Annotated in this window: 239 protein-coding genes, 3 tRNA genes, 2 pseudogenes, 2 riboswitches and 1 other annotated feature (2 of these 247 only partly in view); of the genes and pseudogenes, 213 read left to right on the forward strand and 31 right to left on the reverse strand. The window is 38.8% G+C overall.

Translation table 11 applies throughout. The annotated features are described in order from the left end of the window. The 17 genes from FGL72_RS02195 to FGL72_RS02275 all read left to right on the forward strand — a co-directional run. Positions 1-402: the 3' portion of a glycosyltransferase family 2 protein gene (locus FGL72_RS02195; protein WP_004901022.1), read on the forward strand. 543 nt of this gene lie to the left of the window's left edge; 402 of the gene's 945 nt are visible here — the last part of the coding sequence; its start codon lies off the left edge, out of view; it ends in the stop codon at positions 400-402. Between the two features lie 18 nt (positions 403-420). Beyond that, positions 421-852, forward strand: coding sequence for a glycerol-3-phosphate cytidylyltransferase (tagD, locus tag FGL72_RS02200; protein ID WP_004901020.1), 432 nt, complete (start codon positions 421-423; stop codon positions 850-852). 72 nt (positions 853-924) lie between these two features. Then, positions 925-1881 (forward strand): glycosyltransferase family 2 protein, encoded by a 957-nt coding sequence (locus FGL72_RS02205; protein ID WP_085698733.1) that lies wholly within the window; start codon positions 925-927, stop codon positions 1879-1881. An 18-nt stretch (positions 1882-1899) separates the two neighbouring features. Then, a riboswitch (purine riboswitch) is annotated at positions 1900-1994 on the forward strand. 56 nt (positions 1995-2050) lie between these two features. After that, complete coding sequence (locus FGL72_RS02210) at positions 2051-3499, forward strand: NCS2 family permease (protein ID WP_004901018.1); 1449 nt, start codon at positions 2051-2053, stop codon at positions 3497-3499. A gap of 81 nt (positions 3500-3580) precedes the next feature. Further along, positions 3581-3805 carry a cold-shock protein gene (locus FGL72_RS02215; RefSeq protein ID WP_004901017.1) on the forward strand — a complete coding sequence of 75 codons (225 nt, stop codon included), beginning with the start codon at positions 3581-3583 and terminating at the stop codon, positions 3803-3805. A gap of 2 nt (positions 3806-3807) precedes the next feature. After that, on the forward strand, positions 3808-4359 hold the full coding sequence (locus FGL72_RS02220) for an NUDIX hydrolase (protein WP_004901016.1): 552 nt from the start codon (positions 3808-3810) through the stop codon (positions 4357-4359). Between the two features lies 1 nt (position 4360). Beyond that, entirely contained in the window at positions 4361-4657 is a 297-nt protein-coding gene (locus FGL72_RS02225) for a hypothetical protein (protein WP_004901015.1), read from the forward strand. Positions 4658-4702: 45 nt separating this feature from the next. Then, positions 4703-5377 (forward strand): 5'-methylthioadenosine/adenosylhomocysteine nucleosidase, encoded by a 675-nt coding sequence (locus FGL72_RS02230; protein ID WP_004901014.1) that lies wholly within the window; start codon positions 4703-4705, stop codon positions 5375-5377. An 81-nt stretch (positions 5378-5458) separates the two neighbouring features. Continuing rightward, entirely contained in the window at positions 5459-6115 is a 657-nt protein-coding gene (ytpR, locus tag FGL72_RS02235; protein ID WP_004901012.1) for a YtpR family tRNA-binding protein, read from the forward strand. A 1-nt stretch (position 6116) separates the two neighbouring features. Further along, complete coding sequence (locus tag FGL72_RS02240) at positions 6117-6257, forward strand: hypothetical protein (RefSeq protein WP_004901010.1); 141 nt, start codon at positions 6117-6119, stop codon at positions 6255-6257. After that, positions 6257-7591, forward strand: coding sequence for a UDP-N-acetylmuramate--L-alanine ligase (murC, locus tag FGL72_RS02245; RefSeq protein WP_004901007.1), 1335 nt, complete (start codon positions 6257-6259; stop codon positions 7589-7591). The genes FGL72_RS02240 and murC overlap by 1 nt, the downstream gene beginning before the upstream one ends. A gap of 164 nt (positions 7592-7755) precedes the next feature. Continuing rightward, complete coding sequence (locus FGL72_RS02250; protein ID WP_004901002.1) at positions 7756-8475, forward strand: Bax inhibitor-1/YccA family protein; 720 nt, start codon at positions 7756-7758, stop codon at positions 8473-8475. A 78-nt stretch (positions 8476-8553) separates the two neighbouring features. Continuing rightward, a complete protein-coding gene (gene polA / locus FGL72_RS02255) occupies positions 8554-11235 on the forward strand; it encodes a DNA polymerase I (protein WP_004901000.1) in 2682 nt (893 codons plus the stop codon). A gap of 116 nt (positions 11236-11351) precedes the next feature. Further along, positions 11352-11687: a MerR family transcriptional regulator gene (locus FGL72_RS02260; RefSeq protein WP_004900997.1), complete on the forward strand. Its 336-nt coding sequence runs from the start codon at positions 11352-11354 to the stop codon at positions 11685-11687. Between the two features lie 45 nt (positions 11688-11732). Beyond that, entirely contained in the window at positions 11733-13079 is a 1347-nt protein-coding gene (gene glnA / locus FGL72_RS02265) for a type I glutamate--ammonia ligase (RefSeq protein WP_004900994.1), read from the forward strand. Positions 13080-13198: 119 nt separating this feature from the next. After that, complete coding sequence (locus FGL72_RS02270; RefSeq protein WP_004900991.1) at positions 13199-14179, forward strand: YitT family protein; 981 nt, start codon at positions 13199-13201, stop codon at positions 14177-14179. A gap of 15 nt (positions 14180-14194) precedes the next feature. After that, positions 14195-14380, forward strand: a complete 186-nt coding sequence (locus tag FGL72_RS02275; protein ID WP_004900989.1) for a 2-hydroxymuconate tautomerase — start codon at positions 14195-14197, stop codon at positions 14378-14380. A gap of 44 nt (positions 14381-14424) precedes the next feature. On the opposite strand, the gene FGL72_RS02280 is transcribed toward FGL72_RS02275, so the two are convergent. Beyond that, positions 14425-15387, reverse strand: a complete 963-nt coding sequence (locus FGL72_RS02280; protein ID WP_004900986.1) for a LacI family DNA-binding transcriptional regulator — start codon at positions 15385-15387, stop codon at positions 14425-14427. Positions 15388-15572: 185 nt separating this feature from the next. Here FGL72_RS02280 and FGL72_RS02285 point away from each other — a divergent pair, with 185 nt between their 5' ends. The 3 genes from FGL72_RS02285 to FGL72_RS02295 are packed head-to-tail and all read left to right on the forward strand — an operon-like array spanning position 15573 to position 19720. Then, on the forward strand, positions 15573-17531 hold the full coding sequence (locus FGL72_RS02285; RefSeq protein WP_085698735.1) for a sucrose-specific PTS transporter subunit IIBC: 1959 nt from the start codon (positions 15573-15575) through the stop codon (positions 17529-17531). A gap of 15 nt (positions 17532-17546) precedes the next feature. Next, positions 17547-18815, forward strand: coding sequence for a glycoside hydrolase family 32 protein (locus FGL72_RS02290; RefSeq protein ID WP_085698737.1), 1269 nt, complete (start codon positions 17547-17549; stop codon positions 18813-18815). 38 nt (positions 18816-18853) lie between these two features. Then, the gene (locus tag FGL72_RS02295; protein WP_004900979.1) at positions 18854-19720 is read left to right on the forward strand and encodes an ROK family protein; all 867 of its coding nucleotides are present in this window, start codon (positions 18854-18856) and stop codon (positions 19718-19720) included. A 22-nt stretch (positions 19721-19742) separates the two neighbouring features. Here the strand turns inward: FGL72_RS02295 and FGL72_RS02300 are convergent, their stop codons facing one another. Continuing rightward, a complete protein-coding gene (locus FGL72_RS02300; protein WP_146992504.1) occupies positions 19743-20141 on the reverse strand; it encodes a ribonuclease HI family protein in 399 nt (132 codons plus the stop codon). A 146-nt stretch (positions 20142-20287) separates the two neighbouring features. On the opposite strand from FGL72_RS02300, the gene FGL72_RS02305 reads away from it, so the two are divergent. From FGL72_RS02305 to FGL72_RS02330, 6 genes are all read left to right on the forward strand, one after another. Next, the gene (locus FGL72_RS02305; protein WP_004900977.1) at positions 20288-20689 is read left to right on the forward strand and encodes an EbsA family protein; all 402 of its coding nucleotides are present in this window, start codon (positions 20288-20290) and stop codon (positions 20687-20689) included. Then, positions 20667-21590, forward strand: coding sequence for an RluA family pseudouridine synthase (locus FGL72_RS02310; protein ID WP_004900976.1), 924 nt, complete (start codon positions 20667-20669; stop codon positions 21588-21590). The genes FGL72_RS02305 and FGL72_RS02310 overlap by 23 nt, the downstream gene beginning before the upstream one ends. A 62-nt stretch (positions 21591-21652) precedes the next feature. Next, positions 21653-22180 (forward strand): bifunctional pyr operon transcriptional regulator/uracil phosphoribosyltransferase PyrR, encoded by a 528-nt coding sequence (pyrR, locus tag FGL72_RS02315; protein ID WP_004900970.1) that lies wholly within the window; start codon positions 21653-21655, stop codon positions 22178-22180. Positions 22181-22238: 58 nt separating this feature from the next. After that, positions 22239-23324 (forward strand): carbamoyl phosphate synthase small subunit, encoded by a 1086-nt coding sequence (locus FGL72_RS02320; RefSeq protein WP_186727990.1) that lies wholly within the window; start codon positions 22239-22241, stop codon positions 23322-23324. Further along, positions 23299-25821: a carbamoyl phosphate synthase preATP-grasp domain-containing protein gene (locus FGL72_RS02325; protein WP_004900965.1), complete on the forward strand. Its 2523-nt coding sequence runs from the start codon at positions 23299-23301 to the stop codon at positions 25819-25821. Before FGL72_RS02320 ends, FGL72_RS02325 begins: the two co-directional genes overlap by 26 nt. Continuing rightward, positions 25808-26104: a DUF7671 family protein gene (locus FGL72_RS02330; RefSeq protein WP_004900963.1), complete on the forward strand. Its 297-nt coding sequence runs from the start codon at positions 25808-25810 to the stop codon at positions 26102-26104. The genes FGL72_RS02325 and FGL72_RS02330 overlap by 14 nt, the downstream gene beginning before the upstream one ends. 38 nt (positions 26105-26142) lie before the next feature. Here the strand turns inward: FGL72_RS02330 and FGL72_RS02335 are convergent, their stop codons facing one another. Beyond that, on the reverse strand, positions 26143-27384 hold the full coding sequence (locus FGL72_RS02335; protein ID WP_146992506.1) for a multidrug efflux MFS transporter: 1242 nt from the start codon (positions 27382-27384) through the stop codon (positions 26143-26145). Positions 27385-27594: 210 nt separating this feature from the next. On the opposite strand from FGL72_RS02335, the gene FGL72_RS02340 reads away from it, so the two are divergent. Next, a complete protein-coding gene (locus FGL72_RS02340; protein ID WP_004900959.1) occupies positions 27595-29832 on the forward strand; it encodes a RelA/SpoT family protein in 2238 nt (745 codons plus the stop codon). Positions 29833-29848: 16 nt separating this feature from the next. Next, positions 29849-30298: a D-aminoacyl-tRNA deacylase gene (dtd, locus tag FGL72_RS02345; RefSeq protein WP_133424630.1), complete on the forward strand. Its 450-nt coding sequence runs from the start codon at positions 29849-29851 to the stop codon at positions 30296-30298. 29 nt (positions 30299-30327) lie between these two features. Here dtd and plsY read toward each other — a convergent pair whose 3' ends face one another. Next, entirely contained in the window at positions 30328-30939 is a 612-nt protein-coding gene (gene plsY, locus FGL72_RS02350; RefSeq protein WP_012305301.1) for a glycerol-3-phosphate 1-O-acyltransferase PlsY, read from the reverse strand. Between the two features lie 203 nt (positions 30940-31142). On the opposite strand from plsY, the gene parE reads away from it, so the two are divergent. The 19 genes from parE to FGL72_RS02445 all read left to right on the forward strand — a co-directional run bounded on the left by parE (position 31143) and on the right by FGL72_RS02445 (position 51139). Next, positions 31143-33206, forward strand: coding sequence for a DNA topoisomerase IV subunit B (parE, locus tag FGL72_RS02355; protein WP_004907843.1), 2064 nt, complete (start codon positions 31143-31145; stop codon positions 33204-33206). A 123-nt stretch (positions 33207-33329) separates the two neighbouring features. Next, positions 33330-35768, forward strand: a complete 2439-nt coding sequence (gene parC, locus FGL72_RS02360; RefSeq protein ID WP_146992508.1) for a DNA topoisomerase IV subunit A — start codon at positions 33330-33332, stop codon at positions 35766-35768. A 48-nt stretch (positions 35769-35816) separates the two neighbouring features. Further along, the gene (locus FGL72_RS02365; protein WP_146992510.1) at positions 35817-36722 is read left to right on the forward strand and encodes a manganese-dependent inorganic pyrophosphatase; all 906 of its coding nucleotides are present in this window, start codon (positions 35817-35819) and stop codon (positions 36720-36722) included. Positions 36723-36859: 137 nt separating this feature from the next. Further along, positions 36860-37009: a 50S ribosomal protein L33 gene (gene rpmG, locus FGL72_RS02370; RefSeq protein ID WP_002815032.1), complete on the forward strand. Its 150-nt coding sequence runs from the start codon at positions 36860-36862 to the stop codon at positions 37007-37009. A gap of 1 nt (position 37010) precedes the next feature. Beyond that, on the forward strand, positions 37011-37280 hold the full coding sequence (gene rpsN / locus FGL72_RS02375) for a 30S ribosomal protein S14 (protein ID WP_004904725.1): 270 nt from the start codon (positions 37011-37013) through the stop codon (positions 37278-37280). Positions 37281-37616: 336 nt separating this feature from the next. Beyond that, the gene (locus FGL72_RS02380; RefSeq protein ID WP_004900921.1) at positions 37617-38093 is read left to right on the forward strand and encodes a ribosome maturation factor RimP; all 477 of its coding nucleotides are present in this window, start codon (positions 37617-37619) and stop codon (positions 38091-38093) included. 71 nt (positions 38094-38164) lie between these two features. Continuing rightward, positions 38165-39256, forward strand: coding sequence for a transcription termination factor NusA (nusA, locus tag FGL72_RS02385; RefSeq protein WP_004900919.1), 1092 nt, complete (start codon positions 38165-38167; stop codon positions 39254-39256). A gap of 55 nt (positions 39257-39311) precedes the next feature. Beyond that, positions 39312-39608 (forward strand): RNase P modulator RnpM, encoded by a 297-nt coding sequence (rnpM, locus tag FGL72_RS02390; RefSeq protein ID WP_012305300.1) that lies wholly within the window; start codon positions 39312-39314, stop codon positions 39606-39608. Next, positions 39598-39918 (forward strand): L7Ae/L30e/S12e/Gadd45 family ribosomal protein, encoded by a 321-nt coding sequence (locus tag FGL72_RS02395; RefSeq protein ID WP_004907836.1) that lies wholly within the window; start codon positions 39598-39600, stop codon positions 39916-39918. The genes rnpM and FGL72_RS02395 overlap by 11 nt, the downstream gene beginning before the upstream one ends. Continuing rightward, positions 39919-42441, forward strand: coding sequence for a translation initiation factor IF-2 (gene infB, locus FGL72_RS02400; RefSeq protein WP_139988262.1), 2523 nt, complete (start codon positions 39919-39921; stop codon positions 42439-42441). It abuts the gene before it with no gap. 45 nt (positions 42442-42486) lie between these two features. Beyond that, a complete protein-coding gene (gene rbfA, locus FGL72_RS02405) occupies positions 42487-42840 on the forward strand; it encodes a 30S ribosome-binding factor RbfA (RefSeq protein WP_004900914.1) in 354 nt (117 codons plus the stop codon). 94 nt (positions 42841-42934) lie between these two features. Continuing rightward, positions 42935-44113: an aminotransferase class I/II-fold pyridoxal phosphate-dependent enzyme gene (locus FGL72_RS02410; RefSeq protein WP_146992512.1), complete on the forward strand. Its 1179-nt coding sequence runs from the start codon at positions 42935-42937 to the stop codon at positions 44111-44113. A gap of 15 nt (positions 44114-44128) precedes the next feature. After that, complete coding sequence (locus tag FGL72_RS02415) at positions 44129-44644, forward strand: PTS sugar transporter subunit IIA (protein ID WP_004900910.1); 516 nt, start codon at positions 44129-44131, stop codon at positions 44642-44644. Beyond that, the gene (gene truB / locus FGL72_RS02420) at positions 44631-45539 is read left to right on the forward strand and encodes a tRNA pseudouridine(55) synthase TruB (protein WP_146992515.1); all 909 of its coding nucleotides are present in this window, start codon (positions 44631-44633) and stop codon (positions 45537-45539) included. Before FGL72_RS02415 ends, truB begins: the two co-directional genes overlap by 14 nt. Continuing rightward, complete coding sequence (gene ribF, locus FGL72_RS02425) at positions 45536-46486, forward strand: riboflavin biosynthesis protein RibF (protein ID WP_099044557.1); 951 nt, start codon at positions 45536-45538, stop codon at positions 46484-46486. Before truB ends, ribF begins: the two co-directional genes overlap by 4 nt. A gap of 127 nt (positions 46487-46613) precedes the next feature. Beyond that, entirely contained in the window at positions 46614-47642 is a 1029-nt protein-coding gene (hrcA, locus tag FGL72_RS02430; protein ID WP_004900905.1) for a heat-inducible transcriptional repressor HrcA, read from the forward strand. 17 nt (positions 47643-47659) lie between these two features. Beyond that, positions 47660-48229: a nucleotide exchange factor GrpE gene (gene grpE, locus FGL72_RS02435; protein WP_004900903.1), complete on the forward strand. Its 570-nt coding sequence runs from the start codon at positions 47660-47662 to the stop codon at positions 48227-48229. Between the two features lie 85 nt (positions 48230-48314). Beyond that, positions 48315-50159, forward strand: coding sequence for a molecular chaperone DnaK (gene dnaK, locus FGL72_RS02440; protein ID WP_004904719.1), 1845 nt, complete (start codon positions 48315-48317; stop codon positions 50157-50159). 92 nt (positions 50160-50251) lie between these two features. Further along, a complete protein-coding gene (locus FGL72_RS02445) occupies positions 50252-51139 on the forward strand; it encodes a DnaJ C-terminal domain-containing protein (protein ID WP_004900900.1) in 888 nt (295 codons plus the stop codon). Between the two features lie 49 nt (positions 51140-51188). Here FGL72_RS02445 and def read toward each other — a convergent pair whose 3' ends face one another. Beyond that, the gene (gene def / locus FGL72_RS02450; protein WP_004900898.1) at positions 51189-51776 is read right to left on the reverse strand and encodes a peptide deformylase; all 588 of its coding nucleotides are present in this window, start codon (positions 51774-51776) and stop codon (positions 51189-51191) included. Positions 51777-51831: 55 nt separating this feature from the next. Between def and FGL72_RS02455 the strand changes: the two genes are divergently transcribed. The 4 genes from FGL72_RS02455 to FGL72_RS02470 all read left to right on the forward strand — a co-directional run bounded on the left by FGL72_RS02455 (position 51832) and on the right by FGL72_RS02470 (position 54921). Beyond that, a complete protein-coding gene (locus FGL72_RS02455; protein ID WP_004904718.1) occupies positions 51832-52104 on the forward strand; it encodes a UPF0223 family protein in 273 nt (90 codons plus the stop codon). Further along, complete coding sequence (locus FGL72_RS02460) at positions 52101-52889, forward strand: inositol monophosphatase family protein (protein WP_004904717.1); 789 nt, start codon at positions 52101-52103, stop codon at positions 52887-52889. Before FGL72_RS02455 ends, FGL72_RS02460 begins: the two co-directional genes overlap by 4 nt. 64 nt (positions 52890-52953) lie before the next feature. Continuing rightward, positions 52954-54792: a translational GTPase TypA gene (gene typA / locus FGL72_RS02465; RefSeq protein WP_004900891.1), complete on the forward strand. Its 1839-nt coding sequence runs from the start codon at positions 52954-52956 to the stop codon at positions 54790-54792. Positions 54793-54832: 40 nt separating this feature from the next. Continuing rightward, positions 54833-54921 (forward strand) — tRNA-Ser (locus tag FGL72_RS02470). Positions 54922-55090: 169 nt separating this feature from the next. Here FGL72_RS02470 and FGL72_RS02475 read toward each other — a convergent pair. The 5 genes from FGL72_RS02475 to FGL72_RS02495 form a co-directional block, all read right to left on the reverse strand. Continuing rightward, a complete protein-coding gene (locus FGL72_RS02475; protein WP_085699756.1) occupies positions 55091-56269 on the reverse strand; it encodes a tyrosine-type recombinase/integrase in 1179 nt (392 codons plus the stop codon). A 448-nt stretch (positions 56270-56717) separates the two neighbouring features. After that, positions 56718-57167: a hypothetical protein gene (locus FGL72_RS02480; RefSeq protein ID WP_146992517.1), complete on the reverse strand. Its 450-nt coding sequence runs from the start codon at positions 57165-57167 to the stop codon at positions 56718-56720. A 69-nt stretch (positions 57168-57236) separates the two neighbouring features. After that, the gene (locus FGL72_RS02485; RefSeq protein WP_146992518.1) at positions 57237-57938 is read right to left on the reverse strand and encodes a hypothetical protein; all 702 of its coding nucleotides are present in this window, start codon (positions 57936-57938) and stop codon (positions 57237-57239) included. A gap of 49 nt (positions 57939-57987) precedes the next feature. Then, positions 57988-58407, reverse strand: a complete 420-nt coding sequence (locus tag FGL72_RS02490; RefSeq protein ID WP_146992520.1) for an ImmA/IrrE family metallo-endopeptidase — start codon at positions 58405-58407, stop codon at positions 57988-57990. Next, positions 58404-58754, reverse strand: a complete 351-nt coding sequence (locus tag FGL72_RS02495; RefSeq protein ID WP_146992523.1) for a helix-turn-helix domain-containing protein — start codon at positions 58752-58754, stop codon at positions 58404-58406. The genes FGL72_RS02490 and FGL72_RS02495 overlap by 4 nt, the downstream gene beginning before the upstream one ends. A gap of 252 nt (positions 58755-59006) precedes the next feature. Here FGL72_RS02495 and FGL72_RS02500 point away from each other — a divergent pair, with 252 nt between their 5' ends. Then, complete coding sequence (locus tag FGL72_RS02500; protein ID WP_146992525.1) at positions 59007-59210, forward strand: helix-turn-helix domain-containing protein; 204 nt, start codon at positions 59007-59009, stop codon at positions 59208-59210. A gap of 10 nt (positions 59211-59220) precedes the next feature. After that, complete coding sequence (locus tag FGL72_RS02505; RefSeq protein ID WP_146992527.1) at positions 59221-60012, forward strand: phage antirepressor KilAC domain-containing protein; 792 nt, start codon at positions 59221-59223, stop codon at positions 60010-60012. A 112-nt stretch (positions 60013-60124) separates the two neighbouring features. Here the strand turns inward: FGL72_RS02505 and FGL72_RS02510 are convergent, their stop codons facing one another. Then, a complete protein-coding gene (locus tag FGL72_RS02510) occupies positions 60125-60337 on the reverse strand; it encodes a heavy-metal-associated domain-containing protein (protein ID WP_040177065.1) in 213 nt (70 codons plus the stop codon). Between the two features lie 102 nt (positions 60338-60439). Between FGL72_RS02510 and FGL72_RS02515 the strand changes: the two genes are divergently transcribed. The 42 genes and pseudogenes from FGL72_RS02515 (at position 60440) to FGL72_RS02725 (ending at position 96477) form a co-directional block, all read left to right on the forward strand. Next, complete coding sequence (locus FGL72_RS02515; RefSeq protein ID WP_004900864.1) at positions 60440-60709, forward strand: hypothetical protein; 270 nt, start codon at positions 60440-60442, stop codon at positions 60707-60709. A 77-nt stretch (positions 60710-60786) separates the two neighbouring features. Beyond that, positions 60787-60984 carry a hypothetical protein gene (locus FGL72_RS02520; RefSeq protein ID WP_040177063.1) on the forward strand — a complete coding sequence of 66 codons (198 nt, stop codon included), beginning with the start codon at positions 60787-60789 and terminating at the stop codon, positions 60982-60984. Continuing rightward, positions 60977-61174: a helix-turn-helix domain-containing protein gene (locus FGL72_RS02525; protein WP_040177061.1), complete on the forward strand. Its 198-nt coding sequence runs from the start codon at positions 60977-60979 to the stop codon at positions 61172-61174. The genes FGL72_RS02520 and FGL72_RS02525 overlap by 8 nt, the downstream gene beginning before the upstream one ends. Next, positions 61164-61346, forward strand: a complete 183-nt coding sequence (locus FGL72_RS02530) for a hypothetical protein (RefSeq protein ID WP_040177059.1) — start codon at positions 61164-61166, stop codon at positions 61344-61346. The genes FGL72_RS02525 and FGL72_RS02530 overlap by 11 nt, the downstream gene beginning before the upstream one ends. Positions 61347-61349: 3 nt before the next feature. Next, complete coding sequence (locus FGL72_RS02535; protein ID WP_052437264.1) at positions 61350-62150, forward strand: conserved phage C-terminal domain-containing protein; 801 nt, start codon at positions 61350-61352, stop codon at positions 62148-62150. A gap of 3 nt (positions 62151-62153) precedes the next feature. Then, on the forward strand, positions 62154-62420 hold the full coding sequence (locus tag FGL72_RS02540; RefSeq protein ID WP_040177058.1) for a hypothetical protein: 267 nt from the start codon (positions 62154-62156) through the stop codon (positions 62418-62420). Between the two features lie 77 nt (positions 62421-62497). After that, entirely contained in the window at positions 62498-63409 is a 912-nt protein-coding gene (locus FGL72_RS02545) for a DUF1351 domain-containing protein (protein ID WP_052437263.1), read from the forward strand. Next, positions 63406-64029: an ERF family protein gene (locus FGL72_RS02550; RefSeq protein WP_040177057.1), complete on the forward strand. Its 624-nt coding sequence runs from the start codon at positions 63406-63408 to the stop codon at positions 64027-64029. The genes FGL72_RS02545 and FGL72_RS02550 overlap by 4 nt, the downstream gene beginning before the upstream one ends. Continuing rightward, a complete protein-coding gene (ssb, locus tag FGL72_RS02555) occupies positions 64016-64465 on the forward strand; it encodes a single-stranded DNA-binding protein (protein WP_040177056.1) in 450 nt (149 codons plus the stop codon). The genes FGL72_RS02550 and ssb overlap by 14 nt, the downstream gene beginning before the upstream one ends. A gap of 11 nt (positions 64466-64476) precedes the next feature. Further along, on the forward strand, positions 64477-65160 hold the full coding sequence (locus FGL72_RS02560; RefSeq protein ID WP_040177054.1) for a putative HNHc nuclease: 684 nt from the start codon (positions 64477-64479) through the stop codon (positions 65158-65160). Between the two features lie 8 nt (positions 65161-65168). After that, complete coding sequence (locus tag FGL72_RS02565) at positions 65169-65573, forward strand: hypothetical protein (protein WP_004903903.1); 405 nt, start codon at positions 65169-65171, stop codon at positions 65571-65573. 426 nt (positions 65574-65999) lie between these two features. Further along, on the forward strand, positions 66000-66410 hold the full coding sequence (locus tag FGL72_RS02570) for a DUF722 domain-containing protein (RefSeq protein WP_004903898.1): 411 nt from the start codon (positions 66000-66002) through the stop codon (positions 66408-66410). A 713-nt stretch (positions 66411-67123) separates the two neighbouring features. After that, positions 67124-67315 carry a hypothetical protein gene (locus FGL72_RS02575; protein ID WP_146992529.1) on the forward strand — a complete coding sequence of 64 codons (192 nt, stop codon included), beginning with the start codon at positions 67124-67126 and terminating at the stop codon, positions 67313-67315. Beyond that, on the forward strand, positions 67299-67697 hold the full coding sequence (locus tag FGL72_RS02580; RefSeq protein ID WP_146992531.1) for a DUF2335 domain-containing protein: 399 nt from the start codon (positions 67299-67301) through the stop codon (positions 67695-67697). Before FGL72_RS02575 ends, FGL72_RS02580 begins: the two co-directional genes overlap by 17 nt. Before the next feature lie 308 nt (positions 67698-68005). Beyond that, the gene (locus FGL72_RS02590) at positions 68006-68458 is read left to right on the forward strand and encodes a cupin domain-containing protein (RefSeq protein WP_004907787.1); all 453 of its coding nucleotides are present in this window, start codon (positions 68006-68008) and stop codon (positions 68456-68458) included. Between the two features lie 138 nt (positions 68459-68596). Next, positions 68597-68796, forward strand: a pseudogene (locus tag FGL72_RS02595) (hypothetical protein). A gap of 60 nt (positions 68797-68856) precedes the next feature. Next, the gene (locus FGL72_RS02600; protein ID WP_146992533.1) at positions 68857-69390 is read left to right on the forward strand and encodes an HNH endonuclease; all 534 of its coding nucleotides are present in this window, start codon (positions 68857-68859) and stop codon (positions 69388-69390) included. After that, positions 69390-69704 carry a hypothetical protein gene (locus FGL72_RS02605; RefSeq protein ID WP_004907778.1) on the forward strand — a complete coding sequence of 105 codons (315 nt, stop codon included), beginning with the start codon at positions 69390-69392 and terminating at the stop codon, positions 69702-69704. The genes FGL72_RS02600 and FGL72_RS02605 overlap by 1 nt, the downstream gene beginning before the upstream one ends. Positions 69705-69956: 252 nt before the next feature. Then, the gene (locus tag FGL72_RS02610; protein WP_139988227.1) at positions 69957-70523 is read left to right on the forward strand and encodes a phage terminase small subunit P27 family; all 567 of its coding nucleotides are present in this window, start codon (positions 69957-69959) and stop codon (positions 70521-70523) included. Continuing rightward, complete coding sequence (locus FGL72_RS02615; protein ID WP_139988226.1) at positions 70510-72390, forward strand: terminase TerL endonuclease subunit; 1881 nt, start codon at positions 70510-70512, stop codon at positions 72388-72390. The genes FGL72_RS02610 and FGL72_RS02615 overlap by 14 nt, the downstream gene beginning before the upstream one ends. Further along, the gene (locus tag FGL72_RS09940; protein ID WP_420870279.1) at positions 72390-72578 is read left to right on the forward strand and encodes a DUF1056 family protein; all 189 of its coding nucleotides are present in this window, start codon (positions 72390-72392) and stop codon (positions 72576-72578) included. The genes FGL72_RS02615 and FGL72_RS09940 overlap by 1 nt, the downstream gene beginning before the upstream one ends. A 4-nt stretch (positions 72579-72582) precedes the next feature. Then, positions 72583-73734 (forward strand): phage portal protein, encoded by a 1152-nt coding sequence (locus tag FGL72_RS02625; protein WP_146992535.1) that lies wholly within the window; start codon positions 72583-72585, stop codon positions 73732-73734. Further along, entirely contained in the window at positions 73731-74420 is a 690-nt protein-coding gene (locus FGL72_RS02630) for a head maturation protease, ClpP-related (RefSeq protein ID WP_139988224.1), read from the forward strand. Before FGL72_RS02625 ends, FGL72_RS02630 begins: the two co-directional genes overlap by 4 nt. Positions 74421-74430: 10 nt before the next feature. After that, entirely contained in the window at positions 74431-75594 is a 1164-nt protein-coding gene (locus tag FGL72_RS02635) for a phage major capsid protein (RefSeq protein WP_139988223.1), read from the forward strand. A 10-nt stretch (positions 75595-75604) separates the two neighbouring features. Further along, positions 75605-75931, forward strand: a complete 327-nt coding sequence (locus tag FGL72_RS02640) for a head-tail connector protein (RefSeq protein ID WP_012305284.1) — start codon at positions 75605-75607, stop codon at positions 75929-75931. Beyond that, positions 75924-76295 (forward strand): phage head closure protein, encoded by a 372-nt coding sequence (locus FGL72_RS02645; RefSeq protein ID WP_139988222.1) that lies wholly within the window; start codon positions 75924-75926, stop codon positions 76293-76295. Before FGL72_RS02640 ends, FGL72_RS02645 begins: the two co-directional genes overlap by 8 nt. Beyond that, positions 76285-76701 (forward strand): HK97-gp10 family putative phage morphogenesis protein, encoded by a 417-nt coding sequence (locus FGL72_RS02650; RefSeq protein WP_139988221.1) that lies wholly within the window; start codon positions 76285-76287, stop codon positions 76699-76701. The genes FGL72_RS02645 and FGL72_RS02650 overlap by 11 nt, the downstream gene beginning before the upstream one ends. Then, complete coding sequence (locus tag FGL72_RS02655) at positions 76698-77072, forward strand: DUF806 family protein (RefSeq protein ID WP_139988220.1); 375 nt, start codon at positions 76698-76700, stop codon at positions 77070-77072. Before FGL72_RS02650 ends, FGL72_RS02655 begins: the two co-directional genes overlap by 4 nt. Positions 77073-77075: 3 nt before the next feature. Next, positions 77076-77726 (forward strand): phage tail protein, encoded by a 651-nt coding sequence (locus FGL72_RS02660; RefSeq protein ID WP_085699938.1) that lies wholly within the window; start codon positions 77076-77078, stop codon positions 77724-77726. A gap of 100 nt (positions 77727-77826) precedes the next feature. After that, complete coding sequence (locus FGL72_RS02665; protein ID WP_139988219.1) at positions 77827-78255, forward strand: phage tail tube assembly chaperone; 429 nt, start codon at positions 77827-77829, stop codon at positions 78253-78255. Between the two features lie 209 nt (positions 78256-78464). Next, complete coding sequence (locus tag FGL72_RS02675) at positions 78465-84278, forward strand: phage tail tape measure protein (RefSeq protein WP_146992538.1); 5814 nt, start codon at positions 78465-78467, stop codon at positions 84276-84278. Between the two features lie 62 nt (positions 84279-84340). After that, a complete protein-coding gene (locus FGL72_RS02680) occupies positions 84341-86698 on the forward strand; it encodes a distal tail protein Dit (RefSeq protein ID WP_139988217.1) in 2358 nt (785 codons plus the stop codon). Between the two features lie 50 nt (positions 86699-86748). Beyond that, positions 86749-92331, forward strand: coding sequence for a hypothetical protein (locus tag FGL72_RS02685; RefSeq protein ID WP_146992540.1), 5583 nt, complete (start codon positions 86749-86751; stop codon positions 92329-92331). Continuing rightward, positions 92328-92537: a hypothetical protein gene (locus tag FGL72_RS02690; protein WP_146992543.1), complete on the forward strand. Its 210-nt coding sequence runs from the start codon at positions 92328-92330 to the stop codon at positions 92535-92537. Before FGL72_RS02685 ends, FGL72_RS02690 begins: the two co-directional genes overlap by 4 nt. Positions 92538-92599: 62 nt before the next feature. Continuing rightward, a complete protein-coding gene (locus FGL72_RS02695) occupies positions 92600-92833 on the forward strand; it encodes a hypothetical protein (protein WP_139988214.1) in 234 nt (77 codons plus the stop codon). Then, complete coding sequence (locus FGL72_RS09705; RefSeq protein ID WP_180896877.1) at positions 92833-92973, forward strand: hypothetical protein; 141 nt, start codon at positions 92833-92835, stop codon at positions 92971-92973. Before FGL72_RS02695 ends, FGL72_RS09705 begins: the two co-directional genes overlap by 1 nt. After that, a complete protein-coding gene (locus FGL72_RS02700; RefSeq protein ID WP_243130152.1) occupies positions 92973-93431 on the forward strand; it encodes a hypothetical protein in 459 nt (152 codons plus the stop codon). The genes FGL72_RS09705 and FGL72_RS02700 overlap by 1 nt, the downstream gene beginning before the upstream one ends. Continuing rightward, a complete protein-coding gene (locus FGL72_RS02705; RefSeq protein WP_139988212.1) occupies positions 93431-93853 on the forward strand; it encodes a phage holin, LLH family in 423 nt (140 codons plus the stop codon). The genes FGL72_RS02700 and FGL72_RS02705 overlap by 1 nt, the downstream gene beginning before the upstream one ends. Before the next feature lie 10 nt (positions 93854-93863). Beyond that, entirely contained in the window at positions 93864-94823 is a 960-nt protein-coding gene (locus tag FGL72_RS02710) for a lytic exoenzyme target recognition domain-containing protein (RefSeq protein WP_146992545.1), read from the forward strand. 65 nt (positions 94824-94888) lie between these two features. Next, positions 94889-95437 (forward strand): hypothetical protein, encoded by a 549-nt coding sequence (locus tag FGL72_RS02715; RefSeq protein WP_146992547.1) that lies wholly within the window; start codon positions 94889-94891, stop codon positions 95435-95437. 296 nt (positions 95438-95733) lie between these two features. Further along, complete coding sequence (locus tag FGL72_RS02720; protein ID WP_040177025.1) at positions 95734-96132, forward strand: fluoride efflux transporter FluC; 399 nt, start codon at positions 95734-95736, stop codon at positions 96130-96132. Next, positions 96133-96477 (forward strand): fluoride efflux transporter FluC, encoded by a 345-nt coding sequence (locus tag FGL72_RS02725; protein ID WP_004903627.1) that lies wholly within the window; start codon positions 96133-96135, stop codon positions 96475-96477. Positions 96478-97456: 979 nt separating this feature from the next. On the opposite strand, the gene FGL72_RS02730 is transcribed toward FGL72_RS02725, so the two are convergent. Both FGL72_RS02730 and rarD read right to left on the reverse strand, forming a co-directional pair. Then, entirely contained in the window at positions 97457-97717 is a 261-nt protein-coding gene (locus FGL72_RS02730; protein WP_004903626.1) for a SemiSWEET family transporter, read from the reverse strand. A 78-nt stretch (positions 97718-97795) separates the two neighbouring features. After that, positions 97796-98689 carry an EamA family transporter RarD gene (rarD, locus tag FGL72_RS02735; protein ID WP_004904705.1) on the reverse strand — a complete coding sequence of 298 codons (894 nt, stop codon included), beginning with the start codon at positions 98687-98689 and terminating at the stop codon, positions 97796-97798. A gap of 179 nt (positions 98690-98868) precedes the next feature. On the opposite strand from rarD, the gene FGL72_RS02740 reads away from it, so the two are divergent. Continuing rightward, complete coding sequence (locus FGL72_RS02740) at positions 98869-99891, forward strand: SGNH/GDSL hydrolase family protein (RefSeq protein WP_004903622.1); 1023 nt, start codon at positions 98869-98871, stop codon at positions 99889-99891. Between the two features lie 26 nt (positions 99892-99917). Here the strand turns inward: FGL72_RS02740 and FGL72_RS02745 are convergent, their stop codons facing one another. Further along, positions 99918-100949, reverse strand: coding sequence for a lactonase family protein (locus FGL72_RS02745; RefSeq protein WP_040177023.1), 1032 nt, complete (start codon positions 100947-100949; stop codon positions 99918-99920). Positions 100950-101070: 121 nt separating this feature from the next. On the opposite strand from FGL72_RS02745, the gene FGL72_RS02750 reads away from it, so the two are divergent. Genes FGL72_RS02750 through FGL72_RS02760 form a run of 3 tightly spaced genes read left to right on the forward strand, consistent with a single transcriptional unit; the run spans position 101071 to position 105603 of the window. Next, positions 101071-102237 (forward strand): metallophosphoesterase family protein, encoded by a 1167-nt coding sequence (locus FGL72_RS02750; RefSeq protein ID WP_146992549.1) that lies wholly within the window; start codon positions 101071-101073, stop codon positions 102235-102237. A 1-nt stretch (position 102238) separates the two neighbouring features. Next, positions 102239-104629, forward strand: coding sequence for an ATP-binding protein (locus FGL72_RS02755; protein ID WP_146992552.1), 2391 nt, complete (start codon positions 102239-102241; stop codon positions 104627-104629). Between the two features lie 14 nt (positions 104630-104643). Then, positions 104644-105603, forward strand: a complete 960-nt coding sequence (locus tag FGL72_RS02760; RefSeq protein WP_146992554.1) for a 3'-5' exoribonuclease YhaM family protein — start codon at positions 104644-104646, stop codon at positions 105601-105603. A 47-nt stretch (positions 105604-105650) separates the two neighbouring features. On the opposite strand, the gene FGL72_RS02765 is transcribed toward FGL72_RS02760, so the two are convergent. From FGL72_RS02765 to FGL72_RS02775, 3 genes are read right to left on the reverse strand one after another with little or no spacing between them, the layout of a single operon-like run. After that, positions 105651-106562: a peptidylprolyl isomerase gene (locus FGL72_RS02765; RefSeq protein ID WP_146992557.1), complete on the reverse strand. Its 912-nt coding sequence runs from the start codon at positions 106560-106562 to the stop codon at positions 105651-105653. Positions 106563-106616: 54 nt separating this feature from the next. Further along, complete coding sequence (locus tag FGL72_RS02770; RefSeq protein WP_004903608.1) at positions 106617-106856, reverse strand: hypothetical protein; 240 nt, start codon at positions 106854-106856, stop codon at positions 106617-106619. A 9-nt stretch (positions 106857-106865) separates the two neighbouring features. Next, on the reverse strand, positions 106866-107291 hold the full coding sequence (locus FGL72_RS02775; RefSeq protein WP_146992559.1) for an HIT family protein: 426 nt from the start codon (positions 107289-107291) through the stop codon (positions 106866-106868). Between the two features lie 68 nt (positions 107292-107359). Here FGL72_RS02775 and FGL72_RS02780 point away from each other — a divergent pair, with 68 nt between their 5' ends. The 5 genes from FGL72_RS02780 (at position 107360) to FGL72_RS02800 (ending at position 111700) form a co-directional block, all read left to right on the forward strand. Next, complete coding sequence (locus tag FGL72_RS02780) at positions 107360-108094, forward strand: ABC transporter ATP-binding protein (RefSeq protein ID WP_146992561.1); 735 nt, start codon at positions 107360-107362, stop codon at positions 108092-108094. Continuing rightward, on the forward strand, positions 108091-109353 hold the full coding sequence (locus tag FGL72_RS02785) for an ABC transporter permease (RefSeq protein WP_146992563.1): 1263 nt from the start codon (positions 108091-108093) through the stop codon (positions 109351-109353). Before FGL72_RS02780 ends, FGL72_RS02785 begins: the two co-directional genes overlap by 4 nt. Before the next feature lie 26 nt (positions 109354-109379). Further along, complete coding sequence (trmB, locus tag FGL72_RS02790) at positions 109380-110039, forward strand: tRNA (guanosine(46)-N7)-methyltransferase TrmB (RefSeq protein WP_004903598.1); 660 nt, start codon at positions 109380-109382, stop codon at positions 110037-110039. A 212-nt stretch (positions 110040-110251) separates the two neighbouring features. Next, on the forward strand, positions 110252-110788 hold the full coding sequence (locus FGL72_RS02795; RefSeq protein ID WP_004907665.1) for a DUF308 domain-containing protein: 537 nt from the start codon (positions 110252-110254) through the stop codon (positions 110786-110788). A 288-nt stretch (positions 110789-111076) separates the two neighbouring features. Then, positions 111077-111700, forward strand: a complete 624-nt coding sequence (locus tag FGL72_RS02800) for a Type 1 glutamine amidotransferase-like domain-containing protein (RefSeq protein WP_146992566.1) — start codon at positions 111077-111079, stop codon at positions 111698-111700. Positions 111701-111785: 85 nt separating this feature from the next. Here FGL72_RS02800 and FGL72_RS02805 read toward each other — a convergent pair whose 3' ends face one another. The 3 genes from FGL72_RS02805 to FGL72_RS02815 form a co-directional block, all read right to left on the reverse strand. Further along, complete coding sequence (locus FGL72_RS02805; protein WP_146992568.1) at positions 111786-111995, reverse strand: hypothetical protein; 210 nt, start codon at positions 111993-111995, stop codon at positions 111786-111788. Between the two features lie 64 nt (positions 111996-112059). Then, complete coding sequence (locus FGL72_RS02810; RefSeq protein WP_146992570.1) at positions 112060-112797, reverse strand: potassium channel family protein; 738 nt, start codon at positions 112795-112797, stop codon at positions 112060-112062. A 92-nt stretch (positions 112798-112889) separates the two neighbouring features. Further along, positions 112890-113561 (reverse strand): hypothetical protein, encoded by a 672-nt coding sequence (locus tag FGL72_RS02815; RefSeq protein ID WP_146992572.1) that lies wholly within the window; start codon positions 113559-113561, stop codon positions 112890-112892. Positions 113562-113758: 197 nt separating this feature from the next. Between FGL72_RS02815 and FGL72_RS02820 the strand changes: the two genes are divergently transcribed. The 8 genes and pseudogenes from FGL72_RS02820 (at position 113759) to FGL72_RS02860 (ending at position 119170) form a co-directional block, all read left to right on the forward strand. Beyond that, on the forward strand, positions 113759-114013 hold the full coding sequence (locus FGL72_RS02820) for a hypothetical protein (RefSeq protein ID WP_133424610.1): 255 nt from the start codon (positions 113759-113761) through the stop codon (positions 114011-114013). 252 nt (positions 114014-114265) lie between these two features. Continuing rightward, positions 114266-114670 carry a dTDP-glucose pyrophosphorylase gene (locus FGL72_RS02825; protein WP_146992574.1) on the forward strand — a complete coding sequence of 135 codons (405 nt, stop codon included), beginning with the start codon at positions 114266-114268 and terminating at the stop codon, positions 114668-114670. Positions 114671-115389: 719 nt separating this feature from the next. After that, a pseudogene (locus FGL72_RS09945) lies at positions 115390-115672 on the forward strand (hypothetical protein). A 289-nt stretch (positions 115673-115961) separates the two neighbouring features. Further along, a complete protein-coding gene (locus FGL72_RS02835; protein ID WP_085699909.1) occupies positions 115962-116501 on the forward strand; it encodes a YagU family protein in 540 nt (179 codons plus the stop codon). 252 nt (positions 116502-116753) lie between these two features. Beyond that, positions 116754-117290 carry an HdeD family acid-resistance protein gene (locus FGL72_RS02840; protein ID WP_146992576.1) on the forward strand — a complete coding sequence of 179 codons (537 nt, stop codon included), beginning with the start codon at positions 116754-116756 and terminating at the stop codon, positions 117288-117290. A gap of 647 nt (positions 117291-117937) precedes the next feature. Next, complete coding sequence (locus FGL72_RS02850; RefSeq protein ID WP_146992580.1) at positions 117938-118267, forward strand: DMT family transporter; 330 nt, start codon at positions 117938-117940, stop codon at positions 118265-118267. An 80-nt stretch (positions 118268-118347) separates the two neighbouring features. Further along, positions 118348-118743 carry a hypothetical protein gene (locus FGL72_RS02855; RefSeq protein ID WP_146992583.1) on the forward strand — a complete coding sequence of 132 codons (396 nt, stop codon included), beginning with the start codon at positions 118348-118350 and terminating at the stop codon, positions 118741-118743. 130 nt (positions 118744-118873) lie between these two features. Continuing rightward, complete coding sequence (locus FGL72_RS02860) at positions 118874-119170, forward strand: hypothetical protein (RefSeq protein ID WP_243130154.1); 297 nt, start codon at positions 118874-118876, stop codon at positions 119168-119170. Positions 119171-119334: 164 nt separating this feature from the next. Here FGL72_RS02860 and FGL72_RS02865 read toward each other — a convergent pair. Next, a tRNA-Arg gene (locus FGL72_RS02865) sits at positions 119335-119408 on the reverse strand. Between the two features lie 112 nt (positions 119409-119520). Here FGL72_RS02865 and FGL72_RS02870 point away from each other — a divergent pair. The 9 genes from FGL72_RS02870 (at position 119521) to FGL72_RS02910 (ending at position 125752) form a co-directional block, all read left to right on the forward strand. Further along, on the forward strand, positions 119521-120039 hold the full coding sequence (locus FGL72_RS02870) for a hypothetical protein (protein WP_004900835.1): 519 nt from the start codon (positions 119521-119523) through the stop codon (positions 120037-120039). A gap of 40 nt (positions 120040-120079) precedes the next feature. Continuing rightward, positions 120080-120655: a TetR/AcrR family transcriptional regulator gene (locus FGL72_RS02875; RefSeq protein ID WP_040177008.1), complete on the forward strand. Its 576-nt coding sequence runs from the start codon at positions 120080-120082 to the stop codon at positions 120653-120655. A 60-nt stretch (positions 120656-120715) separates the two neighbouring features. Beyond that, positions 120716-120799, forward strand: a sequence feature (ribosomal protein L21 leader region). Between the two features lie 11 nt (positions 120800-120810). Beyond that, entirely contained in the window at positions 120811-121110 is a 300-nt protein-coding gene (gene rplU, locus FGL72_RS02880) for a 50S ribosomal protein L21 (protein WP_004900831.1), read from the forward strand. 28 nt (positions 121111-121138) lie between these two features. Continuing rightward, positions 121139-121456: a 50S ribosomal protein L27 gene (gene rpmA / locus FGL72_RS02885; RefSeq protein ID WP_004900829.1), complete on the forward strand. Its 318-nt coding sequence runs from the start codon at positions 121139-121141 to the stop codon at positions 121454-121456. 133 nt (positions 121457-121589) lie between these two features. Further along, positions 121590-122684 (forward strand): aminopeptidase P family protein, encoded by a 1095-nt coding sequence (locus FGL72_RS02890; protein ID WP_146992585.1) that lies wholly within the window; start codon positions 121590-121592, stop codon positions 122682-122684. Between the two features lies 1 nt (position 122685). Continuing rightward, positions 122686-123132 carry a hypothetical protein gene (locus FGL72_RS02895; RefSeq protein ID WP_146992587.1) on the forward strand — a complete coding sequence of 149 codons (447 nt, stop codon included), beginning with the start codon at positions 122686-122688 and terminating at the stop codon, positions 123130-123132. 70 nt (positions 123133-123202) lie between these two features. Next, positions 123203-123820 (forward strand): metallophosphoesterase family protein, encoded by a 618-nt coding sequence (locus FGL72_RS02900; protein WP_004907607.1) that lies wholly within the window; start codon positions 123203-123205, stop codon positions 123818-123820. Positions 123821-123848: 28 nt separating this feature from the next. Further along, positions 123849-125201: a bifunctional metallophosphatase/5'-nucleotidase gene (locus FGL72_RS02905; protein ID WP_146992589.1), complete on the forward strand. Its 1353-nt coding sequence runs from the start codon at positions 123849-123851 to the stop codon at positions 125199-125201. A 14-nt stretch (positions 125202-125215) separates the two neighbouring features. Further along, on the forward strand, positions 125216-125752 hold the full coding sequence (locus FGL72_RS02910; protein ID WP_040177006.1) for a YutD family protein: 537 nt from the start codon (positions 125216-125218) through the stop codon (positions 125750-125752). 65 nt (positions 125753-125817) lie between these two features. Here FGL72_RS02910 and FGL72_RS02915 read toward each other — a convergent pair. From FGL72_RS02915 to FGL72_RS02925, 3 genes are all read right to left on the reverse strand, one after another. Beyond that, positions 125818-125889, reverse strand: a tRNA-Glu gene (locus FGL72_RS02915). Positions 125890-125998: 109 nt separating this feature from the next. Beyond that, positions 125999-127039: a branched-chain amino acid aminotransferase gene (locus FGL72_RS02920; RefSeq protein WP_004900813.1), complete on the reverse strand. Its 1041-nt coding sequence runs from the start codon at positions 127037-127039 to the stop codon at positions 125999-126001. Between the two features lie 57 nt (positions 127040-127096). Further along, positions 127097-128227, reverse strand: coding sequence for a PTS sugar transporter subunit IIC (locus FGL72_RS02925; RefSeq protein ID WP_146992591.1), 1131 nt, complete (start codon positions 128225-128227; stop codon positions 127097-127099). A gap of 407 nt (positions 128228-128634) precedes the next feature. On the opposite strand from FGL72_RS02925, the gene FGL72_RS02930 reads away from it, so the two are divergent. The 27 genes from FGL72_RS02930 to pyrE all read left to right on the forward strand — a co-directional run bounded on the left by FGL72_RS02930 (position 128635) and on the right by pyrE (position 160388). Continuing rightward, complete coding sequence (locus tag FGL72_RS02930) at positions 128635-129576, forward strand: NAD(P)-dependent oxidoreductase (RefSeq protein WP_004900806.1); 942 nt, start codon at positions 128635-128637, stop codon at positions 129574-129576. A 143-nt stretch (positions 129577-129719) separates the two neighbouring features. Next, complete coding sequence (locus tag FGL72_RS02935; RefSeq protein WP_146992593.1) at positions 129720-130775, forward strand: ABC transporter ATP-binding protein; 1056 nt, start codon at positions 129720-129722, stop codon at positions 130773-130775. 1 nt (position 130776) lies between these two features. Next, positions 130777-131706: a carbohydrate ABC transporter permease gene (locus tag FGL72_RS02940; protein ID WP_146992596.1), complete on the forward strand. Its 930-nt coding sequence runs from the start codon at positions 130777-130779 to the stop codon at positions 131704-131706. Then, entirely contained in the window at positions 131703-132521 is an 819-nt protein-coding gene (locus tag FGL72_RS02945; protein WP_146992598.1) for a carbohydrate ABC transporter permease, read from the forward strand. The genes FGL72_RS02940 and FGL72_RS02945 overlap by 4 nt, the downstream gene beginning before the upstream one ends. A 2-nt stretch (positions 132522-132523) precedes the next feature. Further along, positions 132524-133873 (forward strand): ABC transporter substrate-binding protein, encoded by a 1350-nt coding sequence (locus FGL72_RS02950; RefSeq protein WP_146992601.1) that lies wholly within the window; start codon positions 132524-132526, stop codon positions 133871-133873. After that, complete coding sequence (locus FGL72_RS02955; RefSeq protein WP_004904637.1) at positions 133870-134601, forward strand: glycerophosphoryl diester phosphodiesterase; 732 nt, start codon at positions 133870-133872, stop codon at positions 134599-134601. Before FGL72_RS02950 ends, FGL72_RS02955 begins: the two co-directional genes overlap by 4 nt. 100 nt (positions 134602-134701) lie before the next feature. Next, complete coding sequence (locus FGL72_RS02960) at positions 134702-136018, forward strand: bifunctional folylpolyglutamate synthase/dihydrofolate synthase (protein ID WP_004904635.1); 1317 nt, start codon at positions 134702-134704, stop codon at positions 136016-136018. A gap of 105 nt (positions 136019-136123) precedes the next feature. After that, positions 136124-137260: a tRNA dihydrouridine synthase gene (locus tag FGL72_RS02965; RefSeq protein ID WP_146992603.1), complete on the forward strand. Its 1137-nt coding sequence runs from the start codon at positions 136124-136126 to the stop codon at positions 137258-137260. 113 nt (positions 137261-137373) lie between these two features. Beyond that, positions 137374-138522 carry a cation:proton antiporter gene (locus FGL72_RS02970; protein WP_146992606.1) on the forward strand — a complete coding sequence of 383 codons (1149 nt, stop codon included), beginning with the start codon at positions 137374-137376 and terminating at the stop codon, positions 138520-138522. 44 nt (positions 138523-138566) lie between these two features. Continuing rightward, a complete protein-coding gene (murE, locus tag FGL72_RS02975; RefSeq protein ID WP_186727982.1) occupies positions 138567-140069 on the forward strand; it encodes a UDP-N-acetylmuramyl-tripeptide synthetase in 1503 nt (500 codons plus the stop codon). 37 nt (positions 140070-140106) lie between these two features. Beyond that, positions 140107-142575 carry a cation-translocating P-type ATPase gene (locus tag FGL72_RS02980; RefSeq protein WP_146992610.1) on the forward strand — a complete coding sequence of 823 codons (2469 nt, stop codon included), beginning with the start codon at positions 140107-140109 and terminating at the stop codon, positions 142573-142575. 130 nt (positions 142576-142705) lie between these two features. After that, positions 142706-143056: a toxin-antitoxin system HicB family antitoxin gene (locus tag FGL72_RS02985; protein WP_146992612.1), complete on the forward strand. Its 351-nt coding sequence runs from the start codon at positions 142706-142708 to the stop codon at positions 143054-143056. Positions 143057-143088: 32 nt separating this feature from the next. Beyond that, positions 143089-143907: an SPFH domain-containing protein gene (locus tag FGL72_RS02990; protein ID WP_004904628.1), complete on the forward strand. Its 819-nt coding sequence runs from the start codon at positions 143089-143091 to the stop codon at positions 143905-143907. A gap of 316 nt (positions 143908-144223) precedes the next feature. Then, complete coding sequence (coaBC, locus tag FGL72_RS02995) at positions 144224-145414, forward strand: bifunctional phosphopantothenoylcysteine decarboxylase/phosphopantothenate--cysteine ligase CoaBC (RefSeq protein ID WP_146992615.1); 1191 nt, start codon at positions 144224-144226, stop codon at positions 145412-145414. Positions 145415-145538: 124 nt separating this feature from the next. Beyond that, on the forward strand, positions 145539-145808 hold the full coding sequence (locus FGL72_RS03000) for a hypothetical protein (RefSeq protein WP_036058373.1): 270 nt from the start codon (positions 145539-145541) through the stop codon (positions 145806-145808). Between the two features lie 229 nt (positions 145809-146037). Next, positions 146038-147729, forward strand: a complete 1692-nt coding sequence (argS, locus tag FGL72_RS03005) for an arginine--tRNA ligase (protein ID WP_146992617.1) — start codon at positions 146038-146040, stop codon at positions 147727-147729. A 58-nt stretch (positions 147730-147787) separates the two neighbouring features. Next, positions 147788-148258, forward strand: coding sequence for an arginine repressor (locus FGL72_RS03010; RefSeq protein WP_004900749.1), 471 nt, complete (start codon positions 147788-147790; stop codon positions 148256-148258). A 3-nt stretch (positions 148259-148261) separates the two neighbouring features. Continuing rightward, positions 148262-150331 (forward strand): PBP1A family penicillin-binding protein, encoded by a 2070-nt coding sequence (locus FGL72_RS03015; RefSeq protein ID WP_004900747.1) that lies wholly within the window; start codon positions 148262-148264, stop codon positions 150329-150331. 42 nt (positions 150332-150373) lie between these two features. Continuing rightward, positions 150374-150730 carry a YlbF family regulator gene (locus FGL72_RS03020; protein ID WP_004900744.1) on the forward strand — a complete coding sequence of 119 codons (357 nt, stop codon included), beginning with the start codon at positions 150374-150376 and terminating at the stop codon, positions 150728-150730. A 43-nt stretch (positions 150731-150773) separates the two neighbouring features. After that, positions 150774-151406, forward strand: coding sequence for a signal peptidase I (gene lepB / locus FGL72_RS03025; protein WP_004904622.1), 633 nt, complete (start codon positions 150774-150776; stop codon positions 151404-151406). A 177-nt stretch (positions 151407-151583) separates the two neighbouring features. Next, positions 151584-152495 carry an aspartate carbamoyltransferase catalytic subunit gene (locus FGL72_RS03030; protein WP_146992619.1) on the forward strand — a complete coding sequence of 304 codons (912 nt, stop codon included), beginning with the start codon at positions 151584-151586 and terminating at the stop codon, positions 152493-152495. Continuing rightward, a complete protein-coding gene (locus tag FGL72_RS03035) occupies positions 152482-153750 on the forward strand; it encodes a dihydroorotase (protein ID WP_085699212.1) in 1269 nt (422 codons plus the stop codon). The genes FGL72_RS03030 and FGL72_RS03035 overlap by 14 nt, the downstream gene beginning before the upstream one ends. Before the next feature lie 31 nt (positions 153751-153781). Then, positions 153782-154870: a carbamoyl phosphate synthase small subunit gene (locus FGL72_RS03040; protein WP_004904618.1), complete on the forward strand. Its 1089-nt coding sequence runs from the start codon at positions 153782-153784 to the stop codon at positions 154868-154870. Then, positions 154863-158042, forward strand: a complete 3180-nt coding sequence (gene carB / locus FGL72_RS03045) for a carbamoyl-phosphate synthase large subunit (protein ID WP_085699211.1) — start codon at positions 154863-154865, stop codon at positions 158040-158042. The genes FGL72_RS03040 and carB overlap by 8 nt, the downstream gene beginning before the upstream one ends. A gap of 52 nt (positions 158043-158094) precedes the next feature. Beyond that, a complete protein-coding gene (locus tag FGL72_RS03050; protein ID WP_146992622.1) occupies positions 158095-159015 on the forward strand; it encodes a dihydroorotate dehydrogenase in 921 nt (306 codons plus the stop codon). 40 nt (positions 159016-159055) lie between these two features. Continuing rightward, entirely contained in the window at positions 159056-159754 is a 699-nt protein-coding gene (pyrF, locus tag FGL72_RS03055) for an orotidine-5'-phosphate decarboxylase (protein WP_085699210.1), read from the forward strand. A gap of 4 nt (positions 159755-159758) precedes the next feature. Further along, entirely contained in the window at positions 159759-160388 is a 630-nt protein-coding gene (pyrE, locus tag FGL72_RS03060; RefSeq protein ID WP_012305265.1) for an orotate phosphoribosyltransferase, read from the forward strand. Between the two features lie 49 nt (positions 160389-160437). Here the strand turns inward: pyrE and lexA are convergent, their stop codons facing one another. After that, entirely contained in the window at positions 160438-161073 is a 636-nt protein-coding gene (gene lexA, locus FGL72_RS03065) for a transcriptional repressor LexA (protein WP_004900722.1), read from the reverse strand. A gap of 206 nt (positions 161074-161279) precedes the next feature. On the opposite strand from lexA, the gene FGL72_RS03070 reads away from it, so the two are divergent. Beyond that, positions 161280-161513 carry a YneF family protein gene (locus FGL72_RS03070; protein ID WP_004900720.1) on the forward strand — a complete coding sequence of 78 codons (234 nt, stop codon included), beginning with the start codon at positions 161280-161282 and terminating at the stop codon, positions 161511-161513. Positions 161514-161523: 10 nt separating this feature from the next. On the opposite strand, the gene FGL72_RS03075 is transcribed toward FGL72_RS03070, so the two are convergent. Next, complete coding sequence (locus FGL72_RS03075; protein ID WP_085699209.1) at positions 161524-162159, reverse strand: lysophospholipid acyltransferase family protein; 636 nt, start codon at positions 162157-162159, stop codon at positions 161524-161526. A gap of 58 nt (positions 162160-162217) precedes the next feature. On the opposite strand from FGL72_RS03075, the gene FGL72_RS03080 reads away from it, so the two are divergent. The 19 genes from FGL72_RS03080 (at position 162218) to FGL72_RS03170 (ending at position 181994) form a co-directional block, all read left to right on the forward strand. Further along, positions 162218-162979, forward strand: a complete 762-nt coding sequence (locus FGL72_RS03080; protein ID WP_085699208.1) for a tRNA1(Val) (adenine(37)-N6)-methyltransferase — start codon at positions 162218-162220, stop codon at positions 162977-162979. Beyond that, positions 162979-163257 carry a GIY-YIG nuclease family protein gene (locus tag FGL72_RS03085; RefSeq protein WP_036058372.1) on the forward strand — a complete coding sequence of 93 codons (279 nt, stop codon included), beginning with the start codon at positions 162979-162981 and terminating at the stop codon, positions 163255-163257. The genes FGL72_RS03080 and FGL72_RS03085 overlap by 1 nt, the downstream gene beginning before the upstream one ends. A 145-nt stretch (positions 163258-163402) precedes the next feature. Further along, positions 163403-164179, forward strand: coding sequence for a 30S ribosomal protein S2 (gene rpsB, locus FGL72_RS03090; RefSeq protein ID WP_004900710.1), 777 nt, complete (start codon positions 163403-163405; stop codon positions 164177-164179). A gap of 123 nt (positions 164180-164302) precedes the next feature. After that, on the forward strand, positions 164303-165178 hold the full coding sequence (tsf, locus tag FGL72_RS03095; RefSeq protein ID WP_004906121.1) for a translation elongation factor Ts: 876 nt from the start codon (positions 164303-164305) through the stop codon (positions 165176-165178). 89 nt (positions 165179-165267) lie between these two features. Next, the gene (pyrH, locus tag FGL72_RS03100; RefSeq protein WP_004900704.1) at positions 165268-165993 is read left to right on the forward strand and encodes a UMP kinase; all 726 of its coding nucleotides are present in this window, start codon (positions 165268-165270) and stop codon (positions 165991-165993) included. Then, positions 165993-166538: a ribosome recycling factor gene (gene frr, locus FGL72_RS03105; RefSeq protein ID WP_004906119.1), complete on the forward strand. Its 546-nt coding sequence runs from the start codon at positions 165993-165995 to the stop codon at positions 166536-166538. Before pyrH ends, frr begins: the two co-directional genes overlap by 1 nt. Before the next feature lie 355 nt (positions 166539-166893). Next, complete coding sequence (gene glyQ / locus FGL72_RS03110) at positions 166894-167838, forward strand: glycine--tRNA ligase subunit alpha (protein WP_004900696.1); 945 nt, start codon at positions 166894-166896, stop codon at positions 167836-167838. 3 nt (positions 167839-167841) lie between these two features. Continuing rightward, positions 167842-169902 (forward strand): glycine--tRNA ligase subunit beta, encoded by a 2061-nt coding sequence (gene glyS, locus FGL72_RS03115; protein WP_085699206.1) that lies wholly within the window; start codon positions 167842-167844, stop codon positions 169900-169902. A 43-nt stretch (positions 169903-169945) separates the two neighbouring features. Beyond that, positions 169946-170995 carry a Gfo/Idh/MocA family oxidoreductase gene (locus tag FGL72_RS03120; protein ID WP_085699204.1) on the forward strand — a complete coding sequence of 350 codons (1050 nt, stop codon included), beginning with the start codon at positions 169946-169948 and terminating at the stop codon, positions 170993-170995. Between the two features lie 75 nt (positions 170996-171070). After that, complete coding sequence (locus FGL72_RS03125; protein WP_146992624.1) at positions 171071-171958, forward strand: DMT family transporter; 888 nt, start codon at positions 171071-171073, stop codon at positions 171956-171958. A gap of 101 nt (positions 171959-172059) precedes the next feature. Beyond that, positions 172060-173913 (forward strand): translation elongation factor 4, encoded by a 1854-nt coding sequence (lepA, locus tag FGL72_RS03130; RefSeq protein ID WP_004906110.1) that lies wholly within the window; start codon positions 172060-172062, stop codon positions 173911-173913. 88 nt (positions 173914-174001) lie between these two features. Then, positions 174002-175075 (forward strand): zinc-binding alcohol dehydrogenase family protein, encoded by a 1074-nt coding sequence (locus FGL72_RS03135; RefSeq protein WP_004900679.1) that lies wholly within the window; start codon positions 174002-174004, stop codon positions 175073-175075. Continuing rightward, positions 175072-175950: a 50S ribosomal protein L11 methyltransferase gene (gene prmA / locus FGL72_RS03140; protein ID WP_004906104.1), complete on the forward strand. Its 879-nt coding sequence runs from the start codon at positions 175072-175074 to the stop codon at positions 175948-175950. The genes FGL72_RS03135 and prmA overlap by 4 nt, the downstream gene beginning before the upstream one ends. Further along, positions 175950-176687 carry an RsmE family RNA methyltransferase gene (locus tag FGL72_RS03145; RefSeq protein ID WP_004909382.1) on the forward strand — a complete coding sequence of 246 codons (738 nt, stop codon included), beginning with the start codon at positions 175950-175952 and terminating at the stop codon, positions 176685-176687. Before prmA ends, FGL72_RS03145 begins: the two co-directional genes overlap by 1 nt. Before the next feature lie 76 nt (positions 176688-176763). Continuing rightward, the gene (locus tag FGL72_RS03150; RefSeq protein WP_004900671.1) at positions 176764-177204 is read left to right on the forward strand and encodes a hypothetical protein; all 441 of its coding nucleotides are present in this window, start codon (positions 176764-176766) and stop codon (positions 177202-177204) included. 148 nt (positions 177205-177352) lie between these two features. After that, positions 177353-178975 carry an ABC-F family ATP-binding cassette domain-containing protein gene (locus FGL72_RS03155; RefSeq protein WP_004909385.1) on the forward strand — a complete coding sequence of 541 codons (1623 nt, stop codon included), beginning with the start codon at positions 177353-177355 and terminating at the stop codon, positions 178973-178975. Between the two features lie 75 nt (positions 178976-179050). After that, positions 179051-180211, forward strand: coding sequence for a hydroxymethylglutaryl-CoA synthase (locus FGL72_RS03160; RefSeq protein ID WP_085699202.1), 1161 nt, complete (start codon positions 179051-179053; stop codon positions 180209-180211). 76 nt (positions 180212-180287) lie between these two features. Continuing rightward, complete coding sequence (locus FGL72_RS03165) at positions 180288-180560, forward strand: ACT domain-containing protein (protein WP_004900661.1); 273 nt, start codon at positions 180288-180290, stop codon at positions 180558-180560. A 90-nt stretch (positions 180561-180650) separates the two neighbouring features. Next, positions 180651-181994 carry a PFL family protein gene (locus tag FGL72_RS03170; protein ID WP_012305260.1) on the forward strand — a complete coding sequence of 448 codons (1344 nt, stop codon included), beginning with the start codon at positions 180651-180653 and terminating at the stop codon, positions 181992-181994. A gap of 33 nt (positions 181995-182027) precedes the next feature. Here FGL72_RS03170 and FGL72_RS03175 read toward each other — a convergent pair whose 3' ends face one another. Beyond that, the gene (locus FGL72_RS03175; protein ID WP_004900655.1) at positions 182028-182471 is read right to left on the reverse strand and encodes a hypothetical protein; all 444 of its coding nucleotides are present in this window, start codon (positions 182469-182471) and stop codon (positions 182028-182030) included. 152 nt (positions 182472-182623) lie between these two features. Here FGL72_RS03175 and xerC point away from each other — a divergent pair, with 152 nt between their 5' ends. The 15 genes from xerC to FGL72_RS03245 all read left to right on the forward strand — a co-directional run bounded on the left by xerC (position 182624) and on the right by FGL72_RS03245 (position 197294). Then, complete coding sequence (gene xerC, locus FGL72_RS03180; RefSeq protein ID WP_004908772.1) at positions 182624-183529, forward strand: tyrosine recombinase XerC; 906 nt, start codon at positions 182624-182626, stop codon at positions 183527-183529. 60 nt (positions 183530-183589) lie between these two features. Continuing rightward, a complete protein-coding gene (locus tag FGL72_RS03185) occupies positions 183590-184468 on the forward strand; it encodes an aldose 1-epimerase family protein (RefSeq protein ID WP_085699200.1) in 879 nt (292 codons plus the stop codon). A 185-nt stretch (positions 184469-184653) separates the two neighbouring features. After that, on the forward strand, positions 184654-185373 hold the full coding sequence (pnuC, locus tag FGL72_RS03190) for a nicotinamide riboside transporter PnuC (protein ID WP_085699198.1): 720 nt from the start codon (positions 184654-184656) through the stop codon (positions 185371-185373). A gap of 88 nt (positions 185374-185461) precedes the next feature. Then, positions 185462-185848 carry a dihydroneopterin aldolase gene (gene folB / locus FGL72_RS03195; protein ID WP_004905257.1) on the forward strand — a complete coding sequence of 129 codons (387 nt, stop codon included), beginning with the start codon at positions 185462-185464 and terminating at the stop codon, positions 185846-185848. Continuing rightward, positions 185845-186345, forward strand: coding sequence for a 2-amino-4-hydroxy-6-hydroxymethyldihydropteridine diphosphokinase (gene folK / locus FGL72_RS03200; RefSeq protein ID WP_146992626.1), 501 nt, complete (start codon positions 185845-185847; stop codon positions 186343-186345). The genes folB and folK overlap by 4 nt, the downstream gene beginning before the upstream one ends. Next, positions 186332-186907, forward strand: a complete 576-nt coding sequence (gene folE, locus FGL72_RS03205) for a GTP cyclohydrolase I (RefSeq protein WP_146992628.1) — start codon at positions 186332-186334, stop codon at positions 186905-186907. Before folK ends, folE begins: the two co-directional genes overlap by 14 nt. 2 nt (positions 186908-186909) lie before the next feature. Beyond that, on the forward strand, positions 186910-188181 hold the full coding sequence (locus FGL72_RS03210) for a bifunctional folylpolyglutamate synthase/dihydrofolate synthase (protein WP_085699194.1): 1272 nt from the start codon (positions 186910-186912) through the stop codon (positions 188179-188181). Beyond that, on the forward strand, positions 188174-188773 hold the full coding sequence (locus tag FGL72_RS03215; RefSeq protein ID WP_012305258.1) for a non-canonical purine NTP pyrophosphatase: 600 nt from the start codon (positions 188174-188176) through the stop codon (positions 188771-188773). The genes FGL72_RS03210 and FGL72_RS03215 overlap by 8 nt, the downstream gene beginning before the upstream one ends. Continuing rightward, complete coding sequence (folP, locus tag FGL72_RS03220; protein WP_085699192.1) at positions 188763-189839, forward strand: dihydropteroate synthase; 1077 nt, start codon at positions 188763-188765, stop codon at positions 189837-189839. Before FGL72_RS03215 ends, folP begins: the two co-directional genes overlap by 11 nt. 340 nt (positions 189840-190179) lie before the next feature. After that, positions 190180-192054, forward strand: a complete 1875-nt coding sequence (locus tag FGL72_RS03225) for a beta-glucoside-specific PTS transporter subunit IIABC (protein WP_133286137.1) — start codon at positions 190180-190182, stop codon at positions 192052-192054. Further along, a complete protein-coding gene (locus tag FGL72_RS03230; RefSeq protein WP_146992630.1) occupies positions 192054-193508 on the forward strand; it encodes a family 1 glycosylhydrolase in 1455 nt (484 codons plus the stop codon). Before FGL72_RS03225 ends, FGL72_RS03230 begins: the two co-directional genes overlap by 1 nt. A gap of 11 nt (positions 193509-193519) precedes the next feature. Continuing rightward, the gene (locus FGL72_RS09840; RefSeq protein WP_243130155.1) at positions 193520-193642 is read left to right on the forward strand and encodes a CAT RNA binding domain-containing protein; all 123 of its coding nucleotides are present in this window, start codon (positions 193520-193522) and stop codon (positions 193640-193642) included. Positions 193643-193663: 21 nt separating this feature from the next. Beyond that, positions 193664-194380 carry a PRD domain-containing protein gene (locus FGL72_RS03235; protein ID WP_243130156.1) on the forward strand — a complete coding sequence of 239 codons (717 nt, stop codon included), beginning with the start codon at positions 193664-193666 and terminating at the stop codon, positions 194378-194380. A gap of 146 nt (positions 194381-194526) precedes the next feature. Then, positions 194527-196728, forward strand: a complete 2202-nt coding sequence (locus FGL72_RS03240) for a Tex family protein (RefSeq protein WP_146992632.1) — start codon at positions 194527-194529, stop codon at positions 196726-196728. After that, on the forward strand, positions 196725-197294 hold the full coding sequence (locus FGL72_RS03245) for a GNAT family N-acetyltransferase (protein ID WP_085699182.1): 570 nt from the start codon (positions 196725-196727) through the stop codon (positions 197292-197294). The genes FGL72_RS03240 and FGL72_RS03245 overlap by 4 nt, the downstream gene beginning before the upstream one ends. Positions 197295-197338: 44 nt before the next feature. Here the strand turns inward: FGL72_RS03245 and FGL72_RS03250 are convergent, their stop codons facing one another. Further along, positions 197339-198223: a YitT family protein gene (locus FGL72_RS03250; protein WP_004900620.1), complete on the reverse strand. Its 885-nt coding sequence runs from the start codon at positions 198221-198223 to the stop codon at positions 197339-197341. Positions 198224-198327: 104 nt separating this feature from the next. Here FGL72_RS03250 and FGL72_RS03255 point away from each other — a divergent pair, with 104 nt between their 5' ends. The 15 genes from FGL72_RS03255 to FGL72_RS03325 all read left to right on the forward strand — a co-directional run bounded on the left by FGL72_RS03255 (position 198328) and on the right by FGL72_RS03325 (position 211286). Further along, positions 198328-198825, forward strand: a complete 498-nt coding sequence (locus FGL72_RS03255) for a hypothetical protein (protein WP_085699180.1) — start codon at positions 198328-198330, stop codon at positions 198823-198825. A gap of 20 nt (positions 198826-198845) precedes the next feature. Beyond that, positions 198846-199652: a bifunctional hydroxymethylpyrimidine kinase/phosphomethylpyrimidine kinase gene (locus FGL72_RS03260; RefSeq protein WP_085699178.1), complete on the forward strand. Its 807-nt coding sequence runs from the start codon at positions 198846-198848 to the stop codon at positions 199650-199652. Next, the gene (locus tag FGL72_RS03265; protein WP_085699176.1) at positions 199652-200152 is read left to right on the forward strand and encodes an ECF transporter S component; all 501 of its coding nucleotides are present in this window, start codon (positions 199652-199654) and stop codon (positions 200150-200152) included. Before FGL72_RS03260 ends, FGL72_RS03265 begins: the two co-directional genes overlap by 1 nt. 68 nt (positions 200153-200220) lie before the next feature. Further along, positions 200221-201411: an isochorismate synthase gene (locus FGL72_RS03270; protein ID WP_085699174.1), complete on the forward strand. Its 1191-nt coding sequence runs from the start codon at positions 200221-200223 to the stop codon at positions 201409-201411. Then, positions 201401-203026: a 2-succinyl-5-enolpyruvyl-6-hydroxy-3-cyclohexene-1-carboxylic-acid synthase gene (menD, locus tag FGL72_RS03275; protein WP_040176957.1), complete on the forward strand. Its 1626-nt coding sequence runs from the start codon at positions 201401-201403 to the stop codon at positions 203024-203026. The genes FGL72_RS03270 and menD overlap by 11 nt, the downstream gene beginning before the upstream one ends. Then, on the forward strand, positions 203019-203825 hold the full coding sequence (gene menH / locus FGL72_RS03280; RefSeq protein WP_146992634.1) for a 2-succinyl-6-hydroxy-2,4-cyclohexadiene-1-carboxylate synthase: 807 nt from the start codon (positions 203019-203021) through the stop codon (positions 203823-203825). Before menD ends, menH begins: the two co-directional genes overlap by 8 nt. Further along, complete coding sequence (gene menC / locus FGL72_RS03285; RefSeq protein WP_004908724.1) at positions 203818-204915, forward strand: o-succinylbenzoate synthase; 1098 nt, start codon at positions 203818-203820, stop codon at positions 204913-204915. The genes menH and menC overlap by 8 nt, the downstream gene beginning before the upstream one ends. A gap of 66 nt (positions 204916-204981) precedes the next feature. Continuing rightward, entirely contained in the window at positions 204982-205671 is a 690-nt protein-coding gene (locus FGL72_RS03290; protein ID WP_004900595.1) for a tRNA (adenine(22)-N(1))-methyltransferase, read from the forward strand. Continuing rightward, on the forward strand, positions 205668-206456 hold the full coding sequence (locus FGL72_RS03295; protein ID WP_004908723.1) for a Nif3-like dinuclear metal center hexameric protein: 789 nt from the start codon (positions 205668-205670) through the stop codon (positions 206454-206456). The genes FGL72_RS03290 and FGL72_RS03295 overlap by 4 nt, the downstream gene beginning before the upstream one ends. 76 nt (positions 206457-206532) lie before the next feature. Beyond that, on the forward strand, positions 206533-207786 hold the full coding sequence (gene pepT / locus FGL72_RS03300) for a peptidase T (protein ID WP_085699170.1): 1254 nt from the start codon (positions 206533-206535) through the stop codon (positions 207784-207786). A 94-nt stretch (positions 207787-207880) separates the two neighbouring features. After that, positions 207881-208804: a GDSL-type esterase/lipase family protein gene (locus FGL72_RS03305; RefSeq protein WP_004905210.1), complete on the forward strand. Its 924-nt coding sequence runs from the start codon at positions 207881-207883 to the stop codon at positions 208802-208804. Continuing rightward, positions 208786-209397: a YpmS family protein gene (locus FGL72_RS03310; RefSeq protein ID WP_004900585.1), complete on the forward strand. Its 612-nt coding sequence runs from the start codon at positions 208786-208788 to the stop codon at positions 209395-209397. The genes FGL72_RS03305 and FGL72_RS03310 overlap by 19 nt, the downstream gene beginning before the upstream one ends. Continuing rightward, on the forward strand, positions 209384-209611 hold the full coding sequence (locus FGL72_RS03315; RefSeq protein ID WP_004900582.1) for a YozE family protein: 228 nt from the start codon (positions 209384-209386) through the stop codon (positions 209609-209611). Before FGL72_RS03310 ends, FGL72_RS03315 begins: the two co-directional genes overlap by 14 nt. A 45-nt stretch (positions 209612-209656) precedes the next feature. After that, on the forward strand, positions 209657-210496 hold the full coding sequence (gene ylqF / locus FGL72_RS03320; protein WP_012305246.1) for a ribosome biogenesis GTPase YlqF: 840 nt from the start codon (positions 209657-209659) through the stop codon (positions 210494-210496). Between the two features lie 7 nt (positions 210497-210503). Then, positions 210504-211286, forward strand: a complete 783-nt coding sequence (locus FGL72_RS03325) for a ribonuclease HII (RefSeq protein WP_085699168.1) — start codon at positions 210504-210506, stop codon at positions 211284-211286. Between the two features lie 15 nt (positions 211287-211301). On the opposite strand, the gene FGL72_RS03330 is transcribed toward FGL72_RS03325, so the two are convergent. Next, the gene (locus FGL72_RS03330; RefSeq protein ID WP_004900572.1) at positions 211302-211946 is read right to left on the reverse strand and encodes a Crp/Fnr family transcriptional regulator; all 645 of its coding nucleotides are present in this window, start codon (positions 211944-211946) and stop codon (positions 211302-211304) included. Between the two features lie 95 nt (positions 211947-212041). On the opposite strand from FGL72_RS03330, the gene FGL72_RS03335 reads away from it, so the two are divergent. After that, the gene (locus FGL72_RS03335; protein WP_085699166.1) at positions 212042-213391 is read left to right on the forward strand and encodes an FAD-dependent oxidoreductase; all 1350 of its coding nucleotides are present in this window, start codon (positions 212042-212044) and stop codon (positions 213389-213391) included. A gap of 43 nt (positions 213392-213434) precedes the next feature. On the opposite strand, the gene FGL72_RS03340 is transcribed toward FGL72_RS03335, so the two are convergent. Beyond that, positions 213435-213728 (reverse strand): thiamine-binding protein, encoded by a 294-nt coding sequence (locus FGL72_RS03340; protein WP_222591210.1) that lies wholly within the window; start codon positions 213726-213728, stop codon positions 213435-213437. 129 nt (positions 213729-213857) lie between these two features. Continuing rightward, positions 213858-213949, reverse strand: a riboswitch (TPP riboswitch). 166 nt (positions 213950-214115) lie between these two features. On the opposite strand from FGL72_RS03340, the gene FGL72_RS03345 reads away from it, so the two are divergent. From FGL72_RS03345 to FGL72_RS03355, 3 genes are all read left to right on the forward strand, one after another. After that, positions 214116-215048: a DMT family transporter gene (locus tag FGL72_RS03345; protein WP_004902788.1), complete on the forward strand. Its 933-nt coding sequence runs from the start codon at positions 214116-214118 to the stop codon at positions 215046-215048. A gap of 124 nt (positions 215049-215172) precedes the next feature. Then, positions 215173-216630, forward strand: a complete 1458-nt coding sequence (locus FGL72_RS03350; protein WP_040190267.1) for a 6-phospho-beta-glucosidase — start codon at positions 215173-215175, stop codon at positions 216628-216630. Between the two features lie 69 nt (positions 216631-216699). Beyond that, the gene (locus FGL72_RS03355) at positions 216700-217896 is read left to right on the forward strand and encodes a PTS sugar transporter subunit IIC (protein WP_243130157.1); all 1197 of its coding nucleotides are present in this window, start codon (positions 216700-216702) and stop codon (positions 217894-217896) included. Here FGL72_RS03355 and FGL72_RS03360 read toward each other — a convergent pair. After that, positions 217838-218569 carry a hypothetical protein gene (locus FGL72_RS03360; RefSeq protein WP_146992636.1) on the reverse strand — a complete coding sequence of 244 codons (732 nt, stop codon included), beginning with the start codon at positions 218567-218569 and terminating at the stop codon, positions 217838-217840. The genes FGL72_RS03355 and FGL72_RS03360 overlap by 59 nt on opposite strands. A 262-nt stretch (positions 218570-218831) precedes the next feature. On the opposite strand from FGL72_RS03360, the gene FGL72_RS03365 reads away from it, so the two are divergent. The 11 genes from FGL72_RS03365 to FGL72_RS03415 all read left to right on the forward strand — a co-directional run. Then, a complete protein-coding gene (locus tag FGL72_RS03365) occupies positions 218832-220112 on the forward strand; it encodes a pectate lyase family protein (RefSeq protein ID WP_085699162.1) in 1281 nt (426 codons plus the stop codon). Positions 220113-220228: 116 nt separating this feature from the next. Continuing rightward, entirely contained in the window at positions 220229-221425 is a 1197-nt protein-coding gene (locus FGL72_RS03370) for an SAM-dependent methyltransferase (RefSeq protein ID WP_004902779.1), read from the forward strand. 256 nt (positions 221426-221681) lie between these two features. Further along, complete coding sequence (gene gndA, locus FGL72_RS03375) at positions 221682-223109, forward strand: NADP-dependent phosphogluconate dehydrogenase (protein WP_040176940.1); 1428 nt, start codon at positions 221682-221684, stop codon at positions 223107-223109. Positions 223110-223385: 276 nt separating this feature from the next. Next, the gene (gene dld, locus FGL72_RS03380; RefSeq protein ID WP_085699160.1) at positions 223386-225071 is read left to right on the forward strand and encodes a D-lactate dehydrogenase; all 1686 of its coding nucleotides are present in this window, start codon (positions 223386-223388) and stop codon (positions 225069-225071) included. 126 nt (positions 225072-225197) lie between these two features. Continuing rightward, positions 225198-226049, forward strand: coding sequence for an NAD(P)H-binding protein (locus FGL72_RS03385; protein WP_004902773.1), 852 nt, complete (start codon positions 225198-225200; stop codon positions 226047-226049). A 67-nt stretch (positions 226050-226116) separates the two neighbouring features. Beyond that, positions 226117-226548 (forward strand): Rrf2 family transcriptional regulator, encoded by a 432-nt coding sequence (locus FGL72_RS03390; RefSeq protein ID WP_004905190.1) that lies wholly within the window; start codon positions 226117-226119, stop codon positions 226546-226548. Between the two features lie 116 nt (positions 226549-226664). Further along, positions 226665-227189 carry a TetR/AcrR family transcriptional regulator gene (locus FGL72_RS03395; protein WP_085699156.1) on the forward strand — a complete coding sequence of 175 codons (525 nt, stop codon included), beginning with the start codon at positions 226665-226667 and terminating at the stop codon, positions 227187-227189. Between the two features lie 3 nt (positions 227190-227192). Next, on the forward strand, positions 227193-228254 hold the full coding sequence (locus FGL72_RS03400) for an ABC transporter permease (protein ID WP_146992638.1): 1062 nt from the start codon (positions 227193-227195) through the stop codon (positions 228252-228254). 4 nt (positions 228255-228258) lie between these two features. Continuing rightward, a complete protein-coding gene (locus FGL72_RS03405) occupies positions 228259-228933 on the forward strand; it encodes an ABC transporter ATP-binding protein (RefSeq protein ID WP_085699153.1) in 675 nt (224 codons plus the stop codon). Positions 228934-229108: 175 nt separating this feature from the next. Continuing rightward, positions 229109-229681, forward strand: coding sequence for a MarR family winged helix-turn-helix transcriptional regulator (locus FGL72_RS03410; protein ID WP_085699151.1), 573 nt, complete (start codon positions 229109-229111; stop codon positions 229679-229681). Positions 229682-229726: 45 nt separating this feature from the next. Then, positions 229727-230686: the 5' portion of an ABC transporter ATP-binding protein gene (locus FGL72_RS03415; RefSeq protein WP_146992640.1), read on the forward strand. The gene runs 792 nt beyond the window's last position; the window shows 960 of its 1752 coding nt (coding positions 1-960); the start codon lies at positions 229727-229729; the stop codon falls past the right edge of the window.

Below are 230686 nucleotides of genomic sequence, written 5' to 3' on the forward strand. Positions count from 1 at the left end.
AATCAAAGGTTTAGCAAGGGCATTTTTAGTTGGGTTGGTTTTAAAACAAAGTATCTACCGTTTGAAAATCGTGAACGTGTTGAAGGTGAAACATCGTGGTCATTTTGGGCATTGACGAAGTATGCCATTGAGGGTATTGTATCATTTTCAACAGTGCCGCTGACTTTCATCACAGTAGTGGGCTTTACATCATTTTGTTTATCTATTTTAAGTGCTATTTTTATTGTTTGTCGTGCGCTAATTGATAATCATAGTGTTGCAGGTTGGCCATCAATGGTCACAATTATTTTATTTATTGGTGGCATTCAATTATTGAGTTTAGGTGTTATTGGTCGATATATTGCGGCTATCTTCCTAGAGACAAAACGTCGCCCGATTTACGTTAAAAAAGAAGAAAAATAGAGACAAGAAGGATTAATTGTGAGACGAGTTATTACATATGGTACTTTTGATATGCTACATTACGGTCATATCAACCTATTAAAACGTGCTAAAGAATTGGGCGATTATTTAATCGTCGCTTTGTCAACAGATGAATTTAACTGGCATGAAAAGCAAAAGAAAACATATTTTTCATATGAAAAGCGTAAACAGCTGCTAGAGGCAATTCGGTATGTTGATTTAGTAATTCCTGAAACGTCATGGGACCAAAAAATTACTGATGTGTCGCTTTATCAAGTTGATACTTTTGTCATGGGTGATGATTGGCAGGGCAAATTTGACTTTATTCAAGAGCAGACTGATGCCAATGTTGTTTATTTGCCAAGAACGCCAGAAATTTCAACAACCCAAATTAAGCAGGATTTGAACACCAAAGATTTGGCGACAAATTATGATTCCAAGGCCAAGTAATTAAAAGACGCATACCGTCTTTTTTTATTGGTAGATGATGGTAAAAAATCATTTCAGTTCAAAGGACTTGATATGAACCCAGAGGAAACGAATATGCAGAAAAAAGTGACAGCAGTTATTGTGACGTACAATCGTCTCACACTGCTTAAGTCATCCCTTGCCAAAGTTTTGTTACAAACCACAACTGCATTAAAACATGTGATTGTTATCAATGGTGCGAGTACAGACGGCACACACGAGTATTTGGATACTTTAAATGATGACCGCTTGTTGGTTGTTCATCTTGAGAAAAATTTAGGCGGTGCCGGCGGATTTAATCAAGGAATACGTCAATTTTATGAACAAACGCGTGATAACTTTGTTTGGGTTATGGATGATGATTCGATGCCACGCAGTGATGCCCTAGCTAAGCTACTCTTAATGTTTGATAGCGTACCCAGAGCTGGTTGGGGTGCTAGCAAGGTAGAATGGCTAGACGGCAATTGGTCAAAAATGAATGTGCCAGGGGCGTTAAATACCAGTAACAATATACTGCAAGTGAGTCAGGATAATTTAATTGCAATTAAGCATGCTACTTTTGTTTCAACAATTTTTCGGCGTGAATTAATCGAAAAAATTGGTTTACCACAAAAAGAATATTTTATTTGGGGAGACGATATTGAGTTCACAGAACGTGCTACGCGGGTTATGCCAGGCTATTTCGTTAGAGACTCCGTAGTTGTTCATGAAAGCAAAAGCAATGCGAAGCCTGGTGATATTGTTGGGGAAACAACAGAAGAACGTTTACCACGTTATTTGTATGAATATCGTAATCGGATTTTGACTGCCAGACGCCGGCAGTCAAACATCAAACTCTTCAAAACATTAGCCCATAGTTCACTTGATTTTCTAAAAACATTGTTTTTACCAAGGATTACTTATCGGCAAAAGAAACTCAGTATCATTATTAAGGGCACATACCAGGGCCTATGGTTTCATCCAAGCATCGAATATGTGACGTATTCGAATGATCAACTGCTTAACAAATAATAACATCAGTGTTAGAATAATATTTAGTGAAAAATAATTGATATAGTATCGGATAATGGCCGATTGTTTCTAGCCAACACCTATGTTGGACTATCAAAAATATGAATTTGGTTCGCCCATCATGATTTTTGGTGGGCGAACTTTTGTGTCAATGGGAGAATTAAGCATCATGTCTAAATTTTTTAAATTAACTGAAAATAAAACCACTTTGCGTCGGGAGATTGTTGCGGGAATAACAACCTTTGTCTCCATGGCTTACATTTTTTTCTTGAATCCACAAATATTGGGTCAAGCTGGTATACCAGCACAGGCTGTTTTTTTGGCCGCCATTTTGGTTGCTGTTTTTGGTACATTGTTTATGGGTATTTTTGCTAATGTGCCATTTGCCCTAGCACCAGGTATTGGTATGCAGGCCTATTTTACTTACACCATTGTTTTTGGTTTTGGCTTCAGTTGGCAACAGGCCTTGGCCGTTGTTTTCTTGGTCGGCGTTGTTGATATTATTATTACATTAACTCATGGTCGACGTGCCATTGTAAAAGGCATTCCAACTGAATTAAAAGCGGCCATCGGCGGCGGTATTGGTCTGTTTGTGACTTATATTGGTCTGAAAAATGCTGGTTTTATTAATTATTTAGTTGATGCAGCAAATATCAAAACACTAAATGACAAGCCTTTTACCGGTAAAGCTTCCGGTGCCATCCACACACTGTTAGCTAATGGTGGTGTGACACCAGAATTGACAAAATTTAATCAACCAGATGTGTTACTGGCTTTAATTGGCTTTATCTTATTGCTTGTTTTAGTTATTCGTCGTATTCCTGGCGCTTTTTTAATAACACTAGTTGTCACAACAGTTATTGGAATTCCAATGGGTGTAACAAACACACATATTGCGCCAGGTACATCTATTGGCTCTGCTTTTAGCTCACTCGGGACAGTGTTTGGTCAAGCACTGGGTTCGAAAGGCATTGGTTCGCTATTTTCAGATTGGCATCATGCATCGCTAGCTATCGTGACAATTTTTGCCATGGGATTAACTGGATTATTTGATGCCATTGGTACTTTGATAGGAATTGGTAACCAGACAGGTATCTTTTCTAAGTCTGATACAAAAGCATTTGAAGAAGACAAAGGTTTTAATTCGAAAATGGATCGTGCGTTAGTCGTTGATACATTTACGACAGCCTTTGCTGGTATTGCTGGGACGTCTAATACAACAACATTTATCGAATCTGCAGCAGGCGTTGCTGCAGGGGCACGTACAGGTCTAGCAAATGTGGTCACAGCAGCAGGGTTTGCGCTCATGATTATTTTCGCACCATTTGTCGGTGTTGTGCCATCAGCAGCGACAGCACCACTGTTGATTTTGGTTGGCATAATGATGATGGGGGAATTTAAGAAAATTTCCTGGGAAAATCTTGAAGTGGCTGTACCAGCATTTTTCACCTCCGTTTTCATGGCTTTTTCTTATTCAATTTCTTATGGTATTGCTGCCGGCTTTTTGTTCTTTATTATCGTTAAGCTTGCCTTAGGTAAGTTTAAGGACATTTCACCTGTCTTATTGATTGTTTCTGCATTTTTCTTAATTAATTTTATTGTCCTTGCGTTCATGTAATCAGATTAATGTGAACATCCTTGTCTGCTATTTATCAAAAGAAAACCGCCTAAATGGTGGTTTTTTTGATACAATAATATTATGAAAACAGGAATAGTAAAAATTTGGCAAAAAGAACGTGGTTATGGCTATATTACGCCCGATGCCGGTGGTGAAGATGTGTTTGTGCACTTTAATGGCATTGATATGCCTGGTTTTAAGGCACTTAAGCAGGGAGAAAAGGTTAGCTATGTTTTAGTACAAGGCTATAAGGCACCTCAAGCAGCACAGGTCCAACCAATAATGAAGAAAGCTTCAGAAGTGTAATCATGGCAGAACGCGAAACGTTAGTTCAGCAAAACACTGTTTATCAGGGACCCATTTTTAGTGTGTCTCAGCAAAAAGTGCAATTAACCAATGGTAAGTATGCACAGCGCGATGTTGTGCGCCACGTGCCGGCGATTGCTGTATTAGCCTTATCAGATGATAATCATATCATTTTAGAAAAACAGTATCGTGCCACAATTGGTGATTTTATTTTCGAAATACCGGCAGGCAAGTTAGATGAACGTGATTTTGATCAACCTGAACATGCTGTACGACGTGAGTTAAATGAAGAATTACGTATGTCAGCAGGCATCATTGAGCACATCACGGGTTTTTACGAGACCGTCGGTTTTTCTGACGCCTACATGCATTTGTATTTGGCGCGCCAGTTACAACCAGTTGCGCCATCTGACCAATTGGCACGTGATTTTGGTGAATCATTAGATATTATTGAACTATCTTTTGATGACATGCAATTATTATTTGAACAGGGCAAAATAAACGATCAGAAAACTTTGACAGCTTTCTTGTATTGGTCGTATATACGAGGTTAGTATGTCTGAAGAACTATCACGTAGAGCAGCAAAAAAAGCGCAAAAGCAACGAGAAAAAGAACGAATTCGTGTTGAAAAAGCTTATGCAAAAGCACATCCAACACCAATAACTGTTGTCTCACCAGAGACACGAGAAGAAATGCGTCTAACACGTAAAGGCCGTTACGAACTGGGTTCTGATGGTAAGCTAACGCCTAATGGTAAATCAAAAAGACTCACACATCGCTACAATGTCACAATTATTATTTTGTTGCTGTTAATTATCGCAACGTATGCGTACTTTTTTTTCGTACATTAAGCTTGAAACATTTGATAGACCAAAAAATGAAAGGTATCACACACTATGAAAATCGGCATTATCACGCCAATGGCGGAAGAAAAAATATCACTTCTTGCTGCTTTGTCAGACACAAAAACGAAACAACATGGTGGTACTGAAATTACCACTGGACGGTACAAAAATCATGAAGTAATTTTAACTGAATCTGGAATCGGTAAAGTAGCAGCAGCATCAGCAACAACAGTTATGATTGATAATTTCAAGCCTGACCTAGTTGTTAATACAGGGTCTGCGGGTGCATTAGACCCAGCTCTGAAAATAGGAGATGAAGTTGTTGGAACGCGTATTGCCTACTCTGATGTCGATGTCACTGTCTTCGGCTATGATTTCGGGCAATTACCCAACAAACCATTGTATTATGAAGCAGATATTAATACGGTTGCTGATTTTGAGCAACTAACTGCTGTTAAAAAGGGCCTAATTGTATCAGGAGACCAGTTTGTTCAAGACGAGGCTAAGCAACGGATTTTGTCTCATTTCCCAGATGCACTTGTTGCAGAAATGGAGGCCGCTGCGGTAGCACAGGTTGCTTACCAATTTAACACGCCATTTATTGTGCTACGTGGCGTATCTGATTTAGCTAATGGTGACTCAGGTGTTGTATTTGATGATTATGTGATAGAAGCAGGTAAAGCCTCAGCTAAGTTATTATTGGCATATCTTGATAATAAAGCGTAACACAGGCCGCTATGCGGCCTTTTATCATTATTGTACAATAAACAAATAATAATAAAATATTGATAGATTAAGGATTTAAAAATGATAGCAAGCTATAATTATGACGCAATGGGTGATGTATTAGTGATTGTCTTGGCACCTAATGCTGAAAAGCAATCAGTAATGACAGTTGAACAAGTGACACGTATTCAAAATGATGAGACAAATGAGGCAACAGGTTTTAATATTCGTGGCCTCGGAAAAAAGTTGGGACTAGTTAACATTTCTGGTGGCGTAGCGCTGAATGACAAGCAAGTGGCATTAATCAATCAAGCGATTAGCATGGCTGGTTTTCCAGAAATGTTGGCAGCGACAGCCAGTAAATTAGTCATTGGTCGTGTTTTGACGATGGCGAAGCACCCTGATTCAGATCATTTACACGTCACAACCACAGCTGTGGCTGAAGATAAAACGCTACAAATTGTTTCAGGGTCACCCAATATGCAAGAGGGTATTAAAGTTGTTATTGCGCAACCTGGCACGATGATGCCTTCGGGTGCGATTATTTGGGACGGAGCGCTTCGCGGTGTGCCATCAAGTGGTATGATTGTATCCGGTCGTGAATTACAAATACCAGGTGCACCAGATAAGCCAGGGGCCTTGGTCTTACCTGAAGATTTTGGGCATATTGGCGAACCGTTTGATTTGACAAAGGCTCAGACGCTTTATAGTGATGGCTTAGTGGATATTGATTATTAATATGGCAAAAGATAGAATACAAAATGCACCACGTGTGTATCGTACATTAAATGATGAAAATACAGCATATAAGCGATTAATATTTGAATTGCGTAAAGGTGAACTACAATACTTTACTTTTGTGCCAAATGAGGAGAAATAATGACAAAAACATATTATTTTATTGGCATTAAAGGGACCGGCATGGGACCATTAGCACAGATTTTACATGACCAAGGAAATACGGTTTTGGGATCTGATATTGATAGCTATACGTACACGCAAGCACCTCTTGAGGCTGCAGGAATTAAGATTTTACCCTTTTCGGCGGATAACGTCGACCGCTACGCTGATGCTATCTTCGTACGAGGCAATGCTTTTAATGACGATCATGTTGAAGTTCAACGTGCCTTAACTTTGGGTGTTAAAATGATAAGTTACCCAGATGCTGTACAAGAACAAATTGCACAAACGACTTCTATTGCAGTAGCCGGTGCGCATGGCAAAACGTCAACGACGGGGCTATTAGCACACGTTGTTAAAAATATTGCACCCACCTCTTACCTTATTGGAGATGGTACGGGACGTGGTGTACCAAACTCTCAATTTTTTGTTGTTGAAGCGGATGAGTATCGACGACATTTCAAGGATTATGCGCCTGATTATGCAATTTTGACAAATATCGATTTTGACCATCCAGATTATTATGAAGATATCGATGACGTCACACGTGCCTTCTCTGATTTTGCAAACCATGTAAAAAAGGCTATTTTTGCATGGGGAGATGACCCCCATTTGCGTTTATTGCAACCAAAAGCAGACGTCTATTATTATGGCACTAACTCTGAGCAAGATGATTTTGTGGCAACCAATATTAGAAAATCAACGCAAGGATCGCATTTTGACGTTGTTTTTAAAGGACAATCTCTCGGCGAGTTTTCAGTACCACTATTTGGGCAACATAGTATTTTGAATGCGTTGTCTGTCATTGCGGTTGCCTATATGGAAAAAATGGACTTAAGTTTAATCAAATCATTTTTGATGACATATCAAGGTGTAAAAAGGCGATTTAGCGAAAAGCAAATCGCTGATATTACTGTAATTGACGACTATGCACATCACCCAACTGAAATTGATGCGACTTTGGATGCTGCTCGCCAAAAGTATCCTAATAAGCAAATCATCGCAATTTTTCAGCCACATACTTATTCACGTGTAATTGCTTATAAGGATGAATTTGCTAAAAGTTTGGAAGCAGCCGACAAAGTATATCTAGCAAATATTTTTGGATCGGCACGAGAAAAACAAGGGGCAGTGACTTCCGCAGAAATCGGTGCTGAAATTAGCAAATTCGGTGGCATTATTGAAGAAGACAACATGAGCCTGTTAATGCCATATGAAAACGCTGTAATGGTATTCATGGGCGCTGGTGATATTGAAAAATATGAATTTGCTTATGAAAAATTATTAGGGCAGTTACGTACAGACTTACAATAATCAAAGTGAGCACTTAGTATGAACGGATTCGCGATATACTAAGTGCTTTAATGTATCTTTAATATATATTTTGGTATAATGGAGATAACCAGAAATGGTAACTGGAGTAAATCCATTACTCGAAGAAACAACTGGGGAACAAAATGTAATGTGAGGAGACTCGAATGGATAATTTTAATTTTAATACACGTCGTGATGTGACGGGGATGGACGCTGGTATGCGGGCATTCTTTAAACAAACATATAGTTTTATGGGACTTGCTGTGTTAGTAACTGCGCTGACCGGATTCATTGTACAAAAGTTCTTTTTGGCACAAGTTTACGCTTTGATTGCTGGTAATTTAATTGGCACATTGGCTTTATTGGGTATTCAATTGTTGATTATCACAATGATTGGACGCGCAACTTTTAAGAACCCAGCAAGAGCATTTGGTTTATTAATGGCTTTCGCTGTCGTTGAAGGTTTAACCGTCGGCTTATTATTGGCCATTTATACTGGTGCTTCAATCATGATGGCCTTTGTTTCTGCGGCCGCAGTCTTTGGCGGTATGGCACTCTACGGTGTCTTTACTAAGCGCGACTTAAGCGGTATGGGCGGGGCACTGTTTGGCATGCTGATTGGTTTGTTTGTTGCCATGTTGATTAATATGTTTTTCCCAAATGGTATCGTGTCGTTGTTGATTTCGTTTGTCAGTGTTATTGTATTTTCACTTTATACAGCATATGATAATCAGTCGCTCAAAGTGATGTACAGTCAGTTTGCTGGTCAAGCAGATACAACCGGTTTAGCAATTAATGGTGCGTTACGTTTGTACCTTGACTTTATTAACTTGTTCTTTGCACTTGTTCGCATCTTTGGTGTTGCTGGTGGATCAAGAGATTAAGTTACCACAATTTATCAAGTAAAAGCAGCCTGTAGGCTGTTTTTTTGTTACACTAGAAAGTAGGTAAAGGAATATAAAATGACAAAAAAACTACTTTTAATTGATGGGAATTCATTAGCTTTTCGGGCATTTTATGCAATGTATAATCAGCTGGATCGCATGATTTCACATAAGGGTTTACACACAAATGCGCTTGTGGCCTTTAATAATTTTCTAGATCAAATTGTTGATCCCATGCAACCGGATTTGGCTGTTGTTGCATGGGATGCGGGATCAGGTAAGACAACTTTTCGTGGTGAACTGTTTTCTGAGTATAAAGATGGCCGCTCTAAAGCGCCTTCAGAATTCACTGAACAATTTCCATATCTTCGTGAAATGGTTGCATTACATGGTCTACGAAACTATGAACAACCGGGGTTGGAAGCTGATGATATCATTGGTACTTTTTCTCGTATGGGTGAACAGGCTGGTTACAACGTCATTATTGTTACGGGAGACCAAGATTTAACGCAATTGGCAACTGACAATATTACTGTTAATGTCACGAAAAAGGGAGTCACAGAAATTGAAGCTTTTACCCCAGACTATATTATGGAAAAATTTGAACTGACGCCAAGCCAGATTATTGAGAAAAAGGCGTTAACTGGTGATACATCAGATAATTACCCAGGTGTCACTAAAATTGGTGAAAAAACAGCTTTAAAACTGTTGAAGACCTATCACGATATTGATAACCTCTACAGTCATATCGATGATATGAAGCCTTCAAAAATGAAAGAAAACTTAATTAGCGATCAAGCATCAGCCTTTCGTGCCCGACAACTGGCAACAATTCTGACTGATGCGACGCTGGATTTGCCATTAGAAGAGTTAGAGTACCGTGGTATCGATTATGATAAGCTTGTACCATTCTATGAAAATATTGATTTCAAAAAGCAGCTGGCTAAAATTAAAGCCAGTCAAAAGTCAGGACAATTAGTGAGCCATAATCAATCGACAGAGCGGCCCTTATCAGTTGTTACCTTAAATGAAAATAATTTACGGGCAATCGCCATGATGGTTGATAAGGTGGCGGTTCATATTGAGATGAGTGGTTCAAATTATCATACAGCTGATATGATTGGTTTTGTGATTGGGAATCCCGTCACTGGTTATTATGCTAGTCGAGATATGTCGTTGTTACAGAAACCAGAATTACGTGCTGTCATCGAAAATGGGGACATTAAGAAGAATGTCTTCAATGTCAAAGCACAGTTAATTCTGTTTAAACGGTTAGGGGTCACCTTAAAAGGCGCGCAATTTGACTTTTTATTAGTCGCTTATCTTCTTGATACAACAGATAATGATAATGAGATGTCTACATTAGCACAGCGATTTGACGTTTATTTGACTGAAGACGAAGAAATTTATGGTAAAGGTGCTAAATATGCTGTTCCTGATGATGAGGGACTTGTCCTCATGCATTTAGCACATAAAGCTGATGCCTTGATACAGCTAGAAATGCCTGCTTTATCAGCACTGCAGAGTCATCAACAAACTCATTTATATACAGAAATTGAGTTGCCTTTAGCTCATGTTCTGGCTGAGATGGAGTACCAAGGCTTTAAGATTGACCGAAAACGTTTACAAGCAATTGGAGAAGATTTAGAAGCACGTATTCATACGATAGAAGAAGCAATCTATCTTGAAGCTGGGGAGCAATTCAATTTAAATTCACCAAAGCAGTTAGGCGTACTACTCTTTGAAAAAATGGGCTTACCGATTATTAAAAAAACTAAAACAGGCTATTCTACAGCTGTTGATGTGTTGGAAAAACTGGCATCACAAGCACCAATTGTCGAGCATATTTTGCAGTACCGTCAATTAGCTAAGATAAAGTCTACTTATGTTGAAGGGTTATTAGCGGTTGTTCACACAGAAGATAGTAAAATTCATACGCGTTTTTTACAAACATTGACGCAAACAGGGCGACTATCTTCTGTTGATCCTAATTTACAAAATATCCCTATGCGTACGGAAGAGGGCCGTCAAATAAGACGTGCGTTTGTCCCTAGTCAACCTAACTGGCAGATTTTTGGTGCTGATTATTCACAGATTGAGTTACGCGTATTAGCACATATTACCGGAGACCAGAATATGCAGCGTGCCTTTTTGAATGGCGAAGATATCCATGCTGAAACGGCACGTGCGGTTTTTGGCTTAGATAATAATGCGCCAGTTGATCCTTTGATGCGACGAACTGCTAAAGCTGTTAATTTTGGTATTGTTTATGGTATTTCCGACTATGGTCTGTCAAACAACTTAGGTATCTCTCGTGCTGAAGCCAAAAGATTTATTGAGACGTATTTCAAGGAATTCCCACAAATCCATGAATGGATGACAAAAATTAAAGCACAGGCACACGAACAGGGTTATGTTGAAACCATTGCTAAGCGCAGACGCTATTTACCTGAAATTAAATCAAAAAACTTTAACTTACGGAGTTTTGCGGAGCGTACTGCGATGAACTCGCCTATTCAAGGTTCAGCTGCTGATATCATTAAAATTGCTATGATAAAGGTTGCTGATGCTCTGAAAGACAATCAATTACAAGCAAATATGCTACTACAGGTTCACGATGAACTTATTTTTGAAGCACCAGAAGATGAGATTGAAACGCTACGAGACATTGTGACACGAGTAATGGATTCAGCGGTTGCTTTGGATGTGCCGATGCAAGTTGATAGCCATTATGGTAATACTTGGTATGATGCCAAATAAACGTACTGTATGTACGTTTTTTATTTACTGTTTTTCTTATGTTAGAAAACCTGACACGTATGTGCAAAATAATGCATTTTGCATTAAAATAAAAGTATGTTAACGGAGGTTGTCAAATGAGCGAACGTGAACTGAGAAGAAACTTAGCGATTTTACCCATAGGCACAGTACGTGAATTAACATTGTTGACAGATCGCCAAATTCGTTACTATGAACAAAATGAGTTAATAGCACCGAATCGAGGTAAAGGTGGACAACGACGTTATTCACTTAATGATGTTGATCGTTTACTTGAAATTAAAGATTTTTTGGATGCGGGTGATTCAATAAAAGATATTCAGGAAATTTTCGCAAAACAACGCCGTAAAGCAATCGAAAAGCAGGATTCAGAGTCAGCATTACGTCGATCATTGCAAAAAGAATTTGCACAGATTGGACGATTTGGTCGTTAGCTTCTATAGCATTTGTTGTCGTATGGTAGATAGGAAAGGGAAATCATGGCACGAAAGTCGTTTACAAAAGAAGAAATTAAAGCAATCATTGCAGATGAGAACGTGGAATTTATCCGTGTAACATTTACAGATGTTCTTGGTGCAATTAAGAATGTTGAAGTGCCAATCTCTCAATTGGATAAAGTTTTGGATAATAACCTAATGTTTGATGGGTCATCAATCGAAGGGTTTGTTCGAATTAATGAATCAGACATGTATTTGTATCCTGATTTATCAACATTTATGATTTTCCCATGGGCGACTGATAGCCATGGTGGTAAAGTTGCGCGGTTAATTGCTGATATTTATACATCTGACCGTGAACCATTTGCTGGTGATCCAAGACATGCTTTACGTAAAGTTTTGGCTGATGCCAAGGCTGAAGGCTTTTCTGCATTCAATGTTGGGACCGAGCCTGAATTTTTCTTATTTAAATTAGATGCCAATGGTAATCCAACAACCGAGTTGAACGATAAAGGTGGTTATTTTGATCTAGCACCGTTAGATATGGGCGAAAATGTCCGACGTGAAATTGTGTTGACATTAGAAAAGATGGGCTTTGAGATTGAAGCAGCGCATCACGAGGTTGCCGAAGGGCAACACGAAGTTGATTTCAAATATGCATCAGCACTTGAGGCCGCAGATAATATTCAAACGTTCAAGCTTGTTGTTAAAACAATTGCGCGCAAAAATGGTTATTTTGCCACATTTATGCCGAAGCCAGTTGCTGGGATTAATGGTTCTGGTATGCACACGAATATGTCGCTTTTCCGAGGCGATGCCAATGCTTTTGAAGATACGGCAGATGAGATGGGACTATCTAAAACAGCCTATAATTTCTTAGGTGGTTTGTTAGCACACGCCACAGCGTTTACAGCTTTAGCGAATCCAACTGTTAATTCATACAAACGCTTAACACCTGGGTTTGAAGCGCCAGTATATGTTGCCTGGTCTGCTTCAAATCGTTCACCAATGGTACGTGTACCAGCATCACGCGGTAAGTCAACACGTTTAGAATTGCGCTCGGTTGATCCTACTGCAAACCCTTATACTACATTGGCAGCAATCTTAGCAGCTGGTTTAGATGGTATTAAGCACGAGCTTGAGCCACTAGCTTCGGTTGATAAGAACATTTATTTAATGGATGAAAACGAGCGTGCACGTGCTGGTATCACTGATTTGCCAGATACATTGCTCGCAGCTGTGAGAGAATTGTCTCAAGATGACACCATCATTGCGGCAATTGGTAGTCACATTGCTGATAAATTTATCGAAGCCAAGAAAATCGAGTATACGTCTTACCGTCAATATGTTTCGAAATGGGAAACGGACGCTTATCTTGAGAACTACTAATCACTATGCATTCAATTTTATCTTTTAAAACATCTGAGTTACTGAAAAGCCACGACAAGTCGTTGCTTTTTTGTTATGATGAAAGAGGTGTTTTATTAGTCTGAGGAGCGTGTGATGATATGAAAAAAATCACAATCAATTGGCGTAAAGCCATGTTAATTACTGTCATTTTTTTGGCCAGTGCAGTAATTCAAGTGTTGGCATTGAATGCTTTTTTAATCCCCAATCAAGTGTTTTCAAGCGGATTTAATGGTATTGCACAGTTGCTATCCATTTTCTTTGCACAAGTTTTTCATGTCAATATTCAAACCGGAATGTTCATTATGATTTTTAATATTCCAATCGGTGTTGTTGGTTGGAAAATGATTGGCGGACAATTTACCATATTGAGTTTTTTAAATTCTATTGTGGTTTCGGTATTACAGATTTTTGCGCCAACGCAAGCACTTACGAGTGAGCCATTATTAGCTTCTCTATTTGGTGGCCTCTTGTTGGGTGTTGCCATAGGCTTAGCGATGCGATATGGTTTCTCTACCGGTGGTATGGATATTGTGGCAATGGTCGTTCAAAAGCGTACGGGTAAGTCGATTGGCGTCTTGATGAATGGCATTAATTTCGTGGTAGTTATTGTTGCGGGGACTTTTATTGGTTGGCAAAACGCACTGTTCACGTTAATTGGTATATACGCTACGGGTCGCGCAGTTGATGCCATTTATACCGGTTACCAGAAGATAACCGCTATGATTGTGACGTCTAAAGGTGATGATGTTGTCACAGCTTTGCATAAAGACTTAATTCGTGGTATTACGATTTTACCATCGAAGGGAGCTTACACAAAACGTGACTCAACAACGCTAATGATGGTTTTATCGCGTTATGAAATTGTTGAGATGCAAGAAATTGTTCATCGTACTGACCCAAAAGCTTTTATTAATTTGATGAGCACAGTCAGCGTATCTGGCGAATTTTTTGATGCAGACCGTCAATTACAAATGAAAAAAGCTGTTGCAGTACCAAAATTAGAAACGGTCAACGCACAGCTTGAAGCTGAGCAACAGCTTGAATCACAGTTAGATAAAATTGAAGAACAAAAAAAATAAGAAAAGAGTAACACAATGCCAATTGTACAAGTTGAATTATTAGAAGGTCGTACCCATGAGCAGTTAGCAAAAATGGTAAAGGATATTACTGATGTGATTGTTGAAGATGCTGGTGCAGCACGTGAAGCAGTTCATGTCATTTTACGTGAAATGCCAAAAGATCACTACTCAGTCGGTGGTGTTCTAAAAAGTGATCAATAAAAATAACAGATCAAAAAAACCTTTGCATTAAGCAGAGGTTTTTTTTATTCTGTTGATTCACGTACAACCAAATGACCGTTCATGATAACACGTTGAACATCGACTGGCTTGTCATCACGTACTTTTAGAAATAGCCGGTATAATTGTTTTCCAGTCTCATAAAAATTAAATTCAAAACTTGTGAGATTGGGAGACACTGTCTCACTAAAAAATGATTGTCCAAAACCAATAAATTTAGGATGTTGCTTTAAAGCGAAAGCGGACTGCATTGCACCAACGACAATACGGTCAGTTGCACCAATAACAAGATCAAAATCATCAGTTTGCATGGCTTGGTAGGAATCAGCCTTTGCAGTATCGAGTTTGAAATCTGTAATAATTTCCTGATGTGGTGTCTTAGCTAACGCTGCTTTAATGCCAACAAAGCGGTCATGTCCAACTGCCTGATCTATTTTTGTATCAACATTGAGTAGCAGTACATTTTTGGGGGCTAGGGTTTGAATGTACTGACCGACAGCTTTTCCTGCTGCTAAATCATCCATAATGACACGGTGAAAATTGGGCTCATCCTGACCTTGAATGACAATTGGTAAGGGTGAGGCTTTTAAGACATCACGAATTTCGTCTGTTAAGTTAGCAGTCAATAGAATAATACCACCCACATTTTGAGAATGGAGCTTTTCAATAGCCGCAAGTTCCCGCTTAGCATCCTGATAAGCATTGACAATTAAGAAGGTGTCATCCTTGTTGAGATCATCAAGTCCGCGTAACATATCTGATTGGGCAATTGAATCTAGTCTAGGGACTATGACACCAATTGTATGATTTTTTTGCTGCTTTAGGCTTTGTGCGAATGTGTTAGGGGTGTAATTGTATTGTGCCACAATGCGATCAATTTTTAGTCTGGTATGCTCACTAACAGAACCGCCATTCAAATAACGAGAGACGGTACTTTTGGCGACATTGGCTATGGTTGCAATGTCATTAATTGTAACTTTCTTATTCATACTGTTAATCATATCAGAAAAATAGCATTTTTATTGTCACATATTTGTAACAAAACAAGCGCTTGCAAAATAATATGTAAGCGGTTACAATAATAGTGTAATAAAGAACCGGTTCCGTAGTCACACAATATTAGCATAAGCCAGTAATTGAGTTTACGCTGATGAGCAGAGTAGAGGAAATTGTTATGAATTATAAAGAAGTCGCCAAGCGCGTTGCTGATGCAGTCGACAAGGAAAATATTATTGCTGCGGCGCATTGTGCCACTCGTTTGAGATTGGTTGTCAAAGATGTCAAGAAAATCGACCAAAAAGCTTTAGATAATGATCCTGATTTAAAAGGCACATTTAATGCTAACGGTCAGTATCAAATTATCGTTGGACCTGGTGATGTCAATGGTGTTTACGATGCGTTTGTTAAATTAACTGGTGTTAAACAAGCTTCAACTGACGATTTAAAGCAAATTGCTGCATCGTCAGGTAAGCAAAATCCATTAATGGCTTTGATTAAAGTGTTATCAGATATCTTTGTACCATTGATTCCAGCCTTGGTAGCCGGTGGTTTGCTGATGGCATTGAACAATATTTTAACTGGTGCTGGCATGTTTGGTCCAAAATCACTTGTTGAAATGTTTCCACAGATTACAGGATTAGCCCAAATGGTTAACCTTATGGCATCTGCACCATTTGCCTTCTTACCTATTTTGATTGGTATCACGGCTACACGGCGTTTTGGCGGTAGTGAAATTCTTGGTGCTGCAGCGGGTATGATGTTGGTGATGCCAAGTTTGATTAATGGTTATAGTGTTGCTGAAGCGGTAGCGAGCGGTAAGATGCCAACATGGGATTTGTTTGGTCTGCATGTTGCACAAGCTGGCTATCAAGGTCAAGTGTTGCCAATCATCGGTGTAGCCTTTATCTTAGCTAATCTGGAAAAGTTTTTCCATAAGCATTTAAAGGGTGCAATTGACTTTACGTTCACACCAATGCTATCTATTTTAATTACAGGGTTCGTAACATTTATTGTGGTTGGACCTATCTTGCGTATTGTATCTAATGGGATTACGGATGGTTTGACATGGCTTGTCACAACATTTGGCTTTATCGGCTATGCCATTTTTGGCTCATTTTACTCAGCGATTGTTATTACTGGTTTACATCAAAGTTTCCCAGCTATCGAAACGCAATTACTGGCTAACATTTCTAAAACGGGTGGCGACTTCATTTTCCCAATTGCTGCTTCAGCTAACGTTGCGCAAGGCGCCGCTACATTTGCGATTTATTTCTTGGCTAAAGGTAACACAAAGTTGCGTGCCTTATCATCTTCAGCTGGTGCATCAGCTATGTTGGGTATTACAGAACCTGCGCTGTTCGGTGTCAATTTAAAATATAAGTTCCCATTCTTTATTGCCCTTGGGGCATCAGGTGTGGCTAGCTTAGTGATGGGATTGTTCCATGTTATGTCATCATCATTAGGACCTGCTGGTTTGATTGGCTTTATCGCAATACCTGCTAACAAATGGATTGGCTTCTTTATCGCCATTGCCATTAGCTTTGCGCTATCATTTGTTGTGACATTAATGTACGGTCGTTCACACATGCCAAGTGATAGTGTGAGCACAGATGTCGATAATACAGTTGTAGCAGACCAAGTATCTGGTTTTAAAGTTGATGCGCCTGTTGCTGGTCAGTTGGTTGATATCAAGACAGTTAGTGATGCCGTGTTCTCAAGTGGTATGATGGGTGAGGGTGTAGCGATTGAACCATCAGGGGACGAAATTATAGCACCTGCTGATGGGGAAATTACAGTTGCATATGCTACTAAACATGCTTATGGCTTAAAAACTGCTGATGGCGTTGAAGTATTGATCCATATCGGTATTGATACTGTTAATTTGGCAGGAAAAGGCTTTGAAAGTCAAGTTGTTCAAGGACAGCAAGTTAAAAAGGGTGATGTTTTAGGAACTTTTGATAAGCAAGTCATTAGTGACGCTGGTTATCCGGTCACAACTATGGTGATTGTTACAAATACTAAGACATTTAAAACAGTTGTATTAAACCAACCATTTGGTGCTAATGTAGCGTCTAATGATGTGATTATCACAGCTGTTCCGGAAACTGCTGCACAGACTGCCGTTACGGCATAATTTTGAGGAGTATAGATGTTAGTTACAAACGATGAAGTTGCCTTTGAAGCGTATCACTTATATCCCACGACTGGGCTGTTAAATGATCCAAATGGCCTAGTATTTTTCAAAGGAAAATATCATGTGTTTTATCAGTGGAATCCAAAGGCATGTAATCATAAATACAAGGAGTGGGGTCATTTTATATCAGATGATCTAAAATCTTGGCAACGTGTTGAGACAGCCTTAAAACCATCACTTGATAATCTTGACAGTGCAGGTATATATTCGGGGGCAGCGTTTGTGCACGATGATCGTCTATATGTTTTTTATACTGGTAATGTAAGAGATAGCGCAGGCCATAGTATTAAATCGTCACAGATGTGGGCGGTGAGTGATGATGGACTAAACTTTGAAAAGCTTGGTGAATTATTTCCTCACCCTCAGGGTTTTACAAAAGATGTTCGTGATCCAATGGTGTGGCAAGGTAAGAATGGGCATTATTTCCTTATCTTAGGTGCGCAACATGACAATCAAGTGGGGGATATTATTGCTTACGAGTCCACTGATTTCAAAAATTGGCTTTTCCGTGGTTCAATTTTAGGTGACCAATTGCAAGATGTGCGAGGCTATATGCTAGAATGTCCAGGATATATTGAGGTTGATGGTAAGCAAGTACTCATGTTTTCGCCGCAAGGGCTGGAACCAGATACGAAAAATCATCGGTATGAAAATATTCATAATACAGGTTATGTTGTGGGCCATTTTGATGAAGCAACTGTCAAGTTCCATGTTGACACCGACTTTAAAGAAGTGGATCAAGGATTTGAATTTTACGCACCGCAAACAATGGTTGCACCAGATGGACGTCGTATCATGTGGGGTTGGGCTGGCATGATGACGCCTGACAGAGAGGCGGCAGTGCCGACTATTGCAGATAAATCATGGGTTCATGTTCTAAGCGTACCACGTGAACTACACGTCAATAGTCAAAATGAGTTGGTTCAAAGACCAATTGCAGAAGTGCTTTCACCAACGTTATTAACAGATTTTGATCAACTACAAGTTGGTCAATACCGCATTATATCAGCAGAGGATTGGACAATAAAGTTAAGTCAAAATGCTGAGTTAAAGCGTGTTGGTAACACCGTGGTCTTTTCAAGACGACAATGGGAGACAGAAGGCATTGAAACCAGACAAATAACAGGAAATGTGAGTCAATTGCTATTAATACTTGATATTGACGTGTTGGAAGTCTATACTGAAGACGGACTTGCCGCAATGACAAGTAGATGGTTTAAATAGCGTTTACGGAAAAAATAATAATTAATAGAGGGTAAATCATGGGATTATTAGGTGCAATTGAAGCAGGTGGCACAAAGTTTGTGGTCGCCGTAGCAGATGAAAATTATAATATCGTTGAACGGACAGCATTCCCAACATTAGACGGGGAGAAAACATTAGATCAAGTTATTGCGTTTTTTGACCGATTTGACAATATTGATGCTATTGGTATCGCTGCTTTTGGACCAATTGACATTGTGAAGGGATCAAAGACATACGGTTATGTTTTGGCTACGCCAAAACATGGTTGGTCAGGCTATAATTTCTTGGGTCGTATGAAGGCTTGGCGTGATATTCCTTACTTCTGGACAACAGATGTGAATGGTGCTGGTTGGGCTGAGTTTGAGACTGGTGCTGCCAAAGATGCTCAAAATATGGTTTACTTGACAGTAGGTACGGGCGTTGGGGCTGGTATTGTGTCAGGTGGCAAATTGGTGAGTGGTTATGGGCACCCAGAAGCTGGACATATTTTCTTGCAAAAGCATCCTGAAGATCACTATGAAGGTCATTGCCCATTCCACGGGGATAATTGTTTGGAAGGCTTGGCAGCTGGTCCAGCAATTGAAGCGCGTTGGCATAAGAGTGCTAAAGAAATTCCTGACGGAGATAAGGCATGGGAAATTGAAGCCTTTTATCTAGCACAAGCAGCGCTAGACTATACCATGATTTTGCGACCAGAAAAGATTGTTTTTGGTGGTGGTGTGCCACATCGCGAAACCTTATTCCCATTGATTCGTGCGAGTTTTGCTGAACAAATGAGTGATTATTTAGATGTACCTGATTTAGAAGATTACATTGTGCCAGTAGCTAACGGCGATAACGCTGGTATTCTTGGTTGCTTCTATTTGGCTAAAACATTGTTGTAAAAAAATAAACGTCCTTCATCATTTATGAGGGACGTTTATTTTTTTTTAATGCCTGTAGTGCCATATAATGGGCGCCATGATTTTCTTTTTCTGGTAACCACTGACTAATAACCAAAGAATAGGGTGTCAATAACTGAATAATTTCTTCTAATAAGGGCTGATAGTGCTTAGCGTACTTTTTATCAAGACTGTCAATTAATATTTTTGAGTCACTAAATATTCTGATGGTTTCCGATGTTTCAGCCACCTTAACTTGTTTTAAAGCCCAAATTAAAGCAAGAAATTCAGCTTCATGATTATCTGTCGTATAAAATAAGTTTGATTTTATTTGCTGCTGTTGTTTATGGTGTATCAAGACTGCGCCACCGGCACTGATACCACTTTGAGGCTCTCGTGCAGCGTCGAAGTAAAGGGTTAACATATTGTTGATTTCTCCAAAACTAAGATTTATTGTGCGCTGTTTTCATAGAAATGAGATTTATAGGATAGCGCATTTCATGGTAAAATAATATAGTAACAATATATGATACAACGCGGTATTAATCAAATCGTGTGAGGGGTGAAATTATGATACCAAAAAGAGGCTTTTTTCAACCTTTAAATACAACAGGCCAGATTGGCTGGCTATGGTGGTTTATCTTATTAATGATTGGCTTGATTGTTTGGAGCGAAATGTCATTTAAATTAGATATAATCCCAATCGGCTATATTGTCATTATCTTACTTTTAAGCGTAGTGATGATTGTGCGTCGTCGTATCTACATTGCGGGGCCGCAATTATTTTTAGGTCGCATGTTTGTCTCTGAATATGAAAAAATTTCACTTGCGACAGTGCATAATTGGCAGCTCAACGGGCATATACTGTCTTTTACAAGAGCGGGCCGTGCACGTAAATATTGGTTAAGCCAAAATATAGCAGATCAAATTAAGGAATACATGAATACGCATGACGGAAAAGATCACTCTTGAAATTACAAATGAAACTGGTCGAATTGATGCAGTTCTAGCTAAAAAATCATTACCTTATTCGCGTACAGTACTCGCTGAATGGCTTCAAGATGGGCACATAGTGGTTAATCAAACGCAGGTGAAACGTTCGTATAAGGTCAATAGTGGCGATCTGATAACCATATTACCACCAGCCGTTCAAAATACTGAAATTATAGCTGAAAATATGCCATTAGATATTATCTATGAAGACAATGATTTATTAGTTGTTAACAAACCACAAGGAATGGTTGTCCATCCAGCAGCCGGGCATACGAGTGGCACGCTAGTCAACGCCTTACTATACCATGCGCCTTTATCAACAATTAATGGTAGCTTTAGACCTGGTATTGTGCATCGGATTGACCGTGACACAAGTGGTTTATTGATGGTAGCTAAAAATGACAAAGCACATCAAGCGTTGTCTGAACAACTCAAGGCCCATAAAAACGAACGTATCTATTATGCATTGGTCCGGGGTGAATTCTCTGAAGATTCAGGCACAATTAATGCGCCATTAGCGCGGCATAAGGTTGATCGCAAAAAGCAAGCTGTTCAAGCTGGTGGGCGAGAGGCAATAACGCATTTTGAGGTTGTCACAAGGTATGTTGGCTATACACTTTTGAAAATACGGTTAGAGACTGGTCGTACGCATCAAATACGTGTCCATATGACTTATATTGGCCATCCAATTATTGGCGATCCTGTGTATGGTTCAGCGCAAAAACTACCACACGTGACTTTAAATGGACAAATGTTGCATGCAAAAACACTATCTTTAACACAACCGACCACAGGTGAATTGTTAACATTTGATAGTGAGTTGCCGAGTTATTTTACAAAATCTTTAGCAACTTTAATTCCGATAATTCAGCACGACTAATTTTTACTAGGAGGATAAATATATGGTGAATATGTTTTCACTGTATATGTACAATAATCATTATGACAAACAAAGAAGTTTTAGATAATGCATCTTTACAACGTGCGTTAACACGTATTACTTATGAAATTATTGAACGCAATAAGGGTGGGCAGGACTTAGTACTGGTCGGTATTAAAACACGCGGTGAGTTCCTAGCGCATCGTATTGCTAACCGTCTTGAACAGCTCGAAGGGGTTAAAATCCCTGTCATGGCAATTGATATTACTAATTTTCGTGACGATGTATTAAACCACGATGACAGTTTGGGTTTGAACGATGAAGAAAAAACTAACATTGCCGATAAAAATATTGTTTTGATTGATGATGTGTTGTTTACTGGTCGTACAATTCGGGCAGCTTTGGATGCTTTAATTCATATTGGGCGTCCCAATACAATAGCTTTAGCTGTTCTTGTTGACCGTGGCCACCGAGAATTACCTATTCGTGCTGACTTTGTAGGGAAAAACATCCCAACTGCACAGAACGAAAAAATTAAAGTCTTGGTGCAAGAAATCGATGGCAGAGATGCTGTTGAAATCGTACATTAACAGGAGAAAGTTGGACTAATCATTTTATAATGAAGGGACCAGCAAAGTATAAAACATGATGCAACGTCACTTAATTCTTGAAGATGGTAGGGTATTTCAAGGCCTAGGGTTTGGTGCACCAGCTACCACCTTTGGCGAAATTATTTTTCATACGGCCATGACAGGCTACCAAGAAATCATCACTGACCCAATTTATGATGGGCAAATGATTGTTTTTGCTATGCCTGTTGTTGGTGCTTCTGGGATACATGCTGAGGCATATGAATCCGTTAAGCCGACAATTCGCGGCATGGTCGTTCATGATTTAGCTGAGGTATCCGTTAATCGCCAGCGTCGTATGAACTTAGATCGCTTTTTGAAGCAACATAACATTCCAGGGCTTTATCAAGTAGATACACGTCAGCTTATTCGTCACTTACGTGAAACTGGGCCACAAAAAGCCACCATTGTCGATTTTGCTGATGAACATGCAGTCGATCAGCTCGTCGCAACGGTGTTAACAAACAAGCAAGTGCAAAATACGGCAACGCCAAAACCATATGCTAACCCCGGACGTGGTCGTCATATTGTTGTCATTGATTTTGGTTTGAAGCATGGTATTTTGCGTATGTTAGGTGATTACGATGCTAATGTTTCTGTGTTGCCATACACGACTAGTGTTGAAGAAGTGTTAACATTAGATCCAGATGGTATTATTTTATCTACTGGCCCTGGAGATCCGCGAACCTTACCTGAAAGTGTGTTGACTCTAATTCGTGTCTTACAAACGAAAGCGCCACTTCTGGGTATAGGCCTAGGACATGAGTTATTTGCTCTGGCTAATGGTGCTGAACTTAAACCATTACCTTCCGAACATCATGGTATGAATCATCCAATTCAAGAAATTATTTCACGACAAATATTTTATGCAATGCAGGGGCAGGGTTACGCAGTAGATGATCAAACAATTGATCGCAAAAAACTATTTGTCACCTATCGTGACTTAGTAGATGGTGCGGTTCAAGGATTAAGGCATCGTGAATTTCCAGCATTTAGTGTGCAGTTTTTCCCAGACGCTGCTCCTGGACCGCTTGAAGCAACTGCTGTCTTTGCGGACTTTTTTGAAACGGTAGAAGATTATGTCGAACACTATAACCAACAATAAAATTAAAAAGCTGTTATTCATTGGTTCCGGTGCTAATAATTTTGGTCAAGAAGCTGAGCATGACGCTGCGATTTATCAGGTTATGCCAGAGCTTAGAGGACACGGTATTGATGTTTTTGTAATTGATGAAAATCCTTACGCACTGTCACTAGAAAGTCTTGCGGCAAAAACATTTTGGCAGCCCTTAACAGTACATAATATTAAGAAAATCATTCGTGATGAAGCAATTGATACGGTTGTTCCTTTATTTGGTGGTGATGTCTCATTGCGATTATGGGCTGATGTCGTCCAAAGTTGGTCTCACGGAGATGGCAATGTACCGAATACACTTGGCTTGAACATTGACATGTTATTAAAAGTTAATAATTTGCCAGCCTTAACCGATTTTATGGCAAAAAACGGCTTACCAGTGATTAATAATTATGTTTTAAAAGCGCAAGATGAAGCTAATGAATTATTAAGGACGTTACATTTGCCTTTGATGGTCAGGGCATTACACCCCAATCAAAATAATACGCGTCATATTGTGGAGCGTTTGGATGAATTTGAAGACACCATTAATTTAGCCAAATCACAATCCGTTACGCAAGAGGTAATTATTTCTAGAGCGATTAACGGTCTCAAAGAGATTAGTCTAGAAATTCTCAGAGACGTGCGCGGCAATAAGATGCAAATTGGGGCAAGTGAGGATATGGATCCAATTGGTATTCATACTGCTGATTCATTAAGTGTGTCACCAATACTAACCGTTCAAGATCAACTCATTAGCCAAATGAGAGATTATGCTTTTAGAATTGCGGATATACTGCAACTTCAAGGTGTTATGCATGTACAGTTTGCCATAGATGATGATGACCGCGAAATATACATCATTAAGGTGTCACCCTATATTGATCAAATGGCGACGCGCATGGCGTTAGCGACTGGGTACCCAACGATGCTAGTGGCGATAAACTTAGCTATGGGTATACCTCTAGAAGACATTAAACTACCACATAACTTTGGCACAAATACTGCTATGATGGAACCAATGATGGATCATGTTGTTGTCAAATTACCAGTATTTCCTTTTGGTGAATTAGCAGAAGCAGGCATCGATGTTAATCGGCAATTAAATAGTGTGCAGAAATCAGTTGGTTCAACGCTGGGATTTGGACGTACATTTATTGAAGCACTTGAAAAAGCGATTCGGTCAGCACATTTTAATAATGCCAGTTTTTCGCCAACTAATATGGCTCACATTAATGATGATGAGTTGATACAACAGCTCATTCATCCACAAGATAATCGGGTACTATTGTTAATTGAAGCAATTAAAAGAGGCTATGAAATCGACGAACTAGCAGAATTGACAGCAATTGATGAATTCTATTTTCATCAGTTACAGCATCTGCATAAGTTGGAATCTGAAATTGAATCAGATATTGATAGCATTACTTCGTTGCGCCGTGGAAAAAAATACGGTTTGTCAGACGGTTTGATTGCACGTTTTTGGCATACCGACTTCAATATTATTAGAACACTAGCAAAAGAAAACGATATTCGTGTCACTTATAAAGCAGTTGAGCCATCTGCGGGTGAATTTCCTGAAAATGCACGTCAGTACTATGCGACATATGAATCAGAAAACGAATCAATTCAAATTGATCAACGCGCCGTTTTAGTGATCGGTTCTGGTGCTTTTCGTATGGGTGATGCTGCTTCAGCGGGTTATGCGACTGCCATCACAATGTCTGAATTAAGACGGCTGCAGTATCCGACAATTATTATGAATAATAATCCAAGCGATGCGACATTACTACCACACTTGGCTGATAAACAATATTTAGAGCCATTGGAAATATCAGATGTCATGAAAGTTGTTGAACTAGAGTCGCCACAAGCAATTGTGATTCCAGGTAACCGACGTAAACTCATTAACGCGTTACGTGATTTGAATCAGCGAGTGATTGTATTACCAAAAGAAAAACATATGCCTGATGGACCAAATGACCGACAATCAGAATTTGCGCTCAACTTTTTCTTTGATGGGCAAAATCGATACCTGATTAATGTGACACAACATTTGGCGGGTGAGATGCGTATCATTGCACACCCAACAACGCTCTCTGATGAAATATTGGCTATGCCGCTTGATAATCCTGGTGTTTATCAGGTGATTTGGTACCAAGATACGGTTCGTTGGCAAAAACAAATACATTTGTCGACAATAGGAAATGGTGGCTCCTGGCTAAGGCCGATGCCGTATGGCCAGATTGCTTACTTGACAAAAATTATGCAGGTGCCTTGGATAAGATTGACAATTCGTGCGGGATTAAATGAACTCACGACACAAGATTATGAATTACTTGAAAATGCTGATAGCATGCGTGCCAGTGAGCGATTGAGTATGATTAGTGCTGATGTCAATTACCAGTTACATTTGCAACCAACTGACGTGATTGACGGTACTAAATTTGAAGTAGGTGTGGGAGTTTACGATTATGGGAAAGAATAGTAAATATGAGACGCACTTATTTTCAGGCGTTGTTGTAACACAAAACTTGTCTGGGCAGTACTTACCAAAGCAGGATGCAAAACCTAATTTTTGGCGAACTGGGAAGCATACGAAAGGTCATTTCACAACAATAGGTCAAGTTTTTTTAACTGAAAATGGCCAAGCTGTGGCAGTTTTGTCGATGCAGCAGTTGGCTTTTAATCAACGTCATAATTATACGCCACTGCAACGTTGGACATCGGCTTCAGTTGATATGCAGTATCTCAATCATTGGCTAACCTAAATAAAAAAGCGTTTCCTTTCAAAAGGAAACGCTTTTTTTTATTTGATGGCTGCTGTTTCTGTCTTGCGTCGTGTTGTGATATTGAACAAAACTGCATTAAGTATGATAATTAGGGCACTGACAATAAAAATACCGCGATAATCAAACAAACTTGCAATAATTGCACCAATCATGGGACCCATAACCGATCCTAAAGATTGGAAACTTTGATTATAACTAAAAATACGGCTTGTCATTTCTGTTGGCGAGTTTTTCGATAATAATGTCTGTATGGCTGGTAACATTGTGGCATCGCTAATACCAACAATGAATCTGAGTAACATTAGCATACTAATACTGGTGACAAATGCTGTCGGAATAAAAGCGATTACAGCAATCATAAAGCCAATTTTTATCATACGTTCAGTGCCTACACGATCGCCCAAGCGACCAAATGGCGGTGCTGCAATCACTGTTGCAATACCAGGCATAGCGGCCACAATACCGGCCATGAATGTCGTATTCGTTGCATTATGCATCAGCTCTCGAACAAATAAACTAATAATTGGATTAATAGATGTGTTAACGGTTTGCACTAACATTGTTGTCACAAATAAGCCAACAATGAATTGTTTATTTGGTAAACCGGCCCATAACACCTTAGTTGAAGACTTTGCTACTGTTAGCGAGACGGGGCGTTCTTCTTCTTTGACTAAGCACAAAGTAAGGATAAATACTAGGAATAGAATAATGCCAGTAATATGAAATGATGTGCGATAACTAAAAAATATGGCCAGTACACCGCCAAAAAATGGGCCAATTAAATTACCAGCAGTCATCCCAGTTACTAAAATGCCAAGGGCCTTACCAGCGTGTTGTTTAGGTGTTTGTGTTGCAACTAATGCGTTAGCATTGGAAATGAAACCACCCATTGCACCTTGCAGTGCACGCAACAATAACAGCTCCCAAACATTGGTCACATTCCCCATCAGAAACAATACAATTGACATACCAAATGCGGCACGCAGTAACATGAGTTTTCGACCTTTGCGGTCAGCTAATTTACCCCAAAAGGGCGAGACAACGGCTGTGACCAGAAAAGAAATAGCAAAAACAGCGCCTGAATAAAGACTTAAGGCATCTTTATTGAAATGGCCTAAAGTGTCGATATATAAGGACAAGAAAGGCATGACTTCACTCAGTGCAACACCTGTCATAAAAACGCCAAACCATAATACAAAGACATTACGTTGCCAAAGTGTGTTCTCGGATTCCGCTGGTTCTTGATCATTTTCAGACATCAGCAACCTCCTTTATGAAAAATTGATATTACTAGTGTATGCTTATTTGTAAAAATATGCACGTTATAAGACATAGGTTGTGAAAATATTAAAAATTTATTATAATTATACTACGTATAAAAACGTCATAAGGCATGCTGCGGTTCGTGAAACAGTGGTGTGTCTTCCGGAAGTTGTGAAGGGAAAAGTGCGTTAAGCACAAGTATATATATGGCAAAAACAAAAAAATATTCAGGACAAGAAGTGTTAGACATGGTGTCGCATTACATGACTGAATCAGATGCCCTTAAGGTCAAGGCGGCTTATGAATGGGCTGCTGATTTACACAAGGCACAATTACGTAAATCAGGCGAACCTTATATTATTCATCCGATACAAGTTGCTGGCATTTTGGCTGAGTTACGCATGGACACAGCAACAGTTATATCAGGATATTTACATGATGTTGTGGAAGATACAACTGCGACGTTGGCCGATGTTGAAGATAAGTTTGGGACGACAATTGCACAAATTATTGATGGCGTAACTAAGATCAGTAAAATTCAATATCAAAATTCACAAGAGCAATTAGCAGAAAATCATCGTAAATTGTTGTTAGCCATGTCCAAGGACATTCGTGTAATTATTGTTAAGCTTGCTGATCGACTGCATAACATGAGAACTTTAGGAGCCTTACGTGAAGAAAAGCGTCGCAGAATCGCAAGTGAAACCTTAGACATTTACGCACCATTAGCTGATCGATTAGGTATTAGCACGATTAAGTGGGAACTTGAAGATTTATCATTGAGTTACCTTGATCCCGATAAATATCATAGTATTGCTTCACAAATGAACATGAAGCGTGATGAGCGTATTCGCTATGTTGAAGAAGCCGTGCGTGAAATTAATGATGCGATTAAAGATTTAGAATTAGATAATGTCAGCGTTTATGGTCGCCCAAAGCATATTTATTCAATTTATCGAAAAATGACCGATAAACATAAAGCCTTTGAAGAAATCTATGACTTATCGGCTGTGCGCGTATTGACTGATACTATTCCAGATACTTATGCGGTGTTAGGGGCTATCCATTCCCAATGGATGCCTTTGCCTGGCCGATTCAAAGATTATATTGCTTTGCCAAAAGCCAATGGTTATCAAAGTTTGCACACGACAGTTATTGGCCCTGGTGGTCGACCTTTGGAAGTTCAGATTAGAACGCATCATATGCATGAAGTCGCTGAATATGGTGTGGCTGCGCATTGGGCCTACAAGAAAAATAAGGGTTCAAATAAAGAAGTTAAAGTCGTTGATAAAAATGAACAAACGCTTAATGTCATTCAAGGTATTTTGGAATTACAAGAGGACGCTAAAAATGCCGAAGATTTCATGGATGGTGTACAGGGGGACTTGTTCAGTGACCGCGTTTATGCTTTTACCCCCAAAGGGGATGTCTTTGAATTAGCTAAAGGTGCAGGACCGCTTGATATGGCTTTTTCCATTCACACGAATGTTGGGATTAAAACCACTGGTGCGAAAGTTAATGGTCGAATTGTGCCACTAGATTATAAAATTAAAACTGGTGATATTATCGAAATTATTACCAGTGCAACAGCCAAACCAAGCCGTGATTGGTTAGATTTAGTTTCAACTCGGCGCGCTCGTAATAAAATTAAGCAATATTTCAAGCAACTAAACCGTAACGACAATATCGAGGCTGGGCGAGAGCTGCTTTTGCGGAACTTAAGAGAAACCGGTTTCGACCCTAATCAGGTCATGACCACTGATAAACTCACGCAGACAGCAGAAACATTACATTACCATGCATATGACGATATGTTAGCAGCGATTGGCTATGGAGATGTAGCGGCACCAGGTGTAGCTAATAAGTTGACTGAAGAGATTCGTGAGGCACAGCAAGCAGCCCAAACGGCAGAATTACAGCGTGAATTACTTGAAGAAGGGCACGAGATTAAGCGTGTTGAGACAGCATTAACACAGCGACAAAAAGCTTCAGCTGATGATATTGTGATTGCTGGCGTTGATAATTTATTGGTTCGTTTAGGTCGCTGCTGTACACCAGTCCCAGGTGACCCTGTCAAAGGCTATATCACTAAAGGACGCGGTATTTCAGTGCATCGTCTGGGGTGTCCTAATATTCGTGCAGCAGAAATACAAGGCCAACGCTTAGTTGATGTGCAATGGGAAGATGAATCAGGCCTTAAGCCTAATTATGACGCTGATTTGACGGTTCATGGTGAAAACCGAAATGGTTTGTTGAACGATGTCTTACGATCCATTAATAGCCGGACACGTTATGTTAATTCAGTTAATGGTCATGCGACTAAGAATGGTATGGCGCAAGTGTCACTATCCATCGGTGTTAAAAATACAGAGCAGTTAACAGCGATTATGGATGCGTTAAATAACCTACCCGCTGTTTATGATGTTGAGCGGACGTTTCATTGATAAAGGAGTTATTTGAATGAAAGTAGTGTTGCAACGTGTGAAGTCTGCACAAGTAACGATTGATAACCAGATTGTTGGTGCGATTAAGCAAGGATACGTTTTATTGGTAGGTATTGTGAATACAGATACAGCAGAAGATATAATGTATCTTGTCCGTAAAATTAGTCAGTTACGTGTCTTTGAAGATGAATCGGGCCGTATGAACTTAAGTATTCAAGATATTGAGGGCACATTTTTATCGATTTCGCAATTCACTTTACTTGCTAATACTAAAAAGGGTAATAGACCAAGCTTCACAGGTGCTGGCGATCCTGTCTTTGCAGAAAAATTATACGCTAATTTTAATGACCAGCTTAGATTGTATTCTGGATTAGATGTTGAGACAGGACAATTTGGTGCAGACATGGCAGTGTCTTTGGTAAATGATGGTCCTGTTACAATTTTGTTCGATACGCATCAAAAATAAAAAACCGATAGACAATAGCTATCGGTTTTTTATTTTTTTTTGTGCAGATAATGGTAAAGGCCAAAAGGCACAGTGCTTTCTGTTCCATGAATAATGCGAGAAATATTAGCGCGGTGGCGATAAAAGACAAAAATTGTTAAAGCAACTGCCACAACAGTGAGTACCATATCATGATAATAAAAAGATACGATAACAGCTATACTGAAGCCCACCATTGAACTGACGGAAACCATTGAAGTGAGTAATAACATAACGATGAAAACAGTGGCAATTAAACAAAAAAATTGCGGATTATATGCTAACAAAACACCAGCAGAGGTGGCTACGGCTTTCCCACCTTTAAATTTAATCCATATAGAAAATGTATGACCGATGACGGCTACTAAACCAACTAACATGGGATTAATTGTGCTGTTAAACGCTAACGGTAATAAACCTGCAGCCGTACCCTTTAGTAAATCCAAAACCAAGGTCATTATACCTGCAACAGGGCCCAAAACGCGAAATGAGTTAGTGGTGCCGATGTTGCCGGAACCTTCATCACGGATGTCCTTGTGATAAAATAGTTTGCCAATCCAAAATCCTGGTACCATGGCGCCTAGGAAGTATGACAAAACGAACATTAATACGATTGAAATCATAATTAGAACTCCTCATAATTGTGCCTAAACACAAAGTTAATTCTAACATAAATCATAATAGTAAAGGGGGTAACTTAATTAAAATAAAATATTTCTACTTGTCAGAATCCTTTTTTTAATCTATGATAATATAGATTGACGCATGAAATCGAACAATTGTTCAATTGTGTTATGTTTTAAATTAAGAAAGTTAAAGAGTATTCATGGCAGAAAAAAATCACTATGATTCAGATTCGATAAAAATATTAGAAGGATTAGAAGCTGTTCGTAAACGACCTGGTATGTATATTGGGTCAACTGATGGTCGTGGTTTGCACCATTTGGTTTATGAAATTGTTGATAACGCAGTAGATGAGGCCTTAGGCGGTTACGGTAACGAAATTCGAGTGACGATTCACGACAATAATGCAATTACTGTGCAGGATTTTGGTCGCGGTATGCCGGTTGGCATGCATGAATCCGGTAAGCCAACACCAGAAGTTATTTTGACGGTGTTACATGCTGGTGGTAAGTTTGGTCAGGGTGGTTACGCGACATCTGGCGGTTTGCATGGTGTCGGTTCTTCAGTAGTAAACGCCTTGTCTGAAAGTTTGCAAGTAACAATTATTCGTGATGGACATCAATGGCAAGAAGACTTTATTGATGGTGGGCAGCCTGTAGGGACACTGCGTGATTTAGGTGCAACGAAAGCTAAATCAGGCACCACCGTGACATTTAAGCCTGATCCATCAATATTTAGTGCCACAGTATATAAGTATGACACATTATCTGAACGTTTAAGAGAATCCGCTTTCCTTATGTCAGGGGTTAAGTTTATTTTAACTGACGAACGCGTGTCACCTGCTCGTGTAGAAACTTATCATTATGAGAAGGGACTTGAGTCCTTTGTTAATTTTCTAAATGAAGACAAAGAAACAATTGGACCGGTTATGACCTTTGAAGGGCAACAAGAAGGTTTAGTTGTTGATGTTGCAGCGCAATATAATGATGGTTACTCTGAAACATTGCTATCTTTTGTTAATAATGTGCGGACACAAGATGGTGGCACACACGAAGTTGGTTTTAGAACTGCCTGGACCAAAGCTTTCAATGAATATGCGCGTAAGGTTAACCTCTTAAAAGAAAAAGATAAAAATTTAGAAGGTAGCGATGTACGTGAAGGCTTGTCTGCCGTTATTTCTTTGCGTGTGCCAGAACAATTCTTACAATTTGAAGGTCAAACAAAGGATAAGCTAGGTACGCCAGAGGCCCGTGGCATTGTTGATGCTGTTGTTAACGAAACTTTAGGTCGTTTCTTAATGGAAAATGGCGATTTTGGTCAAAATATCATTCGTAAAGCTATTCGTGCGCGTGAGGCACGCGAAGCAGCGCGTAAAGCTCGTGATGAGAGCCGAACGGGTAAAACAAAGGGCCAAAAAGATCGTCTATTATCTGGTAAATTAGCCCCTGCACAATCGAAAAATGCCGCTCGCAATGAGTTATTTCTTGTAGAGGGTGATTCAGCCGGCGGCTCGGCAAAACAGGGACGAGATCGTAAGTTTCAAGCTATCTTACCTTTACGGGGGAAAGTATTAAACACAGAGAAGGCTAAGTTAGCCGATATCTTAAAAAACGAAGAAATATCGACTCTGATTTATGCAATTGGTGGTGGTGTTGGACCTGATTTTAAAGTTGAAGATACGGCTTTTAATAAAATTATTATTATGACTGATGCGGATGATGATGGTGCGCATATTCAAACACTGCTATTAACCTTTTTCTACAAATATATGCGACCACTGATTGAAGCTGGGCGTGTTTATATTGCATTACCACCGCTTTACCGTGTTAAATATGCATCAAAAAAATTCGAAGATCAATTTGCTTGGACAAATGATGAACTTGAGAGCATTACGAGTCAAAATGATGCCCGTTATGAATTAACACGGTTTAAAGGACTAGGTGAAATGAACGCCCCATTACTATGGGAAACAACCATGAATCCAGAGACAAGAACATTGATTAGAGTTAAAATTGATGATGCTGTGTTGGCTGAGAAACGTGTGACAACGTTGATGGGTGATAAAGTTGAACCACGACGTGATTGGATTGAAGCCAACGTTCATTTTACAATGGACGAAGCAGGTTCTATCCTAGACAACGTTGATGGTGACAATGAAAGTTCGACAGCTGTATTTGAAAAAATTCGACAGAATGAGAAGGGGCATACTACTACCTCTGAAACAGCTGAACCAATTATTACGACTTGGCGTGATAAAAATAATTAGTTTGCTCACGCGGTTGACCAAACAACCATTACCGTGTACAATTGTGCGCGGTATTTACATATTTATTTAAACTATTTGAGAGGAATATTGTCCACTGTCAATGACCGGTGGGCAACTTGATATATGGCAGATCGTATAACAGAGCTCTCACTGGAAGCAGTGATGGGCGAACGCTTCGGGCGTTATTCAAAATATATTATTCAAGAACGTGCGTTGCCAGACATTCGCGATGGCTTAAAGCCAGTCCAGCGTCGTATTTTATTTGCGATGAATCAGGATGGCAATACTTATGATCATCCTTATCGTAAGTCGGCTAAATCAGTTGGTAATGTCATGGGTAATTTTCATCCACACGGTGACTCCTCTATCTATGAAGCCATGGTGAGATTATCTCAAAATTGGAAAGTACGTGAACCATTAATTGATATGAACGGTAACAACGGTTCAATCGATAATGATCCCGCCGCAGCAATGCGTTACACTGAGGCGCGTTTATCTAAAATTGCCGGTGAAATGATGGCTGACTTAGGTCAAGACACTGTTGATATGGTTTTGAACTTTGATGATACGACCTATGAACCAACAGTCTTACCATCACGTATTCCAAGCTTATTAATTAATGGTGCGACGGGTATTTCTGCTGGTTATGCGACTGAAATACCACCGCATAATTTGAAAGAAATTAATGCCGCGTTAATCTACTTGCTTGATCACCCAGAGGCGCCACAGTCAGCTTTGATGCGGTACATTAAAGGGCCAGATTTTCCTACCGGTGGTATCATTCAAGGGCTAGATGGGATTAAAAAGGCTTATAAAACAGGCCGTGGTAAAATTGTTGTCCGTGCCAAAACAGCTATTTCTGAGCTTAAGGGTGGCAAGAAAAAAATTGAAATCACGGAACTACCTTATGAAGTAGTGAAATCAAACTTAGTATCTAAAATTGATGCTATTCGTCTTAATAAAGAAGTTGCCGGCATTTCTGAAGTGCGTGACGAATCAGATCGTGAAGGCATGTCAATTGTTATTGAGCTCAATAAAGACACTAATGCCAATGGCATTTTAACCTACCTCTTCAAAAAAACTGATTTGCAAATCGCATATAACTTTAACATGGTTGCTATTCATGACCAACGGCCAGTTCACGTGAGTCTTAAACAGGCGCTGGAAGCATTTATAGCATTTCGTAAGGAAGTTGTATTAAAGCGGTCAGCGTATGAATTAGCCAAAGCACAAGCGAGACAGCATATTGTTGAAGGCTTAATTCGTATGTTGTCAATTTTGGACGAGGTTGTTGCAACGATTCGAGCATCTAAAAACCGTAAAGATGCGACACAAAATTTAATAGCACGTTTCGACTTTACGCAACCTCAGGCGGAAGCCATTGTGACATTGCAACTGTATCGTTTAACCAATACTGATGTGACGCAATTGGAAGAAGAGTTTGCGGCGTTGACTGAGAAAATCAACCATTTAACAGAAGTTATGAATGAAGAAATGGCTTTGAAAGCTGTTATTCGTGACGAAATTACGGCCATTACACAGAAATATCAATCCGCTCGTCGCTCACAAATCGAAGCTGAAGTTGAAGATCTTGTCATTGATAAAGCCGTAACAATTGCCGAAGAAGATGTACAAGTATTAGTATCGCGTAATGGTTATTATAAGCGCGCATCTATTCGCTCTTATAAGGCTTCTGATAAAGATAACGGCTTAGCCGATGATGATTTGCCGGTGTTTGAAGGGCAACTCAATACGACACAGCACTTATTTATGTTTACCAATAAAGGGAGTGTCATCTATCGACCAGTTCACGAACTGCCAGATTCAAGATGGAAAGATACTGGGGAACATTTTTCTCAAGAACTATCGAATTGGCGTACGGAAGAATATGTTATTAAAGTTGTACCAATCAACACCCTAGAGCAAGGTGGTGCCTTTACCATTGTGACCAACGATGGCTTTATTAAGCAAACGACTTTGAGTGACATGTTACCAAAAGCATACAAAAAGAAAACCTCAATGGCCATCAAGCTCAAAACAAATGATAGTTATGTGGTCAACGCTGATTACTTTGAAACAGTTGGCCAGCAAGACGTACTATTGCTATCGCAACATGGTGTTGGGCTGCGCTTTGCTATTAAATCTATCCCAGAAATTGGGGCACGTACTGCTGGCGTCAAAGCGATGGACTTGCGCAATGAAGATACAATTAAGGCTGCCGTTTTTGTTACAAATGAGGCACAGCGCGTAGCTATTATGGCTGATAATGGCGCCTTTAAATACATGCCGGTTTCTGAAATAACACGTTCAAAGCGCGCCAATAAAGGCTTACTAATTTTTACGCAAAAGAAAACAGTGGCTTATCATGTTGCAACGGCAACTATTCTTAACATTGAAGACACAGCATTAGAAATACTCACAACACGTTGGCAAAAACAGGAGCTACAGCTGAGCGATTACAAGCCGTCACAACGTGTAGGCAATGGTCAATATGTTGTTGATGTTAAAAAGTATGGCGAACCATGGCGTGTTCAACCACTAACAATTGCTAAGACAAAGTAACTTTTTTTTGATAAAATAAACGTATAAACATCTAGGAGATATGAACTAATGGCTAACACTTTAGTTTTTGGGCACAAAAACCCTGATACAGATACAATTGCTTCAGCAATTGCAGCAAGTTATTTTTTGAATCAAATTGGTAATGATACTGAGGCAGCGGCACAGGGTGAACCCAATGCAGAAACGCAATTTGCGTTGGATTACTTTAAAGTAGCAGCGCCACGTGTGATTTCATCTGCAGATACAGAAACAGTCGTTTTGGTCGACCATAATGAAGCAGCGCAATCAGTTGATAATCTTGCTGATGTGACTGTTGAAGGTATCTACGATCACCATAAGTTTGCCTTCACAAATGCAACACCGCTTTACATCACAGCCAAGCCATGGGGATCAGTTGCGACAATTCTTTATTATGAATTTAAGCAAGCTAACATTGAAATTCCGTCTGATATTGCAGGACTAATGGCATCTGCTATTATTTCAGATACCTTACTACTCAAGAGTCCAACTACAACGACATATGACCAACCAGCTTTAGAGGCCTTGGCTAAGATTGCTGGTTTGACGAATTATGAAGCTTATGGCTTGGACTTATTAAAAGCCGGTACGGACTTATCATCACGTAGTGATAAAGAACTGATTGATGGCGATGCAAAGTCATTTGAAATGGGTGGTCACCAATTCCGTATAGGTCAAGTGAATACGGTTGATATTGATGATGTGTTGGCACGTCAATCGGGTATCGAGGCAGCAATGGTTGCTGAAGGTTATGAAGACTTTTTGTTTGTCATTACTGATATCTTGAACTCAAATTCAAAAGCCATTTATTTAGGAGATGCTAATCAAGCAATTGAAAGTGCCTTTAATGCCACATTAACTAATCATGTGATTGATTTGCCAGGTGTTGTATCGCGTAAGAAACAAGTTGTGCCACCATTGGAAAACCAATTTTAAAAACATGGTCAGCTCATTACTTAAAATGTTTTGATAGAATTAATCAAACTACTTTACAGTGATAAGATGTTCATGTATAATAACTATTTGTATTGACAAGCAAATAATTTTAACAAACCACACTAAGGAGTATGAATATGCGTATTCACGTTGTTCTAGGAAATGATGAAACTGGTGAACGTATTTACTTGACGTCTAAGAATCGTCGTAATACACCAGATCGTCTTGAGTTGAAGAAGTACTCACCAAAACTTCGTAAAGTTGTAACATTTAAGGAGATTAAGTAACATGGCAAAAAAGTCAAAAATTGCTAAGGCACAAAAGCGTGAAGCTTTAGTTGCAAAGTACGCTGATAAGCGTGCGGCATTGAAGGCTGCTGGAGATTTCATCGGTTTGGCTGCTTTGCCAAAGGATTCATCTCCCGTACGTATGCACAATCGTGACTTGATTGATGGACGTCCTCATGCTTACATGCGTGAATTTGGTATGTCACGTTTGAACTTCCGTCAATTGGCACATAAGGGTCAAATCCCTGGTGTTCGCAAGGCTTCTTGGTAAGTTATAGCGTTTCTGAAAAGAACGATTTATACTAACCAGTAGCGTTACGTGGGCGCGTTAAAAGTCAATTATTATAGCATTAGCTAAATACAGTGACTGCCTCAATGAGCTTAGGCGAATGAGGTCATAAAGGTTCACATTCTAGTAAAGGCCACGCATTGTGGTCTTTTTGTTTTATCTAATTTGCAATTGGTGTATATTTGCGTTATACTAAAGATTGTTAATTTACATAGTTTTGTAAATGAGCGGGCCATTTAGTACGAGGCCGGCTCATTTTTTATGGGATTGGCACTTGCTTGCAATATCGTAACATATTCATCAAAGGAGGTAGCGCGTATGGCGAATAAAGTGGCACAAGAAATTAGCACCCTCATTGAACCACTGATAAATGCTCAGCAGTTATTGTTATGGGATGTGTCCTACACTAAAGAAGGTGGTCAAAAAGTATTACGTATTTTGATTGACAAACGTAACCATGAATTTATCACGATGGATGACATTACAACATTTACACAGGCTGTTAATGAATTACTAGATACTATTGAACCAGACCCAATACCTGAAGCCTATATGCTAGATATTTCGTCTCCAGGTGCTGATCGTCCTTTGATAAGGCCTTGGCATTATGAATGGGCTAAAGCGAGTGGAGAAAATATTTTAGTAGCATTCTTCGTTGCAAAAAATGGCCAAAAAAAGTGGCAAGGCAAAATTGAAACTATTGATGATAAGGGTATTACACTGACTACGTCGTCAGAAACCATAGTATGCACTTTTGATGAAATTGCTAAAGCAGTGTTAGATACCCATTTTTAACGAAAATATTGAACTGCAATGACTTATTATAATTTTGATTAATAAGTTACTAATTGAATGAGGATAGGCGAATGAGCAAAGAATTAGTTGATGCACTCGATGCCCTTGAAGCAGAGCGCGGCATTGAACGTGCGATTGTAATTGAAGCGCTAGAAGACGCTTTGAAAGCAGCTTACAAGAAGCAATATAATGCGGAACAAAATGTCGAGGCTGTGTTTGACACGAAAAAGGGAAATGTTGCCATTAAGCAAGTCAAACATGTTGTCTTAGATGAAGATTTTGAAAATGAAGATACAGAGATTTCTCTAGAAGATGCGCTAGCAATCAATCGCGCTTACGAACCCGGCGATGAAATTCGTTTTGATGTTACGCCAAAGGATTTTGGTCGTATGGCAGCACAAGCTGCTAAGCAAGTTATTATGCAAAAAATCCGTGAAGCAGGACGGGAAGCGATTTATAATAAGTTTGCTGATTATCAAGATGAAATCATTACTGGTGAAGTTGATCGGCAAGATTCACGTTTCTTGTATATGACATTACCAGGAAATCAAGAAGCTGCAATGGCACCTAATGATCAAATGCCCAATGAACATTATCGTATGGGTGACCGTATTAAAGTGCTTGTTAATAAGGTTGAAAATAACGCTAAGGGACCACAAATTTTTGTGTCACGTACAGCGCCAGACCTAGTTAAGCGATTATTTGAACAAGAAGTACCGGAAGTATATGATGGTACTGTTGAAATTATGAGCATTTCTCGTGAAGCTGGAGATCGTTCAAAGATTGCTGTTTATACGCATGATCCAGATTTAGACCCTGTTGGGGCAATGGTTGGTCAGCGTGGTGGCCGTGTGCAATCCGTTGTTAATGAACTTGGTGGCGAAAATATGGATATTGTTGAATGGGTTGAAGATGAAGCGCAATATATTGCCAATGCTTTGAATCCATCAGAAGTAACAGATGTTATTTTTGACTCTGAAAATGAGCGCGCAGTAACAGTGATTGTACCAGATAATCAGTTGTCTTTGGCAATTGGTAAAAAAGGACAGAATGCACGTTTAGCAGCACGTTTGACTGGCTTTAAGATTGATATTAAGTCTGAAACTGAAGCTGCAAAAGATTTAGGGAACCAAACCGTATCGTCAGTTGAAGAAAACGATTAAATTTTTAGAAAGGAACAGTATTTCGGTTTGAAAAACTAAAATACGCTACAGAACAATGAAACCTAGAAAAATACCTATGCGAAAAGACATTGTGACTGGTGACATGTTTCCTAAAAAAGAACTCGTTCGTGTTGTGCGTGATAAAGAAGGACATGTAAGCCTAGATACAACATCTAAAGCAAACGGTCGTGGCGCGTACATCAGTTTGAATCGTGATGTTGCTAATACTGCTAAGAAACAGCGTATTTTTGACAAAGCGTTCGAAGTTAAAGTCCCTGATGCCTTTTACGATGAACTTATTGCTTATGTTGATCATCAGCAGGCACGTAAGGAGTTATTCGGTGATAAGTGAAGATCAACAAATTCTTAATTTACTTGGCTTGGCTATGCGTGCAGGCAAAATCGTTTTGGGTTCCGAGCCAACACTCACTGCAATTCGTGGGAATAAAGTTCAGTTAGCTTTTTTCCCAAGTGATGGTGGTCCGAGTCAAGCAAAAAAATTTATGGATAAGTCAAACTTTTACCATATAACTTTAGTACAGGACTATACAAAACAACAATTAATCAACGCCATTGGTGTTAATCGTAGTATATTTGCGATTGCTGATCGTGGCTTTAGTCGTAAAATCAAACAATTAATTTCAGAAAAGGAGCGGAACTAAATGACAGAAGAAAAGAAATTCTCAAGTTCAAACCGTCCTGCACGAAAACAGGCCGTACCAGAGCGTAAGGAGTTACCAGCATCACAACGTCGACACGCTGCAAAATTAACAGATGGTACTAATTCAAGTGCAGGAACAACACCGCGTTCAAACAAACCAGCTCGTCAAGGACAATCACAGGGACAAGGACAAAACCGTCATACAAATTCCTCGCGTTCTAATACTCAAGGTGGTAATGCTTCACGTCCAAATCAGTCAAAGTCACAAGGTCAAGGCGGACGCAATAATCAACGTCCTGGATCACGAACACAAGCTTCTGAGGGTCGCCCAATGATTCGAGAAAAGAAGAATTGGTCAACTAAGCCTCGTGAAGGACAGATTGATTATTCTAAGAAGACAGATAATAGCTTAAAGCAGTATGTGAGTGAAAACGAGAAGCGCAAGCAGGCTGCTGCAGCAAAAACAACTAAGAAGCCTGCTGAACAGAGTAAAAAAGCACCAGAAAAACCAGCACAAACTAAGCCTAAAACAGCAGAAACAAAGGCCACTGCAACAACAACGCAGAGCGGCACAGGTAAGTTTGGTGGCGCATTAGCTTCGGGCAATAACTCTGCACGTAACAATTCACGCAAACGCAACACAAACGGTACGGGACAACAAACACCACGTCGTAATGATAAGCCTCGTGGGTCGAAAAAGTCACGCCGTATCGCTGCTAAAAAGGGACCAGCTGTACCAGCAACTGAGCGTAAGGAACAGCCACTACCAGCAGTGCTTGAATATCGTATTGGTATGAACGTACAAGATTTATCAAAGTTACTTCATCGTGACACAGCTGAAATTATTAAAAAGCTATTCTTACTAGGCATCGTGACAAACCAAAACCAATCATTAGACGCTGATACAATTGAAATTTTGGCTGCTGATTATGGTATTGAATCACAACTTAAAGAAGAAGAAGATGTTGCCGATATTGATAAGTTCTTCGAAGATGATACGATTGACGAAAGCAAGTTAGTCGCTCGTCCACCAGTTGTAACAATTATGGGACACGTTGATCATGGTAAGACAACCTTGCTTGATTACTTGCGTAACTCTAATGTGACTGAAGGCGAAGCCGGTGGTATTACACAACATATCGGTGCGTACCAAACGCAGTTAAACGGCAAAACCATTACATTCTTGGATACACCAGGACACGCTGCCTTTACAGAAATGCGTGCGCGTGGTGCCAATGTAACGGACTTAACTATTTTAGTTGTTGCAGCTGATGATGGTGTCATGCCACAAACAATTGAAGCTATTAATCATGCCAAAGCCGCTGAAACGCCAATTATTGTGGCAGTCAACAAGATTGATAAGCCAGGAGCTAATCCTGATGAGGTTATGAATCAATTAATGGCCTATGACTTAGTACCTGAAGAATATGGTGGCGACACGATTTTCGTTAAGATTTCTGCTAAGTTTGGTCAAAACGTTGATGAATTGTTAGAAATGATTTTGCTACAAGCTGAAGTGCTTGAACTTAAAGCTAATCCGGATGTACCTGCGCGTGGTTCAGTGATTGAAGCACGTTTGGACAAGGGACGTGGCCCGGTTGCAACTGTGCTTGTTCAACAAGGTACGATGCGTGTTGGTGATCCAATTGTTGTTGGTAATACCTATGGTCGTGTGCGAACAATGACAAATGAACGTGGTATTGAATTAGCCGAGGCATTGCCTGCAACACCAGTGCAAATTACAGGTATTAACGAAGTACCACAGGCTGGTGATCGATTCATCGTTATGGCAGACGAAAAAACTGCACGTGCAGCTGGTGAAGAACGTGCTAAGCGTGCGCAAGAAGCAATTCGTAACTCAGGTTCTGTTGTCACACTGGACACATTATTTAGTACAATGTCTGAAAAGGCCATGAAAACAGTTCCTGTTATTGTGAAAGCTGATGTACAAGGTTCTGTCGAAGCTTTGTCAGGCTCGCTTAAGAAGATTGAAGTTGATGGTGTTCGTGTGGATATTATTCACACAGCTGTTGGTGCAATTAACGAGTCTGATGTAACGCTTGCCTCTGCTTCCGGTGCAATTATTATTGGCTTTAATGTTCGTTCAACGCCTCTAGCAAAGTCTCAAGCTGATTCTGATAAGGTTGATATTCGCTTCTATAACGTGATTTATAATGCTATTGACGATGTTGAAGCAGCCATGAAGGGACAACTTGAACCTGTCTTTGAAGAGAAGGTTATTGGTAATGTTACTGTTAAGGAATTGTTTAAGTTCTCTAAGGTTGGTATCATTGCCGGTGCAATGGTTGAAGAAGGTAAGATTACGAAGGATTCTAAGGTTCGTATCATGCGTGATAATGTTGTTGTTTATGATGGTGAAGTTGCATCATTGCAGCGTGGTAAGGATTCTGTCAACGAAGTGAAGATGGGTTATGAGTTTGGCTTCACGGTTGCAAAGTATAATGATATTAGAGTTGGCGATACTGTTGAAGCTTATATCATGGAAGAAGTAAAAGTAAAATAATAGTTAACGACTGTTAGTTGACATAATAGAAAAGGGGCACAAGTTATGGCTAATCCACAACGTGCAGGTCGCCTCGCACAAGAAGTTCAACGTGATGTAACTGACTTATTGCTTAAACGCATTAATGACCCAAGGGTACAAGATGTCACGGTAACAAGTGTTGAACTGTCAGGTGATTTGCAAATTGCAACGATTTATTATTCAATTCTTTCTGACTTGGCTAGTGATGGTCAAAAAGCGCAAGCTGGTCTTGAAGCAGCTAGTGGTTTAATCAGAAAAGAATTAGGTGCACGTTTAACTGTCTATAAGACGCCAGAATTAAAATTTGTCCGTGATCAGTCCGTTCAATATGGTAATCACATTGAAGATTTAATTCGCAAACTACACGCTGATAATTAATAAATTATAATGAAAAAACGCTACCCATTTAGAGGTAGCGTTTTTGTGTTAAAATAGAATTACGTTAATTTGACTATAAATAAGGAACGCTAACATGACTAATTTAGAGCAATCACTCAATCCAACGATTACGGCAATGGCGCCCGATAAATTATTGAATTTTCAAAAAACAGTGCGAGATATTCCAGGTGTTTTAAAATTGACATTTGGCGAACCAGGATTTGATGTTGATGAGCGAATCAAAGCTGCTGCTACTGAAGCCATTAATAATAATCGATCTCATTATGCTGAAAGTCAAGGCGAACAGTCCCTGCGCGCCGAGGCTGTTAGATATTTCAATGAAACTTATCATTTGAATTATCAGGATGAAGATAATGTGATTGTGACGTTAGGCGTTAGCGAGGGCATCAATGTTGTTTTGCATACTTTGCTGGCACCTGGTGATGGTCTGTTGGTGCCTGAACCTGCTTATGGGCCATACTTCACGTCGCTCGCATTGGCTTATGGCAAAAAAATTGCAATTGACACGACAGCACATCGTTTTAAGCTGACACCAGAAATGGTTGATGAAGCCGTAGAAAAGGCTACGGTTCCAGTACGCGCCATATTGATGAATTATCCGACGAATCCAACAGGAGTAACTTACTCTCGTGAAGAGGTTATGGCATTGGCAGCTACCTTTAAAAAGCATCATATTTGGGTGATTTCTGATGAAATTTATGCTGTATTGACTTATGACCAAGCGCATGTTTCATTTGCAGAAATCATACCTGAGCAGACGATTTATATTAACGGCCTATCTAAGTCACATGCTATGACAGGGTATCGTGTCGGTTTCATTTTGGCTTCAAAGCAGATGATTTTAGAGATGCAAAAAGTTCACGGGGCCTTGACTTTTGCTATCCCAACTTTTATTCAAGATGCAGCTGTGGTGGCCTTGCGCGATGTCAAGGATACACCTTTGTTGATGAGAGCAGCTTATAAGGCCAGACGAGATCGCATTTTACCACAGTTAAAGGCACTTGGTTTTGATGTAGTGACACCAGAAGGGGCTTTTTATATTTTTGCCAAGTTGCCAGTAGATTTGGGAGATGATGGTGATGCATTTGCCTTAAACCTTGCCCGCGAGGGAAAGGTGGCAGTAATCCCTGGTTCTGGCTTTAGCGAGTCAGCAAAAGCATTTATCCGTATATCTTACGCTGCTTCGGATGAAGATTTAGATGAAGGCATGAAAAGAATCACAGCGTATGTGAAGCGTTTACGTGAAAAATAAAGTGAGGGGTAGTTTATGAGTTGGTGGCAAAATTTATTTAATCAAAACAACAGACATCAGAGAGTTAGAACCACTGGGCAAATGAATGCAACACATATTGCACGTAAGTCAGAATTGCCGGTTGTTGTTGCACCGGTAACAGGTCAATTGCAACAAATCGCCAGTGATAAGGACCAAATCAATAGCCATAATGGTTTTATGATGGTGCCAAATGGCAACAGTATCATGTCACCAGTTTCTGGTATTGTGGTTTCTTCAGATGCACAAACTGTTACGATACAAAGCGTTCATCATGAACAAGTAACAGTAAAATTGCAAACAAATGATACCACAATCTCCCATTTGGCAACTTATGGCACAGGACAACAACTACATGCCGGTGATTTGATTGGTACAACACACGCGACAAATCCAGAAGTGCATATCTATGTGTTGTTCGAAGAAACAATTGTCCCACACGTCAACTATGGGGCTGTTTATGCTGGACAAAATGTTTGGCAAAATCAGGAGAGCACCGATGTTAGCCAATGACCAAGTAGATGGTGTTATTGTCATCAATAAGCCAAGAGGTGTGACCTCATTTGATGTTGTGGCAAAAGTTAGACGTGCTATTGGTCAAAAAAAAGTTGGTCATGCTGGCACGCTTGATCCAGATGTGTCAGGCGTTTTAGTTGTTGCCTTAGGTAAAGCGACTAAACTTATTGATGAGTTACAGTCACGTCCTAAGCGTTATGTTGGTGATATTACCTTGGGCTTTGCAACAGAGACTGAGGATTTAAGTGGTGAAATCATTTCTGAAAAGGCAATTACTGTGCCGTATAGTGATCAACAGATTGATGAAGCTATTCAGTCACTGAACGGGTCGATTCAACAAGTTCCACCAATGTATTCGGCTGTTAAGGTGGCCGGAAAAAGGCTTTACGAATATGCTAGAGCCGGGGAAACTGTAACTCGTCCAATTCGAGAAGCTCATATTTATGATTTTCACCGTACATCATTAGTGAACTATGCTCATCAGCAACAAAAATTTGACTTTGAGGCGACAGTTTCAAAGGGAACTTATATTAGAACACTAGCAGTTGATACTGGTCGTCAATTAGGCATGCCAGCAACCATGACACGTTTAGAACGCGTGATGGGTAGCGGGATGACGTTGTCGCAAGCCATTGAGTTAAACGATGTGATGACTTGGCCACGTACAGCAATTTTAGAAAAAGTAATTCCTATTTCTAAGTTATTGAATTGGCCAATAAAGCCTTTGACGGATGATGAATGGTTTGCCGTTAAAAATGGGCAGGTTATCACACAGTGGCCTGCCGATGATAATTATTTGCAATTAACATATCAGGATGAAGTGAAAGCAGTTTACGCTTATAATCAAAATACTGGTGAATGGCGTTCACGTTATGTTTTCAATAATAAATGACAATGATTAAAACAACAACATTACATTATCCAATTCAAAATTTCAAACAGCCGGTACGCCAAGTTGTCGCTATGGGTTTTTTTGATGGCGTACACCTAGGCCATCAAGCTGTCATTAAGCGAGCTAAGGCTGAAGCAGATGCTTTAGGTGTACCGCTAGCAGTATTGACTTATGATCCACATCCAAGTGTCGCATTCAAAGCATTAACCGAACCATTAAAATACTTAACAGTGGTAAAGCAGAAAGCGCAATTACTTGAAACATTAGGTGTTTCGGAAATGTACAAGATGCAGTTTACTTCTCAACTAGCGGGTTTATCACCACAGGTATTTGTTGATGAGGTGTTGATGCAGTTAAATCCAGTAGCAGTTGTGGCTGGTTTTGACCATTTATATGGCAGCGATAAAAATCAAGCTAATATGGCTAACTTAGCAATTTATGCCAAAGCGCGTTTTGACGTCATTATTGTGCCGGAGTTTGATGATTTAGGCTTAAAAATAGGTTCTTCCAAGATTCGTTCTGCGCTATGTGTTGGTGACATGCAAACAGTTAATCGCCAATTGGGGCGCATTTATCATACAACGGGCATTGTTGTTCATGGTGAAGCCCGAGGCCGAGAACTAGGCTTTCCTACGGCAAATGTTTTAACACCTGAGCTAGAGTGGTTACCTGGAATTGGAATCTACGCTGTCAAGATTAGCATTGCTGGTCAATGGCATATTGGCATGGCAAGCATTGGTCGAAATGTAACTTTCGGCGACAATCGTCCGATAACAGTCGAAATAAACATTTTAGATTTTAACCAAGCAATTTATGGTGAAGATGTCACTGTGGCATGGCATCACCATTTACGAGGCGAAGTTAAATTTAATCAGGTTGATGATTTAATTACACAACTTGAAAAAGATAAAGTGGCAACGCGCACCTATTTTGAAACACTTGATTAATATCAATCAAGTGTTTTTTAGCACTCTGATAAAAAGAGTGCTAAAAAGGTTGCTTTTTTTTGAGAAAGGTGTATTATTATAGATGTTAGCAGTAAGAAGTATTGAGTGCTAAAGTGGAGGTGATGGTATGCTAACAGATAGGCAAAAATTAATCCTAAGTGCCATCATTTATGAATATACACAGACAGCACGAGCTGTTGGCTCTAAAAGTTTGCAAGAACAGCTCAATATTAAAGTAAGTTCGGCAACCATTCGTAATGAAATGGCCGCATTAGAATCTGCATCATTAATTAAGAAATTACATACTTCGGCTGGTCGTGTACCGTCGCGCGCAGGTTATCGTTACTATTTAGATCATTTAATGGCTAATCATAGCGTGACTGAACATGACGTTAATATGGTAATACAGTCGTTTCGTGGTAATTTTCATGAAATAGATGATTTATTAGATGAGTCAGCACGCACGTTATCAGAGTTTACAGGTGCAACTGCCATTATATTGAAGCCACAGCGTCACGACATTAAAGTATCAGGGTTCCGCTTAGTGCCCCTCGAGAACCAACAATTGATTGCTGTACTAGTTACAAGCGATGGTAAAGTGACAAGTCAAACCTTTAAATTACCTCGCGAACTAGCAATATCATCTCTAGATAGCATGGTCAAGTATATTAATGATCAGATGACTGGTCGGCCAGTCTTAGAAGTGTTGCAAATGATGCAATCTGATGAATTGCCAACGCAAATGAGTCGTGTCATTAAGACGCCAGGCGCATTCTTACAATTATTTGGGGATGTTCTCTCACGTTCAGTTGGTGATCAAGTTCATATTGGTGGTCGCTTGAATGTACTGAATTTTGATGAATCTCTCAATAATAAAGCTGATTTAAAGCGATTATTAGAATTCCTTGAATCAGCCAAAGATATCAGAAACGTTGCTCAGACGCTGGGCTCACACACGGTTGTTAAAATATCACAAGAAATTCATGAACCACTGTTAAAGTCATTTAGTTTAATTACACGTGGCTTTACAATACCTAATCAAGGAGATGGTGTGATTGCATTACTCGGACCAATCCGTATGCCATATGCGAGAAATATCTTACTAATTGATGCTTATGGCGAAGCGTTAACGCAAAAAATGATTGAATATACATAATTTAGGAGGGCACTTACGTGAAAGAGCAACAAAAGGAAACAGAGCAAAATATTGAAGAAATCAATGACGAAACTGTTACTGAACAAATTGAGGCAGATGTAGATACTTTGGAAAAAGAAGCAGAGGTTGACCCACAACAAGTTGAGATTGAGCAACTTCAAAGTGACGTTAAAGAACTTGAAGACAAATTGTTACGTGCACAGGCAGAGATTCAAAATATTCAGCAACGTCATGCACGTGAACTTCAAACTGTTCGTAAATATGATGGTCAAAAATTGGCAGGTGCCGTATTACCAGCTGTTGATAACTTGGAACGTGCGCTTCAGGTTGAATCTGAAGATGCAGTGACCCAACAAATTAAAACTGGTGTCGAAATGACATTAGGAACATTAGTGCAAGCATTACGGGACAATGGTATATCTGCTACAGGTGAAGTAGGTGAAACTTTTGATCCAACAAAGCATCAGGCAATTCAAAGTGTGGCATCAGACGATGTTGCCTCAGATCAAATCGCTACGGTACTTCAAAAAGGGTATATGATTCAGGATCGTGTCCTTCGTCCAGCTATGGTAGCTGTTGCAAAGTAATGTAAATATATTTATATGGTGATTCAGCTTGACGCACTACACCTTAAAAAGCAAATGCATTTTAATAGTAAAGGAAGAAAAATTCATGTCAAAAATTATCGGTATTGATTTAGGAACTACAAACTCAGCCGTCGCTGTATTAGAAGGTGGCGAACCAAAAATTATTACAAATCCAGACGGTGGTCGCACAACACCATCTGTTGTATCATTTAAAAACGGTGAAAGCCAAGTTGGTGACGTGGCTAAGCGTCAAGCAATTACAAACCCAGACACAATTATTTCAATTAAGTCACACATGGGTGAGGCTGGTTACAAAGTTACCGCTGATGGTAAGGATTATACGCCACAAGAAATTTCAGCAATGATTTTGCAATATATCAAGGGATATGCTGAAGATTACTTAGGTGAAAAGGTTGAAAAGGCTGTTATCACAGTACCTGCTTACTTTAATGATGCACAGCGTCAAGCAACCAAGGATGCCGGTAAGATTGCTGGCTTGGAAGTTGAACGTATTATTAACGAACCAACAGCGGCAGCTTTGGCCTATGGTTTGGACAAGCTAGACAAAGATGAAAAGATTCTTGTTTATGATTTGGGTGGTGGTACATTTGATGTGTCTATCCTAGAATTGGGTGATGGTGTCTTCGAAGTTTTGTCAACAAATGGTGACACTCACCTTGGTGGTGATGACTTTGATAACAAGATCATCGATTACTTAGCTGCTCAATTTAAGGCAGACAATGGCATTGACTTGAAGGATGATAAGCTTGCATTACAACGTTTGAAGGATGCCGCCGAATCAGCAAAGAAGACATTGTCTTCAGCTAACGAAGCACAAATCGATTTGCCATTTATTGCTTCTGGTGATCAAGGACCATTGCATTTGCAAACATCTTTGTCACGTGCAAAGTTTAATGAGTTGACTGCTGATTTGATTAAAAAGGCAGAACAACCAGTTCTGAACGCTTTGAAAGATGCTGGTTTGTCATTCTCAGACATTGATGAAGTGATTTTGAACGGTGGTTCAACGCGTATCCCTGCTGTGCAAGAATCAGTTAAGAAGTTAACAGGTAAGGAACCAAACCATTCAATTAACCCTGATGAAGCTGTTGCTCTTGGTGCAGCCGTTCAAGGTGGTGTTATTACTGGTGATGTTAAGGATGTTGTATTGCTAGATGTCACACCACTATCATTGGGTATTGAAACAATGGGTGGCGTCTTCACGAAATTGATTGATCGTAACACAACAATCCCTACATCAAAGTCACAAGTCTTTTCAACAGCTGCTGATAATCAACCCGCTGTAGATATCCATGTCCTACAAGGTGAACGTTCAATGGCCGCTGATAACAAGACTTTGGGCCGTTTCCAATTGTCAGATATTCCTGCTGCTAAGCGTGGTGTACCACAAATTGAAGTCACATTTGACATTGACCGTAACGGTATTGTGTCAGTATCAGCTAAAGACTTGGGTACACAAAAGGAACAAAAGATTACAATCCAAGCTGCTGGTGGTCTCTCTGAAGAAGAAATCGAGCAGATGATGAATGATGCTAAGGCTAATGAAGAAGCCGATGCAAAGAAGAAAGAAGCTGTTGATACACGTAACGAAGCTGACCAATTGATTTTCTCAACTGAAGCAACGCTTGAAGAAGCTGGCGACAAGTTGAGTGATGATGATAAGAAGGCGACACAAGAGGCTTTGGAAGCTTTGAAGAAGGCTAAGGAAGATGCAGCAGCTGAAGACGCTGATTTGACAGACTTAAAGGCTAAGACAGAAGCATTGGCTAAGGCTGCTCAAGAATTGGCCATGAAGCTTTATCAACAAGCTGCACCAAAAGAAGGCGCAGAAGGTGAAGCTAAGCCAAAGGATGACAAGACAGTAGATGGCGATTTTGAAGAAGTTGATCCTTCAAAAAAGAAAGATTAATTAATCGCGTTGTTTAATATATAGTTAGCACAAAACAAACCGCATTCTGATGGATGCGGTTTGTGTACATAATGTGGAAAAGGAGCAGATCATTGAATAACACAGAATACTATGATCGTCTTGGTGTTGATAAAAATGCCAGTCAAGATGATATTAAAAAAGCCTATCGTAAATTATCTAAAAAATATCATCCTGATATTAACCATGAACCAGGGGCTGAAGAAAAATATAAAGAAATTCAAGAAGCTTTTGAAACCTTAGGGGATGAGCAAAAGCGTGCGCAATATGATCAATTCGGTCCAGCTGGTGCAGGACAGGGTGGTTTTGGTGGTTACCAACAGCAAGGTGGCTTTGGCGACTTTTCCGACTTGGGGGATATCTTCAGCCAAATGTTTGGCGGTGGTTTTGACCCTAACAGACCTCGCAAAGGACAAGATTTACAATACCGTATGCACTTAAGCTTTGAAGAAGCGGTATTTGGTAAAGAAGAAGTTATTAAATTTAATCGTGGTGATGGGCCGCATGAAATCAAAGTGACGGTGCCAGCAGGTGTTGAAACTGGGCAACAGATGCGGTTAGCAGGCCAGGGTGAAGAGGGGATGAATGGCGGCCCACGTGGTGACTTGTTCGTTGTCTTCCAAGTGTCGGCTTCTAAAGACGGCTTTGAACGTGACGGTGCTGATATCTATCTTGAACACAAAATTAGCTTTGTCAGCGCTGCTCTTGGTGATGAAATACAAGTTAAGTCAGTACATGGGGATGTGAATTTAAAAATTCCTGCAGGCACACAAACGGGCACACGTTTCCGTTTGCGTGGTAAAGGAGCTCCACGTTTACGCGGTACAGGAAATGGTGATCAATATGTCATTGTGAAAATTGATGTACCAACAAAGCTAAACCGTGACCAAAAGAAAGCTTTGGAATCTTTTCAAGAAGCAACTGATGGCACAAAAAGAAAAAGTTTTTTCGACAAGTTATAAGTTGTTTGCATGATAAAAAACACATCCTTTTAAAAGGATGTGTTTTTTATTAATCGATATATTTGACATCGTCATCAACTTGCCATGGCGCATCTAGATTGATATGGTCATAGTAGAGGTGACCATGTAAATGATCAATTTCATGTTGAAAGACAATTGCTGGATAATCGCGTAATTTTAAAGTCTTTGTGGCGCCAGTTTCATCTTGATAGCGCACAGTGATACGATTAGCACGTGGCACAAAACCTGGTACATCTTCATCAACGGATAGGCAACCTTCACCCACATTCAAAGCACTACGCTTAACAGATTCAGAAATAATAACTGGGTTGAAAATTGTCCCTTTGAAGTATGGTTTGTCATCTTGCTCATCCTGTTCATGTGTCTCAAGTGCAGGAATAAGAATTGATGTCATTTGGAGCGAGTAGCCAACTTGTGGTGCTGCTAACCCAACGCCGGGTCGTAAACCGTATTTTTCGTTTTCTTCTTCATCTTGCGAAACAACGAGATAGGTCATCATATCTTGAGCTAACTGTGCATGTTCTTCGCTGAGAGGGAAGGGCACGGCTGTCGACACTTGGCGCAAAACTGGATCACCATCACGTGTGATTTTGTCCATTGTAAAACGTATTGTCATATAAATTCACCTCTTTACTAGTATATCAAAGTGTGCAACATGTTAAAATAGAACTATGAGTGAAAATTATACATTACCAATTGACAGCAATTGGACAATCGATGATATCGTGACGGTCAGCGCTTTCGTTGACAAAGTGCTACAAGTCTATGAAAATGGTGTTTTAAAAGTGACGTTACTGGCACAATATGACAAGTTTCGACAAGTAATCCCATCTAAAAGTGAGCAAAAGCAGTTTGATCGCAATTTCGAGCAGCAGACTGGTTTTAGTATTTATCGCACAATTAAGTTGGCACAAGCCACAACAAAAGACAGGATAAAGGTATGACCTTATTAAGTCAATTTGAAATTCAAGAAATCGATCAGACAGTATTGTTATGGCTCAATGACATCCGACAAAAGACAATTGCGGCAATGCAACAGCGCTTAGATGTCCATGAAAAACGTGATAACCGTGATTTAGTAACCAATGTGGACCAAGATAATGAAAAGTTCATTAATGACAAAATTCGACACTTTGATGCCGAGGCGCATATTGTCAGTGAGGAAGGTTTTGGTGACCACAATCAAGATATGAACGGACGTGTTTGGTTCGTTGATCCGATTGATGGTACGATGAATTTTGTCAAACAAAAAACAGATTTTGCAGTGATGATTGCCCTTTATGAAGATAATCAACCCGTTTTAGGGTGGATTCTTGACGTGGTCAATAATGTGGTTTATCATGGCGGCCCTCAAATCGGCGTATTTGCTAACCAATTGCGCCTTAAACCACCGATTGATGATAATTTATCAGAGGGTATCGTGTTATTAAGTGGTGCTAGACTGTTATATGGTATGTTTGGTTATGATAAGATAGCTAAAGCGGCTTTGGGCTACCGTGTAATTGGCGCGGCGGGGCCATCATTTATTCGTGTTATCATGGGGCAAGCAATAGGTTATTCATCTAAAATGATGCCTTGGGATTTTGCGGCAGGACAGGTTTTAGCAAAAACATTAGGATTATCCGTTTCAGATATTGACGGCAAAGCCCTAGATATGTTATCATCTAACATAGTATTAGTGGCTACAAATCGCGCGCATCGTGATATTTTAACGTTGCATCAAAGCTAGGGCACAACAGACCCTAGCTTTTACTATGAGATGAGTAGTATGAAATTAAAGGAGCACTAGAAAATTGGCAAATCGCGAAGATATTCGTAACATCGCTATCATCGCCCACGTCGATCATGGAAAGACGACGTTGGTTAACGAACTTTTGAAGCAATCAGACACATTGGACTCACGCAAGGAATTGGGTGATCGTGCAATGGATACAAACGACATCGAAAAAGAACGTGGTATCACTATCTTGTCAAAGAACACAGCCGTTAAGGTTGGGGACAAGCAAATTAACATTTTGGATACACCTGGGCACGCGGATTTCGGTGGTGAAGTTGAACGTATCATGGGTATGGTTGATGGTGTTTTGTTGGTTGTTGATGCCTTTGAAGGTACAATGCCTCAAACACGTTTCGTTTTGAAGAAAGCCTTTGAACAAAACTTGACACCTATTGTGGTTGTTAACAAAGTAGACCGTCCAGGTGCTCGTCCTGAAGAAGTTGTTGACGAAGTGTTGGACTTGTTTATTGAATTAGGTGCTGATGAAGAAGATTTGGACTTCCCAGTTATTTTTGCTTCAGCTATGAACGGCACATCATCATTGTCTCCTGACGTTGCTGACCAAGAACACACAATGAAGCCAATTTTTGACAAGGTATTTGAAACAATTCCTGCCCCAATTGACAACTCAGACGAACCATTGCAATTCCAAGTGGCTATGTTAGATTATAACGACTTCGTTGGTCGTATTGGTATTGGCCGTGTTAAGCGTGGCACAATTAAAATTGGTGACAACGTTGAAGTGATGAAGTTAGATGGCACAACACAATCATTCCGTGTCACAAAGCTAGCTGGATTTATTGGTTTGGATCAAGTTGATATTACAGAAGCTAAGGCCGGTGATTTGATTGCCGTTTCAGGGATGGAAGACATTTCTGTTGGTGAAACAGTAGCAGATACTGCACACCCTGAAGCATTACCTATTTTGCGTATTGACGAACCAACATTGCAGATGACTTTCCGTCAAAACGATAGCCCATTTGCAGGTAAAGAAGGTAAGTTCGTCACAGCACGTCAAATCGAAGACCGTTTGCGTCGTGAATTGCACACAGATGTGTCATTGCGTGTTGAAGATACTGACCAAGCAGGCGCATGGTTAGTATCAGGACGTGGTGAATTACATTTGTCAATTTTGATTGAAACTATGCGTCGTGAAGGCTTTGAATTACAAGCTTCACGCCCACAAGTTATTTATCGTGATATTGACGGTGTGCAATCAGAACCATATGAATCTGTTCAAATTGATACACCAGATGAATACGCCTCAACAGTTATTGATTCATTGAACCAACGTAAGGGTGAAATGGAAAACATGGAATCTGTTGGTAATGGTCAAACGCGTTTGACTTATATGGCACCTTCACGTGGTTTGATTGGTTACTCAACAGAATTCATGTCAGCAACACGCGGATATGGTATTTTCAACCATACCTATGCTGAATACCGTCCTGTTGTTCGCAACTGGGAGCCAGGTCGTCGTAATGGTGCGCTGGTTTCAATTACTCAAGGAACAACTTCAAACTATGCTATCATGGGTGTTGAAGACCGTGGTCAAATGTTCATTGGCGCTGGTGTTGAAGTCTATGAAGGTATGATTGTTGGTATGAATGCACGTGACAACGATATTTCTGTTAACGTGACAAAGTTGAAGCCACAATCAAACGTCCGTTCATCAAACAAGGATCAAACTGCATCAATCAAGACACCTCGTGTGATGAACTTGGAAGCAAGTTTGGAATTCTTGAACGATGACGAGTACGTTGAAGTAACACCTGAAAATGTTCGTATTCGAAAGGCAATTTTGAATACTGCTGAACGTGAAAAGGCAGCAAAACGTCGTAAGGCATCAAAGTAATTTATATAACATGAGAACGATATTAATTGTTCTCACTCATGGAGATATGGCACAATCTGGTACTGCAACGGACTCGAAATCCGTCGAGCCGCTTTTGGCGGTGTGCGGGTTCAAATCCCGCTATCTCCTTACGAACAAGTGTTCGCACGTAGAAATATGTACAAAAACGTTGTTAAATCAACGTTTTTTTGTTTCTCAAAACGCTATAAAACGTGTGAGAACGTGAAAATTGGAGCCAAATTGGAGCCAGTCTCAACTTTTCCAAACCTTTTTCGCTAAACCCATGTGTGTCTAGCTGTTAGTCCCAAATATTCTTTACTTTTTCCGCTTCCTCATTAACCACTTCATCAAGCAACGCATGGTAGTATTTATTGATGATTTCAATGGTGTGTCCCGAAATTCTGGCGATATAATCAAGAGATACACCTTTTTGTATCAAAATAGTATCATGCGTTGCACGTAAGGTTTTTGGCGTTATAACCAAACCGTCGCTAGTTTTATCTGGTATGCCAACTTTATTCAAAGCCTTTTTAAATACTTTGTTAGTGTTGGTGCTAGATGATAGTAGACGGTCACCTCTGGTAGTGGGCGGGAGTTCATTCCTAAACATCAAGTTGTGCTCGTTGTTGATATTATAAACGCTGAGCCTTTTTTGTTTTTGTTCAGAAAAAGTGACAATGAGTTTCTCCAATTGTGGGGAAACAGGGACATGACGATCGCTGCGTGTTTTCGTATAGGGCTTAATGCTATTGTCTTGCTCTATGAAGGTGTTGTGGACGTGTAGGGTATGCTTTGAACGGTCTATGTCATCAAATCTTAAAGCCTTTGCTTCACTAGGGCGTAAGCCGCATTCAAGCATAATTAGCAGCACAAGGTATTCCTGATGAATCAAATCAATATTTTCGTAGAAATACTTTCGCAATTTATTTGCGTGTTCTAAACTTAAGCTTGCTACCGGTTTAAACATACCCTTATCGATGCCAGTTGTTCGTATCATGTTTTCCGATGGCATGGGTGTTTTTCTAATCAAGCCGTCGTACTCTGCATCTGAGAAAGCTTTTCTCAAGAACGCGCGATATTTTGTAACAGTGCCAGAAGAATACTTCTGGCCAAGCTCATTGAAGTAGAGCTGAATAGCGGTTTTGTTACCATCAAAGTATTTTAATGGTCTACCAGCTAAATCAATGCGTAATCGTTTGATTAAGGTTCTGTAATTATTCTTACTGTTAGTTTCGAGATATGGTTCAACGTTTCCGAGATACCATTGTTCGAAATATTTCCATAAAGGCATTGAAGCATTGTTCGCGGTGTAACCACTAGCAAATGCTAATCTGTCTTCACTTTCAAATTGTTTAGCTTCCTGGTACGTGTCCACATACCGACGTGGCGAGAAATGGCGTTTGCCTAACTGGTCACGCATTGAGGTTCTTACTTCATACTTGCCGTTAAAACGGCCTGTAGTTACTTTTTTTATCATAATGTTATTTTCCTTTCGATTAACGAAAGTACAATAGGGCGTACAATATGATATTAGGGCAGTTTAACGTCATGACTTTATGGACGAAATAAAAAAACTTTAAAAAAGGCCTTACATCTGTTACAATATAATAGAACGCCCAGTGCGTTTTAGTCATTAGCACACCGACTGCCACCCCCGGCTAGGTGTGCTTTTTTATTTGCTTATTTTTAAGATTTCATTGTCTATTATTTATTACTGCTGAGTCTTTAATCTTATTTTTGATGTATTTTAGTCCATATGAAATATAAAATGGCAATTAAAATTATAGCTGCAAAAGAAAAGTATATAAACATGAAAAACCATTTTAGTTGATAAAACATATATTTATATAAATAATTCATATTTGACACCTTTCCAATGCACAAACAATATGTACGCCCAAAAGGGCATTTATGACTTATTATTATTATTTGACTACATCGCCAGTAATTAACCAAGAACCCATAGTTGACTTCGCGTTGATAACTTTAAACTTAACGTGATCACCAGCTTTTAAATTATATTGTTGCGTAGCTGGATAAAAGTTCAAGTGCTCACCAGCTTGTATATTTTGGCCCAATTCAGACTCGTTTACGATATTGAATATTTCGACATCAACAGTTTTACCATCGATACTTTGGCCGTTATTTAGTTGACTCTCGGCATCTAATGTTGAAATAACGTCATTAGCAATAGCTGCAACAGATGATGTAGAAGATGATTCAGAGTTTTTCTCTAGCTCGCTTGATTTGTTTGATTTCGATGTTTTTTCTGTTTTGGTCGATTCATTGGATGAGTGGTTACCAACGATATATCCACCAAGTCCAACTACAGCTACTGCTAATACAGCAATAACAATTATATTTTTTTTATTCATTCTATGTCTCCACGTAGTATTTTAGTGTGGTTGCTTAGCACATATATGTTAAATCAAAAGGATATATAATTAGTTACCATAGTCATCGCTGGCTTTACCTTGATCACTAATTATTTTTGCTTCCATGGATGGAACTGTTATTTTTCCGCCTAGAGTTGACTTGTAAGATACAGTGCCTTTGCTGATTCCTGAAGCAGTCACGAGGTCGTCTTCCAAAACGCGGGAACCGTTAAGCAGGCTGTTGTCAATATTAACCAGAATGATATTATCACTATTTCCGTCGACAGCAAGTCGAATCTGAACAGCATCATCATCTTCCATTACTTGAATTACCTTGCCTGTATACTGAATTTTTTTGCTCGTGTAATCATCAGGCGTTCGCGCGATTTGATCGTATGTTATACCGGTCTTGTAAGAGGCAGGGTCTTTGTCGCTATCATCAGATGTGGAGCTACTTGATTCCGATTCATCGTTTGATTCACTTGCATCTTCGTCCGAACTTGACGAATTATCGCTTTCGTCATTAGATGATGAAACGAAACTGTCAGATTTTTTTGCTGTTTTTGGTGATGATTCGTTTTGCGAACTTTTACCAGCAGCGAATCCAATCATTCCTATAAAAAATAAAAGTCCAACAAAAAACGTAATCATTACTGCTTTTTTTCCAACAGCGCTTTTCTGTTTATTTGCCTTACTTACAATATAAAGCGTTAGTAATACTATGAATACAATTGATGTAACTATCCAAAGTAAAGCGAACATCGCGATCATAACTTTCTCTCTCCCAAAGCATTTTATTGTGGTTGCTCAGCACATGTTTTTATTCTACTAATTTAAATTCATTATATATTCGTAACACATCGCTTTCTAACCATGAGGGCACGCGATAGTAACTCATAAATGTAAGGGGACTACTTGGCATTTCGATAGAAATCAGCAATTTTATAGCATTGCGGTGCGCTAATAATTCTTCGCCGCGCTTACCATACTCACTAAATTGATAAACAGCTTGTGCTTCGTGATCACCGTATAATATATGGCTAAGCTCGTGAGCTAGTCTATACGCGTAATCAACGTTGACATCAAAGCACTTATTCATAATAACCGCTCGTGTATTAACAAGCGCGGTATCTGGAACGTTTGTTGATAAATCATCAGCGTCAACTACCGAGACGTCATTATTGCATGCCAAAGTCTCTAACGAGCTTGTTATCTGCGTATATAGGTAATCTCTTATCATTTATTACCTCGCTGGCGTTGTTCAATAATAAAACGTGCGTATTCGCGAAGTTTCTCTTTATCTTCTTCAGTAATTTCCATACCATCAAAAGCTAGTATAGTTTCATCATCTAAAATGTCGGCAACCTTTGTATCAACAGACGTTACATTCATCTCATCAGTACGCCCTAATAAGTAGTCGGTTGATACATGGAGTACGTCAGCGACAGCGCTTATTTTCTCAACAGAAGGCGTTTTAGTTTTCCAACCATAAATCGAGTTAATGCCCATTCCAGACTTTTCTGCAAGGGTTTGAAGATTTATTTTTCTTAAATTAGCAGTTTCTTTAACGCGTTCAAATATAGTCATATCAAAGGTTCTCCAGTATTTGACTACATAAAATAATTCAATCGGATAAAAATAGGTTGACTTATTTATTCGATAGAGTTATGATTATTTCATCAAGTAATTAAGCAAACAAAAACAAGCACTGATAAATCTAACTTGGCGGTCTGATTAAGCAAGTACAACGTTTTTATTACTTATTTGTTATGCACTAATATTACTCCATTGGATAAAATTAGTCAATAACTTGATGAAAATTTATAAAGGAGGATAAAAATGACTGAATTGGAAAAAGCTTCATCGAAAGTACGCGTTAAATTCAAAGTCGCTTTGATTGAACATGGAATTAAACAAGTCGAACTTGCAAAAATGCTTAATACATCGCCGGCGCAAGTTAATCGAGCGTTGGCTGGCAACACCACGCCAAAAGATATTGAAATTCAAAAGCAAGTAGCAAAAATTTTAGATGTCGAATTATAAGGAGACAGACATGTCACAAGAAATTAAGGTATTTGACAACCTAAAAGTCAAAGAAGAAAACGGACAAGTGTTGTTCGATGCAGAAAGCGCAGCAATTGGATTGGGAATTGTTTCAAGGGCAAAAGGATATACAAATATTCGCTGGTCACGTGTGAATGATTATCTCGTTTCTGCCAAAAGTGGCAGAAAGATTCAAAAAGGTGATTTCATCACTGAACCACAATTCTACAAGTTAGCTATCAAAGCAAACAACGAAACCGCTGAGCATTTCCAAGACTGGGTCACGTCAGAAGTCCTGCCAGCAATTCGTAAACATGGCGCATACATGACAGACAAGACAATCGAAGATGTCCTAACTAATCCAGACACAATTATTCGATTGGCAACTGATTTGAAAAATGAACGTGAAGCTAAAGTCGCTTTGCAACAAGAAAACTCTGTCTTGCTGCAACAGAATAACGAGATGAAACCAAAGGCGGACTACACAGACCTAGTCTTATCAAACAAGGCATTGGTTAACATCACATTCATTGCCAAAGATTATGGACTGAGTGGTCTTGCAATGAATAAATTATTGCATCAACTTGGCGTCCAATACAACCAATCAGGTGTGTGGCTGTTATATGCAAAGCACCAGAAAAAAGGTTGGACGCAATCAGAAACTAAGGAAGTCGATCGTAAAGATGGAACAAAAAAGCTTGTAATGAATACCAAGTGGACACAAAAGGGTCGCTTAGGTTTGTACAACTTGCTTAAAGTAAATGGGTACTTACCAGTAATTGAACAAGACCAGACAGCATAGGGGAAAGAAAATGGAAGAAAAACAAGAAATTTTGGAATTAAAAAAAGAAGTCAGCGAGTTAAAAACACAAGTGGCTTCTCTGAAAACGAACGTTAAATATTTACTGAATAAATCAGCTAAACTTTAACATATTTTCACTCAATTTTTCAACGGTGTATCCAGCTTCGGTTCCAGCAGCAATCAATTCTTCTGTTGAAAGTGCATATTTATCAGCATCGATTGTAGCTGTATCGCCTGGTTCGTTGAAATTAGCATCCAATACCTGATTTAAATCTTCCAAATCGAGTTTAGGACGGTTGGCGTAATGCTTTGGTGATAATCCCATTTTAATTATATCCTTTCAAAATACTAGGCACTGCAATGCCAGTAACTACAGGATAGCACACTGAAATTAGAAGAAAAGCAACAAGTACAGGGGCGTACAAATATGGACGACAAAATTATTACAATGCTGACAGAGTCAGTTGTTAGCAAACTCTCAACTTTTTTCGAAGAGGGGTTAGAGTATGAAATCATCACACAGCGACAAGATTTGGCAGAATTTCTAACTGGAAAAAGGCGAGCCGATGTCAGCAGGTTTTTAGAACTTCCAGACTTCCCGCAGATTAGAGATGATACGGGAAATGTCATTGGTTGGAGTTGGCGAGCTATTAGAAAATGGGAACTAGAAAGGACAAAGCAAAATGCAATACTTTGAAATTATCGGCATCGTGTTTGTTGTCGTTGCAGCATTCATCGGTGGTGTAGTCGTAGGCGACAGTTTAGGTAAGTGACATGGCAAATAACAACTACCCCAGTGGTATGACGGTAGCAGACTGGCAACATGTAGGTGAATTGCCAACACGTTATGAAACACGCCTAGAGCACCTTAGAAATGAGCGCAGCAAGTCATTAGATGAGATTGACCAAGTGAATGATTACATTCATGAATTGGACGACGAGATACGTCAACTGGAGTTTGGTGATGAATAGGTTACGAGAGTTGAGACTGGAACACAAAGAACGTCAAATTGATCTGTCTGTTGGTGTGGGAATTGATACACAGGATATATCAAGATACGAGCGTGGTGTGACAGTCCCAAGTCTAAAAAGGTTAATCATCTTTGCTGATTATTACAACGTCAGCATTGATTACCTAGTTGGGAGATCAGATGAAAGATAAGGAACTAATTACAGAGTTGCAGAACATGCGTATGCGTCTCGGCGTTTTACGAGACAACATCAGAAGCCGTGATGAAATAGCTGGAGAATATGCAGGCGATGTCATGTCGTTTATGACTAACATTTTGTCACGGATTAGCAAAGAAAGAGTGGATAGAGGATTAGGAGGTTGATTAGTGGCACAGAGAAGAATGTTCAGCAAGGAAATTACAACAAGTGACACGTTTGTAGATATGCCGATGTCTAGTCAACTGCTTTACTTTCACTTAGGAATGGAAGCAGATGATGAGGGGTTTATCGGTAATGCAAAGATGTTAAGCCGAGCCTATGGTGCAAACAGCGATGATTTAGCATTATTAAAAGCTAAGGGTTTTATCATCATGTTTGAGAATGGTGTAAGTGTTGTAAAAGATTGGAATTTGAATAATAAAATACGAAAAGACAGAATGAAACCGACAATTTATCGTTCAGAAAAGAGTCTTCTAAACGTTGATATAGATGGGTCTTACTTCATTGACAACCAAATGGCAACCATTTCGCAACCAGATGTCAACCAAATGTCCGCACAGGATAGGTTAGGTAAGGATAGGTTAGGTAAGGATAGGTTAGGTAAGGATAGTAAAGATATATTGTCTGGTTCTGACGAACCCGACCACGTACCTTACAAAGAAATTGTCGATTACTTGAATGAAAAGACAGGTAGTAAGTATCGCAGTAGTGGTTCAAAAACAAAATCATTAATTAAAGCAAGAGCTAACGAAGGATTTAGCCTTGATGATTTTAAGACAGTCATCGAAAAGAAAGCAAAAGAGTGGGCAGGAACAGATATGGAAAAGTATCTCAGACCAGAAACATTGTTTAGCACTAAGTTTGAGGGTTATCTCAATCAGAAACAATCAGCCAACCCAAGACAAAGCGGTTATGGCAAACAGAAACATCAAGGTATAGTCCCTAAGTTTTTGCAAGGTAAGGTTTAGTCAATGGCAAAGGTTGAGAAATGGGTCAGTGACTTCGTTAGAACAGCTATAGCGTTAAAAGCATCAGGATTGCGTACAAGCAACGATAACAATTTGTTTGTACAAATAGACACTGAAGAGCTTGGCACTCGTCTAAAAGCAAATGGCGGGCTAAAAGAGATGATCAGTTATGTAGCACAGGCTGATAACTTTTCTATAAGGTCAACATGGGAATCATCTCCGACAGCTATTAAAACCTTGCAAGAAATGAGAGCAGAAAAAAACGCCTAACAGCTGGAACTGTTAAAGCGTAGGTGTATCTGGACTGATAACACTTCAAGAATATCAAGAAATGAGGAATAAGGCAAATGATAAACGAACTAGCACAACCCAAAGTAGACGTAAAAGATGGCCAAATTAATTTCAAAAATGTAAACCAGTTCAAAAGTGACTTTGAACAAATCATTCAAAGAAACAGCAACTTTATCGTAACTGATGAAACATTAACTGGATCAAAAAAAGCCAGAGCAGAATTACGTAATGCGGCAAAAGAGTCAGCAGCATGGCGTAGCAAAATCAAGGCAGAGCTATTGAAACCGTTTGAATATGTTGCTGAAATAGCGATTAGTTTCGAAAAACAAGCTAAATCAGCAGCTGATGCAATCGATTCGGATGTCAAAGTGTTTGATGAAGCTGAAAAGCAGAAACGATTAGACGGCTTAAAAACTTATGTTGATGCTAGAGCAAAAGAACTGGGCATTGAAACGATTACAGAATTTAATGACAAGCATTTAATCAAGGGTAATTTTAACGGTACTAAGCCGAAGCAAAAATTTATCGATGAATTTATCGAACCAGAATTATCACGGTTAGTTTCTGAAAAAGAGTTAAAAATTGCAAACGCTGCAGCTGTCAAAAACTATGCAGAAAGTAAAGGGTTTGAACCAGAGGGCTATATTCATTCGCTAGATTTCAAGACTCTTGCACAGATTATGGGTGACATTGACGGCGATGTGGGGCGCAAAAGAAAACGGGAAGAAGCTGAAAAAGCGATTGCTGAGATGGAAGCTCGAAAAGAGCAAGAAAAAATTGAGAACGCAAAATCTACAGGTAATAAAAAAGTTGACGAAGAAACAGGCGAGATTATTCAAAATACGCAGCCTGTTCCTGAAAAAACATATAACAGGACACTATACATTATCGAAGCAACGAGTGCGCAACTGAACCAATTAGCAGATTATATGAAATCAAATGGTATTGCTTTCAGGGGTGAAAAATGACCGAATTCAAAAATCTTTATGAAGCGTTGGCTGAAACTCAAAATCATATTGAACAGCCGAAAAAAGACGCTAGCAACCCGATGTTTAAGTCGAGTTATGTGACATTAGATGCAGTTATTAATGCAATAGTTAATGCGCGAAAGTCATCCGGGGCAAAATTCTTTTTCACTAATATTGTGCAAGACGGCATTATGATTACTCGTATTATCGGATATGGGGACACATTAGATTTGTCTGGGTCAAAAGTAGCAGACGACCTCGGAAATAGGGGGACGAACTCGGCTCAAGCAGAAGGTTCAGCATTGACGTATGCGCGGCGTTATAGTCTCTCGATGGCGTTCGGTATTGCCAGCGATGTTGATGATGACGGTAATGGTGCAAGTGCGTCAAACCGAAAGCAAGCACAACCGAAACTGATTTCAAAAGAAAAACTCGCGTTGTTGGAAAGAATGATCACGGAAACATCTGAATTCAGCGGTCAAGACATGATGGCATTCACACTGAAAGCGGCAAACGTTGCGGCATTGAAGTTCGTGACAGAAGAAAATTACAAACCATTACTTGCAAAAGTGACGGAGTGGCATCAGAAAGCAGAGGATAAATCAAATGAACCAAGTTAATTTAATCGGTCGTTTGTCAAAAGACATTGAAGTTAGATATACACAATCAGGAAAAGCGGTTGGAAGTGGCTCAATCGCAGTTAATCGCCGCTTTAGAAGTGCTAATGGTGAGCGCCAAGCCGACTTTATCAACTTTGTTATCTGGGACAAGGCGGCTGAAAACTTAGCTAATTTCACACACAAAGGCTCACAGGTTAGGCTAGGTGGCGAGTGGCAAACACGCAACTATGAAAACAACAATGGCCAAAAAGTCTATGTGAATGAGTTGGTAGTCAATGCCTTTGATTTATTAGATCCAAAAGCTGCGACACAGACACAAAGTAACTTGGATAACGTGGATCCGTTCGCCGGACAGAACACAAAGCAGTCACCTAATCCTTTTGCAGCATCAGGAAAAACAGAAATTGACATTTCAGATGATGACTTGCCATTCTGATTGGTGATGTCATGAAAGAGTTTCAGGCATATCCAACACAAAAAGCTGGTAACGAAATTTTATTCAGATTCAGAGACGAGGAATCAGCAAATCAGTTTTTATCAACGTTTCAATTATTTAAACAGACACTAGTCGAAATTCAAGTAAGAGATGATCGTGAGATTAGTGCACAACAAAGAAAATTCATATATGCATTATTTAGGGATATTTCTAACTGGTCGGGTGACTTGCCAGAATATGTGAAACAACTGTTTAAAATGTGGTTTGAACAGTGGAAAGATTTAGACGAGTTCTCCTTACGAGATGTTGAAAAATCAGTTGCAGCAGGTTTAATCACATTTATGTTGGACTTTGTAGCAGAACATAATGTGCCGTTGAGTTTTAAACCATTAGATGCATTAGAACCAGAAGATGTCGCACATTTCGAATACGCTTGTCTGATGAATAAGTGTTGTGTGATATGCGGTAAAAAGCCAAGTGATCTGCATCATTTAGACACGATTGGTCAGGGTGTAGATAGACGTAAGACTAATCACTTGAAACATAGAGCAGTGCAGCTATGCAGAATACACCATAATGAAGCACACACACTTGGTATTGAAACGTTTTTAAGTAAGTACCACATCAATGGCATAAAGATAGATGAGCGCATTGCTAAGGTGCATAGATTGAATATAAAGGATAGAGAGGTGTGATGGCATAGATGGATAAGGTGATATTAGATCCAAATATACTAAGGCAGTTCACACTCAATAAATACATTGAAGCTGAACGCAAAAATCGTTTTATCGCTGCGAAACTAAAAAAGACAGCCACTGCCTATGCCAGAAACGTTTTCTTACAAGCGATTACTGACGACGTATCATTCTCATGGCCAACAAAGTTAAAGTTTGATTGGTATCTGCCAGACAGACGGATAGACCCAGATAATTGGACGTTTACGCAGAAGTTCATCTTTGATGGTATGCAAAAAGCACAGATTGGTAAGCGCGTGTTCTTGGACAATGACAACGTGAAAAATATAAAAGGGTTCGACCATGACTTTTATGTAGACAAGGTGAACCCTAGGTTAGAAATATACGAGACGGAGGTAGTACATGAAATATGACATCAGAGTGTCTGGGAAGACGATTAAATCGTTTAGCAATCTAGACGCTGCGAATGTGTGGAGAGATGGGTATCAGGGTGTGAACCCAGACAAAACGGTAATCGTTGTTAAGGATTATGGGAAAGTTGGTGAGTGACTAAAAGAAAGCAGAATCACCAAATATAAATAGTTTAAAAATAATTAGCACAAACAATTGTAAAGTTATGCAAAAAGAAGTAGTGATGACTGTGCCCCTGCTTCTTATTCTTATACCTATATATAGAAAGTAAATAAGGACGAGAACAGTCACGATAACTATAGTTGTAAACAAATTAAAAGTGTCGATTATTTGTAGGGGAATCATTAAAAAGTCCTTTTTAAAAAAATTCGATAAAACTATTGTATCAAATTAAAAGCGTGACACAAAATTACCTATTAGGAGAAAAAATGGCGGACAGGATAGACAAATACTTTAGTGATTATTATTCTGGTGTGATAGACATGCAGATTAAGTTGAGAAAAGATGAATTGAAACTGCCGGTTGGTATTGATGAGAATATTGGTGGTGGCAAGGCTGAGAATAAGCGTAGTTTTCCATTGGAAAATAATATGATTATTGAGGAATCAGACTACACACTGCAATCATTCATCAGAGACAAAGAATTTATGGACAGTTTCTTGAAGATGTTAATTGATGAAGAACGTGCATTGTTGGCACTGAGATATGATCGTAGACGTAGACGAAGTTGGGTACAAGTTGCCAAAATGTTGAACAAGTCAGAGCGACAATGTTACCGAGACTTGGACCAGATTAAAGACACTTATAGGAATTCACTATTCTATGGAGACTGTGGATAACTTTTAGCCAGAAAATACGTCAGTTTATTGTCAGTTTTAGGGCTAAAAATAGTGCTAATATTGTAGTATCGAATGATTAGGGATAACTATTCACACATGCTACGGCGTGACTTACGTTATGGGTTATCGCACCCTAAAGCGACGTTGCACACACTTGCAGGAACAAGGATTAGTGGTAACATGAAATAGATAGGTTGGAATATCTATCATTATGACAGGTGGCGGAATAGACCGCTCCAGTACCTTACATGAGCAACTGGGTTAGAAACATCGTATGCGAGGTGCAAATCCTTGTCCTGTCATTGCAAGACTCTTACTAAGTGATGTATCAATAAGCCGTTACACTCGTGGTAGGTGAGCAAGAAAATCAGTTATCACCATAGTTGCAAAAAACGCGGCTAAATACTAGTTAGGTGATTTCTGTGGGTGAATGAGCAAGAACTCTGTTTCGGAGTAGCCCTCATTCGGGTGCAAGCCCCGACATTCACATTGCGGTAACGCAAACACAACATATAAGGGTGGTTGCCTGCAAACTCCCACCTGTACATATTTGAGACCGTCAACAATGACTGTCTCTAAAAAAATGGCTTATTATTATGTATTTTTCGATATTTATGTTAATATTTATTTAGGCAGAAGCGTCGCTATTATTCAATTTGAATGATAACGCGTGTTTAACTGTATACTTTTTAAGTAAGCAAAGGAGAAAAACTATGTCTATAAAAAAAGTTTTACAAAGTTACGGTAGATTAATCGATTTTGGTAGTACTACTAATAGCACTCAAAGCAAAATTGTAGTGGGAACATTTAAAGACGATATAAAAGCGTCAGGAAGTGATTGGCAACAAGTAGGTAACGACCTAAAATTCTCATTTGAAAGAGAAGTATATGGCATTACCAAATAAGGCAAATAATGGTCAAAGCAAACCAAATAAGGTAGTAATGCAAGGGTATCAAGGACCATTACCGCCTTCACAAGAATTAGATAGATATAATAAAATTGATAACACATTCGCAAATCGAATAGTTACAATGGCTGAAAAACAAGCGGAACATCGACAAAAAATGGAACAAATAAATGCTAATAATCAAACAAAAATTATAAAACGCGAGTCTAGAGATAGCTTGCTAGGATTAATTTTTGGACTGATGATAGTATCAGGGGCGTTATATCTTGCTTGGTTAATGATAGAGGCTCATGAGTACAAAGGTGGTATATTTACCATATTTACCGTGATTGGTACAATAGTAGTTTCATTTATCATTGGAAATAAAAGTAAAAAATAATTCATAAGTATAATAGTCCGACTTACATTGTAGGTTGGGCTTTTTTGATGGAGTAAATTATGGACGAACAAACAAAACAGCGCCTGAGACATATCAGAGACGCTACGGAAGTGAATACGAGACACCAGCAATGTGCTTGACACGTAATAGTGTAGAACGTCATGAGCGAGCGCGTGTGCAGATTAAAAGCGAAGTGATGGAAAATAGGCAGATTGACTATAAGAGTCATATGAAGTGGTTAAAGAATTAAAGCGTGAAATATATGATATTGTGATATAATTGGGGTGAAAGAAAGGGGTAAATGACTTATGACACACAAAGAAGATTTTGAACTAAAAGATTATGGTCCTGAACCAGTTTCGTTTAATCTTGAGAAAGCTGCCAAGCAAAATGACAACTATCGTACGACGCTATGGACAGGTGATCATTTTCAAGTTACCCTGATGGCAATTCCACCACACGGAGGTGACATCGGGATGGAGATTCATCACGGCAACGATCAATTTATATACTTGGTTGACGGTGTTGGACACGTGCAGATGGGAAAAAGTAAAGATAACTTAACGGTTGATCGCAAAATTCATTCAGGTGAGGCCGTTATTATTCCAGATAATACTTGGCACAATGTTGTAAATGTTGGCGACGATGTCATGAAGTGTTACTCGATTTATTCACCTGTGAAGCATGCACATGGTGTACAAGAAACCACAAAAGATGATGCCATTTTACAAGAAGGACCTTTAGAAGGAACAAATGAATAGACTGCAAGAAATACATATTTAACAAGTATTCTTAATTTTAAGCGCATAAGCGCTTTTTATTTTGCAGTGAAAAGGAGAGCGTTATGCAATGGCTGTCAATAAGAACTATAATGTAGTCATAAAGTGAGGTATGAGTATATGAAGTTTGGAATGAGAACGCCATCAATCAAGAAATCTATCAGCGCGAGAACAACTGGACGTGCTAAGCGAGCAGTTAAGTCAGCTATCAATCCTGCGTATGGCAAGAAAGAACTGGCTTCATAACTAATCCTAGTAAGTCAGTAAAGAATAGTGTTTATCACAAGACAACCAATAGTATTTGGAGTTTGTTCAAGTGATGTAAGCTCAGCTCATTAAATTGAGTTGGGCTTTTTGTATACATAAATTAAGGAGTATGTATGGCCAGAGTAAAGATATGCCGTAAAACAAACTGTCATATATCTATACCATACGGACAAGACAATCCATACTGTGAGATACACAAAGCAATGTATCGACCTAAGCCAGAGTTCAAATCTAAGTCATCGTATGAACGTAAGAGACAACAAAGAGATTATAATGCTAACAGGCGTGACAAGGAAGCTAATGAGTTCTACCATAACAAGACGTGGAAACATCTATCAGCAGGACTAAAGCAACAGGCAATGTTCACGTGTGAATGCTGTGGACGTACAAGCACAACCAAAGGTTACTTAGTTGTAGATCATATCATCCCCAGGAAGATAGATAAGCGTAAGCAGCTAGACAAGGGTAACCTATGGGTGATATGCAAGAGGTGTCACTGGTACAAGGGGTTGCTAGAGGATGATGTATATACTGATGGGCTATCAATAGAGAACATAGACGTGAGCAAGTCGTGGCAACGTGATGATGTACGTCAATGGATATTGAATGCGGTAAAGAAACGTGATGAACGATTGGAGGAAGATTGATGAAAGGATATATTGAAGATGTCGTTATTTGTTTTGACAATAGAAATATAAATAATGAAATAGATAAACAAATTAGTTTATTAAATATGTCAAACATTCCGAACAAACGAAAAGGAAATAAATTGATTATTGATTACAATTTTGGAATTGTTCATATTTATTTCATGACAATCAGAAATAAAATTGATGGTTTCCGATTTAAACACATAAGAATAAGTGAAATTGCATCTACTGAGTTAAAGCCAGAAAAGTTGTGTCAAGCTTTAAAAGTGATTCAAAGTGGTCGGCCAATCTTTGAAAATTATCCAAAATAAAAACGTACGATATTAATACTAAAAATTAATCACATTTGTGTTTATTGTTCCTTTATATATAAAAAATACCCCGGGGTGGGGTTGTTGGAGGGGAGCGTCACAAGGTGGCGTCCTGAATTTCCGCAAATGCAGAAATTAAAAATTTTTAAAACGGGTAATTTGTTACTTTGAAACGTTGTTATATCAACGTTTAACGAGTTGTTTATGTGCTTTTAGTATACCACAAACATTCATAGAAAGGGGGTTGTTTTGATGGTAAATAAGAAGAATGCTGGTCGAAAACGTACAACAGGAACAGATGAAAGTATAAGGTCTGATCAAAGAGAAAGAAATTTAGAATTTAAACAGAGACAAGACATACTTATTGAACTACAAGATAATCCTCCTCGTCATCTCGATGGATATGGTGTTACATTATGGCGAAAGTTAGTTCCGGAATTAAAAAAATTAGGAACGATAAAGCAAATTGATTCTGTAAATTTAGAGGCCTTTTGTTCCGTATATTCAACTTATAGAATGGCTGAATCAGATGTTCAAAAGAATGGCATATTTGTAAGTTTTGAAGTTGATAAAATGGAAATTGATGAAGAGACTGGGGATGAAGTTGTTGTAGGTAAAGAAACTAAATACGATCGTTCAAAAAAGAACCCTGCTTATTCAATTATGAACGACAGTATAAAGTCTTTGAAGTCCTTAGCAGTTGAGTTAGGGCTATCTTTTGATGCGCGAGCGGGACAGCTAGTTCCCACTGAATCAGAAAGTAGTGAAGTCAATACTGAAAATAAGTTGAGGTTAGTTAATTTTGGTGCAGAAATTTAATTTAGTAGGCGTAACGGATATAAAAAGCGCTGTTAAGTCAGAAAAAAGAAGATATAAACGTTATCTTGATAAATACAATGATCCAGCTACGCAATATGCATTCGATGTTTTGTTTACTGATAAATACATAACTGGTAGAGATGCGCAATTAGCTTGTTTTAGACACATGCAAGACTTAGGCCGTCAGCGTGATAGTGATTTTCCTTATCATTATGATACGGACTACGTTATCATGATTGAACATTTTACTAGAATTCTTCCTAATCCGGATAATTTCAAGGTGACATTGAAACCTTACAACTGGCAATCATTTATATTAGACAGTTTGTTAGGCTGGCGTACAGAGGATAATGGTACTAGATTTACTACATCTAACATCAGCGTGGCACGTAGACAAGGCAAAACATTTATAGCGTCTATGCTAGTAAATTTCTATTACTTTATGGTAGCTGCTGAAGCAACATCACAAGATTTTTTAGTAGCGAGTTATGATAGTGAGCATGCAACGAAGCTTTTCAACGATGTTTCTATTCAAGCTAAAAAGCTGTTAAAAATGCCTGAATTCTCTGCTTGGGCTAAAGAAAATGATGTGGATGCGCAAACACAACAAGTAATCGGTCGTATCAGTAAGAATACAATTCGTAAAGGTACTTCTGAAGGAGGCGGTTTCGATTCCTTTCATAATGTTATAGCTGTTTATGATGAAATCGGTAATCTAAAACCAGACAAAAATGAAACGCTTAGACAAATAACTTCAGGACAAAACGGTATTAAAAACCGTATGTTCGTCAAGATATCTACTGCGTACCCCAATGCCAAGGTTAAGTTTAAAAAAGACCAAGACCTAATGCGCAAGATTATTGAACAAGATGATTTACGTGAAGCTGATAATACTTTTCAAATTATTTACGCTCAAGATAGTGAAAATGAAGTTTTTGAAGATGACATTTGGCATAAATCAAATCCAAACTTAAACGAAATGAGTGAGGGAAAATACAAATCAGAGATTAATAGTCTAATCAAAGATAGAGATGATGCCGATAGAAGTGGTGAGTTAGCAACATTTGTCAATAAATCACTCAATATCTGGAGTAAAAAGTTTCAAAACAGTTACTTATCACTAGAAAATATTCAAAAAAACATCATATCAGATTTTGATATAAAAGGTAGAGATGTTTACATTGGATTTGATGGTAGTCAAAGCAATGATAATACGTCATTTGGATTTATATTTCCATTTAAAGAAGCGCACAAAGAAAAATTTTTTTGTAAACAATTCAGCTTTATTCCATTTGCACAGGCTAAGACAATCGATGCAAAAGAGAAACAAGATGGTATTAACTATCGAGAGTTAGAGTTACTTGGCATGTGTCAGATAACTAGAAGCCCAGAAGGAACAATTGACAAAGATCAGGTCTATCATTGGTTAGAACAATTTATTGCTGACAATGACTTGAAAGTTAAAATGATTGCGTTAGATCCTAATTTATCTGATTGGCTATTAAAACGTATTGAAAATTACCATGATGAGTGGCCGGTATCAACTGTTAGACCAACTTCTCAAGTATTATCAAACCCAACCAAGGATTTGCAAGGTCAATTTATTAATGGCAATGCAGCTATACTAGATGACCCTTTGTTAATTGATGGATTTACTAATGCTGTATTGATAGAGGACAGGGGCGGTGCTGTTAAGATTGACCGCATGAATCGTACGAGTGACCATATCGATACTTCTGATGCTCTAATTAATGCGCATACGGGGGCACAATTTTACTTTGAAGACTTCAAAGGGGATGACTATAATCCCTTTAATGACTTGAACCGAGAACAGAAGAAGGAATATTTTAAGAGGATGTTTGGATGATGAAAATTTGTATTAAAAGAGTATTCGAATTCATTCAAGATTGGCTATCGGTAATACTTTTTATTCTAGGAATCGCTCTAATTGACGTTGGAGCTTTTTATTTTAACTTGATTGTCGGTTTCTTTATTTCTGGATTATTATTTATAGTTATGGCTGTGATACTTAGTTTAGAAGAAAGGAGGGAATAGATGAATGGGTTTGATGACTTCGAGAAATCGGCAACATAAAATTAGTGATAATACTTATCCAAGTACACACGGATATGATCCAATCATTTCACAAATATCTGGACTACCAGTGAGTTACATTAGCGGTGCAAGCGCATTAAAGAATAGTGATATTTTCAGTGTTATTAACCGCATAGCTAGTGATATTGCTAGCGCAAACTTCAAAACAGAAAATACTTATATAAGCGAACGACTTAATCAACCATCAAAGTTGATAGGTCGTTTTTCATTTTGGCAAGGTGTAATTGTGCAGCTTTTGTTGAGCGGTAATGCTTATGTACCTCTTGATTTAGACTATTTAGAACAAATGCCACCGTCATCAATTATAAGTATTGATATTGATGGTAGTGATCAAGGAGCGATTTATGAATTAGCTAAATATAATAATCATCCTACACGCATGTTGTCGCAAGACCAAATACTGCATTTTAGGCTTATGCCTGATGCTACATATCAGTATTTAGTTGGTATGTCCCCGTTAGAAAGTTTAACCAAAGAACTAACAATAGCCACGGCAAGCACTGACCAGAGCTTAAACTTGATAAAGAATCGCATTAATCCAACATCAGTGCTTCAAATTAGTAACGCTCTGTTGGAACAGGGAGACGCCGACGCTGCAAGAGATGCGTTCGAGAAGGCGAATAACGGTAATAACAGCGGAAGACTGATGGTTCTTGACTCAAATTCTACATTTAGTCAATTTGAGATGAAAACCGATGTTTTTAAAGCTTTAAATACAAATGCCGAATACTCAGCAAGTCAAATTAGTAAAGCTTTTGGTGTTCCAGTGGATATGTTAGGGGGTGGTAATAGAACAGAAAGCCAACATAGCAATAGCCAGCAAATTAAAAATTTGTATTATGAAAATCTGATAAGCTATGTTGCACCGATGATAGACGAAATAGCGTTAAAAACTAATGCTCCTGATTTATCTTTAGATATGCAGTATATAGATGATAGTACACGTATAGATAAGATAAACGATATGGTGAAAGTTGGGACAATTGGACAAGCTCAGGCAGAATTTATGTTGAAGAGATATGGTGTTTTGCCTAACGAAATTCCGGAATATGTTCCACCTGTGGCAATGGTTACGCAGAAAGGAGAAAGTGAATGAAATTAGATATCAAAGGTATGATAACCAATGACGATGATGTAGAAATTTACCGTGATTGGTTAGGCGCGACTGCTACTTCACCGGCTGATATTATAGATAAGTTACCTGCTGATGGTTCTGATTTAGAAATTGGAATTAATTCAGGAGGCGGAGAAGTTGATGCAGCAAATGAAATTTACACAGCATTGCGCAATTATCCTGGCAAAGTCATTACACAAATTGAAAGCTCTGCATATAGCGCGGCTTCGATTATCGCCATGGCTGGTGATAATGTTCAAATTTCGCCAGTTGCTCAGCTAATGATACACAATGCGTCAACCTATGCCGGTGGTAATCATAATGACTTAGATAAGACATCCAATGCATTAAAATCCACAGACAAGGCCATTGCTAAAGCATATTCAGTTAAAACAGGTCGTCCAGTTGAAGAGTTTCTTGCTTTAATGGATAAAGAGACATGGATTAACGCTGACGATGCATTAGAACTTGGATTGGTCGATGAGGTAATGACTTTTGAAAAAGAGCCAGTCACTAATTCTTTTAGCAATGTGCTACCTCGAAAAGTCATCAACCATATTAAAGATTTGGTTGATGAGAATAAAAAACTAAAAAATAACGCAACTGATAGTCAACAAAGTGAACACGACAAACTCGTGCAAGCTAAGTTGGCTATTTTACGTAAATAAGGAGAGAAATATGATTAAAGAACAACTACAAGCGGCCTTCCGCGACGCTAGCACTAAGGCATCTGATTTGAATGCTAAATTGAACAACATGGTTCAAGATGATTCTGCTTCAGTAGAAGATATCAAGAAGGCTCAAGATGAATTAACTGATGCTAAGACACGACGTGACATTTTGAATTCACAACTAAAGAGTTTTGAAGATGCTGAACCAGAGCCTAAAGGATACGGTGAAAAGACTAATATTTTGGACAATAAAGCTGCTGAACTTGCTGCAAAAAAGCAAGGTATCAACGACTTCATCCATTCTCGCGGTGCAAAAATTTCTGATGCAGTTTCTTCACAGGTAACATCGTCAGAAGTTGGTGTTTTGATTCCAGAAGAAATTATTTATGATCCATCTGCCGAGGTTAACTCAGTTGTTGACTTATCAAATTTGGTTAACAAAACACCGGTTACTACTCCAAGTGGTAAGTATCCTATTTTGCAACGTGCTACTGATCGTTTCAATTCTGTCGCTGAACTGGCAGAAAATCCCAAGTTAGCAGAACCAACTTTCAAGGAAATAGACTGGTCAGTTACCACGTATCGTGGTGCAATTCCACTTTCAGAAGAGTCAATTGCTGACACACAAGTTGATTTGACAGCATTGGTTGGCCAATCAATCGGTGAAAAGAAGGTTAACACTTATAACGCGTTGATTGCGCCAGTTTTGCAATCATTTACTGCTAAAGCAACTACTAGCGATACATTAGCCGACCAAATCAAGCACATTTTGAATGTTGATTTAGATCCAGCTTATGCACGTGTTATTATCGCTAGCCAATCATTCTACAATGCCGTTGATACATTGAAAGATAAGAACGGACGTTACTTACTCCAAGAATCAACTGCATCATTAGCGCAAACTTCTGGAAAGACGTTGCTAGGAGTACCAGTTTATGTAATTGGGGATGATTTGTTCGGCAATGCTGGTGATCAAAAAGCATTTATCGGCGACATAAAGCGTGGCGTGCTAATGCCTAACCGTCAAGAAATTACTTTGGCTTGGGAAGACAGCAAAATTTATGGCCGTTACTTAGGTGCTGCTTTCCGATTTGGTGTTAAGCAAGCAGATGATAAGGCTGGCTATTTCATCACTAACACAGCGACACCTGCCGGTGGCGATGGTAAATAAGGAGTAATTTATGGCAGATGAAACAAATTCACCTCGTGCTCCTTCAACTGGTATTGAAGTGAGCGACATGCAAGACTATTTAGCTATTGATGGTGATGAGGATGTCCTTAAAAGTTTGATTGAATACGCCGAGGAAGATGCTCGTGGTTCAATTGACAGCTCTATTGATATTGAAGTATATCGAAAGTTGCCGATATTTAATCAAGCAGTTAGAACTCTGGTTGATTTCAACTACTATAATCGTGGTGCCTTGTCAGGACAACAAATCGCTTACCCAAAGTCTTATCAATACATGCTGAATAAAATAAGATGGAAAGTTGGTAAGATTAATGGTTAGCGGAAAACTAAAGCCTAGTAATTTTATAGGCAAGATTGAATTTGGTACAGTAAAATCTATTCAGAATAGAAATACTGGATTGAAAGTACCTACTTTTGTTTCAGTTGGTAAGCCATTGCGTTATGCGCCACGTAGTCGTTCTGTCACACAGTCTGATAGTATCTTTGGAACAGATATACAAGAAACTAAAATAATTGCTGTAAGGCACGTTATGGACGTTACACGTAATTTAAAGGTTCGCTTTGTTAAGAGTGGTGCTATTCATGATATCAAGTATGTTTCGTCGGATGAGACTAACACGCCTATATCTTTTGACTACATCACGATTACAAAGGAGCCAGTGGGGCTTGTAAATGGAACTTGATGAAGCATTAGATAGCTGGTTTAAAAATGTTAATAAACTTGTCCCAAGTGTCCATGATCGACAAAAAATTACGCATGTAGGGGCAGAAGTTTTAAAAGCAGAACTAGTACATGTCACTAAATTGAAACATTATCAAAAAAATAGAGATACGAGTAAAATTGAGCACTTGGCTGATTCTATAGAAATGGGTGACACCAATATTGATTATATTAGGGACGGAACATCTATTGTGGGATTCACAAACAAAGGTATTAATCACGCTCGTATTGCTAGGTTTCTGAATGATGGTACAAAGTTTATGAAGGGCGATCACTTTGTCGATGATACTCGTCGGAACTCAAAGCAGTTAATTTTACAGGCGCAATATACTGAATATCAACGCTTATTAAAAGGCGGTGACAAATGATATTACCTATATATGAAGTTAGTGACTTAATCGAGTCATTATCATTTGCAAATGCTGTTTTTACAAACGAAATTGATGAAGAATATCTTAAGAATACAGCTGACACCGTTGTTTTAATTACGGAATCGATTAATGTTTTAGACAAGCGAGCTAACAATCGATTCAGAAATTTAAGCTATGGCGTTGAAGTACAAATATTTTATGGTACAAACTTTGACAAACCAATTTTAGATGTAGAAATCGCAGTCGCAAGAAAATTAGAAAGCAACGATTGGCACCTAAGTCAATCTAAATCACACATAAATGACCCGAAAACTAATCAAGTGACTAAGGTCTTTTATTTTACAAAAAATTTCTTATTGGAGGAATAATTCATGGCAACACAAGGTATTGTAGGCGCATGGTTCGCCAAAGCTGATCAAAATACAGGTCAAATTATTGCAGGCAGCGATGGACTTGATACAACGGGAGTTTACTTTGCTGATGGACATACAAATGCGTCCGCTGAGGGTTTAACGCAGGTACAGTTTGCTAACTTAACCGGAACGGTAACACCTGGTTATGCAAATAACAAGCAAAAGCGTGCCTCTAAGGGAACGGCTTATCCAACAGCACAAACAACATTCTTAGATTTAGAGTTTAATGCACAACAACAAATGCTAGGAATGGAATCAGATGGTAAGGGAGGTTATACACCGAGCGATGTTTTGAAGCCTGTTTATGCTTTGTTTAAGACGCAAACATTGGATAAGCAGCATGATATTTATTATGCGTTGACTAACTGCCATGTTACTACCGGTAACAAGACTTTAGGAACTAACAATCAAAACGAAGTTGACTCAAATGATGAATTGACATTCAACTCAAAGAGTCCAATCGTTGATGGCATGTTTAAAGGTCAAGCGTATAAGGTTTATTCGACTATTGATCAAAAGTTTAGTTTTGATGACATGATGACGGAAGTATTTCCTGGATACAAAAAGCCTACATCTGCTTCGGGATCAGGAACAACTACTGGGCAATGATTAATGTTAAATCGCCGGATAAATACACAATACAGCAATGGGCGGTTATTATCTAATAACTTGGGCGTAGCCCGTACATAACTAAAAAGGAGCTTTTAAAATGGCGGTTTCAACAGAAAAAATTAAATTAAACAAATTCGGTTTGACAAAAGCAGTTCCAGTTAGAATGACAATTGGACAGTTCAATAAAATGAATGAGTTAGGTATTGAACTTTTAGAGCATGATCAAAAAATGCTTGAAAATAGTGAAGACATGACTACACTGGACTATATGTTAGCAGAGCGCAGAGTTCAAAAATTGATGTTTGATTTTGTGCAAGATACCTTTTCATTGACAGATGAAGAAATCTTAAAGATTAAAGATAGTGTTGATGCAACACAGTTTAAAGAAGCCTTTTCTTATATATCAGACCGTTTACGAGGCGTCACGGATAAGCAGTATGAAGAAGCTGTCAAAAGAGAGAAAGCGCTACGTGAAAAAGAGGCAAAAGAAGACCCAAAAGAAGGCTCAGTCGAATTAGCCGACTGATATTTGATAAAAAAAACGAACTAGAAGATTTTCGTTATTTTAAAAAGCAGTTATTTAAGGAATATGGTATTTTACCAGGAGATTTAGATCACCAAGAATATTTCTCGTTCATGGAAATGCTTAATGCTAAAGAACCTGATAAACGAGCTGCTGATCCGTTGGATGTTGCCCGACAGATGGGATTAGATATACCAAAGGAAGGAGTGTAAATGGTTGATAGAATTCAAGCTGAAATGGCGACATCTATTGCCTTAGACGTAGTTAAGGCAACGAGCAGTCTGAGGGGGCTTAGTGATGCTGTTAATTCAGTTAAAAACGCTTGGAAAGCTCAGGAAGCGGCCGCTAAATCTTCCGGTGATTATTTAAAAGCTGCGGAAGAAAGGTACGACGGTCTTGGACGTCAAATGGATGTTCAGAAGACCAAAATAAGCGAATTAGAACAGCGACAAAAAGGCTTGGACACCTCTACTAAAGAAGGTGCCGAGTCTTTTTTGAAATACGAAAAGAATATTCAACAAGCTAATCAGCAACTAGCTAGTTTAGAAGCTCAGCAACAACGCGCGAAGTCATCTCTTGAGTATCAAAAAAGTGGTTTAGCACAGCTTCAAACTGAATATAAACAAACAAATGCAGTGTCTGATTCGTACGTCAATCGATTAAAGGCTGAAAATAAAGAGAGACAAGCTAATATAGCTCAGGCCAACGCTCTGAAATTTTCTCTATCTAATCTTTCACAACAATATAATAAGCAGTCAGAAGAACTTAAGCGAGTTGAAGCTGATTCTGGAATCGCTAGCGAAGCATATCGCAAACAGACCGTTAGGGTAAACGATACTGCGACTAACATTGCAAAAATGAAAGATGAGTTTAAAAGTGCCCAAAGAGAAGTTAATTCGGCTAACCCCTACGGATTTGGACGCTTTTCATCTGGAGCTAATATAGCATATAGAGCTACAACTAAGATGGGCGATGGCATCCATTATGTAACACAGAAAGCTAAAGATCTCGCTGCTGCGGGCGCTTTAGTAACAGTTGGACTTGCTGCTATTGCAACGAAAGGTGTGCAGTCTGCTGCTGAATTAGAAAATTCATTTATCAAGACTTATAATCTGGCAGCTACTGGCGGTGAAAAAGCCGCTGAAGCCCAACGCAACGTCAATCAAATGCAGAAAGACGGCGCAAAACTTTCGGTTGAATACGGTAAGTCACAGTTTGAAATTGCTGAAGGATACCAAGAATTAATTAAACGTGGTTATACAACTACAGCAGCATTAGGGTCTATGCGGTCGGAGTTAGAAGCGTCGGTTGCATCTGGGGATGACTTCAACAATGTTCTGTCGGTTACATCACAAGTCGTTGATGCTTATGGTTTACGTGTTGATGACGCTAACCAAATGATTAAGAATACTAAGGACGTTACTAACCAACTTGCTTATGCTGCTGATATGACAGCTACTGACTTCCAGTCAATGGGTAAGGGTATGGAGTATGTTGCCGACACGGCACACTCTGCTGGAATTGAACTATCTACTACATCTTCAGCAATGGGTATTCTTTCTAACCATGGTCTTGAAGCTGATAAAGCCGGTACAGGTTTACGTAAAGTTATTAACTCTTTGACACAGGCATTGGGCGAACAAGTTAGTGCTCAAGAAAAAAGTGCTGAAGGTCAAGCCAAGATGAACCAAAAAATTGAAGAGCAGAAGCAAAAAGTTCAAGATGCTCAAAATTCGGTTAATAAGGCAACTGAAGCAGAAAAGAACAGCACGAAAGGTAAGAAAAACTTTGCAAAACAGGTTGAGTCTTCTAACAAACAATTAAAAAAGCAACAAGAAAATCTTGATAAGTTAGAAGGTAAGGCACAAGCTGCTTCTGGCGCTCAAGACATGCTATCTAGTTTAGGGATTTCTCGTAATCAGTTAGTTCAATCTAACGGCCAATTAAAGAGTATGTCTGAGATAATGAAGGTTATCAACGATCATACAAAAGGCATAAAAGATGCTGATGTTAAGAATAATATTTTCCATGCCTTGTTTGGAACAACTGGTATGCAAGCAGGTATTATCCTTGCTCAAAATAATGAAGAGCTTGACGAGTTAAATAAAAAAGTCCGTAATGCCGCCGATGGTCAAGGTTATGTTCAAAATCTTGCTCAGAAGAACATGGATACAACTAAAGCTAAGTTAGCACAATTGAAATCATCAGCAGAGGTGGTTGTAAATGCATTAGGTGCGTCTTTATTACCATCTGTTTCTGACTTTGCTGTTAAGTTGGCAAGTGCTTTAAATTCCGAAAAGGGACAAAAGCAATTAAAAGAATTATCAAAGATTGCTGGTGAAGTCGGTCGAGACATTGTCAATACAATTCAGTTTGTTTGGGGACATCGTTCAGAACTAGTTATATTAGGGGAAACATTAGCAGGAATATGGGCATTCAAAAAGATAAGTGATGCGATAGGATGGGTCAGGACCGCAATCGGAACTTACCGAGAGCTTAATGGTGTTCTGAAAACCACTAACGAATTGAATGCTGTGGGGATGTTTTCTGGTAAACAAAACATCGCTAAGGCAGGGACAAGCGCGTTAGGAAGCATTGTATCTACAAGCAGTTCAGCAGGTGCAGCGTCTGCTGAACTGGGCATGCTTTCTAAACTATCAGCAACTTTGATACCAGTTTTAACAAAAGCGCTCCCATATGTTGGTGTATTAGCTGGTATCGGACAGGCTGGGTATAATGCGGTCAATACTTCAAGAGCTAATGATAGTGTTGAAAAAAGAAGTGGACAATCTGGAGCTTTTGGAGCTTCAACCGGAACGCTCATTGGCGCAGGTATTGGTTCCCTAATTGCTCCTGGTATCGGAACAGCTATTGGTGCTGCACTTGGAGGTACTGCAGGTTCTGAAATTGGTAAAAAGTTTGGAAAAGCGTATCAAGAAGGATTTAAAGAATCACATCCAAAAAGCATCAGTGCATGGCTTGGTGATGATTGGGATGCCGCATATAAAGAGTCCTCTTCAAAAACAATGAAGACTTTTGCATCAAGCTATAAGTCAGAAATTGACAAGTTGAATCAAACTGCTGCTATCAAAATTGGTATTGATGATAAAAATTTAAAAGAGAATAAAGCAAAAATTGATTCTATTTATGCTCAATTAAGTAAAACAGTTGAAGATTATTACAATAAAAAGTCGAAAGATTCGCAGAAGGACTTAGACGTTCTTGTTAAAAATGGTGTTATTACCCAAAAGCAAGAGGAAGATATTCTAAATAAGTCTAAAAAGAACGATGATAAGTCCAAACAGCAGAAGCAAGATTTAGTTAATCAACTGAAATCAATTTCAGATAAATATTATGCAGATGTTCAAAAAATAGAAAATGGCAATACTTCAAAGTTAGAATCAATAGCTAAGAAGTATGGTACGAGCTCAAAACAATATGAATCTGAAAAAAACCAAGAGTTAACAAAAATTCACAGCAAATATGTTGACGATATTGTTAAATCTGAGATGAAATTGAATGAGAACGTATCAAAAACAGCGAAAGTTGCTGCAAAAAAGCAAGAAGACATTTTAAATGAGCTTAATGATACAACCCATAAATTAAGCCTAAAGAAGATACTGCAGGATAAAAAAGATGCAAAAAAGAACTACGATACGGTAGTTGGACAGGCTTATAAAACAAGAGATGACTCTGTAAAAGCAGCTAACCAAAAATATAAGGATACGGTTTCTGCAGCTGACAAAGAATATTATCAAAATGGGACAATTAGTAAAAACCAATACGATGATATTGTTAAAAAAGCTCGTAATCAGCGAGATGATGTTATTGACGCTGCTGATGAGCAGAAAAAAGGTACTGTAAAAAAAGCGGGGGAACAATATCACGACGTAGTTTCTGCTGCAGAAAAACAAAAAAGCTCGGTTCAAACCAAGAGTGTTCTCCAAAGAGATGGAGTTGTGTCTACACACGGAGATCAAAAAAATAAAGTCACTGGTTTAGCAGAGACTCAAAGCAGCACTTTATCTGATTGGGCAGAGAAGCAAAAAAATAATACAACTAAAAGCGCCGGTCAAGAGAGAGATGGAGTGACAGATGCATTAGGAACAATGTGGAAATGGTTGAAAGAAAGCGCTGAAGCTGGAATAAATGGTTTATTCACTCCAATTAATATCGGAATAGGCGGATTAAATGGTTTAATCAGCGCATTTGGTGGTCCTAAAGCCACTATAGCACCTATAGCTGTAAAATTTGCTACTGGTACTGGCTTTTTTGGCTCCAATAGACGTGAGATAAATCAACCAACATTAGCTATGCTTAATGATGGAAATGATAGTCCTGAGACGGGTAATCGTGAAATGCTGATTCACCCGAATGGGCAATCTGAATTAGTTAAAGGAACTAACGTCATTAGACCATTATTACCTGGTACTGAGGTCTTGAATGCTAGAGAAACTGCCATGCTGTTGAGTGGTGGAATACCTAGATTTGCTACTGGGACAGGAATGTTTAGCAAAGTTTGGGACGGAATAAAAAGCGCCGGTAGTTGGATAGGCGGTGTTGCGTCAAACGTTTGGGATGGAATGTCTAACGGAGTAGAGAAATTCACTAGGATGTTGGGATACATAACAGATAAAGTTTCGCATCCAATTGAATCACTAGAAAAGAAATTCAATCCCAAACGTGAGTCAGACCTTGGCAGTATAATGAATAACCTTGGAGACAAAGTTTTTTTTGATCCGTCTAAGAATCAGGCCAAAAACTGGTGGTCTACTTTGTGGAGCATGGCTAATAATGCTGCAAACACTGGAGATGTTGACGGACAAGGAGACAACTACCCTTGGAAGTCAGTAGGTAAAGATAGTGGCGCTGACCCTTGGGGCTACTTCTATCGTGAGTGTGTCAGCTACGTAGCCAATTCTTTGAAGAACATGGGTGTACCAACTAACCTATTTAGTGGACTGGGAAACGGGTCTGATTGGGTTAATGCCCCTGTACGACACACTAATGACCCTAAGCCTGGAATGGTTGCCGTTTACGGACCAGGTTCAGAGTTTGGAAACCACGTGGCTATGGTCCGTGGTGTTAAGGGCGGTACATTTAGTGGTGAAGAATATAACTGGGGTGGTGATGGGAATTATCACACCTACTCAGGTCGTTCTAAGTCAGGTGTTACAACGTTCTTGGACTTTGGTAAGTCTGGTGGCGGTGAAGAAGGTGTAGAAGCTAATAATCCACTGCAAAAACTTATTAAGAACCAAGTTGGCGGTATGTTTGATTGGATTCAAAAGTTTATAGGACCAGTGAATGATACTAGCACAGGTGTTGGCGGAGATGTTCAAAGTTGGTCTAACGATGTTAAGAAAGCATTAGCTAAACTAGGTTTGTCAACTGATTCAAGCATGATTCAACGAGTGCTTCGCCAAATACAAACCGAGTCAGGTGGTAATCCTAAGGCTGTTCAAGGCGGTTATGTTGATATAAATACAGGTGGTAACGAAGCTCGCGGTTTGATGCAGGTTACGCCAAGTACATGGAATGCCTTTGCTAACCCCGGCCAGAAATGGGATAACGGTTATGATTCTATTGAAGTTGGTTTGCGATATGCAATGCAACGATATGGACGTGATTTATCATTCCTTGGTAATGGACACGGCTATGCTAATGGAGTTATTACCAATGTGCCTCATGTTGCTAATGTGGCAGAGGGTGGTCAAACAGAAGCGATTATTCCATGGGATTTGTCAAAGAAATCTCGTGCAATGGAGTTGCTCGGTGAGACAGTTACCCATTTTGCAAGCAATACCATAAATGATGTTGATTATGGAAATAAAAATTCTAATAACACGGATAGCATTTTAATGGCTTTAGTTGAACAAGGGAAACAAGCCATTGCACTTATGTCTCAATTAGTGCAAGGACAGGCCAACCCAATACCAGCCGTTGTTAGTGCTGATCAGGCTAACACTGAATTAAACAAAGTTAAAGCGCGAGTTAATGCTTTTCAGACATTAGCAAAAGGATAAAAATTAGGCACTGTAATTAGTGTCTTTTTTGTACATAGAAACATAATGAAAGGAATATAAAAATGGCAACTGACTTTACTAACGAGATGTTACCAGGTGACAATGTTAACGCCCCTGATAAAGGCTTTCAGAATGATATATCAAATGCGGGCAATGAAAACCCAGAACAACTTAATTACAAAGAACCAAGTGAAGGCGCTAAACAACTAAAGGCTATTGATGATGAAATTAAATCAAAGTTATATCCTGACCCTAAAGACGATGAGTTTGTTGTTGGCCGTAACTTTGATGCCGGAAATGTCGGTATATCTAGCCGAGATTTAGGTATCAGTGTGGGGCATATAACTTTACCAGTAGCACCGACCATAGCGGATATTTCACAAAATGTTTCTGGTATGTATGGTCAAAGGTGGTTGCGGAACAATTATGGGGCCAAGGTATTTAATATACCAATCACTGTAATTGCAGCTAACGCGGATGAGTATCTGCAAAACATCGAGTCAATGAGTAAAGCCCTCATACAAATAGGGAATAGTGAAGTGCCTATTGTTTTTGGCGCATTTCCTGACCGCACTTTTTACGGTCATTTTACTTCGATTCCAGACCCTTCATATGTTAGTGATACATGGGACAGCACTTTAACATTACAATTCACGGCATCAGATCCACACGGTTACCTCAAACAAGTTATTGGCCAAGTAGATAACCAAAACAAGCTAAGTATCATGCCTGAAGGTAATGATGTTGCTAAGCCTGCTTATCAGTTCACCTTTAGTGCTGATAGTAATAACTTTGGTTATACCAATAGTAGTGGCCAGAGCGTTTTTGTAGGGTTCCCAGACGATACAAACACACAGGACTTAATGCCGGTTATTTATCGAGACCCAATACAAGATATCGGTACGTTCACACAAGTAACTGATATGAGTACGCAAAACTGGGCTTTATCCAATGCTGATATAGCTAGTGATGCAGTAGTTAAAATGCTAGGTAAGCACGCCATTACAGTCGATAAATTTTGGACAGTTCCCAAAGATTACACAGGCAAGACTACTTCTTATGGTCCGTTATTAATAACTAAAAAATTTAATATAGGTAGTACAGGTGATTACCGTGTATCAACAAGAATTAGTCACCAACAGTTCTATGCAAGAGCCTACCAACGAACAGAAGTGTACTTACTTGATAAAGATGGTAACCGTATTGGTAGAATGGGGCTTTATGATTCAGGAAATACTAACAACGGTACATTAAAAGTCATGTTCGGACGTAATACAGACGAAGAAAATGCCAATTATGCTAAAGGGTTCGGTTATATTGGCCCTGGTAATACAACTTGGGCGTTAGACCAGACACAGAACAAAGGTGGTCATGAAGTAACATTACAGATTAACCAGTATGAGCCTAACTTTACCGTAGACAGGCAAGTAAGTACCCGTTTTACACAATGTTTATATGATGGCCATGACTCAAGGTTTTTACCAGACGCGGTTAAATGGCAACATGAGACCCTAACCGTTGAAAAATGGAAGACACCGCGTGATTCAAATGGTGTTGCAACAGGTCCGCAGGTCTACTCAAAGGAAGTTGAAGTAGATAAGACATCACATACGACAGTTCCCAATGGACCAGATATTTGGAAAAACAGTACCCAAGATTATTACAAATGGACACAAGTTTGGAACAGTTCTATGGGGGAAACCTTAACATGGTCAAGGTGGCACAACGTTGGTACACCTAACCCTGGTTATGGTAATGGTTGGTCATGGCGTAGCACTAGCTATGATCGTGGCGGTAACTGGGATAAAGGCGCAGGTCGTGTTAATCAGCCTGGAACGATTACGAGTACCGTTAAAGAGTTTATTTATGATGCACCAAATATTATCACGAATCTATGGGCCAACTTCGAACTGACTAAGATTGGTAATCAGATGCACATACTTGTTAAGCAGATAGCAGGTTCTGGTCTTGAAAGTGGTAACATAGTTCTTGATTACACTATGACAGTACCTGATGGATTTAACACTAAAGTTGCACAGATTGGTTACTTCTTTGGTAAGACCCCGATTCACGAAGATAAGATAGTTAAAACGACACCGGCAGATGGAGACAAGCCAGCATCTTATCAGTTCGTACAATCTTATCAAGATGACCGACTAACTGTTACGGACTTAACAGTACAAGGCATAACAACCGCTGATGCACTTAAAAAAGCACATACAATTGTCCATGCAGGTGATACAGCAACTATTGATACTGAAACAGAAAATGTTTATATAAATGGTAAGGTAGCCAACAAGTACCTTAGTCCAGCGTCAACATACCCTTTGCTTAAAGGTGGTCAAAAGGAGGATATTACGTTCTTCCCAACACCTGATAAAGCAACAGTGAAATATAATTATAGACCAGCAATGAAGTAAGCACTTAATGGTGCTTTTTTTCGTACATATCAGCAAAGAAAGGATAACAAATGTATACAGTTCTTGATGAAAACCTACAAGTTAAGGGACGTTTAAGTCTTAATAATGGTAATGGGGCAACTGCTTTCTTTAGTGATACGATCACGACACAAATGGCAACTGATAATGCGAACGATCCAACAGGATTAACAACAGTTGATTATACTAACCAAGACAAACAGGGTAACACCAAGCAATGGTCACATAGTTTGACTGTTAACGTAGAAGCTACCGAGTTAGGGACAAGCATTAACACAACAGATTACCTAATGTACTTTGATTCAGTGGCGAATCATTATTACTCAATGAAAGTAATTAATGCTACGACGGACCGTAACAGTGGCTTTATAACAGTTAGTGCTATTAACGCAGCCATCTTTGAACTTGGTAAGCAACTTATTCAGGCTGAACAGGTATATAAGCAGGTGGACTTAAAGACCTTTGTATCTAAAATGTACAAAAACGCACCATTTAGTCTAAGAATTGCTGACGATAACTTAGTAACACTTGATTACACAGTATCAGCTAACACCAGTTTGCAAGCACTGTTACAAGACCTTCAGACTAAGTTTGATGTGGACGTAGATAGTTGGGTAGAGGTTGATGAAACAGGCCATATTGTAGACCGTGTGCTTTATTTTGGTCATTTAGGCGCTGATAGTGGTGAGTTAATACGTTATGGCGGGGCTAAAGGCTTTGAAAACATGACCGCTACCGAAGTATCAGACATTATCTATACGAAACTGTACGTAACAGGTAAGACAGATGATAAAGACCCTAACAAAGGTCATATAGGCGCTGTTAATAATGGTTTAGAGTACATTACAGATGATGATGCTAACCAATTAATGTACGCAATCGGTGCTTCACAGCAACAACCAGTGTACTTAGAAGGCACTATCACTAACAACCTGTTAAGTGAGCCTAAAGCCTTGTTAGAATGGGCTAAGCAACAAATGGGTATCTTTAATCACCCACGTTTTAACTACACTGTAAGCCCATTACATGACCAAATAGTAGCAATTGGTGACACTGTAACAGTCCAAGACTTCCATGTTAAGCCTGAAATACTAGTAACGTCTAAGGTTATTCAAAAGACCACTAGTTTTGCTAGTCCTGAAACAAATACCTTTGTATTAGGTGAGTTTAGTTCAATATTCACAGATAACATGAACAAAGGTGCTAATGTCATTACCTTAATCAAGAAGGACGTAACAGTAGTTCAAGAAGCTGCTGATTATGCTAAAGCACAAGCTGATGCAGCCCATGCACAAGCAGTTATAGCACAAGAACAGGCAATACACGCCCAAACTAGTGCTGATGGTAAATTAACAGGATATACAGCTGATAGCGTTGAAGATTTACCAGCTACTGCTAATAATGGAGATATTGCTTGGGTAACACTGAATGATGGTACACATGGTTATACCTATTTGAACGGTAAATGGGTAGAAGACCTAAACCCAACGTTGCAAAAAGACATTACAGACGGTGTAAATAAGGCTACAAGTGATGCCAAAGCCTATGCAGACCAAGCTATAGCTACTAATGGTGCTAATGTATCAGCAAGTATTAAAGCTGTAGATGATAAGGCAAATAAATTAAAGTCTGACCAAGCCGTATTTGATGCAAAGGCACAAGGATATGCTAATCAGGCCCTAAATGATTCTAAAGCTAACACTAGTGCGGCTGTACAGCAAACAGCTAAGAACGCAACTGATGCCTTGGAACAAGCAAAAGCAGACCTAACAGGTAATATTGCTAAAGAAGCGACTGACCGACAGAATGCTGTAAATGCACTTGATAAAGCAGCACAAGGATATGCTAATCAAGCTAAATCTGATGCTATCAGTGCAGCAACAACAGCAGATGGTGTTATAAACAAGAAGATTGATGGTACAGCTTCAGGAATCACAGCAACTATCAGCCAAAACAAGAAAGATGCCGAAGGCAAGATAAGTACAGCCCAAACAACAGCACAGACAGCCGTTGATGGTTTGAAGACTAAAGTGGCACAGACTGATTATGATAAAAAGACAGGTCAATTGCAGACCGACTTAACAAGTACCACACAAACGGCCACCCAAACTAAGACTGATATTGTATCAATCAAGCAAAAAGATGGCGACCAAGACAGCCGTATGAATAGCATAGAATCAGATGCAAAAGGTACAAAGCAAACGATTAGTGATATTCAAACCACACAAGGTAAGCAATCTGGAAGTATATCTACATTGCAGTCACGTGCAGATAGTTTTGATGCAACAGTAACTAAGGTTAATAATTTACAGGTTGGCGGTAGGAATTATTTTCTTAATTCATCGGGTAACTCTTTAGATAAATGGAATAATTATAGCGGTAATTGGTCTATATACTCAAGTGCAAATAGGGGAAATGTCTTTGTTATAAAACCAACAACTACTTGGACTGGCGGTCCTACTAACTCCGTATCACAAGGAGGTTTAAATAATTTAATAGGAAGTCAGGTTACTGTTAGTTTCTGGGCAAAATCAGATATTAACGGTGGAAAATTCCACTCGGAACCAAGTGGTGGTAGCGTCAGTTATGACGTAGTGTTGACAACAACATGGAGCAAATATAGTTATACAATCCCTGCATTAAAAACAGGAGTGATTTATTTTATGGCTGTTGATGCAGGCACAACTTATTTTCTTAATAATTTAAAATTAGAAATTGGTAATACTGCAACTGATTGGACACCGGCCCCTGAAGATGTTGATAGTGCCACAGCTAAAGCACAATTAACGGCAGACCAAGCAAAAACAGCCTTAAGCAATTATAAAACTGATGCAGATGGACGTATAAGTAAGGCACAAGCTGATATTACAGCAACGGCTAAACAAGTCCAGACTAAAGTATCACAGACTGACTACGACCAAAAGACAGGTGAGTTAAGTACCAAAGTAAGCACAGCGCAGCAGACAGCAGATTCAGCTAACACTACCATTGGCGACTATAAAAAGGCTAATGATGGCCGTGTATCAAGTGCTGAAAGCGCCATTAAACAGAATACTGATGCAATTAGTAGCAAGGTTAGTCAAACTGATTACGACCAAAAAACTGGTAAGTTAGACGGCCAAATTAGTTCACTTAACCAAACAGCTAAGGACATTACTACTTCTATTGGTAAAGTATCAGCACAAGTTAATGACCTTAAACAAGTCAATTTAGTAAATAACAGCCAATTAACACCAGACTACGCAGGTTGGCATATTAACAACCCTTGGGGTACTGATATTGGCAATGAGCTAACAAACAATGGTATTAGTGATGCTAGTGGTGCTATGTATGTTTGGCATGACCAAGGTAACAGTGGTAATTGGTTAGTATCAGAACCTATACCTGTTAATGGTGGGCAAGTAGTATCAGAATCAATAACGGCAGCCATCAGTGGCAGTATAACAAGTGGTGTACCCTTGGCATTGTACCTACAAGCCTATGACAGTGATAAGAATAGAGTGTTAAGCACAGGGTATAATATACCGCTTAATCAGTTAAGCAGTACCTTTACGACCTTTAAATTTGAAAACTTAACCCTTCCACAAACAGCTAGATATGCTTCGTTTGTTCTTGGTTGGAATGCCCCAGGCAAGGTTAGTTTTGGGAAACCTATGTTAGTGCTTGGCAGTAAAGTTGGCGATTATGTGGTTGGTTCTTACAACAATAACAGTAAATTGTCTGTTCAACAGCAAAAGATTGAGAGCATCAGTAGTATAGTGTCAGACCCTAACACTGGGTTAACAAAGCGCGTGCAAACAGCTGAAGGGTTTATGACAAGTGCCACTGATAGACTTGGTAAGGTTGAAAACAAGTCTACTAGTACCGCTGATGGACTAACGCGTGAAATTAAAGACCGTACCGATGGTGATAACAATACCTTACAGCAAGGTAAAGACTTTACGACAAGCCAAATAAGCAACAGTGAATCAGGTATGAAGTCCTTTGTTAATCAAACGATAAGCGGTTTGCAAATTGGTGCTATTAGTAGTGATGTTAATGCACTTAAATTAAGCACACAATGGCAAACAGTTAACGTTGATGACCTGAATAACATGACCAATCAAGGTAAGTTTTTTATTCAGGGTGGAAATCATACAAATGCCCCTGTGGGTGGTTGGTTCTATTTAACGGTTGATAAGCCTATAAACGGACGTATCACACAGGTTGCATGGGCTAATTCAAACCCAACAATGCAGTACACACGTATCTTGTTTGGTAGTAACTGGTCTAACTGGAACAGAGTTGTTACAAATGAGACCGTTCTTAGTATCTTTAATGATTCTTGGTCATTAGGTACTAGTGCTAACGATGGTATTACTAAGAAACTTATCACAGGTATTAATGGTCAGGCTGACGGTACTTTAGTTGTATCTGGTAAGTCAGTTATTCTTAATAGTGACACAGTAATTGGTAATAACTTTATTATTGGGTCAGCACAAATTGCTAATGGAGCTATTGGAACAGCCCAGATAGGTGATGCTGCTATCACAAGTGCTAAGATAGCCAACCTTGATGTATCCAAGTTAACTGGTGATACCATTACAGGTTTTAATATTAATGCTAATAGACAGATATATATTGCTAGTGGTGGTTCACTGGTTTCTGATGTTGTGAACATGGATAAAAATAGTTTTTCAGTAGTGGCACCTAACATTAACTCTAATCGTATATCTGCACAAGGGTTTAACGTAGGTACAACCAATGGTGTGTTTAATATAAAGTCATCAGCGGGCGTCGTTTCTTCAGATGGTAAAATCTCAGTTACTTATGCTAATCAAAGTTCACCATATAAGAATGGTACTTTTCATTCAGAATATGGGACAAATAACCTAGCCTTTAGTGCCACAGGCTATGATAATCGAGACCCAGATGAATATGTTAACATGTCATCAGCTGAACTGGATTATATGTATTCTAAAACTGGTTTTTTATCTGATGCAACAGACCACACAAGTATTAGAGCTAACTTGATTGAAACTACTGGAACATTGAACGCCTATAGTGGTGCGCAAATACCTAACATTTATTCTTATCCTAACCTAATTCTTGAAAGTAAGAACCAATCTGTTTACTTCAGGTCAGGCGGTGACTATAGGTTACAGATACGTGAAAACGGTTATATCTACCTATGGAACAAAAAGTTTGGGTCAGGTGGTAGTTCTTTGCAAGTAGCTGGTGATGGTGCCCTGTTTATACAGTCTTCTGCCACGAAGTTTAAGGAAGATATTCAGTATGACGGTGGAACTTCAGTAGGTGACAAGTTCTTAACACTTGACCCCGCTACATGGCAAGATAAAGCGGAGTATGAGGCCCGTGCTAAGTATCGTAAGATTGGTACAGAACCAGACCATCAAATTCACATGTACGACAAACGCTACTACGGTCTTATTGCTGAAGACCTGGTTAAGGCTGGGTTAGAAGAGTTCGTGGTACGTGATGAAAAGACTGGTGAAGTCAACGGTCTGGAGTACGACAAAGTAGCTATCAGCTTAATACCGGTGTTACGTGAGCAAAGAGCAGTTATTAACGAACTTAAAGTAGAAATTGAAAGGTTAAAGGATAAAGTTAAATGAATAATATTCAAATCAAGAACGAGATACAAAATCCAGATAATAACACAGTAAGAATCGTGTTTGGGGTGACCTTTGCAACAGGAACAAGCATTAGTGACGGAGCTGTTACAATTACTAAGTCTGAATGGCTTGATATGACAGGTCGACAGAAGTTAGAAAAAGTTGCTAATCAATTATCAGCAGATATGTTAAGCACAATTAAATAACAAAGCAGGGCTAATCCACGAGCGGTTAGCCTTTTAATTTGCAGAAAAAAGGAGAAAAGCAAATGAATATTATTGTAAATGGCGCACAGGTGAACTTCGTTGAGGGTAAGTTGGTTTTGGCTTACTTTAACGTTTCTTTTAGTGCAGGACAGTTCCCTAACAGTTTGAGTGGGACACTTCAAATTAAACCGGATCAGGGTGTGACATTGGAAACTTCACAGGCAGACGTTGCCACTGTTGCCAAGAAGTTAATTCAAGCTATGGTTGCTGATACAGCTTCAGAAGGGAACAACTAATGAACGTTGATGCACAGAAGATAATTAATAATCTTGGTATGCAGTTAGCTAATAAGGCTGTTGAAAATGCAACATTAGCAGCTCAAGTAGAGACGTTGCAAGAACAACTAAAAGAAGCGCTGAAAGATAAGGAGAAGTGATGAGTGTATTGAGCTACTTATTCGCTAATCTGAATGGGGCTACCGAAACGGCAGTCCTTTTTATTTTGGTATTTTTTGATACCTTTTTAGGCTCACTATGGCGCAAACGAAATGGTGTGGCAAGAACGTCAAACGGTGGCTTAGGTGGACTAATTACATCTATACCACTAGCTCTGATGCCTGTATCAATATGGGCGTTTACTATTTTAATGTCGGTTATTCCTAATCACATAGGAGGTCGATATATTACGTTTCAGCCAGTAATCTTTGATATTATTTCATTCGCGGTGACAATTATCATTGGTAATTACATGTTGAAATCAATCTATGCCAATATGCAGTTAGCCGGCATGGATGTGTGGCCATTTATAGCAAAGTGGGTTGAAGACGAGTATCACGTGAAATTAAAGAAAATTGATTCAGAACCGGATTCAGCAAAGAAAGCAGAGGAAAAATAATGTTAAATGAAATATTAAAGGTATTAAACACAGCAGTAGCGGTATTTGTCGCAGCAGGGGGCGGATTTGGTGTATCAAAGTTCTTGAAATTCAAGGCATCTAGCGAAAAGAATGACAACATCAAAAAAGCACTGGAGTTTGCTAGTCAAGCCGTTTTAACAGCACAAGCATTTCTAGGTAATGGTGCAGTACAACAACAAGCAGCGGCAGCTGAATTAAAGGCACGACTTGATGAAAATAAGATTGGCGATAACTTCACGGAAGCGCAAATCCTGTCTTATATCAAAACAGCGTATGCACGTGAAAAGGCAAACGGTGCCTTAGGTGCAGTTAAGCCGCTTGTGAGTGCCGAAGAATTAGCTAAAGCCGAGGCGGTCGTGTCGAGCACCCCTGAAACAGCACAAGCACCTACGGCACAATAAGGAGGTTATTATGGCATATACAATTCAACAAGATATTGTTGTTCCATTTAATTATGTGATGAATAACAGTGGATTAGCTTATCCATTTGCACAAGTGCATTTGCATAGTACAGGTAATCCAAATGCCAGTGTTCAAAATGAACGTGATTATTTAGCTGGTCATTATAACGAGGCTAACTATACGCATTTAGTTGGTATCACTAATGGCCAAGTCGATATTCGACAAGTCATGAACACAAATGGTGGCGCTTGGGACGTAGGCGGTGACTGGAATTGGGACGGCTACGCGTCAATTGAGTTCGCAGAAGGGTCTATTCGTTCACAGGAAGACTTTAATAAAGCTTATCCAGCATATATTTGGTTAGCCCGACAATTAGCATTAGAAGCCAGTGCAGGCAATAAGATTGATAACCAAAATACCGCTGGTACAAAGACTCACAACTACGCTAGTGCTACAGGACACGGTTCGGATCACGTTGACCCGATTGCGTTTTTAGCTAAATGGGGTGTCAGTCGAGATAAGTTGAACAACGATATTATCAATGGTATTGGTGATGATAGTGTACGCATTGTCGCACCAACAGCAACGTTAACACCACAACAATCTCAACCCATTGTAGGCACGTCAGCAATTCAAGCGTTTAAAAATGTCGGCAATGCATTCACTGCCTACGGTACTTTTACCGCTAATGAAATTAAGCAAGTGAACGGTATCTGGCAAGTAATTAACTATGATTTAGCTGGTGGCCATGATTTTGATTGGACGTATAATGGTATTCCGTTAGATATTTTGGATAACGCAACGCGTGGTAATTCATTGCCAACACAAGTGGATGACACGTTGAAGTTTAACAGCGCAAACAATCATGGTACGATTGATGACTACGACAATGGCAGCAATGCAGTGGGTATCAAATTCGGTCAATACGGCATGATTTGGTTTAATTCAAACACGTTCATTAAACTATAATCGCTTGCAATTATTCTGCTAAATTTGTATATTAAATCTAGAATAAATTAAGTGAGTATACACAAATGCATATTTCGGGATCATTTATAAAGGACTATCTACCTGCATTAATTTCAGTTATAACGGTTGTATTTTTAATTGGAAACAGTTGGATTGGATTTAATAAGAATGTGGCTTCTTATGCTAATAACGTCGCTGTTTGGGATGCGATTGACTCAAGTATTAATCAGAGCGCATTCTATATAAACGATGGCAACAGCACACCTATCTATAATGTATTTGTAATCCGAGGTAGACGTGGTGTGACGCTAACTGTTGATTCAATAAACAAAAATTTACAAAGAGACGATGTGGGATATTCTCGCTTAATTATACCTGGTCAAAAGAAATATAAAGCGGAATCCATAATATTTAAAGGAATGGAAATGGGGAAAGGCGGCCTGCCTGAAGAATATGCCATATTATTTACTGATTCAAGCGGGCACAAGTGGTTTAGAGGTTCCGACGGAAAATTAATCGCATTAAATTATGACTATTTCAGTAAATTGACTACAATGACCAATCTTACCGCACCTTTAGGCGATATGACAATGATTCAATATTCTGATAAATAGATAGTTGCAGAGCAAGTTAAGGTTAATGAATTACAGAACTGAATAAACAAAAACACCCAACTGGATAATCTGGTTGGGTGTTTTTTAGTTGCATAGGGCATGCTTGTTCGAAATGCCTACATTATGATATACTTACAAAAGCCTAGTAGTTGGTTACTCCCTCTTTAAGTTATGATAACTACTAGGTTAGCCCACACTAATTTGTGGGCTTTTTTGTTTGAATATAAATTAATGTGGTAGAATAAGCCTATCAAGACACCCTTTATTTAATCAGAGGTTGAGGGGAAATAGTTATAATGAAAAAATTAAAAGAAAATGCAATTTTAACTGGTTGCATTTTAGTATTTATTGGTGGTGCATTCGGCGGAATATTTCGATTGCTTTTGACACAGATACCATATATTGGTAGCAGTCCATGGGTGATCGTTGCAATAAACATCGTAGGCTCTTTTTTACTTGCATATCTGGGGTCAAGGATTTCAGAAGATGATGAATACTCTTTGAGTATCAAGACGTTTGTAGGAACAGGCATTATTGGTGGTTTTACAACTTTTAGTACGTTTATATTGCAAATTAATGAACTGCTCAATAAAAATTATATTATTGCGTTTATTTATGTTGTCCTTAGTCTTTTATTAGGTTATATTGCTGTCCTTTGTGGAAAGTACTTAGGAAAGCGAATGAGGAATCAGTAAATGAAATATTTTTATCTATATATTGGTGCTGCTGTAGCATCAGGATTAGGATCGTTAATTAGATATTTGATTATTAGCTTCACGCCAGTTAATAGAAAACTGTTTACCGGTGTTTTCTGGGTTAATATGATGGGAGCATTTTTAATGGGATTGCTATCTGTGACGGTGTTATCTAATGAATGGCGTATTTTTATCGGTACAGGGTTAATTGGCGGTATCACAACTTTCAGCACCATGATGACGCAAGGGGAACAGCTGGTTACTTTGAAACAAAGGTCGATATATTTTTTGTCAACCTTATGCTTAGGGATATTCTTATTTCTTATTGGTGCGCAACTTAAATAAAAGGGCTCCTATGATGTAAATAAAAAAACAAACCGACTGTCTGACCAGTGACTTAGTTTGTTTTGTACGCCTATGTACTTTGGTTTGTGTCTGGAGCCAAAAGTGGATCCATGTGATTTTTGAACAAGTCTAAACATCAGTTTTCATAATGCTTTGGTGAAAAAGGTTATTGGTACGCTATCTCCTTTAGACTATGTTCTACATTATAAATTCATGAAAAAAACGTTGAGATATCAACGTTTTTTTTCGTTAAATTAAAAGCATGGGCAAACTATTTGTTGTAGCACGTAAATATTATTAACAGCAAGGCCGTTTTCTTGGCAAAGACAATGAGAAAGATATAACCGTCCAGCGCAATCATTATAATTTTTAGTTGACCTGTTTGAAATGAACAACTTCTAGTGATAAAATATTATTTTTTGAAGTAAATATTTATCGAAAAGGAGTTAATATTACAATGCATTTTGAGAAATTTGCTAATTTCTTTAGATGGGTGAATCAACATATTTATTGCGCACACAAGCAATACGTACGTAGACCACTGAATGACAGTTTAACCTTTTATACTTACGAATGTAATCGATGTGGTAAACGTAAAAAGGATTGGTAGGAAAGAATAAAAAAACGCAAAGGTTCTAAAAATGAATGATTTGAGGAGAAAGAGTAAATAAAAGCCTCCCAGACGGATCGTGATATCAATGGTTGTGGAAAACTAAGCCACAGTCAATGTTCACGTGTAAATGCTGCCGACAAACAAGCATAATCAAAATATTACTTAGTTGTAGATATATCGCGTGCCACGTAAAGTAAACTATGAGTTATATGCAAGCAAGTTAAGGCAACGTGATGTTGCTTTTAGAATAAATGAAGTTAAAGTTGTCCGAAAATTTTTTAATATATTATCTCAAAAAATCATTCTATTTTGCCCAAAAAAACACTAGTTTACCAACTAGTGTTCAAAGACCTGATTGAATTTAATTTATAATGCAGTCCAAAATGTAATTATACCGAAAATGATACCCGGAAAGTTTGCCGCTGCTAACGGTAAATCACGTTTTTCTTTGATTAAGCCGTAGATTACCCAAAGCGTACAATTAATGCCAGCAACTAAAGGTTGAATAGGGTTACCCTTGGCACCTGATAAATTATTAATAATTTGTGGGACATAGGAAATATACATCATAATTGACATCACAGTTGCAGTCCAACTTAAATATTGCACTAATTTTTGGTTTCGCATTGATTACCTCTTTCGTAAAAGTATATAACAAATTGTCTGAGAAAATCAAATGCCAAAAAATAACCAAATGGATAACAATCAATTAGAGGTGAGCTGCTTTATTTTTTTTGCTTTGTGCAGACTACCAGTAACAAAAATTAAGATACCGACCCAAATAAAAACAAACACAATCGCTTTATGCCAATCAAAATTTTCGTGTAACACAAACACCGCTAGTAAGAGTTGAATTGAAGGGTTCATATATTGAATAAATCCTAATGTGATAAAATCAGTATTCTTAGTGGCAACGGCAAATAATAGTAATGGCAAGACCGTAATGACGCCGCTTAGAACGGTTAACGCTGTTATTTGAACGCCACTGTTAATAATATGAAACGGCGAGCGCATGATATATACTAGAGCAATAGGCGCGACAAACATTGTTTCAAGAGCTAACGATATTGTGGCAGGTAGGGGCACCTGCTTTTTGATCAGACCATAAAAACAAAAGGAAGCCGCCATCAAAAGTGTATTAACGGGCAGAGAGCCTGTTTGAATTGTTAAAATTAACACGCCGACACTAACAAAGGCCAACGCAACTAAATTACTACGAGACAGTCTTTCATGCAGAAAAATAACTGCTACTGCGACGTTCATGAGTGGCATAATATAGTATCCAAGACTGGCTTCAGTTGCTTGATGGTGTGTGACCATATAAATATAAATAAACCAATTAATTGAAATAAGTCCAGAACTTAAAATAATCCAAATTAGTTGGTGGCTGTGAAAAAGTTTTTTGGTAATTTGAAAAAGACGTGACCAACTTTTTTGATAGGTTATGACAAGGCAGATGGTCACTAAAGACCAAATGATACGATAAGCTAGTGTATCCATTGCGGGCACAGCGTGTAAGAGGGCCCAAAAAACACCTAAAACGCCCCATAAACTATAAGCCAGAATGGCTGCGCTGATACCTAAGCGTTTTTGTGACATAATATTTCTCCTCGCACATAACATGATAATTAATATAGTAACATGATATAAAAATTAAAAAAAGCTTAGTAAATATTCTGATAAGATAATTAAACCTTGCTTAGCCATGTGATATACTTTAAAAGTATTGAAGCAGTTATGCTGTGTTAAAAGATAATGGATATTTTAGGAAGTTAAGTATGTTAATTAAAACATATCAATTGGCGGCTACTGTCAAACAACAAGTACGCATTAAATTAATAGCTATCGAACCAATCATAGGAACACTCACTGTCAGACAGCAGAATTGGTTAGTTAATCAACTATTCACTGATGCCACAAGTGATATAAGTACAGCAATAGCGTTAAACTTATTAATTTTATGGAACACTCATGACATAGAACAACTTAAGCTGAATTTAATTGCACAATATGCGACGCAAGCTAAATTAATAAGGCATTTATTACAAGATGTTAGACGTCATCTGGATGAGCTCATTTTGTGGCAAAAAACAGCAAGCGGTAGTCTCATAGATGTACAATTAGTGACAACATTGGCAAAAATGCCAATTAGTAGCAATAAAACAGTTGGTATCATCGGTGATAGTGTCTCGTTTGGATTAAAAGCAACGACAAATTACGGACAGTATATTCAACGTGCGACTGGATCAGGCGTACAAAACTTAGCGATTTCTGGTGCACATTTATCAGACAATGGCTATAACAGTATTTATCAGCAAGCGCAACGCCTAGAGAAGGCGCAATTATATATTTTTCAAGGCACTGATGATGATTGGCTAGCCAATGTGCCAATTGGCAGTTTAACTGACAAGCCAAATGAATCTTATCTTGGTGCCTTCTATCATACGATTAAAGTGTTAAAGCAAAAGAATGCTTCATCTAAAATTTTAACGCTCACACCAACATATCAAGTGCCGGTCAAAGGAAACAAGGTGAGACGAACAGATGAAACGCGCAACAAACTCGGACACAATCTGCATGATTATGTCCGGGCGCAGATACAGGCGAGTTATGTGCTTGATATACCTGTAGTTAATCTAATGCAAAAAACATTATTTAATCCTGCAGATTACCAGTTTCGTCAGTTATACATGCCAGATGGGTTGCACCCTAACGAGCGCGGCCATCGTATTATTGCTAAAGAAATTGCTACGGCATACAATTATTATTTCATTTTATCTGAGAATAAAAAAAGTAACTGACGCTCAGTCGTCAGTTACTTTTTTAATTAATATTCAAAGGTGACACGTACGCCTTCAGGAATTGTAAAGTCTTTTTGAAGTAAGCTAAGTTCACCACTGTCACTGTCACGTGCAAATAATGACACGTTGTCTGTATCTTGGTTGGCAACGACTAGAAAGGCTTCATCTTTGTCCCAATTCATATCACGTGGGAAAGCCCCCTCAGTACTGATTAACTGAATGCGTTCAATTTCTGCACCCTCGTTGACCACTTTGAACACTGCCACAGAGTTGTGGCCTCGGTTAGAAGCATAAATATAACGACCATCATGGCTCAGACGTAATGCGGCAGCACCATTATGTTCTGTCCAGTCACTAGGAATAGTAGAGGCGGTCATGACATGTTCAAAAGTACCATCTTCACTGTTATATTTTAAGACACTTAGAAGACTTGATAATTCACCAAGTAAATAAGCATACTGGCCATCTTGAGAAAAGCGAATATGACGAGGGCCAAATCCTTCATCTGTTTTAAATCGCGCTTTTTCAGTCAATTGACCTTCTGCTGTGACATCAAATGTGATGACTTCATCTGTGCCTAAATCAACTGCAACTAAGCGATTATCCGGTGTGAGATTAGCAAAGTGGATATGTGAACTTGTTTGCTCTGGTCGAGGGCCAGAACCGTTGTTTTGCCAAGTATCGACATGTGTCAAACGACCATCTGCGTTAATTTTATAAGATTCAACGGTACCGCGGTGATAGTAACCAGCAAAAAGTAGTTGGCGTGTTTCATCAATCCCAATGTATGCTGGGGCAGAGCCTTCCGTGAGCTGTGTGTCCAACTCGGCTAGAGGTCTTGCTGTATTGTCGAGTGTCACGACACCGCCTTGACCATCACGATTTTCAACAGCGTAAACTTTGTTAGCTTTTGAAATAGCAAGATAGGTAGGGTTCGTTAATTCGCCGATAAAGCTTGCGTTTTGTAGCTGTTTCGTTTCTGTGTTGAGTTCAGCCTCATACAAGCCTTGTGAGACACGCTTTGTATAGGTTCCAAATAAAATTTTATAGATTGCCATGTAATCTCTCCTTAATAAAGTTACCTTTATAATAGCATAATTGTAAGGGGTTTCACAAGTTGAGAAACTGATTTAAGTTGCGTATAATAAAATAGACGAACAAACGTTCAGAGAGGCGATTATGAAATTTATCCATGCAGGCGATATACACTTAGGCAATCCATTTATTGGTTTAGATGCACAATTACCAGATAACTTAAAGCAACTCGTCCAACAGTCAACGCATCAAGCATTTATGAAAATGATTAATGACGCTTTAACTGAAAAAGTTGACTTATTATTGTTACCAGGTGATTTTTATAGTGCCTCAGAAAGTAGTCCGCGACTACAAGAATTAGTACAATCAGCCTTTTTAAAGTTAAATCAAGCTGGCATTCAAGTTTTTTTAAGCTTGGGGAATCATGATTTTGAAGCCAACACATCCCAACATTTGCCGTGGCCTGAAAATGTTTACATTTTTAATCAACATGTTGAGACAACATATCACACGACAGCATCAGGTGAAAAAATCGCAGTTACTGGGTTTAGCTACCAATCGCAGCGACAAATGACGCCAGTCATTGATGAATTTCCTACTAGAGATCTGGGGGTTGATTATCATCTTGGTATGTATCATGGCGCTGTGGGTGTTACAGGCGAACCATACGCACCCTTTAAAGTGACCGACATGTTGGAAAAGGGCTATGATTACTGGGCTTTAGGCCATATTCATGTTCGTCAAACTTTAAATACTAGACCTTTTATAGGCTATTCTGGTAGTATTCAGGGGCTTAATCGCAAAGAAGTGGGGCCAAAAGGATACTATATAGTGGATGCTGCCAATCAGTTGCGCCCAATCTTTCGTGAAGCAGAAACAATTTTGTGGGATAAGCTTCAGCTTGAAAGTGTCAAGAATGAAGATGACTTGCAGGAAATGATTAACCATTATAGGACTGGGACGCAAAAAAACACTTTCCTATCCGTTGAATTGTTAAACGTACAAGATCAAGTGCTGCGCGCTAGGATTGATAGTGGTATAGTTCTTGAAAAAATCCGTGAACATTTACCAGAGCAAGTTTGGCTAGTTCGTCTGACAATTAGAGATACTGAACTTCGAGCTTTTCCAAAAGATACGATTGACCAAGCGTATTGGTTGCGCGCGCTAGAAGATATATTGACAGAATTTAGAGTTGACGATTATTTATCTGATCAGGTGCCGTTAGTATTACGTGAATACTTTATGACTCATGAAGGAAAAGAGTTATTAAAACAAAAAATGGTTCAGCAACTTAATGAAGGAAAGGGTTAAGATGTCTATGAAAATCAAACGCATTCAGATTAATGGCTTTGGTCGTTGGTCCCAAAAAACTTTTGATTTTGTTAGTGATTTTCAAGCAATTGTTGGCCAGAATGAATCTGGAAAATCGACACTGCGTGCATTTATGGTGAGTATGTTATTTGGTTTCCCAACGAAAAAAGGACAGACAAATGTTTACACGCCAAAAGATGGCAGCAGTTATGGTGGTAGCATGGTTGTTGACTTTTTCGGTCAAAGCTTTGAAATTAAACGAGTAGGGCGTGTTAAATCCGTTTTAACGATTAAAAGTTTAGCAGATGATCAATTCGTTGAGACACCAGATAAATGGTTAGAGGAACAATTAGCCCCGCTGGATAGGCAAATGTTTGACGCTATTTTTAATTTTAGTCAACAGGATTTAGCACAAATTAGTCAATTAGCGGTGCCTGACTTAAAACAACTGTTGCTCAATATTGGGGCACCAGGTAGTAACTACTGGTTGAAAATTGCCCAACAGATTGACAAGGAAGCATCTCGGCAATATACGCAGCGTAAAACAGGCCAACGCGCTTTGAATATTTTAGCTAAGCAGTATAATCAGCAACAAGTGATATTGAATGAAAAATCTAAAGATGTTGTGCTGTATGTTAATCGCCAACAGGCAATCATTGATCAACAAGCAACAGTAACAACACTACGTAATGCTATGTCAGCATTAGATTCAGAGCTTCAGCAACAACAAAAACTAATCCAATCTTTTTCGTTATTTGAAGCCGCACAAGCCATAAAAAGCCACTCAGTAACAAGTAAGCGCATTATTTCTGAAACAGATATGTCAGAATTTAATCGATTGCAAGCTTTGGACAATATTGCAATACAAAAAATTGCGCAATTAAAAGAACAAGTTACCGACAATAAGCCATCTGAACAAAAAATAACGTTTATGGCAGATGATGTTAATAAACGTCTTAAAAGAGCTCAAGTTGTTATGCAGCGTATGACGCTTTTGCTAAATAGTCGCAATGATTTAGTCAAACAGCAACGAGCATTGGAACGACAAATTGGGGGACAAAATTTACCATCTCTTATTACTGTCAGCGAACAAAAGATGATTAACTACCCGAAACAACAAATTTTATTTTTGGGTATATTTACGGTTATTACTGCAGTGATTGCTTATTTTCTAATTAAGCCTGCTTTAATCTTACCGCTTCTTATTGGCTTGTATGCTGGGTATAAATATTGGGTTAGCCAACACGCCATAGGGGTTGTTCGTCATCGCTATGCCAATTTACCAATTGAAACAATCCAAGGTATGCAATGGGCCATCAAATCTTATCCGCAAACTGAACAACAAATTTTAGAAATTGACAAGGGTATTAGTAAACAGTTACAGCAAGCGATTGTTGATTTAGAGCCGGCAATAGAGCAATTACAGTTATCTGTTTCAATAAAAACTATTAATGATTTAGAATTTGCCTTGATTGATATTCAGCAAGCCTTTAATCATGCGCAATTAACACGTAGTAATAGCACTACCCTGCGCGTTCAGCAGCAGCAACAATTGCTCAGGGAAATAGCAGTATATGAAAAGCAGCACGAAGAACATGTGCACGATTTGTATGCGCTATATGATAAATATGATGTTGCTAATGCGGATAATTTTAAATTGTTATATCATGACCAACAATCGCAAACGCGTCAGCAACAGCGCTATTCTGATATGATGAATCAACTACCAGTAGAACAACAGACGCAGTTTACCAAGATTAAAAATAGCTCTGAATTAACAATCAAACAGCGCACATTGGACAGTAAAAAAACTACCCTACAAAGCGACATAGTAGTAGCTGAAACGAAGTTATCAGATTTAAAAGCTGAACAACGTAAGCTTATTAACGAAGATCAATTTGCGACATTACAACAAGATTTTATGAACGAGCAAACCGCATTAATAGCGCAATTTGGTGGTTATTTAGCAGAAAAGCTCACTGGTAAATGGATTACACAGGCTTTAACATTAGCTTCTAAAAACCGTTTACCGAAGATGCAAGCAATCGCTGTTAACCTTTTTTCAAAATTGACAAATGAACGTTATACAAATATAACATTTTCAGGAGATGATATTGTTGTTATGACGGCGGACCATCAAGCGTTTAACATTGTTGAATTGTCGACAGGCACACAAGAGCAACTTTATGTTGCGCTAAGACTAGCATTGAGTCAAGTTATAGCAGATGTTGTGTCGGTGCCAATATTAATTGACGATGGTTTTGTTAATTTTGATCAACAACGTCGTGACAACATGATAATAATCTTAAAATCGTTATCAACAAATCAACAAGTTTTTTATTTTACAACAGAACGCTATCATCATGATCAGCTTAATGTGTTAGACTTGTGAGAGAGGACATACAAATGGCTAAGCTATTAACGGAATATCAAGACAATGAACATATTGATACGTTTACATTAATCAAAAGTGCAGATGTACGCCTAACTAAAACTGGTAAGACATATCTTAGCTTAGTTTTTTCAGATAGATCAGGGGATCTACCAGGCAATTTATGGGATGCAACTGAGATACAAATTAATACGCTGATACCAGGAACCATTGTTAAAATACAGGGTGTTCGCGGCGCATATCAAGATAAACCACAAATTCAAATTACCAGTATACGAGTATCTGAATCGGGAGAACCTAGCAATCCTGCTGATTTTATGACCCATGCGCCAATAAAAGAAGATGTCATGCGTGATGAATTAGCAGATATCATGTTAATGATTACGAACCCAGTATGGAATCGTCTATTGAGAAAACTATTTTCGACTGCCCAAGATGCCTTTTTACGTTTTCCAGCTGCAAAAATGAATCATCATGCTTTTGCTGGTGGTTTAGCTTTCCATTCGCTTTCAATGGCGCGTTTAGCTCAAAATATTGCAGCACAATATCCCCAAATTAATAAAGAACTGCTGCTGACTGGTGCGTTGTTACACGATTTAGGGAAAACTATTGAATTATCTGGGCCAGTTGCGACACAATATACTGTTGAAGGTAACCTGATTGGTCATATTGTCTTAATTGATGAACAAATTGTTTTAGCTGCTAATGAGCTGCATTTTGATCTTCATTCAGAAGACATGGTTGTGTTACGGCATGTCGTGTTAGCTCATCATGGTTTATTAGAGTATGGTTCTCCTGTTAGACCAGCGCTGCTCGAAGCGGAAGTACTACATCAGTTAGATGAATTAGATGCTAGCATTCAGATGGTGACTAGTGCTTTAGAAAAAACAGAAGAAAACAACTTTTCTGAACGTGTTTTTGGGTTAGATAATAGACGTTTTTATCGCAGTCATTATAATGTAATAGATAAATAAAAAAGCTAGGACTATTGATTAATAGCCTTAGCTTTTTTATTTATTGTTTATTTCTTTGCTTTTGATAGCCCAGCAGTTAGATAAGCATTCAAAGCATTCTTTAATTGTGTATCTTTCACACTAACATTTTGCCTACGTAAGATTTGACCAATGATTTCTTGTATTTTAGCAGTGTTCTTTTGATCATTCAAGAATGATGTGACAATTTGTTCTGATAACTTATTGCGGACACTGTTCATGCTTGGTTTATTAGTTGTTTTATTTAGCTGGATGACGTAGAAACCACCATTTGATCCTGTAACAGGGGTAGTTGTATAATCACCAGTTTTTTCAATTTTAAATGCGGCCGTTTGAATAGCTGAGTCGACACTCGTACTTGTTGAATCGAAGGCAGGTAACTGACCATTTTGTTTAGCGTATGTTTTGTCTGTAGAATATTTCTTGTAAACAGTTTCCCAACTGTCACCAGACTTTAAAGCATCAATAGCTTTTTTAGATGAATCTTCATCTTTGGCTGTAATCAATGAGACCGTTGTATCTTGATGATAATCCTTATAAGCTTGTTCGATTTGCTTATCGCTTACCTTATAATTGGCTTTCACAGCTGCTTTCATAATCAAGTTATTTTTAATATTATTCTTGAATTGTGATTCGTTTGTATTGTTTGAAGATAATACAGATTGGAATGAATCACCATATTGTGCCTTCTGCGTGTCAAAAGCATTTTGGACGTCTGACTTAGAAACATTACCACCGTATTGTTTAGCTAAAACCTTGTTAATGACTAAATTGGCAAATTCTTGCTGGCCAGCAGGAGACTGCTTTAAGTCAGCCACGAATTCTTTTTCAGTAATTTTACCTGAATCCGAAGTCATAAGTGTTTTTGAGGAATTAAATCCAAGATAAATCAGGCCGCCACCAAAAATAACGATGATCAGCCCCCAAATAAATTTGCGCATAAGATGCTTCCTTTTCTGATTAGTATCCTGTCTATTTTAACATAAAACAGGCAACTACGCCTGGTACTTTGACAATTCAGCGTTTAAATGATCAGAAGCTTTTTGAATGCGGTCTAGGTGTGGTTTATTTTTGAAATTCATTTTCTCAACGTCAACTTGAATGTCGTCACGCACTTTAGTCAGGTGGTCTAATTGTTGAGACAATACCTGCTGTTGCTTGGTTAGCTGTTGCAAAAGTTGCATCATTAACTGAATTTGTTTGATGAGCTGTTTAATATCATCAATTAATTTCATAATAGCCTCCTAATTCAATTGCTTTGCAATGTCGTCAGCAATTTTCTGGTAGCGTGCGGTAGAAAATTGCTCGCTGTTATCGATTGTTGGGGCAAGAGTGCCAGATAAACCATCATCATCAAAACGCGGGATGAGATGCCAATGCGAATGTAAAACGGTTTGACCAGCTGATGCACCATTATTAGATTGAATGTTGATTCCCGTTATTTTGGGGTTGCTTGCCTTAATGGCACGTGCTATCATAGGCAACTTTAGTAGCACATTTTCTGAAGTAGTCGTATCATAATCAAATATATCTGATAAATGATTTTTTGGTACGACTAGTGTGTGTCCTGGTGTCACTTGAGAAATATCTAAAAAAGCTAAAACAGTATCATCTTCATAGACTTTGTAACTTGGAATTTCACCAGCAATGATTTTATCAAAAATATCCATTATAATCTCCATTCATTTTGTTACTTTCATTATACCAAATATGGTGTTATGCCTGTTATAATAGTTTTATGGGATTAAAAGTTGACAATTTATCTGGTGGTTACGCTGGAAATCAAGTGTTAAAAAATGTGTCATTCACAATTGAAGATGGTTGCATTGTCGCTTTAATAGGACTAAATGGTGCTGGTAAATCGACCACCATTAATCATATTATTGGTGAACTGCACCCGCAAAGCGGCCAAATTACTTTAAATCAGGTTAATATTGTTGAAGCACCAACCGCATTCAAGTCGCAGATTGCCTATATTCCAGAGCAGCCTATCTTATACGATGAGTTAACGTTAGCCGAACATCTACATCTTTTATTGGCAGCGCATGGGCAAGACAATGATAAGTCTTGGGATCGTGTCAGTAGACTCCTGAATATGTTTCGTCTGCAAGACAAACAACATTGGCTACCAATTCATTTTTCTAAGGGCATGCGTCAGAAAGTAATGCTGGTGTCAGCATTTATGCTAGAGGCACCACTTTTGATTATTGATGAACCTTTTCTCGGATTAGATACGTTGGCGCAGCGCGATGTCGTGACATTGGTTCGTGAGCAAACACAGTTGGGTCACAGTGTTTTAATGACAACACATTTATTGGCCTCGGCTGCCAAATTTGTTGATCAATTTGTGGTATTAAATAACGGTCAGGTTGACTTTGTTGGGACACCATCAGCATTAGCAGATAAATATCAGTTATCTGTGGCAAATTTGGACGATTATTTTGATTTGGTACGGAAAGAAGCTGGTGCATGATGGGGAAGCAACTATACTATCAGCGCTTTAGGCAGGCACAAAAAACCACAATTAAGTATTTAAGATTACTCTTTAATGATCATTTTGTGATTTTTCTACTCATCGCTTTTGGCGCTGGAGTGTTAGGCTATCGCGAAGTGATGCAGCGTGCGAACTATCAATTTTTATGGCATTCAGATTGGACACGTTTACTTATTGCTGTTTTATTGTGCTTTGGCTTGCAATTCGGTCAGTTGATCACTTATTTTAAACCAGCTGATAGGTTATATTTGCTTGGAAATGATCAAATGGTTAGTCGAGATTATTTACAGCAAGCTGTTAATGTCAGCTTTGTATTTGCTATTTTGTGGCAATTGGTTGCTATTAGTCTTATATTGCCAATACTGTTTAAAATGCAATTACTCACCGCAGTAAAATTGGCTAGTTTATCATTGTTTTTATTCAGTTATAAGTATAGCTTACTCTTGTTAGCACGCGAAAAATTGTTAATGAAACCAAGGTTGTTTATTAATGGCTTCGTTCAAGGATTGTTACGTACTATCGTTCCGATAGTTATCATTTGGTTGATTTTAGTCATTGGTGACGGCGGATTGATAATTTTTAGCCTTGTTTGGGTAATCTGTGTTGTTGTGTTAGCTATGTTTTTGCATGTTAATGATAAGCAAAGTCAGCAATTAGCAATTGATTGGTTAACCAGTATTGCGCAAGCGCAGGTACATGAACGACGTATATTACATTTTTATGCCACGTTTGCTGATGTGCCAACACAAACTTATCAGGTCAAACGGCGTAAATATCTTGATTATTTTTTAAACCGATTGACAAAACGACGAGATATGATGTATTCTCTATATTTGTTGCGTTTGGCACGTGGCACAGAATTATTATCTTTAATTTTGAGATTAACCATTGTTGGCGGTTTACTCATTGCTGCATTATCAACAGCACCAAAATGGGTTATTCTGTCTATTGCAGGATTGATGCTTTACTTAGTGACTTTTCAGCTGTTACCATTATTTCGCGAGACTGAACAAAAAAAGTGGACACAAATTATGCCAATAGCTATTCAATCAAGACAACGCGCTTTTAGGCAACTGAATCGACATTTAATGATTATGGTAGGCGGCGTATTCATGCTTAGTGCCATTAGCCAAGGATGGTTGATGATGAGTTATATTTTAGGTGTTTTAGTTATCATTGGTGTTGCACTTGACCGTATTTATCTGCCTAAACAATTAAAAATGAAAAGAAAACTGTAACAAAAAGAGTTACAGGGAGGAATATTATGCATCTTCGAGCAAAACCATGGGCAACTGATTGGCTAGCAGCACATTCAGACATTGTGATTACACAAGGCCGTGCGACAGAACAAATCGGCCAATGGCAAAAATTATTTGCGAAAGCACAACCAATCCATGTTGAAATTGGCTCAGGAAAAGGGCAATTTATTTTAGGTATGGCATTAGCTCATCCAGAAATTAATTATATTGGTATGGAAATTCAGGAGACAGCAGTCGCCATTGCTGCGCGCAAAAGTTTTGACCAGGTAGGTGAATTGCCTAACTTGCGTTATATATATGGTAACGGCAATGGTGTGGAAACCTATTTTGAAAAAGCAGAAGTTGAAAAAATTTATTTAAACTTTTCAGATCCTTGGCCAAAAACACGCCATGAGTCACGCAGGTTAACTTATAAAACTTTCTTGCAGTCTTACGAGGCTGTCTTACCTGAACACGGGGAAGTAGAATTCAAAACAGATAATCGCCATTTGTTTGAATATTCAATCGTTAGTTTTATGAACTACGGTATGCGTTGGGCGACGACGGACTTTACATTAGATTTACATGCTGATGAGGAAAAAGTTATCGGTAATGTCGAAACTGAGTATGAACAAAAGTTCATGGCTAAGGGACAACCAATCTATAAAATAAAAGCACACTTCTAGAGCGACAAGAGATACAGATGTTTTACCAGAATAAAAGCACTACCTTTTAGGGTAGTGCTTTTATTCTCTGGTGACACTTGCCGTATAATAACGCTTATCAAAATAGAGAACAAGCTAATTAATAATTTTTAGACAAAATTAAGCCTTTTGTATGTTGTTAAGTACTTGAGATATAATAGTCTGTAGTACGAATGGAAGGGAGCATATATTTTATGTCAAACGATTTTTTCGTCAAAGTACGTCGAACAATTGGTTTTGATGGACTTATTTCTACAATTGTTGGTGCGTTAATTGTATTTTTACCAGGTCGCAGTGCTAGAGCTGCAGCTGGCATGGTAGGCGCTGTATTTATTGCCGTCGGCTTGTTTAGATTATTATCTGTATTTCAAAAAAGCATTGATAATAATTGGACTAGAATTGGACACGTTATTCTTTCAATTATTTACTTGGTAGCTGGTGTCTTTATCTTCATGGATATGAGCGTAGCAGCAATTTCGCTCATTCTAGTTGTCGGAACCTTAACAGGCATGACATGGTTAATTGAAGGCATCATTCAGTTTGCACTTTTAAATCAACTCAGCGCGAACAAAGTATGGTCGTTTCTTTCGGCTTTAATTAGTGTTTTAGGTGGTTTGAGCCTACTGTTTAGCCCACTAATGGGTGGTCTATTGCTATGGACCTTCTTTGGTCTCCTATTGATGGTTATTGGTATTTTTAAGCTCATTCAATTTGTGACTTTAAAAAACTAAGCGGATTTTACAAAATCGCTTGGAAACGATCATTTTTAAAACGTTTAACATTATATTGAAACAGCGGTATAATGAATGTGTAGTGATTCCATAAGCCACTGCGACAATGATAATCTATCAGACGACAAGACGCTTTCTAATATCGGAAAGCGTACTCCAAAATTTATCTGTCTGTTGATTTTATTAAAAACAGCACGAACATTAATTTGCGGTGGCTGTTTTTTGTTTAAGTAAATGATATAAACTACTCAAATAATTCATTTTTCTTATTTGGCAAAAGGTGATAATATGAAAAAAATATTCATTACGTCGTATTTAGCTGGTACAAGAGCACAATTTTGTGCATTCATGACAAAAAACAACGTTAAGCCCGGTAAAATATTGGTCATTACTACTGCCGGTAATATCGAAGATTATACGGGATATATTGATGAGGGGAAGGCGTTGCTAACGTCATTAGGCTACGAACTAACTATTTTAGACGTTGCCCGCGAAAGTACTGCTGTCTGTCGCGAAGCAATCATGCATGCCAAGATGATTTATGTTACTGGAGGCAACACTTTCTATTTATTGCAAGAATTAAATAAAAAGCAGTTATTATCTGAAATCAAAGCAAGCATAGATAACGGTTGTTATTATGTTGGTGAATCAGCAGGGGCCATCATACTGGCAAAAAATGTAAATTATGCTAGTATAATCGATGAAGCGTCGTTAGCACCTGATTTAAAATCGTCAGCTGGATTAGGCTTGTTGGATTTTTATCCGCTACCACATTTTGGTGAAGAACCATTCACGCAAGATGTTGAAAAAACAATCGTACGCTATGGACAGCGTTACGATTTAAGAACGCTCAATAATCATCAGGCTATTCTGATAGATGACAATAGTCAAGCGCTTAAAGGTGATTATTAATTAAACCGTTTACACGTATGGGTGTCTGTAGTATTTTGTCATATCATAGCATACAAAAAAGCACCTGGGATTCAGGTGCTTTTTACTATTTCCCTGAAAATCCTGTGATGAAACCGTCAATAAAATCGGGTACCGCACTAAATAGGAAAGCGTTTAAAACTGATAGTATTAAAATACTTAGCCATATCTTTTGTGATTTATGACTTGCATTAGAGAAAATCACAAAAGATACGAAAGTACCAATGGCACTGATAATAATGATAAGTCTGAATAAATTAACGATAATAGTCAACATATTTCCCCCAGTAATGACATAAATTATATCACAGGGAGTAGGTTGGTAGCATTATTCGACTAAACTATTTCCGATTCTTTTGTATTTCTTCGCGTAGTTGTTTTAATTCTTGTTTTATTTCTGATAATTCGTCTTTGATATCGTTTTTCTCAGCTTCCTTTGTTTCTACAAGAAAAAATGCTGTTACGGTGCTTGTTACGCTGCCAATCAATCCAATACCTAGTAACATCAACACGACAGCAACAACTCTTCCTATTTCGGTATGAGGGGAAATGTCTCCGTAGCCGACGGTTGTTGTCGTTGCAATGGCCCACCATAATGAGTCCATATAATTTGCATTCTCTGCTACTGAATAGATTTCAGCCCCGAGAAATACGAGGATGACTGTGGTTATAATCAAATAGATAAACCCATTTGTTTTAAAAAAGCGTCTGATGCTCTTTTGTATTTTACCAGTAAAACCAACAATTCTAATGAGTCGTAAAAGCTTTATAACACGCAGAATTCGAAAAGCTCTAAAGAAGTAAAATATTGAATCAAACGGGATAATAGCTAATAAATCAAAGATATTGGCTTTGAAGAATTTTTTCTTGTTGTCTGCTTTAAAAAATCTGAATAGATAATCTATCCAGAAAAATATTAATATACTACAATCAATAAAAGAAAATGGCCAAGCACTGACACTAATAACGTTAGATATATCTAATAGAGCGAGCAATATCGAAATAGCTGATAAGATTAAAACAGCAGCATAGTAGATTTTTTTCACAACGCCAACAACCTTGTTATTATTAACTTTCATATTATTCTATCAACCCACTATCAAATTTGCTATTTGTTAAATTTGTTTTTCACAACTTCATTGTCCATTATGTACGCCCAAAAGGGCATGAATCAGGGAACTTGCCAATGATAACCGGCAGGAAGCGCGCCACCAGGGGCGATTATCTTAGAATGGCCTTTTCTTGTTTCCCAAGAGAAACCATTTTGAATTGCCCATCTAGATCCAGTTTGTACACCCGCATGATTGCCATTGGCAGCTGGGGCGGGGCTAGGATCAGGCGCAACAACTGTTTGTGCCTGTTGTTGCGCTGCAGCAGCATTGGATGCCTCTCTTGCACGTGATTCTGAAATCGAGGCATCACGTACCGAGGCATCATGTGCTGCTTTTTCTGAAGCAGCAGTTACCTCTGAGCTAGCCTTCACAGATGCTGCGATACTCTCTTGTTTTGCCTTGGAACTCGCTTCAGCTTGAGAACTGGCAGCAGCTATTGAACTAGATTCTTTGTCTTTTTCAATAGATTCGCTGGCCGCCTTCTTCGAGCTCTCATCTTTCTCTGAGACACTTGAACTGGTCTTAACACTATCTTGATTATCATCGGAAATACTAGCTGTTGCACCCACGCCAACAAAAGCGACTAAGAAAACCAAAATAGATGCTATAATGATTTTTTTAAACTTTGAAAATAAAGGCTTATGCCTTATTTTAGCTACAATACCGTAAATACATAGTCCGATACAAGTAAAAAAGGCAATCACAAAAATGAAAGCAAAAAATGAACTCATACGATACTCCTCTCCCAAACCTTTTAGCGTGGTTATTTAGCACGTGAATAGATCAATCTTTATTGCATTGTTAATTAACCACAGTTTACTATAAGTTGCTTGTATAAATAGTTAAAATTAGTTATTATACTAATGTTTTGTTATTTCTTAATGAATAATTACTATTTTTGTTCATCATCAAAAAGGGAGAGACTATTATGGTTAAATATAGTAGCAGTTTACTTAGTACATTAGAGCAAATTGAAGTGAACACAACAGAACAAGTGTATATTGATAAAGCTATCTATCAATTAAAAAATGAAACGCAAAGCGAAAAAGTAGTTGTTAAAAACCTAGTTCGTGATTTAAAGTTAATCATAATTCATAATCATAGGCTTTCTAAACCAGCATTGGCGCTATTCAATCAGTTGGACAAACCTTCATTGGGAAGGTTCCCGCAATTCCCGTTCTAATAGGATCACTCTCAAATATTGACATCAGCTTGTTTTGAGCTATAAACGTATAAAACACATGATTGGTTGTTCTCCAGTTGTGTGTTTTTTGAATGATTATCGACTGTTTGCACCCTGCAAATAAAAATCGCTCTATCAGTCATTCTGATAAAACGGTCAATATGCGAGGCCAAATAGTCGGTAAGGGTAAATCAGAAAAGAAACGTAGCGAGTTTGAGTTTAAAGAAGTACGACGGATTGTGTGATGAGTATATGGATAAGGTGATACTAGATCCAAACATACTAAGGCAGTTCTCGCTAAATAAATACATTGAAGCTGAACGCAAAAATCGTTTTATCGCTGCGAAACTAAAAAAGACGGCTACTGCCTATGCCAGAAACGTTTTCTTACAAGCGATTACTGATGATGTATCATTCTCGTGGCCAACGAAGTTAAAGTTTGATTGGTATTTACCAGACAGACGGATAGACCCAGATAATTGGACGTTTACGCAGAAGTTCATCTTTGATGGTATGCAGAAAGCGCAGATTGGTAAGCGCGTGTTCCTGGACAATGACAACGTGAAAAATATAAAAGGGTTCGACCATGACTTTTATGTAGACAAGGTTAACCCTAGGTTAGAAATATACGAAATGGAGGTAGTACATGAAATATGACATCAGAGTGTCTGGTAAGACGATTAAATCGTTTAGCAATCTAGACGCTGCGAATGTGTGGAGAGATGGGTATCAGAGTATGAACCCAGACAAAACGGTAATTGTTGTTAAGGATTATAGAAAGGTTGGTGAGTGACTAGTTATATTTGAAGTGAATAGTATCAAATGGTAAAATATTATTTTTGCATTGATTTTATTTATGAGGAGTCAAAACTATAATGTGTTTGAAAGATGTACAAGTTTGTTATAAGTGGTTTCAACAAAATATGTTGCGTGAGCACGAAAACGATATACGTAAGCAATTGAATGGTAGTTTAACTTTTTATACCTATGAATGTAGCCAATGTGGGAAACGAAAACAATATTGGTAGAATACAATTAAAAAAGATCAAAATCTTTAAATATAAATAATTTGAATACAATTAATACAAATATTTGCACGGTTATGCAAAATAAGGTGATCATTATTGTTCCCCGACTTCTAATTCTAACACCGACGTAGAGAAAATAAAGGAGTGCCAAAATAGTCACGATAACTATTGTTGTGAAAAACTTAAGTGTGTCGATTATTTGTAGAGTGATCATTAAAAAGGCCTTTTAACAAACTTGATAAGACAATTGTATCAAATTAAAGGGGAGATACAAAATTAACTATTAGAAGAAAAAATAGGGACAGGATAGACAAATACTTTAGTGATTATTATTCTGGTGTGATAGACATGCAGATTAAGTTGAGAAAAGATGAATTGAAACTGCCAGTTAATATTGATGAGAATATTGATGGTGGCAAGGCTGAGAATAAACGTAGTTTTCCAATGGAAAATAATATGATTATTGAGAAATCAGATTACACACTGTAATCATTTATCAGAGACAAAGAATTTATGGATAGTTTCTTGAAGATGTTAATGGGCATTACTGGCAATTAGATATGATCATAGGCGCAGAAGAAGTTGGGTGCCAGTTGCCAAGATGTTGAATCAGTCAGAACGACAATGTTAACGAGACTTGGATAAGATTAAAGACACCTATATGAACTTATGAGACTGTTTATAACTTTTACCCAGAAAAAACATGTCAGTTTTAGGTCAAAAAACAGTGCTAATATTGTAGTATCGAATGATCAAGGATAAACATTCACACATGCTACGGCGCATATTTTGTTTATGCTTCTTCATTTATTACTACTGTAAGTAAAAAAACAATATCTAGTGCATTTGTTCACATTGACAATTTAAAGATAAGCGTTTATAATTTCTTTTGTAGAAAAATTCACATTAGGGAGATTATTATGTTTTCTTTAACTAAGCCGCAAGCCGGTTTAAAAGAAATTGTCATCAAAAGTATTTGGTATGGATTCATCGCAGGAATGATTTCCGGCATGGTTAAGATTGGCTGGGAAGGTATTTTCCCACCACGTACTATTGCTCGTAATTTGATCAATCCGCCACAACATATGGCAATGCAACTGGGAATACCAAAAAAGCTTGTTGAATCATATGTTTACTATTCACAGGATCAGAAGGTATTTTGGTTCACGTTGATTTTGCATTTTTCATTCGCTATCGCATTTTCAATTTTATATGTGTTTGTATCACAATACTGGTCAAATATTGGTCTGTGGCAAGGTGCTGCTTATGGTATTGTACTATGGATTGTTTGGCATGTTATTCTAATGCCAGCTTTTGGCACAGTGCCAGCACCATGGAATCAGCCGTTTGCAGAACACTTCTCAGAGTTTTGGGGACACATTGTTTGGGCTTGGGCAATCGCAGCGACAGTATATTACTTGATTGCGAAAGATAAAAAGGGTCACTTAGTAAATATTTAATACAATAAAACACGAGGAAATGTTTTCTTGTGTTTTTTATTTGCAGATAAAGAGAAATTAAAAAAACCTTAACAGGTATTTTTTTATTGACAAACGAGCATTGCGGAAACACAACTTAATGAGTAGCCTTTTCCTGTTGCTCTGATATAGACATATTGTCGGTCTGCTGTTTTGGATTAACTATGAATTTTGCAAAGTGTCGTGTATGTGGCGTAGAATGATAGTTGTATCAATAACAGGGAGGATAAGGATATGTCAAATGAATTTTTTATTAAGTTGCGCCGTGCTATAGGGTTTGATGGCTTGATTTCAACAATTATGGGTGCATTAATTGTATTTCTGCCAAACCGTAGTGCTAAAGCAGCTGCAGGAATGATTGGAGCAGTTTTAATAGCTGTCGGTTTGTTTAAATTACTATCTGTTTTTAAGCGTGATGCAGGAAATGGGATGGCTCGCTTGGGAAGTTTGCTCGTCTCAATAATCTATCTTGTTGCTGGTATTTTCATTTTCATCGACATGCAATCAGCAGCTATTTCACTCATTTTGGTTGTGGGTGTATTGACTGGTATGACTTGGCTAATTGAAGGCGTTATTCAAATAGCGATTTTCAATCAATTGAGTACTAATAAGGTGTGGTCTTTTGCATCAGCATTAATCAGTATACTCGGTGGTTTAAGCCTTCTATTCAGTCCGGTTTTGGGTGGACTAATTGTGTGGACTTTCTTTGGAATTTCATTGTTGGTCATTGGAATATTCAAGTTAATTCAATACTTTACTCTAAAAAACTAGTTTAATTAAAATCGTCAGTTAGTTTATGCTAATGGCGATTTTTTATATCGTTTGAGTTAAGCGACAATAAGAACTACAATAATCATAAGGTAGTCCCTGAAATAAAGTGATAATCCCTCTCCTATGTTTCTATAAGATAAGTAATTCTCAATATTTATAATTGTTCTCTTGTTTCTGGGGTTACCGTACATAATAAATAGCAGTCCGACTTACAGTGTAGGTTGGGCTTTTTTGATGGAGTAAGTCATGGATATAAAAAATTGGATTATCAAAATATTTAGTGTGGCAGCAATAATAACAATAAACGGCATCATAGATAGCATTATGCGAAAGTTTGATGCCGGTTATGATGTCGGATGCATTGTCGGAGTCATACAATTTATGTTCATGTTTTACGTTATAGATAAGGTGTTTTATGGATAAACAAACAAAACAGCGTTTGAAACACATCAGAGACGCTACAGAAGTGAATACGAGACATAAGCAAGACTTGATAAAAAGACGTGTAGAACGTCATGAGCAATCACGTGTGCAGATTAAAAGCGAAGTGATGGAAAATAGGAATATCAACTATCGTGGGTGCATGAAGTGGATTTGACAATCAAATGATATAATTAACAGATATTTTGAATAAGGAGTTAATAATTATGAACATCGGTTATTTTTATTTGATAATGGCAATTGTATCTGAGGTTATCGGATCTAATATGGTTGTAAAAACAGAAGGTTTTACAAAATTAAGACCTACATTAGTTTGTATAGTTTGTTTTGTTTTTGCTTTATATATGTTATCAATAACTGTTAAATACATGCCACTCTATGTAGCCTATGCGATATGGGGTGGTTTAGGCATCATTTTAGTAACTATTGTCGGTATTGTTGTTTGGAAAAATAATATCAATTTAGTAACATTACTTGGAATTGCGCTTATAGTGGCTGGTGTGGTTATAGTTAATTTATTTGGTAAATCGCACTGATATAACAATTGGTTAATATGATTGTTTAATTCAAATCTTTTTCTTCTAGTAGTATAATTATTGCTATTGGAGGAGATGAGATGTATGAGTTTATGAAAGGTTTTAGTTTGAGGTCGGAAATTGTCATTCCGATTCTTTTAACTATATTTACTGTAATCGTTAAAATACTTTGGAATAAATTTATAGAAACGTCAGTAAAAAGAGCTGCGAAGAAACGACCAGAATTTCAAGAGTTTATTAGAAAAGTTGTCATAAAAGAACAGAATGGCAAAAATTTGTTTAGTCGTGATGCATTAGAATATTCACGCAATAATGTTATTAAATATGCCCGTTTCAAAGAAAAAATTGAAAAATCCGACATGATTTCCTTTGACGAAATTGATAATTGGAACGCGCATAGTGATAATAAAATCAGACAATTTTTTTATTATTTAACAATTACTAAAGATAAACGAAACAATTACATAAGCGCATAAGCGCTTTTTATTTTGCATTGAAAGGAGGTGCCGAGATGATATGGCCAGAGTAAAGATATGCCGTAGAACAAACTGTCATGTATCGATACCATACGAACAAGACAATCCATACTGTGAGATACACAAAGCAATGTATCGACCTAAGTCAGAGTTTAAACCTAAGTCATCTTATGAACGTAAGAGACAACAACGAGACTATAATGCTAACAAGCGTGATAAGGACGCCAATGAGTTCTACCATAACAAGACGTGGAAACATCTATCAGCAGGACTAAAGCAACAGGCAATGTTCACGTGTGAATGCTGTGGACGTACAAGCACAACCAAAGGTTACTTAGTTGTAGATCATACCATCCCCAGAAAGATAGATAAGCGTAAGCAGCTAGACAAACCAGCAACTGCTAAAGTTAATGAACTACAAAATTGACTACACAAAAGCCAACTGAATAGATTCTGGTCGGTTTTTGTGTAGTCATGAACTCTAAAATAAGTGAGATTTATTATACTTTTGTCAATGCTGTAAAATCAGTCAAACCAACGTTTAAGCAACAAAAAACCGCTCTACCAGTTATTCTGATAAAACGGTCAATATGCGTTGAGGGGGAGTCGAACCCTCGACCTGCCGGGTAGAAACCGGCTGCTCTATCCAGCTGAGCTACCAACGCAATGCAAAATATATCATACCATAGTCCGCTCAAAATTTAAAGATTTATACAACAGTTTTGAAAAAAAGATTTTCATAGTATACTATAGTTATTGTTAGTCTGGAGAAAAAATATGAGAAAAGCTTTCCTTGCCTTAGCGGCGGTAATCATTGCCTTGTTAGTGGCTTTAATTACATTTAATCAACAACCTAAATATGCTGATGTCTCGATGCCACAATCAGACTATCGGCATTTGAAGCAGTCGCGTGAAGATATTCAATCTTTTGTTCATGTGCTCAATCAATTTGACTATACTAAGCCAAAAACCATGACAGCCATTGAACAGCAGGCTGATCAAGTGATTAAGCATAACAGTAAAAATTTGAGTAACTCAGATGCACAAGCCTTAAGGGATGCTTTTTATGGATCGCAAGGGATTGTAACCATTGTCCAAACAGCTAAAAAGGGTCATTATAATATTGATGCGAGTGTTGCATCACGATTCCATGATCGTTTTGATACAATTATCATGATGTCAGTCAATGCGATTAATAAAAGTTCAGCTCAGCGTGCAGATATCGTGACTCAAATGAAAAAAGACTTAAATATTGAAGCTGATATTTACAAGATTGGCGCAAAGAATGAAGAATAGCACAGTCATTGTGCTTTTTTGCTTTTAGAAGGGAATCATGATGTCTGAAAAAAAAGATGCACGAATTATCAGAACAAAAAAGAATATTCAAGAAGCAGCCGTCATTTTAATGACGACACAACCTGATTTTTCGATTACAACGCTACTAGACAAAGCACAGACGACCCGCGGCACATTCTATAAATATTATCAAAATAAGCCTCACCTGATTGATGATGTCAACGATAATTTGTTATTGGAGCTCACGCAGCATATCCAAGGCCAGTTTCACGTGGTCAAAATGATTCGGGCAATCAGTGACCGAGCTGCATTTTATAATGCGGTCTTAAACTTAAACACAAATACTAGCTATTTCAACACACTAATGACACGTATGCGTTCGCAAGTAACTTTACAATTAGCAGGGGTTACTGATGATTATGAAAAACGTAAACTTATGTTTCAGTGGGAGGTCGTTATCGGTGGATTTTGGGCACTTATTGCTGCTTGGTTAGCAGATAATATGGATATTAATCAAACGATTTTATTACAGGAATTTACTGATATTTTACGTGTCAACACAACTGGTGCAACCCAAACTGGTTTATCATTATTTGACTTTTCTGAAGTCGTGTAGGAACTCGGTTCGTTTGTCTTGACGTGAGTTAATAAATTTGTTATGATTGAAAAGTTGTTAGCGAAGCTACAACCACTCGGAACAGGTAGAAGTACGTGTCGGACAAGGGCCGACCCGCCTGGGATGGTGAGTCTAAGTATAAGGAGAATCCAATAATGGCATACGCAATTATTGTAACAGGCGGCAAGCAATATAAAGTCGCTGAAGGTGACACAATCTTCGTTGAAAAGCTTGATGCTGCCGAAGGTGAAAAAGTTGTTTTTGACCAAGTTATCTTGGTAGACGGCAAAGTAGGTGCACCTTTCGTTGAAGGTGCTAAGGTTGCTGGTACTGTCGAAAAGCAAGGTAAGCAAAAGAAAGTTGTTACTTTCAAGTACAAGGCTAAGAAGAACATGCATTCTAAGCAAGGTCACCGCCAACCATATACACGCGTGAAGATTGATTCAATCGCGTAATCATTACTTGTAAAGGAGAAATAGACTTATGTTGATGAATCAAGAAAACTTGCAAATGTTCGCTCACCACAAAGGTGGCGGATCTTCAGCCAACGGTCGTGACTCAGCTGGACGTCGTTTGGGAACTAAGGTTGCCGACGGTCAAGCTTTGACAGCTGGCTCAATCATTTATCGCCAACGTGGCACACACATCTATCCTGGTGTGAATGTTAAAAAGGGTGGCGATGACACATTGTTTGCTTTGACAGATGGTGTTGTTAAGTTCGAACGTAAAGGTCGTGACAAGCGTCAAGTATCTGTTTACACACGTGAACAATACAACGATATCCTTGCTGCTGCAAAGTAAGCAAAAGTCATCAAAAAGCGCAATCATTTAATTGATTACGCTTTTTTTGTGCCAAAAATATGAGCAATTTTTGCTGATGAATAATGTGATATAATGAAAATATCGATTAAACAAAAAGGATAGACTAGTGAAGATGGCTAAATATTTTGAAGCACGTATTGCAAAGTTACAAAGATTATTAGAAAAACTTGAACTTGATGGTATGATTGTATATCAAGGTGCCAATACAAAATATTTAACGGGTTTTGATGGTGGGACAGGCGAAGGTGTCGTGGTAGTAAGTCGCACACAAGCATGTCTGATTACCGATGCACGTTATGAAGAAGATTATCGTCATCGTTTGTCTGAAAACGTCGATTTTAAAGTAACACGTGCCTATTATGAAGCTGCTGTCGAGACGGTTATTGCATTTGGCATTAAACAGCTGGCATTTGAAGCGACATTGCCGTACAACGTATATGATTTAATGGATCAGCTGCTGCCTGCAGATATTACATTTGATGCGTTGCCCGATGCAGTTGAAACATTGCGAGAAGTCAAAGATACAGTTGAATTAGAAGCATTGCGTTTGGCAGCAAAAGCATCCGTTCAAGCTTTTAATGGTCTGCTACAATTTATCAAAGTTGGCATGACAGAAAAACAAGTTGCTAATGAGTTGGATCGCCTGCAAAAACATTATGGTGCTGAAAAGGCTTCATTTGATACCATTGTGGCTTCAGGTTATCGTTCCGCGCTGCCTCATGGCGAGGCAACAGATAAAATCATTGAACTAGGCGATCTCGTTACCATTGATTTTGGCTATTATGTCAATGACTATACGTCAGATGTGACACGCACAATTGCGATGGGCACTATCAGTGATGAATTACGTGAAGTTTATGCTGTTGTTAAGCAAGCTAATGAAAACGCTATTGATATCGTTAAACCAGGTATTTCAGGCAGTGAGATTGATAGTGTTGCGCGAGAATACATTACAAATCACGGTTTTGGCGAATTCTATAATCATTCAACTGGGCATGGTGTTGGTCTTGATATACATGAAGGACCAGCTTTGAGTTCACGATCAAGTGATGAAATGCAATCGGGACATCTATTAACGATTGAACCAGGAATCTATTTGCCAGGTAAGGGTGGCGTCCGAATTGAGGACGATGTCATTGTCACGTCAGATGGTTACGAGAACTTGACAGAAGGTATTACGAAGTCGTTAGTTATTATTGAAGGTTAGTATGGCCACACAGAGGTTAGATTTTTTAGTATTTTATCGCGGTAATCTTGTTACCGGGTTTAATTATATTTATGCCAAGCGTCATGAAGGACATGCTTTTCTGCAATATGACGACAAATCACAAGAAGCAAAAGACATCCTTGATCCAAGGTTTGATTTCTATAATCCACACTTTAATGAAGCTGGAGAATCATTTAATTGGCGCTATAAGGAACCGTGGCTAGATATGACGGATAAATGGGATGATTTTGCTCCCGAAGTGTTAAGCTATATTAATACTTGGATGGGTGAATATCGTGGGCCTTCTTATCCAGACCCTAGTTTGAATGATGAATGGGGTGTACGCTTCAAGTTACCTAATCAACGCGAACAAATTATTTGGGGCTTAAATGCATTTCCAGCTAACTTGCAGGCGTTTGTGGCGTTTTTATCGGAATTTCGCGAATAAAGTGTCGCAGCTGCGGCACTTTTTTGTTATCGTCACGGTTGCTTCCACTTTAAATGAAAGGTGTTAGCTTATGGATTTTTATACATCGGATACGCATTTTTATCATCAAGATTTGTTGCTGAGCCAAATTTTTTCGCCAAGAAAGCAATTTTTGACTGTTGAGGATATGAATGAGACAATTATTGCTAACTGGAATAGCAAGGTCAAGCCAACAGATACTGTTTATCATCTTGGCGATATCAGTATGAAATTTACTAAGCCACCAAAGCTTATTATGTCAGAAACATTGGCCATTTTAAAGCGCTTGCACGGAAATTTTATCATTATCAAAGGAAACCATGATCAAACCGCACTTTTAAAGTTTTTAAAACAAAACAACGATATCACAGCTAACCAAAAACCAAAATTTACAATTCACGAAGTGGGCACCAGAGTTAAGTTTGCGCATTATGAAGTTTTTTTAACGCATTATCCATTGATTTTTGGTATGACAAAAAATCAAATCAACTTACATGGCCACATTCACAATTATGCAATGCCTCACCAAGAGAATATTAATGTCGGTATCGATTCACCCGAAATAGGTTATTTACCCAAAAATAGTGTGCCTTTTGGTGCACCACTCAGTCAAAACGAAGTAATCGAAATGATTCAAGCCAAGCGTCATCACATGCTGCGTAATCGCTAATATCATTTTATTGAAAGGAAGCTAATCAATGGCAACTGAGACCATCCATCTCTTACATACAAATGATATGCATTCGCACATAGAAAATTGGCCAAGAATTTTGCGTTTTTTATTGCAAAAAAAGCAAGCTTATCAGCAGAGTTATACGTTTGATATTGGTGATGCCATTGATCGACTGAATCCTTTGACTGATGCGACAATGGGACAGGCAAATGTACAACTCATGAATGGCGTACACTATGATGGTGTGACTATTGGTAATAATGAGGGACTTGTATTATCGCACGATGCCATGAATCATTTGTACGATCATGCCAATTTTGATGTTTTGTTAGCAAACTTGACGGAAATGCCAAAAGCTAATCAACCAACTTGGGCCAAACCTTATAAAATTGTGACCACGGATTTAGGCACTAAATTAGCAATTATTGGCATGACAGCGCCTTATGAATTGACTTATCCGTCACTTGATTGGCAACCACATGAAGTCGAAGACACACTGGATCAATTGTTGCCGAAGCTACAACCTATAACCGATGGTATTATTCTGTTATCACACCTAGGCTTGCCGACAGATGAAGCCATTGCCAAGAAATATGATATTGATGTGATTATTGGCGCACATACGCATCACTTATTAGAACATGGTAAACTGGTTAATGGGACGTTACTTGCTGGGGCTGGACGTTATGGTGAACATATTGGTGATATTACTTTAAAGCTCAACCAGCACAAAATTATTGAAAAAACAGCTATGACTGTGCCAACATATGAATTAGCCGAAGAATCAGGCGATTATGAGCTGATACGTAGCTGGTTAGCGTACGGGCGAGATGCCTTATCTGCACAAAAAGTTGCGGTATTACCCAGAAGTATTACTACTGATGAACAGGTCTATGATGGGTTGCGTGCGCTAAAACAATATTTTTCAGTCCCCGTGTCAATGCTATCTACTGGCATGTTTGTTGAAGACCTGCCAGAAGGTGAACTCAATCGATATGATTTATTGGAGAGTATGCCACATGCAATCAACCCGATGGTAATTACATTAACCGGCGCCGAAATTTACACCTTGTTTGCTGAAATAGATAAACAGCAGCAACGTTTGTCGAGTTTGGCACTGAAGGGAAGTGGATTTCGTGGCAAAATCTTTGGATATATGCGATTTGATGGTATTGATCGCCAACGTGACCATAAAATTTTATACTTAGGCCAAGAAATACAGCAGCAGCGCCATTATCAAATCGCTACTTTAGATCATTATAAATGGGTACCTTTTTTTCCAGTCATTCAAGATGTACCTGCCAAAATTTCGTTAGATATTTTGATGCGTGAGTTAATGGCAAATTATTACGAGAAAAAGTACAACGCACGCAAGTAAAGGAAGGGGAAGCGATGGATCGCGATACACTAAAAGAACGAACGCGCTTACAACAAGAAGAGCGTAAAAGCGCCTACAAGATTAACCAAGAGGCTAACGAAATTGAGATTGATAAGTTAACACTTGAGTTAGTTGAAAACTTCAAAAATGCTTTTGATGCTGACATGTTAGCTGTACGTTATACGCCACTTATGGCACAATATGATTATATTGTTGGCGATATTTCAGCTGATCAACTGCGTTTAAAAGGTTTTTATCAAAATGACAGAAACGTGTCAGAGCAACAAAAAATTATGACGCTACAAGACTATTTATATGAATATGTTAATTTTGGCGCACCTTATTTTGTTTTAGAAAACATTAATCCGCGGCCATTTAAGTCAGAAGGACGTGCCAAAAGTAACGCTCGGCCACGTAAAAATGCAAATAAACGGTCAGTTGATACGACTAATCATAAGCCACGTGCAAGTAAAGCAAAAGTAGGTGCAAAAGTTGCACAACCTAATCATAAAAAGAATGGAAAACGTGCCTTTATCATTAAACAAAAATAAACCTATCGATGACTTGATGGGTTTTTATTAATATAAAAAGCCGCAACCGAAGTTGCGACTTGATATAGCTCGTGAGAGAATCGAACTCTCGATTCCGCCGTGAAAGGGCAGCGTCTTAGCCACTTGACCAACGAGCCATGGTCAGTGTTGTTTATAGAACGAAACAACTATATTAGTGTATCAAGATTAAAAGTATCAGTCAAGTAAAAAGCAGGTGGCCACAATAGTGGGCACCTGCTTTTTATATTAATTAAGTGGGACGTCAACTGCCCAACCTTCTGGACCTTTTTCATCACCATATTGTATTGCTGTTAAACGGTCATAGAGCTTTTGTGTCCAAGGACCAACTTCAGTCTCTGAGTAGAATACGTGCTTGTTACCATTGTGCGTGATTGAACCTACAGGAGAAATCACAGCTGCAGTTCCCATAGCACCAGCTTCGGCAAACTGGTCTAAATCGTTGATTGAAATAGTTGTTTCTTCAGCGCGTAGGCCCAATTCTTCAGCTACGGCTAACAAAGAGTATTTTGTGACCGATGGTAAAATAGAAGGGGACTTAGGTGTTAAGAAACGACCATCTTTAGTAATACCAAAGAAGTTGGCAGAACCTAATTCTTCAATATTTTCATGTAAACGTGGGTCAAGATAAACAACATCTGAGTAACCAGCTGCATGGGCTTCATCACCAGCTAACATTGAAGCACCATAGTTACCACCAGCCTTAGCGGCACCAGTACCACCATGAGCAGCACGATCATACTCATTTGTGACATAAGCAGTTGGTGTCAGACCTCCCTTATAGTAAGCACCTACAGGTGTTGCATAGACTTCAAAGACATAGTTATCAGCTGGATGAACGCCGACTACGGGTCCACCACCAAACTCAAATGGACGTAGATACAATGTTGCACCTGTGCCATAAGGCGGAATAAACGCTTGGTTAGCTTTAGTAACTTCTTTCAACCCGCGTAAGAAAAGTTCTTCTGGTACAGGGGCCATCATCAAACGAGCGGCTGAATTTTGTAAACGTTTTGCATTACGATCAGGTCTAAAAAGGTTAGCACCGCCATCTTGACGCCGATAGACTTTAAGACCTTCAAAAATATTTTGACCGTAATGAAGACCAGTTGCGGCCTCATTAACAGGAATGTTTGAATCCGTTTCTAAGCTGCCTTCGCTCCATTTGCCATCTTTATAGTAGGCTCGAAAACGATAGGGCAAATCATGGTATTCAAACCCCAGTTCTTCCCAATTAAAATCTGAAGGTTGTGCTTTCTCTTGTGACATAATTACTCCTCTTTCTTACAAAATTATGATAATTATACTATAACGCTTTAATTAAAATTAAACAACGTCCAAATGTAAATCGTTTGCTTTTGTTTTACCGGCTTTTTTTAATAGGTAATACATAATTAAACTACTGATGACGGGCACAACAATGCCAAATACAGCCACTAACAGCAATCCACGTGGATTGCTAGATGCCAAAGCAATAGGTGCAATAAAGCCGTTTAGCCCTAAGCCAGCAATAGCAAATGGCACCTTGAGATTGAACACACCAACAGCTAGCATAGCTGAAAAACCAGCAATTAATGCTGGACCAAACATTAATAATGGACTTTTTAAAAGGTTGGGAAATTGAACTTTAGGTGTGACAATGGTTTGGGCAAAATTAGCCCCAAGGTTGTTTTGAGTCCAACCCATAGCGGTATAGACAACAAAGCCTGCAGTGGTACCAATTAAAGCGGCGCCACCTGATAAGGGGTCTAGCATGACTGCGATGGCTAAAGCAGCCGAAGATGCGGGCGTCATCAAGAATAAGAACCAGACGACCGATACAACAAAAGCACCGAGGAATGGATTAACTTTCATCGTCGAAGCGAGCGATTCGGACACCCAATTCAAGAATGGGGTTGTAACTGCAGCAGTACCGAGTCCAAAAATTGTACCTGCTAATGTTGCTGCAAATGGGACTAACATCATATCTAGCGGGGTTTTACCGGTGAGCCAATTACCGACAAAAACAGCAAGCAAAGCCGCAAGCACTGCTGAAACAGGTTGCCCAGATGTCATAATGAGTGAACCTGCTGCCTGATCAGCTATCCAGCCAGTAGCAGTATGCGTTGCTGGTGAACTGGCTGTAGTAAAATAAACAGCATTAGAACCTACGGTTGCTGCGATGAGTGCGGCGCCTGTGGTCAAAATATTGGCTCGCATCATGATGGCAATACCGACACCGAGTGCAGGGGCTAACATTTTTTGACCCATCAGACCAGCCTGAACGAGTGGTGTGATGTGCAATAAATTGCCTAGCGATGCCATTAAAAGTCCCATGCCTAATACAGCCAAAATAGCATTAGAAATCCCTGTTGATACATCAAAGACCACATCTCTGACGGTACGTGGTTGTTTCTTTTTGTCCAGTAATGTAGACTTTTCTTTTACTGGGGTTGATGAGTTAACTGTTGCGTCCATAATAAATTCCTCCTAAAATAGCCACTGCTTATCTCATTAGACTGTGTTTGAGATAAGACTTAAGTATAAAAACGAAAAGAAAAAAAGCGCTAGTTGCATACTAGCGCTTTTTAAAAATGATGCACAGAGCAGTCATTCTTACGCCAGTCGATAGATGACACCTCGACTGGTAGCAAAAACAGACCAGCGAAATGTCAGATAATAATGACGACGTTGATCTTAATAATGCTTGTGAAGTTGTAAGAACGATTCTGAGTCATTTTTTCAAGTCCTTTAAGTTGATTTTTTTATTATGACATGAAGAAAATTAAATGTCAAATTTTTAATTTAATTCTCATGAAATAAAGTTTGTTGTCCGAGTAAATATAGTTTAATATAATCTATAAGATACACTAGGAGGTAGAATCATGTTACTTTTATCAGTGAAAGCTTTAACGTCGGAAAATTATGAGTTATTGTCTTCTTATGGGATTGATGTTGTCACACCTGACACGATAACAGCTAATCAAATTGCTGATATCATGATTAGTTACGGCTGGGATAACGCGATTGGTGAGAAAATATTAGCCGATCCTAATGCTAAATTAAAGTGGATCCAAGCGCAGTCAGCGGGCGTTGATTATTTGCCGTTGTCTTTACTTAAAGCACGAGGAATCACGGTCACCAATGCCAGTGGTCTGAAAGCACTACCAATTGCACAAACAGTGCTAAGTTATATACTTTACTTTGCACGTGGCTTAAATGTTTATGCCACGCGTAAACACTGGGAACCGTTTACGAATCAGTACCTAATTAATGAGTTGCCGGTATTGATTTTTGGTACAGGGCGTATTGGTAAACAAATTGCATCACATATTAAGGCTTTTGGTGGCACGGTATACGGTGTAAATACATCTGGTCGAGCAGTACCCGGTTTCGATGCCGTCTACCCAATTTCTAATTATCAGGCAGGCTTAGCAAAAGCTCGTGTTGTTGTTGATGGTTTGCCAGGTACGGCAGATACAGCCGATTTTTTTGACACTCGTTTTTTTGAACAAGTCAACCAACTATTTTTATTTATTAACATTGGTCGTGGGACGACATTGGATCAAGATGCCTTGTTATCGGCAATCGATGATTCTCGCGTTAAATTTGCTGCATTGGATGTCACAACACCAGAACCATTACCAAAAAACCATCCCCTATTTGAGCGTCATCAGATTTTGTTAACTCAGCATACAAGTTGGGGGGAACATGTCAATGCTGGTCGTACTGGCGGATTATTTAGACTATTTGAACAAAATTTAACATCGTTTGTTAACGATGGCTCGTTTAAGCAAAATGTTGTTAATCTTGATAAGGGTTACTGAAACAAAAGCCAAGATAATATGATCTTGGCTTTTCTTATGCCTATAAATTCTTTACGTTTATTTACGTATTCATCACAACTATAAGGTTATTTTTTTGACATGCTATTGATAGGATGAAGTCATGGGTAAAGGTAGGAATAATAATGATTGAATTACAACATATCAAAAAGCACTACACAGAACAAGATGAAGCAGTGATAAAAGATGTTACTGTATCTATTACGCCGGGTGAATTTTTTGTCATGGTTGGGCCTTCGGGTTCAGGAAAATCTACAATTCTTAGAATGATTGCTGGATTGGAAAGCATTACAGGTGGCGAATTATTGATTGATGGTGAACGAATGAATGATTTACCACCAAAATCAAGGCATTTATCAATGGTATTTCAAAATTATGCACTCTATCCCAACATGACGGTCTCTGAAAATATCGTTTTTGGTTTAAAATCACGCAAAGTTGATCGGGCGACGCAATTTCAGCGGTTGTCTGATGCTTTAACAATGGTTGATTTGACTGATTTTTCGTCACGGTACCCACGTGAATTATCGGGTGGGCAACGACAACGTGTTGCTTTGGCGAGAAGTATCGTTTCAGGCGCGGACATTATTTTAATGGACGAGCCACTCTCTAACCTTGATGCGCAATTACGTGAAAGTATGCGTTATGAAATAAAAGCATTGCAACGCAAGTTGGGAATAACAGTGATTTACGTGACCCATGATCAAACCGAGGCGATGACAATGGGTGATCGCGTGATGATTTTGAATGATGGAATCGTGCAGCAAATTGGGACGCCGATACAGCTCTATCAGGTACCTGAAAATACTTTTGTTGCTAAGTTTTTTGGCACACCAAAAATGAATGTGATTCCTGGTGTCACAGATTGGCAAAACCACGGGGTCGCAATTAATACACCTTTTGATCCAGATGCCTTGGTTGGAATCAGGCCACAAGCAGCCCACGTAAATCAAGAAAATAAAGATGATTTGGCAATATCATTATGGCTCGCCAGTATGACCTATATTGGTTCGGATACATTGCTCTTTGGTACAATTAATAATCGCGATGAAACGGTACAATTTAAAATCAAAGGTATGGCAAACTTGTCACCACAGCAATATGTGACAATTTATGTGTCGCGTGAGGACCTATATTACTTTGATTTAGCAGGACAAGCGTTAGCTACTGTGGGGGTGTAACATGGATCATGCTTTTTCTTCAGCAAATCATGCAGTTGTGAAACATACGCAACTGCAGCAAAAGCTAAAGACACATTTAGCGGCTATGGGATTTATAGCACCATCAGCTATTTTTCTCGGTGTTTTTGTTTTTTATCCGCTAGTTAAAACTGTTTATTACAGTATGTTTTTAACCAATGCTTTAGGGCAGCCGGTTAAATTTATTGGCTTGTCAAATTACGGCACACTATTACAAGATAAGTTTTTTATGAAAAGCTTGCTGACAACGTTTATTTTCGTCTTTATGGTGACATTGTTAACAACAGTGAGTGCTTTGGCTTTAGCCATGGTGACAAGCAAACACTTAAAAGGCACGACGTTATTTCGGACATTTTTTGCTTCAACGATGGGCGTTTCTGTTTCAGTGGCCTCCGTGCTTTGGCTATTTATTTTTCAACCCACAACAGGTGTTTCTGACATTGTGTTAAATCTATTGCATTTACCACCGATTCATTGGTTAACTGATAACACTTGGTCTTTGTTTGCAGTGATTTTAACCGTAGTTTGGATGAATTTAGGCTTTTCATTTTTGGCACTGACTGGTGCTTTAGAAAATGTTGCCACACCATTATATGAAGTAGCTGACATTGAAGGGGTGACAACGTGGCATAAATTTTATCACATTACATTACCGCAAATTAGCCCGACATTATTCTTTGTGGGCACGGTTACAATGATTAATGCCTTCCAAACCTTTGGGCAAGTTGACTTATTGACTAAAGGGGGACCAAATAATAGTACCAATTTAATTGTGTACCAAATATATAAAGTTGCCTTTGTTAACCTTAACGTTGGTAAAGCATCAACCGAATCAATTGTTTTGGCGCTTTTAATTGCGCTGGTAACGATTGCACAATTTAAATTGACTGAAAAGCGGGTAATGTATCAATGATTATAACAAGCAATGAAAAGATATGGCGTTATGTACTGATGATAGGTTTATCTTTGGTATTATTAATCCCCTTAATTGTTGGCGTATGGGTGTCATTGTTACCAAACAATGCTATTTTAACGGGTCATTATTTTACGAGTCAATTCACAATTGACAACTATATACAAGCAATAACTGCAACACCTATTTTACGATATCTACTGAACTCGCTGCTAGTTTCAGCTATAGTAATGGTTGGTCAAGTTGTTTTCTCAGTATTAGCAGCTTATGCCTTTGTTTTTATTCCGTTCAAAGGGAAGCAAATTATATTTTATGCTTTCATTGGAACGATGATGTTACCATTTGAATCACAACTCATTCCAAACTTTCAAACACTACGTTGGTTGGGTATTTTGAACAATTATGCCGCCTTAGCAATTCCTTTCTTTGCTTCAGCATTTGGTACGTTTTTATTACGTCAAACTTTCATGCAAGTGCCATTGGCGCTTAGAGAATCAGCAGCAATTGAAGGGGTTGGGCACTTTCGATTCTTATATCATGCAGTGATACCTTACGCTAAAACAAGTTTGTTTACTTTAGCAGCTTATTCGTTCTTGACCACTTGGAATATGTATTTATGGCCCTTGATTACAAGTTATAGTGACAATGTTCGCACAGCCCAAATTGGGTTACGACAGTTACAAGCCACAGAAGCTGTTAATGCTTGGGGACTAATTATGGCAAGTGCTATTTTGATTATGGTGCCTAGTCTCGTAGTTTTACTGCTCTCGCAGAGAGCGTTTAAATCTGGTTTGCTTGATGGGGCGGTAAAGTAGTCATGAAGAAAAAGTATGTTATGAGTTTAATAGCTATTGTGTTGATGATTAGTATCGTGCTGCTTGGCATGAGCCGATTGTCAAGACCAGTTAGTGCAAATCAACGCACGACAATTGTTTTTTGGCATTCGATGGGTGGTAAACCAGCCGATGCGCTTAAAAAATTAGTTGCGACATATAACGCATCACAAATAAAGTACACAGTCGTGCCACAATATCAGGGTGCCTATACTGAATCACTGCCAAAATATATTAACGTCGCTAATTCATCCGCAGCACCAGCAATTGTACAAGCACAAGAAATTGCAACCAGCACGATGTTGTCAACTAAAAGTACAGAACCAGTCAGTCGCTTACTAGATTCTCAAGTCATTAATCAAATTGAGGATAATATTGCGCGCTACTACACTGTTGATAATCAATTGCAATCATTACCATTTAATTCATCCACACCGGTTTTGTATTATAATAAGAGTCTAGTCGAAAAATTAGGATTAAAACCTTTGCCCGAAGATCCTAGTTATCAGGATGTTTTAAATTTGGCGCAAGCGATAACGGAAAAAACAAATCATCAAACTAAGGGCATGACGATTGAAGCTTATGGGTGGCTTTTCGAAGAATTAACAGCAAACCAGAATCAGTTGCTAGCGAACCATGATAATGGCCGTGAATCTGGTCAATATGCAACAAAAATTAATATTAATACCCCAGCTGCTCGACGTCTGATGACCTTTATGAAACAAGCAATTCAAGATAAATCTTTTGTGAGTTATGGTTCTGGTGATATTGCCGAGGCTAATCAACAAACGGCATTCTTAGCTGGTAAGTTGGGGATGTTCATGCAATCATCAGCTTCTACCGGTGACTTACAAGCTAATGCAAAATTTAAGTTAGGGGTAACTTATGTCCCACATGCAGATGATATCGCACGTAATGGCCTAACATTGGGTGGCGCTTCCTTGTGGGTGAATAAGCATCAAACAACCGCTACTAAAGAAGGTGTGACTGATTTTCTAAAATTTATGTCATCAGCCCAATCACAGGCACAGTGGCAGCTGGCCACAGGTTATCTAGCGGTCAATAAGAACGCAAAAGCGTTACCACAAGTAACATCAGCGATTGCTAAAGACCCTAACTTGGGTGTTGCTACAAAACAGCTAGAAACCAGTAAAAAGAATTCAGTAACTGCTGGGCCACTTGTGCCAATATTACCCATTGAACGTACGAATGTTGAGACGACAATGCAATCGATTGTCAATGGCGCTGATATTGAAAAAAGTTTACAGACTGCTGAAGATGCGACAAATAAAGCATTGGCATCCTATAATTCGGCAAATCACATGCAGAAATGAGAGAAAAATTTATGATAAAAATTGCACATCGTGGCGTCTCAGCGCAAGCGCCAGAAAATACGCGTGCAGCCTTTGAAAAAATGTTACCTTTGGACATTACTTGGTTAGAAACTGATATTGACATCACATCGGACGGTCAGCTGGTTCTTATTCATGATGCTAGCGTGAATAGAACATCGAATGGCAATGGCAAAGTCAATCGTAACACCTTACAAGGCCTCCAAAAACTCGATTTTGGCGAGTGGTTTAGTCCAGTTTACCAAGGACAACAGATTGTCACGTTAGATTGGTTAATTGACTTTGTTAATCTGCATCAACTCAATGTCAACTTTGAATTAAAAACGGATGTGCAAGGGGAACAACAGAACTTTTATTTAATGCGAATTCATAAAGCCTTTCTGCGATTAAATCCAAATTGTCAGATTATTGTTTCAAGCTTCAATGTGCCACTGTTAAAAAAATTTCACGCGCTAATGCCAAAAGTTGCCACGGGATTACTAGTAGATGGGCCAATTACTGATAGCCATCTTGAACAGGCACAAGCTGTTGATGCAGCCTATATTCATCCGGATGTCTCATTTTTAACGCAAGAACAGGCCAGAATACTAATGAACAAAGGTTTTAAATTAAATGTTTGGACAGTTAATGATCCAAAAACAATGGCAAGATTAAACGAATGGGGAATTAATGCTGCCTTTACAGATTTCCCCGCAGGCGTAACGGTTTAAACAACCGTTTTTTTTGTGGTTAAATTATGATTTTTTGCATACATTTTTGTTGGCGACATGTGCTAAAATAGGTTTCAGAGAAAATGTCGGAGGGGACATCTTGGATAAATCTGTAGATAAGCGCATTGAAGCGCGTTATAAGAACGTTATTAGGCATTTAGATAGGACGTGGCATATTTTAGATGATACGCGTGTGCCATTGTTGAAAAACGTTTTATCATGGTTAGCACACCCCGACCGAGACTTAAAAATAATTCATGTGGCAGGGACCAATGGTAAGAGTTCAACTGTTGCGATGATGACGGCCATTTTTCAAGCTAATGGGTATACTTGTGGTCATTTTTCAAGTCCTTCAATTCTTTCTGAACGTGAGCAGATAGGAATTAATAATACGTTAATTACGCCAAAAGACTTTTTGCGTTATTACGATGAAGTTGTCAAATGTCTCAAGCAACACGGTTTGAATTTTGATCAATTAACTTATTTTGAATATTTTACGCTTATTTCATTATTGTATTTTAAGGCCGAACACGTTGATTTTGTTATGTTTGAGGCTGGATTGGGTGGCTTACGTGATGCGACTAATGCCATCGATGCGCCATTGATGGCAGTATTTACTAAAATTAGTTTAGATCATCAAAATATTATCGGTCGTAATTTAACGGAAATTGCCGAAGATGAATCCGCCATTATTAAAAAAGGCACAGTTGTCATTAATTACGCCGGACAGGATATGACGGTTAGTCGTGTTTTGAAGCAACGGACGGTAACAGTTGGTGCAACGTTGTTCGAACATACTCCTGATCAAATTATTATTGCCAATACCACCCCAGCTGGCATGGATTTAATTATTAACGGACAATCAGGTTATTTTTTGAGTATGTCAGGCGCATTTCAGGCACATAATTTTAGTATTGTGTTGCAAATTAAAGCAGCGCTAATGACCATGGGGTATGATTTTACACCTGAAAAATCACGTGATGGTTTGGCCAATGTTTCAATGTTGGGCCGTATGAACTATCATGCAGATTCAAATATTCTTTTTGATGCTGCACATAATGTTGATGGTATGAATGGTTTGGTTTCGGCGTTGAATGCTTGGCACTTAAAAATTAAGCCGACACTTATTCTAGGTGTTTTAAAAGACAAAGATTATCATGAAATGTTAGATATTATTGTGCCAGTGGTGCAACGTGTGATTACTGTGACACCGAATAACAAAACGCGCGCTTTGCATGCTGAAGAGCTAGCAGCCGAGATTATTGCTAGTTATCCCAATGTTGATGTTGAGATTGCTAGCGATGCGACAGCTGCCATTTCACTGGCTATGCGTGTTCGTGAATCGTCTCAAGCTTTAATTGTTGTTACCGGTTCGTTTTACACGCTGAGTGCACTACAAAAAGATAGTCGTATTTAATGTGTGAAGATAAATGATCTCCGTGAACTTTGGCCTAATCAGATGACAGCACCATCTAAAATATGATATGATGGAATTTACTTACATTATACAAGGAGATGTCGCATGACGCTTAGTACCCAACAAGATTCATTTTGGGATGAGATTGTAAAACAAACACAAGCCAAAAACACAACATCTGATAAACAACCATTTTTTAGTTTAGCACCAATGGAAGCTGTCACGGATACTATTTTCCGTCGAGTAGTAGCACAAGCTGGGCCACCAGATGTTTACTATACTGAATTTACGAATGCCAGTTCAATGGTGCATCCAAAAGCCAAGTTTTCAGTTCAAGGGCGACTTGCTGTTGCTGAAAATGAGGCACAACCGGTAGCCCAAATTTGGGGTTCACGACCAGAAGATATCGCGGGTGCTGCAAAAATACTACCAACCATGGGATATCGTGCTGTTGATATTAATATGGGTTGCCCTGATGCAACCGTGATTAAAAATGGGGCTGGTTCAGATTTGATTCGTCATGATGATTTAGCTGAAAAAATCATTTCAGCTGCGAAGACATCAGGGTTACCCGTTTCAGTTAAAACACGATTGGGTTTCTATCATGCCGAAGAATTTCGTGATTGGTTACCCATTATTTTACGTCAAAATGTGGCAGTCTTAACTGTCCATCTCCGTTCACGAAAAGAAATGTCCAAAGCACCAGCGCATGTTGAGTATATTGATGAGATACTGGCTATGCGGGATAAGTTGGCTCCAAAAACACTCATTCAAATTAATGGTGATATCAAAACACGGGCAGAGGGCCTAGCTTTGGCTAAGATACATCCAGGCATTGATGGGATTATGATTGGTCGTGGTATTTTTGAAAATCCTTATGCTTTTGAGAAAATTCCTAGGCAGCACACACTAGAAGAATCAATCGCTTTATTGAAGCGACAACTTGATTTGTTTGACGATGTCAACGCTAATGTGACATCCAAGCATTTTGAAGCCCTGAAACGGTATTTTAAAATATATCTTCGTGGATTTGCTCATGCGTCGTCACTACGTCAATTATTGATGGAGACGCATTCAACGACAGAAGTACGTCAGATTTTGACACGTGAATTAGCAAGAGTCTACGAAGCCGTTGCATCTGATCAACATATTTATCGTGACAACGCCGCAGCGATTGCTGACATGGCGATGGCAACAGCTGAGAAGCATCACAGCGCAGCTGACCATAAAAACAATAGTTAATAATATCAAACTGGTTAAGCTTAGACTTAAGGCGAACGTATGTGGGGGAGCAGCGTTTACTTTTAGGATAAGCTTTTTTTATTTACAAAAAATCTAAGTAGGGATAGTAACAAATGACAATTTATCAGAATTTAATTATCTTGTTTATAGCGACCATTATTTTTGGTTGGGGCGCCCATCGTTTCGGTATGCCTATCGTAGTTGGCCAGTTGTTGGCCGGCATCATCATTGGACCCAGTGTCTTCAAACTTGTGTCAATTTCGCACGAATTAAATAGTATCGCAGAAATAGGTGTATTACTTTTGATGTTCATTGTTGGTATCGAAACAGATATCAAGCAACTGCTATCACACATTAAAACGTCATTAACTGTTGCACTTTTAGGGGCACTATTACCCCTAGGCACTTTTTTCTTGCTGGCACAAATATTTCATTACAATACGGTGCAATCAATATTTTGGGGTATCGTTTTTTCTGCGACGTCAGTCTCGATTACTGCCGAGGTCTTGAGTGAGTATAATCAACTAAAAACTAAATCTGGTGTGACCATTTTGGGTGCTGCTGTTGGCGATGACATATTGGCTGTGCTAATATTAACAGGATTTATGTCATCATTTGGTTTGAAAAATCAAGGCAAAGTAGGGGTATCTCAACAGTTAATGATAGCGATCTTATTTTTTATTTTATTTTGGTTATTTAGTCGCTACATTTTACCTAAAATTGTTCAATACTTGTGGCAAACAAAATTACCAGCGATTGCTGGATTAATTGGTGTATTACTTGCCATTACTTCGGGCTATTTTGCTGAAAAAGCCGGTGTTTCAGCGGTAGTTGGTGCTTTTTTTGCCGGCGTAGCGCTTGCTCGTGTTAATCAAGCAAAGCAAATCATGGCGCACACGATGACTATCGGGTATGGCTTCTTTATACCAATTTTCTTTGCCAGTATTGGTTTAAAAATGACGCTAACAGGTTTAGGTGATAAGTGGCTTCTTTTGATAATTATGACAATTGCGGCGATTGTAACGAAATGGGCTGGGTCAAGTTTAGGTGCTAAAATAACAGGTATGAGCACATATGAATCTCACATTATCGGACTAGGCATGGTTTCTCGTGGCGAAATGGCACTAATTATTGCTGATATTGGCTTAAGTACGCATCTTATTACAAATGGCGACTATTCTGAATTGGCAGTAGTTATTTTAGCAAGTACACTGTTTGCGCCAATAGCGTTACGCCGTAGCCTATTGAAGTCATCTAAATGACGGTTCTGTCTGACACAACTGTCATTTTTTTGTATAATAATATTATGAAACTAACAAGTAAAACAATTGAACAACTATTGTCTTCTCACAATTTATTAGTGTCTCAACCAGTAACATATCATGAATTTTCATTTTTACATTATGATACACGCCAAGTTGAGCCGGAAACGTTATTTGTGGTAAAAGGGGCTTTTCGACCAGAGTATCTAGAAAATGCTCAAGGGATTACTGGTATCGTATCAGAGAGCCAATTACCAGTTGATTTGCCACAGTGGCAGGTTACTAATGTGCAGAAAGCCTTATCGCTTTTATCAATGGCTTTCTTTGATTATCCCCAAAAGAAACTGTGGATTGGAGCCTTCACTGGGACAAAGGGGAAAACGACTGCTGCTTACATGACTTATAATATCTTAAAAGCAGCAACAGACAACCATACTGCACTGTTTTCGACAGTCGATCGTATTACTGGACCAAAGGCCAGTGATCGCAAAAAATCTGATTTAACAACCCCCGAATCGTACGAATTGTTTAAGGATATGCGACGTGTTGTAGATAACGGTATGACACACTTGATAATGGAAGTGAGTTCACAAGCCTATTTGAAACAGCGTGTGTATGGCTTGCGATATCAAGTGGGTGCTTTTTTAAATATTTCGCCCGATCATATCGGACCAAATGAACATCCCAACTTTGAAGATTATTTAGCCCACAAATTGATGTTATTTGATCATTCAGACAAAGTAATTGTGAACGCTGAGAGTGATCACTTGTCTGAAATTGTGACACATGCAAAAAAGGGTCATGATAAGATTTATACATATAGTAATGCCGAAAAGGGCGGAGAATATACGTTTACGTCCCAAAGTAGCGCAATTCATGAAAGTCAACTGACTGTACAAGCAAGTGATTTATCGGAAATGGCAGGAGCTTATCGTTTGAACTTGCCCGGTGATTTTAACGAATCCAATGCATTAGCCGCGTTAATTATGGCGGCATTAGCAGGTGCCAAACATGAGGCTATGGTTAAGGGGTTAGATACTGTATTTATTCCAGGGCGGATGTTAAGCCTACCAATACCGAATCACGGTGTCGCATTTGTTGATTATGCGCATAATTACGCTTCAATGCATGCCTTATTAAAATTTGCCCAAAGTCAGTATCCTGATGGGAAAGTCATCGTTGTTGTCGGTTCACCAGGAAATAAAGGCGTGTCCCGACGAGCAGATTTTGGTCGTGTCGTTTCTGAGCTCGCCGATGTCGTTTACCTGACTGCAGATGATCCGCAATTTGAATCACCCAAAACTATTGCTGATGAAATTGCTGCACATATTAACAATCCAAAGTTGGATGTTCACTTTGAAATGGATCGAATAGCTGCAATTAATCAAGCCTTGTTAGCAGCCCGTGATAATGATATTGTCATTGTTGCTGGTAAAGGTGAAGACCCATACCAAAAAGTTAACGGTGTAGATGAACCTTATATTGGGGATTATGCCGTTGTTAAAAATTTTGTGGCAACGCATCAAGGATCATTGACTATCAATTAATATTTAATCTGATAACACACTCGAAAAGGAATAATGAATGACTAAACAACCAGATGTCACCAAACAACCATTCGTTGATGATAGGCTTGATACACCAGTAGACTATCAAAAGGGGTTAACGCAACAACAAGTTGCTGACAGGCTACGTGCTGGACAATCTAACAAAGTAGGTAAAAATCAATCTAAAACCTATGCGGCAATTATTCGAGAAAATACACTGACCTTTTTTAACCTGATTTTTTTGGTATTAGCGTTGCTTTTAGCCTTTGTGCAATCCTATAAAAATCTTTCGTTTGTGCCAGTTGTTCTAATTAATATTTTAATCGGTGTTTTTCAAGAAGTACGTGCCAAAAAAGTTTTAGACAATCTTAATGTGCTAGATACAACAACGGTTTCGGCAGTGAGAGAAGGTCAAGAAGTTCAGTTAGAAGTAGACGAACTTGTGATTAACGATGTTGTGTTATTTCGGGCTGGCACTCAAATTATGGCTGATGCGGTTGTGTTAAATGGCGAAATTCAAGTGAATGAGGCCTTGCTAACCGGTGAGTCTGATGAAATTACTAAACGTGTTGGAGACAAATTGTTATCCGGTAGTTTTGTGGTGTCGGGTCGTTGTTATGGTGAACTGGAAAAAGTAGGGGAAGCGTCATATATTTCGAAGCTGACTAGTCAAGCTAAAAAGATTAAAAATAGCGAACAATCAGAAATGGTGATATCAATCAATCGGTTCATTAAATGGGTTGGTATCATTATTGTCCCTGTTGGCTTAATTCTTTTTTATCAAAGTTACATATTGAATAATGTCTCACTTGAACAAAGTATTACCACTATGGTTGCCGCCTTAATTGGTATGATTCCAGAGGGCCTTTACTTATTGACGACAATTTCATTAGCTATGGGGGCTGCCCGGTTGGCTAAGCAAAAAGTATTATTACACAATATGAAGAGTATTGAGACACTAGCGCGTGTTGATGTACTTTGTGTCGATAAAACTGGGACAATCACTGAGAATAAAATGACAGTAGCCCATTTTGTACCTTTAGCAGGTCAGTCAAAATCGGAATCGGATTTGAGCCAGCTAGTATCCGATTTTGCTCAAACTATGGCAGCCGATAACGATACGATGGTGGCGATTAAAGAGAAGTTTAATCAGGCATCAGATCGTCAAGCTACCTCGTATACAACTTTCTCATCAGTTGAAAAATTTAGTAGTGTTACCTTTGGCGATGATACATTCGTACTGGGGGCACCAGAAGTTTTGCTTAAAGATCAGTATGATGAGTACAAGCAAGCCATTACACAATATTCTGAACAAGGTCTGCGTGTGTTAATATTTGGGCAACATAATGGGGTAATAAAAAACCGTCAATTGACCAGTGCTGTGACGCCTTTAGCCTTAATTGTTATTGCTAATCCTGTTAGAGAAAACGCGAAAGAAACTTTTCAGTATTTTGCCAAGCAAGATGTGGCAATCAAAGTCATTTCTGGTGACAATCCGTTAACAGTGAGTTACACAGCAAAGCAAGCGGGTATTAGTGGTGCTGAGAATTATGTTGATGCTCGAACGCTAAACAGTTTAGAAAGTATGGACGATGCATTAAAAAAATTCACCGTTTTTGGTCGTGTCACGCCAGAACAAAAAGAGCAATTTGTTGATATTCTGAAAGATAACGGCAAGACAGTTGCCATGACAGGCGATGGTGTGAATGATATTTTGGCTATGAAAAAAGCAGATTGTAGTATTGCTATGGCTTCTGGTAATGATGCCACAGCTAAGGCCGCACAAGTAGTGTTATTGGAATCTGATTTTTCAAAGATGCCACAGGTTGTCTTAGAAGGTCGTCAAATAGTTAACAATATTGAACGCTCGGCGAGCTTGTTCTTGGTTAAAAACATTTTTTCATTATTGATGTCAGTATTTGCTATACTGCTATCAGCTACTTATCCGCTTAATCCCTTACAAATAACTTTGATTAGCTTGTTCACCATTGGCTTACCATCATTTTTGTTAACATTAGAAAAAAATAATGAAAAAATAAAAGGACACTTTATGACAAACGTCTTTAGTAAAGCTGCACCTGGTGGTATTACAGATATGGTGGTTGTGGGAATTTTAGTAATTTGCGGAACGTTGTTTAAATTAAGTACAGCAGATGTTTCAACGGCTGCAACTTTATTATTAATTGTTGTTGGCTTCTTTGTTCTCTATAAAATTTCGACACCAATGAATGCCTTTCGTCAAAAAGTATTTTTTAGTTGTCTTGCAGGCATGATTATTGTCGGTTTCACGTTTAGTAAATTTTTCTCACTCACACGAATTGATTCCGTCTCATTGTTATTATTAGTGATTCTCTTCGTTGTTTCAAAATCTATTTTCCAATCCTTATCGCAGTTGATTGAAAGATTTGCTTTATATTCGCAACAATTTGATCGTGCCAAGCTGAGTCAACCACGCTACTTTGTCCAAACTGTAGCAAACTTTTTTAGAAAAGATAGCAATAAATAGCGATTTGACATTAAAAATCGAAGCGCAACAGGAAGCCTCGTCACGTTCTGTTGCTTTTTTATTTGGATGATTTGAAAAAATTATTAGACTATTGCTCGATTTATATTTTTAATTGTGATATCATTAAGATATGATAAAAAACAGTGAAAATATTCACAAAAAATCAGGAAATATTCCGCTCAGAATTGATCCGGAACTTCACGAAGTTTTAGCTAAACGCGCGAGTCAGGAAGGACGTTCGTTAAATAATTATTTAACGAAATTGTTGGAGGAGGGTGTCCGTCCAAAGTCGTTTGAAGACAGACAGTTTGTTGGTCATGTGATATCAGGGGACAATTTTGATTTAGATAATCGTTTGGTGAAAATTTCGGGAATTTATTATCGATATCTGATTGATAACGCTTCAGTTGTTAATAAAGACAAGTCGTATGCAGTTATTGAGGCAAACGGTAATATTTTAACCTTAAGAGAACTAAAATAATACAGTCAGATTAATTACAAAGGGAGAGTAATATGTTATTTTTTAGAATTGTGCCTCAAAACAATGCGGGGCTAGTCGAAACACTGGGAAAGTACAGTCGTCGTTGCGAAGCCGGCTTACATTTTTATGTACCTTTTTTCCAAACAATACGTAAAGTGAGTCTAGCTATGAGACCTTTGCGTTTACCCGATTATTCAGTTATCACGGCGGATAATGCAGATATTAAAGCTAGTGTGACACTCAACTATCATGTGACGGATGCTATCAAATACATGTACGAAAATACTGATTCTGTTGAATCGATGGCACAATTAGTTCGCGGACATCTTCGCGATATTATAGGACGTATGGAATTAAATGAGGCATTAGGCTCAACAACTAAAATTAACGTTCAATTAGCTGATGCTATCGGCGATTTAACTAATACCTATGGTATTAATGTTGATCGTATAAATATTGATGAATTACGACCTTCCGTATCCATTCAAGAAGCGATGGATAAGCAGCTAACAGCTGATCGTGAACGAGTAGCAACAATTGCTAAAGCGGAAGGTGAGGCGCGTTCAATTGAATTGACTACTAAGGCTAAAAATGATGCGCTAATGGCCACTGCTAAGGCTGAAGCTGATGCCACTAAAACCCGTGCAGATGCTGAGCGTTATCGTATTGATACTGTGCAGTCGGGATTGGCCGGTGCAGATGATAAGTACTTCCAGAATCAGTCGATTAATGCTTTCACCACATTAGCGGAATCATCAGCTAATATGATTGTTGTGGATGGTAAACAAATGGATAAGTTGGGTCAACTGCCCATCGTTGGCAAATTATTAGATAAGGGTTTTAAATCTTGAAATATTGGTTGAAACGCCAAAAAATGTCCTCATTGGATGACGAATTGATATAATAGATACATAAACCATTTCGGTTTATTTGGTACGTGGTAAACCGTTTAAAGTACCTCAATCATTTTAACTGTGGACAAGATTGTCACCCTTTATGCTTGACTTCAAGTTTAACAGCATCTAATTAAATATCATCACATCGTTAAGTGACCATTCGTCCCTTAACGATTTTTTCGATAGGCAATTATCTTGTTGATATGGTACAATGCGTTTTGAAACGTGAGACCGTCTCGTATCTCAAATGCTACTAGTATAGGATAAAAAAATGTTTAAAAATAAAAATATTTTAATTGTTGTTTCCGGCAGTGTGGCAGCGTACAAATCGGCTACACTAGTTAGATTGTTAATCAAAATGGGTGCAAATGTCAGAGTGTCTATGACACATGCCGCACAAGAGTTTATACCCAGCAAAACAATGGCCATTTTATCAGGACATGATGTTTTAACTGATTTGTTTGCTGGACAAGGGGCCGATGTTGTGCATATTGCGTGGGCCAAATGGGCTGAGGTGATATTTGTTGTACCGGCAACGGCAAATATTATTGGAAAACTGGCAAACGGTATTGCAGATGATGCACCGACAGCAACAGTTATGGCATCGGCAGCTGAAAAGATTGTCGTACCAGCAATGAATGATGTGATGTATAGTAATCCTGCTGTGCAACGTAATATTGAGCACTTATCCTCAGATGGTTGGCTATTAATTGAACCCAGTATTGGCTTTTTAGCTGAAGGTTATGAGGCCAAAGGCCGTTTGCCAGAACCAGACATGATTTTATCAGAAGCGGCCATTCGTTTGCAGGCAAAAAGCGGGTTACTGCATGGTAAAAAAGTCATTATTACAGCTGGTAGTACGCGTGAGGCATTAGATCCAGTACGTTATATCACCAATCGCTCAAGTGGTAAGATGGGATTTGCGTTGGCTCAAGCTGCTGCTGAACAAGGGGCACATGTGACACTGATTACAACTGTGACTAAGCCAGCTATTTATGGTGTTAATCAAATTCTTGTTTCTTCAACGCAAGAAATGTTTGATGCCGCAATAGCTGCATTTGAGACAGCGGATATCTTTATTGGTGCAGCAGCCGTATCAGACTTTAGGCCTGAAAAAACAGATCATCATAAAATTAAAAAAACTGGGGATAGCGGACTGACGATAAAGTTAGTGCAAAATCCTGACATTTTAAAGACAATAGGCCAACATAAAACGCACAGTCAAATTGTTGTGGGTTTTGCTGCAGAAACGCAAAATGTTGAAGCTTACGGTGCCGATAAATTAGTTACAAAAAACGCTGACATGCTGATTGCAAATGATGTTAGTCGGTCAGATATCGGTTTTTCATCTGATGACAACAGTGTGACAATTTTGACCCGAGATAAGCAGCCTGAGTTTTTAGATAGAGCACCCAAAATAACCATTGCACGTCACATTATCTCTCGTATTGTAACATTGTGATTCGTGCGGTTTTGTGTTAGAATTGGTTGTTATACATTGATTACAGGAGGAAAAGTAGACGTGCTTAATGTGACTCGTGTTGGCTAACAACAGAGGCAATTAAATAATGTGTACACTGACAACAATGGCAGACGAAGAAGAAAATAAGGCATCAAAATATCACGTTGGGGATATTTTGTTAGCACCGGCTTATGGAAATTTAGAAAAACCATTTACTGGCCAAGTAGAAAAAGTATATGAAAATGCACTATTGGTTGAAATAACGGAAAACGATTTAGGCGACCAACCGGCAGTCAACGAAATGAACCACCGTGCTGTAGTTCGTATGGACGAAATTGAAGTGATTAAGCATGCACCAGTGCCGGAGCGTGCGGAAGCGGATGAAGAAGAGTAAAGATGTTTCAAAAAATCATGTTTAGCGAGCCTGAGTTGGTGAAAGTCAGGCCATGATTGAGGCGGCGCGTACTCAGAATCCAAAGTATAAATATCGAGTGGCGTAAGCTATTAGAGTGGTACCGCGGGTTTATCTCGTCTCTTGTTAATTGTTAACGAGGGGCGATTTTTATATGAATCAATTTAAAATAAGGTATAATAGGAACTAATTAAAAAAGGAATATGACCACATGACTGATAATAAAAGCATTATTACATCATTATCACAAGTTTTACCAGACATCCCAGTAGCGGAAATTGCAGCAAAATTAGAATCACCAAAATCATCCTATTTGGGTGACGTTGCTTTTCCAACATTTACATTGGCTAAATTGTTACGTCAAGCACCACAGCAGATTGCTAGCGACATAGTAAACCGTATTGACCAAAGTGACTTCGAAAAAGTTGTGGCAACAGGACCTTATGTGAATTTTTTCTTAGACAAAAAAATGACGTCTCAAGCAACATTGAAAACAATTTTAACCCAAGGTGCTGCATTTGGTGATAACAATGATGGTGATGGCGCAAATGTCACAATTGATATGTCATCTCCTAATATTGCCAAACCAATGTCTATGGGACATTTACGATCAACTGTTATTGGTAATGCTTTGGCTAATATTACTGCTAAAAATGGTTATCATCCAATCAAAATCAATCATTTGGGTGATTGGGGAACGCAATTCGGTAAGCTAATTTACGCTTATAAAACTTGGGGTACTGAAGCTGAAGTCAAAGCAGATCCAATCGCAACGCTTTTGCGTTATTATGTTGAATTTCATGAAAAAGCAAAAATTGATGATAGCTTAAATGATGCTGGGCGTGCCTGGTTTAAAAAGTTAGAAGACGGTGACGAAGAAGCACATCAGCTGTGGACCTGGTTCCGTGCGGAGTCATTAAAAGAGTTTACTGAAATCTATGATCGTCTTGAAATTAGTTTTGATTCGTTCAATGGCGAAGCTTTCTACAACGATAAAATGGATAAAGTCGTTGATATGCTCGCTGAAAAGTCATTACTAGTTGAATCACAGGGGGCACAGATTGTTGATTTATCCGATATTAACCCTAATTTGACACCAGCAATGATCAAGCGTACAGATGGTGCAACCCTATATATGACACGTGATCTGGCTGCTGCCGTTTACCGTAAGGAAACATATAATTTTGCTAAGTCACTCTACGTTGTTGGTGGTGAGCAACGTGAACATTTTGTTCAAATGAAGGCAGTATTATCACTTATGGGATTTGATTGGGCGGATGATGTTGAACACATTGCTTTTGGTTTAATTACGTTCAATGGTAAGAAAATGTCAACCCGTAAAGGAGATGTTGTCTTATTAAAAGATGTCTTAAACGATGCCCATGACCTAGCTCTGAAACAAATTCAAGAAAAAAATCCAGATCTAGCTGATAAAGTAACAGTGGCCGAACAAGTAGGTGCCGGCGCAGTTGTTTTCCATGACTTAATGAATGATCGTACTAATAACTTTGACTTTAATCTCGAAGAAGTTGTCCGCTTTGAGGGCGATACTGGCCCTTATGTTCAATATACAAATGCACGAGCTAAGTCAATTTTGCGCAAAGCCAATACAGCCGTGTCAGTAGATGAACTCAATCTTGATGACACAGCAACTTGGGACATTATAACAACGTTAAATCAATTCCCAACGATTGTACAACGTGCTTGGCAACAACGCGAAGCAAGTATTATTGCCAAGTATGCGTTGTCATTGTCACGCGCATTTAATAAATATTATGCAAATTCAAAAATTTTATTGCCAGATGACCAACTCAACGCGCGTTTGGCATTAGTAAAAGCGGTGACGATAATTTTATCAGAAAGTCTACGTCTACTTGGTGTAAAAGCACCTGAAGAAATGTAAGACGCATAAGCAGTTAAACATTATAAAACGTGGTGCTTGTGCAGTGAGGAAAAGATAAATGATTTCAAAGCAACAAAGGCAAGCATTGATACTTGATATTATCCAAAAACAGTCCATCACAAGTCAAGAAGCGCTATTAACGGAATTGCAGCGTCATCATGTTATGACGACACAAACTACAGTGTCTCGTGATATACGTGCACTGGGTATTGTGCGCATTAAAGATGTGAATGGCGAATTAAGATATCAACAATTACAAGATCAAACGACTATACCTGATTTGGCCGTTACTGCGAGTGCAGTGGATGAAGCTATAAAGGAATACGCTGTTTTTATACAACAAGTACAGTTTATGACCATTATTAAAACAACCGATTCAACTGGTAATGCATTAGCAGGAGTGATTGATGATGCTGATTTACCAGAAGTAATTGCGACGTTAGCTGGATTTGATACAATATATGTTACAACACCAGATGACAAAAGTGCAGCTGCTTTAACGGCACGTTGGTCAGCATTGATAGGATAATCTATGAATTGGTTAAAAAATAGTGTCACAAAACTAAAGGAAAAAATCCGGCCGATTGCTAAGCGCTGGCAGTTTTGGCGCTTACTAATAGTATTGTGTTTAAGTTTGTTTTTGGTGATGAGTGTCTATTTTGTGGTCTTAGCAAAAACTGCTCATGTCAAAAATTTACAAGCTACTTTAGCACAAACAACTACGGTTTATGATGATTCTGGGGCAAAAGCTGGAGAGTTGTATTCTCAAAAAGGCACGTACGTGAGCTATGATAAAATTTCTCAGAATATGCGTGATGCTGTTATTTCCAGTGAAGATCGTAATTTCTATCATGAATACGGTTTCTCAATTAAAGGCATTGTGCGTGCAGCGCTACTTAACTTAAAAAACAAAGTGATGGGTTCCTCTGCTATTGCTGGTGGTGGTTCAACGTTAACACAGCAGTTGGTTAAGAATGCCTATTTAACACAAGAGCAAACCATTACACGTAAGGCGAAAGAAATCTTTTTGTCGATGCAGGTTGAGCAAGATTATACTAAGAATCAAATCTTAACTATGTATTTGAATAATGCATGGTTTGGACATGGTGTTTGGGGTGTTGAAGATGCAGCGCAAAAGTATTTTGGCGTACATGCCAGTGAATTAACAACTTCGCAAGCTGCGACTTTGACAGCGATGTTGCCTAGTCCAGCGCTATATAATCCTATTGATCATCCGCAAGCATCGATTAATAGACGAAACGTTGTGTTAGGCACAATGCTTGAAAACAAGAAGTTGACGTCGGCGCAACTCAAATCAGCGCAAGCGGCGCCGATGAACCTAAATGACACGTATGATAATACCAATAACTATAAATATCCTTGGTTCTTTGATGCTGTAATTAATGAAGCAATCAAGACTTACGGTTTAACTGAAGGTGATGTAATGAATCGTGGTTATAAGATTTACACAACCTTAAATCAGCAGGATCAAGCTAACCTTCAGGCCGATTTCAATAATCCGGGGATGTTTAACTACAATACAGATGCGCAAGCAGCCAGTGTGGTGCTTAATGCTAAAAATGGTGGTGTTCGTGCAATTGTCGGAGCACGCGAAAAGAATCACACTTTCCGAGGCTTTAACTATGCGACACAGTCAAAGCTGCAACCTGGCTCGGCAATTAAACCGATTGCCGTTTATGCACCGGCGTTAGAACGTGGTTACAGCATTGATGAATTATTACCAAATACGACGCGGACTTTTGGTACAAGCAACAAAGAAATTCATAACGCATTGAATGTGCAAACTGAGGATGTCCCAATGTATTCAGCCCTGGAGCATTCTTACAATGTACCAGCTGTCTATTTACTCAATAAAATGGGTGTTAATGCTGGTTTCACCAGCACACGAAAATTCGGTTTGCCGCTCTCAGACAAAGATAAAAGTTTAGCGTTAGCTTTAGGTGGTTTAACAGACGGCGTGTCACCTATGCAGATGGCTCAGGCTTATACGGCTTTTGCCAATGATGGTGTTATGAGTCAGACGCATTTAATTACTAAGATTGTTGATGCAACAGGCAAAGTCATTGTGGCACAACCAAAAGCAACACAGACACGTGTCATAAGTTCACGTGTAGCAGATAATATGACACGGATGATGCTGGGCACTTATACTAATGGGACTGGTTTAGGGGCTGCGCCGGCCGGATTTACTATTGCTGGAAAAACAGGAACAACGGAAAATCCTAACGATACTGAGAATGCGCAGTCATCTAAAGATTCTTGGGCTATGGCTTACACAAAAGATGTTGTGCAGGCAACTTGGATGGGATTAGACGATAATAGCAAGAACAATAGTCTACCTTTGGGTCTAACGGCGACAATGGGCCCATTGGTGAAAACCTCTCTAGAACAAATTCTACCAAATACACCAGGTACTAATTTTAGCGTCACAAATCCTAATCAGCCTGTTAAAAATAAACAATCTGGTAATAGCATGGATTGGTCAAATATTGTTTCTGACTTTTCAAATGGGGTGGATAAAGCAGTTGACGGTGCGAATAAAACATGGCACACTATTAAAGGACTATTTGGTGGTAATTAGTTGTTGGTTACTTCATAATAAGAAAGATAAAGAGGAAAAAACATGACAGTTAATATTTACGATAATGCTAATGAAATGGCATCAGTTTTAAAAGAAACAGAACAATACACAGCTTGGCAAAATGCCTTTAATGCAATTCAAGCAGATGAAGAGGCCAAGCAATTATTTACTAAATTTCAGAGTGTTCAAGTGGCTGTTCAACAAATGATGCAGTCACAGCAGCAACCATCCGCTGATCAAGAAAAAGAGTGGGATGCTATTGCAGCAGATGTTCAAAAAAATGAGCTTATCACGGCTTTGTTATCGACAGAACAAGCATTAAACACATTATTGACAGAAATTAACGATATTGTAACCAAGCCAGTTGCCGATGCGTATGCTAAGTTGCGTCAGAAGTAAGTAGACATAATGCCTTTAAAGTTTTTATGAAAGAAGAATGACTATGCAAAATGGTTTCTTACGCTTTATAAAAGAATGGGTTATTCCTATCGGTGTGACACTCGTTATTGTGTTGTTAGTGCGAACCTACTTATTTACACTTGTGCGTGTTAGTGGGCCGTCAATGATGCCTAATCTACAAGATAAAGAATTTGTTATATTGAGTAAAATTTCCAAATATAAGCGTGGCGATGTGATTGTCTTTGATGCCCGTCAAGAGGATCCACGGTTTAACTCAAATGATAAAGACTATGTCAAACGCATTATTGGTGTACCCGGCGATACTGTATCATACAAGAACTCTAACTTGTATGTTAACGGTAAAGTTGTCAATCAGAATTATATTGGCATTGATGAGCGTACCCAAGGAACAGAAATGTCGTTTGGCAGTGAGTGGTCACTAAAAACGTTATCAGCAACTGATTTGTGGCAGAAAAAAGATCAACATCATACAAAAGTGCCAGCAGGTGAATACTTTGTAATGGGAGATCACCGGTCTGTATCTAATGATGGGCGATACTTTGGCTTTGTAGATGCTAAACATGTCACGGGTAAAGTGATTGTGCCATTTTGGAATTCAGATAAAAATGCTAAAAAAAGCGTGAATGAGCAAGATAAGCACTTTTTTGCTAATTGAGTTTGCATAACTGCTTAAAAAATGATAATATATTGAAAACAGTAAAACCTTTAATTAAGTCCAGAGAGACTTACAAGGCTTTTAGATACTCGGGGCAAAGTCTATACTTTGGCCGTAATTTTCTAGAAACGCGTAAGTCGAAATGGCTTACGCGTTTTTTGTATAAAAAGGAGTATTATGCGACATTTTTTGAATATAAATGCAATAGAACTTGATGACGTGCTAGACTTAGTACATCATGCATTAGCTATTAAAGCTGGTAGATCGGTAATACAGTCAAATTTAACGGTTACAAATCTATTTTTTGAAAATTCAACGCGCACGCATAGTAGTTTTCAAATGGCAGAAAATAGATTAGGGTATCAACAAATTGATATCGATCCGCAACAGAGTTCAATGTCTAAAGGTGAGAGTCTCACAGATACATTAAAAACGTTAAAAGCCATTGGGGTAGATGTTGCAGTCATTCGACATACAGTAAATAATTGGTATGATCAAGTGCTAACAGCGACAGGACATGAGATACCACACTTGATTAATGCCGGTGATGGGAGCGGCCAACATCCATCACAAAGTTTATTAGATTTAGTAACAATCTATGAACAGTTTAATCATTTTGCTGGTTTAAATATTCGCATTGTTGGGGACTTGGCCCATTCACGTGTGGCGAGGTCTAATGCAGAAATTTTGCATCATTTAGGGGCTAATATGACATTTTCAGGGCCAAAAGATTGGCAACCAAATGATTTTGCAAAATTTGGTCAATTTGTCGCTATTGATGATGATTGGGAAAACTTAGACGTTGTCATTTTCCTACGTGTGCAACATGAACGTATTACACAAACGGAAAATCAGAATTTTTCTACCAAGCAATATCATGAACAGTTCGGACTTAATCGGGCTCGTTACGAGCGACTAAAGGCAGCGGCAATCATTATGCATCCAGCCCCAGTTAATCGTGATGTAGAAATTGCTGATGAATTAGTCGAAGCACCAAAATCTCGAATCTTTGAACAGATGAATAATGGTGTTTATGCACGTATGGCAATACTAGAATATACAACGGAGGCTACATATGCAACGCATTAAGCAAGCAAAAATTTTAATTGATGGTGAACTTGTTACACGAGATGTTTTAATTGACGGGAAAACAATTACTCGGGTCGCTGAACATATTGAAAGTGACGTAGAGACGATTGATGCTAAAGGTGCTTTTTTATCGGCTGGACTGGTTGATGTACATGTTCACTTTCGCGAGCCTGGATTTGAATACAAAGAAACAATTGCCACTGGCTCAGCGGCAGCCGCTCGTGGTGGCTTTACAACAGTGATTGCAATGCCAAATTTAAATCCTGTACCTGATACACCGGCACGTTTAGCGAAACAAATTGCATTAAATCAAAGTAGTGCTGCTGTACACGTTGCACAATACGGTGCGGTTTCGAGTGATTTAACAGCAACGGCCATCTCAGATATTGTTGGTATGTCTCAAGCAGGTGCGGCTGCATTTAGTAATGATGGAAAAGGGGTACAAACGGCAGATACAATGTTACAGGCTATGCAGGCTGCTGCCAAGGTTAACAAACCATTAGTCGCTCATTTAGAAGATGATTCATTACTACATGGTGGTGTGATGAATGCGGGTGCGCAGGCCGAAAAAATTGGTTTCCCCGGAATTACAGGATTAGCTGAAAGTTCACAATTAGCTCGTGATTTGGTTTTGGCTAAAGCTACTGGGGTTCATTATCATGTTGCGCATATCTCGACAAAGGCATCGGTGGATTTGGTTCGCATTGCCAAGCAGCAAGGTGTCAAGGTCACAGCTGAAGTATCTCCGCACCACTTGTTATTAGCTGATACGGCAATTACATCTGATAATGCACTGTTCAAAATGAATCCGCCACTGCGCTCTCAAGAAGATAGACAAGCAGTTCTAGCTGGATTAATCGATGGTACGATTGACATGGTTGCCACAGATCATGCACCGCATGGCATGGTAGAAAAGGCGCAATCATTTAAACTAGCACCATTCGGTATTACGGGGATTGAAACTAGTTTCCAACTGCTATATACCAAGCTTGTAAAGACTGGCATAATCACTTTAGCAACTTTAATAGAGCGCATGCTGATTGCACCGGTGAATGCCTTCAATTTAGAGGCGCCGGTAAGCGTAACTGTCGGTGCGACTGCCGACCTCGTATTGTTTGATTTAGCACATAAAGACACCATCTCAGCAGACGAATTTGTTTCTCTTGGTAAGAACACGCCATTCATTGGTTGGGAAGTCTATGGTAAAACACTGATGACTTGGGTAGATGGCAATCTTGTTTACCAAGCAAATTAATGAAATAGCATAAATAGGAGTAGCGGCATAAATGAAAAAACGATATTTAGTACTTGAAAATGGCACGATATATACAGGTGAGGCATTTGGGGCTGATACTGAAGTTATGGCTGAAGTAGTTTTTAATACGGGAATGTCAGGATATCAGGAATCAATTACTGATTTGTCTTATCGCGGTGAAATGATAGTCTTTACCTACCCATTAATTGGTAATTACGGCGTGAATCGTGATGATTTTGAAAGCTTACGACCAGCTGCTTCAGCTATTGTTGTTCACGAAATTGCCCGTCGCCCAAGTAACTGGCGCCAAATGATGAGCTTATCAGAATGGGCTGAAAGAACGGGGATGCCTGGCATTACAGGAGTAGATACACGCGCATTAACACGCGAATTACGTGATCATGGTGTTATGAGAGCTGCGCTTGTTGATGATGTCACTGACGATGTGCTAACGAATCTACGTCATTTTCAAACTGATAAAAATATGGTTGCTAATGCCACAACCAAAACGCAATATCAAAACCCCACTGATGGGGTATCCATTGCCTTAATCGATTTTGGTCTAAAAAATTCAATTTTGCGCTCGTTAGCAAAACGTGGTGCCAATGTCATGGTTTTCCCAGCGGATGTTGATGCAGAAACCGTTTTAGCTGCTAATCCAGATGGTATTTTACTATCTAATGGACCTGGAAATCCCGAGGATGCAGCTTATGCGCTCCCAACCATCAAAAGATTACAAGAAAAATTGCCACTTATGGGAATTTGCTTAGGTCATCAGCTTTTCGCATTAGCCAATGGGGCAAAAACTTATAAAATGAAATTTGGTCATCGTGGCTTTAACCATGCTGTGCGACACTTAACTCATGAACGTTTAGATTTTACTTCACAAAATCATGGGTACGCTGTTGATCGTGACAGTTTAGCGCAGACAGAATTAATTGTGACTCACGAAGAAATTAATGATAATACAGTCGAAGGTTTGTCATTGAAGAACCACCATGCTTTTTCAGTACAATTTCATCCAGATGCTGCACCGGGTCCACATGATGCAGAGTATATATTTGACGATTTCTTGACAATGATTGCCGAAACACAAAAGGAGACAACACGACATGCCTAAGCGTAAAGACATTCAAAAAGTATTAGTCATTGGTTCTGGACCAATTGTTATCGGGCAGGCTGCTGAATTTGATTATTCAGGAACGCAAGCAGCGCTCAGTTTGAAAGAAGAAGGCTACTATGTTATTTTAGTCAATTCTAATCCTGCTACCATTATGACAGATGCCGAAATTGCTGATAAAGTTTACATTGAGCCGCTTTCTATAGACTTTATTGAACGTATCTTAAGAAAAGAACGACCAGACGCAATTTTGCCAACATTAGGTGGACAAACTGGCCTGAATATGGCGAAAGATTTGTCTGAAACTGGTATTTTGGATGAGCTACGTATTGAGTTATTAGGGACAAAGTTATCCGCCATTGAGGAAGCTGAAGATCGCGAAGAATTTAAAGCTTTGATGGAACGTTTAAATGAGCCCATACCGGAATCTGTTATTGCCACAACTGTTGAAGAAGCCGTAGACTTCGCAGATACTCATGGTTATCCAGTCATCGTGCGTCCAGCTTATACACTTGGCGGTACGGGTGGTGGTATCGCCGCCACACATCAAGAATTAGTTGATATCTCAGCCAATGGCTTAGAATTGTCTCCGGTAACGCAAGTCTTGATTGAACGTTCTATAGCAGGTTATAAAGAAATTGAATTTGAGGTCATGCGAGACGCACATGATAATGCATTGGTCGTGGCTTCGATGGAGAATTTTGACCCAGTCGGTGTTCACACAGGTGATTCAATCGTCACGGCGCCAGTTCAAACGTTATCTGATCGCGAAGTACAAATGATGCGTGATGCGGCGCTTAAAATTATTCGTGCCTTGAAAATTGAAGGTGGTGTGAATATTCAAATGGCTTTGGATCCTCAGTCCTATAAATATTATATTATTGAGGTGAATCCACGTGTCTCACGTTCGTCAGCACTGGCCTCTAAAGCAACAGGTTATCCAATTGCGAAAATGGCAGCGAAAATTGCAGTGGGCCTGACGCTTGATGAAATTATTAATCCAGTAACCGGCACAACAAAAGCAGAGTTTGAACCGGCATTAGATTATGTTGTGTTCAAAATTCCACGCTGGCCATTTGACAAGTTTGCTACCGCAGATAGGCGACTTGGGACACAAATGAAAGCAACTGGTGAAGTCATGGCGATTGGGCGTAACATGGAAGAAGCTATGTTAAAAGCTGTTCGTTCACTTGAAATTGGCGTGACCGGTTTGAACGACTTAACTTTTGATGAGTTGTCAGACGAAGCGCTATTATCGGCTTTGATGCCAGCTCGTGATGACCGTTTGTTTATGATTGCGGATTTATTGCGACGGGGCGTTAGTATTGAAACGATTCATGCTAAGACGCAAATTGATGAATTTTTCTTAGATAAAGTATCTCGCGTTGTTGAAATTGAACGCGATTTATCAACCCATGTGGGAGATATCGATTATCTACTTTATGCAAAGAAAAATGGTTTTGCTGATGCGACAATTGCTGGACTTTGGGGTCAAACGGCTGCTGAGGTTCGCAAACAACGTCATGATGCTAATGTTCTGCCAGTTTATAAGATGGTCGATACGGTTGCTGCAGAATTTGAGTCCCAAACACCTTATTTTTATGCAACTTACGAACGTGAGAATGAATCTGTACGTTCAAAGAAACCATCTGTCATTGTTTTAGGTTCCGGACCAATTCGTATTGGTCAAGGTGTCGAATTTGATTATGCCACGGTTCATGCGGTGAAAGCCATTCAACGCGCTGGTTATGAAGCCATTATCATGAATTCTAACCCTGAGACTGTATCAACCGATTTTTCAATCTCAGACAAGCTTTATTTTGAACCACTGACATTAGAAGATGTTTTAAATGTTATTGACTTGGAACAACCACTTGGTGTTGTTGTCCAATTCGGTGGACAAACTGCCATTAATTTGGCGCAACCGCTTGAAGAAAATGGCGTAAACATACTTGGAACAACAGTTGATGATTTGAACCGTGCCGAGGATCGCGAGGCCTTTGACCAAGTTATCAAGACGCTTGCGTTGCCACAACCGGTTGGTAAGACGGCGACAACAGTCGATGGTGCACTGAACGCTGCACAGGCTATTGGTTATCCAGTTTTGATTCGACCATCTTATGTTTTAGGTGGCCGTGCTATGGAAATCGTGTCATCTGATGATGAGTTACAAGACTATATGCAGCGTGCTGTGAAGGTTTCTAATGACCATCCTGTATTGATTGATTCTTATCTGGTTGGACAGGAAGCGGAAGTTGATGTGTTGTCCGACGGTGAGACAGCTGTTATTCCAGGAATCATGGAACATATTGAGCGTGCTGGTGTACATTCCGGCGATTCAATGTCAGTTTATCCGCCACAGTATTTATCTCAAAAAGTACAAGATGAAATGACAGCAGCAGCGATTAATCTGGCAAAAGCCATGAACACAATTGGTTTGATGAATGTGCAATTTGTTATTCATGATAATACCGCGTATGTTATTGAAGTCAATCCACGTGCCTCACGTACAGTCCCATTCATTTCAAAAGTGACGCATCTGCCATTAGCACAATTGGCAACACGAGTGATGTTAGGGGAGAAATTAGTAGATATGGGCTTTGAAACAGGTTTGATACCTGCTGACGACATGGTCCACGTAAAAGCACCAATTTTCTCATTTACAAAGTTACCTGATGTAGATTCGTTGCTTGGCCCAGAAATGAAGTCTACAGGTGAAGTCATGGGATCTGATACGACTTTACCTAAAGCCTTATACAAAGCATTCGTTGCCTCTAATATTAAAGTGCCACAATATGGCAATGTCTTGTTTACCGTTGCTGATGCTGATAAGGCTGAAGCAATTAATTTAGCTAAGCGCTTCAATAATCTTGGTTTCGCTTTATTTGCGACATCTGGGACAGGGGCGCACTTTGCTGAACAAAGTTTACCGGTAGACATTTTAGACAAAATTGCGGAATCTGATAACAACTCTGTTGCGGCGTTACGTTCACAACGATTACAGGTGGTGATCAACACAACACAAGCCGATGATCGTGCTGAGTCCGATGGTCGCTTGATTCGTAATGCAGCCATTGAAAATGCTGTGCCATTATTTACTGCATTGGACACAGTTAGTGCCTTTTTGGATGTACTGGAAAGTCGTAGTTTCACAGTCAACGAGATGAAATAAGCTTGTGATGATCTATTGTGTGGAGTTTGAAAACAAATGAGGAGAGTTAGTGATGATGTCAGAACGCTTAGCTGTAAAATTACCTGGTTTAGACCTGAAAAATCCTATTATGAATTCATCAGGTGCAGTGTTCTTTGGACTTGAAGATAAAGGTTATGCTATTGAAGAAACTGGTGCATTGGTGACAAAAACGGTGACCATGTCAGCCAGAGCAGGTAATCCACAACCTTGGATTATCAATACACCAAGCGGTATTTTAAATTCGGTTGGTCTCGCAAATCCTGGTATTGAGGCAGTTGTTGCTGACATTTTGCCAGCTATTCATGAGAAATACAAAACCTTACCCGTGTTAGCTTCTGTAGCAGGTGAAACAGTCGGGGAATATGTAGCTTTAACAGAACGCTTAACGGCGACAAAACAAGTCACAGCTATTGAGGCGAATTTATCTTGTCCAAACGTTGACCGTGGTGGTATGGCTTTTGGTGTGACGGCGGAATCAGCTGCGGAAGTTATTCATGCTATGCGCGCTGCAACAACTTTACCCATTTATGCTAAGATGTCACCAAATGTAACTGATATTAAGCCTATTGTTAAAGCAGTTAAAACGGCTGGTGCTGACGGTATCGTATTAATCAATACGGTTGTCGGTATGAGCTTAGATTTAAATACCAGACAAGCACGACTGGCACGCGGTACTGGTGGCATGTCGGGAACATCAGTCCATCCGATTGCAGTCCGTTTTGTTTACGAGACAGCTCAAACAGTTAGTATTCCAGTAATTGGAGTTGGTGGTGTGAGTACCGTCGATGATGCGCTAGAGTTAATGATGGCTGGTGCTAGTGCTGTGCAAATTGGTACAGCTTTAGCAGGTAATCATCAAGTAATGGCAGACATTATTCGTGAGTTGCCAAGTGCTTTAGATAAGTATGGTTTTTCTAATGTTGAAGAAGTCACCAAAACTTTCAAAAAGTAGTCGTTTTATCATTTAACTCGCCGTAGCGAAAGGAATAAATATGAAGCAAGAACCAGTATTTATTGCGTTAGACTTTCCAGATGCCTTTGCTGTCAGAAAATTTTTGAAACAATTTGACAGTTTGACTAATAAGCCAGCTTTAAAAGTCGGTATGGAACTTTTCTATGCAGAAGGGCCAACATTTGTTAATGAGTTACGCCAGCAAGGGTACACAATCTTTTTGGACCTAAAGCTTTATGACATACCACATACGGTCGGTCGAGCAGTTGCAAGCATTTCAAAATTAGATATTCAATATTTAACGATTCATGCTTCAGGTGGTGCACGTATGATGGCGGCGGCAGTAGCTAATAAGCCTGATAGCATGAAGTTGCTGGCCGTGACTCAATTGACTTCTTTTTCAGAGTCGGAAATGCAAGCAACACAGTTGACACAGGCAAGTTTAGTTGATACAGTGACCCATTTAGCTGCTATGGCTTTTCAGGTGGGTGTTGACGGTACGATTAGTTCACCTGAAGAGGCCAAAGCTATTCAGGCAGTAACGAGTCAGTCATTTGTACGAATTACACCAGGTATTCGTCTGCTAGGCGATGATAATGGTGATCAAAGACGTGTTACAACACCACAAAAAGCGCGTCATCATGGCGCGACTGGCTTAGTTGTGGGTCGATCAATTACGCAAGCGGTATCACCACTAGAAGCCTACCAACGTGTTTTACAAGAATGGTGTAAGGACTAAGAATATGACAAACTATGCAGAACAAGTAGCCAATGATTTATTAGCCATTGGGGCCGTAAAATTTTCACCAGAATCACCATTTACTTGGGCCTCTGGCATTAAAAGCCCAATATATACGGATAATCGTATGACGATTGGTTTTCCAGCGGTACGCCAAAATATTTTCAAAGGTTTAGCTGAATTAATTCAATCATACTATCCTGATGCTGACATTATTGGTGGTGTTGCAACGGCCGGTATTCCTCATGCGGCTTGGGTTGCTGAAGGGTTAGATAAACCGATGATTTATGTCCGTTCCAAGCCAAAAGATCATGGTGCTGGTAGACAGACAGAAGGAGCTGAAGTAAAGGGTAAAAATGTTGTCTTGATTGATGATTTAATTTCGACGGGTGGCTCAGTTTTGGGTGCAGTTAAAGCTGTTCGCCAAGAAGGCGCCAACGTTCTTGGCGTTGTGTCGATTTTCTCTTATGAATTGCCAGCCGGCATCGCTAATTTTTCGGCGGAAAACTTAACTTTTCAGTCATTAACAACCTATTCGCAATTAGTTCATGCAGCCATTGCTCGTGGTGACTTAAATCAATCACAGTTAGCAACTTTAACTGATTGGCAAAAAAGTCCTGAAACTTGGGCATAATAAAAAAGCTGACATGGCTTTAAAGCCATGTCAGCTTTTTTATTTGTTATTAGTAAATAGCATCTCGGTATAAGCCAATAACTTTACCTAATATAGCAACTTGTTTAAGGATGATTGGCGCCATCGCATCGTTTTCTGGTTGTAAACGGAAATGATCTGCTTCGCGGAAAAAACGCTTGACTGTGGCTTCGTCATCGTCATTCATGGCAACAACAACATCACCGTTATCAGCATTATCTTGTTTTCTGACAATGACCTTGTCACCATCTAGGATACCAATGTTAATCATTGAATTACCACGAACATTCAACATAAACATATCGCCATCAAATTGCATCAAATTATCAGGAATTGGGAAAAATTCAGTAGCTTCTTCTTCTACTGCTAATATCGGTGCGCCAGCAGTTACCTGACCAAGAACTGGAATTCGACCCGGTGTTGTTGATACACCAAGTGCCTCTAATCCAGAATCAGTCACTTCAATTGCTCGAGCGCGCGGCTTTGAAGCATCCTTTAACAGATAACCCTTTTTGACCAATCTTTCAATGTGACCGTGAATGGTTGAGGATGAAGAAAGCCCCACAGCTTCACCAACTTCACGCACGGTTGGGGGATAACCATTATTTAGCTGAGCTTCGTGAATAAATCTTAAAACTTGAATTTGTTTGCTTTCCTGAATTGCCATGATGGGTTTAATCCTTACTAAACGTAGTTTAATGTAATTTCATTATAACTAAAATAAAATAATTAATCAAACGTTTGTTCGTTTTTTCGAAAAATTCGGCACATTATTGTCAGAAATTGTGCGCTATCTTTGTAAAGAACGACTTTATCAATCGCAACTTTATGCTATAATAACTCATAGACATTTTATTAAGGGGTTGTTGAACCATGAATTTAGGATTTGGAATCTTAATCTTTGTTTTAGGGCTAGTTATTGGACTTGTCATTGGTTTCTTTGTCGCGCGTAACTCAATGAAGAGTTATTTGGCAAAGAATCCACCAATTTCAGAGGAAATGATGAAGTCGATGATGATGTCAATGGGTCAAAAGCCATCACAGAAAAAGCTCAACCAAATGATGGCACAAATGAAACAACAAAGTGAACAGTCACAAAAAAAATAAGCCATTTGGCTTATTTTTTTTCACGTTTAGGGTCGATATAACGCCAGTTAGGATTAACTTCAGCATCCAATTGATCGAAAGCGGCTTGAATCTTAACGGTATATTTGGTAATGTTTTCTTTGTCTAACTTATCTTTGCGGTCAATGACAATGGGTTCACCAAAATTGATTGTCGTGTTATTACGCTTAAATAGTTGACCAAATGTTACAGGTCCTTGGTAAACGGCTGGCACAATGGCTTTGCCTGACATTTTAGCAATAACTAACGTGCCGGATTTTAAATCGTCACTATGCCGTGATCCTGACGGGAACATAATTAATGAGCGGTTACCTGATTTCAGTTCTCTAACAGGTGTTTTAATGACACTTGGACCAACATTATTGCGATCAACCGGAAAAGCGCCTGCGGATTTAATTAACCAAGCCAGTGGTTTGAATTTGAATAACTCGATTTTAGCCATGAAAATGAAAGGCTTCGGATAGGCAGCAATCGCATACCATACCGGATCCCACCAAGTACGATGTGGGCCGACTAATATATAGTTATCATCGGTCGGGATGCGATCTTTATTCATATATTTAATGCGACCGGTTACCGCCCACACGATACCAACTGCAATAATACGCAGAAAATCATAAAATTTCATTATTTATTCACCTCATAAACTATCTACCCATTTTACACGATAAAGCGAGAAAAAAACAATGATTCAACCAATTCTTAAAGAAGGCGAACGAATTGATGGTTTGCCATCACAAAAAATAAATATTATTCAAAATCCAGATATGTTTTCTTATTCTTTGGATGCAGTATTGTTAGCCCATTTTGCTGATGTGAAAGGCAAAGGGACAGGCTTGACGGTTGACCTTGGTGCTGGGACAGGGGCTGTTGGCTTATTTTACGCCCCTAAAGTTACTGGCAAGTTGGCTCTAGTCGAAATACAGCCAGAACTGGCAGACATGGCGAAACGTAGTATTGCGATGAATGAGTTGACGCAACGGGTTTCAGTCATTGAATCTGATATGAAAACTATATTTGAAGATATTCAGCCAGGTTCGGTGGAGACTGTGTTATCTAATCCGCCTTATTTTCCATTAAATGAGACAACTAAAACAAATCACGATAAGCATTACCAGTTGGCGCGACATGAACTGACAATTGATTTGCCAGGCTTAGCTCAAGTCGTGAATAAATTACTGAAAAATAACGGTAAATTTTACATGGTTCATAGACCAGATAGATTAGCGGATATTTTTGCTGCTTTTGCTAGCAGAAAATTGATGATTAAGCGTATCCAGTTTGTTTATGGTAAAGCAAATCGTGAAGCCAATATGGTTTTAATTGAAGCCATTAAATCAGGACGACCTGGTGGTGTGCGGATTATGCCGCCAATCATTGCTTATACATCGGAAAATAACTATACCAAAGCAGTATCTGATATTTTATATGGTACGTCATGGTCATGATGGCACACTACTATTTTTACGTGCTGTATACGGCAGATGGTTATTTTTACGGTGGTTTCACGAATAATCTTGCAAAACGTTTGGCGACTCATGAAGCGGGTAAGGGGGCTAAATTTACTCGGGTTAAATCACGTCACCCCCTTCAAATGATCCACTCAGAATCTTTTGATACGAAACACGAAGCACTCCACGCTGAAGCAATGTTTAAGCAACTAACGCGGCAACAAAAAGAGGCTTATTTGGTTTTAAAGGGTGTTTCAGAAGATATATGGCATTAAGTACTTGCATTTAGGGTAGCTATTACGTATAATTATTTATGTTGTGAATAGCGACAAATACACACGGCAAACGAGTTCATGTAGGTGCAGCAATGTCATTATGAATGTCGAATTTGTCGGCGGAAAAAACCTAGGAGGCCATATCATGGCAGTTATTTCAATGAAAGAACTCCTCGAAGCAGGAGTACACTTCGGTCACCAAACACGTCGTTGGGACCCAAAGATGGATGAGTATATCTTTACAGAACGTAATGGTATTCACATCATCGATTTGCAAAAGACAGTTAAGTTAGTTGATGAAGCATATAACTTTATGCGTAATGCATCAACTGATGGTGCTAACTTCTTGTTTGTTGGTACAAAGAAGCAAGCTTCAGATGCAATTGCTGAAGAAGCTGCACGTGCTGGTCAATACTTCATCAACCACCGTTGGTTGGGTGGTACTTTGACTAACTGGAACACAATCAAGACACGTATCCAACGTTTGAAGGATTTGGAAGCAATGGCCGAAGATGGCACATTCGAACAATTACCTAAAAAAGAAGTTGTCTTGTTGAACAAGCAACGCGAAAAGTTGAACAAGTTCTTGGGTGGTATCAAGGATATGCCTGGTTTGCCAGATGTATTGTTTGTTGTTGATCCTAAGAAAGAAGAGATTGCCGTTAAGGAAGCCAACATGTTAAACATTCCAGTTGTGGCTATGATTGACACTAACGCTAATCCTGAAGTTGTTGACGTTAAGATTCCTGCTAACGATGATGCTATCCGTGCCGTTCGCTTGATTACTGCTAAGATGGCTGATGCCATTATCGAAGGTCGTCAAGGTCAAGATTCAGCACCTGAAGACGCTTTTGTTGCTGGTGACGAAAACACAGAATCAATCGAAGAAATTGCTAACATCGTTGAAGAAGGCAATAACTAATAATTAAATGACATTTGCCGTTCCTGCGGACCTGTATGGGACGCACACGGCATTTTTTATTTCATCGAAACCAAATAAAACCATGATATAATAATCATATAAATATTTTAGAGGAGCATTACAATGGCAATTACTGCTGCACAAGTAAAAGAATTACGCGATAAGACATCTGTTGGTATGATGGATGCCAAGAAAGCTTTGGTTGAAGCTGATGGTGATTTGGAAAAGGCAATCGACCTACTCCGCGAAAAGGGTATGGCAAAAGCTGCCAAGAAGGGTGACCGTGTTGCAGCTGAAGGTATGACTTTTGTTGCTGTCAAGGGCAACAAAGCAGCAATTATTGAATTAAACTCAGAAACAGACTTCGTTGCTGGAAACGCTGAATTTAATGATTTGTTAAAGGCGGTTGCTAATACAGTCGTTGAAATGGCACCTGCTGATGTTGAAGCTGCTTTAGCATTAGAAGTTGAAGCTGGCCAAACATTGAATGATAAAATCATTGGTACATCACAAATTACTGGTGAAAAGATCACATTGCGTCGTTTTGCTGTTGTTGAAAAGACTGATTCAGAAAACTTTGGTGCATACTCTCACTTAGCTGGTTCAATTTCAGCGTTAGTTGTTGTTGATGGTGCTTCCGAAGAAGCAGCTAAGGACATTGCTATGCATATTGCTGCTATTGCACCACAATATGTTTCTGATGCTGAAGTGCCTGCTGACGTTATTGAACGCGAAAAAGCAGTGCAATTAGCTTCAGAAGACCTTGCCGGTAAGCCAGATAACATTAAAGAAAAGATGGTTGAAGGACGCATCAAAAAGTTCTTGGCCGAAATCACATTGTTAGACCAAGCATTTGTTAAAAATAGCGATCAGACTGTTGCTGAGTTTATTGCATCACAAAATGGTTCTGTGAAGTCATTTGTACGTTACCAAGTAGGTGAAGGTATCGAAAAGAAAGTAACTGATTTAGCTGAAGAAGTTGCTAAGCAATTAGGTTAATTTTGTTAAAAAGTGCGTTATTTTATGATGACGCACTTTTTTTGCGGAATATTTTGGTATAATTGATGAGATGGAAAATGAGGTGAATCATGACGGATATTAAATACAAACGTGTTTTGATGAAACTTTCAGGCGAGGCTTTGGCTGGTGATAAGGGTCAGGGTATTGATTTGGATACAGTTTCTGAAATTGCGCAAGATTTGAAAGAAGTACACGAATTAGGGACACAAATTGCAATTGTCGTCGGTGGTGGTAATTTATGGCGTGGTGAACCAGCTGCAAAAGTTGGCATGGAACGTTCACGTGCTGATTATACAGGTATGCTTGGGACAACAATGAACGCTTTAGTTTTGCAAGATGCCTTAGAACGTGCTGGTGTTGACACACGTGTTCAAACAGCGATTACAATGCAACAAATTGCTGAGCCTTATATTCGTGGCCGTGCGATTCGTCACTTGGAAAAGGGTCGTATTGTTATTTTTGCTGCAGGAACAGGATCACCCTACTTCTCAACAGACACGACAGCTGCTTTGCGTGCCAATGAAATCAATGCAGATGCTATTTTGATGGGTAAAAATGGCGTTGATGGCATCTATGATTCGGATCCAAATAAGAACAAGAATGCCGTGAAGTTTGAAGAATTAACACACTTAGATATTTTGAAAAAAGGCTTAAAAGTAATGGATGCGACTGCGAGTTCATTATCAATGGATAATAATATGCCATTGGTTGTCTTCAACTTAAACACACCAGGAAATTTGAAGCGAGCCGTACTAGGCGAAAATATTGGGACAACAGTTACAGGAGAAAAATAATGGCTTTTGATTTAACAGATGCAAAGTCACGTATGCAAGGCGCGCAAGATGCTCTGCAGCGTGAATTAACAAGTATTCGTACAGGACGTGCGAATCCACATATTTTAGACCGAATTGAAGTTGAATATTATGGTGCGATGACACCCTTGAATCAAGTAGCATCAATTTCAGTGCCTGAAGCACGTGTGTTATTAATCACACCCTTTGATAAGACGGCTCTAGAAGAAATTATTCGTGCAATTAATATGTCTGATTTAGGCTTAAATCCTTCTTCTGACGGCAATATTGTGCGTCTGATGATTCCACAAATGACGGAAGAGGGTCGTAAAGACCTTGCAAAGCAAGTTAAGGCTGAAGCAGAAAAAGCAAAGGTCTCTGTTCGTAATGTCCGTCGCGATGCAATGGATTCAGTCAAAAAAGATAAAGAAATGCCTGAAGATGATGTCCGTAAGGCGGAAAATGATATTCAAAAGTTAACAGATAATAATATTAAAGCAATTGATGATATCGCATCAGAAAAAGAAAAAGAACTGTTAACTATTTAAGTAAAAAAGCCATGTAGGCTTTTTTTACTACTATGCAAACCAAAATGGAAATATCCTGGCAAAGTCTTCTTTAATGTTGAAATGTGACAATAGATAGTAGACAAGCGCTTGACGTTTTTCTAGTGGCAGTGCATAATATAATTAATGAAGTTTGCAAACTAAGAAATCATGTGGCGATGATGGAGTGCGCGAACGATTCGAGTGTCTGCGTATACGCAGGAAATCAGGTGGAACCGCGCGTGAGCGTCCTGATGTCAGTATTTTGGCATTGGTACAGTTCAGGCGTTTTTTGTTGCTAAAAAACATCTACTGTTACAATGTCAAACAGTCAATAGAAAGCAATAGGAAGAATAGTATGACGAGTCAAAAGCTATCATTACAAGATATTATTTTAACGCTACAGCAATATTGGGCTAACCAGGGTGCAAATTTGATGCAAGCTTATGATAATGAAGTCGGTGCGGGAACACAATCCCCCTATACATTTTTGCGCGCTAATGGGCCAGAACCATGGCATGCAGCTTATGTTCAGCCTTCACGTCGACCAGCTGACGGTCGTTATGGGGATAATCCCAATCGACTTTTTCAACACCATCAGTTTCAGGTTGTTATGAAGCCTAGCCCTGATAATATACAAGAATTATACTTGGGTTCTTTAGAGGCATTAGGTATTAAGCCGCTTGAACATGACATACGCTTTGTTGAAGATAATTGGGAAAATCCTTCAATGGGTGCGGCAGGCATTGGTTGGGAAGTATGGCTTGACGGTATGGAAGTGACGCAGTTTACCTATTTTCAACAAGTTGGTGGTATCGAAGTTGACTCGGTTACTGCTGAAGTAACATATGGTTTGGAAAGACTAGCTTCTTATATTCAAGATGTGCCAACTGTATATGATTTGGATTGGGGAAATGGTGTTTTATATGGTGATATTTTTAAAGAACCTGAATATGAACATTCAAAATATGCTTTTGAGGCTTCCGATCAAACAATGTTATTAAGACATTTTGATGATTTTGAAAAAGAAGCTACTCGCTTACTTGATCTTGGGCTTGTTCATCCAGCCTATGATTATATTTTAAAATCATCGCATACATTTAATTTGTTAGATGCTAGCGGCAGTGTTTCTGTTACTGAACGAGCTGGTTATTTGCATCGCATTCGGACCATGGCACGTCGTGTGTCTAAGGTGTTTATTGATGAGCGCGCCAAATTAGGATTCCCACTACTTAAAGATAATGATTTACGTGAAATCTATTTAGGTGAGCACGGCAAGTATACACTAACAGAGGAGAATTAATTTATGTCAACGTTTTTATTAGAAATTGGTTTAGAAGAAGTACCTGCACACCTTGTGACGAGTTCTGAATCACAACTCGTTGCTAGAACAAAAGAGTTTCTGGCAGCTCATCGACTGACTGTTGGTGATATTAAACCATTTTCGACACCACGTCGTCTGGCATTGCAACTATGTGATGTGGCCGAAGAATCTGAAGCACTTTCAGAAGAAAAACGCGGACCGTCAGTTGAACGTGCTAAAGACGAAAATGGTGAGTGGTCGAAAGCAGCGCAAGGTTTTGCGCGAGGACAAGGTGCGACCCCAGAAGCGTTTGAAGTGCGTGATGGCTATGTTTGGTTGACAAAACATACTACTGGTGTACCAGCCAATCAAATTTTGTCTCAGATTGGTGAAGAAGTTGTTTCGCAAATGAAATTTACAACGTATATGAAATGGGCAAATCATTCATTTTTGTATGTACGTCCGATTCGTTGGTTAGTAGCTTTATTAGATGAACAGGTTATCAATTTTAATGTTCTTGACATTGCCACTGGTCGTGTCACAAGAGGACATCGATTCTTGTCGACAGAACATGTAACGATTAGTGATGCTCAAGCTTACGAAGAGACATTGCAGTCTGCTTACGTGCTTGCCGATGCGGAGAATCGTAAAGCTCAAATAAAAAGTCAACTTGAAACAATAGCAAATCGAAATCACTGGGTATTGTCATTAGATAATGCACCTGCACAAGATTTATTGGAAGAAGTAAATAATATTGTCGAATGGCCGACAGCTTTCTCTGGTAGTTTTGATCAAAAGTATCTTGAAGTGCCTGATGAAGTGTTGATTACATCTATGCGTGAGCATCAGCGCTTTTTCTACGTCAGAGATGCGACAGGGAAATTGTTACCTCATTTTCTTTCAGTTAGAAATGGTGATACGGCGCACTTAGACAATGTTATTGCTGGAAATGAAAAAGTTCTTGTTGCTCGCCTAGAGGACGCAGAGTTCTTTTATCGTGAAGACCAACAAAAAAAGATTGCTGATTATATGGCAAAAGTTAAGACACTTGTTTTTCATGAAAAAATTGGAACAGTTTACGAACATATGCAACGTGTTGGTTTGTTGGCGGAAAAATTAGCTGATGCTTTAGATTTCGATGACGATAAAAAGACTGATTTAGCGCGGGCAGCAGAAATATATAAATTTGATTTGATGACTGGAATGGTCGGTGAATTCGATGAATTGCAAGGTGTAATGGGCGAACATTACGCACGTCTATTTGGTGAAAATGAGCATGTCGCTACTGCTATTAGAGAACACTACATGCCAACATCAGCCAATGGTAACATTGCTAAAAGTGATGTCGGTGCAGTGCTTGCTATCGCTGATAAATTAGATGCTATTGTGACATTCTTCGCGGCTAATCTTATTCCTTCGGGATCCAATGACCCCTATGGTTTGCGACGTGCGGCAACAGGTGTTGTTCGCACATTAACTACTAAGCATTGGCATATCGCGCTGCAACCAGTATTAGCTGAGTTCATGGCGGCAACAGGGGCTGTTACTGCTTCAGCCGATTTGATGGCGGTGCTCAGTTTTGTGGTTGATCGTGTTCGCAAGCTGGCTTTAGATGATGATATTCGTCAAGACATTGTGAGCGCAGGGACAGACAATTTTGCGACAGCAGATATTGTTTATCTGACAGATCGTATTCAAGTTTTGGCAAATCATGCACATGATAATAATTTCCGTGAGGTGATATCAGCCTTGACTCGTGTCGCACGCTTAGCAGAAAAAACACCTGTATCATTAAATGTTAATCCACAGTTATTTGAAAACGAAACGGAAAAGGCATTGTATGCTGCCACGAGTGAATTGCAATTAGTGGCACTTGAAGCAAACGGCGCAGAGGCCCTTTATCAAGCGTTAGCAGCGTTGCAAATGCCAATTTCAGCATATTTTGATGCGACGATGGTGAATGTTGATAATGAACAAATCAAAAATAATCGATATGCACAATTAAATATCATTAATCAGTTAATTGCTGGTTTAGGGAATTTAGAAGATATTGTTATTAAGTAATCTATCTATTGACAGAGATTAGGGCATTAAAGTGGAGGTTGAGATGTTAAATATTGCTTATGTTGGTTTTGGTAAAAGTACTAATCGTTATCACTTACCCTATTTAAAAATACGTCAGGATAAGTTTAAAGTGGCCCGTGTGGTTACTCCGACTTTAGGGAAGCGCCCTGAGGCACAAGCAGAACTTGAAGCAACGGGGACACTTTTTTCGACAAACATCTCAGATATTTTAACAGATTCATCGATTGATTTGGTCGTGATTGTCACACCATCATCGAGCCATTACGCGGTTACAAAACAATTATTGACAGCTGGCAAAAATGTTTTAGTCGATAAGCCCATGGCAGCTAATTTAGAAGAAGCTGAAAACTTGGTGGCGCTTGCTCAAAAAAATCAGTTATTTCTAATGCCTTATCAAAGTCGGCGTTTTGACAGTGACTTTTTGACAGTGCAAGACGTCATTAATAATGGTTACTTGGGGCGGCTAGTTGATTTAGAAGTACATATGGATCACTATCGCCCAAATGATGGTAAAGCCAAAGGCACAGCTATCGACGGGACATTATATGATCACGGTGTACATCTTGTTGATCAAGTTGTTAGCTTATTTGGTCAACCAAAATCGGTCGCTTATGACTTACGAGCCACACGACTGTTAGAAAGTATGGTAGAAGATCATATTGCCCTTAATCTTTTTTACGAGAAGGCATTTAAGGCCAATATAGGCGCAACAGAATTAGCAACAAAGGCTTATCCTAAATGGCAAATAAGAGGGACAAAAGGCACCTTTGTCAAATATACAGTTGATGAACAAGAAAATGATTTAAAAACGGGCAAATTACCGGGAAGTGATAATTTTGGGCTAGATGCACCACAAAACTATGGGCAACTAGTTTATTATAATCAAAGCGGGGATCGGATTGAAAAATATTTGCCAAGTATCACAGGTGATTATGGCCGTGTATATGATTCGGTATATGACACACTGGTTAACGGCGCACCTAAGCTAGTTAGTGATGAACAAATGTTAACAGTTATGAAAATCTTGTCGGCAGGTCATTTTGGTCAAAGTCCACAGTTAGTAACTTTTTAATAACCATGCAAAATAAGTTTAGCATCTGCTAGGCTTATTTTTAAATAACAAAAGACGAAGATAAACGGAGGATACATGACAAACAAAACGAAAGGCCTATTTTTTGCTATGATGGGTCCCTTGCTCTGGGGTGTTAACAGCGTTGCAGTAGATTTGCTATTTGCCCGTGGTGTTGATGCACAATGGTTTACTAGTTTTAGATTGTTGTTGGCTGGTGTCGTATTATTAGTTGTTGCTTATGCTCGAGAGGGGCGTGCTATTTTTAAACCATTTGCTAATGGTTCTGATGCAGCACGTTTAGTTGTTTTTGCCTTTTTAGGGATGCTGTTTGTTCAATACACTTACATTATGGCTATCAAATCTGGTAATGCAGCGACTGCCACTGTGTTACAATTTACCAATCCGATTATGATTGCCATCGTTATTGCCTTTAAGACTTGGCAATGGCCAGCACGACAAGATATTTTGGCCATTATAATGGCCATTGTTGGGACAGTACTAATTGCCACACATGGTCATATAGATCAACTAGCTATGTCAAAATCAGCACTAATTTGGGGTCTTTTGGCAGGTGTTGGCGCAGTGTTTTATACACTCTTACCAAAGCAATTAATTCAAAAATTTGATGCTGTTACCATCAGTGCTTGGGCAATGTTAATTAGTGGTTTAGGCATTAATATCAGTCATCCAATTTGGCGACAAACACCTCATTGGACATTAGATACCGTAGCTTTGCTATTTTTTTCGATTGTCATTGGGACAGCAATCGCATATGTTGTATTTATTCAAAGTTTAGCCTGGATTAAGCCAACAACTGCAAGTACGTTAGGGGCTTTAGAACCATTGATGGGTACAATACTCAGTGTTGTTGTTTTTCATATCGCATTTGGCATAATTGACGCACTCGGAGCTGTATTAATTATGGGAACAGTATTCATACAAGCCATGAGACGAACACGTTAAATGACAAAAAGCTCGCGCCATCAACCTTTTTTATGGCCATTCATGATAAAATAAGTAAGACAGAATAATTAAGGAAAAGCGCAAAGTAGCGTTAAAAAAAGATGACAGAATTTGACTTAGAACAACTTAAAATACGCCAAAAACACATTCGCAATTTTTCAATTGTGGCACATATAGATCATGGTAAATCAACGATTGCTGACCGTATTCTTGAGCAAACTCATACAGTTGCAGAACGAGACATGCAAAACCAATTACTCGATACAATGGATCTTGAACGCGAGCGAGGGATTACAATTAAATTGAACGCAGTCGAGGTTCACTACGATGCTAAAGATGGCGAGACCTATATTTTTCATCTTATTGATACACCAGGTCACGTTGATTTTTCTTATGAGGTCTCACGCTCTTTGGCTGCCGCTGAAGGTGCTATTTTGGTCGTTGATGCCGCACAGGGTGTTGAAGCACAGACACTAGCGAATGTTTATTTAGCGTTAGATAACAATTTGGAAATACTACCTGTTATCAATAAGATTGATTTACCAGCTGCCGATCCAGAAAAGGTACGCGCAGAAATTGAGGACGTGATTGGGATTGATGCGTCTGAAGCAGTGTTGGCTTCGGCTAAAAAAGGGGTTGGTATTCCTGAATTACTTGAAAAGATTGTGACTGATTTGCCTGCACCTACTGGTGACCTAACAGCGCCACTGCGAGCTCTAATTTTTGACTCAGCTTATGACCCGTATCGTGGTGTTGTGGTTAACATGCGTGTACGTGAAGGTATTGTTAAGCCCGGAGACAAGGTGCGCATGATGAATACCGGTGCTGAATATGAAGTGAACGAGGTTGGTGTCATGTCACCAACAGCTCAAAAGCGTGATTATTTAATGGCTGGCGATGTCGGTTACTTGACAGCCGCGATTAAAGATATCCATACGACCCATTCAGGTGATACTATTACATCTGTCAATAATCCAGCTAGCGAACCATTGGCAGGTTACAAACCAATGACGCCGATGGTTTATTCCGGTTTATATCCTTCGGACAATGCGAAGTATACAGATTTGCGTGATGCTTTAGAAAAACTGCAATTAAATGATGCTGCCTTATCATTTGAGCCTGAGACATCTCAAGCTTTGGGATTTGGTTATCGTGTTGGCTTCCTTGGATTATTACATATGGATGTTATTCAAGAGCGATTAGAGCGTGAATTTGGTTTGGATTTGGTAACGACTGCGCCGTCAGTCACTTATCATGTGACCACTAATGATGGTGAAATGCTTGAAATTGAGAATCCCTCTGAAATGCCTGAAGCGTCTCAAATTAAGTACATTGAAGAACCTTACGTTGACGCACAAATCATGGTGCCTAATGATTATGTGGGTGCTGTGATGGAGTTGGCACAGCGTAAAAGAGGTGAGTTTGATACCATGGAGTATCTTGACGAAACACGTGTCAATGTTAAGTATAAAATACCGCTATCAGAAATTATTTTTAATTTCTTTGATAAACTCAAGTCCAGCACACGTGGTTACGCCTCGTTAGATTATGAGATATCTGGTTATCGTCAATCGGATTTACTTAAAATTGACATACTACTTAATTCTGAAAAAGTAGATGCTTTGAGTTTTATTGTTCATCGTGATTTTGCAGCTGAACGTGGTCGGATTATTACATCTAAGCTCAAAGAAATTATTCCGCGTCAAAACTTTGAAATTCCAGTACAGGCAGCTATTGGGGCTAAAATTTTGGCACGTACTAATATCAAAGCCTATCGTAAAGATGTCACAGCAAAAATCCATACAGGTGATCCTGACCGACGCGCCAAGTTATTGGACAAGCAAAAACGCGGAAAAGCGCGTATGAAATCAGTAGGAACAGTTGATGTACCGCAAGAAGCCTTTATGGCAGTACTGAAAACGGAAGATGACACCCAATACGCCCGTGGCAATTGATTGTCAGTGCCTCATTGCCCCTATTTTTGATGTATTTTTCGCGTAGGCTATATATGTAATAGTTGATGAATTAATAAAGGAGCTCCGTATGTCATTTTTAGAAAAGTTAAAAAATCTTTGGCCTTTCAACAGCAGCCCTAAAATGAAAGCAATAGGCTTTGAGCAGGCGTTGCCACTTGATGCACCAAATGTTTTTATTGAAAAGATGGTGGCTAGGCCCAAACCAGCGGCAAAGGAAGTTTTAGTAAAACTGTCAGCGAGCGCTGTTAATCCAGTTGACACTAAAATGCGGGCTGGCTATCAGTTAGATGGGACATTTAGAATATTGGGGTTTGATGCTGTGGGCACAGTGGCAGCTGTGGGTACAGAAGTCGGTTTATTTTCAGTTGGCGATAAGGTCTACTATGCTGGCGCGCAAAACAAGTCTGGCGCAAATGCCGAATACCAAGTTGTTCACGAACAACTAGTCGGGCACGCGCCAACGGGCCTAACAGATGCTGAAATTGCAGCGATGCCTCTGACAAGTATTACTGCAAGCGAAATCTTACACGAAGCATTAGGTTATGAAGTAAAAAAGAACAGTGCAGCGGGTAAAAGTATTCTGATTATTAATGGGGCCGGTGGTGTTGGCTCCGTACTAATTCAACTCGCTAAATATATGGGAATGACAGTAATTACAACTGCGTCTAAGCCAGCGTCGATTGCTTGGGTTAAATCGATGGGGGCTGACTATATTTTGGATTATCACCAGGATTTATATGCACAATTATGCGGTATACAGTATGAGCAAGTAGATGATATTGCTATTTTACAAGATACCAATACCTATTGGCCTCTGGTTACAAAAGTGATCAAACCTTTTGGCCGAATTGCATCAATTGTGGAAACGACTGCACCTATTGATATGGGGCCGCTCAAAAATATTGGGGCGCAATTTAGTTGGGTCTTTATGTTTGCCAAGGCTAACTATGGTGTTAATATGGCATCGCAGGGAGAAGCATTGAACAACATTGCAAGCTTATTAGAGCAACAAATTATTAAATCGACAATGACAACAACTTTGTTAGGCTTATCAGTAAATAACCTTAAAAGAGCTACAACAATGGTTGAAGAAGGACACAGTATTGGTAAAGTTGTCATTGAATATGAGGAACAACTATGAATTGGCAAGCAGTGAGCGTTGCAACGAAAAATGAAGCAATAGAAACAGTGGCGGATATCTTGTTGCAAGTTGGTGCTCAGGGTGTTCAAATTAATGATCATGACGCTATTAGCGTGACGGCCTACTACCCAGATGATGAGCAATTAGGTGAAACAATCACTGCAATTCAGAAGGCACTAAAGCATTTAAGTGATATTGGCATGTCTGTTGCCCCAGCGACGATAACTGTCAATGGTATTCAACAAAAAGATTGGGAAGATAATTGGAAAGCCTATTATCATGCGGAGCGTGTCACGCGGCACTTTACTGTCGTACCTTCTTGGGAAACATATCATCCCAACCAGATAGATGAATTACCTATTATCATGGATCCTAAGTTAGCATTTGGTACTGGCACACACGAAACAACTCGGTTAATGCTACAAGCTTTAGAAAATGTTGTTCGTGGTGGTGAATCTATGATCGATGTTGGTACCGGATCTGGGGTTTTAGCTGTTGCAGCCAAACAATTGGGTGTAGCGCATGTGCTGGCAACAGACATCGATGAGATGTCTGTCAATGTGGCAAAAGAAAATTTGCGGTTAAATCCAGTTGCACAAGATGTGACGGTTGTGGCAAGCGATTTGTTAGCTGATGTTGTTATTTCTCCTGTTGACTTGATTGTGGCAAATATTTTGGCTGATGTTATTGAAAGATTAATTCCCCAAACCACTACTTTATTAAAGCCAGGTGGCTTATTCTTGGTGTCTGGGATTTATGATAATATCGCGCTACATATTGAAGATGTTTTGCGCGCAAATGACTATACCATTGTTCAAAAGTCTCAAATGGGTGAATGGCATGGGTATATTGCGCAATTGAAGGAAAAAAATTAATGCAACGCTACTTTTTAAATGAAACAATAACTGATGAAATTAATTTAGCATCAAACCAAAGTATCTTTAAACACTTTGGTAAAGTATTACGCGCGCGTGTAGGGACACAGGCTGAATTTGTTGATAACAATCGACGTGTTGTTATTGCTGAGGTAGTGACAATAACACCGGAATCAATGCATTTAAAGGTTATAAACACGATTTCAGCTGAAGCCGAGTTACCTTTAGAAATAAGTGTTGTCGTTTCACCTTTGAAAAATGATCGTTCTGACTGGTTTGTTCAAAAAGCGACAGAGCTGGGTGTGCACCACATTATTTTTACGAATATGGCACGCACTGTAACTGATTGGCACAAACAGCAAGATAAAAAACAGTTACGTTTTCAAAAAATTGCGCAAGCTGCCGCTGAGCAGGCCCACCGTTTAATGGTGCCAACGGTTCAATTCATAGATTGGCAGGCAATGATAGCGCAACCCAAAAATTTAGGGCTTGTCGCTTGGGAAGAATCAGCAAGAGCAGGGGAAAGTGCTAACCTTGTTCAAACAATTAGGGAGGCACCGCACGGCGCTAAAATCGTCTTATTGTTTGGCCCTGAAGGTGGCTTAACGACATCAGAAGTGACTGAATTGACCACATCTCACTTTATATCTGCTGGATTAGGGCCGCGAATATTAAGAGCTGAAACAGCACCACTTTATGCACTCTCTGCAATCAGTGTCTTGCGGGAGTTGATCTAATTTTATATACTAAAACAAACGATGCCTAGTTCAGCAGTGATTATAACAAGCGACATGGGCTGAAAGGTTATTCATAATGAAAAGATTTTTTAATAAAAATTATGGTATTCATGGCATAGCAATTCTCATCACGGCTCTTGTATTACCATGGTTTGGCCAGCTGTTAAATTGGTCAACTTTGAATCAGATTATTTGGTTATATATTATCGTAAATGGCCTCTATATGCTTTACTTTGGTTATGTCACACGTAAACGTGGTCTTTTTCCGGGTGTATTAGTTATTATGCCACTATTTTTTGCATTGATAACAACGTGGTTACTTGGGTTGGTATCAACATCTTATGGTTTTTATTTGGCACTATTCTATTTTGTGTTAAGTTTATTTACGTTTTTTGGTGATACACGAGATGACCCAGACGAAAACTTAATTCCAGTTGAGAACGGTTTCTATGGTTTGCATTCGGATGACGATGATGAAAAAATCTCTGTACCAGTTGATGGTGGTTTCAAATCGTAGTTTGCGGTTATTTTATTAGGAGAAATTCTTTTGAAAAGCACGACCTTTCGTGCTTTTTCTGTTATAGTTAAAATAGGTATTTTTACTGATATTGCAATATGTTTAGCTTATTTGTTGAACAATTGCACACTATGTGGAGGAAATTTAATTGATCACAGTATCAGACATGAGCTTTAGCTTTTCAGGCCCAAAGCTTTATCAAGATGTTAATTTAAAGTTAACCCCCGGCAACACGTACGGTATTATTGGTGCCAACGGTGCTGGAAAATCAACTTTTTTGAAGTTGTTGCAAGGCGAATTACAGCCAACAGAAGGCGTTATTTCTATTGGTGATGGTGAGCGTATGTCTTCGTTGCAACAAGACCATTTCGCTTTTGATGAATTTACGGTATTAGATACTGTTATTCAAGGGCATAAAAGACTATACGAAGTTAAAACTGAAATGGATGCTATCTATGCGAAGCCAGATTTCAATGATGAAGATGGTGTGCGCGTGGCTGACTTGGGTGCTGAATTTGAAGAGCTCGACGGCTGGAATGCAGAGGTCGAGGCAGGTCAGCTATTAAGTAAGTTAGGTATCCCAGATGACATGCAATATACGTTAATGGGTGAGTTAACAGAAAATGATAAAGTTAAAGTTCTGTTAGCCCAAGCATTGTTTGGTAATCCCGATATCTTAGTCTTAGATGAACCAACGAACGGACTTGATGTGCAAACAATCAATTGGTTAGAAGACTTTTTAGCAGATTTTCCAAATCTTGTTATCGTTGTCTCGCATGATCGTCACTTCCTTAATGCTGTGTCGACGAATATTTTGGATGTTGACTTTGGCAAAATTACACCCTTTGTTGGTAATTATGATTTTTGGCGTGAGTCTTCTGAGCTAGCACAACGATTAGCTTCACAGCAAAATGCCAAAAAAGAAGAACAAATTAAGCAACTGCAGGAATTCGTAGCACGATTTTCTGCTAATGCATCAAAATCAAAGCAAGCAACTGCGCGTAAAAAGCAATTAGATAAAATCACCTTGGATGATATTAAGCCATCTTCTCGTAAATATCCATTCATCAATTTCCCAATTGGTCGCGAAATGGGGAACGATATGGTCAGAGTCGAAAATGTCTCTAAAACAATTGATGGCGAAAAAGTGTTAGATAATATTTCATTTATTGGGCGTCCGGGGGATAAGATTGCTATTTTGTCACGTTCTGATTTAGCAACCACAACCTTAATGCAGATTATTGCTGGCACGATGGCACCAGATACGGGCACTGTAACATGGGGTGTCACAACGTCACAATCTTATATCGCAAAAGACTTAAATGATAACTTTGACGACCAAGATAAAACAATTTTAGATTGGTTACGTGATTTTGCTGAAGAAGAACAAAAGGATAATACAAGCTTACGGGGTATGCTTGGTCAAATGTTATTCCGTGGCGATGACTCTTTGAAAGAAATTAAAGTTTTGTCTGGTGGTGAAAAAGTTCGCATTACATTAGCTAAAATGATGCTCTTAAAGGCCAATGTTTTGCTGATGGATGACCCTACTAATCATTTGGACTTGGAATCAATTCAATCACTCAACGATGCTGTTGTTAATTTCAAGGGTGGTATCATCATGACATCTCACGATCATGAGTTTTTAGCAACAACTGCTAATCATGTTATTGAAGTGTCAAGCAAAGGTCTTGTTGACCGTGTCGATACAACCTATGACGAATTTATCACGACAGAGAGCATTCAAGAAAAAGTTAAGGCATTATACTAATTTTAGTATCTCATTTAAAGCGTCTAATGGCGCTTTTTTGCATGTTATAATAGATGTCAAAGGAGTTTACGCGTTATGATAATTGGTATCGACAAAATGGCAAGTTATACAACAGAGTTTGCTTTAGACCTAACGACATTAGCGCTTGCGCGCGGTGATGAACCTGAAAAGTATACAATCGGTATTGGCCAAAATAAGCAAGCGGTTATACCTAACTTTGAAGATGTTGTGACAATGGGGGTCAATGCGGCAAGAAAAATTTTAACCGTAGCAGACCGTGAACAAATCGATATGGTTATATTTGCCACTGAATCAGGGATTGATAATTCAAAATCAGCTGCCATTTATGCTCAACGTTTGTTGGGCCTATCATCGTTTTCACGAACAATTGAACTGAAACAAGCTTGCTATGCTGGCACTTATGGTTTGATGCAAGCAAACGATTATGTTAAAGCACATCCTGACAAACGTGTGTTGGTTATAGCATCCGATATAGCGCGCTATGGCATTGCGACACCTGGAGAAGTCACCCAGGGTGGTGGTGCCATAGCTATGATTGTGTCACAAGATCCAAAATTATTGGCTTTTAACGATGATTCCGTATATATGTCTCAAGATGTTGCAGATTTTTGGCGACCACTAGATCGAACAGAGGCGATTGTCGATGGCCACTTGTCAACTGACATATATAAAGAAATGTTTCTCACGCTTTGGCAGCGCTACAAGCAAAATACGAACAAAACGCTGAATGATTTTGCTGGATTTGCTTTTCATTTACCATATACTAAAATGGGCAAGAAAGCCTTAGATCAAATTATAGACGAGGCTCACGATGGACAAAGGCAACGTTTACTGGCCAATTTAGAGGCAAGTCAATTATTTAGTCGAGAGGTTGGCAACCTTTATACAGGATCTGTTTATTTGAGTCTATTATCCTTAATTAGTAATAGTTCTGATTTATTACCTGGCGAGCAACTAGCGATATTTAGCTACGGTTCTGGTGCCGAAGCTGAATTATACTCGGTCACCCTACAAAAAGATTTTCATCAGTATGTACCAGCTGATGAAACCAAAGCAATGCTGGCACAGCGCCATGAAGTGACAGTTGCGGAGTATGAAACAATGTTTAACGCACAACTGCATCACTCGTATGGTGAATCACAAACAGCAGCGAATAGCGCACGTAAAACAGTACAATTTTGGGGTTGGCGAGATGGACAGCGTATCTATCAGTAATCGCAATTAGAAAAAATATAGCGTGTAAAAATAATTTATTGTATAATATTAAAATAACTTTTAAAGAGGAAATAACGTGGCAAAAGCAGTAGTAACAGTAATTGGAAAAGATAAGCCAGGCATTATTGCCGGTGTTTCAAACACTTTGGCTGAGCACCATATTAACATTTTAGACGTTTCACAGACGATTATGTCTGATATTTTTACGATGAGTATGTTAATCAACTTAGAAAAGCTCGATGAAGAATACAACAAATTACAAGATGATTTAAACGGCTTGGGTAAGCAGTTAAACGTTGAAATACATATGCAGCGTGAAGAAATTTTTAATGCAATGAGCCGTGTGTAAGTAACGACTGTAATTATAATGTGGTTAAATGACAGTATAGTAGGTGATATTATACTGTCATATTCTCGTGCATGAAAATAAGGAGATATGATGGAAACCTCTCAAATTACTGAAACCATTAATATGGTCTCGGAAGAACACTTAGATATTCGTACGGTAACGATGGGTATCTCATTGTTAGATACAGTGGCAGGCACACCACAAGAAACTGCTAAAAATATCTATCATAAGATTACAACCTATGCGAAAAATCTTGTTGCTGTGGCGCAACAAATCGAACGTGAATTCGGTATTCCCATTACAAATAAGCGAATTAGTGTAACCCCTATTGCGTTAATTGCGGGCAAAGCTACACCAGATGACATGCTATATTATGCCCATGCTTTAGATGATGCAGCTAAGGCTGTGGGTGTTGATTTTATTGGTGGTTACTCAGCATTAGTACAAAAAGGTTTTGCTAATGGTGACTTAGCTTTAATTAAGTCAATGCCACGAGCATTAACAGAAACAGATCTTGTCATGTCTAGCGTGAATATCGGCTCTTCAAAAGCTGGTATTAACTTAGACGCAGTTAAGTTAATGGGTGAAACCATCAAAGCAATCACAGATAAATCAGACACGGCCAATGCAAAGTTAGTTGTCTTTGCTAATGCAGTCGAAGATAATCCTTTCATGGCTGGTGCTTTTCACGGTGTTACTGAAGCAGATGTTGTCATTAACGTGGGTGTTTCAGGACCAGGTGTTGTTAAGCGGGCCCTTGAAAAAGTGAAAGGTGAACCAATCCAAATTGTTGCTGAAACAGTTAAAAAGACTGCATTCAAGATTACACGTGTGGGTCAAATGGTTGGGGCGTTAGCCGCTGAACGTTTAGGCGTTGAGTTTGGGATCGTTGATTTAAGTCTCGCACCCACACCTGCACGAGGTGATTCTGTGGCTGAAGTGCTAGAGGAAATTGGCCTTGAAATGGTCGGCACTCATGGCACAACGGCTGCTTTGATGTTGCTTAATGACGCCGTTAAAAAGGGCGGTGTCATGGCATCGCAACGTGTGGGCGGTTTATCGGGTGCTTTCATACCTGTTTCAGAAGACGCAGGTATGATTGATGCTGTTGAGGCTGGTATTTTGTCATTAGCAAAATTAGAAGCTATGACTTCAGTTTGCTCAGTAGGTCTAGATATGATTGCAGTACCAGGTGATACTGAGGCAACAACTATCTCGGCAATGATCGCTGATGAAGCGGCTATTGGCGTACAAAATAATAAAACCACAGCTGTGCGTATTTTACCAACAAATGGCACTAAAGTAGGTGATATGGTTGATTACGGTGGGTTATTGGGTACAGCCCCTGTGATGCCTGTTGTACCAAAGTCAAGTGCCGACTTTATCAATCGTGGTGGTCATATTCCAGCACCAATTCATTCATTTAAAAACTAAAAAAAGCAATCTTATAACTTAAGATTGCTTTTTTTAGTGATTGATTGTCTTAGAAGAATGCACTGGGGCATCAATGTGCTGCTGTGTATTTGAGTTGATTTGATGTGCCATAAAACCGATATATGCTGCAAGGATAATGATAATTGTTGCTGCTAAAACACGGATAGGGTGATAAAAGAATAGCTTCATTGATGTGAGCAGAGATTTCTTGCTATCATGTTGATCTTGACTTTCGGTAATTGCTGATGACAACGCATAGGCAAAACTATCGGCATCAACAACTCTTGGAGAAGATTCATAGGGTACAACAGCAATTTCCCTTGCTTGTGAAACTTTTAAAGTAGCAGCTTTGTTTTTAATATCGCGATTAGTAATGACATTTTTACCAAAGTTAATGAGCGTTTGGTGAATAATATGTTGTGCGTGTTGCAAATGATTTGCAACGTGTTGTAAGGGTGATTGTACAGGAATTTTCATAGTGCTGCTCCTTTAATCGATAAAATGATAAAAATATCTCTAATACAATATTATCTGAAAAATGTTGGCTTGTGACAATGTTTGACTGATTATAAACAAATTAACAGCTTCTTAATTATTTAATTTAGCAATAGGCGCGTATAATGATAATTATGGTAACTACGGAAGAAAAATTATATCGTGATTATTTACAATCAGAAAGACAATATTCAGCGTTAACTTTAAAAGCATATTTATCTGACATTGATGAATTTGTCGCTTTTTTAGAACGTAATGGTGGTTTTCAAACATTTAAAACTGTCCAGACTTTAGATGTTCGTGTTTATTTAAATGATTTGTATGAACGTCATTTGGCTAGAACATCAATCGCTCGGAAAATTAGTAGTTTACGTATGTTTTATCAATTTTTGATTGCTAATCATTTTGCTACGGATAACCCTTTTGAAAATGTTGCTCTGCGTAAACACCAAAATCATTTGCCAGAATTCTTCTATGAAACTGAGATGCAAGTGCTATTCGAAATAGCCTATGACCAAAAAGACCCATTATGGCAACGTAATGCAGCTTTACTAGAATGTCTTTATGCCACGGGGGCACGTGTCGCTGAAATCGCAACATTAACATTGTCGCAAATAGACTTTCAGCAAAGACTCATTCTAATACACGGTAAAGGCAATAAGGATCGATATGTGCCTTTTGGTCATTACGCGCAAAAAGCCATGCAACAATACATTGCTCAGTTGCGACCAGAATTGGTCGCAAACTGTCCAGAAAACACAGTTGTTTTTGTTAATCATCGAGGCCAGCCAATTACAGCAGCAGGCATTACCTATATTTTGAATACCCTTATGAATCGCTCAACACTTACGGGAAAGATTCATCCACATATGTTGCGACATACTTTTGCAACCCACTTACTGAATAATGGTGCTGATATGAGAACAGTACAAGAACTTTTGGGACATGTTAATCTATCCACAACGCAGATGTACACACACGTTACTCGAGAAAGCTTACAAAAAAATTATCAAAGTTTTTTTCCTCGGGCAAAAAAGTAGGCAGTAAACGCTTAACAATAATCACACTTTTGGAAAAAAATTTGGTAGAATAAAGATATTATGATTATACTAGAAAACAATGATTTAAAAGTTAAAATTAACGAAGATGGTGCTGAATTAACTAGTGTTTGGCATAAGCAAGCCGAGCTTGAGTATATTTGGGTCGGGGATCCGAAGTATTGGGGTCGTCACGCCTCCAATTTATTCCCAATCGTTGGTCGTTTAAGAGGCGATCAGTTCAAGGTAGCTGGCGAAACTTATTTTATGAATCAACATGGTTTTGCTCGGAACACAACCTTTGACGTGATAGATCAAAGTGATAATCACGCAATATTCCGCATACATGATACCGACTCAACGCATCGCGTGTATCCCTTTAAGTTCCAACTAGATATTAGTTATGAGCTAACAAGTGATAATGAACTCAAAATAGCTTACATTGTGACGAATACAGATACTGAAGAATCATTGTTCTTTAGTGTTGGAGGTCATCCAGCATTTAATTTACCAATGGATGGTGGTAAGTTTTCGGACTATTATGTTTCAATTGAGCCGGAAAAAATTTATGATCGTATTCGTTTGACTGGACCCTATTCTAATCCTAATACACCAACACCATTTAATGCTAATATTCCGTTGCGTCTGCGTCAAGAAGATTATCATGATGATGCGATTATACTAAAGTTGGATCGTCAAAAAACATCCTTTTTGTTAGCACGTTTAGCCAATCAGCATGGTTTACGAATGACGGTTGACAATGCGCAATTCCTTGGCATTTGGACACCAGCTGGGAAAGAAGCGCCTTTTATCGCCCTAGAACCATGGTGGGGAATTGCTGACACAGTTGATTCAACGGGTAATTTTAAAGAAAAGTTTGGTGTGAATGTTTTAGCTGCCGGGGATAGCTTTAATGGCACTTATAGTTTGCATTTTTTCTAAATAATGCTTCGAACGCCCAAAATATTAAAACGTATGACCGTTTAAATGATGGCAGTACAAAAAAGTCATTTGGCATAACTTACGACTGGCAAGTTATACCAAATGACTTTTTTAACAAGACAATTATTGGATATTTTAACTGAACACGTTGCCGTTTCGGTGTTCAAAAACAAACGGAGAAAATCATGTTTCATATATTAAAAAGACTCAACCAATCTTGGTTATTTGATGCACTTGGTGTTGTCACTGTGCTTATTGCAGCTTATTTCTCGGGTTACTTGTTTTCAAATTTACAACAGGTACCATTGTTTAGGCTACATGCCTGGGCCAGATATATACCTTTTGGTATGATATCCGTCATATCATCTAGTTTTTCAATTTTATCAACTCGTTTGACCGCGCGGTTAAATAAGTTTGGAAATATATTGGGAACTTTTAATACAGTGCTTTCAGGCATAATAGATTTTTTGCTTGGTAACAATGGTGCCATACTAACTTACCCAGTATCCTTTATTATCAATGCTGCAGCAGTTCGTGGCTGGCATTATTATGGTGATAATCAGGTTAATCGTGCAAAAGATTTTAAGAAATGGTTGCCGTTGATTATCTTAATGGCCATACTATTAAGTGTCACGTTAAACTATTTAGCTTTTCAAAATACCGGCCCATTGTTTTGGTTAGCCAGTGCAGTGTTTAGTTTATCGTTAATTCCAAACCTATTAAACGTATTCAAAATTGAAGATCAATGGCTATTTTGGATTGTCTATAATTTTGTTCAACTGGCAAAAGCTGTAACGCAAGGTAACTTTGCTAATGTTGGCAAGTATTTATACTATATTGTGAATAGCGCTGTGGCATATCCTATTTGGCGAGCAAAGCGCCGATTTGTTAAAAAAACTATCTAGAGATAGTTTTTTTATTGCATAAAATCATTATTGGCGATAATGGTATTGCGTGGTAAAATAAACAAAGTACTTGTTACGGAGGCGAACAATGGGGATGATTAAACTACCAAATATGCGGTTTTATACGTATAACGGTGTATTTGATGAAGAAAAAAAGCTTGGCCAGCAGATTTCAGTGGATGTCGTCATTCACTATCCGATAGAAACAGCAGTGAGAGATGATGATTTGAACACAACGATTTCTTATGTTGATATTTATGAGCTTGTCAAAGATGTTACAACTCAGCAGTCTTTTAATTTAATGGAAAGTTTGGCAAATGCGATTTTAATGGCATTATTAAAGCAGTGGCACCAGGTAGAAGGCATCGATGTCGCAATCAGCAAAGATTATATTCCGTTAGCTGGCATTTATGATCCATTTATTATAAGCGTCAGTGGCACACCTGCTGACTTAGCTAAGTGGTGTGATCAATGACAGAAGCCTATTTAAGTCTTGGTTCAAATATCGGTAATCGTCTAAGCAATATACAGACGGCAGTTGATTTGTTAAGTCAGACGGCAGGGACGACAATTTGTGCTGTATCACAAGTTTATGAAACACAGCCCGTCGGTGGTGTACCACAAGATGATTTTTATAATGTCGCTTTACGCATCCAAACAGCGCAATCAGCTTTGCTTTTATTAGATATGTTACATGATATTGAACAAAGTCTGAAGCGGGTGCGTCATGTGCACTGGGGACCACGCACAATTGATCTCGATATTTTAGTATTTGGTAATGAAGTATGGTCAAATGACATATTAACCATACCGCACCGTGAAATGGCAAACCGTCGTTTTGTTTTAGAGCCACTATTAGATGTGGTCACAAATAATCGACGGCAAGAAGTTGAACGTTTATTAGCTAGCACAACAGACACAAATTGGGTGCGTGTTGTGACTGGTGCGAAGGTAGAAAATGAAAACATTTAATCAAGAACAAACTGAAACCCTCGTGCAGGGCGTCAAATATTTATTAACAGCAGTTGGCGATGATCCAGAGCGTACGGGTTTGCTGGAAACACCAGAACGTGTTATCAAAGCACATGCTGAGATTTATGAGCATACCGGTGAAACAACATTTAAGGATTATAAGCTGTTTGACACAACAGATGATGCAGACATGGTAATTGTTGAAGATATACCGTTCTATGCGATGTGTGAACATCATCTATTACCTTTTTTTGGTACAATTGATGTTGCGTATGTCCCAGATGGTGAGGTTATCGGACTGAGTAAGATACCTCGCTTGGTTGATTGGGCTAGTCGACGTCCAAGTGTGCAAGAAAATTTAACGGCTTTGATTGCAGATCAAATGCAGCGTATTGTCCACCCTAAGGGTTTAGCGGTAAATGTGACTGCGCGACACATGTGTATGGAAATGCGTGGTATTAATCGACCAGGGACGCAAACAAACACGACAATTCATCGTGGCTTACTTCAAACAGATACCTTTTTGAAAGATAGCTTTTCTCGTCGAGTGCGTGGGCATTAATCATGTCATACGAGATAATACAACAGCAACTAGATAAAAGTTGGCGGCTTTTTGATTCAGAACGAATTAATTTCTTATGTGAAGTGATGACTTGGTTATCACATCCTGATAAGGATATACGCATCATCCAGATTGCTGGAACTAACGGCAAAGGATCGACTGGTGCGATGCTACGCGAAATTATTTTAGCTAGCGGTGAAACAGTCGGTCATTTTACTAGTCCAGCTGTTTTTAATGATTGTGAACAAATCTGGTTGAATGGGAATTTTGTTTCTCAAGAAGCGTGGGTAACAGCTTATGAAGACCTTAATCATCAATTAACGCAACATAATTTGACGATTGCAAATTTGTCTTATTTTGAAGTGTGGACCATCGTTGCTTTACTAATTTTTCGACAAAATAAGGTGACTTATGCCATTATCGAAGCGGGCTTGGGTGGCAGAGATGATGCAACGCACATGATTTCGTACGGGGATATTGTTGCTTATACTGAAATTGGATTGGATCATCAAAATATCCTTGGTCATAACATTGAATCAATTGCACAGAATAAAGCTGATTTAATCACAGGTGGCACGTTAGTTGTGAGTGATTTAGAACAAGTGTCAGCAGTTACCAAAATATTAAAACGAACGGCTAAACGTGAAGGGGCACATTGGTTTGAACAACATGATACGATTAGCATCCAATCTGAGACAGTCAATGGCCTATGTCTTGTGATTAACCAGCAACGATATCAACTTGGATTAAATGGGGCATTTCAGCGACGAAATGCCGCTGTCGTTTGGCAAGTTTTATCGGCACTAGAATTACGTTATCAGGTTTCGTTTAATATTGCAGCTAGACAAAAAGGATTAGCAAATTCTTTTATGGTCGGTCGCATGCAAGTCGATACGACAAACCGACTAGTTTGGGATGGGGCACATAATATTGACGCCGTTCGTGCCCTGCTTGAAACTGTTAAGGTATGGCAATTATCAACACGCCCAATTTTGATACTGGGTGTACTGTCTGATAAAAACTATGATGATATGTTAGCATATTTGTTACCAGTTTTCTCTGAGATAATAGCAGTTACCCCTGATAATCCGCGTGCACTAGCAGCAGAAGATTTAGCTGATAGCATAAAAAAATTAGCGCCGAATATGATTGTTACGCCAGTTGCAAGCCAAGAAGCATTAGCTCTAGCACAACAAAAGCAAGGAAAAAATCAGTATATTATGATTACTGGGTCATTTTATACATTACGTTCAGTGGGGGAACACTATGCTTAAAAAAATGGTTGTTGCGTCAAATAATTCAGCAAAAACAAGAGAAATTCAGCGTGTTTTTGCTGAATTTGGTATTCAAGTGATAAACTATCGTGAGTTAATTTCGGAAAAAATTTTTCCGACTGAAACAGCAACGGATCAATACCAAAATGCGCTTGCAAAGGCACAATTTATTCGTCAGTTCTTACCAGATTCTGCCATTTTAGCAGATGATACAGCTGCTTATTTTAAGGCTTTTCCAAATAGATTTGGTTTGACGATTGCCCGAGAACTGAAGTCGCTAGGGTTAAAAACAATCCGTGAAGAAGATGCATATTTATTAAGTTTGTACCATGATAATATGGATCGACATGCTTATTTAGAAGCGCTATTCGTCTTAGTCATGCCTGATGGGAGCGTTTATCATAGTATCGGACGTGGTGGTGTAACACTGGCGCAATCTGAACGTGGGGCATATTCAGTCGGTTTTGATACACTTTTTGAGTCTGAAAATGGGAAAACTTTTGCAGAAATGCAGATGTCAGAACGTGTCAATTACTCACACCGTGGTCGTGCAGCAAAAATGTTATTGGAGAAAATAGCCAATGAAGATTGAAGTGTGTCAGCCAGAATCGCCAGTTTTAGCTAATATGCAACAGCAAGGGGAGGGTGTCCAAGTAGTTTTTGATGAGATACCCGAGTCGTTGATGGTTCTGTTATCAGAGCTAAATGCTGTGGCAATTAGCCCGTTGGTATATTGGGTAACACGTGGTGCAGCACGCGAGTTGCAACAACGTTTTGATGTGCCAACATTAGCACAATGGCTAAATCAAAATGATTATATTTGGCAAGTTAATCAGCATAAATTACATGATGAACAGGGTATTGTTTATGCTGTTCTTAATGTCAGTCCAGAGTCTTTTTACAACGGTGACAACGTTGCAGATAATGAAACGATGATTCAACGTGCGGGATTATTATTAGCTGAAGGGGCAGATGTCATTGAAGTTGGTGGGCAAACGACAAAACCAGGTTATATTGAATCTGGACTTGAGCTATCACCAATAGCTGAAATTGAACGTGTTGCACCGATTATTTTAGGCATCAAAGCAGCATTTCCAAATGCTTTAGTTGCCATTGATACCTATAAGTATGAAGTCATGGTAAAAGCTGTTGCACTAGGCGTTGACATTGTTAATGATGTGAATGGCTTTACGGATGACCCACGTAAGTTAGCGCTATTATCAAAAACATCGGTTGGACTACTGACAATGTGGAACCCACGCGTTGAGAAGGTGACACATTTAAGGCAGGAAATGCATGATTGGTTTGCTACGAATATACGTACTTTGGTAGAAGCTGGTATTTCGCGACAACGTATTGCGCTTGACCCTGGTGTGGGTTATTCGCAAAATGCTGAGGTTGATCAAGATTTAGCTATGATGAATACTATTAGCCACCTTCAATTGTTTCGGCGACCAATTATGACAGCCGTAGCGAATAAAGGATGGGCCAAGTTTTTGTTAGAATTACCAAAGGGTGAGCGTGCTGATGTGTCGCTGATTGCCGCCAATGAAATGTTTCATCGTGGTGCACGTATACTGCGTGTTCATGATGCGAAGTCAGCTTTTCAAATGACACGTGTTGTGAGAGCCATTGAAAAAAGTTTTTGGACACATTAAAAGCTTGCGATTAATCTTTAAATAGTATACAATGAAGTAGACCAACTGGGTAGTATCTATCTACCTACCCGCCGTTAACTTTTACGAGTTAACGGCGTTTTTTTATGTCAAAAATAGAAAATGATAAAAATGTAATGTTAGCGCTTCCAAAATATGTTGACTAGATGTTTTTTTCATGATAAAGTGTAGATAAGTTAAATATCTGGTATGTAACTGAGAAATTCAGGCATGGCCGAATTGATGAAATGACTAAGTAGTGATTACTAAGTTGTTTTATGGATTCGGCTTTTTATTTGACCTTGATCACGTCAAATAAAAATAATCAATTTGGAGGCAGAAAATGGCAATAGATCAGAATAAACTAGCAAGTGACATACTTCTTGCAGTTGGTGGACAGGCGAATGTTGAAGATTTGGTACATTGTTCGACACGCTTACGTTTTACATTAAGAGATGACAGTATTGTTGACAAAGAAAAAATTAAATCATTAACTGGTGTTTTAGGTTTAGCACAAACCGGTGGTCAGACTCAAGTAGTTATTGGTAATGATGTTGCTGATACCTATAACGCTGTGAAAAAACTGTTATCTGAAAGTAATAATGATAACCTAACAGCCACAGGAACTAAGCAAAACAAAAAATTATCTGCTATTGTGCTTGATTTTATTATTGGAATTTTTCAACCACTAATTCCAGCGATTGCAGGTGGTGGTATTTTAAAGTCATTTTTAATGTTAGCTAATATGTTAGGCTTAATGAGTGACACGACACAAACCTATAAAATTCTTTATTTTGTTGGTGACGCACCATTGTACTTTTTACCGTTATTAGTAGCAATTACAACAGCTAATAAACTAAAAGTGAATCCTTTAGTAGCCGTTTCAGCAGTTGCAGCATTGCTTACCCCAAATCTCGCAACGATGTTAGCTAGTAGCGGGGGTGGACATCTCTTCTCGTTTGGTATTAAAAACATTACATACGCATACCAAGTGTTCCCAGCAATCTTAGCTATCTTGGTTTATGCGCAGTTAGAAAAATACCTCACCAAAGTAACACCTAAAGTTATTAGAGGCTTCTTTGTACCAATGGTTAGTTTATTGATTGTTGTCCCCTTAACACTACTCGTTTTGGGACCAATTGGTTATACTTTTGGGCAAGGGTTTGCAGCTGTTATTCTATTTATTTTCTCAAAATTTGGTTGGATTGCTGTGGCTATATTAGCGGCTGTATTACCATTCATGGTTGTCACAGGCATGCATAAGGCAATGATTCCCTATGTGGTCACCTCGCTTGGTCAAACTGGTAAAGAAGTGATTTATAATGCTGCTTCACTGGCACATAATATCTCCGAAGCTGGTGGTTCATTCGCTGTTGCTTTAAGAACAAAAGATAAGGGGCTTAAGGCGACTGCTTTATCAGCTGGTATATCAGCACTGTTTGGTATCACAGAACCAGCTATTTACGGTGTAACTATTTTGCATAAGCGTGTACTATATGGTGTAATGCTTGGTAGTTTTATTGGTGGCGCTTCATTGGGATTAATGGGTGTTGAGGCATATGTCGCAGTTGGGCCTGGTTTAGCCAGTTTATCAATGTTTATTTCTAAAACTTTACCAAACAACCTCTTGTTTGCCGTTATTGGTTTAATTGTTTCTTTCATTGCTTCATTTACTGCTGTAGCAATATTATGGCAAGATCCTGTTAATCAAAAAGACGCATTATTATCTGAAAACGAAGCGCCCACTAACCGTAGTGTGATTTTGCCATCACCTATGGCGGGGAAAATCATACCACTTTCATCTGTTAATGATGCTGTTTTTTCGAATAAAACATTAGGAGATGGTGTTGCGATTATACCTTCGGAGGGGAAACTATATGCACCAACTGATGGTCTTATTGAGATGGTTTACAACACAAATCATGCTATTGGTATGAAAACAAGCGAAGGAGATGAAATCTTGTTTCATATTGGTATAGATACCGTTAATTTGAAAGGCCAGTTCTTTGATGTTGCTGTTACAGCTGGTCAGAAAGTCAAACAGGGTGATTTGTTAGTTCGTTTTAACCGTGAAGGTATTAAAGCGGCTGGGTTTGACGATACAACAATGATAATCATTACAAACCCTCAGGGTGCATCATTGCAACTAAGCAAGGATGCAAAAAAATCAACAAAATCAAAGAACCATGATAATGTAAAAGGATTGGAGACAGTTTAATGAGTTTTAAAGCAGATTTTTTATGGGGTGGCGCTATTGCGGCAAATCAAGTCGAAGGTGCTTGGCGTGAAGGTGGGAAAGGCATATCTGTCGCAGATGTTGCTAAATTTAAACCCCATTTGGATGTCAGTGATTATGCAGGCCATAACACGGTGACATATGAGGATATTATACAAGCTGAAAAGTCTAGCGACGAAACTTATTATCCCAAACGTCGAGGAATAGATTTTTACCATCATTATGAGGATGATATCGCGCTATTTGCTGAGATGGGATTTAAAACGTTACGTATTTCCATCGCTTGGACACGTTTATTTCCAACAGGCGAAGAAATTGAGCCTAATCCTCAAGGTGTGGCTTATTATCAATCAGTGTTTAAGGCATTAAAAAAGCATCATATCGAACCTATTGTGACTTTATCACATTATGAAATGCCATTATATTTAAGTAAAAAATATCACGGTTGGTTAGATCGTCGGTTGATTGATTTCTTTGTGACATATGCGCAAGCAGCTTTTGAATCTTTTGGCGAGTACGTTAAATATTGGTTGACCTTTAATGAAATTGATAGTGTCGGTAGGCATCCATTTATCACCGCGGGATTAATACCCGATCAAATACCTGATGATAATTTAGAATCAGCTGTCTATCAGTCGTTACATCATCAATATGTTGCGGCAGCTAAAGCTACAACATTATTGCACCAAATGAGTCCAAGTAGTCGGATGGGCTCGATGTTGACAAAATTAACGACCTATCCAAACACAGCTAATCCAGATGATGTCCTACTTGCTTTACAGCGTAACCTAGACAATTATGCGCCAGCAGATGTTCAAGTATTTGGCACCTACCCACTACTGTATGAACGTTACTTAAAAAATAAAGGGATTGAAATTAAAAAGGGCAAAGATGATGATGCCGTTTTAAAAAAAGGGACAGCAGATTATCTTGCTTTCAGCTATTATATGTCAAGAACCGAATCTGCCGACCCAACAAAGGAAAAGGCAGCTGGTAACACGATTATGAGCGTCAAAAATCCTTACTTAGCTTCAACTGAATGGGGGTGGCAGATAGACCCAGTTGGCTTAGAAATTTCACTATTAGAACTTTACGATCGATACCGTGTACCATTGATTGTGGTTGAAAATGGCATGGGCGCAACTGATAAAACTAATGTCGATGGCACAATTAATGATGATTATCGCATTAACTATTTAAAAGCACATATTGCAGCGATGTCGCGTGCCGTATCTCAAGGAGTGGATTTGTTTGGTTTCACGAGTTGGGCGCCAATTGATAGTATCAGTGTTTCCACGTCTCAAATGTCGAAACGGTATGGTTTCATATATGTTGATCAAGATGATTATGGTAAGGGTACGCGCAAGCGTTCAAAAAAGGCGTCATTTTATTGGTATAAAAAGGTTATTGCATCAAACGGTGCGGACCTAGATTAGGGGTTAAGCTGATGCTGGTAAAAAAATCATTAAATGCCAATGCGGTTATTGCTGTAGATAACCAGCAACAAGAGTTTATTCTATTTGGAAAAGGCATCGGGTACGGTAAAAAAAATGGGGACAAAGTGGACTAATCTATTGTCAACCAAACATTTATGCCGTTAAACAATACGGAAATAAAAGAGTATGTTCAGCTCTTAGAAGCAATTCCAATTACAATTTTAGATGCGACCCGGCGTATTGTATCTGAGGCAGAAAAACGGCTCAATACCAAGCTTAACCCAATGCTATACATCATGCTAAGTGATCATCTTAATTTTGCGATTGAAAGAGCAATGACGGGCATAAATATTACCAACCGTGCATTTTGGGAAATGAAAAACTATTACCCTGAAGAATTTGATTTAGGTCTTTTTGCTTTACAAGTTATAGAAAAACAAATGAACATTGTCTTACCAGAAGAAGAAGCTGCTAATATTGCTTTTCACCTTATCAATGCGCAAACAGCAGAGGGTATTAAAAAAGATGGTTTGAATTACGCCAATTTAATTTCAAGTATGACAACTATTTTAAGACATAGTATGGGGCAAAATATTGATATTGAAAGTGTTCATTATCAACGCTTTATTACACATTTAAAATTCTTTGCGGAACGTTTTTTTGCCGATAAGATGCTCATTGATGATAACAGTAAACTATTTGAAACTGTGGCCACTGCTTATCCAAAGGCAACGGAAGTTGCTTTTACAATAAAAGATTATCTAACAACAGTTTACGATAAGAAAATGACAAAAGAAGAACTCACTTTTTTGATTGTCCATATTAATCGATTACGTAATGCACAAGAAATAGATTTGAAAAATAAAAAATAATATTTAAAAAGACGTGTTGACTTTAGCGATACGTCTTTTAAATTAGACATTTGAAGCCTAATATGAAAATAAGTTATAATGGACTTATTCGTACGATAAAAGCTGAATGACAATTAATTAATCACTTCTAGAAAGAAAAATAAATAATGACTAGCGTAACCGATTTAATAAATTATGATATAACTGATACCGATTTAGCTAAGCAGGTAGCCAAGCACTTGACAATAGGTGTTAAGCAAACAACTGCGACGCTAGAATTTTTGCGTGATGGTGCAACAGTACCATTCATTTCACGATATCGCAAAGAAATGACGGGTGGCCTTGATGAAGTCCAAATTCATGACGTTCAAGTCACAGCACGCCATATAAAGGATCTAACTGATCGCAAGAAGACAGTGTTGAAAGCCATTGCCACACAACAAAAATTGACAGCAACCTTACAAGCGGCTATTATCACAGCAGCAACCCTGCAAGATGTTGAAGACTTATATTTACCATATAAACAAAAAAAGCGTACAAAAGCCATGATTGCCAGAGAAAATGGGTTACAGCCACTAGCTGATTTTGTCCTGACACATTTATCTGAAGAAATACCAACAGAAGCATATATTAATGACGCGTTGGCTGATGCTGCTACTGTCTTGGCTGGCTTACATGAAATAATAGCCGAGCAAATTGGTGAAAAAGCCATCTATCGTCAGTGGTTGCGTGAGCGTATGCAGCGTGATGGTTTTTTAACTGTTACAGTTAAACGTGACGGTGAAGAGAAAGATGAACAAGGTGTTTATGCGCAGTACTATGATTATAGTGAATCATTAAAATCACTCCAAACGAATACTTTTCGTATTTTAGCTGTGAACCGCGGTGAAAAAGATGGTGTTTTAAGTGTAAAAATTGATTTTTCTGAAGAGCGTATGCGTCACTTTATACAAATTAAGGAGCGCAACGGGCAAGGCGACAGTGGTGAAGGGTATCAAGTATTACTTTCAGCAATTGACGATGCTTACAAACGTTTTATCCAACCGGCAGTCGCGCGTGAATTACGTCAAGAGTTAACAGTGTTGGCTCAAGGACAAGCAATTAAGGTTTTTGGGGACAACTTATATCATTTACTGATGCAAGCACCACTGAAAAATAAAATTGTTATGGGATTTGATCCCGGATTTAGGACTGGTTCCAAATTAGCGATTATTGATGCAAATGGCCGTTTTTTAAAAAAAGAAGTTATTTATCCACATAAGCCAGCTAGTGAAAAGCAGCGACAAGAAGCAGCCAAGCGTTTTCAAAGTTTGATACACGAGTTTGATGTGGCATTAGTTGCAATTGGCAATGGCACAGCTTCTCGAGAGTCGCAGGAATTTGTGGCTAATAACTTACCAAGTGGCGTGCAATACAGTATTGTCAATGAAGCTGGGGCTTCTGTTTATTCTGCTTCTGAAGAAGCACGCTCAGAATTCCCACAGCTTCATGTTGAAGAACGATCGGCTATATCGATTGGTCGGCGTATACAAGACCCTTTGGCTGAATTGATTAAAATTGATCCAAAGTCAGTTGGTGTTGGACAGTATCAACACGATTTGAATACTAAAATGCTTGATGAACAAGTAGGCCAAGTTGTTGAGAAAGCGGTCAATCAAGTTGGTGTCAATTTAAATACGGCTAGCGCACCATTATTAACACATATTGCTGGTCTCAATACAACCTTAGCACAAAATATTGTAGACTATCGTGATAATAATGGCGTGTTCACATCACGTATTGATTTGAAAAAGGTACCTCGACTTGGACCTAAAGCTTATGAACAAGCCGCTGGCTTTTTACGTATTTTAGATGGTAAAAATATCTTAGATAATACAGATATCCATCCAGAAAGTTATACTGCTGCTAAAAAATTATTAGACCTCGCAGATATTAAAGCACAGCAATTAGCGACGGCCCCTGCAAATGAACGTTTGATGCGCTATGACAATCAAATGACAGCAAATCAACTAGGTATCGGTATAGAAACACTACATGATATTGTTGGCAGCCTAAAAAAGCCGGGCCGTGATGGGCGTTCAGAAATGGTGGGCGCTTTATTAAAATCTGATGTATTGCATATTGAAGATTTGCAACCAGGCATGAAATTACAAGGCACAGTTCGTAACGTTGTTGATTTTGGTGTCTTCGTTGACTTGGGAGTGAAGCATGATGGCTTAGTCCATATATCTCGGCTAGTTAAACGCCGCGTTAAGCACCCGTCTGAGATTGTTTCAGTTGGAGATATTGTTAACGTTTGGGTTGTTGAAGTTGATCAAAAAAGGCAACGTATTGGGTTGACAATGATCGCCCCAGAGGAGAAAGTATGATAATAACCTATGCTTCAGAAGAAGATCAACAGGCTATTTTAGATCTGGAACAGGTCATTTTTAATGATATGGAACTAGCAGTTTACGATGAACTAACGGTTACTGAGGTTCAAAATGCTTGGCAAATTGCCGTTAGGCAATCTGATAAAAGCCGTTATCATTATAGTCGCGCCATAGTTGCCAAGGATAATGAGGGCTTGCTGTTAGGCGTCTTATTTGGTTATCCCGACACCGATGAGCCTATTTTAGATGAGGCAGTTCAAAACGTTTTGGCTGACAAGTATAGCTATCATCGTTGGTTGTTTAGTGACTCTGAAGTTTTTGAGAATGAATGGTATATCGATTCTATCGTTGTTGCATCATATGCGCGAGGCCAGGGTATTGGTAAAGCGTTAATTGCCGCAGCCAGTAATCATGCGCAACAGAAAGGCCATCAACTGATTGGCTTGAATGTTGATGACAGTAATCCTAGGGCACAAAAATTGTATGAACGTTCAGGATTTAAAGCAGTTGGTCGTTTAAGAATAGGTGCACATGCTTATACACATATGCAAAAACAATTATAAAAAGCAGGGCTACCTTTAATCTGGCAGACCTGCTTTTTTGGACGTTAAAATAGTATAAATTTTTTCTTTGGACGTAAGTAAGAAAAGCCTTCGCCCAACTGTTCCTGTGTAGCAAAAATGGACACAAAAGCTTTAGGATCAATTTCTTCAATAATATGTTGCACTGTATTAACTTCAGACGGGTCGACAACTGCGTATACAACGCGTTGTTCGCGATGAGAGTATCCACCTTCGGATTTTAGTAAACTCGTGCCGCGCTCAAGTTCATCCATGATGGCATGTGAAATTTCTTCGGGATAATCAGTAAAAATCATAAATGACCTTGCAGCATAGGCGCCTTGTTGTGTTAAACCAACAACTTGTGCGAAAACAAACGAAGCAATTAGGGTGTACATCATATGCACAATATCAATGTAGACTAATGATAGTAACAACACAACCGCATCTAAAGCAAACATTGTACGTCCAATTTGGATACCGAATTTTTGCTCCATGATACGCGCAACGACGTCCGTACCACCGGACGTGCCACCGAAACGAAAGACTATACCTAAGCCGATACCGGCAATTAAACCAGCTAACAGACCGGCGATTAGCATATCTTGATGAAGCGCTGGCGGCATGGGTATCATTTGCCAAACATAAAGCCATATGGACAACGATGAAATTCCCCAAATTGTATAAATCAGTGAGCGACGACCTAATACCCGATACCCTAATATAAGCAGTGGGATATTTAAAATCAAATTGGTATAAGCAGGATTCCATTGAAATAAGGCACGTAAAATCAAAGTAATACCAGAAATACCGCCTTCTGCAAGACGGTTAGGGATATTAATGTTGATCAGCGCCCAACCGTAGAAGCCCGTACCAATGGCAATCATGAGTATATCTTTTATTGCGATACGTGCTAAGTTTGTGTTCTTCATACGCAGTAATTCTCCTAGAAAGCATTACCTTAATCTTATCATAAAAACTATTGGCAGTATTAAGTTGTTATTTGGTATAATAGTAGAAACTGAGAGGTGTATTTATGACAGATAATAATTATCATCGCCCAAAATTCCGTCAAAAGCGTCATCGCGTTCGCAATACTTTTATAGGTGTTGCGGCGTTACTTATTATAAGTTTAGTTGTTTTCATTATTGTTGGTTATACTTCTTCTCCCAAAACGACTGCACCAATCGTTCAAAAATCGGTCCAGAGTAAGACCATTGATGAGACGATTGATTCGGGCAGTAGCCAGAACAGCCAATCAGCAGAAAGTAGTCAGCCAGCATCGTCTAGCCGGTCGGAGTCATCGGCAAGCAGTTCAAGTCACCAAAATGCTTCAAGTCGTCAAGATAAGCAAGATGACAGTATTAAGGAATCAGCACAATTAAAAGGTAAATCAATTTCTGAAGCCATTAATTGGGCTAAAGCCCATGGCCGTTACTACTCATGGTCGATTACTTCGGGCGGCCAAGATGCTATTGTAACAAGTGTTCATGATGACGGACATAATATTAGCTTTGTGGCATCTGCTAAATAAAGAACAAGGAATATATTGATATGCCAGATAAAATTTTAACAATTGCTGGCTCCGATTCACTGAGTGGTGGCGGGATTCAAGCTGATTTAGCAACATTTTCAGAGTATGGTTATTTTGGTTTAGCAGTAACAACTGCCATTGTTACCGTGACGACTAAAGACTTTCAGGTTTTTCCAATAGCACCGCATATTATTGCTGAACAACTTAATTCTGTTTTGGCTTTAGACGATATTCGAGCTATTAAGATTGGCTTTTTGCCTACTGTAGCCAGTATTGAGATTGTTGCTGAACATCTTCAGCACATTAAAAATATACCAATTATTGTTGATCCAGTGATGGCCTTTAAAGAAACACAGATAGTTGACACGCATTTTTTAGCCAAAGCACTCACTGAAAAAATATTACCATTTGCGACGATATTGACACCTAATCTCAAGGAGGCTGAAATATTGTCTGGTCATGATATCAGTGATGTGAATGACATGAGAAATGCTGCGAAAGAAATATTTCAGCTAGGGCCAACATATGTTGTTATTAAAGGTGGCAGTCAAATTTTAGGAAATCAGGCCGTAGATGTTCTTTATGATGGGCACCAGTTTAGTCTATTTAAACAAGACAAGATAGTAAGAAGCCAGCCTTATCATAGTGGTGCTGGATGTAGCTTATCAGCAAGTTTGGCTGCCAATCTGAGTCAAAATAATGTGACTGTTAATCTGGCGCTATCAGACGCAAAAGATTTTGTTTGGCAGGGTATTAAACATGGTGTTAAGTTGAATAATCAATTTGATTTTGGTAATGTTTGGCAAGGCGCACGGAGGTCTTTGTGATGGGACAAAAACATCAAACTAGGTGGTTAGCAATTATAGCTGTGATTATTGCTTTTAATGTGGCACTTTCTTATGTGGTTAAAATTCCAGTGCCAGCAACGAATGGTTTTGTCAACTTAGTCGAAGCAGGTATTTTTGTTGCGGCTATGTTAGGCGGGGCTAAAAGTGGTATGATTGTTGGTGGTTTAAGTGGCCTGTTACTTGATTTGTTTGCTGGTTACCCACAGTGGATGTTTTTTTCTCTAATCATTCATGGACTTGAAGGTTTAGTTGTTGGTTATTTTGGTTTCCAAAAACAACTGTTAAGTCAAGTTGTTGGACTAGTTGTTGGTTCAAATATCATGGTGATTGGTTATATGTTAGCAGGCACGTTACTATATAACTGGACTGCCGGAGTTGCTTCGATTATTGGAAATGTCGTGCAAGCAGTTATGGGGTTAATTGTTGCCTTAATATTGATGCCTATTTTCAAGCGACTGCCGCAAATTAATTTAAAATGATAAAATTAAAAAAGCGACGGGTACGATTGCCTGTTGCTTTTTAATATGATGAGGTAGGTAGATTCAACATGCAGTATACTTTTACACGGCCATTAAAGTCTAATGATGAGCATTCGTTGTTAGTTATGCTTGATACTTATGCTATTAGTGCTTATTTTGAAACACCTAATCAAGACAAAAAGTTATTTGCTTATGGTGCAGAAAAAATCTCTAACGATTTTAACAATATTAATGGAGAAATTATATTTGGTGGACAACAGTTTAACCAAACTTATTTTAAAGACTCAGTTTTGATGAATGGCTTTTGGTTTTTACCAACCATATACGTTGAATTGACGGAGTCAAGTCTCACTTTTCATTCTGAGACCATAAATGATTTTGACAGCTGGCTAATCAAGACAAAACAGCTTCTCAAACAGCAGGTTAGCATACTTAATACAAAGGATGAAGAAGATTGGCCGACACGCACTCAAATGCTAATTACTGATTTAAATAGCGATGAAGAAGTAAAAAAAGTCGTTTTTGGTCGACAACGGCAAAATCAATTAAGTAGACCGCTATATGCTGCTAAGCTTATTATGGCATTGTCTGTGCAGCAAAATACATATCATGTTGTCTTGAAGAATCAGAACGAATTATTTGTGTCTGCCACACCAGAAAGATTGGTTAAGGTATCGTCAGGATATTTAGAAACAGCTGCCTTAGCTGGCACAATTAATCGTGGCCTAACACCATCTGAAGATCAGTTACTTGGTGAATCATTGTTAAGTAGTGTTAAAAACAGACAAGAACATGCCTATGTTGTTCATGAACTTAAGCAAAAACTTCAAACGATGACAACATGTTTAGATGTTCCGGAAACACCTATTCTGCTAAAAAATAAGCAGGTGCAACATTTATACACACCCATTAATGGCAAGTTAGCGCAATATGGTATCACTGATATCATGACAGCATTGCATCCCACACCCGCACTCGGGGGCGTGCCAAAAGCACTGGCGTTGGCTTATATTAACGCACACGAGAAACAGCCTCGTGGTCTATTTGCTTCACCAATTGGTTATTATACTGGCAGTGGTGATGGAGAATTTGCTGTTGGCATTCGGTCGATGCTAATCAACCAGACAACCAGAATAGCAACGTTATTTGCAGGTGCTGGCATAGTAGCTGATTCAATTGCAGAAGAGGAATACGAAGAAACAGGCTTAAAATTTGAGCCTATGCAACAATTACTAAAGGATTATAATCATGGTGAATGATACATTAACGATAAATACAAAACATTTACTATATGCTTTATATGCAAGTGGGGTCAAACATTTTGTTGTGTCACCGGGCTCAAGAACCACACCAATTGCGCTCATGTTAGCTGAATATGAACGTCAAAATTCAGAAATTGTGGTGTATATTGATGTCGATGAACGCTCAGCTGGCTTTTTTGCTTTGGGTATTGCCAAAACCAGACAAGAGCCAGTAGTAGTTTTGGGTACTTCAGGGACAGCCATTACAGAATATATGCCTGCCGTGGCCGAAGCCAAGGTCTCACATATACCATTAATCGTACTTTCTACTGATAGACCAGCTGAGTTACAAGATAATGGGGCGCCACAGACGTTGCCTCAACATCGCCTGTTTGGTGAATTAACGCCTTATTTTGTTTCTTTTACCTTGCAAGATGAGCATGAAGATAATACTGCATATATTGATTACATGACGCAAAAGCTTGTGCATTCGGCAATGGATACGGGACAACCACTACAAATTAATTTACCTTTGCGCAAACCGCTAATGCCTAAATTACATGATAGTCATGATGTGTCAATTACGCCATTGACATTTGAAAAAACTCACATTCATATATTACCAATAGTTATTAAACAAACACATGTTGTCATTCTTGCAGGACCCAATGAGGCGGCCGATTATAAAGATGAATTACTACAGTTTTCACGTGATCATCAGGTACCGGTTATCGCAGATATTTTAAGCCGAGCAAGAACAACAGATACAATTTTCGGCGTTGATTCATTGATTAAAGCACACTATTTAACAGATGAGTATCGCCCTGATTTAGTCATTCGTTTTGGTGGGACGCCAGTTTCAGCTCGCGTCTTGCAATGGTTACAACGAGAAAATATACCTGTTTGGCATGTTGATGGGCATGCTGGTAATGATCATTCAAGGCACGTGACGCGCGCTTTTCAAATGACGCCAACAGCATTTTTAACCCAGTTGGCATTGACTAACGATATGACATTTTATCAGCGATGGCAGCAGCTCAATGATATACCACGTCACGCTGTGGGTGAAGCAAGTGTTTCGTGTATGCTCAATCGCATATTGCCTGAAAATACAGCAGTATTCGTAGCAAATAGTATGGCTATTCGTGATATGGATGATGTATTTTCCGGAAGAACAACACAAAAAATTTATGCTAATCGTGGTGTTAATGGTATTGATGGGGTAGTTTCAACCGCATTAGGCATGAGCACAGTGAGCTCACAACGTAGTATTTTGTTGACCGGTGATTTAACGTTGTTTCATGATATGAATGGCTTAATGATGGCGAAAAAGTATCAATTGAATATTGATATTATTGTGATTAACAATAATGGTGGTTCAATTTTTTCTTTTTTACCGCAATCTCAGGCTGATGAGTACTTTGAAGACATGTTTGGGACACCTTTAGATCTTGATATGTCTAAAGTTGCTTATTTATATGACATGCCTTACATACAGTTGAAAGGGGCAGCAGCGTTGGGAGAATGTCTCTCTCATCAAGTACATGGCCCTAGATTAATAGAAATTAACTTTGATCGTCAAGAAAATGTTGCCAACCATCGTGAGTTATTGGAATTAAACCAACATGAATAAAATCCAGATAATACGTCACTATCCATATCAAATCCACTACCAAAAAAATAGTAATGTACCAAAACGCTGGTTACTGCTCCATGGCTTCATGGGCTCATGGCATGATTTTGATGATATTATCACGCAACTGCCTGGTGAAGTGTTGGCACTGAATTTGTTAGGCTTTGGTAATCAAGCACCTACCATAGACGATTGCCAGCGGTTTACAATGTCTGAACAGGTAAAAGATCTAACTATGATTTTAGATAAATATCAATGGTCGCAAGTGACTATTTTAGGTTACTCCATGGGTGGCAGGTTGGCGTTGGGGTTTGCTTTAACGCACCCCCAACGAGTGAGTCAATTGTTACTTGAAAGTACAACAGCAGGTATTGATTCAGTAACTGCTCGGCAACAAAGACAACAAGCAGATTTGACGAAAGCAACGTTAATATTGGACAACTTTGAGGCATTTGTTTTGAGATGGGAAAAGTTGCCTTTATTTAAAACACAGCAAGATATGCCTTTAGAAAGTAAACAGAAAATGCGACGACAACGTATGGCACAAAACCCCAAAAATGTTGCACAGGCTTTAATCTATATGGGTACTGGGTCACAACCTAATTATTGGCCATACTTGGATAAAATAGACTTTCCAACTACAGTTATTGTAGGAGAGCATGATCAAAAATTTAACCTAATAGGTGATAAAATGATGGCCTTAATACCCCAGGCAAAGAAAATAGTTATTGCTGGTGCTGGTCATAATGTTCATTTTGAACAGCCTAAAGCATTTATAGAGGCAATGCAGTATGTATAAGATAGCAAATCTAATATGGCTGCCGATTCAATTATCACTCAAGCAACCATTCAAAACAGCGCAACAATATACTACTAATCGTGAATTAACACTTATCAAATTAACTGTTGTCGATACCATAAGTCATCGTACCGCGGTTGGGATTGGTGAGGTGCAGTCGTTTACTGATTTTGGTTACGCGCTAGAAAATCAACGAACGAGCCGAGAAATAATCACATCAATAATCACGCCATTCATTAAAACAATAGCATTTCATACACCAATAGAATTTGCAGACCAACTTGCCAATCAAATCCCCCACGGCTCATTTGCTAAGGCTGGGGTGGAAATGGCTGTTTGGGATGCTATCGGTCAATTGACACAGCAGTCATTGAGAGAAATGGTTAATGGTATTAACCTGCAAGTACCGGTTGGCATCGCGCTTGGTGTTAATAGTAGCCCGACTGAGATAAAACAGGCGATGGTCGATGGCTATCGTCGAATTAAATTAAAAATTACACCAGAAGTATTAAGGCAATTAAAAGCACAACATTATTTTGAGCATTTTCCTGAGCAAAAATTTTCGCTCGATGCAAATGGCAGTTTTGCGCAGTCACCAAATGAGTTATTATACGACTTACCACAAAATATTTGTTTTATTGAGCAGCCATTTACAAGTCATGATTTTGTTCGGCATGCAGCTTTTCAGGCAAAAACAAAGCAAGTATTGAGTTTAGATGAAAGTATCAACAACTTAGATGATATTAAGACACTGATTGCCTTGCAAGCTGCACAAGCAGTGACGATTAAGCAAGGGAAAATTGGTGGTATTACCGCCGCTTTGCGTGCCATCAAACTTTGCCATCAAGCTGGCATAAGACCTTGGATTGGGGGCATGTTAAGTAGTAACATTGGCAGAGCCGTTGATTTAGCTCTGGCCAGTTTACCAGAAATCGCTTTTCCAAGTGACATTTCCGATAGTCAACGATATTTTGAACAAGATGTATCGGAAACATCTTTTACGCAAGAAAATGGCTTCATAGCCGTCCCTAATCAGCCTGGTATAGGCATTAAACTGTATCAAGAAATTGATGACAGGTTGGCTTTTTAAGTAATTTATGAGAATCAAACAATAAAACCAAGTAGCATGATATAATATTATTAAGGATTTTTAATTATGGATAGTTTAAATTTATCGCCTCGCCTAGCAATGGTCGCCCGCTTTGTCACGCCTGGTGCTCGGATTGCTGACATCGGCTCTGATCACGGCTATTTACCAGCACATCTTTTGCTCAATCAGAACATTACATATGCTGTTATTGGTGAAGTGGCATCGGGACCACTTGAAAATGCAAAGCATGAGCTTGACAGACGTCATTTAACCGCTTACACACAAGTGCGATTAGCCAATGGATTAGCCGCAATATTACCAGAAGATAACGTGACAGAAGTCACCATTGCTGGTATGGGCGGTATTTTAATTTCTGAAATTTTGTCAGCAGGATATCAGCGACATCAAAAATTCGAAAAACTGATTTTACAGCCAAATACTGATGAGCAGGTTCTGAGAACTTGGCTTGAGCAACATCATTACCAGATTACAGCCGAAGATATTGTTCAAGAGGGCAAGCATTTTTACGAGGTAATTGTAGCGCAACCAGGGGAACAAGTACTTTCAGAAACGGATAGATTATTTGGCCCACTGCTGAGAAAACAACAAGCACCGGCTTTTTTTGCTAAATGGCAAAAGGAGTTACAACGCATTGAAACCATATTTGATAATTTAGCAGCTGCTGATAAAGTTGAAACCTCTGCCTATCAAGAATGGCATATACGTTATACACAAATACAGGAGGTCTTATCGTGATTCAAGCACAAGATTTGATTGCTGCTATCGAAAAATTTGCCCCCAAAAAATTAGCAGAGTCTGGCGACCCAACAGGGTTACAAATTGGGGATCCCAATCAATCAATTTCGCGAGTGATGACAGCCTTGGATGTCAGACCAGAAGTTGTTCAGGAGGCAATTGCAAAAAATGTCGACTTTATATGGGCACATCATGAGGCAATGTTCTTTCCCGCTAAAAATTTAGATTTAAGCCAACCACAAAATAAGATGTATGCTGACCTGATTAATAATCACATTGTTGTTTATGCATCACACACCAATTTAGATAGTGCACAAGGTGGATTAAATGATTGGTTAGCTGAAACATTAGGCATAAAAAATGTGGTACCCTTAATACCTAATGATGATAAAGTGACTGGATTAGGACGGATTGGTGAATTAGACAAGGCACTATCAGTGAAGGCATTTGCAAAAACTATGAGTCAGTTATTTCAGGTTAAAACAGTTCGGGTCATCACAAAAGATTTGAACAAACCCGTAAAAAAAGTGGCGGTGCTTGGCGGTGACGGTGGTAAATGGTGGACAGTAGCACAACGTGCAGGCGCAGATGCTTACGTTACGGCAGATGTTTATTATCATACAGGACATGATATATTAGCTCATGACTTTACGGTTATCGATCCCGATCATCATATGGAAGCCATTGCTAACCGCTATATGGCAAAAAAAATCACAGCTTGGTTTGGGGATGAGTTAGTGGCCTTTGAAACGGGTATCAATACCGACCCTTATACCTATATTTAAATATTATGGGGACGTCCGGACATGTTGTCGACCAAAACTTGAAAGGATAAAGCATATTTAAGTGCGATACAAACTTATGACTTCAGAGAAATTTCCTAAATTAATTAATCGTTTTTTGAATTATGTTGCAGTAGATACACAATCAGACGAGCAGGCTAAAACCATCCCTTCCTCATCAAAAGAAGTAGCTTTTCTAGCCGATTTATCTGCGGAGCTTCAAGCAATTGGCTTGCAACATGTTCGTACGATGGCAGATGGTTATGTATTTGCTGAATTACCAAGTAACATTAACAATGACAAAGTGCCTACAATTGGATTTATTGCGCATGTAGATACAGCAGATTTTAACGGTAAAAATGTTAAACCACAAATTATTGAAAATTATGATGGCTTTTCAACAATTAAATTAGGACATAGTGGTTATGAACTCAGTCCTTCAGCCTTTCCCAATCTTAAAAAGTATACCGGACATACCTTGATTACGACTGACGGCACAACATTATTGGGCGCTGATGATAAGGCAGGTGTGGCAGAAATTATTACAGCTGCCGAGTATTTAGTAGCTCATCCAGAAATTAAGCACGGTAATCTCCGTTTTGCTTTTGGTCCGGATGAAGAAATTGGTATTGGTGCGGATCATTTTGACACGGAGACTTTTGGCGCAGACTTTGCTTATACAATTGATGGTGGGCCCGTTGGCGAACTAGAATGGGAAACTTTCTCTGCCGCCGGTGCAACTGTTACCATACAGGGGCGTAATGTTCATCCTGGCACAGCCAAAGATACGATGGTAAACGCGATACAAGTTGCCTTTGATTTTCATGCACAGTTACCGGAAAAGGAGCGCCCAGAACATACTAGTGGACGTGAAGGATTTTGGCATGTGATGTCAATTACAGGTAATCCAGAGACAGCTGAGTTACGTTATATTGTGCGCGATCATAACCGTGCTAAGTTTGAAGAACGCAAACAAAGAATGCTGCATATCGCTGAAAACTTGAATAAAGTCTTTGGTACAGAACGTGTGACAGTTTCACTTAATGATCAATACTATAATATGGGTGAGATACTTAAAGATGACATGCAATCTGTTAATTTGGCTGAGCGTGCAATGCAGGCTTTGAATATTGAGCCAATTATCGAACCAGTTCGTGGTGGCACTGATGGTTCTAAGATTACATTCCTGGGTCTCCCAACGCCAAATCTTTTTGCTGGTGGTGAAAACATGCACGGTCGCTTTGAGTTCATTTCAACAACTGTTATGACACAAGCAACCGAGACTATCTTGAAAATTATTGATATGGCACAAGACACAACACAAGTTGACTAATATGATATCTATCTTAGTAAGAGCTATTGTTTGAAGACGCAATAGTTCTTTTTTGGTACAATAAAGAGTAGAACATTTTTTGGGGGAATTTAGTATGAAGAAAAAAATACTAATGATATATCTTCCTATACTAGTAATTTTAATTGGGTTAGGATACTTTTGGTACCATTGGCAAACAAATGCCACAATACAACGTGCAACACCAAGACAAGCAGCAAAAGTAGCCAAGGTAAGCGCCGTTAATTTTGTGGCATTAGGGGACTCATTAACAGAAGGTATTGGCGACGATAAAAACGAGCAGGGTTATTCGGGACGAATTGCTCAAAAAGTTAAACAGACCTATGGTGTTTCAGTCACAATGCAAAATTTTGGTTTAGCTGGTGATCGTTCAGATCAGATAAGAAAGCGGCTGAATCAAAAAGGCAATATACAGGTCGCAGTACAACATGCTAATGCTATTATTTTAACGGTGGGGGGCAATGATTTACAACAATTACTGTTGCAAAACATGTTTTCCAAAACACCGGAAGATTTGACGAAAACTGTGGTAAGGGGTAAACAGGCATATCAAGGGAAACTCACATCATTATTTAGTGATATTCGTCGACTAAATGCGCAGGCCCCTATCTTTATTTTTGGAAATTATAATCCTTTATTTGTGCACTTTCCAAAACGTACAGACTTTAATCAAGATGTGATGCTTTTTAATGCGGTTAACCAGAAGGTTGCGCGACATGATAAAGCTAGTTATTATGTTGGGACATTTGATTTAACGTACGGTCAATATCAGACAAAAGCCGATAGAGAACGGTTAGTTGAAGAATTTGATAAATCAGATTTGGGGAATGCTGATTTTAAAGATATCCAAGCTGTCTTAGAAGACAAAAATAACGTGTCAAATCAATGGATTAGTACGATAGATAATTACCATCCTAATCATATCGGCTATAATTATATGGCCACACAACTTTTTGAATATTTGCGAAAGGAACAAGTCACATGGCTAACCAAACATTAACAAGGGGAAGTCAACCGCGTCAAAAAAAGTCACCATGGTTCTGGGCTTTTTGGACGCTATTAGGAATTATTATTATCACCTTGCTAGGCAGTGGTTTCGTGGCCACCCAAGCTGTTAAAGTGACAGATAGCCAATCAAAAATTGCTAGTACAGATGCCACATTTGACGTTACTTTGAATAAGAAGCAGGTTAATGCTTTAGTAGCATACTATCTTAATGATTCCCGCACATCAAACTATCAATTCCGGGTCGAAGATAATATTATGATGTATGGCAGTTCTAAATTTTTGGGGCAGACTTTTAAAATTGGGATGATCTTATCACCTGAGGTGACCAAAAACGGCAATATTATTTTAACAGCTAAAAAAATGGCCATTGGCAATTTACCATTACCTATCAGCACTGTGATGTCTTATGTTAAGACAAATTATCATGCACCTAAATTTGTCACTATCAATCCAAGTAAGCAACAAATATTTGTTGATATGACGAAATTGCCCGTTGTGAAGGGCATGTCATTTCGTGCTAAGATAATTGACCTTAAGACAGATCAATTTGTTTTTCAGGGAGGATTAGTTCATGATCAAAAGTGATCGATCATTTTATAACTGGCTGATGACGCAACGTAACCCAGTTGCAACAGATGATATACAGCAATTTGCTAACAATGCCTTTTTGGATTCTACTTTTCCAAAACAGAGTGTTGACTTTGATGATATTTCCAATTATTTAGAAGAAAACACAACCTACTTAATGAGTATGGTGACTTTTGATCAAGCATGGGAATTATTTCAAGCACAACGATAAAAAAGGAGTAACGTTGCCAGCATATATGGCAATATAAAAAATCTCATGGCACAAATTATTCAATGGTTCCCTGGGCACATGGCGAAAGCCTTTCGTCTCATGCGGGAAAATTTAAAGTTAGTTGATGTTGCTTTTGAATTGGTTGACGCCCGCATTCCGGACAGTTCTCGTAACCCTGAAGTCGACAAATTAATCGGTGGAAAACCACGTTTACTGATTATGACCAAAGCCGATTTGGCTGATCCTGAGCAAACACGACAATGGAAAGCAAAGTTCGAATCAGACGGTCATACTGTTCTTGTCTTAGATACACGAGATCCAAGAACGCCACAATTAGTAACCAAGGCGGCACGTCGTGCTGTTGAAGCAAAAACAGCAGCGCAATTAGCACGTGGTATTCAAGATCAACCGATACGTGCGATGATTACTGGTATCCCAAACGTTGGAAAGTCAACCTTGTTGAATCACTTGGTCATGAAAAATGTGGCGCCAACTGCTGACAGACCAGGTGTCACGAAAAAAGTGGCTTGGCTAAAAACACCGACAAAATTAGAACTGTTAGATTCGCCTGGTGTTTTATGGCCAAAATTTGAAGATCAGGCCATTGGTATGAAGCTTGCATTAACTGGTGCAGTAAAAGATACGATTTTTTCAAAAGATGACGCAGCGCTCTTTTTAATTAGTTTTTTCAGAGATTATCGCCCAGAAGCAATTGTAGCGCGGTATCATTTAGAAGAAAATGCTTTTGAACAAGACAATGTTCAAATTTTATTAGCTATTACTAACAAGCTTGGATTTAAGGACGATTATGACAAAGCTAGTGAGCGACTACTAAACGATTTACGTAAAGGTAAGCTAGGCGCGTTCACATTGGATGAACTGTAAACTTCACATGACTGAAACAATTGCGACAATTAAAGAAAAACTAGCCAGTCTAGCAGACCCTCATGATGCACGTTTGCAGACCTGGCGACAGGATAAGCGGTGTGGTGTCCAAAAAGCAATAGCGCTTTGGGAAAAGCGGTTGGCGCTAGCACGAAAAAAGCAGGCTGATTTTAACCAACGCTTTAATTTTGAACGAGATTACTGGCTAAAAGGCGTTGAATTAGTAGCAGGCGTTGACGAAGTGGGTCGCGGACCATTAGCGGGTCCTGTCGTTGCAGCAGCAGTTATTTTACCACACGATTTTAACATCGTTGATGTTATAGACTCAAAGCAAGTAGCCCAGCATAAGCGAGAACAGTTATACGAAATTATTCTAGATCAAGCTGTTTCAATTGGTATTGGTAGTGTTGATGCGAAGACGATTGATGAAATTAATATTTATGAGGCAGCGCGTCAAGCGATGACGGAAGCAATCAATAACTTGGCACCACAGCCACAGGCACTATTAATTGATGCCATGCAAGTTTATTTGGATATAACACAACAATCTTTAATCAAAGGGGATGCCAGAAGTAATTCAATTGGTGCAGCTAGTATAGTTGCGAAAGTGATACGTGACAAAATGATGACGGACTATGATAAAGTATATCCAGGTTACGATTTTGCCCAAAATGCAGGGTATGGGACTAAAAAGCATTTAGCAGGGATTGATAAGCTTGGGGTCACACCAATTCATAGGCGATCATTTCAACCTGTTCATGATGCGATTGTAAATAAAAAGAACTGTTAAAGCAGTTCTTTTTATTTACAATAAAGTGACTTCTCGCTTATTAAGTTTTATTTTACCGTCTCGCGTTAGTTTATTAAATAAGCGGCTTAGTGTTTCCGGTGTAATATGTAGCGAGGCAGCAAGTTCTTTTTTGGTAACGTCTAGATGAAATGTTTTGCTCATACGAATTGCAGATAAATCTTCAAAGTATTGTACGAGTCGTTCATCAGCATTTTGTAATGATAAACTAATTTGACGTTGTTCAAGCGCCGTCAGACGTTCTCCATAAGTATTCAACATTTTTAAAGCCAATGAAGTATTTCGGTGTAATAATGCTTGGAAATCTTTTCGACGAATCATACAAATGGCAGAATCAACTTTAGCGCGTGCAAAATGATGATGTTTAGCATCTGTAAAAATAGATGCTTCGATATCCATTTGGTGATTAGTTAGTGAATAAAGCAGTAACTCTTGGCCGTTATCGTTCACGTTAAAAATGTCAACTTGACCAGAATCGACGACGAAAAGCGCTGATAAATCATCGTCTGGTTCATAGATATAGCTTCCAGCTGAATATTTCTTTTGATGTGTTGAGATAGTGACCAGTTGTGCAATAATATCGTCAGGCAAATGCGAAAAAATCGGAGCAGCTTTCACACAAGCAAATTCAGAATGTGACATATTTCACTCTTTCTTGACATGAGTCAATTTTTTGTTATTCATTTGATTATACAATAGATATATAAAATTAGTTGGTAATCTTTTGGAGGTAGTATATGAAAGTCATTATTATTGGTTCGACACACGCAGGCACAGCAACAATAAAATCTATTTTAAAGCATAATAACGGGGTAGAAATTGATGTTTATGAGAAAAATGATAATGTGTCGTTTCTTTCTTGTGGCATTGCTTTAACAGTACAAGGTGAAGTAAAAGAAATCAATGATTTGTTCTATTCTTCGCCTGCTATACTTGAAGAAGCAGGTGCTAATATTCACATGAACCATGAAGTAACTGCTGTTGATACCATTAATAAAACAGTATCAGTCACTAACTTGGTGACAGGCGTATCATCAGTTGAAAGTTATGATAAATTAGTTGCGACAACTGGATCTTGGCCAATTATACCGCCAATTGCTGGGATAGAAGATCAACGTATTGTATTGTCTAAAAACTATACGCATGCGAAAGCCTTAATTAATTATGCTAATGATGATCGTATTAAGCGAGTGGTTATCATTGGCGGAGGTTATATTGGCACAGAATTAGTCGAAGCTTTCAATGTCAAGGGGCGTGAAGTGACGTTGATTGATAACCAGCCAACGGTGTTAAACCGGTATTTTGATCACGAATTTACTGAAAATGTCGCTGAATTATTTCAATCTCATGGTGTGGCTGTGGCAACCGGTAAAATGGTTGAAAGTTTTGAAAGTCAAGATGATGCGGTTATTGTCAAAACAAATGACGGGAATTTTTCAGCTGACTTAGTTGTGATGTCGGTTGGCTTCAAACCAAATACTGGATTGTTTGCGGGACAACTAGGTATGACTGGCAATGGCGCGCTATTAGTCAATGATTACATGCAAACAAGTAATCCAGATGTCTTTGCTGCTGGTGATTCAGTCGCGGTGCATTATAATCCAACAGGAGAGAATGCGTACATCCCCTTAGCGACAAATGCAGTACGTCAGGGAACATTAATTGGCTACAATCTTATGTCACCGAAAGTTAAATATATGGGAACGCAATCAACATCCGGACTAAAGTTATATGATTTAAATATGGCTTCATCTGGCTTGACTGCAGCCCACGCGCAAGAACTAGGAATCGATGCGGATAGCATCACGATGACAGATAACTTCCGACCAGAATTCATGTCATCAACGGAGCCAGTTTTGATGAGTATTACATGGGAACGTCAAACACACCGTATTTTAGGTGTACAATTGCAAAGTAAATATGACATTGCACAGTCTGCCAATGCTGCTTCAATTGCCATTCAAAATCGCATGACATTGACCGATTTAGCATTCGTGGATATGCTATTCCAGCCTTGGTTTGATAGACCATTTAACTACTTGAATCTTTTAGCGCAAGCAGCCCTAGATAAGGTTGAAAGCGAATAAAAAGCACACCTATTCTGCGGTGTGCTTTTTTTATTAATGTTTGTTAGCGATACTTATCTGTTTTTTCAGCAATTGTTAATACATTGCCATGTGGTGACATATTAATTTTACTGTAAATCATAACAGGAATATCGGTTATTTCTGCCGCAACAAGTGGTAAGGCCTTTAAAATAGTCATCAGTTGGTCATAATCGCCTTCAAGTGTGGTTTCGAAAGCGCCAACCTGATAAGCAATGCGTGTGTCATTAATATAATCAATAACGTGATCGACTATACGGATGACATCGGATTTATCGGATGTCATCGGTAATACTTGAACAGCTATGCTTGCGTTAATTTGTACCATCATACTTCTCCTTGGGTTCTATGCATTGAAATGGTGCAATAGAACATGTTAAATGAAGTCCTCCCATAAGCGACATTGAAATCCCACATCAAAATATTGAAGCATGATGACACAAAATTATTGATTGCTTCGTAATCTTCCTACGCTAGAATGAACTAGATCAGGTTATATGGGTATATCTCTCAGCCAATAAGGCACCCCAGATTACACGTTAATTGCGTTGTCTGTACTTCGACATTTTAGCATAAGATATGATAATGGACAATGAGATATGATTACTACTTGGCTGTGGATTTACTTTATCGTATAAGGCGCGTATACTGACTACTTATAAATTAACTTTATAGTAGTCATGAGAATATTTGGGAGTAGTAGGTTATGTTGTATTTTATTGGGTTATTTGCAGGTTTTTTATTAGCTAATCAAAGTCCTATCAACGCAAAACTGGGTTTTGTTTTAAAATCACCTTTGCGTTCTAGCTTGCTTTCTTTTACAGTGGGAACATTTTTTTTGATACTTATTTATTTTGTTAGTGGACAACAACAAGTTAACCTGATAAATGTGGCCTCCAATAATCCATGGTGGATATGGTTTGGTGGCTTATTGGGCGTTATCTTTTTAACGTCAAATATTTTAATGTTTCCGAAATTAGGTGCCATTCAAACCATTATCTTGCCGATTATTGGTCAGGTTATCATGGGTGTAGTGATCGATACTTTTGGCTTGTTTAATATGCCAATTGGGACACTGACGGTAACTAAGGTTATTGGTATTCTCTTGTTACTAGGTGGTATTTATGTGGCTGTTGTTCTTGCTAATCGTTTTGAGGTAAAACGCGAGAAAAAGCAATTGGGTGCTGATACTAATATAAATATCTGGCGTATGTGGGCCATTCTGGTTGGTGCATTTTCTGCCATACAACAAGCGATTAATGGGCGATTAGGCTATTTATTACACTCAGTAGTGGGTAGTGCTGTGATTTCTTTCTTTTCTGGGACAGTGGTCATTTTAATTGTTGTATTATTGAAAGAAAGGCGTTTATGGCCAAAAACAGTGCGAATAACTAAACAACCAGTGTGGTTATTTACAGGTGGGATTTTAGGTGCCTTATTTGTTTTTTCAACCGCTTTTCTTGTACCAAAATTGGGCGCTGGTATGACAGTTACGCTCAGTTTAAGTGGCTCAATCATTGGGTCGATAGTTGTCGCTCAGTTCGGCTGGTGGCAATCGTTAAAACAAAATGTTACACGTGTACAAATTATTGGCATTGCCTTAATGGTTGCTAGCATTGCATTGATTAAATTTGGTTAGTATCATGGGTTAACAACACGGGAATAGATTGACATATAAATGACTGACATGATAATATATAGGTATAAATGTAAGCGCTTACAAGAAAACATTCCTAGTAGTTATTGTAGAAAAGAGGTTTATTTTGAAAACTTTAAGTCACGATTTTCTGTGGGGTGGCGCTATCGCAGCACACCAGGCAGAAGGTGCATGGAATGTGGATGGCAAAGGTGTGTCAATTGCTGATGTTCTTACAGCAGGCGATGTGTCACATCCACGAGAAATAACAGATGGTGTGATAGCAGGAAAAAACTATCCAAATCATCATGGCATTTATTTTCATGATACTTATAAGCAAGATTTGCAATTAATGGCAGAGATGGGGTTTAAGGCTTTTAGAACTTCCATTGCTTGGACACGTATTTTCCCTAACGGAGATGACGCTGAGCCTAACGAGGCAGGCCTTGCTTTTTATGATGAGATGTTCGACGCCATGCGACGGCTAAACATTGAACCGGTAATTACACTTAATCACTTTGAAATGCCATATCATCTAGTTACAAAATATGGTGGCTGGCGTGATCGTCGTGTTATTGATTTTTTTGTCCGTTATGCTGAGGTCGTTTTTAATCGTTATAAAGATAAAGTTACTTATTGGATGACGCATAACGAAATTTCTAATCAAACGGCTATGAAACATGAGGCTAGCGGTTTTCTATTGTGGACTAATTCGGGTATTGATGGCAAAGAGATGTCAGTTGATGAACGTATTGAAGCCATGTCACAAGCAGCACATTATGAGCTAGTTGCTTCGGCCAAGGCTGTGGCGCTTGGGCATCAGATTAATCCAGCATTTAAAATTGGTGGTATGGTTAACGTTGCACCATTTTATCCAGTATCTCCCAAACCAGCAGATATGTTAGCTTATCAAAAAGCACGTCAGTTTAGAGACTGGCTCAGTGATGTTCATGTCCGTGGCAAGTACCCAAACGAACTTGAAGCCTATTACGAAAAAACTGGTTATCGTCCAGATATCACAGCCGAAGACCGTGACGTGTTACAGGCAGGAACAGTTGATTATCTTGCCGTGTCTTACTATGCAAGCAGTACGGTTGAAACAACAACTGATGAGCCTAAAGTCGGTTATACCGACTATGAAGATGTTACTAATCCTTATATTAAGACATCAGACTGGGGATGGGGATTAGACCCTGAAGGCTTACGCTATACATTAAACGAACTAAGCGAGATGTATCCAGATACACCAATTATGATTGTTGAAAACGGCTTAGGTGCCTACGATAAGATTGAAGATGGTGAACAAATCCACGATGATTATCGAATCAGCTATTTATCAGCACACATTCAAGCCATGATGACAGCTGTAGAAATCGATGGTGTCAATGTAATAGGTTATCTTAGTTGGGGCCCAATTGATATTGTTTCTGCCGGCACAGGTGAAATGAAGAAGCGATACGGTTATATCTACGTCGACCTAGATGATGAGGGGGAAGGATCGGGCAACCGTATTAAAAAGGACTCTTTTTATTGGTATCGAAAAGTAATTGAAACAAACGGTCAGGTATTAAAACAACAAGCATGATAAAACATCTGTTGTTGTGATGCGATAATTATCGTATTACAACCGATACAAAAGGTATAGGTAATAATTATGGCTAATATCTCAAAAGTATTAAATGATAAAGTTATTCCGATAATAATGAAATTTGTTAATACGCGTGCGATTACTGCGATGAAAAATGGGATGTTGTATCCCATACCATTCATTATTGTTGGTGCCATTTTCTTGATTTTAGGTCAGTTCCCTTACAAGCCAATCGCTAGCTATTTTACTAGCGTTGGTTTAGATAGTATTTTTATGCAGGCATATAATGGTTCATTTGCCATCATGGCTTTGTTTGCAGTCTTTGGCATTGCTTATTCATGGGTACACGATTCTGGTTATGATGGTGTACCAGCGGGTTTGCTTGCCATTGTTGTTGATGTTATCCTACAGCCCAATACAATCAATACAGTGACTAATGCCATTCATCCCGGCAAAACATCTACCGCATGGTTGGCTAACAACGCCATTGACAAAGCTTGGCTCGGTGGAAAAGGTATGATTGTTGCCATTATTGCGGGTATGATTGTTGGTTGGATTTATACTTGGTTTATGAAGAAAGGCATTACGATCAAATTACCAGAACAAGTCCCAAGTAATGTCGCAGCTTCGTTTACTGCATTGGTTCCAGCCGCAGCGATTATAACAGGTGCAACAGTTGTGTATGCCATCTTCTCAAAGGCTTGGCACACAACCTTTGCAGAGTGGATTTATTCGGTTATTCAAACACCACTGCAGCATGCTTCAGATGGCCCGGCTGGTGTGTTTATTATCACTGTGATTCCAGTCTTTCTTTGGTTCTTTGGTGTCCATGGTTCAATTATTGTTTCCGGCATTATGCAGCCGTTGTTACTCGCTAATAACGCAGATAATTTAGCATTGTATCGCGCAGGTAAATTATCGTTGGCCAACGGGGCGCATATTGTCACACAATCATTCTTCGAACAGTTTATTACGGTTACTGGTGCCGGAGTGACGGTCGGTTTACTGGTATTCATGTTGGTGGGCGCTAAATCCGTGCAGATGAAGACTTTGTCTAAGCTCGAATTAGGCCCGGCTATGTTCAATATTAATGAGCCAATTTTGTTTGGTATTCCAATTGTCTTGAATCCAGTCATGATCTTACCCTTCATTTTATCACCAGTTATTACCGGTTTCGGTACGTATTACGCCATTAAATTTGGTGTCATTCCACCCTTAAATTCTGCGCTAATACTTTTGCCAGACGATACCCCAACGGCTTGAATGTGACATATGTTAAACCGCCAGAAATTATGCCACCGATAATTGGGATAGCTTTGGTAACTGTTTTTTCAATGTGTGCTGTCGTGATTTTATGACCAATACGACTACCAACTTTTTTAACCAATGGATGACGTGTTGACATTACAGCTGCTTGGATAGCTACTCTTTTACCAATCGACTCACCAGATTTCTTTGATAGCGTAGCAATCATAGAAGCAGCACCCGCAGTGCCAAACATGACACCAAGATAAATAATCAGCTTAACTTTGTCTTCTTCTGGCAAGGTATCTGTGTTGCTACCAAAAAGTTCATCTTCACCAAAGATGTAGGCAATTTGTTGGGCCATATTAATGGCAAAGGCAAAATACTGTACAACATCGGCACTACCGACAGCTGCCATAATTATTGGGTTGGCTGGTAAGCCGGCAGCAAAGGAAGCCATTGATGTTTTTGTTGTACTTTTGTTAATGATGTTGTGCGCTTTTTCTTCTAAAACTGAGACAGGATAGACGGCCTGTGGGCCGTGCTTTAAAATAATATTTAAGTCAGGGGAATCAGAAAACTGTTTTTTTAGAAATGCTTTGCGATTAACACGAATGACTGGTAATTTAGCAATTAAACCAATGGTGTGCAAAGTGAGATTGTAAAATCTATCTGGTTTTGTTTCAACCATTACAATAGTGCTCCTTAATAAAGATAGGTTATTATTTTATTTAATTATAGCGTGAAGAACTGTGTGATTGTTAGAAAAAGACTTACGCTGCTATTCATGGTAATAATCGTCTGATGTAAAAAATATTACAGTAAAAAGAAGTTTATAAAACAATCGTTTAATCAGCTTTGTTTTGTTGTACAATATAGGCGTCTTACCGATTATTTATGATATATTTTACCGATCTAGATGGACTATTGTGATAGTTGACAGGAGAAAAAACATGTTCAGTAAGAAAAATTATAAGTTATTGCCAGCGAGTATCGTGATGGGATTGCTGGTGTCGAGTTTTGTGGTATTACAGGAAGTACATGCAGATATAACAAGTCTTGGTCGCCAGTCCGCAACACAGGTAGGCGGATTTGGTCGCAACGCAGTTGGCGGGAGTCAAGCTGATGCGACACATATTTACACCGTCAATAGCCGTCAAACTTTGTTAAAGGCCTTGGGTCAATCGACGAATGATGTGCCCAAAATCATATACCTTTCAGGTACTATTGACATGACGAAAGATAGTCAAGGGCGCACATTGACGGAAGATGACTATGCTCAAGGAACAGGCTATCACTTGGAAAGTTATTTAACAGCTTACAACCCTAGCACATGGGGTAAAAAGAAAGTTAGCGGCCAGCAAGAGATAAATCGTCTTGCCGCTCAAAGAAAACAAACAGAGCAAATTGAAGTTAAAGTACCGGCCAACACAACAATTATCGGGTTGCCAGGGGCGTCATTTGTGGGTGGCAATTTGATTTTGCAAAAAAACAACATTATTGTGCGGAATATTACTTTTGAAACACCGTATGATGATTTTCCGCAGTGGGATCCGACTGATGAGCGCACTGGCAACTGGAATTCACAATATGATGCTATATCAGTTCAAGGGGCTAGCAATGTCTGGTTAGATCATAACACTTTTGATGATGGACGCTACCACGATAGTCAAAATGGTACGTACTTTGGGCGTGAGTATCAACACCACGATGGTATGACTGATATCACAAATGGTGCTGATAACATTACGATATCAGATAGTGTTTATCGAAATCATGATAAGACTATGTTAATAGGTAATAGTGACAGTAAAACAAGTGATACCGGTAAATTACACGTTACCTTAGTAAGAAATTTATTTCAAAATACGGTCCAGCGTACACCCCGTGTGCGTTTTGGTGATGTGCAGGTGATTAATAATTTCTATCAAAATGATGGCACGAGCACATATCAATTCAAATACGCTTGGGGTCTGGGCAAAAAGGCGCAAATTAACGCCAAAAATAATGTATTCGTCATTGCTAAAAAATCACCAGTGGCCATCATTAATAAGTTTAAAGGCACTCAATTATCAGATGACGGTACAATCTTTAATACAAAGTTTGTTTCGGCTGCGTCTATTAGCCATACATCACCAACTACGAGCACATTAGGCTGGTCAGGACCACTGACAGCATCAAAACAATTGCCAGAAAGCATTTTGCAAACTGCTGGTTCAGGTGTTTTAAAGTAGTGTTTTGATTAAAAAGAATTGTTAATACAAAATGTTTGTTCAACGTTAAACAAAAAAATGATTGACATTTGTGACATTTTTTTCTAAAATGCAATGTATAAGTAAAGGGGAAAAAGATGTTAGATAAAACAATCTACAAACAAATTTTTAAAGCTAGTTTTAACGCCCCAATCGACGTTGAATTCTGGGATGGCGAGCAGGTCAGCTATGGTGAAGGAGAACCAATTGCCAAAATTATTCTCCATGACGTTATTCCAATTAAAGATATTATGGCCCATGCTTCACTAACCTTTGGTGAGGCTTATATGGACGGTAAAATCGACATTCAAGGTGACCTACAAAAGTTGGTCACTACTATCTATCAGTCTAAAGATAGCTTTATGAATAATTCGAAGTTTTCGAAATTTATTCCAAAGCATGCACACACGGAAAAAGTAAGTAAGCAGGATGTTCAGAGTCATTATGATATTGGTAATGATTTTTATGAGATGTGGCTAGATCCCACATTAACATACTCATGCGCGTATTTTGCTAGTGAAGAAGATTCATTAGAAACGGCACAATGGAATAAAGTTCGTCATATCTTGAATAAATTGCACGCGCAAGAAGGTGAAACGCTTTTGGATATTGGTTGTGGTTGGGGTACGCTTATTTTCACAGCGGCCAAAGAATATCACCTAGAGGCAACTGGTGTCACTCTTAGCCAAGAACAATATGATTACGTTTCTCAAAAGATTATTGATGAAGGTTTAGAAGGTCGAGTACACGTTTACTTGAAAGACTATCGTGAATTAACAGAGACATATGATCATGTTACGTCTGTTGGCATGTTCGAACATGTTGGTAAAGAAAATCTTGCAACTTATTTTGAACAAGTGAATGCACGTCTTGTTGACAATGGAACGGCTCTAATTCATGGTATCACTGGACAACATGATGGTGCAGGAGTTGATGCCTGGATCAACAAATATATTTTCCCCGGTGGCTATATTCCTAATATTGCCGAAAATGTTAATCACATTATGCAGGCTAGCTTGCAAATCGATGATATCGAGCCATTACGACGTCATTATCAACGTACTTTGGAAATGTGGACTAAAAACTTTCATGACGTTGAAGAGTCTGTTATTGCCAAATATGGTGAACGATTCTATCGAATGTGGGACTTGTACTTACAAGCATGTGCTTCATCCTTTGAATCAGGGAATATTGACGTTGTACAGTACCTATTAACCAAGGGTGCTTCTGCAACAAACTTACCAATGACACGTGCATACATTTATCAAGCAGATGTTGCGCATGGTGTTAAATAAACAAACTAATACAAAACACCTATCTCATAGTTACTTATGAGATAGGTGTTTTTATATAGTTTTTAGTAAACCTCACATGTTATAAATGATTTGACTTAACGCGATAATTGGTTTATATTGAAAGCGGTTACACAATGTCTTGTGCATTATTAGATAAAGAAAGGTAGGCAATTATAATGACATAGCATTAGTTGTGTTGCTGCAGTATTTACATCGATTTAAATCAGATAATGATAGTATACGAAAAGAGGCAAAAATGGTTGAAGCAGATTTTGGTGTTGTTGGTTTAGCAGTAATGGGTAGAAATTTAGCGTTAAATGTTGAATCGCGAGGATATCGTGTGGCTGTGTATAATCGTTCTCGTGAACGAACAGATGACCTCGTTAAAAAACATGCCGATAAAAAGTTTGTGCCCAGTTACACTGTGGCATCGTTCGTGAAAGCAATTAAGGCACCTCGACGCATTTTATTGATGGTAAAAGCTGGTAAAGGAACTGATGCTGTAATTAACGAGCTGTTACCACACCTTGAAAAAGGGGACACACTTATTGATGGTGGGAACACTTTCTTTGAAGATACAATTAGACGATCAGATACACTGGCAGCTTCGGGCATCAACTTTATTGGTATGGGTGTTTCAGGTGGCGAACTGGGGGCATTACAAGGCCCTTCATTGATGCCTGGTGGTCAACGCGATGCTTACGACTTAGTTGAGCCAATTTTGAAGCAAATTGCTGCCAAGGCTCCTGAAGATGGTGTGCCAACAGTAACATATGTTGGACCGAATGGAGCTGGACACTATGTGAAGATGGTACACAATGGCATCGAATATGGTGACATGCAACTAATTGCTGAATCGTATGATATTCTAAAGCGTGTGCTCAAATTAGATCAGCAACAACTCGCAACCACTTTTTCAGAGTGGAATACGGGTGAGCTTGATTCTTATCTTGTCGAGATTACGGCTGATATTTTGACCAGAAAAGACGATCAAGGCTCAGATAAGCCAATTGTTGATATGATTTTAGATCGAGCCGGTAACAAGGGAACTGGTAAATGGTCATCTCAGTCGGCATTAGAGGTAGGTGCACCACAATCACTGATTACTGAATCAGTTTACGCACGCTATATATCAGCTATGAAGGCCGATCGTGTAGCAGCCTCTGAAGTCCTTTCAGGACCAGAATTTTCATTTACAGGGGATGAAAAGGCAGCAATAGAAGATGTCCGCAAAGCACTGTACTTTGGAAAAATTATGTCTTATGCGCAAGGATTTGACCAATTGAGAATGGCATCTGAACACTATGATTGGCATTTGCCATTTGGCGAACTAGCACAATTATGGCGAGCAGGGGCTATTATTCGAGCACAATTCTTACAGCGTATTACTGATGCATTTACTAATAATACGGGGCTGCATAACTTGCTATTAGATCCATACTTCAAAGATATTGCGCAAGATTACCAGGCAGCAACCCGTCGAGTGGTTGCATTAGCTGTACAGGCTGGTATCCCAACACCATCTTTGTCCGCAGCGATTGCATATTATGATTCATATCGTTCAGCAGTTTTGCCAGCTAATTTAATCCAAGCACAACGTGATTATTTTGGCGCACATACGTATGAACGTACAGACAAACCTGCTGGTGAAATGTATCATTATGGCTGGTATGATGAGGCTTGAAAATATAAAATAAACAAGACGGCAGCAATGCTGTCTTTTATTATGCCGGTGTTCAATCATTTATATGATCAGTCAATAACAATTTTTTGTATTAATTATCACAATGCGATTCAATTTAAATCCGTACTAAAAAGAGTGTAATTGATAATTATTATTCTATTCACGTATGAATTTATAATTTTGATAAAATAAATTCTGTTTTTATAATCCTAAAGTGGCATAATAGAATTTATAAGGTGTCTTTAGGGCACTTTCAAATTTTGGGGGTAATATATTATGTCTACTGTTGAAGAGCTAACAGACATTGTTGGAAAAGGTCACATTATCACGTCGCCTGCAAAGTCATTGCGTTATCGTAAAGGCTACCGTAGTGGTCAAGGTTCAGCATTAGCTGTTGTACTACCAGGTAATTTGATGGAATTGTGGCAAGTATTAAAAGTCTTGCACGATAACAACACAATTATTATTATGCAAGCTTCAAACACTAGTTTGACTGAAGGATCAATTCCTGCACCAGGATATGACCGTGATTGTGTTGTTGTCAATGGGACAAGAATTAAGGGTGTACAACTTATTAATGGTGGGGACGAAGTATTGGCCTTTCCAGGCACAACGTTGTTTAAATTGGAGAACGCATTAAAGCCGATTAATCGTGAACCCCACTCAGTTATTGGGTCGTCAAATCTAGGTGCCTCAGTTATTGGTGGTATTAACAATAATTCGGGTGGCGCGCTAATCCAACGTGGTCCAGCTTACACTGAGTTATCCCTTTATGCTCAGATCGACGAAAATGACGAGCTTCATTTGGTAAACCATTTGGGAATTGAATTAGGCAAGACACCTGAAGAAATGATTTACAATATCGAACATCGTAATTTTAATATTGACAATGTCCCTGCTGATAACAAGCGCGTTGGACATAATCGTAATTATGAAGCGCGTGTACGTGATGTATCATCTCATACACCTACACGTTATAATGCAGATCCTAATGAACTTTACGAAGTGTCTGGTGCATCAGGGAAGTTGGCAGCGTTTGCCGTGCGACTAGATACTTTCCCAAAAGATGGTGACTCACAAGTATTTTACATTGGAACCAACGATCCTAGCGTATTAGAAAAGTTACGGCGTCATATATTATCAGAGTTTAAAAATTTACCAGTGTCTGGTGAGTATATGCATAAAGATGCATATCAACTAGCAAAAAAATATGGTAAAGACTCTCTGATTGTTATTGATGCGTTGGGTACAAATACATTACCTTATTTGTTTGGTATGAAAGCCACAACCGAGCGGATACTGAGTCATATTCCAACATTTAAGCCATACTTCCCAGATCGCGTGTTACAACATATGGGTCAACTATTCCCCAATCAACTGCCAAAGCGTATGGAAGAATACAGTCAAAAGTATGATCACTATTTGCAGTTAAAGATGACGGGTTCAGGAATTGAAGAGGCGCGACGCTTTTTGAAGCCATTCTTTGCTGAAGAAGCAGGTGATTACTTTGAAGCAACACCAAAAGAGGCAGATAGAATAGCGACGCACCGCTATGTTACCGCAGGTGTGGCCATTCGATATGAAGAAGTTTTCCAAAAGCAGCATATCCAGATTCTACCGTTAGATATTGCTTTACCACGTAATGAATTTGATTGGTTTGAACATTTGCCTAAGGAAATTGAAGATAAAATTGAACACAAAATTTATTATGGTCATTTTCTTGATCATGTTATGCATCAAGACTATATTCTCAAAAAAGGTGTCGATGCACATGAGCTAAAACAAGAAATGCTAAAATTGTTAGACAAACGTGGTGCTATTTATCCAGCCGAACATAATGTTGGACACTTATATCATGCAGCTTCTACTTTGGTAGCACATTACAAGCGCAACGACCCTACAAATAGTTTCAACCCAGGTATCGGTATGACATCAATGTCTAAATACTGGGGAAATTATTGATAAAAAACAAAGACTTAGTATTCTAAGTCTTTGTTTTTTTATTTAACATGTTGTCTTACAAACAACATGATGTTATACTACTTGTATTAAATAAAACAACATGTTTTGAAAAAGGAAGGTTTTGTCATGAAATATGCAATTACTGCAGCAACTGGTCGTTTTGGACAAGCGGCTTTCAATCAATTAAAGCAATTAGTGCCAATTGAAGATATTGTGATTGTGGCTCGAAATAAGGAAAAAGCGCAAGCAATGTTTGGTAACGTCACAGTACGCCAAGCTGATTATGATAATGTTGATGCTTTGAAACAAGCCTTTAATGGGGTCAATCGGGTGCTATTTATTTCTTCACAACCAGGTGGGCAAGTACCACGGTTGACGCAACATTTGAACGTTGTGGAAGCATTGTCAGCCAATCAAGTGCAGTTGACAGTTTATACGAGTTTCCCAAAAGCTGAAACAGCGATTAGTGCACTGGCTCACGATCACCGTGAAACAGAAAAAGCATTAACGCAATCAGGACTTAATGCTGTGTTTGCTAGAAATAACTGGTATCTTGAAAATGAACAAGGCTTCTTGTCAAGTGGGGCAACAAATCAGGTTGCTGCTTTCTGGGCTAGTGGACGTGCAGGTTGGGCACTTGAACGAGAATATGCAGAAGCAGCTGCTAAGCTCTTAGTTGCTGAAACCCATAAATCTATTTATGAATTTGCTGGACCAATTAATGACTATCAGGCACTTGGTAGTGCTTTGATTGCAGCAACTGGTAAGAAAATTGATATTTTAGCACAAACACGAACAGAATACATTGAGGCATTGGAACATACTGGTTTGAACCATGATATGGCCAGTCTGTTTGCTTCTTTCCAAGCACCAATCGAAGAAGGATCATTAGATTATGGTACAACAGATTTGATAGACGTTCTGGGACATAATTTAGTACCATTACCCGAGGCTATTAACGACATATTGAAGGCATAATTTGCTGTTTGATTTATGATATAATAATGCCCGTGGTGTCGTAATTTATAAAATAGGGAGCTGACTAATGCGTTTTTCATATAAATTAAGTGATGCAATCCATATTTTGACATACATTGACATCTTTCAGGGGAATGATTTATCAAGTCAAGCTATTGCAGCCAGTATAGGCTCCAATGCCAGTGTTGTAAGAAACTTAATGCGTGATTTGCGTGTCGCGGGATTACTCGTGACGAAACAAGGTGCTGCTGCACCAATATTAGCTAAATCACCTGAAGATATTAGTCTCTATGATGTTTATATTGCGATTAATATGGTTCATACTTTACTGCATATTGATCCTAAAACAAATCCGAATTGTTTGGTGGGAAGTCGTATTCAGGATACATTAAATAATTTTTATACAGAAGTTGAAGTAGCAGCGTACGAAAAAATGCGACATATATCATTGGCAGATGTGACGCAACATATTTTGAACGCAAATGAGATATCTGAATAGTAAAAAACGCGCGTGTGGCAATGTCTGACACGCGTTTTTTGTTGACTTTTTTGGTCTAATATGACACAATGTCAATATATTGACATTGTGTCATATTAATTTGTAAGGAGTAAACTATGAAAAGTGGATTACTAAATTTAAGTACTCGAAAACAGGAAAAGATTAAGCAGGCCTTACTATCAGAATTTTCTAACGTGTCATTATTAGAAGCAAAAGTAGCCAACATCGTCACGTTGGCAGAGATATCTCGAGGTTCTTTTTATACTTATTTTGAGGATATTTATGATGCTTACCAGTGGCTTGCAAGTATTGTATTTAAAAATATCCATCAAAGCCTAGAACAAACGCAAGACAGTTTATCTGCGGCTGAAAACTTCATTTTAGAAGCTAAAGATAGTCCTTACTATAATTTTTTGTGCCAATATTATACTGTTAACGATGCTGTGATGAACAGTCAAAAAAAACCCAGTAGTGGTTATTTTGACGATTTGAGTCATCTTAAAGATGACAATGAGATTAGCGATTGGTTGATTGCTCAAGCAATACATCGTTTAATAAGAAGCTATTTTATGTATCCGGAAAAATCAGCCGACATTATACAGTCGTTTCAAGCCCTGAAGGTTTGGCAAAAAAGGAGTTGAGCAATGTTTTTAGCCATTAATGAAATGTTAAAAGAAAAGGTGAGATATACGTTAGTCATTGCAGTGATTACATTGATTAGCTTTTTAATTTTTATTTTGAGTGCCTTAGCATTGGGCTTGTCAAATGAAAATACTGCTGCGGTTAATTCGTGGCATACGCAAAGTGTTGCTTTGAATAAAGATGCGGATGGTAATTTGAGCCAATCTTTGATGACTCAAAGTATGGTAACTAACTTAAAGAAACAATCTCATGCTGAAACTGTGGGTATCGCGCCAGCGATTATAAAATATAAACAAAACCATCGTGACGCTGCAACTTATATTGGCTTGGATAAAAGTAAAGCTATTTATCAAACGCTCAAAATTGTTTCAGGTCATCAGCCAACGAATCAAGATGAGGTATTAGTATCTGACAAGCTAAAAAATAAAGGCCTATCGCTTGGCGATAACATCACGATAGGCATGCTACCAAAAAAATTAGTTGTTGTGGGTTTTGTTAAACAAGCAACTTATAATATGGCTCCGATTGTCTATGGCTCTTTGAGTAACTGGTCCGGTGTTAAAGGTGTGTCGTCACATTATGCAGCAAGTGGCGTGATTAGTCAAAAAAATATCGCAATTGAGGATAAAGAGAATGTCTCGGTTTTAACAAGACAACAATTATTTAATAAGATGCCTGGGTATACGGCGCAAAATAGTACCTTTTTGTTTATGATTTCATTTTTAATAATTATATCAATTGTTGTGGTTGCTATTTTCCTGTATATTTTAACAATTCAAAAAATGCCTAACTTGGCAGTATTAAGAACGCAAGGTATACCTAGTCGTTATTTGATCGTCAATACGCTTAGTGAAACGACAATCATCATGACGATTGCAGTTAGCCTGGGACTCGTTTTATGTGCTATCAGTAGTTGGTTGATACCGGTTGCTGTACCGATGTATTTTGACCCGTATCTCATTATTTCTGTAGCATTCGGCCTAGTCATTACCGGTATCATTGCCGCATTAATCCCAATTCGACTTATTATGAAGATTGAACCCAAACAAGGGATAGGAGGATAACAAGATGGCTAGTTTGAAGCTGGTTGACGTTACTAAAGTATTTGGCGAGGGAACTAATGAGGTTGTAGCGCTCAATCGTGTTAATTTTGAATCTCGTCAAGGAGAATTAACCCTGATACTTGGACCATCAGGCTCTGGCAAAAGTACATTATTGACCATTATCGGGGGATTACAGTCACCAACCTCGGGTGAAGTTTATGTAAACGGTCAGTTAGTAGATGTTAAAGACGTCAAAAGTTCTGATTTTTTTCGGTTGAATCAAGTTGGTTTTGTTTTACAGTCTCATAGCTTGGTCCCCTTTTTAACTGTGAAAAAGCAATTTGAATTAGCTGATCGTGTTAAAAAACAAAATAATTTGCAAACCGAACAATTTAATCATTACCTGCAAATTTTAGGGATTGACCAATTATTGGATAAATATCCAAATCAGTTATCAGGTGGTCAATCTCAACGCGTTGCTATCGCTAGAGCCATATATACTAATCCTGATTTTATTCTTGCAGACGAACCAACCGCAGCATTGGATAGTGGTCGTGTTAAAAAGGTGGGCGAATTATTTAAACAAATTGCCACAGCAGAAGATAAAGCTGTTGTTATTGTGACGCATGATTTACGGTTAGAGCAATTCGCAGATCATGTTTATCATATTGAAGATGGCGCGATTACACAAACAAAGTAAGCAAAAGAACCTAGCCGAAGCGCTAGGTTCTTTTGCTAATCAGTGAGCCTAAATATAAGTTAAAATGCAGTGTATTACGTATTATAATTAGTCAAAATATAAGTTGACAATATAGTGTCAATGCTTTACTATTTAGTTAGTTATATATATAATAAACTAAATAAAAGGATAACCTATGACATTAGAGGACTATTTTAACGAAGCACGAACGGTGATGGTACATCTTCTCTATTTGACCAATGCAAAGTCTTTGGATCACGATTTATCTGACAACCAAAGACGTACATTAGAAGTCTTACTCGAAAATGATGACTTGACTGCTGGGCGAATTACCGAAACACTTGATATTAAGCCATCAAGTACTACAGCAATTATTAAACAACTTACTAAATTACAGTATGTCACTAAACATAAAGATATGGCTGATTCACGTATTACGCGCATTAAATTAACAGATAACGGTAGATCAAAAGCAGTGGCATTACAGGAGCGCTTAGAATTAATTGATAGTATTTTTTTTAAGCCGTTATCTGCCAAAGAACGACAACAATTATTTGAATTGCTGCAAAAAATGGCTACGTATCTAAGTTCTGATACTTATCTAGATGCAATGCGGCAATTGGTCTCTGATGACCGGCAATCTCAACGTATGTTGGAACATTTACAAGATGTGAGCCGAGATCGACGTCATATCAATCATTTACGTCAACATATGAGCCATGATTACTGGCACCATCATAATGATTAAACAGATAGTAAAGGAGTAGCGGTATAATACCGTTAACATAAAATAATGGACGAACATGAAGTACATCGCGCAAAGGGACAGTTTAAGTTTGGTGAGTTCTTCTCACTAATTAATCAAGTTTCACCAAAATATTGGCTGATGAGCATCGGCGTATTGATCGGTTTGGTCGGCACGGCCATTAACTTAGTCGTGCCTAAAATTGCAGCTAATCTAATCAATACTTTTTCTAAAGGAATTGATTATCATTTATTATTAACTGTTATCATATTATTCATTTTGTCAAGCGCGCTTTCTGTTGTGGGTGGTGCGTTACTAGGCTTTTTCGGCCAAGATGTTGTATCAAAGTTGCGTCAGAAAATATGGGCCCAATTAATGATCTTACGCGTGAGTTATTTTGATGAGGTCAAAGCGGGTGAAATGTCTTCGAGACTTGTGAATGATTCCTCTCAAGTACAAGAACTATTAGCTTCAAAAATACCAAGTGCGCTATCTGCTATATTAACAGTTATCGGTGCAGTCTTTATGATGTTTACAATGGATTGGCATATGTCACTGGTTGTGGTTGCTTCGGTACCAGTGGCAGTGGTTTTATTGACACCCTTGATGCTATATGCGGGTCGGTTATCGCGTAAGCGGCAAGATGCTATCGCTGACTTTAATGGTAGTGCATCAGAAGTATTGGGAGAAATTCGCTTAGTAAAATCTTCTAATGCTGAAAAACAAGCAACGCAATCAACAAATGGTGTTATTGGTCGTTTATACCAAATCGGCTTACGTGAAACGGTTTACGATGCAGCTATGGGTCCTATTATGATGATGATTATGATGGGGATGGTATTTGGGTTGTTAGCATTTGGTATTTATCGTGTGTCTCATGGCGCTATGACTATTGGCACACTCACATCATTTTTGATGTACATCTTTAATTTGATTGGTGCAGTACCTCTGTTAGGTACTGTATTTAGTGAAATGAGCAAAGCTGCAGGTGCAACGACACGAATTCGG

The sequence above is a fragment of the Leuconostoc citreum genome, assembly GCF_007954785.1.
GTDB classification, from domain to species: domain Bacteria; phylum Bacillota; class Bacilli; order Lactobacillales; family Lactobacillaceae; genus Leuconostoc; species Leuconostoc citreum.

What these genes read in the sequence shown, in the direction of transcription:
- FGL72_RS02205 (WP_085698733.1), top strand. Translation starts at nt 925, where the DNA reads ATGAACCCAGAGGAAACGAATATGCAGAAAAAAGTGACAGCAGTTATT.
- FGL72_RS02210 (WP_004901018.1), top strand. Translation starts at nt 2,051, where the DNA reads ATGTCTAAATTTTTTAAATTAACTGAAAATAAAACCACTTTGCGTCGG.
- FGL72_RS02215 (WP_004901017.1), top strand. Translation starts at nt 3,581, where the DNA reads ATGAAAACAGGAATAGTAAAAATTTGGCAAAAAGAACGTGGTTATGGC.
- FGL72_RS02220 (WP_004901016.1), top strand. Translation starts at nt 3,808, where the DNA reads ATGGCAGAACGCGAAACGTTAGTTCAGCAAAACACTGTTTATCAGGGA.
- FGL72_RS02225 (WP_004901015.1), top strand. Translation starts at nt 4,361, where the DNA reads ATGTCTGAAGAACTATCACGTAGAGCAGCAAAAAAAGCGCAAAAGCAA.
- FGL72_RS02230 (WP_004901014.1), top strand. Translation starts at nt 4,703, where the DNA reads ATGAAAATCGGCATTATCACGCCAATGGCGGAAGAAAAAATATCACTT.
- ytpR (WP_004901012.1), top strand. Translation starts at nt 5,459, where the DNA reads ATGATAGCAAGCTATAATTATGACGCAATGGGTGATGTATTAGTGATT.
- FGL72_RS02240 (WP_004901010.1), top strand. Translation starts at nt 6,117, where the DNA reads ATGGCAAAAGATAGAATACAAAATGCACCACGTGTGTATCGTACATTA.
- murC (WP_004901007.1), top strand. Translation starts at nt 6,257, where the DNA reads ATGACAAAAACATATTATTTTATTGGCATTAAAGGGACCGGCATGGGA.
- FGL72_RS02250 (WP_004901002.1), top strand. Translation starts at nt 7,756, where the DNA reads ATGGATAATTTTAATTTTAATACACGTCGTGATGTGACGGGGATGGAC.
- polA (WP_004901000.1), top strand. Translation starts at nt 8,554, where the DNA reads ATGACAAAAAAACTACTTTTAATTGATGGGAATTCATTAGCTTTTCGG.
- FGL72_RS02260 (WP_004900997.1), top strand. Translation starts at nt 11,352, where the DNA reads ATGAGCGAACGTGAACTGAGAAGAAACTTAGCGATTTTACCCATAGGC.
- glnA (WP_004900994.1), top strand. Translation starts at nt 11,733, where the DNA reads ATGGCACGAAAGTCGTTTACAAAAGAAGAAATTAAAGCAATCATTGCA.
- FGL72_RS02270 (WP_004900991.1), top strand. Translation starts at nt 13,199, where the DNA reads ATGAAAAAAATCACAATCAATTGGCGTAAAGCCATGTTAATTACTGTC.
- FGL72_RS02275 (WP_004900989.1), top strand. Translation starts at nt 14,195, where the DNA reads ATGCCAATTGTACAAGTTGAATTATTAGAAGGTCGTACCCATGAGCAG.
- FGL72_RS02280 (WP_004900986.1), bottom strand. Translation starts at nt 15,387, where the DNA reads ATGAATAAGAAAGTTACAATTAATGACATTGCAACCATAGCCAATGTC.
- FGL72_RS02285 (WP_085698735.1), top strand. Translation starts at nt 15,573, where the DNA reads ATGAATTATAAAGAAGTCGCCAAGCGCGTTGCTGATGCAGTCGACAAG.
- FGL72_RS02290 (WP_085698737.1), top strand. Translation starts at nt 17,547, where the DNA reads ATGTTAGTTACAAACGATGAAGTTGCCTTTGAAGCGTATCACTTATAT.
- FGL72_RS02295 (WP_004900979.1), top strand. Translation starts at nt 18,854, where the DNA reads ATGGGATTATTAGGTGCAATTGAAGCAGGTGGCACAAAGTTTGTGGTC.
- FGL72_RS02300 (WP_146992504.1), bottom strand. Translation starts at nt 20,141, where the DNA reads ATGTTAACCCTTTACTTCGACGCTGCACGAGAGCCTCAAAGTGGTATC.
- FGL72_RS02305 (WP_004900977.1), top strand. Translation starts at nt 20,288, where the DNA reads ATGATACCAAAAAGAGGCTTTTTTCAACCTTTAAATACAACAGGCCAG.
- FGL72_RS02310 (WP_004900976.1), top strand. Translation starts at nt 20,667, where the DNA reads ATGACGGAAAAGATCACTCTTGAAATTACAAATGAAACTGGTCGAATT.
- pyrR (WP_004900970.1), top strand. Translation starts at nt 21,653, where the DNA reads ATGACAAACAAAGAAGTTTTAGATAATGCATCTTTACAACGTGCGTTA.
- FGL72_RS02320 (WP_186727990.1), top strand. Translation starts at nt 22,239, where the DNA reads ATGCAACGTCACTTAATTCTTGAAGATGGTAGGGTATTTCAAGGCCTA.
- FGL72_RS02325 (WP_004900965.1), top strand. Translation starts at nt 23,299, where the DNA reads ATGTCGAACACTATAACCAACAATAAAATTAAAAAGCTGTTATTCATT.
- FGL72_RS02330 (WP_004900963.1), top strand. Translation starts at nt 25,808, where the DNA reads ATGGGAAAGAATAGTAAATATGAGACGCACTTATTTTCAGGCGTTGTT.
- FGL72_RS02335 (WP_146992506.1), bottom strand. Translation starts at nt 27,384, where the DNA reads ATGTCTGAAAATGATCAAGAACCAGCGGAATCCGAGAACACACTTTGG.
- FGL72_RS02340 (WP_004900959.1), top strand. Translation starts at nt 27,595, where the DNA reads ATGGCAAAAACAAAAAAATATTCAGGACAAGAAGTGTTAGACATGGTG.
- dtd (WP_133424630.1), top strand. Translation starts at nt 29,849, where the DNA reads ATGAAAGTAGTGTTGCAACGTGTGAAGTCTGCACAAGTAACGATTGAT.
- plsY (WP_012305301.1), bottom strand. Translation starts at nt 30,939, where the DNA reads ATGATTTCAATCGTATTAATGTTCGTTTTGTCATACTTCCTAGGCGCC.
- parE (WP_004907843.1), top strand. Translation starts at nt 31,143, where the DNA reads ATGGCAGAAAAAAATCACTATGATTCAGATTCGATAAAAATATTAGAA.
- parC (WP_146992508.1), top strand. Translation starts at nt 33,330, where the DNA reads ATGGCAGATCGTATAACAGAGCTCTCACTGGAAGCAGTGATGGGCGAA.
- FGL72_RS02365 (WP_146992510.1), top strand. Translation starts at nt 35,817, where the DNA reads ATGGCTAACACTTTAGTTTTTGGGCACAAAAACCCTGATACAGATACA.
- rpmG (WP_002815032.1), top strand. Translation starts at nt 36,860, where the DNA reads ATGCGTATTCACGTTGTTCTAGGAAATGATGAAACTGGTGAACGTATT.
- rpsN (WP_004904725.1), top strand. Translation starts at nt 37,011, where the DNA reads ATGGCAAAAAAGTCAAAAATTGCTAAGGCACAAAAGCGTGAAGCTTTA.
- FGL72_RS02380 (WP_004900921.1), top strand. Translation starts at nt 37,617, where the DNA reads ATGGCGAATAAAGTGGCACAAGAAATTAGCACCCTCATTGAACCACTG.
- nusA (WP_004900919.1), top strand. Translation starts at nt 38,165, where the DNA reads ATGAGCAAAGAATTAGTTGATGCACTCGATGCCCTTGAAGCAGAGCGC.
- rnpM (WP_012305300.1), top strand. Translation starts at nt 39,312, where the DNA reads ATGAAACCTAGAAAAATACCTATGCGAAAAGACATTGTGACTGGTGAC.
- infB (WP_139988262.1), top strand. Translation starts at nt 39,919, where the DNA reads ATGACAGAAGAAAAGAAATTCTCAAGTTCAAACCGTCCTGCACGAAAA.
- rbfA (WP_004900914.1), top strand. Translation starts at nt 42,487, where the DNA reads ATGGCTAATCCACAACGTGCAGGTCGCCTCGCACAAGAAGTTCAACGT.
- FGL72_RS02410 (WP_146992512.1), top strand. Translation starts at nt 42,935, where the DNA reads ATGACTAATTTAGAGCAATCACTCAATCCAACGATTACGGCAATGGCG.
- FGL72_RS02415 (WP_004900910.1), top strand. Translation starts at nt 44,129, where the DNA reads ATGAGTTGGTGGCAAAATTTATTTAATCAAAACAACAGACATCAGAGA.
- truB (WP_146992515.1), top strand. Translation starts at nt 44,631, where the DNA reads ATGTTAGCCAATGACCAAGTAGATGGTGTTATTGTCATCAATAAGCCA.
- ribF (WP_099044557.1), top strand. Translation starts at nt 45,536, where the DNA reads ATGACAATGATTAAAACAACAACATTACATTATCCAATTCAAAATTTC.
- hrcA (WP_004900905.1), top strand. Translation starts at nt 46,614, where the DNA reads ATGCTAACAGATAGGCAAAAATTAATCCTAAGTGCCATCATTTATGAA.
- dnaK (WP_004904719.1), top strand. Translation starts at nt 48,315, where the DNA reads ATGTCAAAAATTATCGGTATTGATTTAGGAACTACAAACTCAGCCGTC.
- def (WP_004900898.1), bottom strand. Translation starts at nt 51,776, where the DNA reads ATGACAATACGTTTTACAATGGACAAAATCACACGTGATGGTGATCCA.
- FGL72_RS02455 (WP_004904718.1), top strand. Translation starts at nt 51,832, where the DNA reads ATGAGTGAAAATTATACATTACCAATTGACAGCAATTGGACAATCGAT.
- FGL72_RS02460 (WP_004904717.1), top strand. Translation starts at nt 52,101, where the DNA reads ATGACCTTATTAAGTCAATTTGAAATTCAAGAAATCGATCAGACAGTA.
- FGL72_RS02475 (WP_085699756.1), bottom strand. Translation starts at nt 56,269, where the DNA reads ATGATAAAAAAAGTAACTACAGGCCGTTTTAACGGCAAGTATGAAGTA.
- FGL72_RS02480 (WP_146992517.1), bottom strand. Translation starts at nt 57,167, where the DNA reads ATGAATAAAAAAAATATAATTGTTATTGCTGTATTAGCAGTAGCTGTA.
- FGL72_RS02485 (WP_146992518.1), bottom strand. Translation starts at nt 57,938, where the DNA reads ATGATCGCGATGTTCGCTTTACTTTGGATAGTTACATCAATTGTATTC.
- FGL72_RS02490 (WP_146992520.1), bottom strand. Translation starts at nt 58,407, where the DNA reads ATGATAAGAGATTACCTATATACGCAGATAACAAGCTCGTTAGAGACT.
- FGL72_RS02495 (WP_146992523.1), bottom strand. Translation starts at nt 58,754, where the DNA reads ATGACTATATTTGAACGCGTTAAAGAAACTGCTAATTTAAGAAAAATA.
- FGL72_RS02500 (WP_146992525.1), top strand. Translation starts at nt 59,007, where the DNA reads ATGACTGAATTGGAAAAAGCTTCATCGAAAGTACGCGTTAAATTCAAA.
- FGL72_RS02505 (WP_146992527.1), top strand. Translation starts at nt 59,221, where the DNA reads ATGTCACAAGAAATTAAGGTATTTGACAACCTAAAAGTCAAAGAAGAA.
- FGL72_RS02510 (WP_040177065.1), bottom strand. Translation starts at nt 60,337, where the DNA reads ATGGGATTATCACCAAAGCATTACGCCAACCGTCCTAAACTCGATTTG.
- FGL72_RS02515 (WP_004900864.1), top strand. Translation starts at nt 60,440, where the DNA reads ATGGACGACAAAATTATTACAATGCTGACAGAGTCAGTTGTTAGCAAA.
- FGL72_RS02520 (WP_040177063.1), top strand. Translation starts at nt 60,787, where the DNA reads ATGGCAAATAACAACTACCCCAGTGGTATGACGGTAGCAGACTGGCAA.
- FGL72_RS02525 (WP_040177061.1), top strand. Translation starts at nt 60,977, where the DNA reads ATGAATAGGTTACGAGAGTTGAGACTGGAACACAAAGAACGTCAAATT.
- FGL72_RS02530 (WP_040177059.1), top strand. Translation starts at nt 61,164, where the DNA reads ATGAAAGATAAGGAACTAATTACAGAGTTGCAGAACATGCGTATGCGT.
- FGL72_RS02540 (WP_040177058.1), top strand. Translation starts at nt 62,154, where the DNA reads ATGGCAAAGGTTGAGAAATGGGTCAGTGACTTCGTTAGAACAGCTATA.
- FGL72_RS02545 (WP_052437263.1), top strand. Translation starts at nt 62,498, where the DNA reads ATGATAAACGAACTAGCACAACCCAAAGTAGACGTAAAAGATGGCCAA.
- FGL72_RS02550 (WP_040177057.1), top strand. Translation starts at nt 63,406, where the DNA reads ATGACCGAATTCAAAAATCTTTATGAAGCGTTGGCTGAAACTCAAAAT.
- ssb (WP_040177056.1), top strand. Translation starts at nt 64,016, where the DNA reads ATGAACCAAGTTAATTTAATCGGTCGTTTGTCAAAAGACATTGAAGTT.
- FGL72_RS02560 (WP_040177054.1), top strand. Translation starts at nt 64,477, where the DNA reads ATGAAAGAGTTTCAGGCATATCCAACACAAAAAGCTGGTAACGAAATT.
- FGL72_RS02565 (WP_004903903.1), top strand. Translation starts at nt 65,169, where the DNA reads ATGGATAAGGTGATATTAGATCCAAATATACTAAGGCAGTTCACACTC.
- FGL72_RS02570 (WP_004903898.1), top strand. Translation starts at nt 66,000, where the DNA reads ATGGCGGACAGGATAGACAAATACTTTAGTGATTATTATTCTGGTGTG.
- FGL72_RS02575 (WP_146992529.1), top strand. Translation starts at nt 67,124, where the DNA reads ATGTCTATAAAAAAAGTTTTACAAAGTTACGGTAGATTAATCGATTTT.
- FGL72_RS02580 (WP_146992531.1), top strand. Translation starts at nt 67,299, where the DNA reads ATGGCATTACCAAATAAGGCAAATAATGGTCAAAGCAAACCAAATAAG.
- FGL72_RS02590 (WP_004907787.1), top strand. Translation starts at nt 68,006, where the DNA reads ATGACACACAAAGAAGATTTTGAACTAAAAGATTATGGTCCTGAACCA.
- FGL72_RS02600 (WP_146992533.1), top strand. Translation starts at nt 68,857, where the DNA reads ATGGCCAGAGTAAAGATATGCCGTAAAACAAACTGTCATATATCTATA.
- FGL72_RS02605 (WP_004907778.1), top strand. Translation starts at nt 69,390, where the DNA reads ATGAAAGGATATATTGAAGATGTCGTTATTTGTTTTGACAATAGAAAT.
- FGL72_RS02610 (WP_139988227.1), top strand. Translation starts at nt 69,957, where the DNA reads ATGGTAAATAAGAAGAATGCTGGTCGAAAACGTACAACAGGAACAGAT.
- FGL72_RS09940 (WP_420870279.1), top strand. Translation starts at nt 72,390, where the DNA reads ATGAAAATTTGTATTAAAAGAGTATTCGAATTCATTCAAGATTGGCTA.
- FGL72_RS02625 (WP_146992535.1), top strand. Translation starts at nt 72,583, where the DNA reads ATGGGTTTGATGACTTCGAGAAATCGGCAACATAAAATTAGTGATAAT.
- FGL72_RS02630 (WP_139988224.1), top strand. Translation starts at nt 73,731, where the DNA reads ATGAAATTAGATATCAAAGGTATGATAACCAATGACGATGATGTAGAA.
- FGL72_RS02635 (WP_139988223.1), top strand. Translation starts at nt 74,431, where the DNA reads ATGATTAAAGAACAACTACAAGCGGCCTTCCGCGACGCTAGCACTAAG.
- FGL72_RS02640 (WP_012305284.1), top strand. Translation starts at nt 75,605, where the DNA reads ATGGCAGATGAAACAAATTCACCTCGTGCTCCTTCAACTGGTATTGAA.
- FGL72_RS02645 (WP_139988222.1), top strand. Translation starts at nt 75,924, where the DNA reads ATGGTTAGCGGAAAACTAAAGCCTAGTAATTTTATAGGCAAGATTGAA.
- FGL72_RS02650 (WP_139988221.1), top strand. Translation starts at nt 76,285, where the DNA reads ATGGAACTTGATGAAGCATTAGATAGCTGGTTTAAAAATGTTAATAAA.
- FGL72_RS02655 (WP_139988220.1), top strand. Translation starts at nt 76,698, where the DNA reads ATGATATTACCTATATATGAAGTTAGTGACTTAATCGAGTCATTATCA.
- FGL72_RS02660 (WP_085699938.1), top strand. Translation starts at nt 77,076, where the DNA reads ATGGCAACACAAGGTATTGTAGGCGCATGGTTCGCCAAAGCTGATCAA.
- FGL72_RS02665 (WP_139988219.1), top strand. Translation starts at nt 77,827, where the DNA reads ATGGCGGTTTCAACAGAAAAAATTAAATTAAACAAATTCGGTTTGACA.
- FGL72_RS02675 (WP_146992538.1), top strand. Translation starts at nt 78,465, where the DNA reads ATGGTTGATAGAATTCAAGCTGAAATGGCGACATCTATTGCCTTAGAC.
- FGL72_RS02680 (WP_139988217.1), top strand. Translation starts at nt 84,341, where the DNA reads ATGGCAACTGACTTTACTAACGAGATGTTACCAGGTGACAATGTTAAC.
- FGL72_RS02685 (WP_146992540.1), top strand. Translation starts at nt 86,749, where the DNA reads ATGTATACAGTTCTTGATGAAAACCTACAAGTTAAGGGACGTTTAAGT.
- FGL72_RS02690 (WP_146992543.1), top strand. Translation starts at nt 92,328, where the DNA reads ATGAATAATATTCAAATCAAGAACGAGATACAAAATCCAGATAATAAC.
- FGL72_RS02695 (WP_139988214.1), top strand. Translation starts at nt 92,600, where the DNA reads ATGAATATTATTGTAAATGGCGCACAGGTGAACTTCGTTGAGGGTAAG.
- FGL72_RS09705 (WP_180896877.1), top strand. Translation starts at nt 92,833, where the DNA reads ATGAACGTTGATGCACAGAAGATAATTAATAATCTTGGTATGCAGTTA.
- FGL72_RS02700 (WP_243130152.1), top strand. Translation starts at nt 92,973, where the DNA reads ATGAGTGTATTGAGCTACTTATTCGCTAATCTGAATGGGGCTACCGAA.
- FGL72_RS02705 (WP_139988212.1), top strand. Translation starts at nt 93,431, where the DNA reads ATGTTAAATGAAATATTAAAGGTATTAAACACAGCAGTAGCGGTATTT.
- FGL72_RS02710 (WP_146992545.1), top strand. Translation starts at nt 93,864, where the DNA reads ATGGCATATACAATTCAACAAGATATTGTTGTTCCATTTAATTATGTG.
- FGL72_RS02715 (WP_146992547.1), top strand. Translation starts at nt 94,889, where the DNA reads ATGCATATTTCGGGATCATTTATAAAGGACTATCTACCTGCATTAATT.
- FGL72_RS02720 (WP_040177025.1), top strand. Translation starts at nt 95,734, where the DNA reads ATGAAAAAATTAAAAGAAAATGCAATTTTAACTGGTTGCATTTTAGTA.
- FGL72_RS02725 (WP_004903627.1), top strand. Translation starts at nt 96,133, where the DNA reads ATGAAATATTTTTATCTATATATTGGTGCTGCTGTAGCATCAGGATTA.
- FGL72_RS02730 (WP_004903626.1), bottom strand. Translation starts at nt 97,717, where the DNA reads ATGCGAAACCAAAAATTAGTGCAATATTTAAGTTGGACTGCAACTGTG.
- rarD (WP_004904705.1), bottom strand. Translation starts at nt 98,689, where the DNA reads ATGTCACAAAAACGCTTAGGTATCAGCGCAGCCATTCTGGCTTATAGT.
- FGL72_RS02740 (WP_004903622.1), top strand. Translation starts at nt 98,869, where the DNA reads ATGTTAATTAAAACATATCAATTGGCGGCTACTGTCAAACAACAAGTA.
- FGL72_RS02745 (WP_040177023.1), bottom strand. Translation starts at nt 100,949, where the DNA reads ATGGCAATCTATAAAATTTTATTTGGAACCTATACAAAGCGTGTCTCA.
- FGL72_RS02750 (WP_146992549.1), top strand. Translation starts at nt 101,071, where the DNA reads ATGAAATTTATCCATGCAGGCGATATACACTTAGGCAATCCATTTATT.
- FGL72_RS02755 (WP_146992552.1), top strand. Translation starts at nt 102,239, where the DNA reads ATGTCTATGAAAATCAAACGCATTCAGATTAATGGCTTTGGTCGTTGG.
- FGL72_RS02760 (WP_146992554.1), top strand. Translation starts at nt 104,644, where the DNA reads ATGGCTAAGCTATTAACGGAATATCAAGACAATGAACATATTGATACG.
- FGL72_RS02765 (WP_146992557.1), bottom strand. Translation starts at nt 106,562, where the DNA reads ATGCGCAAATTTATTTGGGGGCTGATCATCGTTATTTTTGGTGGCGGC.
- FGL72_RS02770 (WP_004903608.1), bottom strand. Translation starts at nt 106,856, where the DNA reads ATGAAATTAATTGATGATATTAAACAGCTCATCAAACAAATTCAGTTA.
- FGL72_RS02775 (WP_146992559.1), bottom strand. Translation starts at nt 107,291, where the DNA reads ATGGATATTTTTGATAAAATCATTGCTGGTGAAATTCCAAGTTACAAA.
- FGL72_RS02780 (WP_146992561.1), top strand. Translation starts at nt 107,360, where the DNA reads ATGGGATTAAAAGTTGACAATTTATCTGGTGGTTACGCTGGAAATCAA.
- FGL72_RS02785 (WP_146992563.1), top strand. Translation starts at nt 108,091, where the DNA reads ATGATGGGGAAGCAACTATACTATCAGCGCTTTAGGCAGGCACAAAAA.
- trmB (WP_004903598.1), top strand. Translation starts at nt 109,380, where the DNA reads ATGCATCTTCGAGCAAAACCATGGGCAACTGATTGGCTAGCAGCACAT.
- FGL72_RS02795 (WP_004907665.1), top strand. Translation starts at nt 110,252, where the DNA reads ATGTCAAACGATTTTTTCGTCAAAGTACGTCGAACAATTGGTTTTGAT.
- FGL72_RS02800 (WP_146992566.1), top strand. Translation starts at nt 111,077, where the DNA reads ATGAAAAAAATATTCATTACGTCGTATTTAGCTGGTACAAGAGCACAA.
- FGL72_RS02805 (WP_146992568.1), bottom strand. Translation starts at nt 111,995, where the DNA reads ATGTTGACTATTATCGTTAATTTATTCAGACTTATCATTATTATCAGT.
- FGL72_RS02810 (WP_146992570.1), bottom strand. Translation starts at nt 112,797, where the DNA reads ATGAAAGTTAATAATAACAAGGTTGTTGGCGTTGTGAAAAAAATCTAC.
- FGL72_RS02815 (WP_146992572.1), bottom strand. Translation starts at nt 113,561, where the DNA reads ATGAGTTCATTTTTTGCTTTCATTTTTGTGATTGCCTTTTTTACTTGT.
- FGL72_RS02820 (WP_133424610.1), top strand. Translation starts at nt 113,759, where the DNA reads ATGGTTAAATATAGTAGCAGTTTACTTAGTACATTAGAGCAAATTGAA.
- FGL72_RS02825 (WP_146992574.1), top strand. Translation starts at nt 114,266, where the DNA reads ATGGATAAGGTGATACTAGATCCAAACATACTAAGGCAGTTCTCGCTA.
- FGL72_RS02835 (WP_085699909.1), top strand. Translation starts at nt 115,962, where the DNA reads ATGTTTTCTTTAACTAAGCCGCAAGCCGGTTTAAAAGAAATTGTCATC.
- FGL72_RS02840 (WP_146992576.1), top strand. Translation starts at nt 116,754, where the DNA reads ATGTCAAATGAATTTTTTATTAAGTTGCGCCGTGCTATAGGGTTTGAT.
- FGL72_RS02850 (WP_146992580.1), top strand. Translation starts at nt 117,938, where the DNA reads ATGAACATCGGTTATTTTTATTTGATAATGGCAATTGTATCTGAGGTT.
- FGL72_RS02855 (WP_146992583.1), top strand. Translation starts at nt 118,348, where the DNA reads ATGTATGAGTTTATGAAAGGTTTTAGTTTGAGGTCGGAAATTGTCATT.
- FGL72_RS02860 (WP_243130154.1), top strand. Translation starts at nt 118,874, where the DNA reads ATGTATCGACCTAAGTCAGAGTTTAAACCTAAGTCATCTTATGAACGT.
- FGL72_RS02870 (WP_004900835.1), top strand. Translation starts at nt 119,521, where the DNA reads ATGAGAAAAGCTTTCCTTGCCTTAGCGGCGGTAATCATTGCCTTGTTA.
- FGL72_RS02875 (WP_040177008.1), top strand. Translation starts at nt 120,080, where the DNA reads ATGTCTGAAAAAAAAGATGCACGAATTATCAGAACAAAAAAGAATATT.
- rplU (WP_004900831.1), top strand. Translation starts at nt 120,811, where the DNA reads ATGGCATACGCAATTATTGTAACAGGCGGCAAGCAATATAAAGTCGCT.
- rpmA (WP_004900829.1), top strand. Translation starts at nt 121,139, where the DNA reads ATGTTGATGAATCAAGAAAACTTGCAAATGTTCGCTCACCACAAAGGT.
- FGL72_RS02890 (WP_146992585.1), top strand. Translation starts at nt 121,590, where the DNA reads ATGGCTAAATATTTTGAAGCACGTATTGCAAAGTTACAAAGATTATTA.
- FGL72_RS02895 (WP_146992587.1), top strand. Translation starts at nt 122,686, where the DNA reads ATGGCCACACAGAGGTTAGATTTTTTAGTATTTTATCGCGGTAATCTT.
- FGL72_RS02900 (WP_004907607.1), top strand. Translation starts at nt 123,203, where the DNA reads ATGGATTTTTATACATCGGATACGCATTTTTATCATCAAGATTTGTTG.
- FGL72_RS02905 (WP_146992589.1), top strand. Translation starts at nt 123,849, where the DNA reads ATGGCAACTGAGACCATCCATCTCTTACATACAAATGATATGCATTCG.
- FGL72_RS02910 (WP_040177006.1), top strand. Translation starts at nt 125,216, where the DNA reads ATGGATCGCGATACACTAAAAGAACGAACGCGCTTACAACAAGAAGAG.
- FGL72_RS02920 (WP_004900813.1), bottom strand. Translation starts at nt 127,039, where the DNA reads ATGTCACAAGAGAAAGCACAACCTTCAGATTTTAATTGGGAAGAACTG.
- FGL72_RS02925 (WP_146992591.1), bottom strand. Translation starts at nt 128,227, where the DNA reads ATGGACGCAACAGTTAACTCATCAACCCCAGTAAAAGAAAAGTCTACA.
- FGL72_RS02930 (WP_004900806.1), top strand. Translation starts at nt 128,635, where the DNA reads ATGTTACTTTTATCAGTGAAAGCTTTAACGTCGGAAAATTATGAGTTA.
- FGL72_RS02935 (WP_146992593.1), top strand. Translation starts at nt 129,720, where the DNA reads ATGATTGAATTACAACATATCAAAAAGCACTACACAGAACAAGATGAA.
- FGL72_RS02940 (WP_146992596.1), top strand. Translation starts at nt 130,777, where the DNA reads ATGGATCATGCTTTTTCTTCAGCAAATCATGCAGTTGTGAAACATACG.
- FGL72_RS02945 (WP_146992598.1), top strand. Translation starts at nt 131,703, where the DNA reads ATGATTATAACAAGCAATGAAAAGATATGGCGTTATGTACTGATGATA.
- FGL72_RS02950 (WP_146992601.1), top strand. Translation starts at nt 132,524, where the DNA reads ATGAAGAAAAAGTATGTTATGAGTTTAATAGCTATTGTGTTGATGATT.
- FGL72_RS02955 (WP_004904637.1), top strand. Translation starts at nt 133,870, where the DNA reads ATGAGAGAAAAATTTATGATAAAAATTGCACATCGTGGCGTCTCAGCG.
- FGL72_RS02965 (WP_146992603.1), top strand. Translation starts at nt 136,124, where the DNA reads ATGACGCTTAGTACCCAACAAGATTCATTTTGGGATGAGATTGTAAAA.
- FGL72_RS02970 (WP_146992606.1), top strand. Translation starts at nt 137,374, where the DNA reads ATGACAATTTATCAGAATTTAATTATCTTGTTTATAGCGACCATTATT.
- murE (WP_186727982.1), top strand. Translation starts at nt 138,567, where the DNA reads ATGAAACTAACAAGTAAAACAATTGAACAACTATTGTCTTCTCACAAT.
- FGL72_RS02980 (WP_146992610.1), top strand. Translation starts at nt 140,107, where the DNA reads ATGACTAAACAACCAGATGTCACCAAACAACCATTCGTTGATGATAGG.
- FGL72_RS02985 (WP_146992612.1), top strand. Translation starts at nt 142,706, where the DNA reads ATGATAAAAAACAGTGAAAATATTCACAAAAAATCAGGAAATATTCCG.
- FGL72_RS02990 (WP_004904628.1), top strand. Translation starts at nt 143,089, where the DNA reads ATGTTATTTTTTAGAATTGTGCCTCAAAACAATGCGGGGCTAGTCGAA.
- coaBC (WP_146992615.1), top strand. Translation starts at nt 144,224, where the DNA reads ATGTTTAAAAATAAAAATATTTTAATTGTTGTTTCCGGCAGTGTGGCA.
- FGL72_RS03000 (WP_036058373.1), top strand. Translation starts at nt 145,539, where the DNA reads ATGGCAGACGAAGAAGAAAATAAGGCATCAAAATATCACGTTGGGGAT.
- argS (WP_146992617.1), top strand. Translation starts at nt 146,038, where the DNA reads ATGACTGATAATAAAAGCATTATTACATCATTATCACAAGTTTTACCA.
- FGL72_RS03010 (WP_004900749.1), top strand. Translation starts at nt 147,788, where the DNA reads ATGATTTCAAAGCAACAAAGGCAAGCATTGATACTTGATATTATCCAA.
- FGL72_RS03015 (WP_004900747.1), top strand. Translation starts at nt 148,262, where the DNA reads ATGAATTGGTTAAAAAATAGTGTCACAAAACTAAAGGAAAAAATCCGG.
- FGL72_RS03020 (WP_004900744.1), top strand. Translation starts at nt 150,374, where the DNA reads ATGACAGTTAATATTTACGATAATGCTAATGAAATGGCATCAGTTTTA.
- lepB (WP_004904622.1), top strand. Translation starts at nt 150,774, where the DNA reads ATGCAAAATGGTTTCTTACGCTTTATAAAAGAATGGGTTATTCCTATC.
- FGL72_RS03030 (WP_146992619.1), top strand. Translation starts at nt 151,584, where the DNA reads ATGCGACATTTTTTGAATATAAATGCAATAGAACTTGATGACGTGCTA.
- FGL72_RS03035 (WP_085699212.1), top strand. Translation starts at nt 152,482, where the DNA reads ATGCAACGCATTAAGCAAGCAAAAATTTTAATTGATGGTGAACTTGTT.
- FGL72_RS03040 (WP_004904618.1), top strand. Translation starts at nt 153,782, where the DNA reads ATGAAAAAACGATATTTAGTACTTGAAAATGGCACGATATATACAGGT.
- carB (WP_085699211.1), top strand. Translation starts at nt 154,863, where the DNA reads ATGCCTAAGCGTAAAGACATTCAAAAAGTATTAGTCATTGGTTCTGGA.
- FGL72_RS03050 (WP_146992622.1), top strand. Translation starts at nt 158,095, where the DNA reads ATGATGTCAGAACGCTTAGCTGTAAAATTACCTGGTTTAGACCTGAAA.
- pyrF (WP_085699210.1), top strand. Translation starts at nt 159,056, where the DNA reads ATGAAGCAAGAACCAGTATTTATTGCGTTAGACTTTCCAGATGCCTTT.
- pyrE (WP_012305265.1), top strand. Translation starts at nt 159,759, where the DNA reads ATGACAAACTATGCAGAACAAGTAGCCAATGATTTATTAGCCATTGGG.
- lexA (WP_004900722.1), bottom strand. Translation starts at nt 161,073, where the DNA reads ATGGCAATTCAGGAAAGCAAACAAATTCAAGTTTTAAGATTTATTCAC.
- FGL72_RS03070 (WP_004900720.1), top strand. Translation starts at nt 161,280, where the DNA reads ATGAATTTAGGATTTGGAATCTTAATCTTTGTTTTAGGGCTAGTTATT.
- FGL72_RS03075 (WP_085699209.1), bottom strand. Translation starts at nt 162,159, where the DNA reads ATGAAATTTTATGATTTTCTGCGTATTATTGCAGTTGGTATCGTGTGG.
- FGL72_RS03080 (WP_085699208.1), top strand. Translation starts at nt 162,218, where the DNA reads ATGATTCAACCAATTCTTAAAGAAGGCGAACGAATTGATGGTTTGCCA.
- FGL72_RS03085 (WP_036058372.1), top strand. Translation starts at nt 162,979, where the DNA reads ATGGCACACTACTATTTTTACGTGCTGTATACGGCAGATGGTTATTTT.
- rpsB (WP_004900710.1), top strand. Translation starts at nt 163,403, where the DNA reads ATGGCAGTTATTTCAATGAAAGAACTCCTCGAAGCAGGAGTACACTTC.
- tsf (WP_004906121.1), top strand. Translation starts at nt 164,303, where the DNA reads ATGGCAATTACTGCTGCACAAGTAAAAGAATTACGCGATAAGACATCT.
- pyrH (WP_004900704.1), top strand. Translation starts at nt 165,268, where the DNA reads ATGACGGATATTAAATACAAACGTGTTTTGATGAAACTTTCAGGCGAG.
- frr (WP_004906119.1), top strand. Translation starts at nt 165,993, where the DNA reads ATGGCTTTTGATTTAACAGATGCAAAGTCACGTATGCAAGGCGCGCAA.
- glyQ (WP_004900696.1), top strand. Translation starts at nt 166,894, where the DNA reads ATGACGAGTCAAAAGCTATCATTACAAGATATTATTTTAACGCTACAG.
- glyS (WP_085699206.1), top strand. Translation starts at nt 167,842, where the DNA reads ATGTCAACGTTTTTATTAGAAATTGGTTTAGAAGAAGTACCTGCACAC.
- FGL72_RS03120 (WP_085699204.1), top strand. Translation starts at nt 169,946, where the DNA reads ATGTTAAATATTGCTTATGTTGGTTTTGGTAAAAGTACTAATCGTTAT.
- FGL72_RS03125 (WP_146992624.1), top strand. Translation starts at nt 171,071, where the DNA reads ATGACAAACAAAACGAAAGGCCTATTTTTTGCTATGATGGGTCCCTTG.
- lepA (WP_004906110.1), top strand. Translation starts at nt 172,060, where the DNA reads ATGACAGAATTTGACTTAGAACAACTTAAAATACGCCAAAAACACATT.
- FGL72_RS03135 (WP_004900679.1), top strand. Translation starts at nt 174,002, where the DNA reads ATGTCATTTTTAGAAAAGTTAAAAAATCTTTGGCCTTTCAACAGCAGC.
- prmA (WP_004906104.1), top strand. Translation starts at nt 175,072, where the DNA reads ATGAATTGGCAAGCAGTGAGCGTTGCAACGAAAAATGAAGCAATAGAA.
- FGL72_RS03145 (WP_004909382.1), top strand. Translation starts at nt 175,950, where the DNA reads ATGCAACGCTACTTTTTAAATGAAACAATAACTGATGAAATTAATTTA.
- FGL72_RS03150 (WP_004900671.1), top strand. Translation starts at nt 176,764, where the DNA reads ATGAAAAGATTTTTTAATAAAAATTATGGTATTCATGGCATAGCAATT.
- FGL72_RS03160 (WP_085699202.1), top strand. Translation starts at nt 179,051, where the DNA reads ATGATAATTGGTATCGACAAAATGGCAAGTTATACAACAGAGTTTGCT.
- FGL72_RS03170 (WP_012305260.1), top strand. Translation starts at nt 180,651, where the DNA reads ATGGAAACCTCTCAAATTACTGAAACCATTAATATGGTCTCGGAAGAA.
- FGL72_RS03175 (WP_004900655.1), bottom strand. Translation starts at nt 182,471, where the DNA reads ATGAAAATTCCTGTACAATCACCCTTACAACACGTTGCAAATCATTTG.
- xerC (WP_004908772.1), top strand. Translation starts at nt 182,624, where the DNA reads ATGGTAACTACGGAAGAAAAATTATATCGTGATTATTTACAATCAGAA.
- FGL72_RS03185 (WP_085699200.1), top strand. Translation starts at nt 183,590, where the DNA reads ATGATTATACTAGAAAACAATGATTTAAAAGTTAAAATTAACGAAGAT.
- pnuC (WP_085699198.1), top strand. Translation starts at nt 184,654, where the DNA reads ATGTTTCATATATTAAAAAGACTCAACCAATCTTGGTTATTTGATGCA.
- folB (WP_004905257.1), top strand. Translation starts at nt 185,462, where the DNA reads ATGGGGATGATTAAACTACCAAATATGCGGTTTTATACGTATAACGGT.
- folK (WP_146992626.1), top strand. Translation starts at nt 185,845, where the DNA reads ATGACAGAAGCCTATTTAAGTCTTGGTTCAAATATCGGTAATCGTCTA.
- folE (WP_146992628.1), top strand. Translation starts at nt 186,332, where the DNA reads ATGAAAACATTTAATCAAGAACAAACTGAAACCCTCGTGCAGGGCGTC.
- FGL72_RS03210 (WP_085699194.1), top strand. Translation starts at nt 186,910, where the DNA reads ATGTCATACGAGATAATACAACAGCAACTAGATAAAAGTTGGCGGCTT.
- FGL72_RS03215 (WP_012305258.1), top strand. Translation starts at nt 188,174, where the DNA reads ATGCTTAAAAAAATGGTTGTTGCGTCAAATAATTCAGCAAAAACAAGA.
- folP (WP_085699192.1), top strand. Translation starts at nt 188,763, where the DNA reads ATGAAGATTGAAGTGTGTCAGCCAGAATCGCCAGTTTTAGCTAATATG.
- FGL72_RS03225 (WP_133286137.1), top strand. Translation starts at nt 190,180, where the DNA reads ATGGCAATAGATCAGAATAAACTAGCAAGTGACATACTTCTTGCAGTT.
- FGL72_RS03230 (WP_146992630.1), top strand. Translation starts at nt 192,054, where the DNA reads ATGAGTTTTAAAGCAGATTTTTTATGGGGTGGCGCTATTGCGGCAAAT.
- FGL72_RS09840 (WP_243130155.1), top strand. Translation starts at nt 193,520, where the DNA reads ATGCTGGTAAAAAAATCATTAAATGCCAATGCGGTTATTGCTGTAGAT.
- FGL72_RS03235 (WP_243130156.1), top strand. Translation starts at nt 193,664, where the DNA reads ATGCCGTTAAACAATACGGAAATAAAAGAGTATGTTCAGCTCTTAGAA.
- FGL72_RS03240 (WP_146992632.1), top strand. Translation starts at nt 194,527, where the DNA reads ATGACTAGCGTAACCGATTTAATAAATTATGATATAACTGATACCGAT.
- FGL72_RS03245 (WP_085699182.1), top strand. Translation starts at nt 196,725, where the DNA reads ATGATAATAACCTATGCTTCAGAAGAAGATCAACAGGCTATTTTAGAT.
- FGL72_RS03250 (WP_004900620.1), bottom strand. Translation starts at nt 198,223, where the DNA reads ATGAAGAACACAAACTTAGCACGTATCGCAATAAAAGATATACTCATG.
- FGL72_RS03255 (WP_085699180.1), top strand. Translation starts at nt 198,328, where the DNA reads ATGACAGATAATAATTATCATCGCCCAAAATTCCGTCAAAAGCGTCAT.
- FGL72_RS03260 (WP_085699178.1), top strand. Translation starts at nt 198,846, where the DNA reads ATGCCAGATAAAATTTTAACAATTGCTGGCTCCGATTCACTGAGTGGT.
- FGL72_RS03265 (WP_085699176.1), top strand. Translation starts at nt 199,652, where the DNA reads ATGGGACAAAAACATCAAACTAGGTGGTTAGCAATTATAGCTGTGATT.
- FGL72_RS03270 (WP_085699174.1), top strand. Translation starts at nt 200,221, where the DNA reads ATGCAGTATACTTTTACACGGCCATTAAAGTCTAATGATGAGCATTCG.
- menD (WP_040176957.1), top strand. Translation starts at nt 201,401, where the DNA reads ATGGTGAATGATACATTAACGATAAATACAAAACATTTACTATATGCT.
- menH (WP_146992634.1), top strand. Translation starts at nt 203,019, where the DNA reads ATGAATAAAATCCAGATAATACGTCACTATCCATATCAAATCCACTAC.
- menC (WP_004908724.1), top strand. Translation starts at nt 203,818, where the DNA reads ATGTATAAGATAGCAAATCTAATATGGCTGCCGATTCAATTATCACTC.
- FGL72_RS03290 (WP_004900595.1), top strand. Translation starts at nt 204,982, where the DNA reads ATGGATAGTTTAAATTTATCGCCTCGCCTAGCAATGGTCGCCCGCTTT.
- pepT (WP_085699170.1), top strand. Translation starts at nt 206,533, where the DNA reads ATGACTTCAGAGAAATTTCCTAAATTAATTAATCGTTTTTTGAATTAT.
- FGL72_RS03305 (WP_004905210.1), top strand. Translation starts at nt 207,881, where the DNA reads ATGAAGAAAAAAATACTAATGATATATCTTCCTATACTAGTAATTTTA.
- FGL72_RS03310 (WP_004900585.1), top strand. Translation starts at nt 208,786, where the DNA reads ATGGCTAACCAAACATTAACAAGGGGAAGTCAACCGCGTCAAAAAAAG.
- FGL72_RS03315 (WP_004900582.1), top strand. Translation starts at nt 209,384, where the DNA reads ATGATCAAAAGTGATCGATCATTTTATAACTGGCTGATGACGCAACGT.
- ylqF (WP_012305246.1), top strand. Translation starts at nt 209,657, where the DNA reads ATGGCACAAATTATTCAATGGTTCCCTGGGCACATGGCGAAAGCCTTT.
- FGL72_RS03325 (WP_085699168.1), top strand. Translation starts at nt 210,504, where the DNA reads ATGACTGAAACAATTGCGACAATTAAAGAAAAACTAGCCAGTCTAGCA.
- FGL72_RS03330 (WP_004900572.1), bottom strand. Translation starts at nt 211,946, where the DNA reads ATGTCACATTCTGAATTTGCTTGTGTGAAAGCTGCTCCGATTTTTTCG.
- FGL72_RS03335 (WP_085699166.1), top strand. Translation starts at nt 212,042, where the DNA reads ATGAAAGTCATTATTATTGGTTCGACACACGCAGGCACAGCAACAATA.
- FGL72_RS03345 (WP_004902788.1), top strand. Translation starts at nt 214,116, where the DNA reads ATGTTGTATTTTATTGGGTTATTTGCAGGTTTTTTATTAGCTAATCAA.
- FGL72_RS03355 (WP_243130157.1), top strand. Translation starts at nt 216,700, where the DNA reads ATGGCTAATATCTCAAAAGTATTAAATGATAAAGTTATTCCGATAATA.
- FGL72_RS03360 (WP_146992636.1), bottom strand. Translation starts at nt 218,569, where the DNA reads ATGGTTGAAACAAAACCAGATAGATTTTACAATCTCACTTTGCACACC.
- FGL72_RS03365 (WP_085699162.1), top strand. Translation starts at nt 218,832, where the DNA reads ATGTTCAGTAAGAAAAATTATAAGTTATTGCCAGCGAGTATCGTGATG.
- FGL72_RS03370 (WP_004902779.1), top strand. Translation starts at nt 220,229, where the DNA reads ATGTTAGATAAAACAATCTACAAACAAATTTTTAAAGCTAGTTTTAAC.
- gndA (WP_040176940.1), top strand. Translation starts at nt 221,682, where the DNA reads ATGGTTGAAGCAGATTTTGGTGTTGTTGGTTTAGCAGTAATGGGTAGA.
- dld (WP_085699160.1), top strand. Translation starts at nt 223,386, where the DNA reads ATGTCTACTGTTGAAGAGCTAACAGACATTGTTGGAAAAGGTCACATT.
- FGL72_RS03385 (WP_004902773.1), top strand. Translation starts at nt 225,198, where the DNA reads ATGAAATATGCAATTACTGCAGCAACTGGTCGTTTTGGACAAGCGGCT.
- FGL72_RS03390 (WP_004905190.1), top strand. Translation starts at nt 226,117, where the DNA reads ATGCGTTTTTCATATAAATTAAGTGATGCAATCCATATTTTGACATAC.
- FGL72_RS03395 (WP_085699156.1), top strand. Translation starts at nt 226,665, where the DNA reads ATGAAAAGTGGATTACTAAATTTAAGTACTCGAAAACAGGAAAAGATT.
- FGL72_RS03400 (WP_146992638.1), top strand. Translation starts at nt 227,193, where the DNA reads ATGTTTTTAGCCATTAATGAAATGTTAAAAGAAAAGGTGAGATATACG.
- FGL72_RS03405 (WP_085699153.1), top strand. Translation starts at nt 228,259, where the DNA reads ATGGCTAGTTTGAAGCTGGTTGACGTTACTAAAGTATTTGGCGAGGGA.
- FGL72_RS03410 (WP_085699151.1), top strand. Translation starts at nt 229,109, where the DNA reads ATGACATTAGAGGACTATTTTAACGAAGCACGAACGGTGATGGTACAT.